The following is a 230,686-nucleotide window of genomic DNA, read 5'->3' as shown; positions in this document are numbered from 1 at the left end:
GGTTATTACGACGATAATATCTTTTATAACAATCCGGTAGACTACCTGCCTGGCAGCAACAATCCCAACCTATGGCACATGAACATTGTGTTAGGCACTTCAGAGCACGATATTTGTAGAGGTTATAACCATCAATTGTCAAACATTTTAAATCAAAAACATATTAATCATTGGTTAGATGTAAGGCCGTATGCCAGGCATGATTGGCCAATCTGGAAAGAAATGTTTCCGCATTATTTATCCACGATTAAATAAGGGATAAAGACAAGAGCCGAGAAATAAGAGACAAGAGTATAGAATCAAGAATATAGAGTAAAGACGAGGACCAGACAACCGAAAATACAGATAACTGACCTCACACAACAGAGCACAACAGAGCACAACAGAGCACAACAGAGCACAACAACTAATAACACTATAACCACTACCCCATGAAAAAAATAGGCATCTTATTTGGGCAGGAAAACACGTTTCCGCAGGCCTTTGTAAACCGCATTAACGAGAAAAAAGTAAAAGATATTACGGCCGAATTTGTGCGCATTGATAAGGTAATACAGGGCGAACCATTGAATTATGCCGTTATTGTTGACCGCATATCGCAGGATGTACCTTTTTATCGCGCAGCTTTAAAAAATGCTGCCATATCGGGCACAGCAGTAATCAATAACCCCTTTTGGTGGAGTGCCGATGAAAAGTTTTTTAATAATGCATTAGCCGTAAAATTAGGCATCCCGGTACCAAAAACGGTTTTGTTGCCCTCCAAAGACCATCCAACAGGCACATCAGATCTTTCATTCCGTAACCTGGCTTACCCGCTGGATTGGGATGGCATTTTTGATTACGTAGGCTTCCCGGCATACATGAAACCGTTTGACGGCGGCGGCTGGCGCGATGTTTACAAGATAGAGAACAAGGAAGACCTTTGGGCCAAGTATGACCAAACCCACCAACTGGTAATGTTATTGCAGGAGGAAATTATTTTCGACGACTATTTCCGTTGCTATTGCATTGGCGGCAAGCATGTTCGTATTATGCAGTACGAGCCGCGTAACCCGCATCACCTGCGTTACGAGCATGGCAAGGCCCCGGCATCTAAAGAATTGTTGGCCACCATAACCGACTATGTATTAAAGCTTAACCAGTATTTAGGTTACGATTTTAACACTGTAGAATTTGCAATACGCGATGGCATCCCATACGCCATAGACTTTTGCAACCCCGCCCCCGATGCCGACATCAAAAGCGTAGGCCAGGAAAACTTTGATTGGGTGGTTGAAACCGCAGCCAACTACGCTATAGAACGTGCACAGGCACAAAAACCAAATATGGATAACCTTACCTGGGGACAATATGTTGCATCATCGGTGGGTAAAACAGCCCTGGTGGCTGCTAAAGCAACAAAAGGTACTGATGTCAGCGTAGCACAGGTAGACCATCCTATTACAGATGAGGGTCAGCTTAGCGAAGTAGTTAAGGTTGCCAAAGCACCAAAAGCGGCTAAACAACCGACTGCCGAAACTAAAGCTACCAAAGCCGCTAAACCTGCAGCAGCGAAAGAACCTGCTGTCGCTAAAGAACCTATTGCCAAGGAAAAAGCGAAAAAACTGGTTACCAAAAAGAAGTAAAAGTTCAAAAAATTAGATATTTCTTCATTAAACTTCATTTTCACTCATTTAATGTAGACTGTTTAATGAGTTTATGAAACCCCCTGAACACTGGCGGTATGCCGCCAGTGTTTTATAAACAACCAACATGGACAAGGAACTAAACGAAGCCGACAAACAGGTATTGAGCGACATTGAGCAATATGGCTTTCATGTTGTACATGTTATTGAAGATGATGCAGGACCCGGCTTTAGTTTTTCAGTTGGGTTGTATCATTCTTACAAGCATCCTGAAATCATAATCCTTGGATTAACTCAAGATTTAGCACATACTATTATAAATAATATTGTACTCGACATACAAGATGGTAAACAATTTGATGCCTTTACTTTTTCAGATGACATTTTGAACAATTATCAAACATATTTCCTTCCGGTAGATAAGGCTAACTATAGATCCTATCTGGGTTACGCCAATTGGTATTATAAAAATAATGACTTTCCTGTATTGCAACTTTTATATCCCAATTCAAAAGGCATTTTTTCATGGGAGGAAAATTGCCCAGATGCTTTTAAATACTTACAACCAATATTAGGACCAGTAAATAAATAAACGATGAACGAGTTTACCATTGGGGTTGAAGAAGAGTTTATGGTGATAGACCCGGTTACCCGGGAGTTGAAATCGCATGAGCAAAAAATTGTGGATGGCGCACAGCGTATTCACGAAGACCAGGTGAAGGCCGAAATGCACCAGGCCGTGGTAGAGGTAGGCACCCACATTTGCCGTAACACCGAGGAGGCTCGTAAAGAGGTGGGTAAATTACGCCTTACCGTGGCCCAGTTAGCCGGTGATATGGGCCTGCGCATTGGCGCCGCTGGTACGCACCCGTTTTCGCAATGGGCACATCAATTAATAACTGAGCACCCAAGGTATGACGAAATTGTAGACGAACTGCAAGATGCCGCACGCTCTAACCTTATCTTCGGGTTGCATGTGCATGTGGGCATCCAGTCGCGCGAAATGGCTATACATATTGCCAACCAGGTACGCTACTTTTTACCGCACGTGTTTGCCATGAGCGCCAATTCACCGTTTTGGGAAGGCCGTAATACGGGTTATAAATCGTTTCGCACCAAGGTGTTCGATAAGTTTCCGCGTACAGGTATCCCTGATGCCTTTAGCAGCATTGAGGAGTATGATAATTACATTAAGCTGCTGGTGAAAACTAATTGTATTGATAATGCCAAAAAGATCTGGTGGGATATTCGCGTACATCCGTTTTACGAAACCATAGAGTTCCGAATTTGCGATTGCCCTATGCTGGTAGACGAAACCATTGCTTTTACCGCCATTTTCCAGGCCCTTTGTGCCAAGCTGTACAAGCTTCGTCAGCAAAACATGAAGTTTATTACCTACCCTCGTGCCCTAATCAACGAAAACAAATGGCGCGCCGCCCGTTATGGTATCGATGGCAAACTGATAGATTTTGGAAAACAGCAGGAAGTAAATACCAGGGCGCTTATTTTAGAGTTATTAGATTTTGTGGATGATGTAGTAGATGATTTAGGTTGCCGCGAGGATCTGAAATACATTCACCAGATACTGGAACACGGCACCGGGGCCGACCGACAGTTAGCCGTTTACAATCAAAAGAACAGTTTGATAGATGTGGTAGATTTCATCACCTCGCAAACATTAAAAGGGATTTGAGCAGATAGATAATGACAGATAAACAGGAAATAAAAGTAGCCATATTAGATCTGTACGACGGAATAGCCAATCAGGGTATGCGTTGCTTTCAGGATATATTAGAGCGTTATAAAACCACTAACGGCTTAAATTTAAGCTACCGGGTTTTTGACGTCCGTAAAAGCAACCATGTGCCGGGTACCGATTTTGATATATACCTATCGAGCGGCGGTCCGGGCAGCCCGATAGATAGTGAAGATACGGACTGGGAAAACAACTATTTTAATTTGATAGACCGGATAGACGAGCACAACCATACAACCGATGGTGCTAAAAAACACGTCTTTTTTGTGTGCCATTCGTTTCAGCTCATGTGCCGGAGAATGCGTTTGGGCGAAGTAAATCTTCGCCGTTCGCCATCATTTGGTCCGCTGCCTGTGCATTTGACTCCCAGTGGTCACCAGGAACCCATTTTTGAAGGCCTGCAAGAACCCTTTTACACGGTCGATTCTCGCTCGTGGCAAGTAGTTAATCCCGATGAGAACCAGTTTAAAGCTACCGGCGCCACGCTGATCGCAATAGAAAAAGAACGCCCGTACATAGATTTGCCCCGCGCACTGATGGCCATTCGTTTCAACCCCTATTTTGTAGGCACCCAATTTCACCCCGAGGCCGATGCCATAGGTATGAAAGCCTATTTAATAACCGACGAAAAGAAGAAAGAAGTAATTGATGAGCACGGTGAGCAAAAGTACTACGACATGATAGAACATCTGGAAGACCCGGACAAGATCATGCATACGCAAAACACCATCATTCCTAACTTTTTAAAGGAGGCAATTTTGAGTTTGCAGTTAATAGATGCAAGAGATTAGTATCGCTCTCGTTCGGCTCCAGCCGAGTGAGCATATTATTCGGTCGCCGGCCGCCGAGCTCTTAGTTTGAGCCTGTAAAGTGTCGGCCCGAGGCCGAGAAATAGTTGCCACTCGGCTGGAGCCGAGCGGCGGCTTTATAGCTTTCATGTCATTACGAGCAATAGCGTGGCAATGACATAGTAGTTTTTTATAACAGAAGTACCACCACCAATGGAACCATCAGCACGCCAAACCTTCAACGCTAACTTCACTACCGAAAAATACGCTCAATTTCTAAAAGAGCTTAACGCCGGTCAGCCTAAAGAAACTGCCTTTCGCTTGGCCGAAACACCTATCTTTTTAACAGCTGGTTTTTGCGACCGCTTGATACAAGCGGGTAACAATATTGTGCAAACTATTTTGCAGCCCGACTTTAAAGAACTTACCGAACGTGCCATTCCTGCTAAATGGCGTGTGCCTAAAGAGAACGATCATCCGCACTGTATTGCGCTCGATTTTGGCGTTTGTAAAGATGAAGCCGGTAACATTGTACCTAAGCTGATAGAGTTGCAGGGCTTTCCATCGCTGTATGCATTTCAGTCCTTATTAGCGGATGTATATCGCAGCGTATATAACATTGATGAAAGCTGGACCGGTTACTATGGCGGCATGGATAAGGCCAGTTATATTGATCTGCTTAAAAAAACCATTCTTGGCCCTTACCAGCCTCACGAGGTGGTTATTATGGATGTGAACGCCACCGAGCAAAAAACAGCAATCGATTTTTTTGTGACCCAACAATACCTGGGTACACCCATAGTTGGGTTAGATGAATTGAAGCAGAAAGGCAACCAGTTGTTTTACGAGGTAAACGGCGAAGAACATTTGATTAAACGTATTTACAACCGGCTGATATTTAATGAAATTGATACTGATGGCAACCCGTTTGACAACCGGGTAGATGTTAGGCAGCCGCTTGATGTAGAGTGGGTATCGCACCCTAACTGGTTTTACCGTATCAGTAAGTTCACTATGCCGTTTTTAAAGGGCGACGCTATCCCCAAAACCTACTTTTTGCATGAATTGGAAAGCATACCCGCCGATTTGGAAAATTATGTTTTAAAACCGCTTTTCTCCTTTGCCGGCCAGGGCGTTATTATTGATGTTACCCCGGCCGATTTAGGAGTCATTACCGATCCCGAAAACTGGATATTGCAGGAAAAGGTTAACTACGAACCCGTGATACAGGCCCCCGATGACGGCGTTAAAGCCGAGATCAGGCTTTTGTATTTATGGCCCGATGGCGATGCCAAGCCAACCATGGCTATTAACCTGGCCCGTTTAAGTCGTGGTAAAATGATTGGCGTGCGGTATAATAAAGATTTTGACTGGGTGGGCGGCACTACGGCGCTGATGCAGCCCCTCCCCAACCCTCCCCGGGAGGGAGGGCTTTAAATAAACAAGCTCATTAAAAATCTCCCCTCCCGGGGGAGATTTAGAGGGGTTACTCCCGGGGAGGGTTGGGAGGGGCTTTTTTTACCTTGTTATTATATAACAATCCCTATTTTTGCGTCATGATTTTTCAAACTATAGCTATTGTATTGCTTTTTGCCGCTGCGGTTTTTTACGTAGGCCGCCTGGTGTACAAAAGCCTGTATGTTAAAAAAGGTTGCGGCTCTAACTGTAAATGCGGGGTCGATTTTTCCGATATAGAACCCGGTAAGCCCCGCGCATAATCTCTGATGGTGTTTGCAATACCACATTTGGCATAAAAGCGTTAGTTTTGCATTGCAGAACTTACTAACCTTTAATGGCCCAAAAACAAATTTTTCAAGCTGATAACCCTAAACGTTGGAATAGTTTTAAATGGCTTAGCCGCCTTTTAGTAGTTTTTTTAATATGCGGTTTAGTAGGCGCTGCCATTACCGTAACATCCAAGCAATACCCCGATCTTCCTAATTTAATACCTACCCAAAAAAAGCTGACCATTGCCGAACTTAACCGGCTTAAACGCACCACCAAATACCGTGATTTTACCATTCAAAAGGCTAAAATAGAGGAAACCAAAAGAGCTTTGCGCTTGCACCAGCTTAAACATCCCAATAACAAATACCGCATTAACGCCGGCTTTTACCATGCCTGGGAGCCACAGGCCTATTACTCGCTGTTAGATCATATTGGCAAACTCGACATGATAGTGAGCGAAGGCTTTGCCATAACACCCGGTAAAGATACCATTACCGTAAGGCTGGATACCGGTTTAACCAATTTGAACAAACGGTATAAAAAACCCATTATTATATCGCTCACCAACTACATTAATAAAAGTAATACCACCGGTGAATTTGACACCATTGATGTAAAACGCATAATTAATAATAAAAAACTACGCACCGGCTTTATTAATAATATTGCTTACAACTTAACCAAATACAATTTACGGGGACTGAACTTAAATTTCGACGATATTAGGGCGCGCAACAAAGCACCTTATAAAGCATTTCAGCAGGAATTATATAACACGCTGCACGCCAGGGGATTTTTAGTAACGCAAAATGTACTGCCCGAAGATGACGAGTTTGACCTGAAGTACCTTCAAAAGGTGAACGATTACCTGTTTATTATGGCCATTGACCAGCACAATGATGGCAGTAACGCAGGCGATGTTTCGCACCAGCATTGGGTAGAAGAGATACTGGATAAGGTTTGCGAGCAGGTGCCGAGCGAAAAGATCATCCTAACGGTGGCAGGCGGCGGGTTCGACTGGCCGGAGAACAACCTTGGGCAATCGGTTGGTTACCAGCAGGCTGTAAGTACCGCGCAAGAACATAAAGCACCTATTACATTCAACCCCGAGTCGGCCAATTTGAGCTTTAGCTATAAAGGCACCGATAGTATTAAACACCAAGTGTACTTTGCCGATGCGGCTACTAATTTTAACATCATCCGTATGGCCGATGATTGGGCTACCGGCGGTGTGGCCTTGTGGCGCTTAGGTTCCGAAGATCCGCGGCTATGGTCGTTCTTTCAAAAGAACCTATCTACCGATTCGTTGCGCAAAACCGGGATAGATATTAAAAAAATGAATACGGTAGGTTTAAATAACCGGATAGATTATGCCGGCGATGGCGAGGTGCTGGACCTGGTATCTGTACCTAAGGTTGGCGAAATTGATGTAAAGTTCGACCCGGTTACCTTTACCTTTACCAATCAAAAATACATTAAGCTACCCACCAAATATGTGATCAGGCGTTACGGTTATGCACCAGGCAAAGTGGTTTTAACATTTGATGACGGCCCCGACCCAAACTACACACCGCGCATACTCGATATTCTGAAAAAAGAAAAAGTACCCGGTTCGTTTTTTGTGGTGGGATCAATGGTGGAAAAACATATCCCTATTTTGCGCCGCATATATGATGAGGGCTACGAAATTGGTAACCATACCTTTTTTCACCCTGATATATCAGAAATTAGTTTGCAGCGTGTAAGCCTGGAACTGAATGCTACCCGTAAGCTTATCGAATCGGTCACCGGGCATAGTACGGTATTGTTTCGTGCACCTTTTAATGCCGATGCGGAGCCCCAAACCCTGGCCGAAATTATCCCGGTAGCGCAAAGCCGTAAAGAAAACTACATCAATATTGGAGAGTTTATTGACCCGCACGATTGGGAACCTGGGGTAACAGCCGACAGTATAGTAGCCCGCACTATTAAACAGGCACAAAACGGATCGATGATATTGCTGCACGATGCCGGTGGCGATAGCCGGGAAGAAACCGTTAAAGCCCTGCCGCGCATTATTCAGTATTTTAAAACCCATACGTACGATGGAGTACACAAATATGAGTTCACCACCATTGCCGATGTACTAAAAACCAGCAAAGATAAACTCATGCCGCCCGTAACCGATGACGCCAACAGCGGGGTTACCGGCACATTTTACGACATGTTTAACACCGGTTTATTTTATGGTAACTGGTTTGTTTTATACCTGTTTTTATCGGCTATATTTTTGGCTGTAGGCCGTATTATTTTAATTGGGATACTGGCTTTAAGGCAGTTTTCGCTCGATAAAAAAGCACCCGATCATGAGGTAAACATGAGCACCCTGCCGCCCGTAAGCATCATTGTGCCTGCTTACAATGAGGAGGTAACGGCCATGAACACCATTCAAAGTTTATTAAAACTGGAGTACCCGCAAATGGAGATCCTGTTTATAGACGATGGATCGAAAGACAAAACTTTTGAAGTAGTTAACTCAGCCTACCAAAACCACCCACTGGTAAAGGTGCTCACCAAGCCAAACGGAGGCAAGGCATCGGCCTTAAACTTCGGTATTGCGCAAGCCAAACACGATTTTGTGGTATGTATTGATGCTGATACTCTACTAAAAGATGATGCCATTATACACATGATGGCTTACTTTACCGACCAGGAAATTGGTGCCGTAGCCGGTACCGTTAAGGTAGGTAACGAAACTAATATCATTACCCGCTGGCAATCTATCGAGTACATTACCGCCCAAAACATGGACCGCCGGGCATTTGATCTCATCAACAGTATCACCGTGGTTCCGGGTGCTATTGGTGCTTTTCGTAAAGAAGCCATATTTAAAGCTGGGGGTTTCACTACCGATACCCTGGCCGAGGATTGCGACCTTACCATGCGCATATTAAAGCAAGGCTACGTGGTACGTAACGCCGGTGAAGCCATTGCCTACACGGAGGCTCCCGAAACTATAGAGATGCTGCTTAAACAGCGCTTTAGATGGAGTTTTGGCGTAATGCAAAGCTTCTGGAAAAACCGCGACGCGCTGTTTAACCGCAAGTATAAGTTTTTTGGGATGGTAGGTATGCCTAATATCCTGGTTTTTCAAATTGTACTGCCATTGTTTTCGCCCCTGGCCGATTTGATGATGATAGCAGGTTTCTTTAGCGATCACCCCGAAAAGATCTTTGCCTTTTACCTGGCCTTTATCTTTATTGATTTGTTGGTAGCCATTATAGCCTTCAAAATGGAAAAAGAGGATTATAAAAAGCTGATCTATATTATTCCGCAGCGCTTTGTATGGCGACAGTTGATGTACTATATCCTGTTTAAATCGTTACGCAGGGCGGTGAAAGGCCAGCATAGCGGCTGGGGTAATTTGAAACGTACGGGCAGCGTAAAAATGGAAGATCAAAGGCAGAGCAACTAAAACAACAGACTTATGAAGATACTCAGCTTTATTATTGTCCTGCTATCAGCCTTTATGGCAAAGGATCATGCGGTGCACCTACCGATAGTAAACGCAATTACCAGGCATACAGACACCAGTAATTTATTCACTGGTAATTTCACCGACGATTACGGCATCAAATATACCATAACCGATACTTTATGGATCCAGCATCCACGCACCCGCTTCCACATTATCAAGTGGAACAAAAAAGAGCAATACCTTATTGCCCGCAACGATGTCAAAAACCCAGGCGAAGGCGGATTATACACCCGTATAGATCTGATGCAGTTCAACGGTATGGCACCCTGGTTTTGGGGCTATTGCCTAACCGTGTACGATGCCAAAACCGATGCCGCCGCCGAGGCCGTAGCCATTGCCGACCGCAAAAATCCACGAAAGGGTTGTAATGGTTACCCGTTTTCGAGAATGAAGGTAAGCCCTCCGAGCCCTATTCAGTAGGGAGGGCTTAATTAATAACATTTTTTAAGGTCTCCCCTCCCGGGGGAGATTTAGAAGGGGTTCTTCTCAATTAAACAAACCGCGTAAGCTACCACACCTTCTTTACGGCCTATAAAGCCCATTTGCTCGTTGGTGGTGGCTTTAATAGAAATATCTTCTTCACTAATACCTGCTGCCTGGGCAATATGCGCTTTCATGGCCGGTATATGTGGGTTTATTTTAGGTGCTTCTAAACAGATCATGGCATCGATGTTGCCTATGCTCCAGCCTTTTTCTTTAAGGAGTTCTACCACATGCTCCAGCAAGATGAGGCTGCTGATACCGCGCCAGCGTTCGTCGGTGTTAGAAAAATGATAGCCGATGTCGCGCAGGTTGGCCGCGCCTAATAAGCCATCGCAAATGGCATGTACTATTACATCGGCATCCGAATGGCCAAAGACCCCGGCATGGTGCGGCAGGGTTACACCGCCCATTACAAACGGATGGCCTTCTTTTAGTTGGTGCACATCAAACCCAAACCCTACGCGTAGCTTGCTCATCATTATTTACCGCCAAAGTTAGCACTTACCGTAAAACGCAAGGTATTAGCCAGCGGACTTTTTTGCTGGGTAGCTAATAAGTAAGCCAAATCGAGGTTAAAAATATCGTACTTAAAGCCTGCACCCAGGGTGGCGTACTGGCGGTTACCCTTGGATGGGTTTTCGTAAAAGTACCCGGCTCTTAAAAAAAACTGCTTGTTATAGCCATATTCGGCACCGGCGGCATAGCTTATTTCCTTCAGTTCTTCTTTAAAACCGCCGGGGGCATCGGCAAAGGAGCCAAAAATACCGGCAGGTATAGAGCGGTCGTCATCGTAACCACTCACCACATTGCCGTTGGCATCGCGTATAGGTGGTGTAGGGGCCATCAGTTTATTCAAATCGAGCGTTAGTGTAAACTGGCTGGAATTGTCCAGGTACCAGGTATCGGCAGCGCCTATCCTGAAATTAGCCGGTAAAAAATATTGCTGCCCGTTACTGGCAAAGCTCATTTTAGTGCCTAAGTTAGAAAAATTTGCCCCGAACGACATTTGTGCGTCTTTACCGAACTGGCGTGTAGGGATCGTGTAATAGGCAGATACATCGGCCGCAATGGCATTGCCCGATTTGGTTTGCTGACCGTTTACTACCGCGCCGTTGGTTAAGCCCGAGTGAATATAACGGGCGGTTAAACCCAATGAAAAGTTTTGACCGAACTTACGGGCAAATGAACCGTCGATAGAAAATTCATTTGGGCTGTAAGTACCCTGGTCGTTTTGCCCTCCATCAATTAACTGAATATTCCCCAGGTTAAAGTAACGCATTGAAAGGCCTATTGTATTCCGCTCGTCCAGCTTGCGGGCATAACTTAAATAAGCCAGGTTAATGCCCGATACCAGGTTGCGCAACCACGGACTGTATGATAAGGAAGCATTATCCTGTCCCTCAATAAAGGCCAGTTTAGATGGGTTCCAGTAATTGGCGTTCACATCGGGTGCAAGGGCCACCCCGGCATCGCCCATTGCTCCCGAGCGCGAATCGGGCGATATGGTTAGGAAAGGTACCGCCGTAACTATTCCGTTATTAGTACTGCCATTGGTATTAGTACCGGTATTACCTACGGTACCCTGCGCCAATAGCATACTCGGCAGCATGTAACATACCCCAATAATAGCACAAAACTTAAAAATTTTCATTATTACAAATTAGCTGTAAATTTTCTTAAAAAACTACGGATAATTACATATAACTATTATAAAGTACTAAAATTAAGTTATTACCGCTCTAATTTTATTTTTGTGTAACCAAACAGTTTTATTAAACGTAAAAAAGCCTGATTTAAAACCTAATGTTTATCACTTTGAAATAATACCTTTAACAGGAATTTCGTAGTTTTACTTTCTAATTTTTTAAAGAACATGATTAAGCATTTTACTAAATCTGCTTTACTATTAGGTTGTGTGGGATTGATGCTTGGCAGTTGCAGTAAACCAATGCGGTCGCAAAAAACCGGTATTGTTTACAATAACAAATACAATGGCGGTTACATGCGTTTCCAAAAAACCCACCCTGCCCCCGGCCCAGGCCTGGTAGCTATTGAGGGCGGTACTTTTGTGTTGGGTGGAAGCGCCGATCAAGACGTTACTTACGATTATAATAATACCCGTCGCAGGGTTACCATAGGCTCGTTTTATATGGATGAAACTGAGGTATCTAACCAGGATTGGCTCGAATACCTGCATTACCTGAGCATTCATTACACCGGCGACAGGGAGCTATATTACAATGCCATGCCCGATACCCTGGTATGGCGTCGCCCCTTATCGTACAATGAGCCTTATGTAGATAATTATTTGAGGCATCCGGCCTTTCAGGATTACCCGGTTGTAGGTGTAACCTGGGAACAGATTCAGGATTACTGTACCTTCCGTACCAACCAGAGCAACGAAAACTTGCTGCGCGAATCGGGCAAGCTGGCCGCCTGGAAAGATATGAATGGCGCAACACCGGGCGCAGCCCCTGCCGTAGCTGGCACCAAAGAAGCATTTGATACCGATATTTATTTGAATGGCCAATATAAAGGCCAGGGCCTCGACGGTAAAAAAATGATGGCCGACCTGAACCCCAACGCCAAACCCGGCGCTAACGGTAAGGCAACCCGTACTGTGCGCATGGAAGACGGTATATTAAAACCGGCTTACCGCCTGCCTACCGAGGCCGAGTGGGAATATGCCGCCTTAGGTTTAGCAGGCAATACCGAGTTTGAAAACATTGAAGACGGTAAAATTTACCCATGGAACGGCATGGGCGTACGCTCGCCTAAAAAACGTACCCGTGGTATGATACTGGCCAACTTTAAACGTGGCGCAGGTGACAACATGGGTGTGGGCGGATCATTAAATGATAAGGCCGATATTACCGCTCCTGTACGTTCGTACGAACCTAACGATTTTGGCTTGTATAACATGGCTGGCAACGTAAACGAGTGGACCAGCGACGTTTACCGCCAAATGAGCTTTGAAGATGTAGAAGATTTTAACCCTTACCGTGGCAACGAGTACACCAATAAACGTTTGGCCGATCCTGAAAAAGGAATTTACGCTAAAGACAAATATGGCCGCCCCATTAAAGATGCAGCCAAATCAAACAAGAAACTGCCCTGGAACGAGTTTATAGCGCAGCAGCAAGGACAAAAAGCCGCTCCTGCAACTACTATTGCACCGCCAGCTGGTGTACCCACAGGTGCAGCCACCGCAGCATTAAGCGGTAAGCCATTTAATGCCGATCAAAGAGGTTTTGCCGATTCTACCGACAATAGCCTGTATGGCATAACCACCCTGGTTAATGACCACTCAAAGGTTTACAAAGGCGGGTCATGGAACGATAGGGCTATGTGGATGAACCCGGCAACCCGCCGTTTTATGGACCAAGGTGAGGCGAGTGCCGAGGTAGGTTTCCGCTGTGCCATGAGCATGGTAGGCGCACCCGAAATTAACCCTAACGGAAAATCACATTTCAGTGTGAAGAAGCCGAAGAATTATTCGCCTAAGAAATAAAAGATTTTAAGTTATTGAAAGAGCCGGCTATTTGATAGTCGGCTTTTTTGTGTTTTTATTAAACCACTGAAAAATTTACAAATTTTTGTAAAACAATCCCTTGCAGGTTAATAATCAATTATTAAATGCGCTCTTTATCCAACGCAATCAGGTCAATAAAAGCCATATCCTTTAACACCCTTAATTCGCTCCTGTAGGAAAAGGAATCATAGTATTGAGTTTGGTAGGTTAAATCATAAACCTTAACATGCTTCTTTTCGTTCGCTCCCCATTCCATGTGAATATCATCCTCGATGATGGGCAGATCAAATGTTTGGATACGGTTCAGAAATTTTTTAAAGTACTGCATAGGTGGGCAGATTTATACTGCAAATTTAACAATTATATATTCACCGTAAAAAAACGCAACTTAATCACACACTCTAAATGCAGCTAATGAACGTTAGTTACTAATCAGGATTTATATCGCCAAGCGTTCGTTTATTAATAATGACAAAACTTTTATAACGTAAGCTAAATAATATTATCTTGAAGGCTATCAGAAATATATACTAATATAATCCACCTAAATCAAATCATGGAAACTTTAACAATGAGTTTAAACTCTATAAGACACATAGAGCATTCGAAAATAGAAATCCCATTAGAAAGCGGCGTGTATGCTTTTGTTGGGAATAATGGATGTGGAAAAAGCACAATACTTGGCTTTAGCTCAATTAATCTCAAGGTATCATTTAAGCATTCTAAAGAAAGAAGATTACGATTCTTCCTCTTCAATTGAATTTGAATATAATGGAAAAATCGACAAATGGACTGAAAAAGATGGTTGGTGGTCGTCAAACATCTTCCCCAATAGCATAAGTTTTAATGGTTTGTATGAAGAAAGCTTGTTTTATGGTACCAGGTTTAACGATTCGAGAGCCATTGATAACCTTTTAGCAACTGGTAAAATTCAACAAAAGGATATTGTAGATTCAGATCTTTACATAAAGGAAAAGTTAAGCTACATCTTACATGGTGATTATTCTCATTATACAAATCTTAAACGCATAAGAAATAAATATATCACTGAAAAATTAGGCTTGTCTAATTCTCCGTATTTCAATAGCGTGAAGGCCACTTTAATAAGTCAATACCGAATGAGTTCGGGCGAATGTCTACTTATCTCTCTACTACATTTCGTATATAATTCAATAGTAAGAAAATCATTACCGCCGAATAAAAAAATTCTTGTCTTGATCGACGAAATTGAATTAGCGCTTCATCCAATTGCGGTAAGCAGATTACTTGATTTACTGAAAGAGTTAATAAAAGACAGTGCAAACTTAGTTGTTATTTTAACCACGCACTCTCCCGAGGTAATAAGAAAAATTAAGCCAAGTAATCTGTATAAGGTGACTAATAATAGCGGACAATTAATAATTGAATCAAATTGTTATCCCAGTTATTTAATAAGGGATGTTTACAGCCATGATGGGTTTGATTATTTATTGCTTGTGGAAGATATATTAACACGTACAGTGGTAGAGAAAATTTTAAATCAGGAGCATTTAAAGAATAGCAAATTAATACATATTGTACCTGTCGGTGGATGGACAAACGTTTTAAATTTACATCGAGAGTTACTAATGTGGAACGTTTTGGGTTTGGGAAAACAGATTGTTAGCATTTTGGATGGAGATATTGTTGATTTAGTAAATGAGGAATATAAAGATTTAAGAAAGTTGTTTTTGCCAATTAAAAGTGTGGAAAAATATTTATATGACGTAATCATATAAAAGCCTAATCATAAGATTAAAAAATTTCTAAATGATAAATACTTTACCATAAATTCTTTGAATACGCTGTTACAGGAGCATGCTGTTAAATATCCAATAATTCCAGAGAACCCAGATAAGAAGTTTTATTTCTGATTGAAAAAGGATTTAGAAAAGAGAGGCATTACCGAACAACAGTTTGTGACTAATCTTTCGGACGATTTGCTTGACAATGTGGAGTTTACTAGGTTTAAAACGTCGTTAGGCAAAATGCTCGAGAGTTATAAAAACTAACCAAAAAGCTATTACGTCGATGAGCTTTTTAAACAAAGAGGGGGTGTTATCGGCGTGAAAACGAGTTTTCACAAAAAGAAAGTGGTGATTATTGTTTTGTCGCTTTTTCTGCAAATTCCCTGCAAATAAAAAAACCCCACTCGCCAGAGTGGGGTTAAATCATTGATTTTGAGGCTCCTGAGGCTGGGCTCGAACCAGCGACCCTCTGATTAACAGTCAGATGCTCTAACCAGCTGAGCTACTCAGGAGTGTTTTCCGTTTTGGAGTGGTGCAAAAGTATAATTTATCGCTTAATTTCACAATATTTGCAGCAAAATATTTTTAAATAATTTCGCATGAGTTTATTAGTGATTGGTACTGTGGCATTTGACGCTATTGAAACACCCTTTGGTAAAACCGATAAAATTGTTGGAGGGGCTGCAACATACGCAAGTTTGGCCGCTTCGTACTTTTATAACAACGTTAAAATAGTAGCTGTAGTGGGCGACGACTTCCCTCAAAGTGAAATTGCCGACTTTAACCAGCATCATATTAATACCGAAGGCTTACAGATTAAGCAAGGCGAAAAATCTTTTTTTTGGAGCGGACGCTATCATAATGATATGAATAGCCGCGATACATTGGCAACCGAACTAAACGTATTAGCCAATTTTGACCCTATTATTCCTGAGAGCTACCAGGACTGCGAATACCTGATGCTGGGCAATTTAACACCACAAGTACAGCAAACGGTAATTGAACGCCTTAAAAACCGCCCTAAGCTCATTGTAATGGACACTATGAACTTCTGGATGGATATCGCTATGAACGATCTGCTGGAAACCATTAAGCTGGTGGATGTAGTAACCATTAATGATGAGGAAGCACGTCAGTTAAGTGGCGAGTATTCTTTGGTGAAGGCGGCGCGTAAAATTTTAGGTATGGGTCCCAAATACCTGATCATTAAAAAAGGAGAACATGGTGCGTTACTGTTCCACGAGGATAAAGTGTTTTCGGCACCTGCATTGCCATTGGCCGAGGTTTTTGATCCAACAGGTGCTGGTGATACCTTTGCAGGCGGCTTTATTGGCTACCTGGCCAAAGTAGGTACGGTTAACTTTAATAATATGAAAAACGCAATCATCTTTGGTTCGGCACTGGCCTCTTTTTGTGTAGAAAGGTTTGGTACCGAAAAAATCAGAAATTTAAGTCAGGACGAAGTTTCTGAGCGCGTACAGCAATTCATTAGTTTGGCCCAGTTCGAAATAGAACTTTAAGCTTTGCGTAAAAGCGCCTTTGCATTTGGGTTTGCAAAGGCGCTTTTGCTTATTTCAATAATCCAACCGCACTAAAGCGCTCAAAAACATCTTCGGTGTGAGGCGCTTCCGATATTTCTTCGGTTAAGTCCTGCCCTGCCCAATGTTCATAATGCTTGCCATTTACCCATAAACGGCTATCGGTCACGTCATAAATAATTCCAAAATAGGCTACCCAAATTTCGGGTTTATCCTGCCCGTTGCGTAAAGCCAATTGTGAACGGGTATAGGATGGTAAACCATTCATAAATTCGCAGTTTTATGTTTGTTTCTAAAGTATTCGAAAAAGCCCACGTTCATCACTAATAGGGCCATCGAGTAAAAATGATCTTCCAGGGGTATGGTTCCTATTCGTTTGCCTATGTTTTCGGCATTGTTATACAAAACTACAGGGATGCTCGTTAAAATGCCATTCACAATATAAAACGGTAATAGCGATACCGCGTAAGCCATATAAAAGCGGTTAAGCCATTGTGCTTTAAAACCGTATTGTAATATTAAAATAAGTGCCAGCAGCAAGCCAAAAGTAACCAGCGTATATATCCTGTTGTGGTACATCGCGAGCATTAATAAACTCAGGATAATAATCAAGTTAGAAATCCACTCGTTTACCCGGTGCGGTATATGCCAGTTTACATAGTAGTTTAAGCAGGCGTAAATAAAAATACAGGAGAAAGGTACCGTTAAAAAAAACAGGATCTCTTCGAGCGGAAGCTCAAAAAATTTGATGCCGGTAATATAAGTAGGATTAAATGACCATACGCCTTTTATGGTAAACAGTACATCCCAAAACAAGAACATAATCCCTGTAATGAGCAAACCAGGCCAAATAAACTTCCAGCTTTTATAAAAAGCCACCCGCTTATCGAACGAGAGCATAACCGGAAACACTATGGTTAAAAAATTGATGAGCAGGTAGGTGTATTTCACTTTAAAGTGGCTAACTGTTTGTGAAGTTTCTCGTTTTCCTGGGCCGTGCAGCGTTTGGAATCAAGCAGAAATTTGATAATAGTTAATACTACTTCATGATCGGCCGTGGTATAGTGCTTTCTATCCAACTGCTTAATCATCTCTTCACGGTCGGTTACCAAATGCTTGTTATACCCTAAAAAACCAGGAACATTGTGCTCTATCGAAAATCGCATAAATCTAATCTCCATATTATCAGGTTCACGGTTTACGGCTACTTGCAGCGTATTTTCGGCATCGTTTAAGTATTTTACTTTATAATAAGGGTTCCAGGCATGCTTGGCTTTCAGTGCTAGCACTACACCTAAATAGCAAACATTAATAGGTGATTTGTTTTGTGCAGCAGTAAGGGCGGTGTATAAAGAATCGGTCAAGCTTCGCTTTTCGAGTGCTATCAATAACTGCTTGCGTAGTACTTTAGGTCCCGGTATATCGGCTTTTACATAATTTACAAATCCTGTCAGGAGGCAGAACAATACTAATATAAAGGAACTTAACTTCATTAAATCACTTTTAACTTTTGATGCAAAATAGCTTTGAAATATAAGGCCATTTTTCGAGTATCGGAAACCCGGATGCGTTTTTGCATGATCACATTAGCCGGGGTTTTGCTAATTTTTTTAAATAACTGACGATAATAGATGTATGCAATGTAAACACCTAAACGTGTGCCGCGTGGTAATAGTTTAATACCCTGAAAGGCATCGTCAAAATCTTTCCCTATATCGGCTTCAATGTCCTGCTTATCCTGTTCACTAAATCTATTAAAGTCAATAGATGGAAAATAGGTACGTCCGCGTTCTTCAAAGTCCGATTTCACATCCCGCAAAAAGTTGATCTTTTGAAAGGCTGCACCCAGGCTACGGGCCATAGGTACCAATTGCTGGTACAATTTTTCACTGTTCTCGCAAAATACCCGCAGGCACATGAGGCCTACTACTTCGGCCGAACCATAAATATATTTTTCGTATCCCGCTTTGTCGTAAGCCGTTTTATCCAGGTCCATCTCCATGGAATGCAAAAAGGCCTCTATTAACTCGTCTTCAATTTTATAATGATTTACAACCTGCTGGAAGGATTGCAATACCGGGTTTAAACTGATCCCCTTACGAATAGCCACAAAGGTTTGCGCGCTGAAATCTGTTATAAGTGCCTGTTTATCAAAGTCGTGAAAGGTATCTACAATTTCATCGGCGTAGCGTACAAAACCGTAAATGGCATATATGGGGTAGCGAAAACGCTTATCGAACGCCATGATACCTTTACTGAATGAAGTGCTGTATTTAGTGGTGATCACTTTACTGCATTCAAAGCAGGTTTCATCAAATAAATTCATCGGTTAGTGCAATTTTATACCAAAAGTACACATAAAAGACCATTATTGTTTAGTGAACCTGCCAAACATTTACTTAATTTGCCGTCGTAAACACCGCATGGATAAACAACAGGTTATTATTATTGGGGCAGGCTTTGCCGGTTTGGCAGCCGCAACGGTATTGGCTAAAGCAGGCTATCAGGTTACTGTTCTCGAAAAAAACGACCAGCCCGGCGGCCGTGCCCGCATTTGGGAAAAGGATGGCTTCACCTTTGATATGGGCCCGAGCTGGTACTGGATGCCCGATGTATTTGAAAACTACTTTGCACTGTTTGGGAAACAAGCGGCTGATTTTTATAACCTAACCCGTTTAGATCCCGGCTACCGGGTGTATTATGGTAAAAACGACACGCTGGATGTTCCTGCCAATTTAAACGCACTCAAAGCCCTATTTGAACAAATTGAGCCCGGCAGCAGCAAAGGATTACAGGAGTTTTTGGATCAGGCCGAATATAAATACCGCGTGGGCATGCGCGAATATGTGTTTAAGCCTTCACACTCGGTTACAGAGTATATGAGTTTGAACTTGCTCAAAAAAAGTTTGGGCATACAATTGCTCACCAGCATGAGCAAGCATGTAAGGCAGTATTTTAAAAACCCTAAGCTGATTAAGCTGCTGGAATTCCCGGTTTTATTCTTAGGAGCTACGCCGCAAAACACGCCGGCTATGTACAGTATGATGAATTATGCCGACCTGGTATTAGGCACCTGGTATCCGCAGGGTGGTATGCACCAAATTGTTAAGGCCATGGTACAGGTAGCTGAAGGTTATGGGGTTGATGTTCAACTGAATACCGAAGCGACTAAGATAAATATCCAAAACAAAACGGTTACAGATATCCAAACTAATAAAGGAGTTTTTAAAGCTGATTTCATTATTGCCGGTGCTGATTATGAGCATGTTGACCAGCATTTGATTGACGAGGACCATCAGAACTATACCCCAAAATATTGGGACACCCGCACCATGTCACCATCAAGTTTGTTGTATTATGTGGGGGTGAATAAGCGGGTGAATAACATTGAGCATCATAACCTCTTTTTTGATGAGGATTTTGAGTTGCATGCCAAAGAAATTTATACCGAGCCTGCCTGGCCAACCAAGCCTTTATTTTACGTATCATGTACCTCAAAATCAGACGATAGTGTTGCGCCCGAGGGTTGCGAAAACCTCTTCTTTTTAATGCCGCTGGCACCGGGTTTACATGATGACGAAGCCCTGCGCGAAAAGTATTTTAACATCATGCTCGACCGCTTTGAAAGCGTTACCGGTGAGCCCATCCGCGACCATATTGTGCTGAAACGTAGCTATGCCATGAACGATTTTAAGGCCGATTATCACTCCTTTAAAGGAAATGCTTATGGACTGGCCAATACCCTCTCGCAAACGGCATTTTTTAAGCCGGCTATGCGGGCCAAAAAAATAGATAATATGCTATATACCGGCCAATTAACCGTGCCCGGACCAGGGGTTCCACCGGCGTTAATATCGGGGCAGGTAGCGGCTCAAGAGGCTATTAAACTGCTTCGAAAACAGGTTCGAAAAAATTCATAAAAGTTCAAATAATTACATAAAGTTAGATTTTTCTTCATTTTATGCAGATTTTTGTGTGATGGGTGAAACGCTGAAAATGCCGAGTGGCTTGCTTTATAAAATTGTAACTACTTAACAAATCAAACACTAAGCAATCAACTTTTTTTGCGTTAAGGATTGCAGCGGATACCGGCCCGTGGCTAAGGCTCGTGCAGTATAAGCGGAAAGCCTGACCCGCAGGGTAACGCCTTTGGAGGAAGTTTTTAGATGGGAGTTATTAAGAAATAATTCTTAAACGCTATTAGGCGTGCAATAGTAAGGCTATCACATTTAGTCCTAAGCATAGGTAACCGATCAGTCGGGCGCGTTTATAAAGCACTATAGCCTTCACCACTTCCTTTTCTACCACCTTGTTATTCTTGCCGTCCATAATGATAAGCTGACGGGTGTTAATGCTGCCTGTCCATAGTTCGAGCAGGCCCCAGGTGGAGAGTTGCCTGAATTTCATGATCACCAGGTTGGCTTTTGTTAACAGGCCAATAGCTAATACACCAGTTGTAATGGCTACGATCTGGATTATTAGTGTTAGTGTGCCCATAATTTGGGTACAAAGTAAATAATTAAAATGCTTATCTAACTTAATTATCCAACATTGTCATTGCAAACGGTAGTGAGAAATCTTGTTCAATTGCAAAGTGAGTTATATATCTGTTCAAACAAGTTTTCTCACTATCGTTCGAATTAACAGCATTTTAAATTTATAGACGGATAACCAAAAAAAACGGATTCTGAAATCATCAGAACCCGTTTTTATATCTATTGAGTTTAATTAAACAAATTATTCTTCTTCGGCAAACATTGGTTTTTTAACCCCATTATCATAAGCTTTCAGGTTTTTCTTCAGCAACTTGCGTGCTACGTGGATGCGTGTTTTAACCGTACCGATTGGGATAGTCAAGTGATCGGCAATTTCGTGATATTTATGACCCTCGAAGTACATGGTGAAGGGTACGTAATAATCTTCGGGTAAGCGGTCTAAAGCACGGCGGATATCGTCCATTATAAATTTAGATTCGCCCTGATTTTTAGTTGAACTGAATACTAAGTTAGCTGAAGAAATTTCTTCTGATTTAGTAACGAACGTACTCATTTTCACAAAGCGACGGTAGTTATTAATAAAAGTGTTTTTCATGATGGTATATAACCATCCTTTTAAGTTGGTGCCTTCTTTAAACTTGTTGTAGTAAGTTATAGCCTTCAACATTGTATCCTGAACAAGGTCGTTAGCATCGTCTGCGTCATGAGTGAAGTGCAGTGCGTATGAACGTAGTGAACTGGCTTGGCGCAATACCATGGTGTTAAACTCAATCTTTGTCATTCTGTTATCAGTTAAAGTTTTGTATTGATACCTTGGCAAACATGATACCGTTTTGTGCCAAACCTGAAACTTTAATGACAATTATCACTATAACCGATTGCCAATCGGTATAAAAACACTGTTTTTTAAAACAAAATAGCACTTGTTAATATTCTGTAGTTCAGTAATTTAATATTGATTAAACATTAAGATAATAAATTAACTATAAAAATATAAATAGTGTCGTGAGGTTTGAATACAATACCCTACGTATTGTTCACATTTTTGGATTATACAGCTAAAGTGTAGGTATTACCTGATAATATTCACTTCCCGCTCGAGTGTTACACCAAATTTAGTGTACACACTGTCTATGATTTGCGACGACAGGTCATAAATTTCCTGTCCGGTGGCCCCGCCATGGTTTACCAGTACTAATGCCTGGTTTTTCCAGGTACCTGTGCGGCCTACGGTTTTACCTTTCCAGCCACATTGTTCAATTAACCAGCCTGCTGCTAATTTAATAAACCCTTCTCCCGCCGGATAGTTTGAAATAGCCAGATAATCTTTAACAATACCTTCAAATTGCGCAGCTGCAATCACCGGGTTTTTAAAAAAGCTCCCTGAATTACCAATGGTAGACGGATCGGGCAGTTTAGATACCCTAATGGCCGATACCACTTGTGATACATCTTTAATAGTAGGCGCACTAATGCCACGACTGTTTAACTCCTGCTCAATGGCCCCGTAGCTTAAATTCAACTTAGGCCTGGCCGATAGCCTGAATTTAACCGAGGTAATAATATACTGCCCCTTTAAAGCCGATTTAAAAACACTTTCGCGGTAACCAAACTTGCAACCGTCTTTATTAAAGATCTTAATTTGCCCGGTTGCTATTTCAAACGCGTGGCAACTTTCAAATACATCTTTCAGTTCTACACCATAAGCGCCAATATTTTGTATAGGCGATGCTCCTACCGAACCCGGAATTAGACTCAGGTTTTCCATGCCGGCAAAATTATGGTCCACACAGTAGTTCACCAGGTCATTCCATACCTCGCCGGCACCAGCTTCCACAAATACGGTATCGTGGTTAATGCGATGCTCAATACCGCGAATGTTCATGCGGATCACCAATCCGCTAAAATCTGTCACCAATAACAGGTTGCTGCCGCCGCCTAAAATTAACCGTTCAGTTTTATGCCATTGCGGGTCTATAAACAGTTCGGCCAGTTCTTCTTCCCTGCTAATCTCTACAAAGTACCGGGCTTTGGCCTCAATACCAAACGTGTTAAAATTTTTAAGTGAAACGTTTTCTTCGATCTGTAGCATGGGGATATTCAGTTCTGATAGTGGAGTGCAAATTTCGGAATTTTATTTTACCTATACATATATGTATATTTGAATATGGCACAGCAGGTAGATTTTACAGCCTTTATTGAAATAGACCCCGAAATACGTTTTAGGCGGCCGGTTATTAAAGGTACACGTATAACCGTATACGATATTTTGGGATGGCTTGCGGCTGGTCAGTCGCATCAGGAAATTTTAGAAGATTTTCCGCAACTGGCTGATGAACATATACTGGCATGCTTAGCTTATGCTGCCAATAAAGAAAGAAAATTAAAAGTCAGCTAAAATGCGACTGCTTATTGATGAAAATATTTCATGGCGATTAAAGCGATCTTTACCCCAATGGGATATACTTCCAGCTAACGAAATAATAAGTACAAGCAAAATTACTAACACCACTATTTGGCAATACGCTAAAACAAATAATTATACCATCTTAACTTTTGATGAAGATTTTTGTGGAATTGCACAATCTCAATAGCTATCCGCCCAAAATTATTTGGTTAAGAATGGGTAATGTGACCACACAGGGAATTGCGCAACGTTTAGTTCAATTGCAAACAACTCTTATTAGTTTTATTGAGGATAGTTATTCAGGCGTACTGGAAATTTATTAATTATTGATAGGTGATATTTCGATATTGCTTGAGTAACTAATTGGTAAAACAAACAGTTTCTACCGCTTAAAATACTTCTTACTCGCTACCAGCAATCCAAACTCTTCCGATGGATTTTTCTCCGTGGACTTATGATGAATCTTATGCGCCCTGCGGATGCTGAGCAAATACTTATTGGTGGTTTTAAACGATTTGAAACGGTTGTGGATAAACCAATCGTGAAAAATAAAGTAAATGAAACCATACACGCTGATTCCCACGCCTATCCAAAAGCCGTAATTCAGCGTTGCATGTCCCTGCCACATCAGCCACATCGATAAAGCTGCAAACCCCAAACTAAACACATCATTCAGCTCCAACCAGCCGTGCCGTTCCTGGTGATGGGTTTTGTGGATAAACCATAGCGGCCCATGAAACAGGTATTTATGTATAAACCAGGAAAAAGCTTCCATGGTAGCGATGGTAAGTAAAAGAATAGTGATGCTTATTAATACATTCATTGTATCAAATATCAACAAAGTTTGAATGATTTTGTGCTAAGTGCTTCATTTTAGGACAGTGCGTTTGAACTTTGGCTTTGTGCAGATACACTTACTTCGTCTGCTCTTGACCGCGAGAGGCCCATTACTTTTGTCATAGCCACAAAAGTAACAAAAAGGCCTATCTATAGCGATCCCTGCCCTCACACAAGCTATACTCCCGGCCGGGCGCTATGGATGCGCTTTTTTTAGCTTGCCTGGACCGGAATTTGCTGAATTAAATAATTTACAGAATTTTTGTAAATCTGAAACTATAGCCGAAAACTTGTTTTCCAAACCTACGTCGGCCGGAGGCCGAATAATAGTTGCCACTCGGCTGGAGCCGAGCGGCGGCGGGGAAAGCAACCGCTACTGTTAAAAGAAGCGTGGGCATTGATGGCACCCGGCCGGGAGCTGGCCTTGTGTGCAAAGGCAGGGATTGCCATCAATAGGCCTTTTTGGTTCTTTTGTGGCTATGACAAAAGAACTGGCCTCTCCGGCCAAGAGGAGACGAAGGAAGTTAATTAGCACTAACCCAACTTCAAAACGCAATACAATGTTACTTCAACATGATCTCTTACTAACGTTCGAGATGACAAAGTGATTTAAAGGTACTAAACCAAAAAAGTTGCAAGATCAACGACCTTGCAACTTTCTATATTAATTAACTGAGTAACTCAGTAACCAATTATTAAATATGAATCGCCCTATTCTCGGTAGCAGCTAAACAAGCTTCGCGGATGGCTTCGGTATAAGTAGGGTGAGCGTGGCTCATACGGGTTACATCCTCGGCACTGGCACGGAACTCCATGGCAACCACACCCTCGGCAATCATATCGGCCGCACGCGGACCAATCATGTGCATGCCTAAAATTTCGTCGGTTGTGGCATCGGCCAGTACTTTTACAAAACCGTCAATATCCATACTGGCGCGCGCGCGGCCACTGGCTTTAAACGGGAACGATCCTGATTTGTATTTAACACCTTTTTCTTTCAGCTGCTCTTCGGTTTGGCCAACGCTGGCCACTTCTGGCCAGGTATAAACCACACCCGGTATCAGGTTATAATTAATGTGCGGTTTTTGTCCGGCTATTAATTCGGCTACAAACGTACCTTCATCTTCGGCCTTGTGAGCCAGCATAGCGCCACGTATTACATCGCCAATGGCATAAACACCTTTAACGCTGGTTTCCAGGTGCTCGTCTACCGTAATTTTTCTGCCGCGTTCTTCCACAGTAATACCAATATTTTCTAAGCCTAAGGCTTCGGTATATGCTACCCTACCTACGGCTACCAGGCAGTAATCGCCTTTTAATTCTTTCTTTTCGCCTTTTGGGGTATCAAAAGTTACGGTTACCTCTTCGCCGGCTACGGTTGCACCGGTTACTTTGTGTCCCAGGTAAAACTCCATTCCCTGTTTTTGCAATACCTTTTGTAATTCCTTACCCAGGCTTTTATCCATTGTAGGTATAATAGAATCCATAAACTCTATCACCGATACCTTGGCACCTAAACGGGCATATACCGAACCTAACTCCAGGCCAATAACACCGCCGCCAATTAACACCAGGTGTTTAGGAACTTCGGGCAGTTTAAGCGCCTCTGTTGAGGTAATGATGCGTTTTTTATCGACAGGTAAAAACGGAAGGCTCGATGGTTTTGAACCTGTGGCAATAATTACGTTTTTGCCGGTAATGGTTTCTTCGGTACCATCTTCCTTTTTAATAACAATGGTGTTTTTATCTTTAAACGACCCCATACCCTGGTACGAGGTAATTTTGTTCTTTTTAAACAAGAAGCTGATACCGCCGGTGGTTTGTGCCACCACTTCATTTTTGCGGTTAATCATCTGGCTAAAGTCTATCGAAAGATTATCCAGGTTAATTCCGTGTGTTTTAAATGTATGCGCTGCGTTGAAATAATGCTCGCTCGAATCGAGCAGGGCTTTCGACGGGATACAGCCTACGTTTAAGCAGGTACCGCCAAATGTGCTGTACTTTTCAATACAGGCAGTTTTTAAACCCAGTTGGGCACAACGTATGGCAGCCACATAGCCACCAGGACCCGAACCTATAACGATTACATCATATTGCATATCAGTAGTGTATTTTTATTGGTGCCCAAAGGTACTATTACCTGCTATAAAACGGGTAATATTTTAGTAAAGATTAGGTTGGATATCGGGATTAATCAGCGCTAACAGGCTGAATCAAGCATCACATTATTTATATAAAGGTAATTAGTTACCTTGAATCTCTTAAATCATTGGGGCGTTGCCTTTGGCCCGCGCTTTCCGCTCATACTGCACGGGCCTTAGCCACGGGCCGGTATCCGCTCCTATCGCTAACGCAAACATAATTTTGTAACTTGTGCTCGTGTTCATAAACACAGCGTAATTATATAAATATATGTTTAAAAAACTTACTTGGGCAGTTCTGTTTGCATTATTATCTCTCAACACATCAGCCCAGCTCATGCAAAAAAAAGAGACCTACACCCGTGCCGATACCCTGCGCGGCATGCTTACCCCGCTGCGTACCTGTTACGATATTAATTACTACCACCTGGATGTGAAGTTCGATATTGATAACAAGTCGATCAGTGGCAGCAACCTGTTTAAGTTTACGGCTACGCAAAATTTTACCAAGCTACAGTTCGATTTGTATGAGAACCTAGCCGTAAACAAAGTGGTGTATAAAGGCAAAGACCTTACTTTTACCCGCGAGGCCAATGCCGTGTTCGTTACCTTTCCTAAGGCTATAACCAAAGGCAGTAAAGATGAATTTACCGTATTTTATGGCGGCAAACCTACCGTGGCCAAACGTGCCCCCTGGGATGGTGGCGTGGTATTTACAACCGATTCGTTGGGCAAACCCTGGTTAGCTACGGCCTGCCAGGGTGCAGGTGCCAGTATTTGGTGGCCTACCAAAGATCATCAGAGTGATGAGGTGGATAGCATGCTCATCAGCATTAGCGTAACCAAGGGTTTGAAAGACGTATCGAACGGCCGCCTGCGCAAAACCACTGAAATGCCGGATGGCTACACTAAGTTCGATTGGTTTGTGGCTAACCCCATTAACAATTACGACGTAGCCGCCAACATAGGCGATTACACTCACTTTGCAGATACTTACGATGGCGAAAAGGGTAAGTTAACACTCGATTACTGGGTGTTGCCATACAATGCTGAAAAAGCCAAAGCACAGTTTGGCCGCGATGTAAAACGTATGCTTCAAGCTTTTGAAAACTGGTTTGGCCCCTACCCCTGGTATGAGGATGGTTACAAATTGGTAGAAACCCCACACCTGGGTATGGAACATCAGAGCGCGGTAGCCTATGGTAATAAATACCGTAACGGATACCTGGGCCGAGATCTATCGGGCACGGGCCGTGGTTTAAACTGGGACTTTATTATTGTGCATGAAAGCGGGCACGAGTGGTTCGGCAACAACATCACCAGTAAAGACATTGCCGATATGTGGATTCACGAAAGCTTTACCAATTACTCCGAATCGTTATTTATTGAAGCATTTTACGGTAAACCAGCTGCCCGGGAATACTTACAAGGTCTGCGCCGCATTATTCAGAACGATATACCCATCATTGGCCCTTATAATGTAAACAAGGAAGGTTCGGGAGACATGTATCCAAAGGGTGCTAACTTGCTAAATACCGTGCGTACCCTAATTAATGATGATGCCAAATGGCGCGGCATTTTGCGTGGCCTCAACAAAACCTTTTACCACAAAACCGTTACCACCCAACAAGTGGTGGATTATATTAACAAAGAATCGGGCATGAAACTAACCCCTGTTTTTGACCAGTACCTGCGCTACACTAAAATCCCGGTGCTTGATGTGAAATTTGAGAACGGTAAAGCCATGACCAAATGGACCGCCGATGTTCCTAACTTTAATATGCCGGTTAAAGTACGCGTTAAAGGCGGGGAGTACCAGTTTATTAAACCTACCACCACGTTTACCACCGTGAATCTCCCGGGCGTTACCAAAGATAACTTTGAGGTTGATATGGCTGGCTTTTACATTAAGGTGAAAACAGAATAAAACTGCAGAGGCAAGAGATAAGAAACAAGAGACAAGTTATTTACAGTTGATCAAAGTGTAATTGCTGTTCCTTTTTAAGGTTAAACTTGTTTCTTGTTTCTTATCTCTTGCCTCTATCTTCCCCCTTAAATACCTACCTTTGCCGCAGTTACCTGTGTAAACATGCTGCTTGCTCCGTTAAATAAAGCTACTTCTAACAAGTACATCCTGTATTTTTTAATAGGGTGGACGGTGCTGAACGTTTTACAGGCGGCAACCCTGGGTGTACATGCCGATGAGGCCTACTACTGGGTTTACTCCCGCTTTTTAGATTGGGGTTATTACGACCATCCGCCCATGGTGGCCTTGTTTATTCGCATAGGTGACAGCCTTATAACCAACGAGTTAGGCCTCCGGCTACTAACTGTAATCACCAGCACCTTATCGGTTTACTTATTATGGTTAATAGCCCGTAAGTACGAGGCCGATGCACGCTGGTTTATGCTGCTGCTGGCGGGAATATTGGCCTTGCATATTTATGGCTTTACCACCACGCCCGATGCGCCCCTGCTGTTCTTCACCATTCTGTTTTATTATGTATATCAGCAGTATCTGCAAAAAGACAGCTGGCTGTTAGCCCTGTTACTTGCCGTGGTGGTTACCTTGCTGCTTTACAGCAAGTACCACAGCATCTTGCTTATATTTTTTACGTTGCTGGCTAACCCCGGCATGTTTAAACGGCTTTCGTTCTATGTTATCCCGGTAATAGCTGTGGTGCTTTATTTGCCCCATATTTTATGGCAGGTGGAGCACAATTACCCATCGGCTAGTTATCACCTGTTCGAACGTTCGGCCGAAAGTTATGATTTTGCTCGTACCTATATGTTTGTGCCGCTGCAATTGCTAATAGCGGGTCCGCTTATAAGCTGGTTCTTATTTTATTATGCCTTTGGTAAAAGTGTAAATGATGATTTTACGCGTTGTTTAACCTTTAATGGCATTGGCATCTTTATATTCTTTTGGCTCATCACCATTAAAGGCAACGTACAACCACATTGGACGCTTATTGGATTGGTTCCCCTGCTACTGCTTACACTCATCAGGTTCAAACAAAGCGGCTTTCAACCACTATGGTTTTACCGCCTTGCATTCATAAACGCTGGCCTCATCGTGCTGTTCAGGATATTGCTTGTAGCCGGTATCCCCGCTGTTAAAAACTGGGAACCCGTTAAAAACTATTTTCACTATGATGAATGGACGCGGCAGATCAAGCAAAAAGTGGGTGATAATTATGTGATTATGCCGGTAGGTTTTCAATCGGCTTCTAAATACAATTACTACACCCGCAGCCTTAAAGGTTTTGCTTACGATGTATTTGATTATCGCCGTACCCAATATGATATTTGGCCTATTGAGGATAGTATGCAAAACAAAAGAGCCTTTTACATGGCTCCCTTCCCGCTACACGGCCTAAAAACCGACAGCATTAAAACCATTACCGATAACTGGTATGGCATTTGGGTAAACAAGGTACGCAGCTATCAAAAAATCGATATCAAAACCGATAGTTCTAAAATTACAGCCAAGCCCGGTCAAACTATAAAACTCAAGCTGGAAATTTATAACCCCTATAGCAAAACAGTTAATTTCAGCAATACTACTGTACCCAACGAGGTAGCTTTAAGGGCCTGCTTTTACCACCATAACGAGCAACCACAAATACAAAAAGCCGGTGAAAGTTTTAACCATATCCGCATTTTGCCGCATCAAAAAGCAAGCTATACTTTTACCTTTACAGCGCCAGTTAAAAAAGGCAGGTACGATCTTGTTTTTTCTATCCGTACCACACCTTTCCCCGGCGGCCGGAACAGCCGCGCTATTAAATTTACCGTTCAATAAATAAATGCTGCTTCATGAATAAAAAGTTTTACCTCCTTATATTTCTTCTGCTTGTCACCCGCCTGGTACAGGCCCAGCAAAGCCTCGATATTAACTTTAACGGCTTCGGCTTTTTAGATAACCGCGAATACCGGGCCTTTACCGAACGATCGCGCACGTACTCGGGCGCCCGGCTGGCCTTGGATGTGGGCCTCAACTTAGACAGCCTTAACCATTTTATGGTAGGTATAAACGGCATACACGAGTTTGGTGCCAAACCCTACTTTTTACGGGTGGACCCGGTAGCTTATTATAAATTTGAAAGCAGCAAATGGCTGTTTAATGCCGGTATGTTTCCGCGCGCGGGATTGCTGAGCAACTATCCGCGCGCTATTTTAAATGATACGCTGATGTATTACCGCCCCAATGTAGAAGGCTTGCTTACCCGTTACCAGGGCGAGCATGGCAACATTACCCTCTGGCTGGATTGGGTGAGCCGCCAAACCGCTAACGACCGCGAGCAGTTCTTGTTCGGCACATCGGGCAAGTATTTGCCAAACGCGTTTGGTCCGCTGTATGTATCGCATTACTTTATGTTACTGCACGATGCCGGTCCGGCGGTATCAATTCCTGGCGATCATATCCGCGACAACGGTGCTGCGCAGATCAGGCTGGGTTATAACTTCGGTAAACGGACCATGTTCGATTCCCTTTCGGTTGAAGCTGGCGGTATGGTATCGTTAGAACGCGAGCGGAGCAGTGCAGCCGGTGGCGGCGGATGGAACACCCCGCTGGGTGTAGTGGTGAGCGCTTATGCCAGCTACGGTCGTTTTGCCCTGCATGATGAGTTTTACAAAGGCGAGGGACATACCGTTACTTATGGCGATTCATTTTATCAAAAAAAGATTTATAACCGGTTAGATATTATTTACACGCCTTTTTTGTTTAAGCACATAAAAGGGCAGTTTATTTTAAGCCTGCATCAATCGCCGGGGCAGTTGAGCGATAACCAGCAAGCCTTTCGTATTGTATATGATTTAGGCAGGAAGAAGATCTTAAATTTTAAGGATGATAATTAGGGTAGGCTACCGCAAAGCCCGTCATGCCGAATTTATTTCGGCAACTCACTCGCTAAGTATCCTTGTTGATTAGCGACTTTCACCTGGTTGATGGGTTGCCGAAATATATTCGGTATAATTGGTACTGCTAAAGCGGCAAATGCTTCGACAGGCTCAGCATAGCAGATTAAATTCCTGTGTCAGTCTTGTCGAAGATTTAGCAAAGTGGCAAGTGCTTCAACAGGCCCAGCATAACAAAATAGATATTTACATAAACAGGAAAGGCGCATAAAGCGCCTTTCCTGTTTAATATGGTTAAGTTGTATTAAAATTTACTGATATCGCCGCTGCCCGATTTGGAAGTAGCCACATTTTTAGCCGCACCGGTATAATGTACATCGCCCGAACCGGCTACGGAAGCATCCAGCTTATCGCTTACATTTACTGATGCATCGCCGGAGCCTACTACCCTTACGGTAGCGTTAATGCTGATGAGGTTGCGGCCCGAATAATCACCCGAACCCGATACCTTAACGACCGAATTGTCGGCACGGCCCGTCAGCGTAATATCACCCGAACCTACTACAGCAGTTTGTAGGTTTTTTACATCAATTTTACCAGTAATATCACCCGATCCGCTTAAATTAACAATTAGGTTTTGTGTACGGATACCATCCTTAAAATACACATCGCCCGATCCGGTTAAGCTGATAGCGCTCAGATCTTTGGCCGTAACCCTTACTACCCTCTTTCTATCTCCACTCCAGTTCCAGCTAAAACCGTTAGTGCTTTTGGTGTAAATTTTGAGTACGCCGCCTTTTACTTCGGTTATAATTTTATCTATCACCTCATCATCCGCTTCCACCTTTACCGATTCGGTACTGCCCTGGGTAATGTAAACATCAAAAGACCCCGCCACATTAACCGACGAAAAACCTGACAGGTGACGGTCTTGTATTTCTATACTATATGCTTTGGCAACAGGTAAAGGTTTGGCATAGGTAAGTGTTACACTTAATGCCAGCGCGGCAGCCAGCAAAACTTTGTTTAATGATTTCATGTGATTTATAGTTTAATATATGGATAAGACGCCGGTTACCTGCAATAGGTTACAGTGTTTATGCTTTTATTGGTACGCTTTTCAGAGCCAAGTTAGGCAACCGTTAAACTCATTCTCTTATCCACAATATTACACCATACTTTTTCTCTTTTATTTCGGTAGCAGACAGGATATCGAATTCGAAGGTTGTATTATCTGTTTTCACCTTTAACAACGACCCTTTAATGTCATGTTTTCCACGGTAAACAATATCACCGCCTGGCGCAATATCGGCGCTTCCATCGGGCTTTAAAACCAGGTACCAGGCACTTACATAACCGGGCGTAGTGTCTGCAGGTAAATTCTTTTGTATGAATACTTTTTCCTGATCAACTTCAATTTTGTCTTTTTTGCAGGCACTCAAAAACGCAGATAAGGCAAGTAGTAAGGTTAGTGCCAGTTTTTTCATGAGGTTGGTTCTTGTTATTAAACCCATACGGATTGTTGGCACCATTCGATACACTGATTTAACAATTATCTTACAACATCATCTTCATAATAAGAAACGGGCTTCGGTTTAATCTACTTGTATGCGAAAGCAATATGTTATTAAATGACGTATTAAGTATGTTATTTACATATTAAAAATTGCAATTTCAGCCCTTGCACCAAACCTTACTGGTATCAGGCTTGTACCAATACCTTTAGAAACGTAAAGATTCATGTGCTTATTTTTATACCAGCCTTTTACAAATTTGCCGCTTCCCTGTGGTAAAAAAGGAATGATACCCGCTATGTTCACTTGCCCTCCATGCGTATGACCGGATAGTATAAGATCTACAGGTATGCTTTTGTTTATTTGTAATGGAATTACAGCGCTGTACTCGGGACAATGATTTAAAACAACATGCAGGTCACTTGCTTTAAATTTTATAACCACATCTTCAATATCAGCTTTACCTCCTACGTAATCATCTACACCGGTAACCGATATGGTTTTACCCCTGAAAGTATATTGTTTGGTTTCGTTAATCAGCAGATCGCAATTATGCAGGTTATAAACGCGCTTCAAATCTTTCAGGTCCACTTCGCCCCAATATTCCCAATTTCCCAGAATGGCAATTTTTTTGATTCCCGTATCAATAAGTTGCATAAAATCATTCAACAGGTTCATGTTTTTTGCTTTATCAATCGAGTCGCCGGTTATAACTATCAAATCGGGCCGTATTTTATTAATCTTTTTAATGATCCATTTGTGATAAAAGCTCAATGAGTTTAAATGCAGATCGGAAACCTGGAGAATTTTAATGCCGGTATTGGGCTTGCTTAAAACATCATTAAATTCATTGACTTCGATAAAGAATTTTTCAAATAGCAACGAATCAAGTACAACGCCAATAATACTAAACGCTACAACTGCCTTTATAAACTTACGCCTTGTCCAACTCATTTATAATATTAAATCGCTATACTATTAGTAAACAGTAATATATTAACTTGGCTACGGCAAGGCAGTTATCCAATCTGTAACCTTTGTCAGCACTGCCGGATTTACCGTTTCTTCCAAGCTTCCGTATTCACTCACACCGCCAGTTTTGGCCTGTTGAAACAAATGGTTTAAACCCGGCATAGGTACTTCCTGATGGTTTTTGTTACCCGCTTTTTGCAGGCTATTGCTAATACCGGCCAAATTAGCAACGCTGTTTACCTGCATATCCAACGTTCCGTTGAGGGCAAGCACCGGGCATGTGGTTTTAGCTAAGTAACCAGTTGGGTCCATCCCCAAAAAGTACCTGAACCAAGGCGTAGTTACTGTATTGATGCTGGTTTTAATGATGTCTTCCAATTTGCCTTTACCTAAAGCGTTCGATGGGTACTTTTTCCATTCTTCAGTTAAAACAGCCGTTAGCTTCATCTCCAATTCCTTCTTTAGCATATCGGGGTTATCTTTAACTACATTGTAAATCCTCTCATTGGTAGCAGCATTCATTTTGGCTATTTTATCAGAAGCGCCGGACTGGCGGGTAATGTCGGCCGTTTGCCTCGCCATTAACTGGGTAATAGGAATACCCGGTGCTGCAAGCAATACTACAAATTTTACAGCCTTATTTCTGCTGGCTACCATGGGCGCTATTAAGCCGCCTTCGCTATGACCGGCCAAGCCAATTTTCACGCCTTTCATATCGGGTCTCAACTGCAGATAGGTAACAGCCGCTTCGGCATCATCAGCAAAATTGGCAGTGGTGCCGGTTTGAAAATCACCTGTAGATTCCCCTACGCCACGGTCGTCATACCTTAACACGGCAATGCCCTTACGGGTAAGCCAATCGCTCCACACCAAAAATGGCCTGTGATTAAACGGTCCCATATCTTCATTGCGATTTTGAGGGCCCGAACCGCTAATTAACACGACCACTTTAGTTACTTTACCATTAGCAGGGAGCGTTAACGTACCGGCCAGCTTTACACCGGCTTTGGCGTTCTCAAAGGTTACCTGTTCCTGTTTATAAGGGAAGCTTACCGGATCCTGCGAACGGGCCACAAGCGGTGCTGCCGCCATTGGTTTAGCGGTTAAAACGAGGGGAAGCTGCATACCACCCTGACTGAATGTTCCCTTTACTTTATTACTATCGGGCAAAAAAGTACCGGTGTATTTTATGCCAAATTTTGATGCGTCTATAAATAACTGATTATCTGAAAAAGTAGTTTTATCGGTAGCTAATCCCTTTGCTCCCTGGTTAGGGCTATCCATCAACGTGGTGTAAGTATCGCCGCTTTTAGAAACATGAAACACCAGCGGAATAGTAGTTCCCTGAACACTTAAATTTCCATACCAATCACCAACAATACCCTGTGCATAGGTGGAGCTGATTATTAACCCCAGCAAACATGCTAAAAGCACTTTTTTCATAAAAGAGAATTTCTGTTGATTGCAATTATTGCCAATTGCGGTTCCAATATACAAAAAAAGCCAACTGCCTTAATCAAAGACAGGTGGCTTTAAATATTAACGGCAATCCGCTTACTTAATTAACTTATAGTAAGCATCGTTCCAGGCAATCTCTTTCTGGAACTCGCGCAGCTTAGTCTCTTTACCAATTAATAAGTATTCGATACCGGCCATTTCGGCAAAGGCATGTAAATGCTCATCGGTTAAGTTTTGGCTGTAGCAGGTATGGTGCGCACCACCGGCGTAGATCCAGGCTGCACAACCGGCTTTCATATCCGGGTATGGTTTCCATAACACACGGGCCACAGGCAGGTTAGGCAGGTCGTTCTCCGGTTCTACGGCTTCTACCTCGTTCACAATCATACGGAAACGGTTACCCATATCCACAATTGACGCATTCAGGGCTTGTCCGCCGGCTACGTTAAACACCAAACGCACAGGATCGGCCTTACCGCCAATACCTAACGGGTGCACTTCCACCTTTGGTTTACCGGTAGCAATAGCCGGATCAACCTCCAGCATGTGCGAACCTAATACCATAGAATTAGCTCCATCAAAATGGTAAGTATAGTCTTCCATAAAGGCGTTACCACCCGGTAAACCTGCACCCATTACTTTCATGGCACGTACCAAAGCAGCCGTTTTCCAATCGCCTTCACCGGCAAAACCGTAACCTTCGGCCATTAAGCGTTGCGCGCCAATGCCCGGTAACTGTACCATGCCGTGCAGGTCTTCAAATGTATCGCTAAAGCCTTTGAAGCCGCCTTGCGTTAAAAATGTACGCAAGCCCACTTCAATTTTAGCAGCCTCAATTAAACTCTGATGCTGATCGCCACCTTTTTGCAAGGAAGCAGCCACATCATACAGATCGTGGTATTCGGCAATTTGCTGATCAATCAGCGAATAATCCAAAGCGTTAATTACGCTTACCAAATCGCCAATACCATAAGAGTTAACCGAGAAACCAAATTGCAGTTCGGCTTCTACCTTGTCGCCATCGGTAACGGCTACATAACGCATGTTATCGCCAAAACGGGCGAATTTAGCACCTTGCCAATCGTGCCAACCGGCGGCTGCACGAGCCCAGGCACTCAGTTCCGAAGCAACTGCTTCTTCCTGCCAATGGCCTACCACTACCTTGCGTCGCAGGCGCATACGGCTCACCATAAAACCAAACTCACGGTCGCCGTGAGCGCTCTGGTTCAGGTTCATAAAGTCCATATCAATACTACTCCAAGGAATTTGACTGTTGTATTGCGTATGCAGGTGCAGTATAGGTTTCTTTAAGATACTTAACCCACGGATCCACATTTTTGCGGGCGAAAACGTGTGCATCCAGGTAATTAAACCGATACAGTTTTTGGCGTTATTGGCCTCCTGTACCAGGCTGTAAATCTCTTCGGATGATTTTACGGTCGGTTTAAAAACCACGGTAACGGGCACCTGTGGCGTATTATTTAAACCACGGGCAATTTCCTGCGAATGCTCAGCTACCTTTTTTAGTGTATCCTCGCCATACAAATCCTGGCTACCGGTTACAAACCATACTTCTAATTCTTTTAAATTTATCATTGTTAATTTTGAATAGTTAAATTGTTGATTGGTTGAGTAGTTGATTGGTTGAGCTAACATATCACTATTTAACTACTCAACCAATCAACCACTCACTTAACTCTGTCCATAATACGAATCCGGTCCGTGTTTGCGCTCGTAGTGCTTACTGATGAGTGCTTTTTTTAAACGGGGTGCGCTTGGGTTTATTTGCTCGGTGAGCAGGGCCATTTTGGCTATAGCTTCTAACACGGCGCTGTTGTGTACTGCTTTGGCGGCAGTTTTTCCCCAGCTAAAAGGCGCATGGTTGCCTACCAATACCATTTCCACTTCTTTATAATCCAGCCCTTTTTCCCGGAACACGTCCATGATCTGAAAACCGGTTTGGTATTCATAATCACCTTCAATGTAGGCATCTATCATAGGCGGAGCGCAGGGAATATCTACTGTGGTATAATCGGCATGGGTGGTGCCAAAAATGGGAATATCGCGTTGTGATTGTGCCCAGGCCGTGCCATAAGTGGAGTGCGTATGGCAAACACCACCTACACTTGGTCCCCAGTTTTTATATAAAACCGCGTGGGTCTTGGTATCCGACGATGGACGCAGATCGCCATGTTTGGTGTTACCATCAAAATCAACGATTACCATTTTTTCGGGCGACAGATCCTCATAAGGTACACCGCTGGGTTTAATAGCGAAAACGCCCAGGTTATGGTCGGCCGCGCTCACGTTGCCGAAGGTAAAGATCACCAGCCCTAACTTGGGCAGTTCCATATTAGCCTCGTAAGCGGCTTGTTGTATGTGTTCGTACATTGTTTGATTTCGGATTTCGAATGTTCAATTTCGAATTTAGGTTGTCTGAATCTGAATTTACTGAATTAGTGAATTTTCAGAATTAACAGGGACAAGCATTCAGATCATCCTTAAATTCTGTAAATTCTGATTCAGACTAATGTTTCAGTAAACGCCCCCAGCGTTAAATATTGCTGATAGCGTTTGTTATAAAACTCCGTATTGCCATTTTCGGGGAAGTACTCCACATCGAAACCACCGCCCATGGCAGCCATGGCATCTTCCACTTTAGGATAAATGCCGGCTACGGTTGCCGCAAACATGGCGGCACCTAAGGCACAGGTATGTTCAAACTGGTGAATGCGGATGGGCATTTGCAATACATCGGCCATCATTTGCATAATGTAGGGCGATTTTTTAGCCACACCGCCAATACCTATAATACCTTCAACCGGTACACCCTCGCTGCGGAAACGTTCCACAATGTTACGGGCACCAAAGCAGGTAGCCTCGGCCAGCGCACGAAAAACGCGCGGGGCATCGCTGCCCAAACCTAAACCGGTAATAGTACCTTTTAATAGCTGGTTAGCATCAGGCGTACGACGGCCGTTAAACCAATCGATAGCCAGTTCAGCTTTTTCATCTAAAGGTAAAGCTGCCGCTTGCTTGCTCAGTTCAGGAATAATCTTGCCGATCATTTCTTCTTTCAAGGCCTCTAATGTTTGTACATCAACTACGGCCGATGAGCTTAGCAGGTTTTGAAGCGGCCAGGCAATCAGGTTTTTAAACCAGGCATAGGTATCGCCAAAGGCCGACTGACCAGCTTCTAAGCCAGCCATACCCGGTATAACCGAGCCATCAACCTGTCCGCAAATACCTTTTACCAGCTTGCCGTCCATATCGCGGTTAGGTGCAACCAAAATATCGCAGGTAGAGGTACCCATTACCTTGCTCAGGTAATACGGTTCAATTTGCCCGCCAACGGCACCCATGTGGGCATCAAACGCGCCTACACCAACCTGTACATCTGTGCTCAGGCCTAAACGCTCAGCCCATTCAGCACAAAGGTTTCCGGCCGATACATCGGAAGTGTAAGTGTCTTTATATAAACGGTCGGTAAAACCATCCAATAGCGGATCTAAAGATTTAAAGAAATCGTTAGGTGGCAAACCGCCAAACTCTTCGGCCCAAAGGGCTTTATGCCCGGCCGAGCAGCGACCGCGTTTCATATCGTCGGCATTGGTACCGCCGGTTAACAGGAACGGAATCCAATCGCAATGCTCTACCCACGAGTAGGTAGCGGCACGTACTGTTTCGTCAACACGAATGATGTGCAGCAGCTTGGCCCAAAACCACTCCGATGAATATATTCCACCCACGTATTGCAGGTAATTGGTCTCAAACTTAGTGGCATGTTCGTTAATTTCGGCAGCTTCTTTGGTGGAAGTATGATCTTTCCATAAAACAAACATGGCGTTAGGCTGCTCTGCAAATTCGGGCAGCATGGCTAACGGCACGCCTTCTTTATTTACAGCTACCGGGGTAGAACCGGTGGTATCAACCGCTATGGCTTTTACCTGCGCGGCTACATCGGCACCGGCTTTGGTTAAACAGTTTTTGATGGTTTGCTCCAACCCTTCGGTATAATCTAACGGGTGTTGGCGAAACTGGTTTTGTGCGGCGTTACAGTATAATTGTTTTTGCCAGCGCGGATAATAAAATACCGAAGAGGCTACTTCTTTACCATCTGCAGCGTTCACAATTACCGAGCGAACAGAGTCGGAACCGTAGTCGACGCCTATTACATATTGAGGTTTATCAGTCATGGTTTATTATTAAACGTTATAATGACGTTTAATAGCTTGTAAATGTAAACTTCTAAACTTTCAATGCAAAAAAATTCTTATAAAAATTGCAAGTGCTCGGGCGTAATAATCAAGCTGAAGATCTTGTACAGGTTATCGTTATACTTGGCTTTGTCCAGGGTATAATAAAATGCCCCTTTTTTAGAACCTAATTTATCCTTCTCATCCAGTTTAATCAACAAACCGGTAGAAAGCAGCTTACGGCTGAAGTTGCGTTTATCAAAATTCACCTCGTAAATAGCATCGTACATACTCTGAATTTGCGGCAGGGTAAATTTTTCGGGTAGCAGTTCAAAAACTACCGGGTGCAGGGCGGCTTTGTATTGCAGTCTTTTTTTAGCCTGTTCTACCATCATATCATGATCGAAGATCAGCTTAGGTACCTTTTGTATCGGAAACCACTCGGCATGATAATGCGTACTTAACTGCTGCTTATACATGGCAATATCAATTAAAGCGAAATAGGCAATGCTAATAGTACGCTCGGTGGTATCGCGTTGTACCTCCCCAAAAGCGGCCAGCTGCTCCAGGTACACGCCGCTAAGGCCAGTCAAACTGTGCAAAATACGTGTAGCCGCCGCGTCAACGCCTTCGTCTTCGTTTACGTACCCACCCATTAAACTCCATTTATGCAGTTCGGGGGTAAAGCCGCGCTGTATGAGCAGTAACTTTAAATCGGTACCGTCGAAGCCAAAAACTATACAATCTATAGCAACAGCAATTTTAGGCGTCTTGTTAATTTTCATGTGTATGTAGTAACCGTAGCGAATGTAACCATTTGAATAAACATAAAAAATCAACAGCTCACCAAAACCTGTTGTATAAACTTATCGTATTTCATATAACATGCAATGTGTAAATTATATTTCAAATTGAAATACTGGCACGATATTTTACCCTAACACCCCAAAATATACCTGCCTATGCAAAAAATTGCAAGTCGGGGTCCGATCTGATATATGAGAATAGCACATTTAATACTTACCTACACCAACCCGCATTTAACCGAGCGTTTAATTTTATGTTTAACCCACACTCAGTTTGATTTCTACATTCACGTTGATAAAAAATTCAGTATCGATCCGTATCTGTACCTGCAAAAATACCCCAATGTGTACTTTATTAAAAATAGGGAAGATGTACGCTGGGCTGGTTATAATACTATAAAAGCCACGTTTAAGTGTATTAAAGAAATAGTGGGTTCGGGCATAACGTATGATTATATTAATTTCTTAAGCGGGCAGGATTACCCCATTAAATCGGCCGAATATATGCTCGCCTTTTTTGAGCAAAACAAGGGCAAGCAATTTATAGAGTTTCAAAGTATTGAAAAACAATGGATTGAAGCTCAGCCACGCATTACTAAATACCACTTCACTAACTTTACATTTAAAGGCCGTCACCGTGTAGAATGGCTGGTAAACCTGTTAACACCTAAGCGCAAACTTCCGCAAAACCTGGAGCCTTACGGTAAAGCCATGTTTTGGATGATGAACCCCGAACGCGCCATGTATGTGGTTAACTATGTAGAAAGCAATCCACAACTCGAAAGGTTTTTCCTGTTTACCTGGGGGAGCGATGAGTTTGTTTTTCAAACTATTTTAATGAATTCGCCGTATAAAGATGAACTGGTGAACAATGATTTCCGTTATATCGACTGGTCGGCAGGAGGGTCGCACCCTAAAGTATTAGATATGACGGACCTGGATCATTTACGCCATACCAACGATTTGTTTGCCCGCAAGGTGAACGCCGAAAAGAGCGGTAAGCTGCTGGATGCGCTTGATGAGATCATTTAACTTACTTTGTTCACCCTTGTACATTTATGGCTTATATAATAAATATACCTACTTTTAGTGATGAACGCGGTAACCTTACCGTATTAGACGAGGCTATTCCCTTCCAGATCAAACGTTTATTTTACATTTACGGCGTCGATAATTCGGCCCGCGGGGGGCACAGGCACCATCAAACCACACAGGCTGCTATTTGCATACAGGGCAGTTGCACCATTATTAACCACGATGGTAAAACCCTGGAACATATTGAACTCGATGAGCCTAAAAAATGCCTGATCCTGGAAACAAAAGACTGGCATATTATGACCAACTTTAGTCCCGATGCTATTTTACTGGTATTGGCAAATACCAATTTCGACGCGAACGATTATATTTTTGATCCATACCCCGAAACAGCATGATAGCCTATGAAAATTTGCTGGAGCTGAATAAACCTTTTGAGGAGAGTTTTAAAGAGCAATTCAACAATATTTTAAATTCGGGCTGGTATATTTTAGGCCAAAGCGTAGCTGCTTTTGAGCAGCAGTTTGCCAGCTGGAACCAATCGGCTTGTTGTATTGGCGTAGCTAACGGACTGGATGCACTAACCATGGCACTCAAAGTCTTTGATTTTGAGCCCGGCAGCGAGGTCATTGTACCGTCTAACACCTATATTGCTACCATACTGGCTATCCTCAATAATAACCTTAAACCTGTTTTAGTTGAGCCCGATATTCGCACCTACAACATCGACCCTCAATTAATAGAGCAGGCTATTACCCCACGCACCAAAGCTTTAATGGTAGTACACCTTTATGGCAAAAGCTGTAACATGGAAGCCATTATGACTATTAAAAACAAGCACGGTTTAGTGTTGGTAGAAGACTGTGCCCAATCTCACGGGGCTGCATTTAACAAACAAAAAACCGGCACCTTTGGCGAGTTTGGTGCTTTTAGCTTTTACCCAACAAAAAACCTGGGCGCATTGGGTGATGCCGGCGCGTTAACAACCAACCATAACCAGCTGGCCGGTGTTATGAGGCAAATGCGTAATTACGGCTCCAGCAAAAAGTACTATAATGAGCGTATTGGCCTTAACTCACGCCTGGATGAGTTACAGGCCGCTTTTTTGAGCATTAAGCTAAAAGCACTTAATGATATTAATAACCACAAACGTAATTTGGCCGGGCTGTACCTTCAAAACCTGAAGGCCGATTATATATTGCCGGTATTACAGGAAGGCTATGAAGATGTGTATCACATATTCAATATCCGGCACCCTAAACGCGATGAGCTAAAGGCTTTTCTACTTAAAAACGGAATAGGAACAGAGATACATTACCCTATACCGCCGCACGAGCAAAACGCCATGCAGCATGTGTTGCAGGGTAAAAACTACCCTATTGCAAAGGAAATACATGAAACTACACTAAGCTTACCTTGCTCGTATTGGCATACCGATGGGCAAATTAGCCAGGTAATTGAAAAGCTAAACGCGTTTTAACGCAGCGATAATGCATTTGCATGGATTAACTGATGTTAAAAATCACTAAAATGCTAACAATATAAACCACAATATTAATTTTGACGTATAAAGGTATTTTAAGTACTTTGACCATTCAACCGGCTTAGTATAGCACCCTGACCATTTGATAAAAATTAATGAACAGAACTTATACCATTGTTGTTGTTTTATTGCTTGCCGTGTTTGCTGTGCCACAAGGCCTCAAAGCCCAAAACACGATCATTAATGATATTTCTGAACCTTATGTAGACAAACTTATTAATACGGCAAAATTAAATTATCCGCATATTAAATCGTTAGATAGCCGCTTGACCGTGGCTAAAAACAATGTAAGCCGCTCCAAAATATCTTACCTGGATGCCTTAACATTTTCATACGTTTACCAGCCCAGCACTACGCTTAACTTAAATACGTTACAACCCGGCACAACCGATGGCTCTGTTGGCACTAATAACCGTACAAGCCTGTTCAGCGGTACGCAGTTTGGTTTGTTTTTTAACTTAGGCTCCTACTTGCAAAAGCCTTACGCAGTTAAACAGGCCAAACAGGAGTTGAGTATTGCCAATAACGAGATACAGGAGTACTTGCTAACCCTAACTACCCAGGTTAAAAAGCGCTATTATATGTATGTGCAAAAATTAGCCGCCCTCAAACTACAGTCTCAGGCTGCAATAGATGGCGAAAGTGTGCTGAAAGATATTAAATACAGGTTTGAAAAAGGTGAAGAAACGTTAGATACTTACACTAAAGCCCGCATTAACCAAACCCAGCAAAACCAGGCTAAAATTACTGCCGAAGCTGATCTGTTTATGGCTAAGGCAGACCTGGAAGAGTTGTTGGGCGAAAAATTAGAAAATATTAAATGATAGATTTAAGTACATTTTTTAAGGTTTTACTGCGGCATAAGTTCACGCTGATCATTATTCCGCTGGTAACGGTAATCATTACTTATTTTTTGGTTCGTAACCAGCCCGATACTTATTTGTCAAGTGCTAACATAGCTACTGGTATTGTGGATCAAACGCAAAAAACCCTTAACCCGGAAGCTGGCTTTTTGCAGGATGCCCAGGTGAGCCAGGAGTTTGGTAACCTGATGGCTATGATGCGATCTAAAAATATACTCGATCAGCTTTCGTACCAACTCATTATTCATGACCTGAGCAGCAAAACACCTTTCCGCAAACCTAGTAAAACTTTTTTATCATTAAACAAAGAGGCCAAGGCACATGCCCTGAAAAGCTATAACGAATTTTACAAAAAACGCCAACCCTTATCGCTTTACAACCCCGACCAGCGGGGCTTGCATGATCTGCTGGTTTCTATGCGGTACGATGACCAGTCGCTGCTGCAAAAACTAACCATTTACCGCGATGGGAACAGCGATTTTTTGTTCGTGCAGTTCGAATCGGAAGACCCTAACATGTCGGCTTTAGTGGTGAACAGCCTGTGTCAGGACTTTATTAGTTATTACGCTAATATGGTAAAAGCCAACCAGCAAAAAGCAGTTAACTTTTACCGCGACCTATCCAAAGACAAAAAAGACACGCTGGACAAACGAATGGTGGAATTAAAGAACTACAAAATAAAGAACCAGGTACTTAACCTGAGCGAACAAGCCACCTCTTTATACGCCCAAATTTCGGACTTTGAAACCCGCCGTCAACAGGCCGAAAAAGATGCCGTTGCCTATAAATCGGCCATTAATAATATCGACAACCAGTTTGACCCGGCCGACCGCCGCTACCTCGAAAGCTCGATGGTGCGCATTAACCAGCAGGTGATAGCTACCCGCGCACAGTTGGAAAGCATCAATAACGAGTACATACAAAGCGGCTTCAACCCCGATTATACGCCGCGTGTGGATTCCCTAACCCGTGTTTTAGCCGGCCAAATCAACCGGGCATCCGATAAATATATTGTTAACCCTATGGTGGGTAAGCAATCGCTCATTACACAAAAACTGACTATGCAGGTGCAATATGACCTGTCTAAAAGCAGCCAGGGTTCTATTGAACGCGAACTGGTGCGCCTTAACGACCGCCTTAAACGGTTGGTACCGCATGAGGCCGTGGTACAGGCCAATGAAAGCGCCATTCAAATTGCGCAGGACGAGTACATGGATATATTGAATAAGTATAACCAAACCCGCCTGCAATCGAACTTTGCCGTGGCTTTGCGCCAAATTGAAACCGCCATGCCGGGCGGCGCACAGCCTTCTAAAAAAATGCTGCTGGTGATCATCAGTGGGGTAATAGCCGTTATATTTTGCGTACTGGTGTTGTTTGTAGTGTTTTACCTCGATAATACCATTAAAAACCCGCGCGAACTGGCCAATGCCACCAAAACACCGGTATTGGGCTACCTGCACAAACTCAGCGGGTCTACGCTCGATCTCAGGAAAATATGGATGGACGACCAGGGTAACGAGGAACACAAGCATTTTAGAAACCTGATCCAATCCATCAGGTACGAGATTGACAGCGAATTACATGGCTCCAAAACCATACTGGTAAATAGCCTGGCGCAGGATGAAGGGAAAACCTTTTTGGCTCTTAATTTGGCTTACGCTTATTCATTAGTTAACAAAAAAGTATTATTAATTGACGGGGATTTTACCCGGCCCGATATTACCGCCGCTGTTAAAACAAGTGATTACCTGGAAGATTATTTCGGCTGCCACTTGCCCGATAACCATTTCGAGCCAAAATCCGTAATAACTACCTTAGGCAATAAGGGCCGCGATGTATCCTTGTTTCAGTTAGGTACCGAGGCCGATGTGAAGCACGAATTTCAGCAGTTTAAGCACACCTTTGATATTATTATTATTGAAGCACCTGCGTTAAGTACCCTCAACAAATCAAAAGAGTGGGTTAATGTTGCCGATAAGATAGTAACCGTGATGAAAGCCGGTCAGAGTATTAAGGATTATAAAAAGCTGCACATCAATTACCTGAAAGGCTTAAACGACCAGTTTATAGGATGGGTGTTAAACGAGGTGGATAAGAGCCAGATCCCTAAAGGGCAGCAATAAGCGTATCTATAAAAACACTTTTACATGGCAGTGATTAACGCGATATGGATTTTGTTTCAGGTACTGATTGGGTATAACCTGATATTGCCTATACTGCTATACCTATTATACAGCGTTAAAAAGCATAAAGAGTTATTAATGAGTGCCCCTGCCGAAGCCGACTATGCTATTATAGTAACCGCATACGAGTGGGTAACCGCCATACCCGAGGTGGTAAACTCCCTGCTTAAACTCAACTACAGCAATTATTTAATTTATGTAGTGGCCGATAAATGCGACATCAGTAGCCTGCATTTTGATGATGAACGGGTGATTATATTACGCCCCGAAGAAACGCTGGCCGGTAACGTACGCTCACACTTTTATGCTATAAACCGCTTTAAACGCGCGCATGAAAGGTTAACTATTATAGATAGCGATAACCTGGTAGAGCCCGAATACCTTAACGAACTCAACAAACTCTTTAACCTGGGCTTTGAAGCCGTACAAGGCATTCGCGAAGCCAAAAACCTGGATACCACGTATGCCTGCTTAGATGCCGCCCGTGATATATACTACCATTTTTACGATGGTAAGATATTGTTCAGCGTGGGCTCATCGGCAACGCTGGCGGGTTCGGGTATGGCCTTTACTACGCAGCTTTACCGCAGTTGCCTGGAACATTTAGATGTAAGCGGTGCTGGTTTTGATAAAGTATTGCAGGCGGGCATATTAAGCCAAAACAAACGCATAGCATTTACTGGCAAAGCCATCGTATGGGACGAAAAAACCACCCACTCCGACCAGTTGGTTAAACAACGCGCCCGCTGGATTAATACCTGGTTTAAATACTTTGGCTACGGGTTTACGCTGTTATTGAAATCGGTTAAAAACTTTAGTTTGAACCAGTTTTTGTTCGGGTTGATATTGCTGCGACCACCGCTGTTTATATTTTTAATATTAGCGGTATTGTGCATGCTGGTTAACGTTTTCATCAGCTGGTTTGGTGTTGCCTTATGGTTGGTAGGCTTTTTACTGTTTGTGCTGGGCTTTTACTTAGCACTGGCTAAATCAGATACCGATAAACGCATTTACCAGTCGCTGGTAAACATCCCCAAGTTCATTTATTTCCAGATCATATCGCTGGTGAGATCGCGCAAGGCCAACCAGTATTCGGTAGCTACCAGGGGTGCGCAAAGTACAGAAACAGATCAAACCAAACCGGAGCAACCATGAGGATAGAACCATCGGACAAAGCACTGCGTGATTACAAACCCGATCCGTCTGTACAAAAAAAGATAGACCAAATCACCCGTATAGTAGCAATTGTAGTCGCATTTTTGAGCACGTTCTTTTTCTTTATCAAGATATTGTTTATGTAAGATATGGATTTTCAGGCAACCATACCAGGCAGTAAAACGGGCGGCAGCATCAGGCAGCGGCTGGTTCGGCTGTTCCTGATAGATAAGCTGAGGAGTCCGGTTGGTATTACGTTACTGCTTGGCGCGGCTGCTGTTATTGCCATGGGTACCGCTAAAATGGGCCTGCCCTTTGGCATATTGCTGCTGGTAGGTTTAGGTGTTTTACCATTGCTTAACGCCATTGTAAACTATCCTAAGTTCGGCATCATTCTGCAATTGATTATGGCCTACTTCCTGTTTATGTTAGGCCGTATCGGAGTACCGGGGCCTATCGGTACGCTAATGGACGGCATACAGGCATTGTTGTTGTTGGGATTAATTGTACAAATAAAGAACAACGGCAACAATTGGGAATTTTTTAAAAGTCCGGTTACTACCGTCCTCTTAATTTGGCTTGGTTATAATATTTTAGAATTTGGTAATCCCTGGGCCGAATCGCGCATGGCCTGGATGTACACCATACGTACGGTGGGAATTGTGTTGCTGGGGTACTTTGTGCATTTATATAATATTCGCTCCATCAACTACATCCGTACGCTGTTTAAGCTTTGGCTGTTCATGAGCTTAATAGCTGCATTATACGCTTACAAGCAGGAGTTCATCGGTTTTTCGGATGCGGAGGAAGCCTACCTCCACTCCGATCCGGCTATTGCATCCCTCTTATTCATTGCCGGTCACTGGCGTAAGTTCTCTACCTTTTCCGACCCTGTTTCGTTTTCTTACAACATGGTAATGCCTACCATTTTATGTATCTGTTTAATAGCAGGCAAAATGAAGCTTTGGAAAAAAGCAGTACTGGCCATATTAGCGGCGCTGTATATGTCGTCGATGTTGTTTTCGGGTACGCGTGGGGCTAACGTGCTTTTGCCGGCTGCTTTACTGCTGTTCGCCATCTTAAATTACAGTAAAAAGGTGCTCATTTTTACCTGTATTGCCGCGGTATTTTTGCTGATCCTGATCAATATACCTACAGGCAATGCCAATATCCAGCGTTTTCAAACGGCTTTCCGCCCTAATAATGACGACTCTTACAACCTCCGTAAGCAAAACCAGAAACGCATCCAGCCTTATATATTAACCCACCCTATGGGCGGCGGCCTGGGTGCCACCGGCGATTGGGGTAAAAAGTTTGCGCCGGGTTCTATGTTATCCCGCTTTCCGCCCGATAGTGGCTACATTAGGGTAGCGGTTGAAGAAGGCTGGTTAGGGTTACTTTTATTTTGTACTATGATGTTTGTGATCCTTAAAAAAGGCATCAACAACTATTACCAGATGAAAGACCCGGAACTAAAAAACTATTGCCTGGCCATGACGTTAGTAGTATTTGCGTACAATATTGCTAACTTTCCGCAGGAGGCTCTGGTGCAGTACCCGTCCAATGTTTTCTTTTACCTCGAAGTGGCTTTAATTGAGATTACCTACAGGTTGGATATGGCAAAGCAAAAAGAAACCGTACCCGTACAATCTTTTAACACATCTACCGTATAAGCAGTATGAGCAGCATGCCTATCATTCAAAATAAGGATATTGTTATTGTAGGGCAGCAGCCCTGGGATGTAGAGATTGGTAGTAACTGTAAAAACATTGCGCTCGAACTTAGTAAGCATAACCGGGTGCTATATGTTAATTCTCCGTTAGACCGGATTACCCTGCTCCGCCATAAAAACCAAAGTAATATAAAAAAACGACTGGAGGTTATTAAAGGAGATACTAACGGCCTCATACGCCTGCAAGAAAACCTCTGGAATTTGTACCCCGATGAGATCATTGAATCGGTTAACTGGATTAAGAACAACACCGTTTATAAAGTTCTAAATAAATTGAACAACAAACGTTTTGCCCGCACTATTGGTAAAGCCGTTAAGCAATTAGGCTTTACCAATTATGTACTGTTTAACGATAATGATATGTTCAGGAGTTTTTACCTGAAAGAATTGCTGAAACCTGCCGTAAGCATTTATTATTCACGTGATTTTATGCTGGCGGTAGACTACTGGAAACTGCACGGCACCACCATGGAGCCTGAACTGATTGCCAAAAGCGATTTGTGTGTGGCTAACTCTACTTACCTGGCTAATTATTGTGGCAAGTACAATCCTAATTCGTTTTACGTGGGCCAGGGTTGCGATCTGGAAACCTTTACCGGGTACAATCAGCAACAGCCAGCGCCTAAAGATATGGTTAAGATAGGCAAACCGGTTATTGGCTATGTGGGCGCATTACAAAGTATTCGTTTGGATATGGAGATCTTGAAATATATTGCCCAGCAACGACCCGACTGGAGCATTGTACTGGTTGGCCCCGAAGACGGTGAGTTTCAGAAAAGCGACCTGCACAGTATCCCTAACATTCATTTTTTGGGCGGCAAAAACCCCGACCTTTTACCGGCTTATATCAGTTCGTTTGATGTTTGTTTAAACCCGCAAATAGTGAACCAGGTTACCATTGGTAATTATCCGCGTAAAATTGACGAGTATTTAGCTATGGGCAAACCTACCGTAGCTACCCGCACCGAAGCCATGAGCGCCTTTGCCGATCATGTTTATTTGGGTGATACCAAAGAAGATTACTTGCACCTAATAGAACTGGCCTTAACCGAAAACAGCGAAGCCCTGCAACAGGAACGCATCCGCTTTGCGGGTACCCATACCTGGACCAATAATGTGGCCGAAATTTACGCCGCTATTAAAAAAGTACTTCCCACGTATGCTTAACATTGCGGTATAAGCCGCGAACGATAACTATTAACGGGTTATTGCTTTGTTTTAAGTCGCTTCGTGTGGCCGTCATAGTGCTGGGTTCATCATTCGAGTTAACCTGATCGAACAAGCCTTTAAAATCTTCATAGAACATAGCCTTGCCTTTCTTTTTAATGAACGACAAATTCATTAAAAACTCGGTACGGTCGCCTTTTAATCCTTCTGCATAACGGCCAAATTTCTCGAAAAACGAAGTGCGCCGCAAATGCGGATGATCGCTGTACACATGAAACTTGCGGTAACCCGGATACCAGATCTTAAATACCATTTCTGAGAAACCATTGCGGTAAGGCTTTAAATACGGGTATTTAAAGTAAGCGTAAAAACGCATCAGATCAACATCTGCACGTTCATCCATAATACCCAATGCATCGGCCAGGTGCTCACCATAACCTGCAAACGGGTCGAAGTCCTCCTGTACATATAAGGTGTAGGCGGTATTCACGGCATCTTGTCCCTTATTGATATTGTTACCCAAGCCACCATTCTTAACCGCCGTAATCAACCGGAAATTATATGTAGGTGCCATCTGCTTTAAGCGTTTTACCTGCTCCGGCTTACTGCCATCGTCGGATACCACAATGTCTCCAAACTCAATTTCCTGTTTTTGAAAAGCCTGCAACAAACGTTCGAGCGATTGGCTGCGGTTGTAGTGGGTAACTAATAAGGTAATAGATGGGAACTCGGTTGGCATACAGTAATATATTGGTTTTTTTAAATTCCCCTCCCTGGAGGGGGTGAGATGGACTTGTGCGTTGCAGGGGTGGGTCTCATTACAAAGCTACCACAGCGTAGCCCCCCGCCCCCCCTCCCAATAAGAGAGTACAAGCTACTTTTTATACAGTACATCATACGTCCAGCGGGCTAATTTAATTTGCAGGTATATAAAACGCGCGGCCAATGCTAAGGGGTTTTTGCTTTCGCGCCAGCCGGCCCGGTTCATGGTGCTGGGTTCATCGCTCGAATTTTTTTGGTAAAACAGGTTGTTAAAGTTCTCGAAGAACAAACCCCGCCCTTTGTGCTGAATAAAGGCTTTGGCCATGCGGTATTCGGTAATATCACCTTTTATCCCTTCAGCATAACGCCCAAATTTTTGAAAAAATGTGGTACGCCGTAAATGCGGATGATCGCTGTAAACATAAAACTTCAAATGATTATTAGCCCACAGCTGCGGCTTAAAAACCATTTCGGCAAAGCCCTTACCGTACGGCTTGGTGTATGGGTAACAGAAGTAAGCGTAAAAACGGGCTATGTCCAAACCGGCATCGGCCTGCATGTAATTAAAAGCATCTTTAAAATGCTGTATGAATGCGGGCTTAGGTTCAAAATCTTCCTGCACGTATAACGTGTAAGAAGTGGTAACCGCATCCTGACCTTTGTTGATATTATTACCCAAACCCTTATTTTGCGGTGTGGTAACCAGGTTGTAATGATATACACTTTGTAATTCTTTTAACCGGTTTACATGTTCGGGCTTACTGCCATCATCCGATACCACTATTCCACCAAAACTAATGTTTTGCTGCTGAAACGTTTGCAATAAACGCTCGAGCGACTGGCTGCGGTTATAATGTGTAACTAATAGGGTAACTTCTGGAAAGGTATTTACGTTTACATCCATAATTTAAGCTAATATGCTAATAATGTGCCGAATTTGTACGGGCATTATTGTTGTTTAGTTTGCCGTAAGTTGTACGTGATATGTGGCCGAAAGTTATTACCCTGGTTAAAAACAAGCATTTTCTCTCGCTGGCGGGCAACATCATTATGTCGGGCCTGTCATTAGTAACCATGATAATCCTCTATCATGCGTTATCCTTGAGCGATGCTGGCATCTGGGTGTTTTTTCAATCGGTTTTAATTTTGGCCGAAACTTTCCGTTCGGGTTTTATTACCACCGCTTTTATTAAATTTTATGCAGGAGCCAATCCACAGCGCATGGCCGAAGTGGCCGGTTCGGCCTGGTTAATAGGCCTGGTTATTACCGGGATATTACTGCTGTTTAATATACCTGCGTATCTGTTTATTCCGTATATTAAAGATGAAAGCCTGGTGCTGTTTGTTAAATGGGCGGGAATCAGTTACCTACTATCGCTTCCGTGGTTTATGGCAACCTGCGTATTACAGGGCAGGCAACAGTTTGATAAGCTGTTATATGTTCGTTTTGTTAACCAGGTAACTTTTATGGGTGGTGTAGTATTGCTATTATTTACAAGTACAATAGATGTTTTAGGAGTACTGTATATGTACCTGGCATCAAACCTCATTACCAGTTGTTTTGCACTGGCTATGGGCTTTACAGGTATTTGTTGTATAGCGCACCGTACCAAAAATGGTATTACCGAACTCATTAACTTTGGTAAATTCACCGTAGGCACTACGTTTATATCTAACCTGTTTCGAGCTTCCGATACATTTATCATCAACTTTATACTAAACAAGCAGGCGGTAGCCATTTATAATTTAGGGCAAACGCTCATGCAGCTGGTCGAAATTCCGCTGCGCAGTTTTGCCGCCACCGGTATGCCCGAATTATCGGCTGCTTATAACCAAAATAACCGTTCGTACGTAATAAACGTCATGAAAAAATATACTGGTACTTTAACCGTAATACTGGTACCAGCAGTTATATTGGGTTGTATTTTTGCCGATTTGCCTATTTATATAATTGGCGGTAATAAATACGCAGGTACCGAAGCTGCTAATGTGTTCCGGCTGTTTTTAACGTTTGCCCTGCTTTACCCGGCCGACCGCTTTTTTGCGCTTACGCTTGATGTGATCCATCATCCTAAGGTTAACTTTTATAAGGTGCTGGTAATGCTGGCAGCTAACATCGTTTTCGATTGCCTGGGTGTTTATTTATTAGGCAGTATATATGGTATTGCCATTGCTACTCTTTTTCCGGTTTTAATAGGTACATTTATAGGGTATAAAGCCTTAAACCGCTACTATCCGTTTAGCTTAACCAGTATTTATACTACCGGTTATAAACAGTTAAGCTTGTGGTTTCAGCATAATAAAAAACACGCGGGCAAACCGTTCGTACACTTGCAGTAAGCAAATAAGCAACTTAAAATTTATCATTGTAATAATAACCGGCACTATACCAATATTTTATATGAAAATAGCGCATTTGATATTAGCCCACAATAACCCCCGCCAACTAGAAAAGCTGGTTAGGCGGCTAATTTATGCGGATGATGCGGTTTATATTCACCTGGACAAAAAAGCACCCATTGACCAATACACCTATTTAAAAAGTATTGGTAATGTGTATTTTGTTACCAACCGGGTAAAGGTAACCTGGGGGGCCAACAGTATTGTAGGAGCCACCATTAACGGTTTTCAACAAATTATAAATACCGGCATAGCCTATGATTATGTAAACCTACTAAGCGGGAGCGATTACCCTTTGCAAAAGCCCGACCAAGTTCATGCTTTTTTTAGCCAAAACATGGGCAAGGTGTTTATGAGTTACATGCCTATATTAGATGAATGGCAGGAAGCTATAGCGCGCATTACCTGTTACCATTTCACCGATTTTAGTTTTACAGGCAGGTTTATTTTACAAAGGCTGGTGAACAAAATTTTACCTAAACGCACCATGCCCAACAACCTAATACCGGTAGGGCATTCGCAATGGTTTACCGTGCCTACGCCGTGCATTCAATATATATTAGATTACTGGAAGCAAAATGCCAATTTCAGGCGTTTTATTAAACTCACCTGGGGACCCGATGAGTTTGTTTTTCAAACCATTTTATACAACTCCCCCTACCAGGATCAAATGGTGAACGATAATTTAAGATTGATTGACTGGAGCGCAGGTGGAGCAAGCCCTAAAACTTTCACCATGGCCGATAAGGAAGCTTTGCTACAATCGGACAAATTATTTGCCCGTAAGTTTGACTTAGACCAGCATGCAGATATTATGATGCTCATAGACCAAGGGAAGCTTGATAATCAAAATGAGCTGGTATCAGCCTAATTTTATTTTTGCACTAAACAGGTTATCGTTTTCCTGGTATTCGTAAATAAACTCATCAGCGGCTTTGGTAATAATCAACAACCCTAAATGTTCGGTAAGCAGGCTCACATCCACGGTATCAGCTAAATTTTCTTCACAATAAAAGCGGATCCGCGTATCATTCTCTTTAACGGCGTAAAGCAGGTGCATAGCATCCGAGCTTAACATTACCTGTGTATTGCACTTTTGCAATTGGCTGTTCAAATCAAAAGGCTTACCGGCATCTGATTTAATAATTATAAGTTCGCTACTGTGCAAATGGAGCTGAAGTTCGGTTTGTTGGGTACCCGAATGCTTTACCGCATTATTCAGTAATTCGGTTACAATAATCTTAACTTTAAAAAGCAAGTCGCTATTATGATGGTACTGCAATAACATAGCCGAAAGTTCATGGAGCACATGGCGGGTAAAGCCGGTTATATTTTGAGGCTGATTATTAAACTCCAATGTTTTAGCCGATACCATAAGCCTATGCTATTGCATTTAGCGCATCCTGTTCGGTGGCGTAAATTTTAAATACCTTGTCCAGTCGTATCAGTTTCAACAGGTCTTCAATATCTTTTTGCAGGCCCAGTAAAACCACATCGCATTGCATGGTAATAGCGTGTTTGAGAGAAGCCACCAGCGCTCCTAAAAATGAACTGTCTACATAGGTTACGGTTTGCAGGTTCAGCCAAACACTACTCTTTTTCAGGTTTAAAAGTGCTATCAGTTCGTCCTTAAATTGGTCGGAATGGTTAAGATTAGCTTCGGTAAGGTTTACGGTTACTAATAAATAGCTGGCTCCTTCTTTAACAACTTTAAGCATAAGGTACGGGTTTATAAATACAAATAATGCTGCTATCGTCAACCAAAGTGGTCGATTGCTGCTCTAAATTACGCTTAAATTCTTGAAATGTTTGCCCGCTGTGCAAGTGCGCTGTTAGCTTAGCGGCAAATAAATTATAATCGCTCTTGCTGCCATCAGTAGCGGCAATATCAATTAACCCATCGGTAAACATAAATAACAGGTCGCCCTCGGCTAAATTAATTTCCTGATCGGTGTAATTGCCGTTGGGTGTTAAACCCAACAATAAGCCCGATGAGCCCACCTGGTTAAGTTGCAACGAACGGGCACTATAATGCAATAAAGGCAAATCTCCGGCACCGGTGTACCTAAGCTGCCCGGTTTGTTTATCTATACAGATGAGCGATACACTCGATAATATACCTTGCAGACCATCATCGTTGTAAATTACCTCATTTATTTTTTGCAGGATAGCCGGACCCGTATTATCCTCCCCCGATGCGCTAAAGCGTATTGCTGCCCTAATGTAACTCAAATAAGTAAAAGTATAAAACCAGGCCTTCCACTTTTTACCCATTACATCACCCAATACAATAAACAGGTGACGGTTTGCGGTATCAATAAAATCTATAAAATCCCCGCCGGGTATATCCTGGTAATCGTGATGCCAAAAATCAATGCTGATACCGGCAACCTGCGGAGCCTTAGCTGGTACGGCTTTAATATTTAGCGCGGCTACCGTCTTTTTAATTTCTGTTTCGGAGAGTTCCCGCTGCTTGTTTACCGTATGCAGCAGGTTATTAATTTTAGCAATAATAACCTCAACCGGGGTATCTTTTATTACATAATCAATGGCTTGCAGATGGAGCCCGGTGTACATTACCTTTTCATCATCAAAACCGGTTAAAAACATAAAAGGAATATCTTTCAGGTTCTCAACTGCTAACACACTGCGCCTAAACTCCAACCCATTCATTTCCGGCATATCATAGTCCGAAACAATCACATCGGGCGTATGACATTGCATATAGATTAATGCCTCATGAGCCGAATGGGCCACTTGGCAGGTAAAGCCTGCTTTTGTAAATGCCTGGCCCAGCAGTTTTAAAAACAGCGGATTGTCATCAACCAATAATATATTTTTTGAATTAATAGCTGCCATTATTGATCTGTGCTGAATTGTTTGTAAACCGATTTTACCAGCAAATAAATGCCGGTTAATATAATGAGCAGCGATATTACATCCATCAGCGTAACCCCATCTTGCGGGTTAAAATAAAAAATGGTGAACATTTCAAAGTAAGGGGGGGCCGGCATAATAATCATAGCAAAGCCCAGCATAATCAATACCAGGCTAATTAAAATCAAAAAAAACTTGGAGATCCGTTCGCCGCGTAAATACTTTTTCGACATGGTACTATCTACCTGGTGGCTGGCCAGCATTACGGTAAACTCATCCAGCATATTGGCACGGTTGGCAGTACCCTCAACATCTATGTGTTTAAATGCATTAAGCTGGTCGCGGTAAGTGCCGGCTTTATCGAGCGCGTTGTTCATACGCAAGCGTATCTGCTTTACCTTTTCGCTGTCAATTTCACTTTTGGCCAGCAGGCTCACCAGTTCGTCCAGTTTGTGATCAATAGCAGCTTGTTTATGGGTTACCTGCTGCAATTGCTCCACTTCTTTTTTTATATTTTCGTGCTTACTCAAATTAAAGTGATAATTTCATCCACCAAACTTTTAAGGTGCTAAATCCGTAAACCTCATTAATGAAAACGGTCTCTATCATTACGGTCAATTATAATCAAAGTTACATCACCGAGCAACTATTGGCTTCGGTTTATGCCAACAACAGGTATGCGGCTACAGAGATTATTGTGGTTGATAACGCCAGCAAAGATAATCCTGTACCGGTATGGCAAGTACAATACCCCGATATTACCTTTATACGTTCGGAAACTAATTTGGGTTTTGCAGGCGGTAATAACTTGGGCGTTAAAGAAGCCAGCGGCGATTATTTATTTTTTGTAAATAACGATACCGAGTTTACCCAAGAACTGGTAGAAAGCCTGGTAGCCATAATGGATGAAAACCCGGGCGTAGGCATGGTATCACCTAAAATAAGGTATTTTGACCAGCCCACGGTGCTACAATATGCAGGCTTTACTAACATGAACTATTATACCATGCGCAACCGCTGTATAGGGCAATTTGAGGTGGATAACGGGCAGTACAATAATAATACCGGCCCAACAGGCTATATACACGGTGCCGCCATGATGGTGCGCCGCGATGCTATTGTAAAGGCGGGTTTAATGGCAGAGAACTTTTTTTTATATTATGAGGAAATGGACTGGAACGATCATATTAAACGTGCCGGTTACCAGGTATGGCTAGAACCTAAGGCGTTGATTTATCATAAAGAATCGGTTTCGGTAGGGCGCGTGAGCGGCTTAAAAGAATATTTTATGAACCGTAACCGCTTGCTGTTCATCAGGCGTAATGCGCCATCGGCATTAACCATTATGATATTTTACAATTATTTTATATGGGTGGTTACGCCGCGCAACATTATCAATTATCTGCGTAAAGGTAATAAAGGGTTTTCTGCACTACTGCTTAGGGCCATTTGGTGGAACTTAACCCACGATAAAAACAGCACCAATTTAGGTTACCCGCTTAATTAATGTATGGAAGTATTACTCTGGATTAGCCTGTTTATTGTTTTTTATGCCTTTTTTGGGTATGGCGTACTGCTGTTTATCATCATTAAAATTAAACGTAAGCTGCATGGCTTGCCGGTTATACCGGTGGTTGATGCAGCCGACCTGCCTACCTGCAGCCTGGTTATAGCTGCTTATAATGAGGAAGGCTTTATCCTCGAAAAAATAAAGAATACGCTTGAACTGGAATACCCTGCCGGTAAATTGGAATTTATTTTTATTACCGATGGATCGACCGACCGTACGCCCGAACTGATAGCCGCATACCCTCAAATTAGGCTGATGCACTCTACCGACCGTAGGGGCAAAATTGCGGCCGTACACCGGGCTATGGATACTGTTACCACCGAGGTAGTGGTATTTACCGATGCCAATACTTACCTCAACCCCGATGCCTTACTCAAAATCTGCCGCCATTATGCCGATGCCCGTATAGGTGCCGTAGCCGGCGAAAAACGCATACAAATTGATGCGGCTGCCGATGCCACCGCTGGCGAGGGTTTTTACTGGAAATACGAATCGAAACTAAAAGCCTGGGATGCCGAACTATACTCTGTAGTAGGTGCCGCGGGCGAGTTATTCAGCATCCGTACTGCCTTGTACCAGCCGGTATCGCCTAATGCCATTCTGGATGACTTTATGATCTCCTTATTAGTAGCGCAGGATGGGTACCGGGTACTATATGAACCTGAGGCCTATGCTACCGAAACTTCCTCAGCAAATGTAAAAGAAGAATTGAAACGTAAAATCCGCATTGCAGCCGGGGGCATACAATCTATAGTTTGGTTAAAAAGTCTGCTTAACCCATTCCGCCAGCCATTACTTACATTTCAATATGTTAGCCATAGAGTTTTACGGTGGACAGTAACACCATTTTTAATGATATTGGCCTTATTACTTAACATAGTAATTGTAGTTACAGGGGGCAGCATGCTATACCATATTTTGCTGATAGGCCAGTTGGCCTTTTACATAGCCTCATTGGCTGGCTGGCTGCTGGAACGCCGGGAAATTAAAGTGAAGATTTTATTCATACCCTACTATTTTTGCATGATGAATTACGCGGTAATCCGTGGTATTTTTCGCTATTTAGCCGGTGGGCAAAGTGCGGCCTGGGAAAAATCGAAGAGGAAGTAGCCCCTCTTAAACCCTCCCCGGGAGAGAGGGCTTTTAAATCGCTTGGTAAGTGACCCACCCCTGCCCCGCACACGTTTCCACCGCACCCCCTCCGAGGAGGGGAAGTATAAAACAAAAAAAGTAAAAACAATCAAGCGTATGTCGCTTAAAGAGAAAATAAAAAACAACCCCTCGCTTAAAAAACTGGTTCACTGGATGCTGATACCCAGCGGTGAGGCTATGCCCAGGCTTTGGGTAAAATTGCTGGTCAACCCTTTTTTGCATAAACGGGGCAGCGGCTCTAAAGTACGCTGGCGCACGCGCATGGATGTATTGCCGTTTAACCGTTTTGAGTTGGGCAAAAATTCGACCATTGAAGATTTTTGCACTATTAATAACGGCGTAGGCGATGTGCTGATAGGCGACAATAGCCTGATAGGCATGAGCAATGTAATTATTGGCCCGGTAACTATTGGTAACGATGTAATAATGGCTCAAAACATTGTAGTAAGCGCCCTCAACCACGAATACCGCGATGTAAACATGCCCATACGTGCGCAAAAAATATTAACTTCCCCTATTATAATTGAGAATGATTGCTGGATAGCCGCCAACGCGGTAATTATATCGGGTGTAACCATTGGCAAACATAGCGTAGTTGCCGCCAGCGCGGTGGTTACCAAGAGCATACCGCCCTTTTCTATTGCGGCAGGTAATCCTGCTAAAATCATAAAGCGGTATGATTTTGAACTGAAAGATTGGGTGAGCGTTTAAACTTTAGTAGCATTTTACTTTAATTATTGTACACATGCTGCTCAGATCATTCATACTAACCGGTGCTGTAAACGGCCTGTTCTTTATATTGCTTTTGTTAACCAAGGAGCGAAGATCGGGTGCGGATAAGCTTTTATCTTTTTGGATGGGTTTGATTGCAGTGCAGTTGTTCTTCTATTATGATAATCTGTTTGCACAACCTGTACTACCAATTAATTTTCAAATACCATTTTTTGCTACACCATTAATTAGTTCGGCAGTATTATACTTTTACATAAAACAACTCGCGTTTGGTGAGCCATTTAACTGGAAATCCAAACTGATCCACCTGCTGCCTTACCTGCTCTTTAACTTGGGGTGTTTCTATATATATTATACAGGCAAAAATGCTTTAGTATTGGCAAACGGTTTTCCGCATTTTAGCAGTGGCGTTAATAAATCGATGACATACATTTTAACCGGCTTACTGGCTTTAATACCAGGTTATTATAGTTTTGCTGCACTTTTTTTACTGTTGAAGTATCAAAAAGTGTTACCCGACAATTACTCCTTTACAGAAAGAATTAGCTTAAACTGGCTTAAATGGATGGTTATAGCATTGCTTACCCTTTTTACAGGTTTATTTATTTTAATAAAATATGGCAGAAGCTTAGGCTGGGTAGATCATCAAAACTTATTTGCGGTAGTGGGTGCTATATTAACCTTGTACGTTTTTTTTATTGGCTTTTTAGGATTTCGTCAACAGAGTTTTAATAAGGCGGATGTTCAAAGCCTGCCTGTTACAGTGGAAGAACCATTATCAAGCTATAAAAATTCGGGGTTGAATGAAGCGCGTTTGGAAGAACTTTATAATATTTTGGTTTTACACATGGTGCAACAGCAGCCCTATCTGGAAGATACTTTGACCCTGCGAACGTTGGCTATGCAATTGAATATAACGCCAAACCAGTTATCGCAGGTCATCAACCAGAAAACAGAATCTAACTTTTTTACCTTTATTAACAGCTATAGGGTTGAGGAGGTTAAGACAAAGTTGACAGACCCGGCTATGGCACATTACTCTATTTTGAGTATCGCTTTCGATTGCGGGTTCAGATCAAAATCTGCCTTTAATAAAATTTTTAAAGAAGCAACCGGGCTTACCCCTGCCGAGTATCAAAACACGGCAAATAACAAAGTATAGGTCTTTCCCTACCTTTCAAGACGACAGCAGGCCATTAAACAAGTTTCTTTGAATTAAAAAACATGGAAACATTTTTATCTGTACATCAAATTAACATCCTCATACATGTTGCATCGGGGTCTTTAGCTTTACTTACAGGACTGATTATCCTCTTCGTCAACAAAGGAAAAAACGCTCATCGCTTGCTGGGTAAGGTCTTTCTGGTACTCATGTGCATTACCATAGTTACCGGCCTTGTTGGCGTATTAGTATTCGGGCGAAATACCTTTTTATTAGTGATTACCATACTTAGTGGCTACATGGCCTTTTCAGGCTATAGGGCAGTAAAGTACAAATCAAACAAACCACGATTTTTAGACATTGCGGTTGTCTTAATTGCAATTGGTTCGGTCGCCTACTTCCTTTACTTTTTTAAGTCGATAGGGATGATATGGTCGCCGGTAATTATTTACAGCACAGTTGGGTACCTAATAATGATGGTGGTATATGACCTAACCAGATATCTCTTATCAACTCAGCTTTACGCCAAACTTTGGATGCATGAGCATATCTTAAAAATGATAAGCGCCTTTAGCGGGTTACTGTCAGCATTTGCAGGTACGGTTTTTTCGGATTACCAACCCTATAGCCAGTTTCTGCCATCGGTTTTAGGAACGTTAATAGCCATTGGCTTTATGATAGCCTACCAAACCAGTAAACAGAAAAGCATTCTTATTAATTAACTAATTTGTAGTTCCGATTTATAATAAATGATAAAAGCCACCCCGCACAGGATGGCTTTCAATAGTATGATCTCTTATTTTTGTCTCTTAATTTTTGCTTCTGCGGCTAAACGCTTTCCTTTTGCAGTAGTGCCGGTATAGTTTTCAGAATGAGTTTCACATCGTTAACCAGGCTGTGATTTTGGGCGTACACATTATCCAGCATCAGGCGTTCCTCTTCGCTCATATCGCCTTTACCTCGTTTTTCTACCTGCCACAAACCGGTTATACCTGCCGGGGCATGAAAGCGCAGGGCATACTTATCGGTAGTTAGTTTTTCGGCTTCGTATAATGGTAGCGGACGATTGCCCACTATGCTCATATCGCCTATAAAAACATTCCACAGTTGCGGCAGCTCATCTATACTGGTATTACGTATAAAGTTACCTATACGGGTTATCCGCGGATCGTTTTTGATTTTGAAAAATGCTGAGCCTGAACTTACTTTTTTATTGTCCACATACTCCCGTTCGCACCAGTGTACATTATCGGCATACATAGGGAACTGGCATTTGCCCGAACCCACACAGTCGGCGCATAAATGGGAGGTATTCTCTATAATAGTTTTCTCCCCTTTTTCGGCTTTGGCCGCGGCGGCATCGGTATCATATTGATTGAGGTGCTTCAGATCTTTTAAACGCTGATCGGCGTTTACATACATTGATCGGAATTTGTAAAACTTAAACACCTGGTAACCAGTACCTACCCGTAAAGAATAGTAAAACGCAGGACCTTTCGATTCGAGCCTCACCAGCAGGTAAACCAGCAAAAAAAACGGCGATAGCATCAACAGGGCCATGCCCGAAAAAAACATATCGAAAGCCCTTTTTCCCCAAGGCACATCGTAAGTTTGCTGTAATTTTTGACCGTTATTAGTGCGCAAAGAACTCCAGTGCTCAATTAAAAAATTAACCCTGGTTTCTACATTCTTTACCGATACCGGCCTTTTAAAAACATCGGCTACCCCTGCATTCAGCGATAATTGGCGAAGGTTACTATTAAAATGATTTACAATTAAAAAAAACGGAACATTACCAAGGGTGCTCTTCTTTAAGGTTTCGAGCAAAGTAATACCCGAGGAAGCCAATACCTCATCTTGTGATATGATGGCTGCTATATTAAGCTTGTTTTCTTGCCAGGAGGTAAACATCTGCATGCCATTTTTAAAATGCATTAATTGTCTATCCTGAAAATTTGCCTCATTAATGGACATGGTTAATTCATCGTCCAAATTAATTAATGCAATAATTTGCCGTTCTTGGGTAAATGCCTCAACACTCATAAGCTTTGTACATTCTTGCCTATTCTACGCAATATAGCTCTAACGCGGGCTTCCAGCTCGGCCGGGTTAAATGGCTTAACTATAAAATCGTCGGCACCGGTGTTGAGGCACTTTACACGGATCTCCGAGCTATCCTCGCCCGATACGATGATCACCGGAATGGATTTAAAGAAATCGCTACTATGCATTTGCGTAATAAATTCCAGCCCGCTCAAGTTAGGCGTATTCAAATCGGATATAACCAAGTCGGGAATGTTGCCGTTTTGTAAAAATGAAAGTGCCTCCAATGCCGAAGGACAGATCTCAATTTCATAAGATTTACCTAAAAACTTTCTGAGTATTAGCTGCATATAATTATCATCCTCGATAATTAATATTTTAGTTTGCCCAGTATCTGAGAATCCCATACGAATGGATTTGTTGGTGTTGTTTGTGCTTAAAAGGTTGCTAATAACAGGTATCATACTTATCAGTTTTTTATCCTGTTACGAAATACTTTATGTAAAAGTTCTATATATTAATGATGTTAGGAAATAAATACGCGCTTAAATCGTTTCACGGTTGCTTTCCATAAGCCGCCATCTATCTGTATCCTCCTGTCTGTTGTCCAAACAATAGCTTTGGGATTGTTAACACGATGGATAGTTCCAAAGCCTTTGTTTTTCAATTTTAATGCCAGGTAACCGTCTTCATTAGTGCCTGCCGGGTGGTTAAAACCATCTACCTGCAAACCTTGCTCACGTCTGAAGCCGGAATTAAAACCGTAAACATTTACTGCCTCATTTTTAAATTTCGCATTATATAACCGGGTTAAATCGGATAAATACTCATAAAAAAAATAAGTAAACCTACCCGTACTGCCTACCGGTATAAATGAAAAACGGCCATAAGTAATAGCGGCCTGCTTGTGCTCATCGGCCAATGGTTTAACCATCTCTTCTATCCAATCTTTCGGGTAAATGGTATCTGCATCGGCATTCAATATATATTTACCCTTTGCTTGCGCCAAACCGGCATTACGGGCCTGCGTAATACCCTGTATAGTTTCGAGTATGCAGGTTACTCCGCAGGCTTTTACCAACTCTTCGGTTTTATCTGCCGAATTGTTATTTACTACAATAATTTCTACCGACCAACGGGTAATATTATTACATAAAGAAGCCAGCGTTTGTACAATTGTAGCTTCCTCGTTATAAGCCGGCATTACAATAGATACATCGGCATTATCCTTATTTAGCTTTTGATAACCCTGGCTCACCAATGCCGGATCTTGCTGGTTGTAAAAATAATTACTGATATATGATGGTATTGATATGGGTCTCATAAAACGAAGCAAATTATAATTTAAAGTTTAATTATTTATGTTTTTCACAAGAAAAACATGCATTTAATAAATATTTAACATCATTATGCTATACTTACAACCACTGGCTATAAATTCTATAGCTTTTTCAATCGTTATACGTACGAAATATAAATTTAAATGGGTTTTTATATACATTATATTTAGTTATGGTATAATAATCTGTTTATCAACACTTTATTTTAAAACAAATCGCAGCTGGTGGTTACCTGAAATATTGGCTAATTTTGCGGCCTATGAAAAAACATCAACCCACTATATTAGTTGTAAACGACGACGGTATTACCGCACCGGGCATTAAAGTTTTAATAGAAACCATGCAACAACTTGGCCGGGTGGTGGTAGTTGCGCCCGATAGTCCGCAATCGGGCATGGGCCATGCCATTACTATTGGCAAGCCTTTACGTTTGGATACGGTTAACCTTTATAATGGTGTAGAAATGTACAAATGCTCGGGTACACCGGTTGATTGTGTTAAGCTTGCTGTAAACCGGGTTTTTAAAGGTGCCAAGCCCGATCTGTGTGTATCGGGTATTAATCATGGGCTCAACCATTCTATCAACGTATTGTATTCGGGCACCATGTCGGCCGCGGTTGAGGGTGCTATCGAAGGCATACCGGCTATTGGCTTTTCTTTAGATGATTATACCGAAGAAGCTAACTTTGCTCCAAGTGCGGCCTACATTAAGCAAATTGCGCAGCAAGTGCTTAAAAATGGTTTACCGCAGGGCACTTTACTCAATGTTAATTTTCCTAAAACTACCGATATAAAAGGTATTAAAATTTGCCGGCAAGCGCGGGGTAAATGGGCCGAAGAGTTTAATGAGCGGATGGACCCATATAAACGCCCCTACTACTGGCTTACCGGCGAGTTTCAACTGAACGACCAGGGTGAAGATACCGATGTATGGGCACTGGAACATCACTATGTATCGGTAGTACCTGTACAGTTCGATATGACTGCACATCATGCTATATCTTTGTTAAACGGTTGGAAATTTGAAAGTAAAATTTAAGAAGCCAATAAAATTTTACAGTGTTACCGTAATAAACAATCGTTTTTACAGGGCTGCGGATATGTGCGATTACCCCTTTGGAGAGCTATTTATTAAGCAAGATGGTTATAACAGAGATTACAGGTTAAAATTCAGGAATTAGCCTAATGGATTTTCATCCTTAACTAAAAAACTATCAAACTCATGGTTAAGTTCCTTAATGCTTTGTTTGAGCATAGCAACAATATCCTTTGAAGAATTGTCGAGTTCACCCTGATCTAAAATCTCTACCAAACCCATAATGTTTGCCAGGGGCCTTCTTATTAAATGAGATTGTTTGTAGGCTACATCCTGTAGTGTTGAGGTTAAAAATCGAATATGATCCTGCCTCGATTCAAAATCGGTAATATCATAACCAATACCTATAATTCCATTAACACGGCCCTCAGAAGTAATATTTGCTTTAAAATCCCATTGGGTAATAGTATAACCGCCCTTACCATTTAATTTACGCAGCGTCAGCTGAAAACACTGATGGGGGTTTTGCCTGCACAACATATTAGTTTTAAAACAAATGCTATGATCATCGGGGTGTAAAGCAGCTATTGCCGATTGCACACCATTATCTTTATAATATATGGCGTACTTTTCTATAAAATAATCATTTAAATAAGCATAGTTGCCATTATCATCAACAAAAACCAGGTAATAAGTTTCAGACGTATTTAGTAAACTGATAATATGGTCTAATGTACTGAGTGCAGCCTCTTTCATAAATTATTTTATTATAACTACTAAGGTAAATGAATTATTAATTAAGGAAGCAGCGAGACAAAATGTAATAACAATTCAACAACCAAAAATATCAGACAAAACAAAAATGACATTGTTTGATCATCCTATCCAAATAATATTAACCTTATTAATTTACTGTACACTATTCAGTGCCAGATCTATACCTTGAGGGGCGCCCTCTATTTTGCAAATGAGCGGAAAATCAGGATTATTGAGCACCCACAATTTAGTTTTTCCATTAGCAGTTACAGCATAAAAGGTATCGGCCTCTTTACCATCAATATTGTATGAAGGTGCGCCATCTGTAACCGTAAATTTTTGTCCGTTAAGTTCAAATACTTTATTATTAATGAGCGCGGTAAAGGTGTCTTTTGATAGAAAAGCCAATGTTTCAGAATCTTTAAGTTTGGTTATTTCTTCAAAACCAGGTTCGCGCAAGGCCATTTTATTCCCGCTTTGTATAGCCTTGGCCGATATTTCGAATATACCAGTACCCAGCCCGTTAATTACCCACTTCATTCTTAACGGTGCATTGATCTCGGTAATGGTTAATATAGCAGGCAAGGTTTGACCAAACGCACGGGCATAAGCCGTGTAATTTAACACCGTACCGGTTTTAACCTGAGGAATATATTTTTGCGCCAGAACCGTTAAGCCAAGTAATGAGTAAAGGGTTAGTACAATTAATTTTTTCATTTCAATATTTAATAGTTTATTGCCCATACCTGTTTAGGAAGGGATGCATAAAATTAGCATAAAAAACGAGGGAGTATTGTACTTTTGATAAAATTATGGTTATCAGAAATTTGATGCTAACGGGATTTGTTTTGGGCTTAATATTTCCGGGACTGACCTTACTGCTATTTAATGTTTTATATAAAAATGTGCTATTGCTTAACAAGCCGGCCATACCTTACCTGGTTGCATTGGGGCTAAACCTATTCATCATTCGTATATGTTATAAAAAAGGTGCCGACCAAACCGGCAGAGGGGTAATGTTAGCTACCTTTATAGCGATGCTGATTATGTTTTTTTTATTTAAAATAAGGCTATCATGAAATATTACCTGGTAGCTGGTGAGGCTTCGGGCGATTTGCATGGGGCTAACTTAATGAAGGCTTTAAAAAAGCAGGATCCGCAAGCCCAGTTCCGTTTTTTTGGGGGCGACCTAATGCTGGCCGAAGGCGGAACTTTGGTACAACATTACAGTACTATGGCTTATATGGGTTTTGTGGAAGTAGCCATAAACCTGCCCGCTATCCTCAAAAACATGAAGACCTGTAAGGCAGACATAGCCTCCTGGCAACCCCGTGTAGTAATACTGATAGATTTTCCGGGCTTTAACATGAAAATAGCCGAGTTTGCCAAAGCGCGTGGCTTGCTGGTTTGTTACTACATATCGCCTAAGGTATGGGCATGGAACCAAAAACGGGTATTCAAGATCAAAAAAGTGGTTGATCATCTGTTTTGCATCCTGCCTTTTGAGGTGGATTTTTACAAGCAGTTTAACATGAAGGTTGACTATGTGGGCAACCCGCTGCTGGATGCGGTAGCAGCATTTACGCCTGATGATGACTTTTTAATTAAAAACCAGCTACAAGGCAAAAAAATCATAGCCCTGCTACCCGGAAGCCGAAAACAGGAAATAAGCCGCCTGCTGCCCGAAATGGTTAAAGTGGCCCAGCAATTTCCAGGATACCAGTTTGTTATTGCGGGTGCTCCAACTTTCAACAGCAATTACTACCAGCAGTATTTAGGCGGCGCAGAATTGCCTGTAGTTTTCCACGCTACTTATGATCTGCTTCATTATGCAAGCGCGGCCATAGTGGCATCGGGCACGGCTACTTTAGAGACAGCTTTATTTGATGTACCGCAGGTGGTGGTTTATAAAGCCAACCAAATTATGGTTACCGCCGCACGCATCTTTTTAAAGATCAAGTATATATCGTTGGTTAACCTGATTATGGATAAACGGGTAGTGCAGGAATTAATACAAGAAGATTGTAATACAGAAACTATTAGCACCGAATTAGATAAGCTGGTAGCGGGAAACTATCGGGATGAAATGCTCAACCATTATGCACAACTACACGTGTTAATGGGTAAACCAGGTGCATCGGCCCATACTGCCGAATTAATAGTTAAATACACTACCCAAAAATAAAAGCCCTGCATGTGCTGGGCTTTATAATTTTCATAGGTAATGTGAAAAGCAATTTTTAGATAGATGTAGCAAATGCGTTTTATGCGGCTATTGCGGTTTTTACCAGAGTTGCCTTGCTTACAAACTGACCTTTAGCCTTAAAAGCTTTTAAGTCGGCTGCAATTAAGTGCATTAACTCATTATCAAAACGTTTTACCAATTTGCTGGTAGCTGGTTGAGTAGTGTTTTTCATAGGTTGATGTTTTAGCAGTTAATGTTTTTGTAATACTAAGCGGCAGAAAGGCCTTTAGCGTTAATGCTTTGTTTAATGCTGTCTAACAGTTGATTTTTAGCACTTTTTACATTTTTTAAATCTTCCAGTAACATGTTTTTTAACTCATTATCAAAACGAGTTACTAATTTGCTGATTGATGGCTTGCGGTAAGTTTTCATTGCTTTGATAGGTTAAAATTTATTGTTCAGTTTTTTTTCTTTATCAATATGGTCAGTTTCGGTAAGGTTGCCTTTACCACGTTTCGCCTCTTCGTACTGCCTTAATATTTGTTCTTCATCACGGGCATCCGAAGGCTTTTCAGGATCTTGAGGGTTTTCCCACCCCTGCTCCTGGCTTTCATCCGGTGTTCCATTTTCAACAACTATCATATCAGTTTATTTGATAAAAGTTATTCCAATTCGATGCCAAAAAATTACACCTGGATAAATAAAGTTTACAATTCATTGAAAATTAGCGTTAAAAACTACATTTCATATAATTTGAGATCATAAAAAGCTGCGAAAACGATACTCTAAAAGCAGGTGCGTTGTATAGAATAGTGACACTTTGTATAGTAAGAGTACTAACTGTCCTTTTTTTGCAGACTAAGCAAGTGTACGATTAGTACGATGGAAGACAGTGTGATGCCAATAACGCACACACCTGCCCAATGATAGGTTTCCCAAACTTTAGAAGCGAGGAAAGTGCCCGCCGAACCGCCAATAAAGTACGATACCATATAAACCGTATTGATACGGTTCCGCGCGTTTGGATTGAGCGAAAAAATGATAGCCTGGTTAGAAATATGGGTTGCCTGCACACCCATATCCATGAGTATGACGCCTATTATTAAACCGGTAAAGCTATGGCCGAACATCATAAATATAATAAATGATGCCAGCAAAATTATCAGTGTATAAGTAATTAGCCGGTTAGGGGCGGCCTTGTCCGTTAACCGGCCGATCATAGAAGCGGCCAGTGCCCCAAAGGCGCCAATTAAACCAAACGCACCAGCCACCGCACTTCCTTCATTAAAAGGCGGTTCGCGAAGCAGGAATACCAGCGTTGTCCAAAACGCACTAAAACAGGCAAAGCACAAGGCACCTCTAAATGCTGCCAGTCTTAATTTAGGCTCCTGTTTAATAATACCGATTAATGATTTCATTAAACTACTGTAACTACCTTTATAATCGGGTTCCACTTCAGGAACAATCCAGGCAATAAGCCCCCACATCAACAGCATAATGCCAGCCGCTATATAAAACATAGCCCGCCAGCCTAAATGCTCGCCTACAAAGCCACTGATAGCGCGCGATAGCAGGATGCCTATTAACAAACCGCTCATTATAAAGCCGATTTTTTTACCGCGCTCAGCCGGTAAGGCCAGGTGCGCAGCCATAGCCACCAGTATTTGCGGTATAACCGATGACATGCCTACCATAAAACTGCTTAAAACCAATACCCACACCTTTTGAGCACTGGCTGCTAACAATAATGCAGCAACAATAAAAGCAAAGTCTACCAACATCAATTGCTTGCGCTTAAACATATCGGCCAGCGGAATGATCAGTAGTAACCCGGTAGCATAACCCATTTGCGTGAACATAGCTATTTGCCCTGCTTTGCCATTGCTGATATGAAAGGTGCTGGCTATATCGCTCAACAAAGGTTGGTTGTAATATATGTTGGCCACCACCAGGCCGGTAGCCAGTGTCATTACCCAAAGTACAAGCGGTGTAAGTTTATGATATTGGGCAGCATTTGTTACGGCATCCATGATAGATTATTTTGGGTAGCTATATAGGAGTTGGGACAAAGATAAGAATTAAAAAAGGCCTGAAAAATCAGGGCTTTTTTCTTACTGTTTTTCTAAGGCTTCTAATTTATCGTAGATGCTTTGCCTTTGCCTATCAAAATCTCTATCCTGTTCATCTGCATCAAAAGCTGCTATAACATGGAGATATTTGTTTAAACTTATCCGATATCTCGTTAAAACTAAAGCATTGTACCGGTTCTTTGCTCTGAATTTATGCTCGATGTAATAACCCTGCAAAGAAGGCTTATACTGTTTGCTTAATGCAGTCCTTACTATGTTAAGACTATCTACATCTTTTTCATTGTTTTTAATTAGCCCGGTGTACAGAATATACAGAGAGTCCTGCTCTAACTTTTCTCCTCGCTTCAAATAAAGAGAGCGTACCGAATTTTTAGTTTCTAATATGCTGTTAAAGTCGTTATATTTCTCAATTACTACATCTATCTGTTTAGCCTGTGCCGTTTCACTAAAGTCTTGGTAAACAGGCGTGAGTTTGCCCCAATAAACCGGACTATAACTGCCTGGATTATTCAGTTTTTTTAATAAATAGTTTTTTGCATTCGTTCGTGCGGTCTGCACGTTGGCGTTTTGACCATGCCCGGAAAATGATACTGCCAGCATTGCAATTAATAGTACTACTTTTTTCATTTGTCGTATTTTAAGTAAATAAATATGGCGTAACTGTTATTATCCTTAGCTACTCAGGGTTACGACGCCCTACACGCAAAAAGATACAGCTACGCCATGACGGCGTACTATAAACTTTATATTGCGTGTTGCTTAAGGTCGTAATTTGAGCAGCAATAAGTTTTAGTACAATATTATTAGCCTACTTTTTAGGCTGTTTGTCTTTAATAAAGGCGGCCTTTATAACCTGCTCAAATGTACCTTTCACCGATAATTTGGCATCGTACTTTTCAGAGCGTGGCTTGCTATCCTTTTCCTTTTTTTCTTTATCCATAAGCTATTTTATTAAGGTTGCGTAAGTTAGTCTTTTGCCATTACAGTTCTTTAAAGAATTTTCAAAACGGGTTACATCTGTTATTTTGCGCGTGTTATATCTGTATCCGAACTCATGGCAATAACGGTGTAGATGTTTAGGGCTTACCTGGTGGTATATACCTATAATTCCACGTTTTAATAGTGACCAAAAACCCTCTATTGTGTTTGTGTGATCTTCACCCACTGTTATGTAATTGCCATCCGTATGTTTAATCATTACGTGGTTATAATTTTTAGAAAGTCCCAAATAAGAGCGGTAAGCATCTGTTACTATTTTACTATCAACTGTAACGTTAGCTAACATAATTGGCTGTAGCGTTTCGGCCTGTGTATCCTTAACCACAGTTAAATTAACGCTGGAAAACTTTGTATAAATCTTCTCTTTTACCGTACGGCCGGCAATTAGTTTGTGAGGCCTTTCTACTATTGTATATTCACTTTTTTGAGCAATACCAACTACCGGCATTTTATCGGATGCGCTTCTGCCTTGTGATCCTTCAATCTTTTTGTTAGCGTGGCGGTTTTTATTTTTACCACCTACAAATGTCTCGTCAACTTCAACGCCGCCCGATAACATTTCAGGTGCATTATTAGTAAGCATTTCGCGTACCCTGTGTAATAAAAACCAAGCTGTTTTTTGTGTGATATTTAGATCCCTGCTAAGCTGCAAAGAAGATATTCCCTTTTTGTGAGCAGTACCCAAATAGATGGCAGCAAACCAATAACGTAACGATATTTTTGTGTTTTCAAATATAGTTCCAGTAGTTACAGTGAATTTCTTTTGGCATTCTTTAGCCTTGCATTTAAAGCCTCGGTTGGTTACGTATGCACCAACATTACCACAATGAGGGCATGCTGGTTCAGTACCCCAACGCGATGCCGCTAAATACTTAACGCAGGTACTTTCGTCCTTGAAGTAGTCAAGTAATTGTAAAAGGCTTTTAAATTGAGTAGTCATATTTGTTTAGTTTGCTTATACAAATATAATATTAATAACTTGTTGGGACAAATTTATTTGTGAATATTTCGTAGTTTGGGAGCGCAACAACAACAATTTTATGGACAAATTTCAAAATCTACAGGATAAGTCTATTATTTACCGTGGACAAATTATTACCCACTGCATAACACTGGAGAAGGCAATAGAAGAATATATATGCAACAGTATAACCAAAGATGAAGTATCTAAGTACAAAATATACGTCTACCTTTTAGACAGAATGCACTTCGATGGGAAAATCAGTGTATTTCAAACCATATTGCAACAGTCAGTTAGTAAGGATGAATTTAAAAAGCGATATGAGAAATTAATGGGAAAAATAAGGATGGTGAAAGATGAAAGAAATAAGTTTGCTCATTACTTAACTTATGTAACTGATGAATCTTTAGAAAGAGCAGACAAAGAACTAAGTCTTGTAAGCTTTAGAGATAAAGTTGTTAGCGATAAAGACGTTTATAACGATCACATAATTAATGAAAAAATTGAAGCGATTGTAAAGTGTACTGGTATGGTTTACGACCTAATCAAAGAACCTCCACCAGTGCCCCCCTCGGAATAGTAAGTTTGCAACCTTATTTTTTCTTCATCGGGGGCTGGTGAACGCTTTAAATATACTGATTAGCAATTACTTAATCAAATTTATCTTTGTCCCAACTCCTATATAGTTACCTTATTTTGATTCGTTGTATCGCACAAAATTGCTAAACCTATAAAAATAAAAGTTTTACTACTTCAACAAGCGTTAAAATGACTTTTAATTTATTAAACATGTTATAACACCAAGTTAAATTTAACATTTATTAACACATAGATTAATTTTATGCCACTTTGATAAGAGAATTATTATATCAATAAATTATTTGCAATTTTTTTTGAAAAAAAATTTGCATTATCAAAAGTAAGTGTTACTTTTACACCGTATTCAAAAGATACACAAAATAGTCTTCTCATAATTTAGGTTTATAATTGGTTAGTACAGGCCCCTGCCCATCAGGGGCCTTGCTTATTTATAGACTTTTCTGCGATACAAACACGCTGTAATTTTTTTCAAAACAGTTGACCGCAAAATTTGGTGTTATATAACTTTTTGTTACTTTTGCCCACCCAACGGGGGATTAGCTCAGCTGGCTAGAGCGCTTGCATGGCATGCAAGAGGTCATCGGTTCGACTCCGATATTCTCCACCCATATTAAGCTCATATTGAGGCATTTACGAATGTTCGATATGGGCTTTTTTGTTGAGATAACGTTTGGAAAGAGCCTGATTTCAGCAGATGGTGTACCCCTTGGTGTTCCCCATCTAAAAGCAGAACTGCCGTAACACCAAACAGTTATGGCTACAGTAGCAATCATTTTAAAGACAAAAAAGAAGTTAATTAACGATGAATACGCAGTTGCGTTAAGAGTTACACTCAACAAGATTAGAAAATACTACTCTTTAAATAGCTTATCGGTAGATCAAACGCTACCTTTCAAATGCAAAATTGAAGAATGGCTCCCAGCCGAGGACAATAACATTGGTCAGTTTATAAAATCTGTAAAGGGCTATAAAGCCATGAACCAAGTGATAGTTGATAAGCTTGCCTTAGCTCAAAAAATATTAAGTGACTATGACAGAGGCAACATTGCATTCGACTTTGATCAATTTGAAGAAGATCTTAGAGGCAATCGAAATAAAAGCAGTAAGACCAATAAGCTACCACTACTTGATTATTACGATACTATAATTGCTGAATTAGAACAGCAACAGAAAGTTGGATTAGCTGCGGTATTCACATTCACAAAGAGCACATTAAATGACTATAAGCCTGATTTGTCACTTAAAGATATCAATGTACGATTTCTAGAAGCATTTGAAGCTTGGTTACGTAACGTGAAAAAATTAAAGGACACTTCCATTAGCGTTAAGATAAGAAATATTCAGCGAGTAATCAATTTAGCAATTGCTGACAAGCTATTTAAACAAGAGGACTATCCCTTTGGTGAAAAGAAGTACTCTGTAAATAAGCGCTTAAATCACACCACACGTAAACGCTCAGTTTCTTCTAACATAATTTCTAAAGTTAAGCATCTCAAAACGGAGCCTGGTACGTCAACACATTTGGCCCAAAGCATCTTTCTATTCAGTTACTACACGCGAGGAATGAATTTCATTGATATAGCTGGGCTCAAATGGACAGATATACATAATAATGAAATTAACTACGTAAGAAAAAAGACAGGTCAACAATTCAATATCACAATCAACGAGCATTCACAAGCTATTATGAATTATTTTAAGCATCATAATAGCAATAAGGGCAATTACATCTTTCCCATTTATAACGATGCTATTCACATAACTGCTAAACAAAAATACGAAAGGAAAAAGTCAGCATTAAAGTTGGTCAATTTAAGGTTACGAGATATTGCAATTTCCATTGATGAACCTAAATTAAATCTAACTACTTATGTGAGCAGGCACAGTTATGCAACTAATTTAAAACGTTCAGGTGTTGCCACCGCAATCATAAGTGAAGCATTAGGGCACGCAACAGAGAACCAGACTCAAACCTATCTAGATGAATTCGAAAGCGGTGTAATCGAAAGCTGGGAAAACAAGTTGTTTGACTTATAAGCATTGAAAAATTTAACTACTAACTTTACAATCCTACTTAACTGTAAGTAGGATTATGAAAATGAACTTTTCTATAGACTCTCAACGAATAAACAGCCTTTTACATTACTACCTACCCGAATTACTTCAATGGCGAGGGTCGGATTTTAATGATGAAGCTGAGTTAGACGAATCGGAACTACACGTAGTTTACCATGAATTGAAAAAATACAATAATGTTCAAAAGAAAAATTTAGACCTAAAAACTTACCTTTTAAACCAAGTCAGATTTAATTATGAGGTTGACGAACTACACACCAATATTGTTTACGAAGAGCTTGCATTCCTTTTCTGTTGCGTAGCACATACAAGGTACTTGATCTATCAAAACAATGAATCAGCGATGCATAAAGATGCATTAATCAATTTGTTACAATTAGCCATAATGACAAAAGCTGGCAGGTGGAAGAACATAGATATCAATGTAGGTCAAACAAAGGGAGCTTCAACAGAGAAGAATATATTGTACGATCAACCTGCAACATTTAGAAATCTCCAACATTTCGCATCTACCAAGGCTCTGATCAATCTTTTCGCAAATATTTATAATATAAGCCTTGCTACACCTGAGCTATTAAAGGCGACTGATAATTTAACCTCTTTAGACGAACTGATCGAACTAAAAAGCACACTTGTTATAGCGGACGATGTGAAGCAAAAGCAAATTTATGCAAATGGTGCCTTGATGATAGCAAAGTATTTAAATGACCATTGTGAATTTAGACACAAGCAAGGTAAAAAGTATTCGGCTGAACAGTTAAAGCATATTTATTACGTTTACTCGAAATTAGGCTGGACATTAAAAATCAAAGACGTAAAAAAGGATATTGATCGCTTTGCTAAAGAGATAGATCGAAGCGCTTCTATAAAAGACTGATTATCAGTCTTTTTTTTCGACAGAATTCCCGTATTCCATTAACATAGTCGGACTTTGTTCTTTACGAATTTCAGCAGCTTTACGACCTTTGGAATGTTGTCAATAGTTGGCAACACAAGAAAGATTGGCGCCCTTTTGATCTTGTTTATTTAAATTAAATATCAACAACATGTCAAATAAGACAGGCAGTATCTTTGAATTGATACTACAAAGCAAGAGTGTACAATCAGCAGAAACACAATCAAGTTTCGACTTGCCATTAGTTAATAAAACCAATTTCTTTACTGAAAGTGGAGCAAGTGGCTATATTAGTAAACCTCCTTTTTTAAGGGTGGTAGGAATCCAAACTGAACAAGAATTAAGAGAATTTGATAATTTCCTTAAGGAACTATCTATTGGCAAAGTCAAGATCAAGACAAACTTGTCGGAACGCGACGATAAAGATGGAAGAAAGTATGTTTGGATAGACATTCAACGCGCTAGAGGACTTCAGCCGTACAAATTCTTTTCAGATGAAAGAATGTCTGAATTCATTGCAGATTATCTATCTGGTAAAATTAATTGTTCGCTAACGTTAGAAGAGCTTTACTTAGAAGCTACGAACGCTACCCCACAAGTTTAACACTCACTTTTAATCAATCAAATTTTTAACAGACACATAGTTGTTGCCTGAGTGGCAACGCTATGTCTCATAAATTAAAAAAATGGACTACGTGCCAATCTCAATTTTAAAGAATCTTATTGGAAGGGACCTCGTAAGAGAAAGACCCTATAAACCTAGTAAACTACTGTTACCTGCCCCAATGTTTTTTAAGGATGTTCATGAAAAGTTATTCAGCTCCAAAGCCGATTTTCTTAGACATTACAACTCATGGTCGGACCTTGAGAAAGAATACATTGATTGCACCTTGCAATTTATGCAAAGGAACTATTTCGTAATGGGCGGTATGGAAACTTTTCGGACCTATGATGATACGAGATCATATACTGTTCTACGGGTTGAACGTGATGAGCAGCAATTTCAATTCAAAATTTATGTCAATGATGATTTTGTAAGATTTATTGCGCTTTATCAATGTCATTATTTTACGCCCATATTCGGCTTGGATGAGCTGTACAAGGAAGCATTAGAAGCTACCATCTAATTTTTGGAGGTGGAGTTCTCCACCTCCTTTTGATAATTTATTATTAGACAAGTCAACAGCCTATAGCCAGGCTGAAATAAAATCTATTTTCTAAAATGAAGAAATTAACTATTAAACAAGGCCAGTATCTTGAACATATTGCGCCTTTAATTCCAACAAATGTAATCCTCTTAAAAGTCCTTACAGGGATAGGTGCTACTACACTTGAAATCAAATCAAAAAGAAGCTCGATCATTATGGAGCCTAACGTTCCTGTTATCAAAGGTAAAAAGAAAAAGGGCGTTATGTGCATCTATGAGGGTGTGACTGTAGATATGGTCATCGACTATATGGATAGCAGCATTAAATACAAAAAGATCATTGTAACACCTGAATCATTCTTTAAGGTTAAAGAAGCGGCAGAATACTTAAGTGTCAGTATTTACGAGGAGTATTTCTTCTTGTTTGACGAATGCGACCGTACAATTAAAGATGTGAACTTCCGTAAAAAGATCATTTTGCCAATAGAAGACTTCTTCCTGTTTAAACATAAAGCATTTGTTTCAGCAACCGCATTAATCCCCTCTGATCCTCGATTTGCAGAACAAGGCTTTGAAACAATCACAATCGAACCTGATTTTGATTACAGCAAGCCTATCAATTTAATTACCACTAACAACGTGTTTCTTAGCTTTAAGAAAGTGGTTGAAGAAAATCCTGACGAAGTTTTTTGCGTGTTTCTAAACTCTACAAATATGATAGGTTCGTTTGTTAAGAGTATGGATATAAACAACTTTAGTAACATCTACTGTTCAAGGGAAAGTTTTTATCAGCTTAAAGCCAATAACTTTAAGCACGTTTCTGAACACTTAACCGACCATAATATATTTAATTTCTTTACCAGTCGATTTTACTCAGCAGTTGATATTCCAATGGATGTGAAGCCAACCGTTATTTTACTTACGGACTTAGTTTCAGGAGTACATTCTATGATACATCCAAGAACAGAGGCTGTTCAGGCTGTTGGTAGATTTCGCAATGGGGTCAATAAAATATATCACATAGCTAACTTAAATGAAGAACTACAGCCCAAGTCAAAAGAAGCAGCCGCCGCTTATTTGCAAGGATGTGAAAATAGCTATTATGATGTGAAAGCTTTACATCAGGCTGCAACTGAACAAGGAGCCAAAGACTCATTGAAAGTTGCTTTAGATTATATGCCTTACGCTCTGTTTCTTAACGCCAATGGTTCAAAGAACTTTTTCATGGAAGACAATTTTTACCTTGAAGAAGAAATTAAGTCAGGGTACATTTCTGCTGAAGCTTTTATTAAAAGCTATAACATTCCACATTTTGTTGCTACACATGCTTCCGAGCAATACCCTTTGACAGATGAAAACGCGTCTAAATTAAAACCTGGAATATCAATGAAAATTGTTGTCGATTCGGTAATTGAGACGCTGGAAGAAGTAAATCGAGAATCAGACCTTTATACCCTGGACAATAAACAGACTGTTTACAATGAGCTTTTAAAATCATTTCCAATCATTGTCCAGGCATATAATGAATTAGGTGTTGATACGCTTAAAAAGAACGGCTTTTCCAAGAAGCAAATCTTAAAAGCACTCAAAAGGCACACTGATACAAATCAAAAAGCACATTTTGGGTTCCTTGAAACCTTACACGATATGTTTGATGATGGGGCTGATTACCCAAGCGCTGAATGTAGGAGGTTATTAGAAATTGCTGTAAATAAATATAGCCTGACTTTAAGACCTACATTAAAGCTCTTAGAGGAATACTTTAAGCTAAGTAACCGAAAAACTTTATACCGGGATAAATTGGGAAGGGATATAAAAGGCTATACTATAATCAGATCCAAATTCAACAGGCAATAGCTTATAAATTGAGACAGTATTTTAGAAAGGTATATACCCCAACGATCTACTGTCTCAAAATTTTTTATAATATAAAAAAATCGATCTTTTTATGAGCTCCCCCCGGTCGACTTCTATAAACATCAGCGCCCTACGTCATTTATTTGAGAAACTGTTTCGCTGATGCTAAATACCTTAAAACATAGTGTCCACTTTCATTAGAAGTGGGCATTTTTCGTTTTAGGCATCCAGGTAAAAGCACTCCTATTACGACCCGCTCACAAGTAAATCAACCCATTTTAACACTTTAAATCAACTTTTATGAAACAAACAACACCAAGTTCAACCGAACAAAAAGATGCCTTAAAAGGCAAGAATGAAGCTGTCACGTTAGCTTATTTTAACATTATTAATGACATTAAAGAAGTCTTACCGCTTTACCCAACCGAGTACTTTAGAACGTTTATGGAAGTAGATTACTCCAGCATTGGCTTTAACTGTAAACATGGCTTTTATAGCCCATTGCTACACCTACAATTAGAAGATACCGAGCAAGGATTAACAATAAGCTTTGCCAGTAATTTGACTGCTAAACATCAACTAGGGAACCATCTTAGTAACCTATTAACCCGTTTGGTTTACAAACACACAGGGGAAGCAGGCACTACAGAGTTTATCGAAGGCTGCCTTAGTGTAAACAACTACAATGTAGATGATTTCAGGCAAGCTAAAAGCCTCTTAGACCGGGGATTCAAGGACGGTAAGAAGACCACAGTCGAACCACTAACTAATTAACCAACGGGAGCCTAACAAGCTCCCTTTTTATTTCCATTTAACTCTTTAAAAAGTAACCTATGCAACTACATTCATCCAAAATCAATCAGCTTACTCAAAGGAACCAATTAGTACTAACAGCCTATCAACAAATTCTAAAGTTCACTAAGCAACTACTATCCGGCATTGAAGATGAGCAAACAAGGCATTCACTAATTCGGGAGGACAAGCTGCCAATAATAGAAGGCACCATAGTACATGAGTTTATAAACCCAATGTTCTACCTACGTTTAGAATGCTATGCGGATAATCAATTAGGAATACACTATGGCATACAGGCAACACCTGGCTTTTTAGAATCCAATCCTATGACAACTGCTTTTGTCCGTACTATTTATAAAGTCACAATGGACAGTAACACGGCCATCAATATTGAAGACTGCATATTAACGGATTACATGATCCTTGAATGCTCAGAGTTGTTTGAATATATTGAGGAAAGACAGAAAAGCAATCATAGGTTTTGTGTCATACCTTACAAGCCTAAAGCAGTTAAAAGAAAGTTGTGCAGAGTGGCTTAGAGATAAACAGGGGTCTTACTCCTGTTTATTAAATGGCTTGTCAGGCATAAAATCCTTAATTGAGCAATCGAATATTACTGCTAGCCTATTTAAGTGATTTAAATTATACTTACTTGGATGCTTAGAACTTTCAGCTTGACCAATAAAGCCATTAGACACGTCTAGCTTAAAGGCAAGCTCTGATTGCGAGAGTTTGACTTGCTCTCTTTTCTCCTTTACCTTATTGATAACGAATAATTCAATATCTGATTTCAGCTTGTTTGCCACAGATACGAAAGAATAAAAACAATACCTCCTATCCACTTAGTTATAACTAAGTGTTTGCTACCTTTGCTTTACAAGCTAGTCCATTGTGAATTTGTTAATCCACCGAACAAGGACTATTCGGTATCACACACCTTAGATCATGTCCGTTATTCAAATGCTCTCCCTACCTAAAGTAGTGTTAGAGTTGGTTAAACTACCCAGGCCAAACCAATATGCAATACTAGAGACTAATACTACCACTTGTCGTAAAACTCCGTTTTATAGCTTCAACCATAGTGATGAAGAAATCACTCATTATATCTTTGATAAGATTGGCACCTATTTTATACTAAAGCATGAGGCCAATGCCAACGCAAAGCGATTTGCCAAATTTGACCTTTATAAAATACCTTTAGTCAAAGAAGCTTATAATTTCCTGAATTCTGGGGTACTTTATAACTGGCTGCCAGGAATGGACCCGGCTTCATATTATTACTTCAATAGCATAGAAGACCACAAGTACATCCCTGATTACTTCAAAAGGTTTATTGTCAATGATGATATCAATTTCGACAAACACATTGTTTTAAGAATATCCAGTATCTCTTTGGACTGCTATATTGAGCACAAAGATTCCAGGCCTTTACCAGTTACCACGGCACCAAGTCAAGAGAATACCTTATTTAGGTTAACAGAATTTGATCTAGAAGAGGCATTTAAGCTACTTGCTAAATTCGCTATACTTCCATCCAGCCCAATACCTCTTGTCAAAGACATGCTAGGCTAATTACCCATCCCCTTTACAATCAACAAATCATTTACACTTTAACAACCCAAGATCAACACATGAAAAAGATGTTTTTACTGGCAGCTACTGCCTTACTGTTAACCTCATGCTCTAAAAAGAGCGACCCAGGCACAGAAGAACCAACGAAGACTGAACCAACAGTTTTGTTAACTAAAGTAACTAACGTTACGCCCAACGACCGCGACAATGGCAAGATACAAGCCGTGTTTACTTACAATGGCAAGCAGCTTATTAAAGCCGAAGTCAACCAACAATTTGATGGCAGGTTTGCAGCAACACACTTTCTAACTTACAATGCACAAGGACAACTTGCAAGCACTGCCATCAATCACTATTCATATAATGCTGCAAACTTCTTAACCTCAACGGTTAGCTATAGTGGCAATAACGTAAGCAAGATATTGCTTTACAAGACTAGTGGTGTCTTAGGCACGACCAATGATTTCACCTATGCCGATGGTAAGCTAACACGTTGGTTCGACAACAGCCAGCAAGAGATAGTGTACACTTATAACAGTAGTGGTAATTGCACCAACCAGGTTGTAAAGGAATATGCTAACGCAGTACCGAATGGTTACGTTATAACATTTGATTACTTGACATTTGATAATAAGCATAGTGTTAGCAGTGCTTTGCCTTACTGGTTCTACTTTATGGCCAATGCCAGCATTGCAAAGAATTGTGATGTGCCAGGCGTTAATAACGTAGTTACTGAATCACCTAATGCTACTTATTATTATGAGTACAATAGTAACGGCTACCCTACTAAGATAAGGAGGGTTGAAGGAGGTAGCGAAAACGTTTATACTTATGAATACATTACTGTTAATTAATCCATTCAAGAGCTTGCCATACGGTAGGCTCTTTTACTTTTTAAAAGACTACAAACAATGGAAACCAAACAAGAACAGGAGCAACAAGAATTTATGTCTATAGATGACGTGTTGGAAAGCAACCGTCAAAAGTACCCGAACCGCAACAAAGTGTTGTTTCACCTGCACATGTTATTTTTATTAAGTTGGCTTACAATTCGACATGGCGATTGGAAAACAATTGTTGGCTTTGGGTTTACACTTATTTATGAGGCATACATTCATTACAAAGCATTCTTTATAAGTGTAATGGCATTTCTCGTCTATTGGATAGCTATGAATTTGAAAGCAGGTGCAATTGCGGGTTGTGTAACTTTTATAATCTGTTTAGCATACAAGGGGTTTAAGCAGTTTGGAAAGGATGTGAGAGCTTGACACAACTACACAAAGAGCTTATCTGATTTCAGATAAGTTCTTTTTTTATCTTTAAAGCAATTTAAGAAAACGTTGACCTATTACAAAAATGGAGAAGATACCATATTTTAAACTCACAGCTGATTTGCATGAGCAACTAACTATTCTACAAATCTTAAAATATTTAAGGCAATATGATGACAATCTCAGTAACGACAAATTGGTCAATACCATTAAGAGTGCAGCAAGTGCCTTCAAAGATATTAAGGTTGACGACTTCATGCGTGTTCGTCAGACAGGGCATGGACTAGTTACAAATGGTTATCTCAATAGCGCAAAGTTGAATGACGGCTTCAAAGCCATTAATAGACGAGGTTGTTTTCAAATAAAAGGCGAAGCCCAAGTTGTAGATATACCTAACTTAAAAAATGGAAAAATTGTTAAGTCCTTACAAGCGCCCATGCTCTACACCGAAGGAATCAACCAGCAGATCTATGTTGACTTTCCAAACGTTGGACCTCTTATAAATCAATTTGCTTATGGCTTCGATTTTTCAGACTATAATAAGCCTTCTCTTATTCGAAGATTTAAGGATTTTGATGAGAAAATAGCATTTCTTAATACAATACAAAATCGTGTGATTTACGTTCTAGAACAGGTCACTCTTGAAGACAATGAGCATTATGAAAAATATAAATATCATCCTAAACACACCGTGTGGCTGATATTTCCGGATTCCTTGTTCCTATTCCTAAATAGTTTTGAAACTCATGTTGCAGGCACAGAAAGATTAGTACTATGTAAGAATCATAGCTAATAGACACACGGTTTTCAATTGATGTTTATAATTCATTTATAAAGTTGGTGCTAATGAACTAAGATCGGTGCCAGTACAGTCAGAACCATAATTATCCTTTCTCTCAAGAGTTGTTTAAGAGGGAAAGGATAACTCTGGAACTTTAGGGTAGTCCGCTTCAATAAGCAGGAAGATACGTGTGACCCATTACCTAAGCTCATCACAACAATACGCCCAGTTTCGTTATGCTTAATAAGCTTTTCAAGCACATTAAGCTTCACCAACTATCGTTGACTTGTCATACTGTTTGATTTTGAGCAAAGTCATTCATCACGGAACTTCTCACTGCCTTTATAGCATTACGCTACGCTTCATTACTATTTCATTCAGGCAGTTCCCTTGTTTGGCTCACCACGCAGTCGCAAAACGCATCAACGCTGTCATTGCATTTGATTTGGCCATCCTACAGCCCAGGTTCAAATGCAGCGCCAGCCTTTTGTGAAGCATTCCTCATAACCGCCTTTCGGCTTTCTTTATGAGGACGTTTTGCTCAATTCGCGTTGGAGGTTCGCATTAATAATATCCTCATGATGTTTAATATTTTTAGTAAATTCGATCTCTAAAACTACGAAAGCAAATGAACCAGTATGAAACGCTCTTAAGATATGTCAGAGAAAACGGTGTTAAAAAAACTGACAGAACAGGCACCGGTACAATAAGCATATTCGGGTATCAAATGCGATTTTCGCTAAGTGAAGGGTTTCCACTTCTCACGACAAAAAAGATGCACCTTAAGGCAATTATTCACGAATTATTGTGGTTTTTGCAAGGCTCATCCAATATTAAATACCTCAAAGATAATAATGTTTCTATTTGGGATGAATGGGCAGACGAGAATGGCGAGTTAGGGCCTGTATATGGTTATCAATGGAGAAATTGGCCGAAACCCGATGGCAGCCACATTGATCAAATTCAACAAGCAATAAATACAATAAAAAACAATCCTGATTCAAGAAGAATAATTGTCACAGCATGGAATCCTGCTGATGTTGATAAAATGGCACTCCCCCCATGCCATTTAATGTTTCAATTTTATGTAGCCGACGGCAAGCTGTCTTGTCAAATGTACCAACGAAGTGCTGATATGTTTTTAGGTGTACCTTTCAATATTGCCTCTTACGCTTTACTCACAATGATGTTTGCACAGGTATGTAACCTTGAAGCTGGCGATTTTATACATACATTCGGTGATACCCATATTTACCTAAATCACTTAGAGCAAGTTGATTTACAGTTAAGCCGGGAGCCTCGTCAATTCCCAAAAATGATTTTAAATCCCGATGTTAAAGACATATTCTCATTTAGTTACAATGATTTTAAGCTAGAAGAATACAATCCGCATCCCGCTATAAAAGCAGATATTTCGGTGTAATGGATTATCAGCAATTTTTGGATGAAAAAGTACATCAATTAAGAATTGTATGTCTGTCTCAATGGGATTATCTAAAATATTCCAATGTTTCTAATTGGTTAGAAGATAACTTCAAAAACGACATTGAGGGTAAATATTACGCCACTAAAATTTTACTTCATACTTTATACTACTCTAAAAAGGATTTAGAGAAGTTACTTTTATATGGTTTAAATGAAAAAATTTATGGCGAATTATTAAAGTCCGAGTTGATTAGAACTGATAATATCTACATTCAACATAGTGATGCAGAAACAAGGATATTAAAACTTAAACAGGCCTCTTTTTTTATCCCCCTATCTGATTCCGACAAACCACAAGAAAGCGGAAATGCGATAGTTGCCGATTTAGTTCACAAATTAGAGGTGCCGGCAAAAGATGTTGATTTCGTCAAAAATGTTGATAAAAATAAGTTGTTAGATAAAAAATATTTAATTTTTGTTGACGATTGCATCGGCTCTGGAGATCAATTACGCGATTTCTTGAATTCTCCTAAAGTCGAAGAGATAAAAAACATGTGTCAAGAACTTGATATTTCTATCTATTATTTGGCATTAGTAGGTTATCAATACAATGTAGAAGAGTTAATTTTTAATCAATATACCGTTGGGGTAAGAATTAGAGTATGTGACTTACTAACAGAAAAGAATAGAGTTTTTTCCGACGAAAATGTTATTTGGGCATCTAAAGAAGAAAAGGTTGCTGCTGTTCAATATTTTAAAAATATTGAATCTACCAAAGGAATAGATTTATTTGGGCATGGTCATTTAGATTTCGCTATAATATTACACAACAGGGTTCCAGACTGGTCCTTGCCAATTTTTTGGAAAGAAATGACAGGCTGGAAATGTCTAATCAAGAGGAAAAACACTTATACATAATTTCATTAAATGCAAAATTCTAATCCATTCTCAAAAATAAGAGCTGAACAAATGGGCGATTCGGCATGGAAATATTTTGTCGAACCGTCACAAAATCACATAAATGAGCAGCCTTTGATATTTGAAGGAAGTCGAGGTACTGGCAAAACCATGTTTTTTAGATGCAACTCTTGGAATGAAAAATATTCGGAGGCTAAAACAAAAGGAGTAACCTTCGAAGCTTTCCTCTCCCAGACTAAGCATATCGGTTTTTATTATAAAGCGGACGGACGCTTTGTCAAAAGCTTGGAACAAAAAAACATTTCTCCGCTTGAATGGGTCGGAATTTTCAATACATACTTCAATGTAGTAATTTGTAAAGAGATAATTCCTTTTATTAAAACTCTTATTGAGGAAGAATTAATACCTATTCCTTCTTTCAAGAAAGTGATTGAACATATCACGTTTATGATTGAGGAGGATAATGTAGATGATATCGGTGACCTAAAGTCAACTTTCGAAAGAGTTATTCTTAAAATCGAAAAATTTTCGAACAATACTGAAAAACCTAAGCCCGTTGGGCTAAATGCAGGAACGGTGATTGAGAAACTTTTGCTCAGTCTTAAAGAATTTGAAGTTTTAAAAAATAACACATTCCACATCTTTATTGACGAATTTGAAGTTTTTAGCGAACAACAACAGATAGAGATCAATACATTGTTGAAGCAGAGTGATAGTAACATTGTATATGACTTTGGTGTTATTACAAAAGGTATACAAACCTATAAAACAGGCTCTGGACAAGTTCTTCAACAAAAAGATGACTTTGCTTTACTGAAAACTGACGGGTATGGATATTATGAAAGTACGGAATACAACAGTTTATTAATTGAAATCTGCAAAAAACGGTTAAAAGAAGAGTTAGACAAAGTTAAAACTGGCTACGATGAAAAACTTCTTAAAATAGACTACTATTTAAAGAGTTACGATAAAAATTATGAAGAATCACTTTTTACTAATAAGCCAGCTGATGTTGAAAAACTAAAAAACAGAATTTTTACGGAAGTAAAGAAGCAAGCTGGGTTATACAACTATTCGACAGACGAGTATTTATCTTACTATGAAGTCTTAGTAAACACAACAATTGTTAAACAAAGGATTCATTTAGCCTTATTATCAAGACGCAATCAATATTCAGTCCCAGCTAAACAGTTGGTTAATCATTTTGAAAATAATAGTCGTGAATATAAAGAGTGGATTCACAATACTGAAACGGCAGCAGTTTACCTCTTGTGCCATGAATTTAAAACAGAAAAGAAATATCACGGTTTTAAAGTATATTCTGCACTTTCATCAGGAGTTATTCGGAGCTTTTTAGAATTAGCAGAATATGCCTTTGATTATGCCTTCAATAGCTCTCCTGATTTAAACTTTTTCGATAAACCTAGGCCGTTTACTATTGATGAGCAAACAAAGGCAGTATACTTCGTAAGTAATTTTAAGCTTAGAGAAATTGATAGTTACGAACCCAATGGTCTACAATTAAAAAGATTTACAATAGCGTTAGGTAAGATATTCTCTGCGCTTCACACCAATTCAAATTCGACATTGGGAGAAGTAGAGCACAATCATTTTGAAACAAAAATCACAGATGTCCAAGGTGATAATGGCGTTACTAAAAAGCTTCTTAATGATGCTATACGTCATAAGATTCTTGAAGAAGCTGAGTCAACTAAAACTAAGTCTAATGAGGTTGTCGAGTTTACTGATTACCACCTAAACCACATTTATTGTCCCGCATTCAAAATTTCTCACCTGAGAAAAAGAAAAATATTAATTTTGGGGCTTGACTTGATGAAACTCTTTTGTGGTTCCCACAAAGATTTGGAAGAAGTAGTAAAAAAGCTGTCAGGATCTTCAGACGATTCCAACCCTTCACTTTTTCCTGAGTACACATGAATTACCAAGAAAAATTTGATGTAAATAAGGGAAATTCCAGTTACTTCTCGAATCAATTTGACATACTAATCACTGGTTTAAGGGAAGATAATGATGCTCGCCATGTTCACTTTAGAAATTCAATTCCAAACTTCAAGGGAAAAATTTATTCATTTGACACTTGTGACAATGCAGATAAATTCCATTATGAAATTGCATCATCTGATAATATAATAATTGACAAAGCCGATAACAAGTCTTTAATACCTGACTTACAGACTTTGCTTAGAAACCAAAACTTTCAAGGGGCTAACATTTGCATTGACATTACTACCCTAAAGCAAGGAATTCTTTTTTTATTGATTCAGCTATTATTAAATGAGGTTAAGCCCTGCCATTTATTTGCAGCATATACTGAACCTATTGAGTACAAGAAAAGAGATATTGATGAGATAGGAACAACTGAAGAATATGATTTATATTCTAAGGTTATTGGTAGTTCCCGCAGTGTACCTGGATTCAATAAACACAGAAGCTCTAAAGAGATCTTATTAGTAGCTTCTATGGGATTTGATAGTCAGAGACTGCAAACTATATATGAAAATTTAAAGCCGAAAAAGCTTATACCAATAGTTGGGTTTCCTTCTTTTGTTCCAGGATGGAATCAAACAGCAATAAAGATGAATTACATGGTATTAAAAGGTGCGGAGTGTTTTGATGATGTTAGGCCATGTGAAGCCGCAAGCCCTTTTGAGATGATAGAGTTACTTAATTCTATATACCAAAGACACGTACATGAATTTGATGTTTATATTTCTCCTTTAGGAACAAGACCACATTGTTTAGGTGCTGCAATATTTTCATCGAGAAACTCAAATACTTATCTGATATATGACTTTCCAGTTGAAAAAAAATACCGAAGTGAAAGTGTGTTGAGATCTAATATATATTACTTATCCAAATACATCAGTTAACATGGATACTTTAGGAAGATTTTATACTGCTGATGTTGTTTCTAAATTGTTAATTCAGTCCCTTCATACTGAATTTCCTGATAAAATTATAGACTTAGGGGTTGGTAATGCTTCCTTAACATTAGCGGCTCAAAAAAGGTGGGGAAAGGCTAGTTTTTTTGCAACTGAGATTGAAAAAGCCAAAGTTGAAAGCATAAAAAATAATCTATCTTTTATTAAAGTTTTTAATTACGATTCGTTAAAATCCAATCTTTCAAAGACTCTAAAAATCAAATTTGGTTCAATCGATGTTGCTATATGCAACCCTCCATATATAAAGGTAGAAAATCCTAAAAAGTATTTAAAGCTATTCAAAGATGCTAACTGTATAGACTTTATTAAATTAAGCAGAATAAATTCTGAAATTGTGTTTTTTGCACATAACGTATTCCTCTTAAAAAATGGTGGAGAACTTGGAATAATTCTGTCTGATACTTTAATGTGTAGTAAAGATTATCAATTCTTTAGAAGTACTCTTTTGAATACATTCGATGTAAAAAAAATCATTCAATTACCTGATAACATTTTTAGTAAAACCGAAGCTAGAACATATATTTTAATTATAAGAAAAACTGAACCAAAATCCGATAATTGTAAATTATATCTTTCGGATAATATAGGACAATTGACCATTGGTTTAAAGGTTTTGAAAGCTGATTTGATTAAACGTATGGACTATACATTTTTTGAATCTCAGCAATCTCTTGAAAATCAACTTCCAACATTTAAAGATATAGGTGTTAAAATTATTAGAGGTACTCGATCTTACAAAGAATTAAAAGCAGGAACCGATTTATTCATTCATTCGGTACACCTAAAGCAACATAGTATATTAATTGATTTACATACAAATGAAGATTTACACAATCATAAGTTAGCTCAAAGCGGCGACATTTTGATGTGCAGGGTCGGAAAAAGGTGTGTAGGTCGAGTTGTTTATATAAATAGTGGAAGTACAATTATTTCGGATTGCTTATATATGCTCAAAATTCCGGAGCAGTATAGACAAATTGTTTGGATGTCTTTACTATCACGACAAGGGCAGTTATGGCTTAAAACTAATGCGCATGGTGTCTGTTCGCAAGTTATTAGCAAATGTGACCTTTTGGAGTTTCCTTTATTTTCCTTTGAACAGCACGAAAATTAGCATTAATTATTAACGAGGTCTTGTTTGACTTTGCTATAGCATTATAGAATCAAATATATTTAGCAGTCTAAACATAATTCATTACATACTTATATTTTTATCGCATAACTGGCAATTTAACCAATCATTGTATACGCCCAGTTTACTTTTTAAAAAGTCAAAGATCAAATTAATGGGACAGTAAATTATAGGGGTATATAGTATGAAGATTTACTGTCTCAAATAAAATAAGGAAGAGAGATGCATTAATGATTACCGCAAAGTTAGGCAACGGCCTTAACATCGCTTAAAGGAATTTCCGGCATAAACCCACAACCCTACACACAGTCCATTTATTCCGTTCCTCCTTTGCTTAGTTAAGTTCTAGCCTGGTGTTGGCTTAATAATTAACCCATCGTTTTACTTAACTTAGCAACTTATGAATATTGGAACACCACGTAATTTAGATAAAAACAGAAATAACGTACCCTTTGGTGTTCCCCAAGAAGACTTAGAAGCATTAATAGAACTGATAATCAATAAATTAATCAAAAAAAGAGGCGGTTTTCTCTTAGATGGCATGCAAGAGGTCATCGGTTCGACTCCGATATTCTCCACACAAAATAAAGAGGCCTTCAGATTATTTCTGAAGGCCTCTTATTTTGATGAGTTATTTGTATGGCTTTCTTTATATCCCACAGCTTATTGGTATTGTTTAATATCTTTTATTTGCACCGGCCCGGTAATCACCATCTCGGGTTTGTTTTTGAACATTATTGCTTCGCCGTAAAAACAGGCCGATTTAGCTTTTATTAAAGCAGGGTTAATTTTAACATTAGTTCCTTTAATAGTTATGGTAAGTGTTTGATTAGGATATTTTTTACCTAAGTTTAACAAGGTAAGTTCAGCATTAACTACCCGGCAATCAAAACACCGTATCACAAACGGCAATATTGTTCCCAACTTCGGCGGCTATTTGTTTAAGTTTTTGTACCGTATCATGGCTTCCACATAATAGTAATCGGCATAGGTGAGCGGTACATCTATCTCGGTTCCCTGCGGAATATGACCTACGCTATGTTGTAATATAAAACCTCCGTTTGTACCAGCTTTAGCCAGATAAGGGGCTGCCATTAACGACCTTAGCATAGTTTGAGCAGCACTGTAATAGGTTCGGCCATCAACCTGGTCGGCATATTTACAAAGTTCTAACAAGGCCGAAGCCATTACTGCGCCAGCCGAAGCATCTCGCAGGGCGTTGGGTATGTTGGGCGCGTTAAAATCCCAGTAAGGAATCTTGTCTTTTGGCAGGTTAGGATGTTTAAGTATAAACCGGGCAAGGTGTTGCGCTTGATCCAGGTATTTTTTGTCCTTTGTTTCGCGGTACATCACCGTATAACCGTATAAACCCCAGGCTTGCCCCCTTGCCCAGGCCGATTCATTGGCATAACCCTGCGCTGTACGCTTTTGCTGAACGGCACCAGTTTCAGGATTGTAATTAATGACGTGGTAAGAACTATAATCGGGCCGGAAATGGTTTTGCATGGTGGTGTTGGCATGGGTAACGGCTATTTTATAATAGCTGGAATCGCCGGTTACCCTGGTGGCCCAAAACAGCAATTCCAGGTTCATCATATTATCAATGATCACCAAAAACTCCGGTTTGTTTGAATCCCATGATTTAATGCAACCCACCTTAGGATCGAAACGTGTACAAAGCGATTTGGCACTATTGATCAGGATTTCTTTATACTCCGGCTTTGGCGCTATTTGCAACGCGTTGCCAAAGCTGCAGTACATCATAAAACCCAAATCGTGGGTAGTTTTATTGTACTGTTCTTTAGTAAGGGACTTCAGTATGCGGTGAGCCTCGGTAAGTAAAGCCTTGTTTTTAGTTTGTTCATACAAATACAATAACGTACCAGGGTAAAAACCACTGCACCACCACCCCGAATTACTGGTTTCCAGACTATCGGTTTTGGCGTAATAAGTTTTAGGGAAACGGTCGGGCTTTAGCCTTTGAGCCAGCAATTGGTATTGTGCGGATGCACTTTTAAACTCTCCTTCAAACTTTTTAAGCAATACCTTATCTGTTTTAAAAGAAGCTGCATTTTGGGCACGAACACCCGATACATATAACAGGGCTACTATACAAACAGCCAGCATTTTTGAGTTTAAAAACATAGTTTATTTTTTAATAACTGGTTTCCATTGTATTACCTGCACAGGTTGCTGCGGCACGTTAGCCTTGCCTTCGCCATCTACCTGTACAGTGTTTTGCACAAACAAATTAAGTATTTGCTTAGTCTTCCAAAGTTCGGTATCGTAAGTAGGTTCCCACGAACCCACCGATTTTACTGTCAGATTTTGTATTGTCCATAAATGTTTTTGCAGGTTATTGTTTACCGCTACAGAAACTTTATCACTCTGCTCTTCATCCCTGAAAATTAAAGCTGCGGCCATCTTTCTCCCATTTTTCCATGCTATAATTTGCGGGCGCGAAATTGGGATACGTTTGGTGCCGCCGCCACTTAAAGAAAAGACCGTTTTACGGAAACCCAGATTTTTAACATTCCATGTACTTCCATTATGGTATATTAAATGATATTGCGGTACGCTTTGCGCACTATCGCGCCAGTAAGAAGCAATATAAGGATTGCCCCGCATATCGGCTATCATAGAAGTTTGGTTAATGAGTTCGCTGTGCTGGGGTATTTTGCAGGCATACTCGGCACTGGATTGGGTTATGGGCAAAGTATATACTTCCCCATTAGTTTTTTGCCAGGTTTTGCCACCGTCTTTAGAACAGGCATAGGCCATATCGTGGTTACTGGCCACATCGGGCGATTCGCGCCACACCCATGATAAATGTATGGCACCGGCTCTGTCCACTGTCATTTGCCAGTAAGCATTGCGCTTGCCTTCGCCGTCTATCAGGTTATCCTGCAAACGTGTCCACCGTTTGGTTACCGTATTATAATGATTCAGCATCAGGTTACCATTGCCCGAGCCGCCATCGCGGTACAGAAACAGCAAGTTGCCATTAGCCAGTTTATAAAATTCGGGGTAACTAAGCTTACCTTCCTTTTTACCGGTCATAACGGTTTTAGCACCCAACGTTAATGAGCCAGGTTTAACGCTTAATGCATAATTAAGCGAATTATTGTGCTGTCCCCAGGCCACATGCAAATAACCCGCACCATCCACCATAATGCTGATAGATTTATGCGCATCGGTAGCATCGCCAGTGTATGGGGTTTGCATGATTTGCCATTGGCTACCGCCTGTTTGTCGTTTAGCCAGTGTAAGATGTTGTTCGCCATTGTAATATGCCGCATATTGCCATCCTTTAAACGTGGTGAGGGAGTTTTTACGAAAGATAACCGTATTTACCGAATTGTTAGCCCATGCATTGCCAGCAATGGTGGTAGGGCTAACCTGCGCATACCCATGATAAGTTAATAATATTAAGATTAATACTGCAAGCCCGGCGTTTAGCCCTTTTAATAATTTTATCATTCAACGGTATAGCGCAACAATTTTTGTAATTGATTAAATTAAGCCATGCTATCAAAACTTATATTAGATTAATAGCTGATGTACAAATTAATAATTTATTGATTAAAAAAAACAGATAGTTTATAATCAGGCATTTATTTTATCCAGAATACCACTTACCTTTTCATAAAAAATTAAAAAGGGTTGCGCTTATTTTGCCTTAGGCATCTGTTGTTTAAGCCATACTACCAGGTCAAAAGCGGCTTTGTCGTTTTCATACTCGGCAGGCAGGCGACCGTTAACGTATTCATCGTATAACCAGGGGTCGCTTATAGCTACTACTGTGCCCTTGCCGTGTTTAGCTGTGGCAATAATGGTTGCACCTGTCCCATTTTTTAATAATGGTTTAGCATTACCGGTAGTGGTTATAGAGCATACATCTTTCATAAAAATCTTACTGGCGGTTTTAAACAGCGGGTGACCTTTGGTATCTACACCACCATCGGCAAAGTGGGCATCATCAATCACATGGTTTTGCATATCATCATTAAAACGCATATCAAAAGCGGCCGCCAACCGGTTAAAATGCGGCAACTCCACATTAGCGCTATCATTAGCCAGCATTACCAGTACACCACCTTGTTTTACCCAGGCTGCTATATTGGTCACATCAGTCGGCTGTATGTATTTTGGGTTCGGGTTTTCCTTCTTGCTATCAGGATCTACTATGATATAAATGCTGGTACCTTTAAGGTTACTTGTGGTTGGCGCAGTTTCTAATGCCTTTAACCCGAAGCCTTGCTTTTTAAACACTTCGCCTAAAATGGAGTACCCTGTATTGGCTTTTTCTTCCCATAAATAATGGAAACGTTCGGGCTCTCCGGTTTTACTTTTATGGGTTTCGTGGTTAAAATAATAATCTAAAGTTACGGTTTGCGCGTTTACAGTTAAGCTCACTAAGCTTAACACACAGCCTAATCCGTAGCGGTAAAATAATTTCATGGCAATACATTATGTTATATCAGGAAATACGAAGCTACTTATTTCAAACGAAAATATAAACCGTACTTAAAACCAAATACAAATATTATAAAGTTGGCACTGGTTATTAAAAATACCAGTTTAAAATGGGTTTTACGAAAAAAACTTAGTCGGTACTGTGGTAAGCAGTATTATCGGCAGAATTAAAATCGCTACTACGGCCAAGTACGGTGAAGTTTTCGGCCAACACTTCGGTTATTGTACGCTGTACACCCTGTTTATCATCAAATGAACGTGTGCGTATCTTACCTTCGAGATAGATAAGCTTACCCTTTTTTAAGAATTTATAAGCGGCTTCTGCCAAACTTCGCCACATTACAATATTATGCCACTCTGTTTCCTCAACTTTACGCCCATCTACCGTTATATTTTCGGAAGTAGCCAATGGAAAACTGACAACCGAAATATTTTCGGCCAGGTATCTAATATCCGGGTCTTTACCTAAATGGCCTACTAACACTACTTTATTTACTCCCCACATGGCACAGTTATTAACTATTATGTCAAAATTACCCTATAAACAGTATAGTTGTGTATAAGTATCTATAATATTAATTGTTAACTATTATGCTTGTTTATCTATTGTTATAATTCCTTAAATTACGACAAACGATAAATAATTAATAAATATTAAAACTATATTTAAAATCAGTAGTTTTTAACTATGAATTACAAAACAAATTATCTATCACATGGAAACTACAGAAAAATCATCAGAGGTGTTAAACGACCTAATTGAAATTAATAATGATCGCAGCGCCGGTTTTGAGCGTGCTTTAAAAGATTTGGGCGATGGCGACCTGGACCTTAAAACATTATTTGAAGAATACAGTGCACAAAGCCGCCAGTTTGCATTAGAATTAACTGCCTTTGCTGCACAAGGCGGAACAGATACTGAAACCGGCACCAGCGCATCGGGTACCATACATCGTGCCTGGATAGAAGTAAAAGCCCTATTTAGCGGACACGATCGTAAGGCGGTATTAGCGGAGTGTGAGCGTGGCGAGGATGCTATTAAAAAAGCTTACAAAGAAGCCTTAGCAGTTGATAGCGGCTTAACAGCAGCGACAACACAATTAGTTACCACTCAAGCTCAGGCTATTAACCAGTCGCACGACCGTATTAAGCTATTGCGTGATAGCCAATAAGCTGATTATTAAACAAATGCAAGGGCCGCTCTTAAATTAAAAGCGGCCTTTTGTACACTTAAAGAAGTTGAATTTAATAGGTGTTAATATGGCAACCAAAACAAAGAAAGATCCATGTTGGGATGGATATAAAAAAGATGGCACCAAGAAAAAAGGTGGCAAAACCGTTCCTAATTGTGTAAAGTTGTCTTCTAAAAAGAAGGACTGATTCACTATTACAAACCAAAATTCAAACTATTTACAGTAAAAAAGTTCTGTAATTTACCGTAAAACTTCATTTTTTTACGCTAAATTATATTTATTTATATTTTTGCAGCACTTAATTGCACCGGCGAACGGTAAGCTTTCATTTGTTGCAAAGCTGCTTGCATCCCGGCTTCCTCTTCGGGATGGTCTTTATAAATTTCGTGTAATAACGCCCCGTCAAAATATTTAACCAAATGTTGTTGCAAGGTTTGGGTCAAACAGGCAAACTTCTCTTTTTGCAGGTTAAGCACCAGGGTACAGTATGTTTTATCGGATAGCTTATAATCCCCGTACAACAGGGGTTCGCCTGTGTCTAAGTTAATATCTTCGAGCATGAGTAATTGGTTATCCCATTTTTTTAAAGCCACCGCATACTGTTGTATAATAGTATCGAAAACGCGGGTAAATCTCTGCTCGCCTTCTTTACCGGGGTAAACAAATTTCAGGTTTTTAAGCGGCCCAACTTTAGGTAATATCCTTACTAAAAAGGCTAATGCACGAGCTTTAAAATCGGGTTTATTTTGTTTGCCTGTGTACTCCTTGTTATACATACGACGGCTCATTCTGTATTTAAAACTCCTGATCCTGGCATCGGGGTTATTTTTTCTGATCTCGGCTTTGTTAGCTTTCCATGCTTTACGGGTTAGAGCCGGGAAAAGGTTTTTTACCCCCCAGCGCATCATGGATATACTGGAATTAAAATTGTCAAAAATAGCGTTCAGATCTTGCCCGTAAGTTTTCAAAAAAGCCCTCTCTAAGGGTGGCGTAGCTATATTAAAGCCAATAAAATCATGATAGGCCACCGAGGCGTAATTACTGCGGCCAACCTGTACGGCATCGTAAGCAAACTCCATACGGCTGTGCGATGTATGGTCATCTTCGTAGGTTACCACGTTACCAAATTTCTGTTTAAGTTTAGGATAAAGCTCGGGTACGGTAACGTTGGTAGCCAAACTATGCCCGTACTTATCAGACACGTAATGCGACAACGCCCCTAAGGCAAAAGCATATTCGTTTAAATTCTGCGCTTCGTTAAGCAGGTTTATAATAAAATCGCCACTGCGTACGTAGTGCAGCAGATCGGTAAAGTGGGCATTGCCGCCGGGCATGTATCCAATATCGGCAACCAGGCTGCCTCCGTATGCATAAGCGTGTGCTTTAACCAGTTCCTGTAAAGTAGCGGTTGCATACCGTTTTAATAAAATTGGTTTAAGGGTAAGGTCCCATTCGGCATCTATTATAGCCTCATGTGCTAAAATAGAAAAGCTGCTGGCAGGCATCGGCATACAAAATACTGCAATTACAACTAACCACAGGTATTTTTTTAATTGTTTAAACGGCATATAAATTTACATCAGGTTGAGATAATCATAATAACACCTGTTTAAACAAATGTGTTTTTTGTTAAGCGCAGCTATCTGTTTTTTTACATTAATGATAGTCTTGATGCAACGCCCGGCACATTTAGCTGTCTTTTTTATTGAATGACTAAAATGCTACCCTTTGCTTTACCACTAAAACGCGGCTAAACAGCCTCGGGGCCATGTAGCTAATATCTCCCTGTTTTAATATATATGAAAAAACTATTACTCACTGCAATTTGCGGGTGCATAACTTCTATTGCCATTTCGCAAGCAACCAACACTGGCACCTTGAAAGGTTTGGTAACCGATTCGGCTACGCAAAAGCCGTTGAGCTACATTACTTTATCCTTAAAAGACAGCCTGCAACAAACCGTTAAAAGCGGTTTAACCAAAACCGATGGTTCTTTCGGGTTAAGCCAGCTACCTTTAAAAAGCTACCGGCTGCTATTCATAGCCATAGGCTATCAAACCAAAACCATTATAGTGCCTGCTTTTAACCACAAGGTTATTGACCTGGGCAATATTAAACTGACCGCCGCATTAAGCGAACTGAAAGCCGTAAGCGTAACCGCATCGCGCCCGTTGGTTAAGCAGGAAATTGACCGCCTAAGCTACGATGTACAAGCCGACCCCGATAGCAAAGCACTTACCGTTATGGATATGATACGCCGCGTACCCCTGCTTACGGTAGACGGCGATGATAACATCCAGTTACAGGGCAGCGGCAGCTACCGCATATTTATTAACGGCAAGCCCTCGGCTTTATTAGCATCCAGCCCTAAGGATGTATTGCGTACCATGCCGGCGAGCACCATTCAAAAAATTGAGGTAATTACCACACCACCATCCAAATACGATAGCGAAGGGCTGGCGGGTATTATTAACATTATTACCTTTAAAACCACATCAAACGGTTACAATGGCAGTTTAACTACCCGTTACAGTTACCCTTACGGGCCAAGCCTGAGCGGAACGGGTACTGTTAAGAGTAATAAGTTTGGTGCATCGGTATTTTTTGGTGCAGGCAGGCAAACCACCACACGGGTTACCGCCGAAAACTTCAGGCAAACGTATAACCCTGTGCAACCAGGAACCGTAACCTCCCTTTTTAAACAACAGGTGGGCTTAACCAGTGGCGGCAATTATGGATATGGCGGCAGTGAAATGAGTTATGAGATCGACTCGCTTAATTTACTGACGGCCAACATTAATTATAGCCGGGGCAAGTTTAAACAGGAATATACGCGCAATACACAATTTAATAGTACGGCAATTAACCAGGCTTACTTATTATTGAGCAACGGTGGTAATAACTGGGAGGGAATTGATGCGGGAGTTAATTACCAGCTGGGCTTTAAGCGTAAAAAACAACAACTGCTCACCCTCTCTTATCGTTACTCCTACTATTTGAACGGGCAGCATAGTAACATATCGGCCATAAACCGGGTTAACTACAGCAATCCCGATTATGATCAGCAAAACGATGCCGGTTCCAGGGAACATACCTTTCAGCTGGATTATGTACACCCGTTTAAGCAATTGACTGTTGAAGGTGGCACCAAGGCAATTTTACGCAGCAATTTCAGTGAGGCATCGGGCCGGCAACTGCTGGCACAGGGATATAATGATGATCCCACACGCCGCAATGATTTTGATTATAACCAAGATGTGTACAGCGCTTATAATTCCTATCAGCTTAAAACTACCCAATGGACTTTTAAAGCGGGTGTACGTTTAGAACATACCCGCATTAACGCCAACTTTATTACCAACAACACACCCCTGGTTATGAATTACATCAATGCAGTGCCTTCCATATCGGCCATGCGCACATTGCCTAACAACCAAAGCCTTACATTTGGTTACACCACCCGTTTAGAAAGACCTTACATACAGCAGCTCAATCCGTTTATTGATCGTACCAACGTGCAGTACATTAGCACCGGTAACCCCAACCTGCGCCCGGTAACCAGCCAGTTAATTGAGCTTACCCATACCAAAACAGGCAAAGGAACTTTAAGCAATAAATTGAGCTATATGTACACCGGCAACAGCATTGTACCGGTTTTAAGCGTAGTGAACGATACCTCAAGAAATACTTATGCCAACGCGGGCAACGTAAAAATTTTACGCTGGAACGTTAGCGGCAACTACCCCATTACCAACAAGCTTAACTTAAACTTTAACAGCGGGTTGTTTTACGTTTGGGTAAACGGCCCATATAATAATCGTTTTTACAGCAACCAGGGGGTACGTACCAATACATTTGCCAATGTTGCTTTTAAACCTTCCAATACGTGGACCGTTGGGGCAACGGGGGGGTATAACCGCAGGTATATTTTATTGCAGGGCAGCTCTAACGATTATGTTTACTCATCCCTAAGTATGAGCAAAACTTTCCTAAACAAAAAGGCTACCATTACAGCCGTGGTCAATAATCCCTACCAAAAGAATTTCGCGTTTATTTCGTATTCCAATACGCCCGATTTCTACCAATCCAATACCTCCAATCAAATATACCGTACGTTCAATATCAGCTTTAGTTACAAATTTGGCCGCCTGAGCAGCGATATCAAAAAGAACCAGCGGAATATTAATAACGACGATAAAAGTGCGGGTTGAGTGCGGGGAGCGAGGTTTGGGGTGCGGGGATCAGGGATTTGAGAAAGAAAGCTGGGGATTTGGAGCAAAAGACTTAAAAATATCGACTCTTTAACTACAATGGACTATGGGCTATTAACTATCAAGTCCTTACTATCAACTTCCTAATCAGAACTTTTAAACCAAGAAAGTCCCCGAAATTTGGGGACTTTCTTGGTTGTATCAGCTTATAAGCTGTTGATCCATTTCACTAATTCATCGCGGCCTTTGCCGGTTTTTTGCTGAAGTTTACCCAGCAATTCATCGTCTTGTCCTTCTTCGTGTTTCAGGTCATCGTCGGTGAGGTCGGCATAGGCTTGTTTAATTTTACCTTTCAGCTCGTTCCAGCCACCTTTTATTTCTAACTTATCCATAATCGTATTCATTTAATTATAACTACAACAAGGCAAAAATCATTTGGTTTGCATAAGTAGTGTAAGCCAAAGTTATTTCTTTTTTACAATAACGATATTAGGTTTAGCCGGTGCTTTCATACCATAGCCTAAAAAAAAGCTGGTGTAAGGCGGCTGGTTATAACCTACGTTTTGCCAAGCTATGCTGAGGCGATACTGCGCATCGTGCATTAGCGTACGGAAACGGTATTGCGTTGGAATAGTAGTGGTATAAATCCTTAAACTTTGCCCATCGGCCGAACGCAGTATCACTTCCTCACGCCAGTCGCCAAACAAATCGGCACTTAAAGTTGGGGTAGCTTTACTGCCGTTGTTTGACTGGTAACCGTTTGCCACCATTATATTATCTACTTTGCTGTTCTGGTAATCCCATTTCATAACGCGGTTACCATCCAATAATTCGCGTAGCAAGTCGCCGTCCCACCAAATGCCAAAGTTTACCGATCTCGGTCCTACGCCTATCTTTTCGCCTTTAGCGGTTTTTAAACCGTCGGCACCGCCCCAGTTCTCCACCCCGGCATACCGCGGATCAATATCGGCCGACATTCCACGGCCCACATCCATATCCGGGTCGCCCTGCCATAAAATTTCACCGGTACGGGCATCATACATGGCACTACCAGCACCTTTGGTGTTTTCTTCTATCTCATGCACACCAAATACTTCCAGGCCAGGGCGCGATGGGTCGAGGTCGCTTACGTGCACGGCATCGCCATGACGCAAACCGGTGGTGTATATACCCTTACCATTATCATCTACACACATGGCACCATAAATAATTTCATCTTTACCATCGCCGTCCACATCGGCTACGGTTAAGTTATGGTTACCCATGCCCGAGTAGGGGTTAGCTCCATCTTTGGTATCGAAAACCCAGCGCGAGGTAAGCTTGCCACCACGCCAGTCCCAAGCGGCCAGCACCGTACGGCCATAATAACCACGGCACATAATTACGCTGGGATGCACACCGTCTAGGTAGGCCACGCAAGCCAAAAAGCGATCGACCCGGTTACCGCTGTTATCATTACCGCCGTTACCTCCACGGCCGCCCCAGCCGCCCAGGTTACCGCGGGCGGGTATATAATCGGTGGTGGCTAATGCAGCACCGGTTCGGCCATCAAAAATGGTAAAATATTCGGGCCCGTCTAATATCCGCCCCTGCGTGTTAGCATAACGTTTGGTAGAATCACCTATCACTTTACCTTTACCGTCCACAGTACCATCGGCAGTTTTGCAGGCAATTTCGGCAATGCCATCGCCATCCAGGTCGTACACCATAAACTGGGTATAGTGCGCACCCTCACGAATGTTATGGCCTAAGTTAATTTCCCAAAGCAGGGTTCCATCCAGTTTATAAGCCTGTAATACAGGCGGATCTGTAATGCCTGCCGATGAATTATCTCTGCCCCTGCCGGTTTGGTGCAAAATAATTTCGTATTCTCCGTCGCCATCCAAATCGCCCACCGAAGCATCGTTAGGAGCATAGCCCTTGGGCGTTTTAAGCGGCAGGGTCCAGTATGGTTGTGCAGGCGATTTTGCTGCTATAGTGTAGGTATTACCTGCAGTTTCTTCTTTGCCGTTGAGCACAGCTTTTACATACCAGCTGTTACTTGCGGTACTATCTACCCTATCCTGGGTATAGCTGGTAACCGTAGTTAATGGCTGGGCGTTAACTTTTACAGCCGGTTTGCTGCCTACCTGGTGGTACAGGTTAAAGGCCACGTTATCGGCCTCATTACCCAGCATTCGCCAGCTTAAAAACACTTTTCCGCTGCCCTGGTTTACGGCAACCAACCCCCTGTTGAGGTATTCCATTTGCCGCTGGGCAAGCACAGGTTTATACAGCATGAGTGCAGCATAAATGAACAGCAAAGCAGGTAATTTTTTGATCATAAAATATGGCATTAAGTTAATTGGATTATAAGCTGTGCTTTAAAAGCAATCACAAGTTAGTTATTTGAACAAGGCCGCACTGTCACAAAGCGTTGACATACAACATGTAATTACATTTTTACATAAAATTACGCTGGCCTGCTATTACGCAAAAACCACTTGCCTTACCGGCAAATGGTTTTGTATTTATACAACCTATCTTTTTTTTACAACTTAAAGCTTATGCAACCTTGCACACCAAAAAATGATAACCAACATTTATAGGTAACATTATTTTGCTGTTTATATAAGGAAGCCCTTAAAAAAGCTGCTTTATATAATTAAAGTTTAAACGGCAAGAACAAGCCATTGGCCGATAGCAGTTTGCTACGTGCGGCCGAAGCTTGCGGGTTACCTTCACGTGTCAGTTTTTCGTACACTTTATTAGCTACAAAAGAGGGGTCGTTACGGCGCAAAGCTATACGAACCAAATCGCCCCATCGCTGTCCTTCAAATGCAAGTTCGAGGCCGTCCTCGTCTATAATGGCATTTTCCATACCTATCATATCTCCTCCCCTATCGGGGCCGCCATTTATTAAAGCTGGAGGTAAAAGGGTTAGGTTTGCACGGCTGCGTGTACCAATTTGCCTGTGCCATGGCCCTCTGTAAGAAGGCACATCGCCGTAACGGGCATCCAGGTCATATGGTGCCGGTTTGTTGGTTTTTAAAATATTAGTAGCATCTGTGGGTACATTTCGCCCTGTACTTACCAGCACAGGAGTAGGAAATATACCGCTAAATACACCTAATACGCCAACATTGGTTAAGGAGTAAGCCACATCTACATAATTATCGCGGCAAGCGGCCTCGGCAAAGTGCAGGTTGAGCGTAGCGGCACGGTACAATAACCAGCGGCCTTGTTTTTGCAGAATGTTAATAGGCTGATAGGTTGTACCATTGAGGAAATAGTACAACTGTTTCATAATTACCGGCTGGCCGTTAATTGTTTTTACCGAAATGCGCCCACGGGCATCATACGGGAAACCGTTGTTTTGTGTTTGGGCGTTCCAGTTATCTAACGCCAGTTTTGATGAGGTAAGCAAATAGCGCCCGCCCTGGTTCGAAAACAGATCGATAAAAGGATTGGCCGGTTTAAAATTCCTGTCGAACGGGATAGACCAGATCCACTCGGAGTTGGTTTCGGTACTTTGTGCAGCAGCTCCAAATATAGATCTCCAGCCAGAATAAGTGGTATTATCATCCACAAACGATGTTTCATCGCCTGCACGGGTGTACGTGATATTAAAAATACTGTAAGTGGGTTTAAACTGCCAAAAGCTTAGGTTACCGCCTCCTTGTTCGTTGGTGTACCCTTGCTCGGTAATAATACGGTATTGCCTTGCCGCGTCGGTATATTTGCCTCTCCACAAGTAAAGATCACCTAAAAGGCAGCGTTTATTAATAAAGAACAGGTTGGTAGGATAGCCATCGACTGTGGTGTTTAACGACGTACTGGTTGAACCTGTTGTATTGGTAGCAGTAGTATAAACCTCTAAATAGCCGCCGGCCATTGAGGCAATCAGTTTATCGAGCATTTCATCGAACGGAATACGCGGAAACTTGCTTTCATCTTTTAACGCTTCTATATTTTCAAGCGCATCGGTAACGTAAGGCACCGAACCAAAATGCATGCCCAGTTGCAGGTACAGCCATGCACGCACCGCGTTTACATCGGCGTAGCGCTGGTTATATTCTTCCTGGCGTATCTTGGCATCTTTTAACATAATGTTAAAGTTTTTTAAAGCATCGTTACAGTTAAGTATGATGTTGTAAAAAGGCTTAGGATCGGCCCAGGGGTTATTGGCCGTTACGCTATGCGTGTTTAGTTCGCGCAGGTATTGGTCGGCATTAATGGTAGGGCTTACCAGGTCGGCACGCAATTCGTTTAGTATAATATACCTGTCGGCAATGTTCATGAGCTGCCCGTATATGCCTATTACCGCCGAGTTAGCATCGTAAATATTACGGTAATGGTTAGTAATATCTACCTGGCCTTCGGGCTCCACATCCAGCATGTTCCTGCAAGAAAATGTAACCATCAGGCAAACCAGTAGCAGTGTTTTATTTATTAATTTAAATGAAGATCTTTTCATATCGTTATTATCAAATCTTATTATACTATATACCTATGCGAATACCCAACTGAACTGTTTTAAACTGTGGCTCCAGCGTAGTATCTATACCATTGGTCAACACGTTTTCGTTGGCGGCAAATTCGGGATCGTAGCCCAGGTACTTGGTAAAGGTTACCAGGTTATTACCGGTTGCATACACTTTAAGGTATTTAAAGCCTTTATATTTTAAAGGCACATCGTAACTTACCGAGAGGGTGCGCAAACGCGCATACGAACCGTCTTCTATCCAACGGTCGCTAAAGGCAGCATTACCCGCCGGGTCGCCGAAGGCAGCTCGTGGTATATTGGTTACCTGTCCATCGCCGCGCCATCTGTTAATAATGGCTAAGGATTGATTGTTGGCATTATTACCCGATTCTATCTGGCGGCGGGTATAGTTATACAAATCGTTACCCTTTGTAAAGGTTACCAGCGCGTTAAGCGTAATACGCTTGTAGGTAAAGCCTGTTGATACACCGCCTGTAAAATCGGGGTTAGGGTTACCAATAACCTGTTTATCTTTATCGTCTATAATACGATCGTTGTTTAAGTCAACAAAACGCATATCACCGCCTTGTTGTGCCACTAAATTACCCTGTGCGTTACGAACGGATACATTAGCTGCAACAGCCTCTGCATTGCTGGTGTAAACACCATTGGTTTTGTAACCATAAAACATACCTACAGGTAAGCCTACCTGTGTTAATATGGTTGCACCGGCATACTGGGTTTGCATACTATTGCCCGGCAACTGTGTAATTTTATTACGATAAGTAGCAATATTAAAACCCAAATCCCACTTAATATTAGTGGTGTTTATAATACGGCCATTTACCGATAGCTCTACTCCTTTGGTTTGCATACCGCCATTGTTTGCCAACAGGTACAATAAGCCCGATGCTGCTGGTGCAGTTTCCTGGGTTACCATTTTACTGGTGGTATTTTTAAACACATCGGCGGTTATGCTTAAACGTTCTTGCAAAAACGAGGCATCGAAACCGAAGTTAAGCTTTTTATTAAGTTCCCATTGTAATTGAGGATTACCAAAGTTGGCCCTAACCAAGCCCTGCAGGCCCAGCAGGTTTTGCGAGATATAATACTGACGTGCCGAATAGTTACCAATGTCATCATTACCGGTAAGGCCATAACTGGCGCGTAGTTTTAACATCTCTACAAAATTAAGGTCGGCCATAAATTTCTCAGATGATACTACCCATGCTGCCGATACCGAAGGCAATAGAGCCAGCTTTACGCCGCCCAGCGATACACCATCAGCCTGGCTTCCAAAGCGCGAAGAACCATCGGCGGTGAGGTTAAATGCCAGGATGTATTTATTGTATAACTGGTAATTGGTGGTAAAATAATTATTGATCCAACGGTATTTACCAATATCTCCACCGGTACGGCGCAATAACGGATCGCCGGTACCAACCGATATCAGCTGATCGATAGCCGAGTTAAAGCCCTGGTTAAAGTTGGTGGTGGCATTATTTTGGGTGAAACGGGTACCTAATACTAAGCCTAAGGTATGTACACGGTTAAAGCTGCGATTGTAAGATACCCGGGTATCGCTGTAAACGTTAAACAAGCGTTGTACCTGGCTACCCAGCCTGCTATCTAATACCGCGTTAGATACACTATCGTTAGATACCCCGGCACGAGGGATGAAGTAGCTTTCGCGCACCTTATCGGCAGTAATGCCAATGAGGGTTTGTGCGGCCAGGTATTTGTTAAACTGGTATTTAAAGCTAATATTACCAAAAAAGCGGTAGTTACGGTTTACTTCCTGCGAGTTTAATATAACAGCTTCGGGGTTACCTATGCCAAAAATATCAACATCGGCCAGGTTGGGCGATTCGATGCCTGCACTGTTAACCTGCCTTATACGTAGCAAAGGCGATTTAATAAGTCCCAGGTATAAGGGATTCGTAGTTGGCGACAGGCCCTGATCTTTTAACTTCTGTTCGTTATAATTGAAAGACAGGTTGGCGTTAACGGTAAAGTGCTGGCTTATATTTAAATCGGCGTTAAAGCGGGTATTAAACCTGGTTACATCGGTTAAACGGGTTATGCCTTTATTGTTGCCATAACCTAAAGCTAAAGCGTAACGGGCTACGTCATCTCCACCGGATACGCGCAGGTTATAGTTTTGGTTGAACCCGTTTTTAAAAGCCTGCTTTTGCCAATCGGTATTGTTATGGTAGTTAGCATACTGGGGGTTCGAGGGGTTATCATTAAAATAAGGCTGGGCCGCAATTTGCTCAGGCGTCATGCTGCTGGTGCGCAACACATCTGATAAATAGGTGCGGTAATCGCCCGCCTGCATCATGGGTAAGCGAAAGCCTGAATTGATGTAGTTATAGCCGCTGTATATACCTAAATCTATTTTGGTAGCCAGTTCGGGGGCACCATTGGTTGTTAGTATAATAACACCGTTGGCACCCTTGGTACCGTAGGCACTGGCGGCAGCGTCTTTTAATATGGTAAAGTTTTGAACATCGCGCAGGTCGAGATTATTGTAGGGGTTATTAATATGACCGCTAATAAGTGAGTTACCATAATGGAAAGTATCATAGATCATTCCATCAACCACCAGAAGGGGGGCGTTAGTTCCGTTGAGGGAGTTAAAACCGCGTAAAAATAAATTGGCTCCCACATTGGGCGTGCCCGAGCGGCGTATCACATTTAAACCGGCCACTTTACCTTGTAAATACGTATCGGGCATTTCCAGGCTGGTAGGTTCCCATGCACCCTGCGTGTTTACCGAGTTTACAGCATTGGCCACCTGATTAAGCGGCACCTGGCTGTAAGGAAAGTAAGCTACATCATATATAGAGCTAAAGGATTCTTCAAAAAGTACAATGGCGGGCAATTGAGAACGGCCTTTTAAAGGAACTTCTTTAGTTTGATAGCCTTGTCCTTTGATCATGAGTATGGCATCATAATTTGGCACACCAATGGTAAAGGCTCCTTTCTCGTCACTAATGGCCGCCGAATATTGAGGGATGCTTATATTAATACCCGATACCGGCTTACCAGTGGCCGCATCTTTTAAAATACCGCTTACTTTGCTACCTTGTGCCCTTTTAAGCGAATCGGCTTTATAAATGGCAACGCTATCGGTGCGCTGCGTTGAAGTACTGTCAGTTTCCTGGGCATTGGCTTTAATACCACACAACAGGCAAAAGAAAAGTATTAAACTAATTGCTTTAGTAAAATTTTGCATATTTAAGGTTGTATGGTTATAATAATATAGGGTACAGTTTAATATAATCGGCTGTAAAAATATTGGTATTAAGCGCGGTAGAAGCAGCACCCTGTAAAAACATATTTACTGAGCTGTATTTACTTACATTTAAAGTACCGCCGGTTGAGTTGATAGTGGCTCCGGGCACAACGCTAACCGGTGCTCCTGATAGCTGTTGTTCGCTGTAATTTAAAGGAGTTACAGCGGTGTACGGAAAGCTAACTAAACCCGTATAAGTGCCATCGGCAGCAAGTGTGACCTGGCTAAAGCCTAATCTTTGCGAAATGTTGGTAGGCGTTGCATAACCAAAATCGTTGATGGCTCTCCAAACCACCCGGTACTGGCAGGTATATAAGCCGCTAAGCCTGTAGGCGGCATAATAGGCCGAAGGAAGATCTGACCCCGACACCAGCAAATCGCTGTATATGTTTTGTGAAGGATCTTTTTTAGTGCGATACTGTATATTGTTCCTGCGGGATGTGTTAGTAAAGAACGATGGTTTTTCGGCCTCAATTACAATTGGTGTAATTTTATTTGCCAACTTAAAGTCCATACTGCTCATTACGTACACCATGCCATTACTGGCCCTGTAGCTTTGTACAATAGCGGCTCTATTAACAGGCACTTCCACACCTTTTACCGAAATTAAAAAATTAGGCAGGTTAGCAGGTAATATCACTCCTCTTACCGCTACATCTTTAAGCACGTTGTAGGCGGCTAAAATATTCATAGTGGTATCGGCCGAGCCAGAAACGGTGGTAAAAAAGCGGCTTACTTTACTACGCTCGGTATTGTAGGCGGCATCGGTTAATACAAAATAAGTGTACAAGCTATCTTCGCTGGCTAAATTAGCTACCCGGTTAAAGTATTTATTTTGACTCACGGTGCCTGTGCCCGGCACCAAAATAGGTTTACCGCTTACCGGGTCAACGCTTGCTACTGTTGCTTTTGCCGTATCTATTAAAACAGTATCCTGACGCAGAATATAAGCTTTGTGCAGGGCTCCAACCGTTGTAAGGCTCCTGATGTATTCGGATATGTTTAATTTGGGTGCCAGCGTTGCATTAATTATATGCAATACCCCATTACTTACATATTGATTGGCGCTGGTTATAGTAGCCTCTTCAACTAAGGTAGGTGTAAAGGTTATTTTTTTACCTATTAAAGTACGGATCCTTAAAGAGACCTGCACATTACTGGTTAAATAAGCCTGGTTGGCAATATGGTTATTAACAAACAGGCGCAGCTTAGCCGTATCGGCAACCACAGCAGGATCTATTCCTTGCAGGGCCTGGTTATCAGGAGCCCAAACGGTGTAGGTTTTACTGGCCGATAATAACCTATCGTAACCAAGCCTGGTTAAATAACCGGCAAAGGTGCTCAGGTTAGTGTTTTCCTGAATTTTTTGCATCAGGTTTTTATCCAGTTGCTGATCGGTAATGGCGGTACGGTCGTCCCATTGTTTTTTACAGGCCGACAGTGCGGCAGTAATTAACAGCAGTACAAGCAGGTATCTTGATTTATATAGATTCATCCTTTTTTAAAAATCGGTTTCGTGTATAATTGGTTAGTAGGTTGTTAGTATATAAGCGACCCATTACGGCCAAACCTTGGCAATATCTGGCTTGCCATATCAATAGGCCTAAACTCTACCATATCAAACCCAACAGGCTGAGATAAAGTACCGTTAGAATTAAACCTGATAAAATGCCTGTCGGTAGTAGTTACATTGATAACTCCAACCATTTTACTGGTAAAGCCATTGGAATTACTCACCGCCGGCGATTCGGTATAACGTTTAAGGTTACGGCTTTCCAGCAACGCGTCTGATTGATTATCGGCGGTGGCTTCGTTTAAGTAAAGCAAATTAGCCAGTGCCAATCCATCAAAACTTACCACAACCGGGTTACCGGTACCAATACGTTTATAACCTACCCAAACTTTGTATCTGCCCCTAACCAGTAAAGGTGTTTTAAATTCAATTTGTGCCATACCATTACTATTGGGCTGAAAACGATCAGAGAAATAAACATAATCGTTACCCCAGTAATAATCGCCCGAGCCGGGTACAGTGGGTGTATTTAAATAGGCAAAGAAATTACCTGCTCCGCCCCTGCCTATCCAGGTAACATCTGCCAGTTCTCCGAGGTTGAAGTTCACACGCTTACTGCCACCACCACGGTACATACCGGGTATGCGGCGCACTTCGGGCTGATCGCCTAAATCAAAATATACTGGTGTTGGCTTACGTACTTTAATCCTGTAATTAGATGCTGCCGAATGCAATACACCGTTTGATGCCGAATTATCGCTCAGGGCACGGTCTAACTGAACTCCTGGCTCCAATACCCCGTTAAATATATCGTTATTCAACAATATTTTATCGCCTTGCAGCATGCTGGTAGTTACCTCGAGCGGTGCCAGGGTGGAGTGCGAAGATGTGGCTACAATATCTGACAGGTATGACAGTTCGGGGAAAACGCGGTAGGCTACAAACAGGTATAAGCTATCGGTTGGGCTCTTAGGATTGCCTGTGGTAGAATATCTGGTTTTCAGCGCATTAAAATCGGCTATACCGGCTGCGTTAAATACAGCGTTAGTTTGCGCTACCAGGGTTAAAAATTTACGGTTTATATTAGTATTGGCCGCAGCGGCAACGTTTAAAGTATCATAAAAACCGGTAGCTTTTAATGCCTCCGAAAAAATTGAGTAATTGGGGTTTTGCTCTATCATTTGCGCCAGGGTTAAAGGCGCAGGCAGTAATACGTTATCAATAATGTGTATTAAACCGTTACCAAACCTCAAATTGCCTTTTACCAGGTTAGCCTGTTTATTAACCGTAATGCTCGATACACCGCCCACATTTGCAGCACCTGTTATTAAATACTGGCCGGCAGTACTTGGGGTACGCATTTTTCCATCGGTAAATAATTGGGTGGCAATGGTATCGGGCACTAAGCTAATACTCACAATATTTTTAGCTGTTGCCTCGTCAATATTGTCAACGCTGGCTTTACCCGTAGCTTTTAAATAAGCGTTCACCCCATCGTTGTTAGAGGCAAACAAGGTGTAGTTACCATAAGTATTTAAAAAGCTGGCGTAACCGGCCTTATCAATAATTTTTTTAAACAGCGAAAACTGATCGGCCTGGGCTTCAAGGTAGCTGTATATGTTTACATCGCTGGTGGTAGAGTAATTAATGTATTCTCTTTTGCAGCTGTTGAAACAAGTGATCGACAGTATGCCTATTGCCATTAATATAGCAGGCATAATCCTATTCATTATATTTTTCATCTTACGCACAATTATGTTTACTAATTATTTATAGAAAGGATTTTGTATCAGGTTAGGGTCAGTTTGTATTTCGTACTGATTAATAGGGAAATAGTGACTGTTAGGGTCTTTCAACTTATTAATGGCCGATTGCTGTACCGCACCGGGTACCGATATAATGGCAGCCTCGGTTAACAAACTAATACGGGCGTAGTTATTATGCTTGGCATTCCGTAAAAGGTCATACCACCTTTTGCCTTCATAAGCCAGCTCGCGGCTACGCTCAGCCAGTACATAATTGGCAACACCTTCTCCGTCTTCCGGCGATGGTGTTTCGGCCGAAGTTATTAAGGCGTTGGCACGTATGCGTATTTGTTCAACAATGTTTAAGGCATCCTGGCCACGGCCTACATAGGCACAGGCCTCTGCTTTCAGTAGCAATATATCGGCATAACGATAAAATATCCAGTGAGCGTACGATACATCCTGCGTACGGGCTACATCGCGGTTTAAACCTATATATTTATAAATGCTTTGGTCGCCGGTACGTACGGCAGCATCTATACCTCGTATATCGTAATTGTTTTCGTTAAGTGGGTCAACGGTATAAACCTGCTCTACAACACTTGGCCCGGCTAAATACCTGCGCCTTGATGTAGTAAACATATTGAAATAAGGATTTAAAACCTGGCTATCGAACTGTAATTCAAAAATAGCCTCGTTGCTGTTACCAGTACCAAAAACGGTGTTAAACCAGGCATTGTTACCAGTAACCAAGCCAAACTTACCCGAGCTAATAATCTTATCGCAGGCAACAATAGTTTCATTGTAGTTATCCATCCATAAGTAAACATCGGCCTGCAGGGCATTAACCGTATAACGGGTAACACGGCCTTTGTCCGACGCGTTATCGCCATAAGTAGTTACGGCATAACCCTCGGCTGTTTTTAAATCGGCAACTATCTGGTCCAGCACTTGTTTTTGCGTGTTTTTAGCCAGCTGCTCCAATTCACTGTCAGACGAGGTAGACTTTAATTTTAAAGGTACATCGCCAAAGCTGCGCACCAGGTAAAAATACATGAGCGCACGTACGGTCAAAGCTTCAGACAGGTAGGCATTCAACTGTTCCTGCGTTAAGGTATTGTCAATACCTCTTACACCGGGTGCAAAATCAATTACATTGTTGCAAAAGTTAATTACCCTGTAAATGTTACGCCAGTCGGTAACTGCATTGGTTGATAGGATACTAACGTTGATGACGTTAGTTTCGTCGATAGACATACCTATACCCGGAGCAATCATATCTCCCCTGAGTTCTCCCCACACAAAAAATGTTTCGGCAGGTGTGCGGCCCGAGGTAATCTGCATGGAGCTGTAACACCCAATAACTGCAGCTTGTATTTGCTCTTTGGTTTGCCAAAACTTGTCGCGCGTAATACCATCTTGCGGGCGCAGTTCCAGGTACTTGTTACAGGAAGTGGCTGTTAAAGCTAATATGGTAACCAACAGTGTTTTATATAGTATATTTTTAAACATTATATGTTAATTTAAATGTTAAAATGTTGCTGTTAAACCTAAAGTGAACTGTTTAAGCGGCGGCGTTGTCGAATAATCGATAGTAGCTTGCGATATACCTTCGCCACGGGTGGATACTTCTGGATCCTGACCGGTGTACTTGGTTAATGTCAGCAAGTTTTCGGCTGTTAGGTAAAGGCTCAGGTTTTTGCTTTTTAAGCGGCGGGCGAAAGCTTTGGTAAAAGTATAACGTGCCGTAACTGATCTGAAACGTAGAAATGTGCCGTCTTCCACATAACGGTCAGATCCTAACCAGTTGTAACCGGCCCTGTATAACGCGCGGGGTATTTCGGTTTCATCACCTTCGGTACGCCACCTGCGCAGTACTGCCGTGCTTTGGTTATTAAAGCTGTACTGGTTAGTGGTACTAATTTTGGTACCGTTAATAATTTGACCACCAGTACGGAAGTTAAAGTAAGCCTGTAATTTTAAATTACCTCTGAAAGTTAAGGTTGGACCAAAACCTCCGGTAAATTTGGGACTGCCGTTACCCAGGTAAACCACATCCTGGTAATTAATGTTACCATCATGATTGATATCTTCATACACGGCATCGCCCGGTTTAAACAAATAATCGGTTGCGGGGTAATTAAAACGCATTTGTACCGGTGTGCCGCTTGGGCTTAATATTTTAGCACCTGCAGCGTCGCGGGCTATAGTGGCATCGGCATCTTTGTAAACACCTTTAAACTTATAGCCATAAAACGATCCCAGCGGATTGTTAACCTGTAATAAAGACAGGTACGAACCATTAACATTAGTGTTACCGCTTTGCGTAGGATAGTAAGGAGATACCGAACGCAGTGAGTTAATGTTGCTGGAGATATTAAAGTTAAAATCGAAAATGAAGTTTTTTGATTTATAAGGTGTGCTGAATATACTGAACTCAAAACCCTGATTGTCCAGCGTACCGGCGTTAAGCAGTACCGAATTATAACCGTTAAACGATGAAAGGTTGATAGTAGTTAACAGGTCTTTAGTACGGTTACGGTATATACCAAAATCGAGGTTCAAACGATTTTTAAACATAATGAGGTTAATACCGGCGTCAAAACCTTCCAGGGTTTCCCACTTCAGGTTATCGAGCTGTATATTATTAGAGTATAAGCCCGAAAGGCCTAAGTAATTGGTTGAGTTGTTAACATAGTTGTTGTAAAACAAGTAATCGCCGTTTGGAGCGCTACCGCTTACACCGTAACTTCCTCTGAAACTCAGATCATCCAGCCATTTTTTAGAAACACTTTTCATGAAGGGCTCGCCCGATACACGCCACCTGCCCGATACTGAAGGAAACAAACCGTAACGGTTATTTGAACCGAAGCGCGAGCTGCCATCGCCACGTACGGCAACGTTAATAATGTAACGATCCAGAAATTTGTATTGCCCGTTAAGCAAAGCCGCCACATCACGGCGTTGAACTATGGAGGAGTTAATGGCATTGTCAATGTTTAACCGCCCTGGAGAGGATGGGTCCTGTAACTGATCTGAGGCAGTATTACTAACCAGCTGACCCTGCGATAAGGATTTTACATCGTTGCTCTGTAAAGATAACAAACCGGTAAACGAGTGCTTTTCGCTCGCGCGGGGTGTAAAAACCAAATTGGTTTTGGTTGATATACTGTAAACATCATAATCGGAATAAGAGGCACGGTTTACATTATTTTCTGTAAACGGCCTTCCTGTAGCCTGCTGAGGTAAAAAGCGGTTTTGCTTGCCATTATTAATATCAAACACCACATCACTGGTAGCGTTAAGTACGCCTTTCAAAATATTATACTGCAAATAAAAGTGAGGAGTAATACGATCGTTAACCAAGCCGTTTAAAGCGGTATTTGCCATAGCAACCGGGTTATACGTTCCAGGATACTGGCCCTGTACGTTAGCTGCCGGGGTAAAATAATTGGGGGTTAAAATACCAAACTCGTTATACTCGTATATACTGCTGTTAGGCGCCCTGATGGAGGCAATGTTACGCACACCATCGCTACCTGTACCGTTACTGCTTCCCGAGTAATTATAGTCGGTAGTGGTATGGGCGTAAGATACAAATGTGGTGAACCTGATTTTATCAGATACGATATAATCTAAGTTTAAACGGGTGTTTAATCTTTTTAAACCAGTACCAACGGTAGTACCTATTTGTGAGTTATAACCTACAGAAGCGAAGTAACGGGCTTTATCGCCACCACCAGATATGGATATGTTATTATCGAACACATTACCACGCTGCGAAATGGCTTTTTGCCAATCGGTGTTCTGGCTGTAGTTATTATAAAAGTACAGGTTATTAGGGTCGTACTCAAATTCTTTAATGGTAAATGTATTAAGCGGGGTACCCGTTTCGTTCATAAACATTTCGGGTATAAAGGTAGAGTACTGATCGCCGGTTAAAAGCGGGATACCTGTGGGCTGTTGAGTGGAAGTACCTTTAAAGGTGTACGAAATGGTTGGTGCCCCTCTAACCCCCCTTTTGGTATTAATAATTAATACCCCACTGGCCGCACGTGAACCCCAAACCGCGGTAGCTGCGGCATCTTTCAGGATGGATATGTCACGAATATCAGACGGAGCGATACTTAAAAGATCGGCATACTGCGTATTATCGGCTGTTGCAAAGTTGAAACCCGATGGCACGGTGGTTTCAAAAGGCACGCCATCAACCACAATCAGGGGGTTGGTGGCACCGTTTATGGTACTGGTACCACGTATTTTGATAGACATACCCGCGCCCGGATCACCCGAGTTGGAAACAATATCAACACCAGGTAAACGGCCTTGAATAGCCTGGTCAATGGTGGTGGCCTGTAATTCTTCCACATCCTTAGCATTCAGGGTTACGGTAGAAGTAGTTTGGTCACGCTTATCAATAGTTAAACCACTACCGTTGTTAACCTGCTGCCTTGCAGTTACAGTAACCTCATTAAGCGAATTACTGTTAGATTCGAGTGTGGTATTAAACACTCTGCGGGTACCAATATCCAGTATTTTGGTTTTATAACCAATTATGGAAATAGATACTTTGTTGTTTACACTGCTTATTTTAATGGCAAAGTTACCATCAATATCGGTAGCGGCTCCGGTAATAGTACGCTTATCATTATCTTGTTCAACAACAGTTGCACCAATAACAGGGAGTTTGTCCCTCGAGTCAATAATGCGGCCTTTGATCAGGATCTTTTCTCCGGTTTGCGCCTTAGCATTCCAGGTAGAAAAAACACACAGGATAACAACCGAATAAATAATTAGGTATAAAAGTCTTCTCATATAAGTTGGTCCTGGTTTGGTTAAAAGTTATATTTTAAGTAATTATCAATCTGGTGGAATAAAGTACGTGTACCCAATATATTGCTGTTGGCATTAACCACATTAGATACCCGGCCAAAATTGTCCGTTACTCTTAAATTATTAGGCAGGTTATTGATGATCAGTTCCAGTTTATCACCGGCGGCATTGGTAAGAAAAGTAGGGAAATTACCACCGTTAGGGCTCTTTTTACCATCGGTTGCTATGGTTACGCCGTTAATTATATGATACTGTATAAACCTGGCTACTTTGGCTTTATCATCTACCAATGGAGGATTGTAAGTAGGTGTTACTACAGATCCTACTACTGTGCCCGGTAAAATCCCATCGCGCACTGCTTGTTGTATAGCTGCTTTAGTAGGTATAAACACCGTATAACTGGCACCACTTGTTAAACCGGAAATTTCTAATGAACCTGTGCTGTAAGCTGTTGAATTGATCAGGTACTGGTAAAAATCATAATAGGGCGCATTTACATTTCCAGCATTTTTAAGTATGGTTGAAGCTAAAGTAGCTACAGGGTACTCTAACGAACCGCTGCCTACAAAATAAACCTTACCATTAGTATAGGTACGTGAATTAACTACGTTAAGAACTACATTTTTTTCATAATTACCTCCCGCAAAAATAGTATTGTTGTTCCAGCGTATATATTCTGTACCACTTGTTTCAATAATACCCTGGCCGCCCAGGTTATCCATTTCGCTTTCGGGCGTTGGTATAACACATAGGTTTACAATTCTTTGTATTTGAGCGCTTGCAACGGCCGCCGTACTTGCAGTACCGTTCACCGTATAGGTAAACTGGTTAGTACCCGAATTAAAATCGTATCCTAATGCCCTTAGTGTAACATCAGGTATCATAATGAGGGTGTATTTTAATCCCGGATTGGTAATAGTGGTTTTTGCACCGGCCAAAACACGGGTCATTAATGAATACGCCGGATCTAAGTAGGCCCTGGCATAAACTGTACTGAACACATTGGCCTGTTGCACCTGATTGGTGCCGTAAAAAACACCATTACTGCAAAATTTCTTTTCGGTTACGTTGTTGTTGGCATTAATACGTCCGGGTTCGCCCAAAAAGTTAGTGGTTGTTGCAAATTTGGAAGGCCAAACTGTAGTGTTAAACAAGTGAGAGTTCAACAAATCGGCTATAATGCTGGTAGGTAAATTATTAATTGTTCCGTAAAACTCCAGGATTACATCAGTCATGTATTTATTAAAGGTTGCGTTATTAGGCGCAAACATGGAGTAGCCATCCGTTTGGCCATCGTTATCCTGTACTTTCAAAAAGTTCTCGTTACCTAATGCATAGGCCAGCAAAGCGGCATATTGCTTAACATATACTCTGCTTGATTTGCCGGTTAAAATACCATAGCGGGCTGTGGCATCATTATTAGGCAGATAAGTGATCACAAACTGATCGAACAGTTTTTTAAATTCGCTGTAATCGGCATTACCCGCCAGTTGTTGCTCTATATTAGGTAGCGGACTTATAACACGGTCAATTTCATGTATAACGCCGTTTTCGGCCAAAATATCCTTGTTAACTACTGCCGCATTTACTACGTTGAAGCCAGTATAGGTACTGGTAGGAAAAAAGTAGTTATAATCGGCAGCGGTAAGATTTTTGGCTGCCATATAGGTCGAATAAAAATAAGGGATGTACTTATTGTTATTATCGCCAAATAAATAAGTACCATTACGGTTAGCAGATATTAACACTGTAGAAGCCCCGTCTGGCCCCTGACCTGTGTAAAATCCGTCATAATATGCAGTACGACGCTTGTAGGCATTATTTACCACATAACCTGCCGTAGATTGAAAATCGGCGATATGGTTAGTTTGAAACGCGTTGAATACCAGGCAATAGGTAACAATTTTACGGGCAGTTACCGAATCTATTGCGGCAAGCGTAGTATTGTTATCGGCAAAATACTTTTGAAACGCGGCATCGTTTGGAGCAAAAAAGGTCCAGTAACCGGCAGCGCTCAAGGTGTTTTTATACCCCGACATGTCAATAACCGATAGCAGGTTAGTGAAGTTACCTTTACTGGTTAGTACCTGGTAAATAGGCGGTTGCAAGTTATCGGGGCGGCCATAGTAATCTTCAAAAGCTTGCTTACGACAGCTTGAAAAAAATGCTACAACACAGAATAGAACAAATAACTTTTTAAGTAATTTATACATCATACGTATCTAAATAACTGTAATTAAAAAAAGGGATACTGAAATACAGCTGGTTAGGCTATATAAATTTTATAGGTGCAACAATAAATGTAATATTGATAGTTTTAAAATCAGGCGTGCAGGCAGCCAAGAAAGTTTCTTGTAAAAATTTTTCCATACGTTGGTTTTTATAATTGGTTTTTGATAATATAGAAGTGCAATATGTTATTGCCTATAAGTACTACATTATCAGGAACTAAAATTATTGACTTAATGTTGACAAACCGTCCTGCACTGTCCTTATTTTCTTACTTTTACAAAATTAAGTAGAATAAAGTTGCATAAATTGCAATATTATTAACCGATTAAGCTTCCTTTTAAAATAACAATAATACATCGTGAAAAAAATTATCACATTATTTGCCTGTGCACTTTTGTGGGTAGCTGTGCTGCCCGTACAAGCACAAACCAAAGCCCCCAATAAAGAAGTAAAACTCTTTTTTGAGAAAATATATTTGCACACCGACCGGCAATATTATGCCCCTGGCGATGATATATGGTACAAAGCGTACCTGTTAAACGCACAGGACAATAGGCCTTTAAATACTACTAAAAGCCTATATGTTGAATTAATTGCACCGACAGGAAAGGTTATGAGCCGGGAAATTATTTTATTGAGTGAAGGTTTGGGCAAAGGCGACTTTACTATACCCGACACTATTGCTACCGGTAATTACCGGTTAAGGGCTTACACAAACTGGATGCGAAATTTTGGTGATAATTTTATTTTTGAAAAGCAAATCAGCATTGTGAGGAGTAAGATACCCACGGTTGCAGCCAATAATACAGGTACACCAGTAACTCGTTTTTTTCCAGAAGGAGGTGCACTGGTAACAGGCATAAGTACTTTAGTGGCCGTAAAAACAGAAACGGCCAACGGTAAGGGCGTAGCCGCAAAAGGCGCGATATTATCATCAACGGGCGATACCGTGGCCAGTTTTGCAACAGATACATTAGGTATGGGCTTGTTTAGCCTGCTACCCCTTAACGGCCAAACTTACCAGGCAAAAACCTTATACGGTGCAAAACTATACAGCAATAGTTTGCCGGCAACTTTAAACAATGGGCTGGCTTTAAAAATTTATCGGAAAGATACTACCCTTTACGCGGTAATTACCTGTAATGAACAAGCGCAGGCTACTTATGCGGCACAAACACTTACCATTAAAGCACGCAGCTTTGGCAAAGTTACTTATAACCAAACGCTGCAGCTAAAAGGCAACACAGCGGCTGTAATTATACCAACCAGCCAGTTGCCCAGCGGTATAGCCAGCATTACCCTGTACGACGGTGGGTTGAAACCAAACTGTGAAAGATTAATTTATATTGATAACCCGCACAAAGCAAAATTGAACATCAGCTTAAGTAAAACCACGTACGCTCCGCGCGAACAAATTAATATAGATGTTAAAACAGCCGATAATTTGGGCAAGCCGGTAGATGCGTCTTTTTCTTTAACCGCCGTAGACGCTGCCATGGTGCCCGTGGAAGAAAGCGACATTTTGGCTTACCTCATGTTGCAATCGGAGTTAAAAGGTGAAGTAAGATATGCCGCACGATACTTTGATACAACCAATGTGCAACGTCAAAAACAGCTCGACCTACTCCTGTTAACCCAGGGCTGGCGCGATTTTGTTTGGAAACGACTGGCAGACACATCCTTGACCATCTCCTATTTACCCGAGCAGGGCATTAGTATTTCGGGCATTGTAAAAGACAAAAAAGGTGCCGTACCTAATGCCAACATTACCCTAATTGCCCCTAAGGCCAGCAATGGCCGGTTGTTTTCGGCGAAAACCGATGTGCAGGGAAAGTATTATTTTGATAATTTGCTTTTATACGGCCAGCAAAGCCTGCGCGTAAATTCTAAAGATGTAAAAGGAAAGGCATTAGGTATTATTTCGATCGATTCTTTGTCGGCCAAGTACCCGGCTATAGCAAAATCAGCAGCTGATTATACCCATGCGGTTGTTAACCCCGCACTTACGGCTGCTTTGGTAAAACAAGTAACTTTAAGTAAAAGACAGGGCCTGAGCGATACCATGATCAGACTAAAAGATATACAGGTTACCAATGTTAATAAGCAGGTACTGCGCGACCAAACCATAACCAGCCTGGGTTATAAAGATGAAGTGCTTGTAGTTAAAGAGGAAGATAAACGCTATAATACCCTGCGCGATTACATCCAGTTTGCCTCTAACCAGGCCCGGGTTGACGCCGATAATGACCGCCTGTACTTTATGGCCGACGGCAAGAAGATCACACCGCGTATAATCATCAATAACCGCGATGCACTATTTACCGATAACGACCCCATAGATGTGATCAACACTATAGCCAATTCGTACTACGACCTGCCGGTAACCTCCGTAGAAAAAGTAGTTATTAAAAAGATGATAGGGGGTCCATCATTACTGGCAACCGTTCCCGACAGTACCAATGCTCCAACCGATCCTGCGAGTTCTGCAGGTGTTAGCACCTCTTCCAAATCTTTAGGGGTGGTGTTCCTTATTTATTTAACCCTTAAACCAAGCGCCTTTAATAAAGCTGCACCAGGTGCAACCCAGGCTGAAATTAATGGTTATTACGAGGCACGTACCTTTTACAAGCCGCTGTACAACAGGCCTAAACCCGAAATAAAACTGGATGCCCGCGCCACCTTGCATTGGGAGGCCGATGGCAGCACCCGCCAAAACGGCAACAGCCATATTAACTATTATAATAGCGATAGCAAAACCACTGTACGCATTGTGGTGCAAGGTATAACCAGTACCGGGGTACCATTAGTTGGGGTAAAAACTTACAATATAAAGTAGCCTTCACAAATAGGCTTCACTTAAACAAATAAACCGTAGTTGGGAGGCACTCCTAATAACGGTTTATTTGTTTATTAACCTAAGGAACTATTTACTGCTCCAACGTAATTACAAACCCTCCGTTACCTTTTACCTTAACTATTTGTGACTTGCCGGCCGTAACCTCACCGGGTGCAAACGAAAACTCTTCGCTGCCATCGGTAATCATACTGCGTTTAATGAATTTGCTGAAATAGGTTAGGTCTATTTTAACATCCTTATCAACATTTTCACCGTTAATACCGGCTATAATCCAGCGGTTACCTGTTTTGCGGGCCATAACCACCAGCTTACCCGGATAACCGTCTATAAAACGTACTTCGTCCCACCTGCCGGGTAAGTGGCGCAAAAATGTCTTCACATAATCTGGAGCCGTTTTCATACTTTCATCCGTTTCGGCCATGTGTTGTACACCCGACAAAAACAGCACCGGCAAGGCCAGTTGAAAAGCATTGGTAGTTTTACGTTTGATCTTAGGAATTTGGCCGAAAACCATGGGCGTAAAATCCATAGGGTCGAACACGTTGCGTACAAACGGGATAGTGGCGCAATGCTCGGCTTGTATATCCTGGTTCTTTTGCACAAAAGTAGCAAACTCCATTCCTTTAATAGCCTCGGTAGTTACCAAGTTAGGGTAAGTGCGCTGTAAACCACGCGGTAAGGTAGCGCCATGAAAATTCACTAGGATGTTGTAGGTAAGAGCATCTTTCAAAATATCCACATAATACTGCATCATCGATTGGCCGTCTCCACCAAAAAAATCCACCTTAACGCCTTTAATTCCCATTTTGCTTAATCGCTCAAATGTTTTAATCCGGCTTTCGCGCGTCAGCATCTGGTTACGTGGGTGGTAGGGTGTAGTGTTCCAGCTACCAGCCGAATTGTACCAAAGTATCAGGCCAATGTTTTTAGTTTTGGCATAATCGGCCAGTTCCTGTATTTTATCATAACCTATGCGGGTATCCCAGTCGGCATCAATCAGGCAGTACTCCCATTGCATATCGGCGGCGTAATCTATAAATCGTTTTTGTACACTGTATTTCGTCGAATCATCTTTCATAATCACCCAGCTCCACGAAGACTGTCCCGGTTTCACGAAAGTCAGATCCATTTTTGCGGCAGGTTTGGCTACATCGGTACCCAAAGTTGATTCGGTTATGGTTTTTAGCGAGCCTACGGTAATAATGCGCCACGGCGTGTACCAGGGCAATTTGCTTTCAGGGTTTAAGGCTCCTCCCGGAAATACTTCCGTTGATTGCGGAAAGCCCACCGCATACTCACCATTAGGAGATTGTGCCTGTAAACGGGTACCGCAGTAATTGCCATCGGGAAAGGTTTCGCTAACCAAAGCCCAGTTGTTACCAGCCTGAAAAAGCGCCGGGTAAACCCATCCCGCTTTTATGGGCGATGCCTTACCTACAGCTATACCTTGCTCATAATACTCTTCGTAGGATGGATTGCTTTTTTCCCAGCCGGTTTTGGAGTCACTCATGGGTTGCAGCCAGCCTTTGGTATCGGCGTTAAACCGGTATGAGGTTAGTTCGGCCGTGATCTTTTTCACATCGGTCGATCTTTCTGGAAAATGATACCTGAACGCAACCCCGTCATTTGATACCTGAAAAATCAGATCTAACAGCTTACCGGCCTTATTCTTAAAATGAAAAACCCGGCGGTTAGCTGCATACTTTATATTACGGCGCTTGGCCGTAGCCAGGTCATATTCATCAGTTATTAATATTTGCGGAGCAGCACTTACAAGACTCATTCCTACCGAAAAGTCCTGATCTTCGCGCACCAAACCTAATTTGGATTTCAGCAGCACTGGTGCGCCGCCGCTGTTAACCGTATAATACAGTTTGGCATCAGTTAAGCCTACCTTAACTACAATCCGCTTATCAGGACTGGCTACCTGGTACTCTGTAACAGCGGCTGCGTTAACAAGCGCAGGCAAGAGCATTAAAAATAAAACCTGTAAAACTCTCATTGTTATTTAATTATTCGTGTCCACGTTTTGAACCAATGTATTTAAAATAGGCTTTTCCACAGCCGAAACTACCTTCTCATTTGGTTTAAGCAGCTCTAACACTACAATCTGGTTCATTCCTTTTTTTAACCACTCGGCCGGAACATATAGTGTTTGTTGCGGGCCAATACCCCAGTAACGGCCTAAATTGTTACCATTCACCCAAACTACGCCTTTTCCCCACTTGCTCATATCCAAATAGGTATCGCCGGTTTGTTGCAAAATAAAAGTGCCTTTTTTTACAACAGGCCCATCACCTTTATCGCCCGGGCTTTTGTAGCTCAACCCTTTAACGGTGCTGAAAGGCAAACCATACATTTGCCAGTTTTTTAGTTCTTCGCCCGCAAACATTACCTTTTCGGTAATTCCTTTTTTGTTTTGCAGCAGGTATTTACCAAAGTTAATGCGGCCCATATTCTCCACCAAAATATCCAGCGTTACTTGTCCGGCTGGCAGGGTAATTTGCAAACTATCCTGGTTTAAGCGGCGGTCTAATACGCCTGCATTTTTGCCGTTTACCATCACAATGGCGTAATCGCGCACGTCTTTAATTTTAAGCACACCTGCCTTGCCACCTTGCATGGTGGTACGGTACCATACAAAACCATAATCCTGGTTCAGGTCTTCAAAAGTTAGAGGCGATGCATTGCTTACCGCTTTTGGCAACATGTATTTTAAAGCGCTGGCCTGGTTTAAGGAAATTGCAGGAATAGTGATAACCGGTTTAACAGCAGGAACAGGGGGCAGGGTTACGCCGGCCGGTAAATGCTTTTGGATCACTTCTCTAAACTTTATAAACTTTGGCGTGGCATTGCCTGCTTCATCCAGTGGGGCATCATAATCATAACTACTTATTTGGGGCTCAAACGGTTTTCTATCGTTCAAATTTGCACCGTTCATAAACCCGCGGGTGGTACCACCATGAAACATATACATGTTTATAGAGATGCCGGCCGCCAGCACGGCATCCAGCTTTGGTGCGTAGTTTTCGGCTTTTACGGTATGGTGCGGTGTTCCCCACCAATCAAACCAGGCCGGGTACCATTCGGCTATATAAAATGGCCCTTTGCCATTATAGTTATCCCTTACCAACTGCTTTACTTTGGCCGGGTTATCCTGCCCGTTAACGGCGGGTAGCAAGCCGGGTAAATGCCCTTTGGCAACATCGTTAGCAGGGTCGCAAGTGTACAATAATCCATCGAAACCGGCTTCTTTAAACAGCTTTTGGTTAATGCCTAAGTACTCCTTATCGCTGCCGTATGAGCCGTATTCGTTTTCTATCTGCACCATTATAACGTTACCGCCATGGTTAACCTGCAAAGGTGCCAGCCGTTTACCTACTTCTTTAATGTAGCTTTCATATTCTTTTAAGTACTGCTCTTCTTTACTGCGCACTACCAAACCCTTTTCGTTTTGCAGCCAGTATGGGTAACCGCCAAATTCCCATTCGGCACATACGTAAGGGCTTGGGCGTAATATTACCCATAAACCTTCCTGCTGGGCAATTTTTACAAACTCGGCCACATCGTTATTTCCACTGAAATCGAACTTACCCTTTTGCGGTTCGTGCAGGTTCCAAAATACGTAGGTGCCTATGGTGTTTAGGCCCATTGCTTTGGCCATTTTCATGCGGGAACGCCACGCCTCACGCGGTACACGGGGGTAGTGCATTTCGCCACTTATCATTAAAAAGGGTTTACCGTCCAGCATAAAAGTAGAATCGGCCAGGGCAAAAGTATGTTGAGCTGTTTGCGCATAACTTAGGCTAAAACTTAATAAGGCAAATGCTGTACATAGGGCTTGTTTCAAATTCATAAGTATTATTTTTTCTGTAGATACTTTTTTTCCATTTCGGCATAATAGGCTTTGAGTAGGTAAAAGGCTTTTTTCTTATTGCCTTTGTCATCGTATAAACCTTTGCGGTTCCAGCCCTCCTGGTAAACCGGATTATTACGTTTGGGCGACCGAAAATCGGCCAGTAACCAGGGCGAAACTCCTATGAAATTATCGGGCATGCGCTTAAACATGGCTATTTGTTCTTTATAATACCATTCCTGGTATTCTTCACTAAAGCGGGTAAGCGAATCGGCATGAAAACCGGTTTTAGCTTCAGCACCCGTTTCGCTGATGAATAGGGGCTTGTTGTAGGCTGTGCTCCAATTAGCCGTGCGGCATTTATCGGGCAAACCACTGTACCAGCCTAAATATTCGTTGAAGGCTACCAGGTCTACAAATTCGCCCAGCGGGTCATCAACTACATTCAGGTTCTTCCCCGAATTATAATTTACTTCCAGCGCTGCCGAAACCATGCGGGTGTTGTCCATTTGGCGGGCAGCTGTAATAAGGCTGTGCATAAAATCAGTGCGGGCAGGGCTTACCGGTGTTTCATTACCAACCGACCAAATGATAATACTAGCGCGGTTATGATCGCGGGTAATCATTTCATCCAGCTGGCCTTTGGCCTTGGCTAAAACCTCGGCACTATTAAAATTTATGGTCCAGTAAACCGGGATCTCCGACCATACCATAATGCCCAGCGAATCGGCCAGGCGGGTCATACTTTCATCGTGCGGATAATGGGCCAAACGTACCATGTTGCAGCCCAGTTGGCGCGCTTGCCCCAGTAACTGACGCGCATCCGCCTCGCTGTAAGCACGCCTTACATCCTGCGGAATTTCGCCATGAATGCAAATACCATTCATAAATATGGGCTCACCGTTTAACAACACCTGTTTGCCATGCGCCTCAATGGTACGAAAGCCAATTTTATCGGTTAGTTGATCTTGCCCGGCACTTACCAGCACTTTATACAACTTAGGCTTTACAGGCGACCATAATTGCAACTTAGGCAAGGCAAAGTTCAGTTTGGTTAATTCGCCGGTAGCAGGCAATTGCTTCTTAATTTTCAGTTCAGGAATTTCAATGGTAACCATTTGGCCTGCAGCCGGTACCTGGTTCAGCTTAACCCAGCCTTCTACTATTGGGCTTTTACCGGGAGCCTGTCCGGCCTGCGGTTTTTTAAGCTGGATAAAATAATCCTGAATGTATTGCTGCGGTACCTCCAGCAGTTTTACATCGCGGGTAATGCCGCCGTAGTTCCACCAATCGGTATTAAGAGTAGGTACCTCGTTGGCATCGCGCTTATTATCTACTTTAACTACTAAAAAGTTGCCGGTCTCTTTTAACAATGCCGCCGGAACCTCAAAGTTGAACGGCGTAAAACCACCTTTGTGCATCCCCAGCTTTTTACCGTTCAGGTACACATCGGCCCGGTAATTTACCGCGCCAAAATACAGGTAATACTTACTTGCAGGATTTTTTTTAGGATGGTCGAACGAACGTTTGTACCATATAGTACCCTCATAATACACAAATTCGGGCTTCTGATGGTTCCAGTCGCCGGGTACCTGTAGCTGGTATTTATCGCTGTAGCCGTGTTCTTTTTTTTCGCTTTTGTTAGCCGGCACGTCGGTGTTCCAATAAGCATCCCCATTGTTTTCCTTTAATTCTTTGTAGCGGTAGTCGTAAAAACCGGTTTCATAAGTATCCACAATATATTGCCAGGTACCGTTCAGGCTAAGCGATTTTCGCGCCTGTATATTGGTAATTAAGTTGCTTTGTGCTGTGGCAAAAAGGCTGCTCAATAACAAAAAGCTCAATAACGCTAACTTTTTCATTCCGTTATAATTAGGTTGCCAATAGGTTTGTGCCTGCAACTGAGCAGCACAACATTGGCTTAATTTTACAAGGTAATTGGTTAATCAACGCAAATAAACACAAAGAAACTTTTAAAGTCATCATGCTTGTTATAATATTATCCATTACGACATTTGATTTTTCCGGCATCATTGTCTATCCTGATGCCGGCATTGTTTTTTTGAATTTAACAGTAGTTTACCCACCTTTGAAATTAGAAGCCAATAATACCTTTATTTTCTACTGACATTGTTCTACACAAGCAAGTACTCATTTAAAAGAACGGCGATATTTTATAATATAAGCCGATATAAAAAACATTTGCCCTGTACAATAATTAGTATGGTACTTGCCTTGTACATACAAACAGCGTACAGCCAAACACCTTGGCATGGCATTGAGCGCAGCATCCGTTACCAACCCAACGGACAGGATTTCGTCATAAAAAATGGCTCTCGCCGTTTTAACCGGGCTATATACGGCACTAATACCGCATTTAGGGTTGAGGCCGGCGACCTGCCCGAATTTGCCCTTTACCTGCCGGGGATGGGTGGTAACTTGAAGTTGGGCTTAGTTAAAGGGCAAGAAAGTAAATGGTTAATTAAAGCCGCCAATATTGAAGCCCGCTACCGGGCAGGCTCCATGTTATACACCATTACCGACCCTCTGTTGGGCAGTGGCACTATTAGCATACAGGTTTTGGCCAGCGCCATTAACGAACACATGCTGTTAAAATTAGAACTCAAAAACGCGCCCGGCGTACAGCTCTTTTGGGCCTATGGCGGCGTAACGGGTAAGAAATTTTCGCGCGATGGCGATATAGGCGCCGACCCCGAATCTTCTTTTTACCTGAAGCCGGAGTATTGTGAAAATAATAGATACCAGCTTGATCAAATGATGTTCAGGGTAGATTACAATGCAAAATCTGCCACCGAAGCCAGCAGGTATGAAAATGAACAGAACCCGGGCAAAAAAAACGAGATCGTTACCTCAAAAAATATCGTATCAGGATTGTACCCTGTTTCTTCCACAGTAAAACTCGCAAATGCCGAAAAGCAGGATACCCCCCAGGAACTATATAACTCTACCGCTGCCGAAAAGCCGCTTATTTGCGGGTTAATTAAAGATACCGCCAAGCCTTTGTACTGGATGATTGGCCCCGGCATTTCAAAAGCTGCTTATGCCGATATTCCTTTGCATTTCGCCCAAGCTGAGGCTGCACGCAAATTGCTTACCTCGCGTATTCAACTCAACACCCCCGACCCCTACCTGAACACATTAGGCGGGGCTTTAGCCGTTGCCGCCGATGCTATTTGGGAAACCCCATCGTACATGCACGGGGCTATTGCCTGGCGTATGCGCTTACCGGCCTGGCGCGGTGCTTACGCAGCCGATGTGTTAGGATGGCACCACCGTGCTTTGCAGCATTTCAGCAGCTATGCCTTATCGCAGATCATCACGCCCGAAAGCGGGCCCATTATGCCCGATACTGCGTTGCACTTGGCCCGCCAGCAGGAAAAACTGGGCAACTCCATGTTTAGCAACGGGTACATTAGCCGTAACCCCGGTGGTGATATACGCCCTCACCACTACGATATGAACCTGGTATTTATAGACCAGCTGCTCACTCATTTTTACTGGACGGGAGACGTAAGTGAGGTTAAAAAACTATGGCCGGTAATCAAACGTCACTTAGCCTGGGAAAAAAGAAATTATGATCACGATGGAGACGGGCTTTACGATGCCTACTGCTGTATTTGGGCCAGCGACGCCCTTCAATACAGCGGCGGCGGGGTAACTCATTCATCGGCCTATAACTACCGCGCCAACCAAATTGCCGCTCAGCTGGCTCGGTTAGCCAATGATAGCCCTACCCCTTACGAGCAGGAAGCCAACAAGATCAAACGAGCCATAGACAGTACCTTGTGGATACCTGGCAAAGGCACCTATGCCGAATTTAAAGATCTGCTGGGGAACAAGCTACTGCACTCCTCGCCGGGCTTGTGGACCATTTATCATGCTATTGATGAAGGTGTACCCAACGCCATGCAGGCTTACCAGAGCTTGCGTTATGTAGATAACGAGATACCGCATATCGCTATACAGGCTAAAGGCTTAACGGGTAATTACCATTTACTGGCTACAACCAACTGGCTTCCTTATACCTGGTCGCTCAACAATGTGGCTATGGCCGAAAACATGCACACGGCGCTGGCTTACTGGCAGGGCGGGCGTAGCCAAAGTGCCTTTGATCTTTGGAAAAGCACTTTGCTCGAAAGTATGTATCTGGGCGCGAGTCCGGGTAATTTTCAGCAGCTCTCTTTTTACGATGCCATACGCGGGGAATTATACCGCGATTTTGCCGACCCAATTGGCATGACCGCCCGTACGCTGGTAGAAGGCTTGTTTGGCATCAAACCAAATATACTCCATAACCGGCTTACCATTAAACCTGGCCTGCCTGCGCAATGGGCTTACGCCTCGTTAAATGTGCCCGATATACAATTTAATTTTAAACGCAGCGGGCTAACTGATAGCTATACCATTACCACTGCCCTACCCAAATCGGTAGCTTTAAATTTTGAGCTCACTGCCCGTGCAGCACAAGTAAAACAAATTACCGTAAACGGAAAACCGGCTAAATGGACCAACCTGTCATTGGCCGTTGGGCAGCCCGTAATTCAAATTGCGGCGGGTACGCATAAGCAATATTTGATTAAAGTAACGTGGGGTAACGAAACATTGGATAATAACCCGGAAATCCTACATTGTATTCCTGTTAAAACCTATGTACGGGCGTTCGGCAAAGCCACCATTTTAAAAGTGGCCGATCCTCAAGGCGTATTTGCTAACCAATCATTTACACCCCATCAACTAACCTGGACAAGCAAGCCTGCTACCGGTAACCACACCGCTTTTGTGCAGCTGAAACAAGGCGCTTTAACCTGGTGGCAACCTTTAGACCTAATAACGCATAAACAAGCTATCGACATCAGATTTGAAGTGGAGCAACCCACCGATCAGCTTAAATTTAAGCTGTATAATTATGACGATAAAGGTAATATTAAGGTACAGGTCAATCCGGGATTGAAGCATGCATTTGAGCAGTATATGATTTTAGAGCGCAAAACTTTATCGGCAGAGGTTAGCGTACCTTTACAGCATCTGATTCCTGGCAGCAACCACATCCGTTTAACATACAACGGACAAACCATTGATACTACTATCATCAACTGGCGCATTACAAGCACATCCAATAAAACCATGCAAACGGTAAACATGACCTCAAAGTTCAACGACCAGTTGACGCACATTTTTACCAACCAATATTTATCTCCACGACCACAGAGTGTTACCCTGCAATTGCCTACGCAAGGCATTGGCAACTGGTGTTACCCACTTACCACGGCTAATATTGATGATAGCGGTTTACGTAAACTGGCCGGTGCCGATAACCGGTTCGAAACACCGCAACATATTCCGTTTGCTACGCCGGGTGGCGAAGGTAAAAATATCGCCTTTACCTCGCAGTGGGATAATTTTCCGCATAGCATCAGCATACCGTTGAACGGTTCGGCATCACATGCCTATTTGCTGATGGCGGGTTCTACCAACCCTATGCAAACCCGCTTGGTTAATGGCACGGTTATTATTAACTATGAGGACGGTACACGCCAGTTGCTGGAATTAAAAAACCCCGAAAACTGGTGGCCTGTAGAGCAGGATTATGATAACGATGGTTTTGCATTTAACACTAACGCGGCCAAACCTTTAAGGGTTTACCTTAAAACCGGTACGGCATCTTTAACTTTTAAAAATTACACCGGCATTAAAGGTTTCAGCAATAAGGGTATTGATGGCGGTGCGGCCACTGTGCTTGATCTGTGCCTCAACCCGGCTAAAAAACTAAAAAGCCTCGAACTCATTACCGTTGCTAATGATGTGGTGATCGGTTTAATGGGGGTTACCCTGGTGAGGGAATAGTTAATTACCTGCAGACCACACAGGCAACGGCGGAAAGCGGGTTGTCAGTTTTTATAGCGTTTAAGATACTAATAACCAGGCAACTTACTTCACCGCCAAATAAATTGATAGTGTTTGATAATTGTCTTTCAAACTTCCACACAGCTCAAACAGGTTTTGAATAGCTACCTGCGCGGCCGATTGCTTGCCCCATTTAGTTAGGCAATGTTCCCATATATCGGCAAAGTTGGTCATGCTGCCTACCACCTGCACCACGTATTGTACCGATGCTTCGGAGCTTTCAAATTCAATGGCATCCAAAACATGGAGCTGTTTCATCAAATCATACACCAAAAAAGGTAGGCGCTTATTAGCAATTACCCGGATGTTGGTTTCGGCGGCGTTCACCTTGGTATCATACGAAGTTTCAATGTCAATCTTCTGGGCTTCGATATAGGTTAGCACCATTTCCTTTAAAGCCGATTGAATTTTTTGTAATTGTGTGGTCATCAGGCAAAAACTTGGTGATATATGTTCAGGATCTTTAATTTGATTACTTCGGGGCAACCCTCCACAAAATCAATTTCGGGTTTGGCTTTTTCTTTATTACCAAAAATGGGCACACCCGGATGCACAACAATAAAATAGCTGTTGAGTTTGGTTTTCTCATTACGGCTCAAACTCTTGATCTGCTGACCGAATGTGTATAGGCAATTGTAAAATCGGTTATTCATAGCCATATTTTTTTGTATGTACCTAATTAAATAAAGCAACAATCACGCCCTTATCTATCTGTATATCAGTCTATTTATTTACAAAAGTTAATAAGTTATTAACAGCTATGTGGATAACTCTAATTTAAAAACCATCCAATATACTCACAACCAACTATCAATCAATATATTGTATTTAAAAATTCATATAAATAAACTGGAGATCATTTTCTGCAATCCACAAAAACATCTTTTATGAATAGCAAACTCATTACTTACTTCAATGGTTATACCTGTCTAAAATATTGCTGTTATGATGAGGTCGATTTGGAAGGGTTCTATTGGGTTTGGGTTGGTTAACATACCAGTAAAGCTGTATTCTGCCGTACAAAGCAGTTCGCTTGACCTGGATATGCTGGACGGCCGCGACCATGCCCACATTCGCTATTTAAAGGTGAACGAAAACACCCATAAAGAAGTGCCCTATGATAAAATTGTACGTGCCTATAAGCTCAACGATGAGTACATTGTTTTGGAGGAACGCGACTTTGAAGACGCCAGTCCCGAAAAAACCAAGCTGATAGAGATTGAAAGTTTTGTAGAGGCCGAAGATATTAACCCCATGTACTACGAAACCTCCTACTACGCCGAACCCGATGCTAAAAATAGCAAAGCCTATAATTTGTTACTGCAAGCGCTCAAAAAAACCGGCAAAGCGGGTTTGGGCCGTTTTGTATTGCGCAACACCGAAAGCCTTTGTATTATTCACCCGGTAGAGAACGCGCTGGTGGTAAGCCGCATCCGGTTTTCGCAAGAGCTACGCTCTACCGACGATTTGAAACTACCCGATGCCGCCGTAAGTAAAAAGGAGCTGGATATGGGCCTGGCTCTTATTAAGCAATATACCGAAGACTTTAATGTATCGAAATTTAAGGATGAGTATGCCGATGAACTGATGAAGATCATTAAACTTAAAGCCAAAGGTAAACGCCCTACCATTAAAAAAATGAAAGTCGCCAAAACCAGCAGCGACGACCTGTACGACCAATTAATGCAAAGCCTGAACAAGAAAGGAGCCTAAGCCATGAGTTTAGAAAAGTATGAAGCCAAGCGCGACTTCAAAAAAACAGCGGAGCCCAAGGGTGGTAAAGGCGATAACCAAACACTAAGCTTTGTGATACAGCGTCACCATGCGTCGCGCCTGCATTACGATTTCCGGCTGGAGCTGGATGGTGTGCTCAAAAGCTGGGCAGTGCCTAAAGGCCCATCTATGAACCCAGGTGATAAACGGCTGGCCATGATGGTGGAAGACCACCCGTTCGATTATCAGGACTTTCAAGGCATTATTCCTAATGGTGAATACGGCGGTGGAATAGTGATTACCTGGGATAAAGGCACGTACCAATCCTTAGCCGAAGACCGCGAAGATGATATAAAGAACCTGCATGCAGGCCTCAAAGCGGGCAACCTTAAAGTGAGGCTGGATGGCAAAATATTGCAGGGCGAATTTGCACTGGTTAAACTGCACAATGCCGATAAAGACGATGATAACGCCTGGTTGCTCATTAAGCATAAAGATGAATATGCCGTCACCACCAAATTTGATAGCGAGGCCTTCGTACCCGATAACATTAAAGCACTCAAAAATAACAAGGAAGGCAAAGTTAAAAAGCTGCCTAAGTACAAGTTGGTAGGTGTTGAGAAGCCGGTTAAAAAAACTGAGGAAAAGAAAAACAAACCAGTTGCTGATAAGGAGGAGGAAATACAAACCCGCCGCTATAAACCCATGCTGGCTAAGCTGGAACAAAAGATTTTTGACGATAAAGATTGGCTGTTTGAAATGAAGATAGACGGGTATCGAGCTATTGCCTATACCGGCAAAGACGCGGCACTAATTTCGCGTAATGGTATTGAGTTTAATGAGAAATACGAAAAGGTATTCAGCGAGATAAAAACTCTGCCTAAAAACGCGGTGTTAGATGGTGAAATAGTGGTAGAAGACAGCCATGGCCGCAGCGCGTTTCAGGATCTGCAAAATTATGACAGCCAAAAAAACAAGCGCATCCTTAAATACTACGTGTTTGATATGCTGCGCCTGGATGGACACGATCTGCGCCAGCTGCCGCTCATAAAGCGTAAAGAATTGTTGAAAGCATACACCGCTGGTCTGCCTAAAGATTCCTCCATAACTTACCTGGATCATATCATAGGCAAGGGTACCAATCTGTTGGTGGAAGCCCAAAAGAAAGGTTGGGAAGGTGTAATTGGCAAGGATAAAGAAAGTATTTATGATGGTGGCCGGCGATCCGACCGATGGCTGAAATTTAAGATCCAGGCATCGCAGGAAGCTATTATTTGCGGCTTTACTGCTCCTAAAGGTAGCCGTAAGCATATTGGTTCGCTGATATTAGGGGTGCAACAGGGTGAGAATATTAAATATGTAGGCAACTGCGGATCGGGCTTTAGTGGGGAAACGTTAGAGGATCTGTTCGGCAAACTGCAGCCTATTATTACCGATGAAAAGTCTTTCCCCGAAAAGGTGAATTATCATGGTAAAACCACCTGGGTAAGGCCCGAACTGGTTTGCGAGGTGTTTTATTCGGAGTGGACAGCCGATGGTAGCATGCGCCACCCGGTGTTTAAAGGTTTACGGATAGATAAGGAAGCCGAAAATGTATTGCAGGAAACACCTGATAAGCAGATGGCCGATGAGACCACCCTTACCTACGGCAAAAATAAGGTTAAGCTCACCAACCAAAACAAGCTCTACTGGAAAAAAGAAGGCATCAGCAAAGGAGAACTACTGAACTATTACAAAGATGTTGCCCCGCATATTCTTCCCTATTTAAAAGACAAGGCTATCTCTATGCGCCGCCAGCCCAATGGCATAGACGACCCTGGCTTTTTTCAAAAAGATGTAGACGAGACCCACCTGCCCGATTGGGTTAAAACAGAAAAACTGTATTCGGAAAGCAACGATAAAAACATCAACTATATAGTGGGCGATGATGAAGCCACGCTGCTATACGTGGTCAATTTAGGCTGTATAGAAATTAACCCCTGGCTCAGCAATTACCAAACACCCGATAATCCCGAGTATGTAGTTATTGACGTTGACCCGCACGATGTACCTTTTACCGAAGCTGTTGAAGTGGCTTTGAAAACCAAAGAGGTATTCGATAGGATGAAACTCCAAACGTTCATCAAAACATCGGGCTCCAAAGGGTTGCACATTTACTGCTATTTAGGCGCTAAGTACGATTACGATTTTGTAAAGATGTTTGCTGAATACGCTGCGAATTTAATACACGATGAACTGCCCGATATTACCAGCATAGAACGGAGCCCGGCTAAGCGTAAAAACAAAACCTACATCGATTTTTTGCAGAACCGCCGCGGGCAAACCATTGCATCGGCTTATTCGGTACGGCCTAAACCTGGTGCTACGGTATCTACCCCGTTGCACTGGGATGAGGTAAACAATAAACTTTCCCTGGCCGATTTTACCATTTACACCATGCCCGAAAGGTTGAAAAATATTGACGATCCCTGGAAAGACATTCACAAAACCAAAGCCGATTTAAAAAAAGCATTAGCCTATTTAAAAGAGCAGGTATAAGTCATACTTGCTAAACCCATGAGATATTAATGTTTCTCTTTATCCCAATTAAAAAAGTTTGTGGTAATTGGGTTTTTAAAGATCTTTTTTGTCACTAAGTCAGCGCCGTATTTAGTAAAATGATTTTCGTCAAACATGTAGGGCGTATTATCCGGTGATATTAATGGAAATATGTTCAGATTGAATACATCTACATAATATGGTGCGAAATTTTTACTTAAAAATTGATTCATCTCTTTCGATTTTTCAGTAAGATAATGTTTACTTATATGAGAATTATACTCCACCTCCTTAGCTGCTATTGTAGGATAGGGAATGGTATAGGTTTCGTTTTGGCCCAGGATGATAATCTTGATGTGCAGCTTATTTAAATAAGCGACTGTTTTTTTAAGGTCATTCAGTAGTTTATCCCTGTCCCCCACTATTCAGGTTGATCCAATTCGCGCCTAAAATTACCCCGTCTATCTCCTTATAATTATTCTTTATAAAGTCGTGGTAAACATATTCAATGATCTTATAGCACATTTCCCCACCGTTTTTATCAATAAGAGGAAAACAGGTACTTGCACTGGCCTGAATAAGGTTGTAATTATTTTCCGGTAAAGTCTCTTTTAAGGTTTGAGCAAATTGTGCTGCATGACTATCACCCAGCAGTAAGTAATTTTTTCTACCTGTATCTATCTTTAAACAAATATCTTTTTTAAATACTTTACTGGTAAACTTGCTATTTACACTTATAAAGCAACACCCCTCATTAAACTGCTTCTCCCGGTCTTTTATATGAACGCTAATATAATTGGAAAGCTCTATAGTGCGTTTTTTATACACCACTGTATTGGTATTATATTGGCTGGCAAACAGGGTGGTTACAAACATAAAACACATAGCTGCCAGTATAAATTTGCTTTGCCTGAAGTTTATTGATTCGATATAGCGGTACGATGCATAAGCTAATAGCATTGATAGCGCAAGTAAAAACACAATACCGTAAGTATTTTTTTCAAGCCCCAAATATCCGCTTATAACATATACCGGCCAGTGCCATAAGTATAAAGAATATGATATTTTTCCCAAAAACTGTACTAACGGTAGTTTAAGTAATTTAAAATCATTGCTGTTTGCTATGATAACTAAAAATGTTCCGAAAACCGGTATAAAGGTAAACTTGCCCGGCCATAATAACCTATCGGTAAGCATAGTTAGGCAGGCGAATAAAATAACATATCCGGCTACGGAAATTATTTTGGAAGCAGTTTTTCCCTTTATGGCACCTTCAAATAAAAATGCGATCCCTCCAAAAAGCATTTCCCAGGATCTGCTGGGGAGTAAATAGAACGAGGCAGATTGATCATACCTGGAAAACTTATTAGAACAGTAAAATATAATTAATGTGGAGGCTATGAATAGGACTTTGTAAAGGTTATTATTTTTAATTAACTTATGAAAGGCAATTAGTAAAAGAGGGTATAACAAATAAAACTGCCACTCTACCGATAATGACCAGGTATGAAGAAATACATTACTCTCAGAGGCGGGACCAAAATAACTTGACTTTGTCCAATACCATATATTAGATAAAAATAAGATACTTGAAGCGGAGTTACCTTCAGTTATTTTATAATCTCTGGGCAGGTAAACAAAAAAGCAAAAAAATGTAACCGCTATAATTAAAAAGAGCAAGGCAGGCACTATTCTTTTAACCCGCTTCGTGTAAAATTCAATTATCGAAAATTCATTTTTATTTAAAGCGTTAATAATTATACGGCTCATGAGGTAGCCTGATATTACAAAAAATATATCTACACCGGCAAAGCCACCATTAAAATAAGGCACCTTAAAATGAAAAAATAACACACCAAAAACAGCTATTGCCCTCAACGTGTTAATATCAAACCTAAATTTCATATATTCTTTTCAACAAATTATGTAATAAATTATAAGTTTCGTAAATATAATATAATCCACAAGCAATCAACCTTCATTTGTTTTTATAAAACAAACAGCATTTAAAAAATTTATATCTGGTTAAAGTGCAGGTTTAACAGGCAACCAAACCTCGGCGTCTTAAACGTGTGCATCAAATAAAAATGATGCACTTTGTATATTTTAAGTATTATAACAATATGTTTGTTAATTAACTTGCGTTTAAATTATATCATAATTTTCCTGATATGGCCATATTATTAGTAGAAGACGAACCCAATGTAGTATCGGTTATTAAACGAGGTTTGGCCGAATATGGCTTTGAAACCAGTATAGCCACCAACGGCTTAACGGGTTTGCAAATGGCACTTAGCCACCCTTTCGACCTGGTAATTCTGGATGTAATGCTCCCCGGTATGGATGGTGTACAAATTTGCAAACACATTAGAGAGCAAAAGCCCAACGTACCCATTTTAATGCTCACCGCGCTGGATTCCACCGAGAACATTGTGACGGGGCTGGATAACGGTGCCGATGATTATATGGTGAAACCTTTTAAAATTCTGGAGCTGGCCGCCCGGTTAAGAACCCTGATGCGCCGCCGTGGCAATAACGAGACCCCGGCAAAAAGCAGTTATAAAATAGCGGATGTAGAGGTTGATACCGAAGCTAAGATAGCAACCCGTAATAAGGTTGCCCTTAACCTTACCCCTACCGAGTACCGCCTGCTGGAGTACTTTATTAAAAACCAAAAGAAAGTACTCTCGCGCATACAAATACTGGAAAGCGTTTGGGATATTGATTTTAACCTGGGTACCAACGTGGTAGATGTGTATGTAAATTACCTGCGCAAAAAGCTGGATAAGAACAATTTGAACAGGCTGATACACACCGTATTTGGCATGGGTTATATGATGAAGGATGGTGACTAACCCATGAAAATTCAAAGTAAAATAACCCTGTTATTTTTAGCATTATCTACAGCCATATTGCTGCTGCTAAACGCCTTTATATTATACTTTGAATACCAGTTTAATTTTGAAGATTTTTTTAAACGGCTGGAAACGCGTGTAAACATCACCTCGCAGGTACGCCTTTTTCCGGGTGAAGAAAGCCGGGCCTACCAGGAGGTAAGAAACAGGTACCTGGAAAAACTGGATGCTGAAAAAGAACACCTTTTGAAAGCCGATGCCAAGGGCGCTTTTAAAAGTGCGGGCCTGCCTACGGAGTTACTGGATGATATTGTAGCCAATGGCACCGCGCGCTATAAAAGAACTAACCAGTTTTACGCCGGCAAAATAGTGCGGCGGGGCGCAGATGAATTCATTGTCGTGGTATCGGCCTCAAACCCCTACGGTTTCAGGGAGATCCTCGAACTGCAAAAAATCCTGTTCTTTGGGTTTGCGGGCTCGCTTATTATTGTGTTTTTTGTGGGCAAGGTATTTTCTTATTACACGTTTATCCCGGTACGTAAGCTAACCGATAAGGTTAAAAGTATCTCTTCCGATAACCTGCACATGCGGTTAGATGAGCCCAAAGGTAAGGATGAGATAGCCGAACTCTCGCTTACGTTTAATAATATGCTCAACCGGCTGGAAACAGCCTTTGCTACGCAAAACAACTTTGTAAGCAACGCATCGCACGAATTACGCACACCGCTTACTATTATTAACAGTGAGGTTGAATTAGCTTTAAACAAGTCGCATTTAAACCCCGAGCAACGCGATACCTTAAATACCATTAGCTCAGAAACCGATAAACTGATACAGATCCTGAACAGCCTATTGCTGATGGCCCAATCGGGGTTTGACGGTAAAAAGCAAAACTGGCAACCAGTAAGGATAGATGAACTCATTTTTATGACCATCGAATCGACCAGGAAGATTCATCCCGAAGGTAACATCCAGGTTGATTTTTCGACCCTTCCGGTTAACGAAGATCTGTTGCAGGTATCGGGTAACAGTAATTTACTGCGACTTGCACTCACCAATATTATCAGTAACGCCTGTAAATATTCGCAAAATAAACTGGTTAATATTAAGCTATCGGTGCAAAATAAAACCATTGTTATCAGCGTTACCGACAAAGGCATCGGCATTCCGTCTACCGAACTGCAACACATCTTCGAGCCTTTCTTCCGAGCCTCCAATACACATCAATACGAGGGACATGGCGTAGGCCTGCCGCTAACGCTTAATATTATACGGCTGCATAAAGGTTCCATCGGCATCCGCTCGGAAGTTGATACCGGTACCGAGCTGCAGGTTTTTTTGCCGGTGGCAACAACCTAATATTCTAATCATATTCTAATAACTTTCTTAATAGTTACTAATGTGTATAGGCTACTATTGTATCATAAAACAAATGTAGTTGCTGCCAAATACATTATTTAACTATGAAAACGCTGCTCATCCCCACCGACTTTAACATAAAATCGCTTAACTGCATACCGGCCCTCCGTAAACGCTATTATCCCGAAAAGGTTAATATTGTATTGGTACACATGATGAAGATCACCGATAACATGCAGGAACTCCTGATGCTGTCGCGCCGGTCTACCGAGTATCAGCATATATCCGAAGAGTTTTACAATACCTGCGCCCGGTTAAGACAAAATAATAAAAACAGCATCCACAATATCCGCATAGAGTTTTTTTATGGCAGTACCGTTGCGGTATTTAAAAACTTTTTAGAAGCCAATGAAGTGGATGCTATTGTCCTGCTCAACAATTACCGGTATGCCCTGCTCAACAAAAACAGTATAGACCCGGCCCAATTAGTAACCCGCAGCGGTTCGTACTTGCTATATGTTGATTGCAATGAGCAGCACGAAAATGAAAACGTTGCCATTACCGATGAAGCGTTGATAGAAGAACGGGTTTAACCTTAAACGTTATGTTATTAAAAAAGAACATCCCCATCAGTTACGTTTTCGGGAAGATTAAATTAGAGCTCGCCTTGCTTACCGCCTACTCTACCACTGTTTATATTGCACATGCCTACTTTAATTTTCCGGGCGTATCCATTCCTATTGCCATACCTGGTATATTAGGTACCATCATCTCTCTTTTGCTGGCGTTTCGTTCCAATCAGGCTTATGACAGGTGGTGGGAAGCACGCATCCTTTGGGGAGCCATTGTGAACGATTCGCGCTCCTTTGCCCGCCAGGTACTTACGTTTATTGACAACTCCTACAATGACGAAGATAAGCGCGCCATGAAAGAGCGTATGATTAAAAGGCAAATGGCCTGGTGCTACAGTTTAAGCCAGCACCTGCGTTGCCAGGATTCGCAGCAAAGCCTGAAAAATTTCGTATCCGAAGAAGAAAGAGAAGCGCTATCGACCATGGAACACGTGCCGCTAGGCCTTATGGAACAGCACGGTAACGATTTGCGCCTGTTACTGCGCCTGGGGTGGGTTAATGATTTTCAGCAGGTGGCAATGGATGAAACCTTAAACCGCTTCTCTAACTCCATGGGTGCATGCGAACGGATCAAAAGCACCGTATTTCCGGTTACTTACAGTGTTTATATTCACTTTTTAGTGCTGTTATTTGTGCTGATACTTCCGTTTGGATTAATTGAGTTTTTCGGAATTATCCAGATCCCGCTGGTGGTGGCCATCTCGTCTTCGTTTTTTCTGATCGAAAAAATGGCTATTCACTTGCAGGATCCTTTCGAGAGCAAGCCTACCGATACGCCTACCACTTCTATTAGCCGTAAAATTGAGCAAAACCTGCGTCAGTTACTGAAAGATGAATACCCGGTACAACCCGAACCAACAACCGCCACTAAAGACAGTACTATGTTTTATATTCTATAGTTTTTAAGTTCAGTGTTTGTTTGAGAGCCGCTCCGTGCGATATGGGGTGGCTCTTTCTTTTTCCTGTATAGCTTGCAATCGGCAATAAATATTTATGAAGTTCCCTACGTTTAGAGCATGCCCTCATACACCTGCAGGCCTACACATTTGCAGGTATCCGCTGTTCCCCTTATTGCAAATACATGCATAAAACATCACGCTAACTCCCTGAAAACAAGCAGTAAAAAGTAACAACACAATATAAAAAACGTTATAATTGTAAACCAATTATAAACATCATGAAATTGCTCATCAAAGTACTCAACTGGGGCGATAGACATCACCCCATGTGGTTAGATTTTTTTAGAATAGCGTTAGGTTTAGTACTCATCTGGAAAGGTGTGTCTTTCGCCTTAAACCTGAGTGCCTTTACCAGCCTGATGATGAACGCCGGATTAGGCACGGCGGTATTCATCAGTTTAATAGCGCACTTAATTATGGGCCTGCACCTCATCGGCGGCCTTTTTATTGCTATTGGCTCGCACACCCGCACGTTTTGCCTGCTTAATTTGCCTGTATTGCTGGGTGCCGTATTTTTTGTAAACTTAAGCCCTAACATTTTCAGTCCCTATGCCGAATTCTGGTTATCGTGCTCGGTAATGCTGGCACTGCTTTGCTTCCTCATAGAAGGTGATGGCAAACTTTCGGTAGAACATGAGCGGAAAATAGCGTAAATGGGGGAGATATAATAAACAGTTAAACTACACAACAAAAGCCATTCATATTTAATTTATGGTGGCTTTTGCTTTGGATAGTGCTTTAAAACAATCTCTTCAAACCAAGTGATGCAGTGTATGTATCCTTTATTAAAAGAGGAGTTGCTAAACTATACAAAAAGCCCCTGCCATGAGCGCAAAAACAACAAGGCTACATATTAAAATCAATTAAAAACTACTCGCTTTTTAAACTTTTAACCGGGTTGGCCAGCGCCGCCTTTACCGATTGAAAACTGACGGTGAGCATGGTAATAGCTAAAGAACCCAGGCCTGTCACTAAAAAGATCCACCAGGTTATACCTGAGCGGTACTCGAAACTTTGCAACCAATTGTGCATAAGGTAATACGCCAGCGGACCGGCAATTACCAATGCTATAACCACCAGGGCGGCAAAATCCAGCGATAATAATCGCCACAAGTTAAATACCGATGCACCCAGCACTTTACGGATGCCTACTTCCTTGATCCGTTGCTCAGCCATAAACGAGGCCATACCAAACAAGCCTAAACAGCTGATGAAAATTGCCAATGCGGCAAAAAAGCCGGCCAGTTTGCCTATGCGCTGCTCGTTGCCAAACTTGGCGTTATACTCTTCATCTAAAAAAATACTTTTAAAGGGTTGAGCAGGGTTGTATTGTTTAAAAACAGCTTCTATTTTTTGCAAAGCTTCACTCGCGCTGGCTTTGGGGTTAATTTTAAATAGCACCACATTGTACTCGGTAGATGACAGCATGTAGATAGAAGGCTTAATTTGACCATAAGGAGACTGTATAACCATATCTTTAACTACCCCTAAAACATGGAGCGGCGTTCCATCCCATTTAATAATAGCTCCTACCGGCTTTTTCAGGTTCATGAATTTAGCTGCCGTTTCATTAATCATTATTCCGGTGGAATCGGTAGCACGCTCTTTTGAAAATTCACGCCCTTCTTTAACCGCCCATCCTATGGTTTTGCCATAATCGTACGAAACCAGGTTGGTTGGAAAATCCACGCTCATGTTAGGATCTTTACCCGGCCAGTCGAAACCGCTGCTGGTAGAACCATAATAGGTAGGCATACCGGCACTTTCGGCCATAGATACAATGGCGCCACTATTAACCAGCTCACTTTTAACGGCTTCAAAATGTTTGTGAATTTCGCCGGTTACGGTACCTGCAGCCACTAAACCATTGTTGCTGTAACCAATAGGCCTGTTTTTAGCAAACTGAATTTGCCTGAACACTACAATAGTGCCGATGATGAGCGTTACCGATACTGTAAACTGCATAACCACCAACACCTTACGTGGCATACTGGCCATACGCCCCATCCGAAACGCGCCTTTTAAAACCTTTACAGGCTGAAACGATGACAGGTAAAAAGCCGGATAACTACCGGCAATTAAGCCGGTAAGCAAACTAAAGCCAATGCCCATGAGCCAAAAAAACATACTGGTCCATAAAATGCTCATTTGCTTATCAGCCACCTCGTTAAAAAAGGGCAAGCTCAATTGTACTACTATAATAGACAGCACAAAGGCAATACCCACACACAGCAACGATTCGCTCATGAACTGGTAAATCAACTGACTGCGTAACGAACCGATAGCCTTGCGGATGCCCACTTCTTTAGCCCGTTTTTCGCTGCGTGCGGTGCTCAAATTCATAAAGTTGATACAGGCCAGCAGCAGTACAAACATACCAATGATGCCAAACAAGTACACATATTGTATGCGGCCACCAGTATTAATTCCGTTTTTGAACTCACCATACAAATGCCATTTACTCATGGGATGCAGAAAGAGGGCAGGTTTCTTTTTAGCCAGTTCGGCATTCACTTTACGTAGCTTTACATCGCGTATTTTTAACGACACCTTGTCCATATCGGCATTATCGGCCAATTGCACGTACAGGGAGAAAGCATTGGGCCTCCAGGGGTCTTCAGCAGTTCTTATCCAATCGGCATTGGCAAAATACAGGTCCCACGGGGCAATAAAACCTAATTTGGCAAAATTGCTGTTTTCAGGCAAATCTTCGTAAACACCGGTTACGTTTACAGTAAGCTGGTTATTAATCTTCATTACCTTGTTAACAGGGTCGGTATCACCAAAAAAGGCTTTAGCGGTGGTTTGCGATATGATAACAGAAGACGGATCTTTTAAGGCGGTTGCCCTGGTACCTTTTAACATGTGAAGGCTGAACATGGCCGGTGCCTGAGGTTCAAAATAACTTCCTTTAACAGATAGGTTTTTATCGGCTGTGGCCAGTATCTGATCGCCGAAACCAGCGGCCAACACTACATATTTAAAATCGCCACCATAATTTTTGCGCAATTCTTCGGCTAACGGGTAAGGAGTACTTTCCCAGGTTTGCACCTCGCCGTTGTTGGTTACGTTCTGCCAAACCTGTGCAATACGGTTATAATTCTGGTGATATTTATCGTACGATAATTCGTCCCAGATCCATAACCCTATCAGTATAGCCACTGCCATACCAACTGATAAACCCGCGATATTAATAAACGAGTGTGCCTTGTTTTTTAACAGGTTACGCCAGGCAATTTTAAAATAGCTTTTGATCATATAGCTGATGCTTCTGTATGATGTATTCAAATTGATGCCATATATACAACTATTTAATAATCAATATTTTAGATATCGGTTATGATGAATACATGTATCGGTACCGAACAGTTATGCGTTCGGTTTTGGGCGGGATATTAAAAAGCCAATAGTCATACTAAATTTATTTCAGCACCTCACCTGCTAAGTGAATGACTGCTTAGTCTGTCTGCTGGCTACTGAGGGTATTCGACAACCTTTCTGGTGAGATGCCGAAATAAATTCGGCATGAAGGAGAGGGTGGTTAAATACAACCTGTGAGTACACAGGCAACGGCGGGGTAAATAATATATATCCCTAACTTGTCATGCTGAGCTTGTTGAAGCATTTGCCGCTTTACTAAGTCTTCGACAGGCTCAGACTGAAACACTGTATGACGGAAGATCCATAACAGCTTCATTAACACACTCCCGCCACTTCAACTGCATGGTTGTACAACACCTCTACACCATGTGAAAACATAGAAAACCCCATTCTTTAAAGCTTACATCAGTATCGGCCTGTTAAAATTTAGCGCTCACCACCACCGATGAAATATCGGTTAACGAAGTAAAAGCACTCCTGGTAGTGGTTACCGGAGCCGAACTGCCGTTAAAATTATCACCTTCAAAAAGTGTAGCCTTTAATCCATCGGGAACTTTAATAGACATGATGCTGTTGATACCTAAAGCAGTTAACTGGGTTTTATTGTATGTGCCTATACCTAAAGCGGCGCTGGTACCACCAAAGCTTGCAGCCGAATAAATAGTGCTTTTAATGTTTTTAGCTACATAGTAATAATCATAAGGTAAAATAAAACGGCAGTTTTCGGCCACTAAAAATTCCATCAAATTTATAAAAGTTGCTTTTTCGGTAGCGTTCCATTGGTTAGGATGGCCTTGAATAACCATGTAAGCGTACGTACTTTTATTGGCCATGTACTGGGTCATAAAACCTACCGAATCTATAACGCCTGCACTGCTTTCCATTTCTAATTTATTGTTCAAACTTAACAAAGGCGATACCGGCTGCGGGTTAGTAAACATGGTTACTTTATAGCTGGCATTTTCGCCGATCACCTGATTGGTAACAGCATCATTACGGTTATAAGGGGCACCAAACGAGTGCATTTGCACACCCAGGCTACTTAACACTTTTTGGTTAGCCATTTCAAAATTGTTTTTTTGATACGCATAAGTAGTGCCCTTAAACTCATAAACTCCACCACCCAAATCATTGTGTAACAAGCCATGGTGCCAAATTTCAAACAGTTTTTCGCCGGCTGTATTTTTGGCGTTAATGTACTGATCATAGACCACAGCATCGGCACTTAAACGGTCGGCTATTACGCCCAGCGCAGTTTTAATATTGTTTTGCTTTAAATAGTTGAGTGTGGTAGCAGCTACGTTTATAGAATTGTCGGAGCCAAAATCGTCAAGCTTTAAAATGATGTAGGGGCCAGGGGTTACGGCCAAAGTTTGGCGCTGGTTTTCTAATGCTGCGGTAATAGTTTGACCGCTCTTTGCAGAAACCTGCTCACCTTTTTTGCACGCCGCAGTGTGTAATAGCCCGGCTGATAATAGCAGGTATCCAAAATGCTTAAATAAGTTTATCATTATATATATTTTTATTGGTTTTATAACTGGTTTAATTAAAATACACCTGCTACCAACAAGGCAACAGGTGTTCATCAAAGCATGGATGCTCCGCTAAAACCGGGTGTTAATAAAAATGTAAAGCGTAAAGGTTATAATAGATAATGCACATAATTGGCCACGTGTAAATACAACGCTAAATTAATACTGAAATTTAAGCTACCGGGGTACGAAACATAAGCGTTTGGGGGTGCTTACCGTTCGGTGTTAAAATTGTACGATCTATTGCTTTTTTAGAGATACACATCTCTCAAGAAAGTGCATGTTTACCTGTCCTCTTTATTAACACACCCCTTGCATGTTTACCTGTCTCTATATTACACACCCCTGCCCCTCTCAAGAGCGGAAAGCTCTCCCCCTACAAATACGTCAACCCCGTAGGGATTTCACTATTGTAATAAACGGGTTCAAAGTTATCGTCGGCCAGTTCGCAGGAGGCGGAAATGGTGAGAAAATTGACCTGACCAAAAATGGTGGATATAGAAGCGTCGGCTGCATCGCGGCCAGTGGCAATTTTTACAAGTCCGTTTAAGGGTACCAGTTTGGTGGCATCAAATATTACCCAGTCGCCGCCCAGGTAAGCTTCAAAACAAGCATGAAAATCGGGCGGATTCAATTGGTAAGCATAGCCTGTAAAATAGCGGGCAGGTATATCGAGGGCACGGCAAAGGGCTATACCCAAGTGGGCAAAATCGCGGCAAACGCCGGCCTGTTCGGTTACGGTATCATAAGCCGAGGTTTGCGAGTTGGTAGAGCCGCTCAGGTATTCTACATTATCGTGGATCCAGTTGGTGAGGGCCAGCACTTTGTCAAAAGCGTTATCTATTTTACCAAACTTGTTGTGGGCAAAACGAAATAATTTATCCGACTGGCAATAACGGCTCGGAAACAGATAGGGCAACACCGAGGTATCCATTTGCATCACCGGCACATTGGTCAGTTCGGCACCCGCTGTTTGCTTGTATGAGGTATCTATAATGGCACTATAACTGATGTTGACGGTAGCCGGCTCGGTAACTTCCACCCGAATGAAGCGGTTTTCGGCATGCTGGGGAGTCAGCTCCTCTATCTTGTAATACGGGTTTATTAAAAAGCTTTCTTCTAAAACAGCCTGGGCAGGGGTACGCAAGGCATGAATATTCAATATAAAAGTCGACGGCATAATTACCTCGTAGCCCAATGTCCCCATTACCCTAAACTTCATACTTTTTTCCGTTTTTTAGTGCTTTTACCTAATTTAGTGAACGCCGTATCCATCCATTCGTTTGAAATATTTTTGAGCGCGCCTTTCAGCTCCTTATCCCACTGGGCCGATACGCTTGCAAGGTCTTCCTTTTCATAATGATGTTCTACCATATTAAAGCTATCGGCCCGGTATAAGGCCACATCGATGGGGAAATCTACATCGGCCGCGCTAATACGGGTAGAATCGAAAGAGAGGAAGCCTGCCTTCAATGCCAGTTTTAAACTGGTATCTTCATTCAGGATACGGTTTAGGATGGCTTTACCCTGGGCAGCGTTACCAATAATAACATACGGTGCGCCATGGCCTAATTCTACCCAGTTACCTTCGGGATAAAGCAGGAACAGTTTGGGTTCTTCATCGTCCTTCATTTGTCCGCCTATAATGGTGTTGAGGTTAAACTTGAACCCCGATTTCTCCAACGTTTCGCGGTCTTCTTCACCAACGCGTTTAACCTGTGCGCCAAAGGCATTTACGGCTTTATACATCTTGTTAAAATCATCGAGGCCATGCTCCATAATTTCGTTGAAATATACAATAGCCTTATCGCGCACCGAGCGCAGGCCGCTGGTCATGATAAATAAGGAACAGTTTTCTTTTTGTAGCGTGAATAGCTTTTTTTTGATAGTTACCTCGTTACCCGATGTAATGCGGGTGTCGGCAATGGCCACCAGGCCTTCTTTTACTTTAATGCCTAAACAGTAGGTCATGATAAATTTATAATCTTTTGTGAAGCTAAATTTAGCGCCGCAAAGTAGCTCTAAAAAAAATGCTATCAAATTAATTCAGCTCCTTATAGGTGGTATTGGCAACTTTTATATCTGCCGTTCCTGTGCTTTGACTCAGGTTAAAATCTTTTACATCCTTTAATATATAAACCGGTTGTTTAAGCGTACGTACGGTATTAATGTGATGCAAATTAACACCCGATACCTCGTCTATAAAAAATACGGGGCGCATATCATCAATAGTAGCCCTTAGCTTTATATCGTGCATATCGATGTTTTTGGCATGTCGGATGTAAAAGCCATAGGCAGGAGTTACGCCATGGCGTTCGGGTTCGGGGTAGGCCTTTTCTACTTCGGGCATTTCGCGTTTGGACTGTTCCCGGGTGCCTCCGCCTTTGGTGTATATCCTGATATCATGCAGGCTGATGTCATCTATATAACCGCCGGGCACCCCGCTGATAATAGACGACTGACGCGGATCAGCATTGTACACAACTACATTACTGATGAGTATCCTTTTAATTTGGCCTATGGCAGTACCCTCAGGCGCACGCATACGCGACCCAATACGCACATAAATAGGCGAATTAACAATATCCCTCATAGTAATATTGGTTACCGTAACATCTTCAATTAAAGCCCCGTCGGTTGATTCGATGGCCAGGCCGCGGCAGTAATCAAACACACAATTAGAGATAGCTATATTTTTGAATCCGCCGTTTGATTCGGTGCCGAATTTGATACGCCCGAATGGACCCAGGTCAAACTTATCCGACGGTGGTGTACGTTTATAGGTACCATCTAAAACGGTACCCTCGTCATAACCGCTTACTATACAATTAGTAATGGTCACGTTTTCGGTAGCCCTCAACATATTTAGGGCAAAGCTGCTTTTCAGGCATATTCCATCATCCAAAGGGGTGTTTATTTTGCAGTTAGCTATGTTTACGTAGTGGCAGCAGTCAATATCCATACCGTCGCGATTGGTATCTTCCTTAATATTGTCGATAGTTAAATTATCAACCCCAGTTGCCAGAATACCAAACCAGCCGCCATGAAAAATAGTAATATCACGGATGAGTACATTTTTGCAAAGTTTTAGGCTGATGGCTTTATTAGGCGCCTTATCGGTCTTCCGGCTGTTGCGGGCAAGGCCTTTTCCGTAAATAATACCAGTACCGGTTATGGATACATTCTCCAGGTTTTCGCCCCAAATTAAGCTGTTATGCCAGTGGCTATGTCCAAAATCCTGGTACTTGTCATTCTCGGTAGCCTCAGGCTCGTCATATACCGCCCCCGACCCGTACGCGGCCGCTACCAACGTTGCGCCCTGATCTATCAACAGGTTAATATTGCTTTTAAGGTGTATAGAGCCCGACAAATATATTCCCGCAGGTAGCAAAACCGTGCCGCCGCCATTAGCTGCCGCCGCCTCAATGGCTTTGTTTATACCGGGTGCATCCATTTGTTTACCATCGCCTTTGGCCCCGTAATCCTTAACGTTGTAAACGCTGGTTGCAGGTGTGGCTTTTGCAGGTAAAAACCCTCGTAATAATATATAAATAAACAAACAGGTTTTAAAAGGCAACTTGAGGTTCATAGCATATAAAGCTATGGCAATAATTTATATACACAATAAATTTTATTGATTTAAGTTTGTGAGGCCAGTGCTAAACACCTAAAATATGGGCAGTGTAAACCAAAAGGTACTGCCTTCGCCCAGCTTGCTATCGGCACCAATTTGTCCGTTATGTTTTTTGATAATCTCGGCACAAATATATAAGCCCAAGCCTAAGCCCGAGTATTGGATGCCGCTGTTATCAACCCGGTAATAACGATCGAACAGGTTGGGCAATTTTTCGGGGGGGATACCCGGTCCATGATCACTTACCGATACTTTAACCATTTGATCTTCCCGCGCTAAGGTTATGCGAATGTCTTTAGAACCGGGGGCGTATTTAATGACGTTATTAATAAGATTGTTGACCACCTGCTCAATTTTATCGGCATCGGCGTTTACCTTCAGGTTAGTGTCGCCTTCAATTACTACCTGATGACCGGCTTCGGTATGCAAATGCTGACAGCACTCTTGTATGAGGTATGATAAAATAAACCAGCTTTTGTTTAAGTGCAGCTGGCCTTCGGTCATTTTGGTAGTGTTCAGCAAATCGCTGATGAGTACGCTTAGTTTGTTCAGGCTTTTGTTGGCCTGATCTATCAACACTGGCAGCATTTTAGGTGAAGGTTTATCCTTCATCCTGTCCAGCAGTTGCAGGGACGCTTTTAAACTGGTTACCGGTGTACGTAGCTCATGGCTGGCTACACTAATAAATTCGTCTTTATTCTGGATGTTTTTACGGCGTACAGTAACATCCATAAAGGTACCTATACCACCTATAATGTTACCATACTCATCGCGCAGGGGGGCGGCGTTAATGGAAATATAAAAGCGTTCTTCGCCTGGTGGCTGTACGGCAATTTCATGGTCGAAAACGGGTTTACCGGTAGCCATAATCAATGCCATAGGATGCTCATCTTCGGGCAGCGGGCTACCATCTACCCTTAAATTTTCCCATTTAGGATCGTGGTATGTTCTTTCTAAAATTACACTTTGCTTTAGCCCCAGTATTTTTTGCGCCATAGGGTTAGCGTAGGTGAGGTTGCCATAAACATCTACAATTCCTACCCCTTCGGCCATGGTTTCCAGTATGCGGGTAAGGCGCTCCTGGTTACTGCGCAATTCTTGTTCAACCTTTGTTTTTTGTTCAATATTACGCTCCAGCTCAATAGTACGTTCTTTAACGGTACTCTCTAAATTAGCATTTAAATTTTGGGCTATGGTTTGCGCCTCCTCTAATTGGGCATTTTTTTGTTCCAGCAGCTTTTGAGTTTCTTTTTGAGTGGTAAGATCAGTAATGATCACGCTTAAAGACAAGCCTTCATCCAGGTTGAGTGTTTTAAGGGATAACAACACAGGAATTTCCCGGTTACCGGCGGTTAAAATATCGAGTTCACCTTTGGTATTACCGTTCCAGGCCTCAGCAATATATTTGCGGCAGGTTTCCTGGCAATCTTCGGTTATAAAATTATAGAATAATTTTCCGGTAACTTTTTCTAAGGGTAAATCTACCAGTTCGGCAAACTGCGAGTTACTGTATAGTATATAACCACTGTGGTTAAGCGTTATGGCCCCTTCCGTCATTTGTTCAATAAAAATACGGTAAGTTTGATCGGCGCTTTTGAGCGTATAAAGCTGATGTCCATTGTCGGCTTTAACTACAAGAGCGTCAATTTCGCCTAAACGTATAGCCTCAATGGTATCAGTTGCCTCTTCCAGTTGTATGCGTACTTCGCTCAGCTCAGCTAAAAGTTCCTGGTATGACTTTAATTTTTCCACTGCTAAAAATTATTACGATAAACCAAGTCCACGTAACACCTTATTCGTATCAGACATGTCGCCTACCAGCCGCCTTAACGGTAACGGAAACTTTTTTATTAACATAGGTACCGCAGTCACATCATCGCTTTGCACCAATAACGGCTGCTGGTGTACATCTATAATATCCAGTTCAAATCTGTCTTTCAAATGCTCGTTCAATATTACCTGTAGGTTATTTATGGCACGTACAGAAACAGGAGACGCACCTGCTACAAACAAACGTAGCACATATACCGGCTCTTCTACCTCGTCCCAGTTGGTAGAGAGGTTTCCGTTATTGATCATTACACTGCATATAAAAACGTCTCTAACTAAAATCTCGGGGGCGTATATCCAAACCTACCAGCACCTTTTCTATGTTAGAAAGGTCGCCTATAATTTTACGTACCGGCTCGGGTACTTTTTTTACCAGGGTAGGTATAGCCAGTATTTGATCGCCTTCGGCCAGTTGCGGGTGCTGAAGCAGGTCTATTACTTCAATGGTGTACTGGCCTGCTAAATGCTCTTCGCAATATTTTTTCAAATTGCTCAATGCCGTAATCGATTTTGGTGTTTTCCCTGCTACATAAAGCCGCAGTTCGTAAAATTGTTCCACTTTATTATTTATTTACCCGGATAAATCATACTTCAGGGTGGGCATTCCGGTTACCGCTCCTTATATTGATCACTTTTTGACGGGTTTGTTCCATTACTTCCCGTTTAAGGTCTTCTTCTATATAAATCTTATTCAGCTCTTCTTCTGTTGATTCAAACTCCGTTTTCAGGCTATCTATTTTCGATTCGAGCACCTTGCGCTTACGCAGCAGTTCGCGGTCTTTACGGCTAATGGCATGTGTATGCAGTACTTGCCCGGTTTGCTCAAGCATTACCTGCGCTTCACGTGCCGAGCCTATCAGCACACCATCGGGACCTAAATAAACATCTACCAGGTTAAGCCCCTCACTGGTTATTACAAATTCCCGAACCTGATTGGAATGATGCATCCCGCGCGATTTCATGATATACAGCCCACGGTTACGTTCCCCGTTCATCTCAATATCTTTTATGAGCAACCAGGCATCTACCAGTGAAGATACACCTTCATCGGTTTGTTCATTAATTACCGTATTTAAAGTTAAGGCCGTAAACATTACCGTAATCTGCTCTTCCTGTAAAAAATCTATCAGCCGCACCAGCATCGATTTTACTTCGCTTACTGTACCTACGGTAATTAAATTGGTAATAGGATCGAGCACTACTACTTGCGGCTTAAACTTACGAATGGCTTTATGTATGGCCACCAAATGCATTTCCAAACCATATAAAGTTGGGCGTGATGCATAAAACTTCAATAGGCCTTTATCCACATGTGTTTGCAGATCCATACCAATGGAGCGCATGTTACGTATAATTTGCTGCGGCGATTCTTCAAAAGCAAAATACAGGCACTTCTCGCCACGGCTACAGGCTTCGTTGGCAAAACTGGAAGCTATACTGGTTTTACCAGTACCGGCCGTGCCCGATACCAATATGCTGCTGCCCTTGTAAAAGCCACCATCGCTCAACATAGTATCTAAGGCTTTGATACCCGATGTAATTCTTTCTACCGATACCGGCTTATTTAACTGCAAAGAGGTTACCGGCAAAACCGAAATTCCGTCTTCATCAATTAAAAAAGGATACTCGTTGGTACCATGCACCGAGCCACGGTATTTTACGATGCGGAGCCTGCGGGTTGAGATCTGGTTAATAATACGATGATCCAGTAAGATCACACAATCGGACACGTACTCTTCCAGTCCCTGACGCGTTAAAGAGCTTTCGCCCCTCTCTCCGGTAATAATGGCTGTTACACCTTTGTCTTTTAAAAACTGGAACAGGCGGCGTAATTCGGCACGTAAAATAGCCTGGTTAGATAAACCTGAAAAAAGGTTTTCTATAGTATCTAGCACCACCCGTTTGGCTCCAATACTGTCAATAGCATAACCCAGGCGTATAAATAACCCTTCCAGGTCATACTCGCCGGTTTCTTCTATTTCGCTTCGGTCAACATGTATATAATCTATCTTAATTTTTTTATCGTGCTGCAGCTTATGCAGATCGAAGCCCAGCGAAGCCACGTTTATAGCCAGTTCATCGGCCATTTCTTCAAAGGCGATGAATACACCGGGCTCATTAAATTCCAATGCCCCCCTCACAATAAACTCTAACGAAAATAAGGTTTTACCACAACCTGCGCTACCGCAAATGAGGCTGGGCCTGCCCGTAGGCAAGCCGCCTAAGGTAATCTCGTCTAAACCACTAATACCCGAACGGGTTTTAGGCAAACTTTTGAGCGGCGGATATAAGTTGGAGGAAGAAGAAAGAGACATACTGTTATTTGATCAAAGGGTACAAGGTAATTCTTTTTTATCCCCTAATTGTTTATTTAATCCAATTGGGGGTATATTAAATGAACCTATTGTTTTTTGGAAAGATGTTTTTTCGGAATTAAAGTTTCATTTACACCAAGAATTCTTCAAAAATACCTCTCCTACAAAACATACTGTATTATTGCGTTTTGTACACTGCTTATTTTTGTAATTTATTAAGCAATATAACAGGAAAAAATGTTAATAGTTTTGTTCTTTTTGCAACACAGTTATCCTCACAAACAAAATTTTTAACTGGCAAAGCCTGTTATTGTGCGCTCAATAATAGTACAGCAGGCATCCATTTGAGCCCCGGTGATAACCAGCGGCGGCGAAAAACGGATGGTATGCCCATGTGTTGGCTTGGCTAATAAGCCGTTTTGCATGAGGGCCACACAAACATCCCAGGCAGTAAAAGGCGCATCTGCGGCAATGTCAATAGCATTTAATAAGCCTCTGCCCCTTACCTGCTTAACAATGGCCGGGTACCGTGCTTGTAATTGCAGCATACGTTCCCTGAAAATTTTACCCAGTGTAAACGCATTTTCGGGCAGGTAATCATCGATTATTACCTGTAGCGCGGCAACGGTTACCGCGGCAGCCAGCGGATTACCGCCAAATGTGGAACCATGTTCGCCGGGTTTAATGCATAGCATAACCTCGTTATTAGCCAGCACTGCCGATACCGGCAGCACACCGCCGGCCATAGCCTTACCAATAATCAGCACATCGGCGTGCACCTCATCATAATTACTGGCCAGCAATTTGCCCGTGCGGCCAATGCCGGTTTGTATTTCATCGGCCATTAGTAGTACATTATACTGTTTGCAAAGTGCTTGTACGGCGGCCAGGTAACCCTGCTGCGGTACAATTACGCCGGCTTCACCCTGTATAGGCTCTACTAAAAAGGCACAAATATTGGGGTTAGCTTTCAGCGCGTTCTCTAATGCGGGCAAATCATTATACGGTATCATGGTAAAGCCGGGCAAATATGGGCCAAACTGGTCTTTAGATTCGGGACTATCGGAAAACGAGATGATACCCGTTGTACGCCCATGAAAGTTACCAGCCGCTACCAAAATATTAGCCCTACCGTCGGCAATACCTTTATGCTGGTAGGCCCATTTACGTGCCAGCTTTATAGCAGTTTCTACTGCTTCGGCACCCGAGTTCATAAACAGCGCTTTATCATAACCAAATAACCGGCATACGTGTTCTTCGGCCTTGCCTAACTGGTCGTTATAAAAAGCACGGGAAGTTAGGGTGAGTTGGTGGGCCTGTTTAATAAGTGCATTAATAATATGCGGATGGCAATGACCCTGGTTAACAGCACTATAGGCGGATAGAAAATCATAGTATTGCTTACCCTCCACATCCCAAAGATGCACACCTTCCCCTCGCGATAACACCACCGGCAGCGGATGATAGTTATGTGCGCCAAAGCGTTCTTCGGTATCCATATACTGCTGGGTGTGGGTGAGTGTAAGCATAATGGTAAAATTAGTAGTTCTGCTATAATAACGATTATAAAAAGAGGATAATATTCCAGAATGCACCTATTGCTTATAAACAAAATCAAAAGCTGGCTATTTTTTCTCTCTATAGTTCGAAATGACAAATTTTATATCAAGTGCCTTTGTAAAATATTTGAGAGTTACTTTTTAAAGCTAATTTCTCAATCTTTCAAAATTATATTTCAGCTATATTGCGTCTTATTTTAACAGCTGTTTGAAAAGCCTCTTTTTTTCGATATGAATAAATTTTTACTCCCTGCCTTGGTATTCGCGTTTGCTTCTGCTGCGCAGGCACAGCAGGCACCGGCCTTAACCGCTAAAGATTACGAGCGCGCCGAAAGCTTCCTGAGTTATAACACCGCCCCGTTTGTAGACGGTGTTAACGTACAGCCTAACTGGCTACCCGGCGAAAAATTCTGGTTCCGTAACCTGACAGCTAAAGGCTCTGAGTTCATTATGGTAGACCCGGCCAAAGGCACCCGTGCCCCGGCTTTCGACCATCAAAAGTTAGCTGCGGCGTTATCAACCGCTACCGGTAAAACTTACAGCGCCGATAAATTACCGTTTGCATTTATTACGCCATCGGCCGATGGTAAAACGGTGAGCTTTGCTGCTGCCGGTAAAAACTATACAGCCGACCTGCAAACGTACACCCTTACCGAAAGTGCAGCACCTGCCAGGCAAAGAGGTGGTTTTGGTGGCCGCCGCGGCGGAGGTATGGGCGTAACCTCGCCCGATGGAAAACTTGTAGCTTATATTAAAGATTATAACCTTTGGGTACGCAATTTGGCTGGTAGTGAAGAAAAACAGTTAACCACTGATGGCATCAAAGATTTTGGTTACGCTACGGATAACGCTGGCTGGACACACAGCGATAATGCCGTACTGCAATGGTCGCCCGACTCCAAAAAAATTGCCACCTTTAAGCAAGACCAACGCAAGGTTGCCGATATGTACCTGGTAACTACCAACGTGAGCAACCCCACACTAAAAGCCTGGAAATATCCTCTACCTGGCGAAGAAATACCGATGATTCACCGGGCTATTGTTGAAGTGGAAACGCCCAAGGTAATTATGCTGAAAGTTCCGGCCGATCCGCACCGCGCCACCCTGAGCGATGATATTTCGAGCAGTGGTACTTTAGATGATGTGAACTGGACAGCCGATGGGAGCCAGTTGGCCTTTGTATCTACCTCGCGCGATCATAAGCAGGAAAAGGTGCGCATTGCCGATGCAAACACGGGCGATGTACGCGAAATATTTGAAGAAACTGTACCTACACAATACGAATCGGGTTGGGGAGCCATTAACTGGAGATATCTGGCTGGCAATAACGAGATCATCTGGTTTTCGGAACGCGATAACTGGGGTCACCTGTATTTATACGATGCTAAAACCGGCAAGCTTAAAAACCAGATTACCAAGGGCAACTTTGTAGTGACCAAATTAGTTAAGGTAGACGAAAAGAACCGCCAGCTTTACTTTGTAGCCAGTGGCCGCGAGCCGGGCAACCCTTATTTTAGCCACTTGTATAAAATTGGTTTTGATGGAAAGAAGCTTACCCTGCTAACGCCCGAAGATGCTAACCACCAGATTAGCTTCTCTCCCACGCAAAATTATTTTGTAGATAACTACTCGCAGCCAAATGTGCCTACGACAAGTGTTTTGCGCGATTTAAGCGGCAAATTGATTACCACAGTACAAAAAACTGATATATCGCGTTTAACCGCTACCGGCTGGAAAGCGCCAACGCCTTTCAGTGTTAAAGCGGCTGATGGCAAAACCGACTTGTTCGGCCTGATGTTTACGCCAAGTAAGATAGATGCCGGTAAAAAATATCCTATCATTAACTACATTTATCCTGGTCCGCAGGGTGGCAGTGTGGGCAGTTGGTCGTTCGCGCCGAGCCGGGGCGATCACCAGGCACTGGCCGAACTGGGTTTTGTAGTGGTGCAGATTGAAGGTACCAGCAACCCGCTGCGTTCCAAAAATTACCATGATATGAATTACGGCAACATGGCCGAAAACACCCTGCCCGATCAAATTAGCGGCATGAAACAACTGGCTCAAAAATATCCTTATATTGATATTGACCGTGCCGGAATATGGGGTCACTCGGGTGGTGGTTTCGCTACGGCGGCTGCCATGTTCCGTTACCCTGATTTTTTTAAAGTGGGTATATCCGAATCGGGCAACCACGATAACCGTAACTACGAGGACGATTGGGGCGAACGCTATATTGGCTTGCTAACTAAAGATGCCAACGGCAAATCGAACTATGAAGACCAGGCTAACCAAAACTATGCCCAAAACCTGAAAGGCAAACTGATGCTGGCTCACGGTATGATGGATGACAACGTACCACCCTACAATACCCTGTTAGTGGTAGAGGCCCTGGAAAAAGCTGGTAAAGATTATGACTTGGTGATATTCCCGAACAGCGCGCACGGTTACGGTCAGTATAGCCCATACATGATGCGCCGCCGCTGGGATTATTTTGTAAAAAACCTCATGGGCACCGAAACGCCAAAAGAGTATCAATTAAAAGCTAAAACCGATCCTCGGAATAGCGTACAATAAGTAGCGATCATGTCAAACTAAATTTGTAAGTCGGGTTGTCGAAGACTTGCACAATTCAATAAGTCTTCGACAGACAGACAAACAGCATTAATTACTGGTGATTACACCTTTAGAAGCCGCTGTTTTAAACACTCAAACTTACCGTAACTTGTTATATGTGGCTAACGACCGAAATTTACGTTAAGGATTGGCGCGGATACGGGCCATGTGGCTAAAGCTTGTGCAGTATGAGCAGAAAGCCTGCCCGAAGGGAACGCCCACATAAAATCAAAACTCTAAATTTGCGGATATGTTAACATTAAACCTCCTTCCTGGGAGGGTTGTGAGGGACTTTTATGAAAAAAACTATTGCTATTGATATGGACGGCGTTTTGGCTGATGTTGAATTGCAGATATTGAATTTTTACGAACGCGACTTTGGTATTAAATATCCGCGTGAGCACCTGATGGGCCGCGCTGAAGAGGATTTCTTTCCAGAGACGGGGCTGGTGCGTAAATATGTATTCGAGCCCGGCTTCTTTCTTACCCTGCCTTTAATTGAAGGGGCGATAGAAGCCGTTCAAAGGTTAATGGAATATTTTGACGTGTATATTGTTTCGGCCGCAGTAGAGTTTCCATTAAGCCTGAACGAGAAGTTAAAGTGGCTGGGTACGCATTTTCCTTTCATTACCTGGCATAATATTGTTTTTTGCGGCGATAAAAGCATTATTAAAACCGATTATATGATAGACGATCATATAAAAAAACCTGGATAAATTTAAGGGTAAAACCTATATGTTTCATGCTTACCACAATATTAACTTTACTCATCATACCCGTATTTATAACTGGCCGCAGGTAGTTGCCCTACTTAAAGCCGAACTGGAACAAACAAGTTAAGTTTAATAGTCTTTATAGTAAAAGCCCTCCCTCCCAGTGAGGGTTGGGAGGGCTCTTATGATTAACTTAAAAAAACGTATTACCGGTGTTGACGAAATAATGGATGATTTCGACCTGCCGCTCAGCCAGCTAAACCCGGTACTGAAGGGCCTGGGCGATTTGAATAGCTGGTTCGGCGGGCACAAAACGTTAATTAAAGCCTTACAACAGTTTCCGGTACAAGCCGGTAATCATATCAGCGATTGGGGCTGCGGTGGGGGCGATGCACTCAAAGCCATAGCCCGTTGGGCTGCAAAGCAGAACTTACACTTGCGGTTAACCGGCGTGGATGCGGCACCTGCGGCTATAACCTTTGCACAAAAAGAAACAGCTGAATTTAATAATATTCATTATCTGCAAACTATGGTCATGAGTGATGAGCTTAAAGCAGATCAATTTGATATGGTGGTTTCGAGCCTGTTTACTCATCACTTTGAAGATGATGCCTGGGTTGACCTGGTAAAAAAAATGTTGAATTGCTCGCGCCGGGGCGTAATTATAACCGACCTGCACCGGCATTGGTTGCTGTATTATTCGCTTATGATTATATTCAGTACGGTGATTCCTAACAAAATGATGCGGAACGATGGGCCACTGTCCGTGAGGCGTAGTTTTAAAAAAGCCGAACTGGTTGCGCTGCTGGCCCGGGCTGGTATTACCCGTTATAAAATAGAATGGAAATGGGCTTTCAGGTGGCAGGTAATCATATATAAAAACTAACTTTGTGGTATGAAACTCAGTGTACTGGTGTTTATTAATGCCCTGGCCGTGGCTATAACCTTATCTATGGTCAACTTTTACTTTCAGCATAAATGGTACGATGTTACGGTTACCTTTTTCCTGAGCTTTATAGTGAGTTACATTGTTTTTTATTACCTCATCGAAAAATACGTGTACTCTAAGGTAAAGCTGATTTATAAGCTTATCCATAATTTAAAGCTGGGGCGCGATCTGCGCGATGCCCTGGGCGAATCGACCAGTACCGATCCTATCGGGGATGTTGAGCAGGAAGTAAAAGAGTGGGCCCGCGAAAAAAAATCAGAGATAGAAGAACTCCGCAGCCAGGAAAAATTTCGCCGTGAATTTTTATCTAACATATCTCATGAGTTTAAAACACCGCTTTTTGCCATACAAGGTTATATTGAGGCGGTAATGGACGATGAGTTTGAAGATACTGAAATGGCCATGCAATTCCTCAAAAAGGCCGAACGCAATCTGGACCGTTTAAGTTATTTGATTAAAGACCTCGACGAGATCTCCAAACTCGAATCGGGCGAGATCCCTATTAATTATTCCAGATTTAAGATAAACGACCTGATTAAAGAGATATTTGAACAGCTGGAATTGAAAGCCCGGCAGCATGATGTTAAGCTGATATTTAAGCAGAAATATGATGACCCTATTATGGTTACAGCCGATAGGGAAAAGATAAGCCAGGTGCTCACCAACTTAATCGACAATTCGTTTAAGTATGGCAAACAGGGCGGCAGTACGGCAGTAAGCCTGTTTGAACTGCACGACCAGGTTTTGGTAGAGGTTACCGATGATGGTGCCGGTATTAATGAAAAGCATTTGCCCCGTTTGTTCGAGCGGTTCTTCAGGATAGATAGCCATCGTTCGCGCGAAGTGGGTGGGTCGGGTCTGGGCTTAGCCATTGTAAAGCATATCATTGAGGCACATCAGCAAACCATTAATGTGCGTAGTACCGAGGGTGTGGGTTCTACCTTTGGTTTTACTTTGCAAAAGGTAAAGCAATCGCCGTTTCAGGTCATACCAGTTTTGCATAGTTAACATTAACTTAACATTGCAAATGTACCTTTGTTTAAACTATTGAACCAGAATGTCATTAAACAGCATATTCCAATATTTCGTTCCAAGGGAAAAGAAGATATTTTTTCCCTTGTTTGAGCAGGCGGCAAGCAACGTAGTAGCTATGGCTACTGTTTTGGTTGAAGCGGTCAACTTAAAAAATCCGGGCACCCGCCATGAGCTTTTTAAGCAGATAGATAAGCTGGAAAACAAAGGTGATGAACTGACCCACCAGATATATTTGGAATTAGGCAAGAACTTTATTACACCGTTTGACCGGGAGGATATACACGCGCTGGCAACCGCCATTGACGACGTAGCCGATTATATACAAGGTTCGGCTAACCGTATGCTGTTATATAATATCGAAGAATATACCGAGCCTATCTGCAAGCTATCGGAACTGATCTTGCAGGGTAGTATTGACCTGGAAAAAGCCGTACGTGAGTTAAAAGACCTGAAAAACGTACGTAACATAGCCGATTCGTGTATCCGTATTAATAGCGTGGAAAACCAGGCCGATTACGTTTTCGACCGTGCCGTGGCCGATCTTTTCCTGTATGAAAAAGATGCCCTGCGCCTTATTAAGTACAAAGAAATTTTAGCTGCGCTGGAAACGGCAACCGATAAGTGTGAGGATGCAGCCAATGTAATGGAATCTATATTAGTTAAAAACGCTTAACTTTTTTCAACCCTTACCTACATGGTTACCACCCTCCTTGTTATTGTAGTGCTGCTGGCGCTGATATTTGATTTTATAAACGGTTTTCATGATGCGGCCAACTCTATAGCCACTATTGTATCAACCAAGGTTTTAACCCCGTTTCAGGCGGTATTATGGGCCGCGGCCTTTAACTTTTTAGCTTTCTTTTTAATTAAGGAACACAAGGTAGCCAACACCGTTGCCAAAACCGTACACGAGCAGTTTATTACCATGGATGTTATTATGGCTGGTTTAATAGCCGCCATAGCCTGGAACTTGGTTACCTGGTGGTTTGGTATCCCTTCCAGCTCATCACATACCTTAATTGGAGGCTTTGCAGGTGCCGGTATGACTAATGCTATATTTATGGGCGTTAACCCGCTTGATGCTGTCGACACCCAATCTATTATCCGTATAGCGGCATATATATTTCTGGCGCCACTCATAGGTCTTTTTATTGCCTATGTGTTCACCATTATTATTTTGCATATTTTCAAAAATTTCAGGCCGGCTGTTGCCGAACGCTGGTTTAAAAGTGTACAGCTTATTTCATCGGCAGCTTTAAGCTTTGCACACGGTGGTAACGATGCCCAAAAGGTAATGGGTATTATTTATGTAGCCCTGGTAGCATCCAAAGTAATTGATAATGGACAAAAAATGCCCGACTGGATCCCGCTGGCCTGTTACAGTGCCATTGCCCTGGGTACTATGAGCGGTGGCTGGAAAATTGTGAAAACCATGGGTACCAAAATAACAAAGGTTACCCCATTAGAAGGGGTAGCCGCCGAAACAGCCGGTGCCGTAACCCTGTTTATGACCGAGCGTTTGGGTATCCCTGTATCTACCACGCATACCATTACAGGTTCTATTATTGGTGTGGGCTTAACCAAAAGGGTTTCGGCCGTGCGCTGGGGGGTAACTATTAACCTGCTTTGGGCATGGATCATCACTATACCTATATCGGCATTGGTAGCTGCAGCGGTATTTGCTGTGATGCATTTCTTGTAGAACTAAACTTTCTTGCCGTAGCGTTGTCATACCTATACTTATGAAAAAGATATTAATGTTTGCGCCGCTGCTTTTAGCCTTTTCGGTTACTACCAGTTGCGATACTTTGAACGCGGCTGTTAATAACGCGGGAGGCATCTATAACCCATCATCGCAAATTGGCACGCCCAGTACCATTGAAATGATCAGCGGTATAAGGCAGGCCCTCGAAGTAGGTACCGATAAAAGTGTAAGTCAATTATCAGGACTTAACGGTTTTTTTGGCAACGCGGCTGTTAAACTGCTTTTTCCGCCAGAGGCTCAAAAGGCCGAAAATACTCTGCGTAAATTAGGCTTTAATAAGCTGTGCGACGATGTGATCCTGTCACTCAACCGTGCAGCCGAAGATGCTGCCGGCAAGGCCAAGCCGATCTTTGTATCGGCCATAAAACAAATGACCTTGCAAGATGTAACCGATATTTTATTAGGTGGCAGTAAAGATGCCGCTACCAATTATTTTAAACGGGTAACTACCAGCCAGCTTACCGAACAATTTAAGCCGGTTATTCATACCAGCTTATCGAAAGTGGGCGCTACCAAATATTACAGTCAGTTAGCTACCCAGTACAACAAAATACCGCTGACCTTTAATAAACTTAACCCCGATTTGGATGGTTATGTAACTCAAAAAGCTATTGACGGCCTTTTTTACCGCATAGCCTTAGAAGAACTAAGCATCCGCAGCAACCTATCGGCACGTACCACACCGCTACTTCAAAAGGTATTTGGCTACGCCCAAAAGAAAACGAGCTAAAGCTTTTTGAAGAGATATATGTAAAACCCCAAGGCTGATAACCTTGGGGTTTTATGTTTACAAAACCTGTCATTTCGAGTGCTAACGAGAAAACTTTTCGAAGCGATATGTAGGCGACTTGTCGGTTCGAAAAGATCTCTCACTATCGTTCGAGATGACAAGCTGATTTAGTGTTTGATCATACATACTGCATCGTCACCGTACTCTCATCAACCTGCAACTCCATGTTTCTGCCCAAAATCAGCGTACGGTTATCGGCCACGTGCCCTGCCGGGAAATCAAAGCAAACGGGGTAGTCGTATTCTTCCACAATGGCCTTGACGATTTCCTGGGCAGTTTGGCCGAATGGAATGTCGTTATCTTTGAGATCGGTAAAGCCGCCTACAATGAGGCCTGCCAGGTTTTTCAGTTTACCGGCCCGTTTCAGGGTGTACATCAGGCGGTCCACCGAGTACAGGTATTCACCTACATCTTCTATAAATAAGATCTTTCCAGTATAATCATAATCAGATACCGAACCCGATAGCGATACCAGTATAGCCAGATTACCGCCTATAACCACACCTTCTGCTTTACCCATACGGTTTAAAGGTTGAGGGGCTATCTGGTAATTGAGCTCATCGCCAAACAGTGCTTTGCGTAAGGTTTCCAGTGATATAGCCGTTGCATCGGGTATATTGATCGGCATTTGCCCGTGCAGGGTTTCCAGCTCATAATTGCGGTATAAATGGCCGTGCAGTACAGTAATGTCGCTGAAACCAACTATCCATTTTGGATGCGTAGCCAAACGACTGAAATCAACAGCATCAATAATTCGTACTGTACCATAGCCACCACGGGCGGCAAATACGGCTTTAATGCCATCGTCGTTAATGTATTGCTGCAAGTCCTTCGCGCGCAGGGCATCATCGCCAGCAAACTGATGAAAGTCGGCGGTAACGGTTTCACCTAATACCACTTCGAGGCCCCAACTTTGCAGCAGCGCTATGGCATCGTCCATAGGTTGTGGTAACTTTTTGGCCGGGCACACAATAGCCACACGGTCGCCTTTTTTAAGATATGGGGGAGTTATGCTCATATTTGAATTATCTTTGCAAAATAAAGAAAGAGAATTACAATTTTGGAAGCTCAAAAATATAAACGTTATACCATTACCGCGGCATTACCTTATGCCAATGGCCCTAAACATATTGGTCACCTGGCTGGTGCCTACATTCCGGCCGATCTTTACGCCCGCTACCTGCGCCTTAAACGCAAGGATGTGGTGTTCGTTTGCGGATCGGACGAGCACGGAACCGCCATTGCCAACCAGGCCATGAAGGAGGGTACCACGCCGCGCGCCATTATTGATAAATACCACGAGCTGATCAAGTATTGCTTTGGTAAGCTGAACATTTCTTTCGATATCTATCACCGCACCAGCGAACCTATTCACCACGAAACGGCGCAGGACTTTTTTACCAATCTGAACGATAAGGGCATTTTTGAGGAGCAGGAATCGGAACAATACTACGATGAACAGGCCGGCGCTTTTTTGGCCGACCGTTACATTATAGGCACCTGCCCGGTTTGTGCCAACGATGGTGCTTATGGCGACCAGTGCGAAAAGTGCGGCAGTTCGCTAAGTCCTGATGAGTTGATAGACCCACGCTCTACCCTGAGCGGCGATAAGCCCGTGAAGCGCATGACCAAACACTGGTACCTGCCCTTAGATAAATACGAGAACTGGTTGGGCGAATGGATTTTGAAAGGCCATTCCAAAGATTGGAAAACCAACGTTTACGGTCAATGCAAAAGCTGGATAGACGGCGGCCTTCACCCCCGCGCCGTAACCCGGGATTTGGACTGGGGTATTAAAGTGCCTGTGGAAGGTGCCGATGGCAAAGTACTCTATGTTTGGTTCGATGCGCCCATTGGCTATATATCGGCCACTAAACAGTGGGCAATTGATAACGGTAAAGACTGGAAACCGTACTGGCAGGACAAGGAAACCAAGCTGGTGCACTTTATTGGTAAAGACAATATTGTATTCCATTGCATTGTTTTCCCGGCTATGCTGAAGGCACATGGCGAATTTATTTTGCCAGATAACGTACCTGCTAACGAGTTTATGAACCTGGAAGGCGATAAAATGTCGACCAGCCGTGGTTGGAGCATTGAAATGCACGAATATTTGGAAACCTTCCCCGATAAGGTAGACGAACTACGCTATTACCTTACCGCCATTGCCCCCGAAACCAGCGATAGCGAGTTCACCTGGAAAGATTACCAAGCCCGTGTAAACAACGAATTGGTAGCCATATTGGGTAACCTGGTTAACCGGGTAATGGTACTCATGTACAAGTTTTTCGATGGAAAGGTAGAGGCAAATTTTGCACAGATTACCTTAACTGATGCTAACCTGAACACCGAGTTAAGCCGTTTATACGACGAGTTGGAACAAAGTATGGAAAGCTATAAGTTTCGCCAGGCGCAGCAGAATGTAATGGAGATTGCCCGTTTGGGTAACCGTTACCTAACCGAGCAGGAGCCCTGGAAAACCATCAAAACCAACCCCGAGGCAGCGCGAGAAGCTTTGCATAACTGTTTGGTTTTAATGGGACATATTGCAGGTTGCCTGCAGCCGTTTTTACCGGGTACTGCCAAAAAGATATTAGGTATGCTCAACTGGCCAACCGATACTGTTTATTTTGATGAAGAGATCACTATAGCCAATGGCCACCAGTTAAATACCGCATCGTTACTGTTCGAAAAACTGGAAGACGAGGTGATTGAGCAGCAAATTCAAAAACTAATTAGCAAAAAGCAAGCATTGGAAGTAGTAATTGAAGAAACAACGCCGGTTACGCCCGCCAAGGAGAACATTAACTACGAGCAGTTTGCCGCTATGGATATCCGTATTGGTACCATTTTAACGGCCGAAAAGGTAGCTAAAACCAAGAAACTGTTAAAGCTGACCATTGATACCGGTTTAGACCAGCGCACGGTGGTATCGGGCATTGCCGAATACTTTGAACCCGAAGCCATTATAGGCCAGCAGGTAAGCATACTGGTGAACCTGGAACCGCGCGAAATTAAAGGCATCCTATCACAAGGCATGATCCTGATGGCCGAAAACGCCGAAGGAACCTTAAGCTTTGTAGCCCCGGTTGCCGCTATGCACAATGGTTCGGTAGTGCGGTAATATTGTGCAAAATATGCCGGTGGGCAAATGTGCAGATGAATTAAAAAATTTGCACATTTGCACTTCCGCAAAACGGTCCTGTAGTTCAACGGATAGAATAGAAGTTTCCTAAACTTTAGATATGAGTTCGATTCTCGTCAGGACCACTTGAAAAGTCAAAAGCCTTTAGATGTAAGTCTGAAGGCTTTTTTAGTTGATGAGACAAGTATCTTATATATATTTCTCAAACATTCGCAAATATGTCGCTACAAAATTGTCCTAAATGCAGCAATAATTGTTTTTTATGGGTCATGGCTGACGAGCTTGATATAGTAACGAAATGGCATTGTTACAACTGTGGTTACACTGCTTTAGAAGATGATCATGATGAAAGGATATGTGCTGTTTGTAACAATAAAACCGAGTCACTATTAAAAGATAAAAATTTAGAATATTGGTGGTGCTTCAGTTGTAAAACTGAGCGGTCTTCTTAATTTATACGATTGAAGTGTTATGCATTGATCATTATCCAACTTTGTCAAACAATAAAATCCCCCCGCTACCGCAAGGGTCTCCCTTGTGGCCAGCGACAGGTAACTAAGTATTAAATAGTGAAATGGTTAATAGCACATCCCATAAGGGAAACCCTTGCGGTAGCGTCAGGACCACTTGAAAAGTTAAAAGCCATTAGATGTAAGTCTAGAGGCTTTTTTTGTATCTTTACAAATCAATATATGTATAATTAGCTTGCTATGGATATTATCATTGCAACTGTCATCTTTTTTTGTGTTTTCATCTGGCTTATAATAGCCAGTAAAAATAAATCAAAATTTGGAATTAACCTGAAACGGGTTTGCTGCCCGGTATGCAATACCAATCAGCCGATCATACGATTGCCTGGCAACAGCGATCAATTTCTATATGGGGGAACCACTTGCCCTAAATGCCATACCAACCTTGATAAGTATGGTAAGATGATTTGAAATCATAATATGATGGAATGGTGGGGTGCTAACACATTCTCATTGCTGCCTCATATCTGTAACGTGTGCTATAAAAAAAATTTGATGTTAGCAACATAAACAAGCACTTTCCACTGTAAACACTTACACCGGCATATACTTCTCCACCACCTTCCCGCTTTTATAAGCAACAGAACTTTGTAACTTCAATGGTTTTTGCTCCTTAAAAATAGCAAGTCCGGCACCAATGGCTACCGGGTTCCGAAAAATGTAATATTCATCTATCAGGTTCAGGCTTATGAGTGAGTTTACAAAATTGGCACCGCCGTACACCATCATATCCTTGCCCGGCTCATTTTTCAGCGCTTGTATCGTATCAGCCAGGTCGCCGTTCTCTACTTCCACATTTCGGCCGGTAATAGCGGTTTGCGTACGGCTAAAAACTATTTTGCGCATACTAACCATACGTTGCGCTAAGGGTTGTTCCACGCTGTGGGGTTGGTTATCTACTACATTCTCCCAATACTGAATAAAGCCTGGGGTCATTTTACGGCCCAGTAAAATAGTGTCGCAGCTGTCGGCCAGTTCAATTACCTTTTGAAACATGGCTTCGTCCCGTTCACCGGAAATCCACATCCAGTCTAATTCACCGTTGGGTCCGGCTACAAAACCGTCGATGGTCATTTGTACCTGCAACTTTAATTTTCGCATAGCATTTGGTTTTTAAAATGGTTGTATTGTATCACAAATATCTGAAAATGATATATCATTTGGCAGGGGTGATCCTGACAAAATAAGGGGTGGTTTGCGAAAAGTGAAGTGGGTGCCGAAAAGAATATTCAAATCAGTTTAGGTGTATTTAACATACATCAATAAGTATTATATTGTATCAGCAAATCCCCCCCGCTACCGCAAGGGTCTCCCTTGTGGCCAGCGACAGGTAACTAAGTGTGAAATGGTTAATAGCACATCCCCACAAGGGAGACCCCTTGCGGAAGTGAAGAAGTGAGCGCTATATTATTAAGAAACTGATTGTCAATGTTTTTGAAAAACTAAGTTTATTGTGTAGCATTACAGGCCAAATTAACCTCTTATGAAACCTGCTTATCTACTTCTAATAGCCTTATTGCTCTTTACTGGATGTTCCGGTCAGGAAAAGGTGTCGCTAAAAAAGTTTGATAACGTAACGCTATTGAACAAAATAGCGTTTAACGAGGCTAAATATGATCAGCCTAAATTTAGCTGCGGCTTTATTTTACAATACCACAATCAAAACTTTGCCGTTACCGCCAAGCATCTGCTTAAAATTATTAAAACCGATGAAATGAAAAGCATAGCTATCGGCAACTCTATAAAAAGCTGGAGTATGTTTGCATTAGATCAACCGAATGAGCAATTAATTACCGATAAACTGCTCAACGAAAACAACGCCGAACTCATTGCTGGTAAAGCCACTTATGATAACGATTGGCTCGTGTTTTCCATCAAAGAAAATCATACCCAGGTTAAACCGCTGCAAGTAAGGGAAGCTCCGCTGAAAACGGGCGAAAAGCTATATGTAATTGGCTGGACACGTAAAATGGAAACCGGTGGTCAGCAAGTTTATGAGTTTGAATATTATAAAACCATAGGCAACCGCATTCTTCTGAAAGAGGTGATTGTACCTGAACAGTTCGGCGGTTTGAGCGGCGCGCCTTTGGTTGATGAACAAGGGATGCTGGTGGGCCTTGTATCTAACGGAACGGTTGACCCCGAAACCGGGAAAAAATATTTTTCGCCCTGTAAGGTAGACGGGCTGATCGCGTTTTTAGATAAGCACTGACCTGGATTGCTGGCCCAACCGAGCCGCTCTACACACGCTGAAAATTCTGTGAAACAGCGTTCACAAAAGCGTTCATGCGTGAACACTTTTGAGCTGAATTTGCCTGGAAAACAGTTCCGAATCAGCAAGGAAAATCTGCTTGAATAAGGAAAAACACGGTTTTTCGCGATTTTGTAAAGAGCGGCAAGTACTTTGGCCGCGAACACTTTTTATAATGGCAAATACATATATTGGTCCTATAATAAAACCTCACTTATAAATTATGAAAAAAGTAACGGGACTGGGCGGCGTATTCTTTAAAAGCAACGACCCCAAGGCTATGAATGAGTGGTATGCCAAAAATTTGGGATTACCTACTGGTGCATACGGAACAACGTTCGAGTGGCGGCATGATGATGATCCGTCGAAAAAAGGCTCTACTTCCTGGTGTGCTTTTCCGGCAGATAGCAAATATTTCGATCCGTCGACCAAGCCTTTCATGATCAACTACCGTGTAGAAAACCTGGTTGAATTAGTAGAAGAACTAAAAAAGGAGAACGTGACCATAGTTGATGAAATGGCCGAATACGATTACGGCAAGTTTATTCATTTGCTCGATCCCGAAGGTAACATCATTGAGCTTTGGGAGCCTAAAGAAGACCCGGAAGAGAGTGGTGTAATGGAATAAAGCTGTTGCCGATAGATGCCGCGTTTTTTTATAAGCCATATAACCGTAATTTGGCTGTAAATATATACTACCGTTATGCCTGCAAGCCCAACTACAATACCTGCCGAAAAAGAAAATCTGCATCCGCGAAACTTACACCGGGGAGGGTATGATTTTACGGCCTTAATAAAGGCATTGCCAGAGTTGAACGAATTTGTTAAGACAAATGAATACCATAACCTGTCGGTAGATTTTAGCAACCCAGATGCGGTAAAGGCCCTCAACAAAGCTTTGCTCAAGCAGTTTTACAGTATAGATCATTGGGATATCCCGGCGGGTTACTTATGCCCACCTATACCGGGGCGTGCCGATTATATCCATTACATGGCCGATCTGCTGGCCGGGAGCAACAACGGTGAAATACCCAAAGGTGATAAGGTTAAAGTGCTGGATGTTGGCGTGGGCGCTAACTGCGTATATCCCTTAATTGGCAACAGCGTTTATGACTGGAACTTTACAGGTACCGATGTAGACCTGGTGGCGGTAAGCTCGGCCAAAAATATCGTACTATTTAATCCAGCTTTAAAAGGCAAAATAGATTTCAGGCTGCAACCTCAACGCGCCGATATTTTTAACGGTGTGGTTAATGCCGATGATGTCTTCGATCTCACCATTTGTAACCCGCCATTCCATACTTCTTTAAAAGAAGCCCAGGCCGGCAACAAGCGTAAATGGGATAACTTAGACCGTAAGCCAGCCCAGGCCAACGCGCTTAATTTTGGTGGAAAGAGTAACGAACTATGGTACAAAGGCGGCGAACTGGCTTTTGTAAACAATATGATAAAGCAAAGCGAACAGTTCTCTAAACAGTGCTTTTGGTTTACCACGCTTATCTCTAAAAAAGATAGCCTTGATGGTGTTTACCGGATGCTCCACAATGTTAATGCTGTTGAAGTTAAAACCATCAACATGTCGCAAGGACAAAAAATAAGCCGCGTGGTAGCCTGGACCTTTCTTACCGAAACCGAGCAGTTTAAATGGAAAAACAGGCATTGGGCGTAGGGGCTGGACTAAATTACTCGTAATAACGGCTTTTTCTACTATCCTGCTCACAGCATTTGAAGCCAAGCCAGGTTGCACTTGAAGGTAACTTAATGCTAAATCTTTCGTAAAAGCGCCTACGGGCTAAACACAAATTCGGGATAGGCAAAACATCCAGGTAATTGTATATTTAAACTATATGACAAAACTTTACAAAAATGCTTTTTCAACATCAGGGTCGGTAAATGCTATAGGGTGCTGATGCACATCAAACTATAAGTTAATGAGTATGCCTAAACTATGACCTCCATGGTATTCAGCTTCGGCCTCCGAATAAATTTTGAAAGCTTTTTATGATTAAACAATACTTACTTAAAGTTTCCCTGCTTTGCATGTTGTTAACAGGTGCATTTAACCAGGCTTGGGCGCAGTACGCTATTGGCGGTAGTGCAGGTACCAACTTGGCTAACGCCGTTTATTGGCTAACGTGGGATAAAAATGCGCCCGGCACAACATTAATAACCGCACCGGCTGCCTCCAATGCATCTAACATCATTGCTGGTACTTACGTGTGGCAATTTTCTCCAACGGTGCGTATTACGGCGGTGGTGAGCAACCTGGTATTTTCGGCAGGTAGCGGTATGACCTCTTATACGCCCGGAAGCTATTTTGCCGATGGACTTGATCTCATCTATTCTGGTAACAACCTGCCCAAGCCCGATTCGCGCGGGGTTCCCAATTCGGGTTTAGCCACTACTAATGGTGGTACCTCAACTTTCGATATCGATATTAAAGTAGCTATCCTTATTAATAATGTATGGACCAATGTGGCTTACCCTGGTATGGTGGTGGCCGACGCGGAGTCTATTGATGTAGGCGGCGAATTTATATCGGGCAGTACACCAAATGCTATAGCCTGGCAGCTGCTCAACAAGCGTACGCAAGGCAACGTGGCCGATATTCATTATAAAATGGACCTATCCAACTCGGGCAGGTCTTTTAAGTTATATGCCGATTTGCCTCCGGGTAACTTTGGTGTGCAGGCGGTAATGTTTGCCCGAGGTGCCAGTAGCTTAAACAACGTATCTATGAAGGGGTCGGGCATTACGGCCATGGCTATTGGTTTTGTGCTGCCGTTCGATTTAGGTGATGATCCGGCTACTTATGGTACCACAGGTCATTACATAGATGATTTTGTACAAACTAATTATTTCCCCGGTGATGGAACCTACGAGGTGGTTAATTATACCACTTCCGAGTTAACTCCCAAAGCTAATGTGTACATAGGCGATAACAACCTCGACCCCGACGGACAGCCCGATTACGGCGAAAACTCGGATAATGACGACCAGGTGGGTAACCCCGATGAAAGCACCTTAGTGCCCGCTACGCTCCCCAATATTAAAGTTAATCAGCAGGGTAATTATGTGCTTACTGTACCGGCTACCAATAACAAAGCGGTGCCCGCTACCCTGTACGGCTGGCTGGATTTTAACCGCGATGGCATATTCGGTGCTGATGAGGTGATCAGCATAACCGTACCTGCCAGTACCAGTAATCAGCCCTTTACACTTACTTACCCTAATGCCATGTTCGCGGGTAAAATAAAGGTGGGGCCATTATATGCCCGTTTGCGTATTACTACCACCAATTTGCTGGATGACGGCGCCACACTAATTGATGAAAGAAGTGTATCCTTCGCCGCCGATGGCGAAGCCGAAGATTATCGCTTGAAAGACATCATTGGCGTAAATATATCGGGCGCCGTAGTAAGTGATGGCAATGGTGCCGCCGATGGGGCCATAGCCGGAAACGGTTTGGCCGTAGTTGGGGGCAAGCAGTTATATGCTTACCTGGTTAACAGCGCCGGTATCATTGTAAATAAAGTTATTGTAGCGGCTAATGGTACTTATACCCTGGCCAATAATAATAGCGGAAATTATACCGTAGCCATATCCACCAACGATGTAGCCATAGGCGGTACTTTAGCGGCCGTTGCAGCTAACCTGCCCGCTGGTTTCGAGGCATCGGGCGCGGCGTTTGGCACCAACAACGTAGGTAATACCGGCATAAAGCCCGGCACTCCTAACCTGCAAATACCGGTATCAACACCCAATACCAGCTTAGATGTGAGCAACGTTAATTTCGGTATCAACCGTGCGCCGGTAACCGTGGCAGATGGTGGCACTACCACGGTTGGTCAGCCCATTACCCTAAACATTCCCGGTAACGATACCGATGTAGATGGCACCATTAACCTCAATACCGTTTTATTAATTGACCCTGCCGATAATGTAAAGAAAACATCTGTAACCGTAGCCAATCAGGGTACCTATACAGTTAATGCAACTACCGGTCAGGTCACCTTTACACCGCTGGCGACCTTCGCGGGCAATGCAACGCCATTAGCTTATACCATTAAAGATAACTTTGGCACCGAAAGTGTAAGCGCGTTAATATCAGTAATTATAAAGCCTACAGGCGTAGCCGATGCCGATGTAACACCGGTAAATACACCGATGACCACTACCGTGAAAGCCAATGATGGCGCCGCGGCTGTCGGTTCCACCGTAAAAGCATTGCCCGGAGCGCATGGTACCACGTCGGTAAACGCAACCGGACAAGTAATTTACACCCCGGCAACAGGCTATGCTGGTATCGATACTTATACTTACACCTTAACCACGCCCGATGGTGTGGTATCGGACCCTATAACGGTGACTATTGCTGTTAAGCCGGTTGGTGTGGCAGATGTTGATATAACCCCAATTAATACCCCTGTAACCACCATTGTTAAAAGCAACGATGGTGCCAGTGGTATAGGTACTACTGTAACACCAACTAACGGTGCCCATGGCACTACTACAGTTGATACCACCGGCAGGGTAAGGTTTACGCCAACTGCAGATTATATTGGTAAGGATGTTTATACTTACACGCTCAGCACAAGCGATGGTATTGTATCAGATCCTATCACGGTAACCATCAGCATTAAACCGGTGGGGGTTAACGATGCGGTAACCACGCCGTTGAATACACCGGTAACTACGGTAGTAAAAACCAACGATGGTCCGAGCGCCAACGGTACCACTGTAACGCCAACCAATGGCTTGCGGGGCATTACCACGGTTGATGCTACCGGTAGGGTAACCTATTCGCCCATTGCCGGTTTTGTGGGTACCGATACGTACACCTATACTTTAACCACGCCCGATGGTGTGGTATCGGATCCCATTACTGTAACGGTGACTATTTACAATGCTTCCCTGGCTTTAACCAAGGTTGCCAATAACGGCTTCAGCAAGGCGGGCGATATTATTAATTATACATTGAACGTCACCAATACAGGCAGTTCAACATTATCTAATGTAACCGTAACCGATGCCGGGGCCGATGCTGGTTCCATATCGCCGACCAGTATAGCCAGTTTGGCACCGGGTGCATCGGCAACGGTAACCGCCCGCCATACGGTAACCGCGGCTAACGTTATTGCGGGTAGTTTCAGTAACCAGGCCAGCGTAACCGGTACCGACCCAAGTGGTATAACCGTAACCAAGCCCAGGTCAGATAACCCAGGTACTTCCGCAGTTGATGATCCTACTATAGTAACAGCTACCCCATCGGGTGCCATAGGTTTGGCTAAAACCGGCGTGTTTACCTCTTATTATATTGCTTACACGTTTGTGATCACCAATACGGGTAACGCCACGCTAACCAACGTTACCCTTACCGATAGTAAACTGGGTTTAACCAATTCGTTCATTAACATACCGGCAGGCGGGTTGTTGCCTGGTGCCAGCGTTAACTATACGGCTAACTACACCTTAACCCAGGCCGATAAGGATGCTGGTTCGGTAACTAATAGTGCCAGTATAAACGGCCGCGATGCTGCAGGTAATGTGGTAAGTAGCAGCGCGGGTACGGTAACCAGTTTCCCTAAATCGCCATTGGCAGTGGCCGATGCCGCCTTTACTGGTGTAGATGTGCCCGTTACGGTAGATATATTAAAGAACGACGACCCGATGAACACCACGTTCAATTTTCAATCGGTTGAAATAGTTGCCCCACCAACTAACGGTAAGGTAACCATAGGCGGCGACGGAACGGTTACTTACACGCCGAACCCCGGCTACGCAGGCACAGATAGTTTTACCTACCGGTTGAAAGATCTGAACGGCTACTATACCAACGCTGCTATCGTAAATATTACCGTAAGTGCTACATCGCTGCTCAAGATTCCTAATGTGTTTACCCCTAACGGCGATGGTATTAATGATGTGTTTGAGATCCGCGGCCTTGATAAATTTGTACAAAACGAACTGGTGATTGTTAACCGCTGGGGTAACGAGGTTTATCACAAAACCAATTACCAAAACAACTGGACAGGCGAGGGGCTAAACGAGGGTACATACTACTATGTGCTTAAAGTTAAAACCACCGAGTGGCAGGTAATTAAAGGATACATCACCTTAATGCGTGTGCTTAAAAACTAAGGTAAAAACGTATTTGCAGCAGAGTTGATAAAGAGGACAACGATGAAAAGATTTTTAATATTTTTTTTACTGATACTGAGCACAGAGGCGCTATATGCCCAGCAGGATGCGCAGCAGAGTCAATACATGTTCAATGGTATCTATATCAATCCGGCTTATGCGGGTTATAAAGAGAACCTAAACTTTCACAGCTATTTTCGCTCGCAATGGACGGGTATTGAGGGTGCGCCTAAAAGCATGTCGCTGGCGGTGGATGCCATTGCCAATAACGGCAATGTAGGGTTGGCCCTGCAAATATCTAACGACAGGCTGGGCGCTCAAACTAACCTATCGGCTTATGCCAATTATGCTTACCGCTTGCGCATGAACAATGAAGGTACGTCGCGCCTGGCCTTAGGTTTCGGCATGGGTGTAATGCAATTGGGCATCAATAATTCTTTACTAAATCCTAACGACCCTGAACCGTATTTAGCTACAGGCATGCAAAGCACCTTCGTGCCAGACGGCCGTGTGGGTGTATTTTATTCGGATGATAAATACTACGCCGGTATCTCGGCCGATAACCTGATCTCGCAGTTTATCAACGTGCGCAACCGGGGCTTTATAGCGCAGCCTAAGCCGCATTATTATTTAACCGGCGGTGCTTTGTTCCCCTTGTCCGAAGATATACTGATCAAGCCAAGTGTGCTGCTGAAAGATGATGCAGGCGGCCCAACCAGTTTAGATCTGAACACCTTAATCATGTTCGGTCAGCGTTTATGGATAGGCGGGTCGTACCGTACGGGGGTTAAACTATATAATAAGACCTATTTACAAAATGATTTGAGCCGCCTCAACTCTTTTGTAGCCGCAGTGGAATTGTTCCCGTTGGAAAATTTGCGGGTAGGATACGCTTACGATATTTCAATTGGTCCGCTTAAAGGTTACAGCGGCGGTACTCACGAAATCTCTATCGGCTTCTACATTAAAACACAAAAGACCCGCATGTTAACCCCGCGATTTTTTTAATGGATAAAGTGAAAGCCATGAAACAACAATTAATTGCGATAATTACCATCATTACATTAGCATTGCTCAGCCATAACGTTAAGGCACAATACGTGCTTAAACAGGCCGATGAGCAGTATAATTTGTACAACTATACCAAGGCAGCCGAGCTTTACGAAAAGGCCTACAAAAAAGATCAGACCCTGTACACAGCCGAGCACCTGGCCAACAGTTACCGCTTAACCCGCAACTATCTTGAAGCCGAAAAATGGTACGTCACTACAATAGCTTTCCCTAAAAGTAAGCCTGATAACCTGCTGAAATATGCCGAAGTTTTAAAGAATAATTTAAAGTATGCCGACGCTAAGACGCAGTACACTAAGTATTACACTATTAGCCCAGCGGTTGATCAAAAGCAGTTAAAGCTTTGGATTGCTTCCTGCGATTCGGCTATGAAGTGGATCAAGAACCCGGTTTGGGTTAACATTAAAAACGAGCAGGTACTCAACACGGTCGAGTCTGATTGGGGTGCGGTAAAGTATAACGATGCCGTAGTGTTTACATCCGATAGGGAGAACAAGGCCGAGGCAGAAGCTGCTAAAAAGAACCGTCCGTTTATTAAGTTTGATGGCTTGAGCGGTATTGATAAGCGCATTTACGGCTGGACGGGTAATAAATACCTTAACCTTTATCAGCAGCAAAACGGCGCCACCACTGCCGACGCCATTAAGCCTTTTCCCTTTATAGCCGGAACCGATTACCACATTGGAGCCGCCAGCTTTACCGCCGATGGTGCCGAAATGTATTTTACCCTCACGCGTCTGCCAAATAGCAAGATCAAAGATACCGCCCGTATTAAAACAATTAAGCTGGATGTGTATTCTAGCAAACGCAGCAGTGCCAACGGTGCCTGGGAAAAACCGGTTCCATTTGCGTTTAACAAGGAAGACGTTTACTCGGTAGGAGACCCTTTTATTACGCCCGATGGTAAGGCTCTTTACTTCGCATCGGATATGCCCGGTGGTTTAGGCGGTACCGATATTTATTATTGCGAACGTATGGCCGATGGTAACTGGGCATGGCCTGTAAACGTGGTCACCGTAAATACCCCAGCCAACGAGCGTACGCCATTTTTGGATACCGATGGCACCATTTATTTTTCTACCGATGGCGATAAAGGCATGGGCGGACTGGATATTTTTAAAGCCGCGAAGCAAGGCCGGTCCTTTGGCCCTAAAAAGAACTTAGGTTTCCCCATTAATTCGGCGCAGGATGATTTTGCGTATGTGCTTATAGATGGCACTAAGGGTTACCTGTCATCTAACCGCATGGGTGGCACAGGCAGCGATGATATTTACAGTTTTGCACCCATCCCTGTTGCTACTTATCATTTGGAAGGGATTGTGTTCGATAAAAACACCCGAAAGCCTATAGCCAATAGCATAGTCACGCTAACACGTCCTAAAGGCGTATTAGCTAAAGTGCAAACCAATGAAGCCGGGGAGTTTAACTTTATGTTGAACGAAAACAGCGACTACCAGTTAAAAGGAGAAAAGACTGGTTACCTTACCGATAATCTAAAAACCTTTTCAACTGTGAGTTTGGCCCCATCCGAGACCATTAAGCGCAACCTGTATTTAGAGAAGATTGAATTGCAGAAAGCCATCCGTATAGATAATATCTATTATGATTTGGATAAGTATGACATTAGGCCCGATGCTGCCAAAGAGCTGGATAAGCTCATTAAGATCCTAAAGGATAACCCTACTATCGTTATTGAACTGGGTTCGCATACCGATAGCCGTGCCGATGATGATTACAATATGGTACTGTCGCGCAAGCGTGCTAATGCCGCGGTCGATTATATTTTAACCGAAGGCAGTATAGATGAAGACCGCATTATTGCCCGCGGTTACGGCGAAACCCGCTTAGTAAACCGATGTGCCAACGGCATTAACTGTAGCGAGGCCGCCCATCAGCTTAACCGCCGTACGGAGTTTACTATTGTAAAGTATTAAAATATACAGTACAAAAAAGCGCATTACTGGTTAGCAGCAAGGCACTTGTTTACTGGTTAAATTGGTACGGTTTAACTTGTCGAAGACTGACAATCTTAAAAAAATATTGTTCAAAACCAATCAGGCTAATGGTTTCCCATGTGTTTGCTTTACCATCCAGTTAGCCATTGGTGGCATCTTATTCATCATTTGAATTGCGGTGTGCATTAACCGGTTATTGCCAAACAGGTGCTGTAATTGTCGCCCTACCCATAGCCGCCTGGCAAACTGCTGGTTCCAGGCCTGGCGGTAGGTTTGCTCAAGCGCGGCTCGTGCAGGGGCGGTAAACGGTTTACCTGGATAATAATATTGAATGATAATAGCTGAAAGTATTTTTGCAGAATGAATAGCCATAGTCATGCCGTTGCCGCAAAGCGGTGCTATCATACCGGCGGTATCGCCGCTCATGAGTATGTGATTTTCTACCGGTTGTTTTTTTTCAAAGGAGATCTCGTTAATCACCTCGGGCTTGTCCATCAGAAGTTCGGCATTACGAAAAACCTCTTTTTGGTATGGATTACGATTAATAATGTTTTCCTGAAAGGCCTCTAAGCTTCCCTGCTCCCGCAGATCGTTTCGGTGGGCCAGCGAGCAAATGCAAAACCTGCCGTCTTCAACTTTTGATACGCCGCAATAGCCGTTTTTAAAACTGTTTAACTGGATGAGGTCATCAGGAAAATCGATCCGGGCATGAATTTTAATTCCCACATAAGGGCTGTGCCTTAAAAAAAACGGCCGCTTGAGCTTGCTATCAAGGTTTGAACGCTTGCCAAATGCACCAATAACCAGCGGGGCGGTCAAAATTCGGTGGGGCAAAACCACCTCGAAACCGTTGTTTGTAAAACGAATATCATCTACTCTGGTATCCAGCAAAAAGCTAACACCCTCAGTTTGGCAGAGCTTGTACAGATAATCATCAAAAGCATAACGGCTAATGCCAAAGCCGCCCAAATCCAGTTTTTGTGAAAATATGGTGCCCGAAGTAGCCGTAACTTCCAGGCGTTTGATATGTGATGCGCCTAAACTAAATACATTTATACCTAACTGGTTCAAAAAAGGCAGTATTTCCTTAGAAATATATTCTCCGCAAACCCGGTGAAAGGGATAGCTTTTTTTTTCGACTACGGTAACCCGCAAGCCTGCCCGGTTAAGCTGCAAGGCATTAAAGAGCCCGGCCAATCCGCCACCTGCAATAATTACATCGTTCATCATCCTGATGGAATTATTGCATTTTAAGCGCGAAGCTTTCTACGGTAAGCCCGGGGCCAAAGCCAAAGCCCAGGATGCTTTTATGGGCAACTTCTTTAGCATGCATAATTTTTTGCAGCACAAATAGTATAGTGGGCGATGACATGTTACCATAATCGCGCAGCACCTCATAGGCATAAGCATTAGCTTCTTTAGGAAGCTCCAGTCCTTCTTCTATAGCTTCAAGTATTTTACGGCCTCCGGGGTGTACGGCATAGGTGTCTACCTCTTCAAAGGTTAAACCTGCCCTATTAAGCAAGCGGCTGGTTATACCTTTAATATTTTTATGTATTTCTTTAGATACCTTGGATGTCAGCTTCATTTCAAAACCGGTATTGCCAATAAACCATCCCATTTCGTTATGGCTATCGGGTATAAGTTCCGAATAGAAATTAAGCAGCTCCAATGCCGGTTTATCGAGCAGTTTATGCTCTTTATCCTCAACCAGCACAGCCGCCGATCCATCTGCGAAAAGTGAGTTTGCAATCCAATTGTTAACCGTGTTCTCTTTCTGAAAGTGCAGGGAGCATAGCTCTACGCTTACAATAAGCACTTTAGCGTTAGGGTTGGCGCGGCAAATATAGTCGGCAGCTTTAAGCGCGTTTATACTGCCATAACAGCCCATAAAATTAATACAAGTGCGCTCGGTGGTGTGGTGCAGGCCCAGTTGTTCTACCAAATCTATATCGATGCCCGGCGCGTACATACCGGTACAGCTTACTGTAATTAAATGCGTGATTTGGCTAATTATATCGCTTTCATAATGGGCAAGGCAATTGTGCACCGCCTTGGTAGCTATTTGAACGGCTTTTTCGCGGTATAGTTCCATCCGTTTAGCGGTGGCTACAAAAGGTTCCAGATCGGGCGTTGAGGCAAAAAATTTGTAATTGGCGCGCTCTGTAGCGAAGTCATCTATGGCGGTATAACGGTGCTCAATTCCCGAATGATCGTATATAGCCTTTAGCCGTTGAGATTGCTCTTCGGGCAAACTAAAAATATCCACCATAAACTCATACGATGCCTGCTGCGTTATCTTATTATCAGGGTTCGCTATCCCTATAGAACTTATACAACTACCCATAAAATATCTTGTTATTTAGCCGTTTAAACCACCGGGTTAATGGTAGTGTCATTTTCCAGTATCATGCTTTTACCACCCATATTAAAATTGAGCCGTTTTTTTTAAACTTCGTTTAATTAATACTGCGCCGCACTTTCTGTACACATAAAATGCACTACACCTAATTTTGTTTTTCCTTTAATGGTCATATTAAATATGCCACAAAAATATTACGGCTTTCAGGCTTCAATAATATTAAGGCATAAAAAAATCCCCGGGATACAGTACAACCGGGGATCTGCATTTTACGCCCTCCTACACGTGGAGGGCTGAGAGGGCTGTTATTTCAGTTTAAACTCGGTTTTACCCATCGTATAACCATCGGCATATAACAAAACAGTATAAGTACCCTTAACAAATTTGTTGGGGTTTAACCAATCAATAGTATAGGTGGTGCCGTCGTCCTGGTAATCAATAGCCGTTTTATAAGTAAACTGCAGTTCCTGTCCGTCAGCAGTAAATACGCCGCTATCGCCCAGTACCATTAAATTACCAGCCGGATCAATCATTCGCATATAAATATCGTGCATACCTTTTTCGGCTACGGCATTGCTGGCTATAGTAAAGTTAACCTTGATTTTTTTAGCCGGACCAGCCCTGTCTACATCCACCTCTTTACCGCTGCCCTTAATTTTATAGGCAACCACTTGGGCAGCACCCATTTTTAAAGCCGATGCCACTTTAACCTTGCTGTTTAGTTCCTGGTTTTGTTGCTCTAAAGTGGTGGCTTTCTGCGATACGGTGGCTACCTGATTTTTCAAGGTGTCGCGCTCGGTAGTTAACGAGGCGTTCATCTGGCGTAATTCTTCAATATCGGCCGTGTACTTGGTTACAAAGTAGCGCAGTTGTTTAATATCTTCCTGTGCTTTTTTTAATTCGGCCACGCTAAGCTGGCCTTTGGCCAATGCTCTTTTTAACACCATAATTTTATTTTGCAAACTATCGGTGCGAGATTGCATTTCGGCAGTTAGTTTGGCTTTGCCTGTATTTACCTGTTCTATCTGAGCCTCTAAACTATCAAGTTCGGTTTGCAACCGGTGTTTTTCGTCTTCACTCTGGTTCACAATTTTGGCAACATCTTTCTTTTTTTGCATATAAAGGTACACATCAGTACCTAACAAAGCCACAACCACTATAATAAGGAAATATATAACATTGGAGTTCTTTTTAGAGGTTTGTTCAGATCTGTTTTCCATAGGTTAATTTAGTTAATATATGTAACCGGCACCCTTTTATAACGCCGCATGCCTTAAAAACTGATACAGCAAGTAAAAACATTTTTTGTTATAAGGATAACACCTGTATTAGTATTTACGTAATTTAGTTGCAATTAAGTGTTTTAACAACAAATTTTAAGCAAAAAAATAACATCCATTAATGTAAGCTAAATAGTTACATCTCCATAAATGCCTTTAACACAGCTATAGCGGTGCGCTAAAAATAAATACAATAACCTGAAAACGCAAAGTATGCCGATAATTTCCCTCAAATACTAAAGCACCTTAATTGGAGTTATGTATCTTTGCCACCCTTAAATGAGTGTTTTGCCGCCTATGAATACAAGATTAGTGCTGATGATAGCCGCATGGCTTATGTGTTTACAACTGCAAGCGCAAACCGATACTGTTAAGCAACTTAACCCAAACCCCAAGCGCGAATTCAGGGGGGTTTGGGTAGCTACCGTTACTAATATTGACTGGCCCAGCACTCCCCACATACCCGCCGAGAGGCAAAAGACCGAACTGGCAAATATTTTTGAACAACATGCACAGGCTGGTATAAATGCCATTATGCTACAGGTTAGGCCTTCCGCCGATGCCTTTTATGCCAAAAGCCGCGAACCTTGGTCAAAATGGCTTAACGGCCAGCAGGGCTTAGCCCCTGATCCGTTTTACGACCCTTTAGCGTTTGCTGTTAACGAAGCTCATAAACGCAGCATGGAACTGCACGCCTGGTTTAACCCCTACCGCGCTACTATGGATGGTGGAGCCGTTAGCCCCCAGCATGTAACCAAATTGCACCCCGACTGGTTTGTTACCTATGGTGGCCGCAAATTGTTTAACCCCGGCCTGCCCGATGTACGCGAGTATATTGTACAGGTAGTGCTGGATGTGGTGAAAAATTATGATGTAGACGGCATACACATGGATGATTATTTTTACCCCTACCCTATTGCCGGGCAACGCATAAACGACCAGGCTACATTTCAAAAATACGGCAGCGAAGAATATGAAGATATACGCGACTGGCGCCGCCAAAACGTGGATACGCTGATCCACATGCTAACCGATAGTATTCATAAATACAAGCCCCATGTTAAGTTTGGGATTAGTCCGTTTGGAATTTGGAAAAACGCATCGCAAGACCCGGAAGGCTCGGATACGCACGGCGGGTCATCCTATTACGAACAGTTTGCCGATAGCCGACGCTGGATAATGGAGGGCTGGCTGGATTATATTAACCCGCAAATTTACTGGCCTTTTGGCAACCGCGCTGCAGCCTTTGAAAAACTGGTAGATTGGTGGAGTGATAATACCTACAATCGTCACCTGTATGTAGGCCAGGCAGCTTACCGCATTAACGAGCCACGCAACATCGGTTTTAAAAACCCCGACCAGATACCGGCCCAGATCCGTTACCTGCGCAATAATACACGGGTGCAAGGTAGTGTTTATTTCAGTTCGGTATCTTTAAGGCGTAATTACGGCGGATTGAATGACTCGCTGCATAACAATTACTACAAATCGCCCGCGTTGCCTCCTGTTATGCTCTGGCGCGATTCGGTTGGCCCTAATGCCGTACGGCAACTATCGGTTGGCCGTACAGAGCAGGGCCTGATGCTCAACTGGCTCACCCCCTTGCTGGCTAAAGATAAAGAACTGGTTTACGGCTATGTAGTGTACCGCTTTTACCAGGGTGAACGCATTGACATTAGCGACCCGAAACATATATTGCATATACAATATAACCCTTTAACCAGTAGTGAAGATACCACTGCCGAAAGAGGTAAGTATTATGTGTATGTAGTAACCGCTATTGACCGTTTAAAAAATGAGAGCGATCCCATAGCCGTATCGGCGCCTTACAGATAATCTTTTTAGCTTTGTATTACCGCCGCAATTAATACAATGACGGGCCGGTTACTACGCTGGCTAAGCCGGTAGTTACCATAGCAGCAAACTGTGCGGGGGGGGTTAGCATGCACTAACAGCGCTAAAAATATTTATATTAAAAATCCTCTCTCTTGCTGCGGGATACAGGGAGTGAGACTACTCATAACTTTTTAACCTATTCCGTAAATCCAGCATTTCCTGCTGCATGGCCTGTACACGTTGCAACAAATGGGTAATAGCTTCTATACCCGCTACGTTAATATCCAGTTCGTGGTGCAAACGCACCATCCGCTCTAAACCGGGTAGTTGTGTTTGCGAGATGTATCTGGTTTCGTTTACCACTGTAAGCTCAACCAGCCCGGCTTCTTCAAAAGAGTTGAGCAGTGTATATTCTATTTGATAATAGCTGCAAAAATCAAGTGCAGCGGTTAAATTTTGGTTTTCCATGAGCATCAACTTTTAGCCAGTTTTTCAAATAATGCATTTTGTTCGGGGGTTAAGTTAGTAGGCAGCTGCACATTATAGGTTAAATACAGATCGCCAAACTCGCCTTCATTTTTATATACCGGGAAGCCTTTGCCTTTGAGTTTTACCTGAGTACCGCTTTGCGTTTCGGGTTTCACTTTTACTTTAACCTGGCCGGTTAGGGTGTCGGCCGTAATTTCACCACCTAATATAGCCGTGTATAAATTAAGGGGAACGGTGGCCAGCAAATCGCTGCCACGGCGTTTAAAGCGGAGGTCATCAGCTATTAAAAAGGTAATATAAAGGTCACCTGTCGGTCCGCCGTTTACGCCGGGATTACCATGGCCTGCAATTTTAATGGTTTGGCCGTTTTCTACCCCAGCCGGTATAGTAATACGGATGTTACGCCCATTTACCGTAAGCGTTTGCTTTTGTGTAGTGGCCGCATCAAGCAAGCTCAGTTTTAGTTCGGCATTTAAATCCTGCCCCCGGTACTTAGCTTGCTGTTTGCCACCAGCATTGCCAAACATCGATTGAAAGAAATCAGAAAAGTCGCCATCATCACCGCCTGTGGATTCATAATTGTAACCACCCTGCGCCCCACCGCCCGAGTAGCCGCTATAGTTACGGCTTTGCTGCTGCTGTTGGCGGGCCTGTTGTTCATAAGCTTCGCCATGCTGCCAGTTTTCGCCATATTGATCATACTTTTTCCGCTTATCGGCATCGGTAAGTACTTCATTAGCTTCGTTTAACTCTTGAAATTTTTGATTGGCACCGGTATCGTTCGGGTTTAAATCGGGGTGATACTTGCGGGCAAGTTTGCGGTAAGCCGCCTTAATATCTTTTTCGGTAGCTGTTTTATCAACCCCTAAAACTTTATAATAATCAACAAAAGCCATAATGTATAATCTGCTGATGCAAGTTAAGCAATAACAACAGTTAAAGCGTATGGTTGTAAGAAAGTTGTGTTGGTCCGTTATTATAGAATGCCATTTATTCTAAAGCTGTCAGTCTTATCGAAGAATTAGCAAAGTGGATAAGTCTTCGACAACCTCTGACAATGTAGATTATTTTCTTGTCATTACGAACGATTAATTACACCCCGCTAAATACCGAAAATCCACCGTCAACAGCGATCACAGTACCGGTTACAAATGCGGAGGCATCGCTCAAAAGCCAAACCAGCGCGCCAATGAGTTCTTCGGCTTTGCCAAAACGTTTAAATGGCGTATTGCGCAATACCAGGTTTCCGCGCTCGGTGTACCCACCATCGGGTTGGGTAAGCAGGGTACGGTTTTGCTCGGTTAGGAAAAAGCCGGGAGCAATGGCGTTCATACGCAGCTTATCACCATAACGGTTTGCGGCTTCTACGGCAAACCACTTGGTATAATTATCAATAGCGGCCTTAGCCATACTATAACCTAAAACCTTGGTAACCGCCTGTTGCGATGCCATCGACGATATGTTTACAATACTACCTTTACCACCTTTAGCCATTACTTCACCAAAAATCTGTGTTGGTATCAGCGTGCCCCAAAGGTTGAGATCCATTACCTGGCGCATACCTTCCATGCTCATGGTAAACAGGTCCTGATCGGGCTGAAGGATACCGCCCGGCATATTGCCGCCTGCACCATTTACCAAGCCATCAATGCGGCCGTAAGTGTCCATTACTTTTGTGCGTGCGGCCAGCAAATCGGTTTCGTTCATTACATCGGTAACCAGGGCAATCGCTTGTCCGCCGTGGGCGTTAACCGCATCTGCGCGTTCCTGCGCAATCTTTTGATTACGGCCTAAAATACCCACAATACCACCGGCTTCAGCTATACCTTTAACAAAGGCATCACCCAAAACCCCGGTACCGCCGGTTACTAATATTACTTTATCTTTTAACGAGAAGCTTTCCATTTTATAATTGATTGTACACAAAGCAAGCAAAAATTATGCAGCTTATGTGTACAAAATACAATTAGGTATTTGAAGGCCGTTAAAGTGGCTTACAGATGTTTTAAAGCACAACCAAATATATTATGAAAACTAACTTTAGTGTACCACTAAGATGCTTGAAAGTACTGAATATGTAAGTATATTAACTTTGTTAGTGAATAATTAAACCGCCAGCCAAACCGAATCTAAAAACCAGCTCTTACTATCTATAAAGTAATGTACCGGTTTAAAACCGGCATCGGCAGCCATTTGGTTGGTTTGCTCAACGGTATATTTCTGCGAGATCTCCATGTAGATGTACTCATCCTTTTTAAAGAGGATGGTTTCATCACAAAAATTTACTTGCTGATCTGATAAACTAATGAGGTAACTTTTACAGGCGCCGGTTTCAGGGTCGTATGTTGGATAATGTTCAAACTGGTCGAGGTTAAAATTAGCCTGTAATTCGCGGTTAATGCGAGTAAGCAGATTCAAATTAAACTGACGGGTAAAGCCTTGCGCGTCATTATAAGCCGCTAAAACCGTTCTTGGATCCTTTTTCAGGTCTACCCCAATTAGTACGCTATCTCCAATAGATAAATGTTTGCGCATCTCCTCACAAAAGCCTTCGGCATCGGCCACCGGCATATTACCAATGTTAGATCCCAGGAAGAGCACCACCTTACGCCTTTCCGATAGTTGGGCAGCCTCTTTCAGCATATCAAAATAGTCGCCTGTTAAGCCGGTAAGTTGAAGCCCGGGCAAGGTTTGAGGCAACGTTTCATTCAGATAATTAATTACATGCCCCGATATATCAATGGGCACATAAGTAAATGTAATTTGTTTATCCAGCAAATGGCGGAGCAAGTGCGCCGACTTCATGGCATCGCCAGCACCCAATTCAATCAAATCGAACGGACTGCCATCGGCCATAATGGCCTGGGCTAACGCTTCGGTTTGTTCAGTAAATATTTCCAGTTCGCAATTGGTAGGATAATATTCGGGTGCATTCATAATCTCCTGGAACAGTTCATCGCCGGCGGCATCATAAAAATACTTAGCCTCCAGGTATTTTGGAGAAGCTGTTAAACCGGCCATTACGTCCTCAAAAAATTGTTGGTTGAGGTCTTGCTGGTTGGTTTGCTGATCGGTTACCAGGGTATGTTCAAAGTTTTTCATAGGTATTGGTAGAAGAAAGTTATCTGGCTAAACGGATGCCCGTAAAATGCCAGCGCAGGTTAGGATGAAAAAAGTTACGGTAGGTAGTACGGCTATGCCCCGGGGACGTAGCCTCTGATGCACCGCGAAGCACCTTTTGATTGACCATAAATTTGCCGTTATACTCGCCAATGGCGCCTGGTGCTTTGTTAAACCCTGCATAAGGCAGGTAGGCACTCTCGGTCCACTCCCAGCTTTTGCCCCAGTTAAATTGGGTGGCGGCTGCTTCCCACTCAAATTCGGTAGGCAGGCGCATGCCTTTCCAGGAGGCGTAAGCATAGGCCTCGTAATAACTTACATGCCCAACGCTATCGTGCAGGTGCAATGGTTCCAATCCGCGAAACGTATATACAAACCATTGGCCATCTATATTGTGCCAGTATAAAGGCGCTGTAACTTCATTCTTTTTAACCCAGTCCCAGGCTTCGGCATGCCAATGACGAAAATCCTGGTAACCGCCGCTGTTCATAAATTCGAGGTACTCCGCATTAGTAACCAAACTACTGCTAATTTCATAAGCGTTAAGATATACTTTATGCCGGTTCAGTTCATTATCAAAACAGAAATCTTTGCCCTGGTGGCCTATTTCATAGATACCTTCGGCCATGCTTACAAAACCGGGGGCACCCTCAATTTTGGGTGATGAATAAGCGGGATTGTAAGCCGGGAAAAGTGGGTTATGCCCTAAAATGTATTTAATATCGTAATACAATAGTTCCTGATGCTGTTCCTCGTGGTTTAAACCCAGTATAAATAGCTCCGTAATTTCTGCCGATGGCTCGTGGCGCAAAAATTCAAAAATGGCATTATCAACATACTCGCGGTAACGGTACACATCCAGCACGGTTGGGCGACTTAAATTACCCCGATCGGTACGGATCACCCTTGCGCCTACGGTTTCGTAATAACTGTTAAAAACATAATTATAATTAGGGTCGTATTCCTGGTAGCCCATTACATAGGGCTTCAAAATAAAGGTTTCAAAAAACCAGGTGGTATGGCCAATATGCCACTTAGGCGGACTTACGTCGCCCATGGGCTGTACCACATAATCTTCGGTTTGCAGGTGGCTGCAAATATCTTCGGTGCGCCGGCGCACCAATTTGTAAGAGGCGGCTAAAGTCATGGTATTAATTACTATCCAAAAAGCGTTTTAGGTCCGAAATTGTTTTGATGCCTAAGTCATCCGCTTGTTGTTTTCGCATCATTAAAGCATACGCATTATTAAAGCCAATTGGTTTTAACCATTGTATGTTAAATTTATTTTTAAACTCCTGCTGCACGTACTGGTAGGTCTTTTCCTTATCTAACCCCACTTCCTGTACTTTTTGGGGTGTTGGCTGCAGTAAAACCAGCAAACCAGTACCTGTATATTCGGGGTAAAAATCTATTTGGTTGTTGGTAAGCGCATCAAAGCAAATTTTGGTGCCGCCTAAACCAGTTTTGGTGGAAGTGCCGTAATTGGTATTACCTTCAATGAGCATACTGTACATGCTGGCTAAAATATATTGCTCTCCAAAAACTTTAGAACCTATGCGCACAATGCCATCTTTCCCGTTACGACTGGGTTTATACAGGCCTTGCGCCACTAAAAAATCCTTGGCTACGCGTTCGGGCGTTTGGTGCAGGTAATCGGTGCGGTAATTCAGGTCGGTCATTACCGAATCGTTAATATGGCCCGAAAGCAGGTTCAACGTTTTTTCGAGTACGGGAAACTTTTTAAGCGATTCCTGCCTTACAATAGGTGCTGCATAATAGGGCGGGAAGATCTTTTTATCATCATCCAATACCATCAAATTATATGCTTTGAGCCGACCATCGGTTGAGTAGCCGCTGATGACATCCAATTGCTTTTCAAATGCGGCATTGTACATTACGGCATCATTGATTACAATGGTATGGATTTTTAAACCATACTTTTGCTGCAAGCCTAAGTTACCGTCTTGCCTGCCCATAAACTCGGGCGTAAAACCTGCTGTAAGTTTGCTGCCATAAGCCGCATCGGGAATGAGATAGAAAGAAGCTAAAACCAGTATGATTATTGGCAAAGCATATAAGCCGATCTTCAATTTTTTAAAGCTGATATTTTGCACAATTGATAGTAAAAAATCGAACAGTATAGCCAGCAAGGCCGCAGGTATGGCTCCGGCCAAAATCATGTTGGTATTATTGAGCGATATACCCCCAAAGATAAATTCGCCCAAACCACCGGCAGCAATGTAAGATGCCAGCGTAGCCACACCTACGTTAATAACCGTAGCGGTGCGGATACCCGCCAAAATAACCGGCATAGCCAAAGGCAATTCCACCTTAAAAAGCACCTGCTTTAAACTCATACCCATAGCCAAGGCGGCTTCTTTAACCGACGCATCAACCCCTGTAATACCCGTAAAAGTATTGCGGATTATGGGTAGCAAGGCATATAAGAACAAAGCCACGATAGCAGGTTTGGCACCAATACCCAACAGCGGGATCATGAAACCCAACAGCGCAATACTCGGTATAGTTTGCAATACACCCGCTATGCTCAGCACCGCACCCGAAAACTGCTTTTTACGGGCAATAAATACACCCAGCGGTAAACCAATAACCACTGCAATTAACAGCGAAATAAAGGTAAGCCCGATATGTTCCAGCGTTTGAGTTAGCAGTTTATCAGATTGCTCGTGCATAAACTGCCACAAGGTTTGTTGCTGCTCGCTCATGCTGGTAGTGTAGTTTGATATTGATGATAAGCAGTCATTAACTGCTCAAACGTAACTGTTTTGGGCTCATTAGCCGGGGATGGAATAATTAACACTTGTTGATTATTGGCTTTCAACAGTTCCATAGCCGTCCAGATATTATCTGTAGAGCGAATGTTTACCTCAGCTCCCGATATATCTGTTGCGGGCGGCAGCAGTTCCCAAATGTCTTGCAAGGTAACTGTCTTCAGTTCCAGTTGCAGGCGCTGGGCTTGTAGAAAGTCTTTAACAAAATTATTGACTGGTTTAAATAGCAGCTCAGCCGGGGTACCAGTTTGTACCATTCGGCCTTTATCCATAATGCAAATGCGGTTGCCCAGTTCAAAGGCTTCCTGCACATCGTGCGTTACCATCACAATGGTTTTGCGTTGCAGCTCGTCCAGCTCTTTAAACTCATCCTGTATTTTGGCACGGGTAATATTGTCGAGCGCACCAAAGGGTTCGTCCATCAGCAGTATAGGAGCATCGGCCATGAGGGCACGCGCCAGGCCAATGCGTTGCTGCTGACCACCGCTTAACTGATTTGGATATTTGTTAAGGAAATCTGCGGATAAATGCAGTTTTTCAAGCAATTCATGCGTACGACTGGCTATGCGTTTATCGTCCCACTTTAACAGTTTGGGTACAATGGCAATATTTTCACCCACGGTGTAATGCGGAAACAAGCCGGTGTTTTGCAGCACATAACCAATAGTACGGCGTAATATTTCGGCAGGTTGGCGGGTAACATCCTCGCCGTTAATGAAAATATTACCGCTGGTAGGCTCTATCAGCCGGTTAATCATTTTCAAGGTAGTAGTTTTACCACAGCCACTGGTACCCAGCAAGATCAGGTTCTCTCCTTCGGCCACCTCAAAAGAAATATCATCAACAGCCTTGGTTTGGCCATATTGCTTACTGAGATTTTGAACCGTGATCATGAAGCCCCTCCTAAATCCTTCCCGGGAGGGAGGACTTTTGTACTGTTTCTTTCAAATATAATTATAATAATCATTCTTCTTAGGCAAGGAAGCTTTTGATGCCCCCTCCCTCCCGGGGAGGGCTGGGGAGGGGCTTACTCGTCCAGCTTCATAAATAAATTATTTAACGATTCGGAATACGTAGGGTGCGCGAACACGCAATAGCGTATCTGTTCGTAAGTAATGCCACCCATCATGGCCATTTGCAGTACCGACATAATTTCACCACCTTCTTCGGCCATTATAGCTGCGCCCAAAATCTGTTTGGTATCGGCATCCACAATAGCTTTCATCATACCTCGTGTTTCACCTACTTCAACGGCACGGGCTACACTATCCATTTTCAACACGGCTACTTTGTAGTTCAACCCCTTTTCTTTAGCCTCGGCTTCGGTGATGCCTATGCGGCCCAATTGCGGGTCGGTAAACATACAATAAGGTACTGGTCGACCGTCTGTAGTCAGGTTTTCACCCTTTAATAAATTACCCCAAACCACTACAAAATCATTGTAGGCAATGTGAGTAAAAGCTGGTCCGCCTTTAATATCGCCTAAGGCATAAATTCCGGGCACATTGGTTTGCAGTTTATTATCGACCTTAATATGACCTTTGTCATTTACCTCTACACCCGCAGCTCCTAAATTCAAGGCTTTGCTTTGCGGTTCGCGGCCAGTGGCTATCAGCACATGGGTACATTCCAAAGTTTCTGTACGGCCATTTAAATCAGCTGTTACCAGTATTTTTCCACTACCGTCTTTCTCAAATTTGGTAGCATGAGCGTTGCAATGTATGGCAATGCTTTCTTCTTCCAGTATATTGGTTAGTTCATACGCTATATCTCCGTCCTCATGGCTCATAATGCGCTCGCCACGCTCTAAAAGCGTAATCTGGCTACCAAAGCGCCTGAACATCTGGCTAAACTCCAACCCTATATAATTTCCGCCTATTACCAAAATATGTTCAGGTACTGTTTCCAGTTCTAAAATACTGGTAGAAGTGAGATAGTGGATATCCTTCAACCCTTCAATGTTGGGGATAATGGTTTGCGTACCTGCGTTAATAAAGATCTGATCGGCTTGTAACTCTTCGGTACCGCCATTATTCAGTTTAACCCGGATTGTAAGAGTACCGGTAAATGAAGCTTCGCCAAATAGCAGGTCGATATTTTCATCTTCTTCCAAACTTTTTTGATTGCCACTGCGCGAATGCATTACAATATCGTCTTTCCGCTTTTTAATTTGCGGCATATCAATGCTATAGCCATCAATTTTTACGCCCAGGTTATTGCAACGCCCTGCTAAATAAGCCGCCCTTGCCGAAGCCACCATAGTTTTAGTAGGTGTACAGCCATCGTTTACGCAGGTACCGCCTACCCAACGCTTTTCTATAATAGCTGTTTTTTTTCCGGCTTTGGCCATTTTACGCGCCAACGGACTACCCGCCTGACCAGAGCCTATGATAATAACATCGTACAGCTTCATTACTCGGTTACCTTTACACCTTTCCAAAAGGCAACGTAATCTTTAATTTCGGCGGCTGCAGGTTTGGGATCGGGGTAATACCAGGCGGCATCCTGGTTTTCTTTACCATTCACTACCAGGCTGTAATAAGAGGCTACCCCCTTCCATGCACAGGTGGTATGTATATCTGTAGGTTTTAAGTACTCAGTTTTAACACTTTCTTTAGGGAAATAATGATTGTTTTCTATTACAATAGTCTGATCGCTTTCGGCAATTACCTGGTTATTCCATAAGGCTTTCATGGTAGATTTTGACATTGATTTTTGCAACATACTCAAGTGCTGGCAATGCTTTATGTAAAATAACAATTATTTGTTTTTGTTTTTGAAGTTTGTTAGTTAAATATCAATATGCAACAAAGTTGTTTTTTTACTTCAATAATTTTTTAGTTTCTCAGATAAACCCCTATCTTTGCATTCCCAAAATAAGGGAGCGTTCATACAATTAATATTAATGTATTTATAATTTAAAGCCTTATACGCCTTAATTTGTAAATAATAACTGCCGATTAATACTCGGCCCGTTCGTCTAGGGGTTAGGACGCCAGATTTTCATTCTGGAAACAGGGGTTCGATTCCCCTACGGGCTACTTTATTGGTTATTACGTTGTTGCACGTTCTTTAATGCACTTAATAACTAAGCCGCATAAGGCCCGTTCGTCTAGGGGTTAGGACGCCAGATTTTCATTCTGGAAACAGGGGTTCGATTCCCCTACGGGCTACAAAGCCGCTTTACGAAAGTAGAGCGGCTTTATGCTTTTAGTGGTCATTGATCTTGCTTAGGGTTATCTTAAACGCAGCTTTCGGCTCAATTTCCTTCGGCTCATCTTTTTTGTATTCCGGCTTGTTGAAGTAAATCATTTAGCTTTTGGATGTTATGTTGCTTTTTGCATAAACACTTTATTTTTTATATGTTTAAGAGCAGGCAAGACGCTGGCGATTTTTTACCATCCTCCGGCCTTAGATATAATGAGGCTAAAATTATCGGGCTCGAAAACGCTATAACTAAATAACAAGGCAAAAACATGAAGTATTTCTTTTTATTTATTTTTCTCGTTTCCTTTAACGCCAGTGCGCAACAAGTTGACATCATACTGATAGGGGTTTCCCACAACTATAGCAAATATCCTGCACAGGAATATTCCGGCATATATCATAAGATCAGAAAATTTAAACCCGATGTTTTTTTTGGTGAATTTTTGAGTAAGGAAGACGAACGGTTGGTGATGGATTATTGGTGTAAACAAGACAATACCAAGCGGCTAAATATGCTAAGGAGCAATAGAAATATATTAGATGAATTGCTGCCAAAAACAATTGACAGTTTAAAAAAGCTATCTCTTTTAAAACCCAAAAATTATCAGGTAAAAACTGATTTAGCTCATGCTTACTATCTTAATCAAGACGTTGCAAACGGACACTATCAATTTTGGCAAGTATTTAATCACCTTCAACAAACCCCTGATGCGGAACTTGAGCGTTACGTCAATAAATTACTTAGTCCTCAATTGGATACCACAGGGCGAAGTATAAAGAGACTGAAAACCTCCGAATATGCCACGATAGTATTTCCGATGATGCAGGAAATGGGAATGCATGAATTGCTTTCTATGGATTGCCAAGATTATGATTTAAATTGGGGAGCATCATGGGCAGCATTCGATGCGAAATTTAACTTAATAAAAAAAGACACCACTTCTACCTTCGGAAAAAAATTAAAATTGGAATTGGTTAAAATAAATATCGGCTTTGAAAAATATGCAAGTATCGAAAAATCTTCAAAAAAAGTAACAGAATGGTTAAATACAGATGAGGCCTCTGCCATTTCTGCTTCAGGAGATTTCTATTTGCAAGAGATGTATGACATGAAAAAGTTCCCTAAAGAAGAAATGCTATCAAAAATACATTGGTGGATGATGAGAAATAAAGTAATGTGTGACAATGTTGTAAATAGAGCGAGAATGGCAGGATTTAAAAAAGTAATTGTTGTTGTTGGGGCAAATCACAGAAAATACATGCAAAACATTTTTAAAACTATGCCAAACGTAAAAGTAAAAAACATTAACGAAGTTGAATAGAATACCATCTCAAATGCTGCCAAGCAAGCCATATCTATTAACACCTCCTTAACACTCCAACCGTATTTTTGCCTTCATGATGAACAGACGGTCGGTAATCAAAAATTTAGGCGGGGCTATGTTGCTCCCTGCCATTACAAACGAAAATCTGCTGATCGATAAAGTCGCGGTATTGCGGGTTGTGCATATAACTGATGTTCATTTGAAAGACGAATTTGGCGCACCCGCTAAATTCGCGCGTTGTTTACACCATTTGCAGAATCAGCTTCCAAAAGTTGACCTTGTACTGAATGGCGGGGATATTGTTTTCGACATGAACAAAGAAGAGCTTGGCACCATAAATAAACAATGGAAATTGGTGCATGAGGTAATGAAAAATGAATGCAGTTTACCTGTACGTTATTGTTTGGGCAATCATGATGTTTGGTGGCAGGAAGACAAAAAGGACATGGCGTTATATGGAAAGCGATATGCTTTGGAACAATTGAAGTTGAAGAAGGCTTATTACAGCTTTACCCAAAAGGGATGGAAATTTATTATACTGGATAGTGTGCACCTGGATATTGATGGCAGTTGGTATATTGGTAAACTGGGTAATGAACAGTTTGACTGGCTGGAAAATGAGTTGAAACACATCAACCAAAACATACCGGTGCTGGTTATGTCGCATATACCTATACTTACTGCTACAAACCTCATTGAGGATAATATTATAAACAAATGGGTGATGTTAGGCGGAGACATGCATACAGATACGGCAAAGATCATTTCCCTGTTTTACAGGCACCCCAATGTGAAGCTATGCCTGAGCGGTCATATTCACCTGCGCGAAAAACTTATTTACAACAATGTTACCTACATTTGTGATGGCGCTGTGAGTGGTGCATGGTGGAACGGAAACCGCCGCGAAACAGCACCGGGCTATGGCCTTATTGACCTGTATGCAGACGGTACCTTTATCGAACATTATATAAATTATTAAGCTACTCGTTCCTGATTAAAGATATAACGCTATTCGTCATTATATTTGGCAATAAATTCCGACTCTGCTAAATCCTAATTTGATAGCGGCTACAAACCAATTATGACGAAATTAATTAATTACCGCCCGGCTATTGCTGTGTTACTGTTAACTTTTTCCTTACAGCTGTGCATAACTACCATTGCCAGAGCCCAAACGCCTAATATAAAAAATGACCGATTTTGGAATACAAAAGACGGGCGACCTATTTACAGCCAGGGAGGCGGCATATTTCAGTTTAATGATCCTCTAACCAATGAGAAAAAATATTATTGGTACGGTGTGCATTACGCCGAGGCCGATACTTACCGCAATAACCCATCTGTTACCCTTCCTACTTCTACATTTGAGTCGGTAACATGCTATACTTCTACTGATTTGGTCAACTGGGCCTTTACCGGAGACGTATTGACTAAAGATAGTGTAAATAAGAACGGCAAAACATGGGTAGGCCGCCTGGGGGTTGCTTATGTTAAGGAGATGAATAAATATGCCATGTTTGTGCAGCATGGCAGCCAGGTACTCATTACACTGGCCGATTCACCTGCCGGGCCATTTAAGTGGCATCAAAAAATAAGCATGGAGCAGATGATTGGTACTACCAATACGGGCGATCAAACTGTGTTTACCGATGAAGATACCGGTAAATCATACCTTATTTATTCGTATGGAAAAGGCCGCAATAAAATCTACGTATCCGAAATTGGAGTGAAAGATGGCAAGGTGAACCTACTTGACTGCACCCAGGTATTTAAGGGTGAAAGCCGCGAAGGGAATTGCATGTTCAAGTATAAAGGCAGGTATTATATGTTCGCCTCCAACATTTACGGCTGGGATGCTTCTTTTGCGTATTACCTGGTGGCCGATAATATTAGGGGTCCTTACCTGCCCGAAAATAACATGCTGGTGATGAAAGGCGCCGATACCGATTTCGCGCATGTGTCACAAACAGGCTTTTTTTACGTGGTAAAAGGCAGTCAGCAGGAAACTGTAATTTATTGCGGCGACCGATGGGCTAACTTTGCTGGTAACGGGTTAGGCTATAATCAGTGGTGCCCTATTTCGTTCGATGGTAAAATGCCTTACTTTAACTCGCTCGAATCATGGAACCTGGATGTTAAAACCGGCAAATGGGCCGTTGCCAGTGATAACAATTTTGTAATGAACGGCAGCTTCGAAGCCGACCGCAGGCATATTCCAAGCCAGGTTAAACCAGTACAAACCCAACTAACCGGTTGGGCAACAATAGTAACTGAGGGAAATGCTATCAGTCTCGACAGCACTACATCACCGGTATTAAATTACTTTAACACTCAAAACGACCGCAAAACCGTTATTGGCGAAAAAAGCCTGAACATTAGCGACAAGGTTAAATTTAGCAGGAAGGTATATCAGGTGATCTCCTCTTCGCCCTATGTTAAACTGGAAGATGGCATATATACCCTATCAGCCAAAGTAAAAAACAGTAAAGGATTTGCAAAACTGACCATGTATGCCGAAAGCAATGGCAAGAAACATAAATACGATATAACGGCCGAAAACTTATCGTGGCATACTATTCAAATTAACAACGTCCCTGTTAAAGCAGGTAAGGTGGAAGTAGGCTTTTTAGCACAAGGCACGGCAAACGCTTTTTGCCTGGTTGATGATGTGTCGCTGGTGAAAATGAAGTAATTAAAATGGTCTAACACACTGGAATTAAATTTCTAATCATCAAAACCTTCCTTTTATTAGTTGTACCATACGATGAATATTTTTTGCAACAGATAAATGTAGAACGTTCCATTGCTATGGAGTAATTTGCTAAAATTGCCATCATCTTACAACTATGAAAATAGCTACCTATAATGTAAACGGCGTAAACGGACGCTTACCCGTACTACTGCGCTGGCTGGAAGAAACCCAGCCCGATGTGGTTTGCCTGCAGGAGTTGAAAGCACCGCAGGAAAAGTTTCCGGAACAGGCCATACGCGATGCCGGGTACAATGCCATTTGGCATGGACAAAAAAGCTGGAACGGAGTAGCCATTTTAGCCCGCGATACTGAGATTAAGGAACTACGCCGCGGACTACCCGGCGATGAGGAAGATACGCAAAGCCGCTATATAGAAGCCTTGATTAACGGTGTTGTAATTGGCTGCCTTTACCTGCCCAACGGCAACCCAGCTCCTGGTCCTAAACTGGAGTATAAACTGCAATGGTTTGAAAGGCTGACAACGCATGCCGCACAACTGCTTACTTATGATGTACCGGTAATTTTAACAGGCGATTTTAATGTAATGCCTACCGAACTGGATGTTTACAAGCCTGAGCGTTGGGTGGATGACGCGCTGTTTCGCCCGGAGGTTAGAGCCGCTTTTAAAAACTTAGTTGACCAGGGGTGGACGGATGCCATAAGAACATTATATCCTACGGAAACCATTTACACGTTTTGGGATTATTTTCGCAATGCGTATGGCCGTAATGCCGGTTTGCGTATTGACCATTTCTTGCTGAGCCCGCAGGTGAGTGGCCGCCTTAAAAGCGCCGGGGTTGACCGCGACGTGCGGGGCTGGGAAAAAACCAGTGATCATGGTCCGGTTTGGATTGAACTGGCCGGCGAATAGCCTATTTAAACTTTTTAGGGTTCTTTAAAATATAACTGTCCATTTTGGGCAGCTGGTCCCAGCGTTTAAACTGGTACACCTCATTTGTGGCTTGTTCTTTACCAGTTTCGTGGTCTATGATCTTAGTAATTACAAAGGTGCTGTCATTTAACACGCGCCCCCTCTCTTCGGCCAGTTGGTAAGCGTCCATAGAAACGTAATAATACTGAATCACGATCTCGTTGTTTTGTATCCTGAATATCCCTTGGTCTAATATCTCGGCTTTTTTATTGTAGAAATAAACCTTTTCATTGCCCATAGCAGTGAAATAGCATTCAAAATGTTCGCAAGCGTTTTGAAGTGTGTTGAGCTCTTCCAAATTGCATTTCACCCGGTAATTAAATGAACTATTCTCTTGCAGACCCGAAAACGAGCCATAAACATGCGTGCTGCCATCAGCATATAAAACTAATGGTATTACCCTAATTTGTTCCTGCTTTTTAGTGGTGTCCTCACTGTAGCCGCCATATCCATTACGATGATAAGGCGCTTTAATAACCGTAACCGCATGAAAATAATAGCCGTTCAACTTTAATTGGCTCGAGGTTTGCCCAATGTTTTTTACACTCATCAGCTTATCCTCGTTCCTAATGGTCACACAACCAGCCACAATAGCAGCCAGTAACAAAAACAGTAATGTTTTCATAACGGTAAGGTAAGCATAATATCCGTTGATGTATATACTCCAAATAGTTTTAAGCCAAACATAGAACAGGCCTTTAACATTTAATTAAAGGCCTGTTCTATGTGGTGAATATGTTATTATTTATTGAGCGTCGTAGATGATCACTTTTTCAAAATAGATGCGGAAATCCTCTAAAAAAGCCAGGTGTAACGGATGTTCCTGGTAAATGTTATGCGCGTCTAAATCGTCGAAAAACACGATCAAGCTAAACGTGTAAGTAGTATCAACAACCGCGCGCTCAATAGGGGCCGGTGTACCAATGTGAAGGTTCTTTACTACTTCTACACCTTCTAAAGTTTGCAGGCTGGCGCGAAATGCCTCTTTTTGTTCGGCAGTAGTATCGGCTTTAAGCCAAAATAAAACGTGGTGAGCTATCATAATTTATATATTTTTTCAAATATATAAATAGCAGGGCAATGCCTGTAAGGAAAGTATATACAGGTTACCTATACAGTTGCCATAGTGAATAATAATGTATATTTATTTCGCTTAACCAATCCTTCCTATGAACCATCACAAAATTTTACCGCTGTTATTAATAACCACATTACTTTACCTAAGTGCACAGGCACAAAAGCTACCAATTACCAAAAGCAATACGTTGTTTACAGCCGGCCATGCAGGGGCATTTATTGGTGGTTTATACGATGGTTATTATACCTATAGCAAATTAAAACTGCACGGCAATTTTGGCTTGGGTGCCCCCGATAAGCTGGACGGCGAGTTACTCATTTTGGATAACCAGATCTACCAAACGCAAAGCTCCGGCAAAACCTTCAAAGTGAAAGACACCGAACTTACGCCGTTTGCCGTTGTCAATTTCTTTAAAGCCGATACAGTAATTCAAGCAACGGTTGCTATGGGTAAGGAGCAACTATATTCCTACCTGGATAGCGTTTTACCCAGACAAAACGGAATATATGCCATCCATATTAACGGTGAGTTTGGCACACTTAAAACAAGGGCCTTTCCGCCGGTAGCAAATAAGCCTTACCAACCGCTGGCCGACATGATCTCACTTCAGCATTTTTTCGGCTTTAGTACGATTAAAGGCGATTTAGTTGGGTATCGCATACCCGCACACATGGAAGGGCCAAACATCAGCGGCTACCACTTTCACTTTTTATCGGCCGATAAGCAAGGTGGCGGACATTTAATAGATTTGCTTACCGGTAAAATCACCATTGAAATAGATTATCTCGACAGCTTCACCGTAGACCTGCCACAAACCCATGCCTTTTATAACTTTGATTTTAAGAAAGATCGTCGCGACGAAGTTAAGCGTGTAGAAAATGGCAAGAACTGATGAAATTACTAATCTTCATCAGTATAAGGCTGCCCGCCGATAAAGATCATAGTATTAGTAGGCTTTGCCGGCGAACCAGACGCACCTAAAGCAAACGACTTTTTAACAACTTTGCCATCGTTATAAGTTAATGTGATCATATTACCGGTAATTTTATACGTACCATTGGCACTCGTACGCTTGCCTGCTGCAGCATTTGAGGTGGATATACCAGCATTCATTCCTTCGGTGAAGCGAGTGGCATCAACAAAGGCAATTTTGCTTATAGTGAGGGCGCTGGTGCCGTTTCCATAATCGCCTCCGCTGGCACGCTCGTAAACTCGCTTTAACTTAATAGCAGGTGTATAAGCGTAGGCCGGAAACCAATTACCTTCGCCCAATTTATAATCATTCGACTCGCTTTTGTAGTTAGTTAAGTAGAACGTGGCACCCTGCTTTTTCCATGTACCCCAAGCTTTTGGATATTTACTTTTTGCGGTGGCTAAGTTTATGGTTTCGAGCGGATCTTCCCCTATTTCGTAGTATTCCCCGTTCTTAAATAGCACTACCAACTCAAAGGTAATAGCTGCGGGATACCCGCTAATGGCCCTAAAATACCAACCTGCAACAGCAGGAGCGACAACGATGTGGTTTGAAGAACCAGCTTTACCGTACGACAGAGAAACTGATGTTAACAGTATAAATAAAGCGATAAGGTGATTTTTAGCTTTCATCTGCTTTTGCGTGTTAAATAATATATTAGTTTTAGTAACTATTTATTATCAACAAACTCCCTGCAATTTTGTGCGAAAAATATTAAATTTATCCATCAATAAGCTTAAGCCATTCTAAAATAACCTGCTGCAATTGCTGTGCTTTAGCTTTCAGATCATCTATATCACTAATACTTACCATACGGCGGCCATCGGTATAATTGCCTTCCAGTATGGGCGAAACATCCTTTACTTTTATACCGGTTGGAAAAACGAGCAATACCTGGTTTTTACGATTAATGTTCACTACTACAATATCGCGCTTGTATTCTTTAGGATCGAAAGGCTGCATAGCGCCAGTATAGAAAAAGCTGGGCGAGTTCCATTTGATATGCTCACCAATAGCAGGATGATCGGTACTTAATATCACCTGCCTTGTGTTTTCAACTAATTCGGCCAGTGGCTGATCGAACTTCTGTATATGAGCGGTTACACCGGTAGCATCGTTAACATCTTTAGCTTTGGCCATCGTTATATATGATCATTAAAGATATTAATTCCTTTAATCATATAACAATTACATTACCTTAAACCTTACCTAACAAAGTATATTTGCGGTTTTAAATTTTACTATTAACCATGTATAACATTTGCTGCATAGGCCACATTACATTAGATAAAGTTGTAAACAGCAATGGCTCCGTGCACATGGCGGGTGGTACATCGTATTACTTTTCTAAAGCCTTGCGCCACATGAACGTAAGTTATAGCTTGGTTACCTCACTTGCTCAAAGCGAAATGCAGGTAGCTGATGAACTGCGCAATCAAGGCATAACAGTTAAAGCGTTTATCAGCACTCACTCCGTATATTTTGAAAACATCTATAGCGATAACCAGGATCATCGCACCCAGCGGGTGTTACAAAAAGCTGATGCTTTTACTATAGAACAATTAAATGATGTGGAGGCGGAAGTTTTTCACTTAGGTCCATTATTAGCAGACGATATATCGCCCGATGTGGTTAGTTACTTAGCTACCAAAGGCAAGATCTCTTTAGATGTGCAAGGTTACCTGCGGAAGGTACAAGGCTATGAGGTGTGTGCTGTTGACTGGTCAAATAAAAGAGAAACTCTGCGCTACGTACATATTTTAAAAGCCAACGATCACGAATTGGAAGTACTTACGGGCACTAATGATACACATAAAGGCGCTCAAATACTGGCCAGCTGGGGTGTAAAGGAAGTGGTAGTAACCCTGGGCGGTATGGGTTCTGTAATTTATGCCGAAGGCATTTTTTACACCATACCTGCTTACAAGCCATCGGCGGTTGTGGATGCCACCGGTTGTGGAGACACTTACATGGCAGGTTACCTGTATCAGCGCAATAAAGGTGCTGGCATACAACAAGCTGGTGAGTTTGCCGCTGCTATGGCATCTTTAAAGATCCAGGCATTGGGGCCGTTTAATGGTAATGGGCAAACTGTAACGGACTTTTTAGCAATGCAAAACTAACCGTACTTATTTACGATCTTTGTTCCATCCTATTTTGATTTTGCCGTTCTCATCATCTTTAGCAGCTAAGTGCAACACAATGCCTTTAAATCTGCGCTTGTTCAACTCCTCCTTATCGGTTATATCTTCATCTTTTTTGGGGTTTCTTAAAGGAATATCGAACGCAATATTGGTTCCTTTAGTTAAACCGTAAACGCCGGCAATATCAGCATTCAACACACTTGAATTTAGCTGCATAGGATTAATGATGATCTTATCTCCACGCAGGTCAAATCTTGCATCCAGCTTGGGTATCTCGATATTCTTCAGGTCACGGAAAGGGAAGGCGAATTTACCCACCTTAATCAGTGGATCATAATTTAACAATGCACCATTACGCAAGCTGATATTCACCACACCGTTAACAGACCGGGGCACTAAGTTACCCTGATCGGTTATGCCCCCGTTAATATTGGTTTTGGCCGATAGATAGCCCTTCAAATTTTCATGCCTGATGCCCTTTAATCCAAAATCATCGAACGAATAAAAGAACTCACGGATATCTACATTAGTTACCGTTGTGTTTAACGTGAATTTGTTTAATGATTTACCCTGCAACAGCTTACCGCTTAATTGCAGCGAACCACCGGCATGTTTTACGCCGATGTTTTTAATAATTATACCATCAGAAGACGTGAGCAGATCGGCCTGTACATTAGTGGCTAAAAACTTTTTATAATATACTTTGGCTACTTCCATGTGCATTTCGGCATTGCCTTTTTCCAGTACATTGCTCAGCTGATCTACCACGTTACCGCTATTAGCACGGGTTGCATTAGAAGTTTTGGCTTGCTGCCTCGCATTTAAAAAGCCTAAAAATTCGGCCAGCCTCAATTCGGGGCTTTTAATTTGCCAGGTTAGCAAAATCTTTTCGGGAGCGCTGTAATACAAATTTAAAAAATTATTTACCCTACCCTCCATCATCACAATACTACGACCGCTTTGCAAACGGATATTATTCAATACCAAGTCATTACCTACAAAATTGAGCGATATAGAAGTATTGCTTAACGACAGGTTACGGGGTAGGTATTTAAAACTGGCGTTACGGAAATTAATTGTACCGCCAATAACCGGTTTATTCAGCTTATAATCTACAATATCGGCTTTATAACGCAGGTTTACGTTGGCCTTTCCATTACTAAATTTGGCAATATCGCTGCCCAGCATATAGTTTAAATTAACCAGTGGAAAGTTCGATTTAAAGTTACCGGTGGCTATAGGTTTCTCTAAATTAATAATGCTGCCGGTATCAATTACAAAAGGCAAATGGTTATACCGGCCTGTAAACTTAAACAAGCGTATAGCCGAATTGGAATCTACAAAGCCTTTATCCTTTATAAAACTATTGGTAAAAACAGCGTCGAAATTACAGCTGTCAATACTTGCCCCCGGTATAGTTAAAGTATTATTCCTGATCTTCCCTTTAACAATAATAGATGGGTCACCACCGTCCAGGCTACCTGCAATGGTAGCATTTATGCCCATAGGTTTAACTATATTAAACTTGTTTAACGTTTTGGAAATATTAGCTGCCACCAGCGCAGAAGCACGTCGCCAAAGTATCTCATTGGCCACTACGTTTATGGAAAACAGGGTTTCTTTGCCTGAGGTATTAAACAGGGCATTAATAATAAAAGGATCTTCACCAATGGTAAAGTTTTTAGAGACGATACTGATTTTTCCGCTGTCTTGGTTATACCCGGCTATCATTTGTCCGGCCAGCACTTTGTTTTTTATAAAACTACCCTTATCGGTATTAAAAGCCATACTTTTAGCCACTACGTTTAATTGCAGATCGGCATGCCAGCCCGAATCGGGGTAATTCATTTTACTCGCCAGCCTATTAATATTAAACTGAAATAGTTTATTATTCTTTTGGTTGTTAACCGCAAAACTTACGTTGTTCAATACAATTCTTCCAAACTCTGCCGAACTACCACCGCCATTATCGGCTTCTTTTTTAGGTGTTTTGTCTTTCTTTTTAAAAATAGAGGTATTGCTGTAACCCGTACTATCCTTATACAAATCAATTGCGGCATTACTAATTTCAATATTGCTGATGCGTATTACACCACGCAGTAAAGCTGCCGTGTTAATTGATACGTCGAAATCTTTAGCCCGCAACAAGGTATGGCGGTGTTTGGCCCAGTGCTTGTCTTGCATCTGTACGTTTTTTAATGAAACCGATATGCCCGGGAAACCCTTAAAAAAAGCAGTTTCCATGTCACCTATAGTTAGCTTACCATCAAGGTTCTTATTGAGTGTTGAAGTTATTAAGGAAAGTACTTTAGCCTTGTTGGTGTTAATATAAATAAACAACCCTACAGAAAGTAACAGGAACAGCAGCACAACAGCTGCTAAAACTTTTATTATAATTTTTAACCACTTAGGCATTTTTGAAAGTATTTATATTAAAAGGCTTGAAACGGCCTTTTGTTTTTACGTACACTAACGCCTTGTAATTTAACCTGATGAATTTGACAGTTAAGCAAAACTTTGGGTTAACTATCCCCCATTATGATCTTGTGCATTAGCTATTATTATAAAAATCGCCGTAATTAATATCAATACCAAAATTATGGCTAACACAATTTTTATAATACTATAAGGCCGCTTGCCTATTACCTCGCCCGTACAGGCATTAACTGTAAACTGAAAAACCTTATTATTATAACTGTAGGCGCTTACCCAAACCGGCAGCATTACATATTTAATAGCTACGTTATTATACCGGCTATTAAAGCTTTCAATTCTTTGCTCATCCCCGCTTATATCATTTTCAATGGCATTTTTTATAGTGATCTCCATAATACTTTTCGCAGTTTCAAATCCCTTCTCTGGATCAATCTGAAATGTTTCGGCACTAAAACCGCTAATGTAACGCTCATCATAGCTTAACAGCTTGTTAAAATTCCAGGGACCAAGCTCGGTAAGCGTTTGTTGGGGTAAGGATTTACTGGCCGGCACAGTAACATCGTTAAACGAACAATTCACGGTCCCGGAGGCGTAGCTCCACCTGGTATGCCGCACTCTCTTGGTTCTGGTTTCCTGCCTGCCGTTTACAGTTTCGGTGTAAGTTTCAGTTTCGTAATAATAATCTCCACGCTGGCCGGTATAATTGGTTATAGCTTCACAATCGTATGTCCAGTAAGGCATATACACGCCCTTCAAGGCCGCATTTGCTTCCACCTTTTTAATCAGGTTGTTAGGCGCAAACCATAATCCGGCTAACCAATCCTTGAAGCTTTTTACGGCAGCCTTTTCATCTAAGATAAATGGCAATATATAATGTGGTTTAACAATACCCTTGTTATATGACAGTTCGAGCACTAACGGCGCGGTACAAAAAGCGCACTTCTCGGCGGTACTATTTTCCTGCAAGTTAGTTTCCGAACCACACTGGCTGCATTTAACAACTTTTAGCTCGTTATTAACCAAAACCGTATTTACAGAGGCAACAAAAGTGTCATAGTCAATAGATGCTACTATGCCGTTTGTTTCTACCGGTACAATTTCGTTGGCTACATCACAATACTGGCATTTGAGGCTGTTGGTACCCGGAGCAAAATGCAGTATGGCACCACAGCCTTTGCAGGTTAAAGAGTTTTTAATAACTGCTGCTTCGCCGGCAGGTTTCATATCTATAAGTTAAGCCGCTATTAAACTTGTGGTAATGGCGGAGGTGTGTTGTTAAACAAGTCGGCCAGTTCCGGCACTTCGGCAGCAATTACCCAGGTAGCCATTCCCTTCTTCCATACCATGCTGGTAGCGTTTACAGAGCTTTCCGCTATCATTTTGTTTAATACCTGCAAACTGTGCGGCCCTTCCGAGTTTCCGTTAACGGCTACAAAGTACTGCTCGCTTACCGGTAACGGTGGCGGGATGTTGGTGTTAGCTGCATTAGGATCGAAATGATTTTGCTGAAACACATTGCCTACCTGCCCCATCATGGCTGCACCTACGCCCAGGCCCATCCCAGCCGCACCTAAATTTCCGCCGATACTATTCTCGGCCGATTTTTCGATAGCATTAGCCGCCTGGTATTGTGCAAAAGCACCCAGGTTACCCACAATACCCATTCCGCTGCGTTTATCTAAAACTTCTTCAACTTCGGGTGGTAACGAAATATTTTCTACCATTAATGTGGTAAGCTCTAAGCCAAGCCCGGTATAATCAGGCTGTATCTTATTTTTGATGAGTGCAGATACTTCATCGTAGTTAGCAGCCAGGTCGAGTATCGGAATTTTTGACGCGGCAACCTCATCCATACCACGCGAAACAATAGTATTGCGCAGCTGCTCATTAATATCATCTACCGTGTAGCTGGAATTGGTAGAAGATAACTCCAGTAAAAACTGCTTGGCATTATTTATACGAAAGCTAAATGTGCCAAAAGCCCGTAAACGCACCGGGCCAAACTCGGCATCGCGTATCATCACCGGATTTTTAGTTCCCCATTTTTGATTGGTGAATTGGCGGGTACTCACAAAAAACACATCTGCTTTAAACGGACTGTTAAACCCGTACTTCCAGCTTTCCAGCGTGGTCATAATAGGCATATTTTGCGTGGTAAGCTCATACATACCGGGCGTAAACACATCGGCTATTTTTCCTTCGTTCATAAAAATAGCCACCTGCGATTCACGCACGGTTAGCTTGGCACCCATTTTTATGGCATTATCATACCGGGGAAATTTCCATAACAGGGTGTCATGAGTCGAGTCTTGCCATTCAATAATATCAATAAACTCACCCAATAGCTTTTTGAAAAAATCCATATCCGTTGAAGTAAAATAATCAATTCAATTATTCACTAAAAATGGAAATTAAGTATTAAAAAACAAACCGGTTCCATGAAATATATTGTTATAATTATTGCAGTGAAAGATTCATTTGAATGTTGCACCGCTCGTAAGGCGAAGCCACACCGGTAATTTTTTTGAAACCTAATTTATAGTACAAACTAATGGCCGGTATTAGTAGGGTGTTACTTTCCAGGTAAAGCTTTTTTGCACCTACCTGACGGGCTTTTTCTATAATGGCATTGCCCAATAACCAGCCTATCCCTTTACCTTGAGCCTCCGGCAATACCGCCATTTTTGCCAGTTCAAAAGTATCATTATCCATTTTAATGAGCGCACACGCACCTACCGGCACTCCCTGGTACAGCGCTATCGAAATATAATCTCCCCTATTCAATATATATTCCTGCGGATGATCGAGTGATTTATAATCCGAGGCTTCCATTTTAAAGTACCGGGTGATCCATTCTTCATTGAGCTTTTTAAAGTCCTGCTGATAAGCCGGGATAAAATCTACAATTTCAACCTCATTGTTTTCACGTGGCTGCATTTTATTCATAAAAAAAATTTAACAGTCAAATTTACAGGTAATACCAGTAACCTGTACCATCCTGTATGATAGTTGCTCCTTAGGTTTAAATGGTAGTTTAGTACCACCAATTAATAACACGTAATTTCCGTAAGTTAGTTTATAACACTTATACAGGGAATATCATTAAAATCTAACATGATGAAATTAAATTCTTATTTATGTATAGCTGTTGCTATTGGTAGCAGCCTCTTATTCACGCCCTCTTTACAAGCGCAAATTGGAAAGCGGTTCCCTTCGGAACGAAAAATAGTGAAAGACCCGGTTACGGGCACCATGCTTACCTTTTTAACAAGTACACCGGCAGGCGACAGCAAGATCTATCAAACGCATCCGCAATGGACATCAGACGGGCAATGGCTGGTATTTCGCTCTAACCGCGCCAAAGGAGAAGCCATTGCTGTAAACGAGAAGAACGGAGATATGGTGCAAATTACCGAAGGTGGTTATACCGGCATGCTTAACCTTGCCCGTAAAAACATGAAACTGTATTTGATGCGCAACACAGGCCCTGTTACCGAAGGCCCGCGCCGTGGCGGTGCTTTACAGGTGGTGGAGGTTGATTTAACCAAAGTATTGGCTGATAGTAAAGCGGGTAAAATGCAGCCCGCAACAACTTACCAACGCGTTTGCGGAACCATACCTGCTGAAATGGGTGCCGGTGGTGATATGGCTTTAGACGCCAATGAAGACCAGGTTTATTTCCATGTGGGCAGAGTAGAGGCCGGAAAGCATTTAGCACCCGGTGCCAAAATAGATTCGGCTTTTGGTCCGCGTAAAATGGGGGCCGGGCCAAACGGGCTGGCCTCTATGAATGTAAAAACAGGCGATATACGATACATAACCTCGGTACCTTTTCAAATTGGCCACATACAGGTGAATCCCTGGGTACCGGGCGAAATTATTTTTTGCTGGGAAACGGGCGGCAAATCGCCGCAACGTACCTGGACGATTAAAGCAGATGGTACTGGTTTACGCCCACTATACCCTGAGGCCACTTACGAGTGGGTAACTCACGAAGCGGTAATAACCCCCGACGAAGTAGCCATTGCCATTATGGGACACCGCAAAGTACCGGGCACCGAAGCACCAGCCGTAGCGGGCACAGCAGTAGGCGGCGCAAACCCAGGACAAGAAAGTGCATGGGGACCATCGGGTACGCGTGAAAAACCAACCGGTTTAGGTATTGTAAACCTGCGTACCCGCGAAATGACTATTGCAGGGCAAACTCCCAGCGGCAGCGGTTTATGGCATGTAGGCGGCTCTAAAGACGGGCGTTGGGCGGTAGGCGATGATTTTTCGCGAAGCGTTTATTTGATAGATCGGCATACCAGTGAGATGATGATGCTCTCCACCGGGCATAAATCCACCGCAGCAGATCACCCCCACCCTACATTTAGCCCCGATGGCACACGTGTAGAGATCCAATCGGCCATGTTATCGGCCGACAATAAATCGATGAATATTTGTATAATACCGGTGCCTGATGCCTGGCTGAAACGGACTTACAATAAATAATTGCAAAAACCATGGCATAAGATAACCATGTGGCAATAATTTACTGCCGGTATAATCTCACTAAAAACATTACATTCAATAAGCCAAAAAAAATCCCGGCAACAAAAGTGTTACCGGGATTTTACATAATGCCTTATGATGGCCTCGAATAAAAGACGTTACAAAAAAAGACTTAAACGCGTTTTGATTTGATACGTGCAGCTTTACCGGTAAGTTCGCGTAAGTAATATAACTTAGCACGACGCACTTTACCGCGGCTATTTACTTCAATTTTATCAATGTTTGGAGAATTGACGGGGAATATACGCTCAACACCAATACCGTTAGATACTTTACGTACGGTAAATGTTTCGTTGTTACCTGTGCTGTTACGCTGAATAACTACACCCTGGTATAGCTGAACGCGTTCTTTGCTACCTTCTCTAATTTTATAGTGTACAGTAACAGTATCGCCTGATTTGAACACAGGTAGCTGCCTTTTTTCTGCTGACTGCTCTTCAACAAATTTTACTAAATCCATGATTTTAAGCTCTTAAAGCGATTTTTAGCCCGTAAAAATCGGATTGCAATAATAGGGAAAATTTTAAACAAATAAAAACCATTTTGAAAAAAGATTTTAAATGATCTGAGGATGTGCAAATATGCTGATGTGCAGATTAAGCACCACTTATTGGCTCCTTACCAATCCATTTAATCATCTGCACATCTGCATATCCTCGCATTTGCACATCTACCCTACTCCTCTAACAGATCGGGCCGGCGCTGGCGGGTACGTTCTACGGCTTGTTCAAAACGCCATTTTTCAATTTCAGGCGTGTTGCCACTCAATAATATATCGGGCACGCGGTGGCCCTTCCAGTCGGCCGGGCGGGTATATAGCGGTGCATCCAGTAACCCATCCTGAAAAGAATCGGATAGTGCCGAAGTTTCGTCAGACAGTACACCTGGTATCAGCCTCACTACGGCGTCTACCAGCACCGCAGCGGCCAGTTCACCACCCGAAAGTACATAGTCGCCTATGGAGATCTCACGCGTTACGTAAAGATCGCGGATGCGTTGATCAATCCCTTTGTAATGCCCGCATAAAACCATCACATTTTGCAGGCTTGACATTTGATTGGCGATCTGCTGGTTCAACGTTTCTCCATCAGGACTCATAAAGATTACCTCATTATATGTACGCTCGCTTTTCAGCTTCTCTATACAAACTGCAAATGGCTCAATAGTCATTACCATACCGCTGCCGCCACCATACGGATAATCATCCACGCTTTTTTGCTTATGGGTAGAGTATTCGCGCAGGTTATGTACATATATTTCGGCTATACCTTTTTTTTGAGCCCGCTGCAAAATAGAATGAGCAAAAGGGCTATCGAGCAAGCCTGGCAGTACGGTGATTATATCGAAACGCATAATTATTATAATTAGAATACAGAGTATAGAATCAAGAATACAGACAATACTTTGCATATTATAAGAATATAGAATAAAGTTACCGAATAGAGAATTTTCTATCTTGACTCTTGATTCTGTACTCTTTCCTTTATCCTTCCAGATACACATCCAGCAAACCATCCGGCAAGGCCAGGTATATCTCGCCGCCTTCTACATCAATGCCTTTAATAAATTCAGCATTCAAAGGAAACAGCACTTCCCGGTTTTTATAATGCACGGATGCTATAATTTGCTGCGGATATTCTATCACTTCGGTGATTTCGCCCAGTTCTCCATGGTTTTCGTCAATAGCTATAAAACCTTGCAGATCCATTAATGTAAATTCATTTTCGTCTTTCACCGGCTTCAACTTATTGGGCAGATACAAATCTTTTTTAACCAGCAGTGAAGCCTTATCAATATGATCTACTTCCTCTAAAACCAGGTAAGCGGTGTTAGTCATAGGGTATTTAATAGTGCTCACAAAGTACGGAACCAGCTTACCGGCCACCTCAAAAAATACCGCAGTAAATTCAATGTTTTCCAGCCCGTCAAAATCAACGTAAACCTGCAGCTCACCTTTTAAGCCGCGGGTTTTGGTAACGGTACCTACCCTAAAATAATCTTCTGTTTTCATTTAAGTAATGTCTGTAAACAACAATAGCGAAGCACCGATAAGGTGGCTTCGCTATTGCATGTAAAGTATTTTTAAATTACTCAGCTGTTTCGGTAGATTCAGTTGCTTCAGTACCTTCTTCGGTTGCAGGAGTTTCTTCTTCAACGGCTACAGGAGCATTTTTAGCAGCAATAGCTGCGGCTCTGTCTTCTTTCTTCTTAGCTTCGGCAAGTAAAGCAGCTTTACGGATCTCTTGTTTACTGCTGGTTAAAGTTTCTTTTTTACCAGAAATTTTTCCATCTTTTTGCTCTGTCCACGCAGTGAATTTTTCATCAGCTTGTTCTTGAGTTAAAGCGCCTTTTTTAACACCACCTTGTAAGTGTTTTTTGTATAACACACCTTTGTATGACAGGATAGCACGGCAAGTGTCAGTTGGCTGAGCACCGTTATCAACCCATTCAAAAGTTTTGTCAAAATTAATATCGATAGTAGCCGGATTAGTGTTTGGGTTATATGAACCTAAACGCTCAATAAAACGCCCGTCACGTGGTGCGCGGGCATCTGCCACTACGATGTAGTAAAAAGGTTTTCCTTTTTTACCGTGTCTTTGCAATCTGATTTTAGTTGCCATTTTTTCTTCTTGTTATGTATTCAACATGTCCCCCGGAGTCCTTTCTGCGGGGATGCAAAGATAGAAATTATTTGTAAAATAAAAAACACAGGCAGTAATAATATTCTGATGCAACATATATGAGGCATTTATTTGCTGGCTTTAGCAAGTATAACTAATAATAACACAAAGGTAGGCGCTAATATGGCTGCTGTATAACCTACACCGCCCTCTAAGAAATAGTACCCTGTAGTACGCCTTTTTAGGTTTTATTATATGCAGATCCTCTAAAAGCGCCAACATAAATTGAATCAGATAAAAGTAAACTATCTCTTACCAGGTATTTATTGGGCTTAAATAAATCGGAGTAATATTGGTCTTATCTTTTTTGAATTAATTAAACGCAGCTTTTGTTAAACTTAATTTTTTGACATCATAGAGAGCAATTTTAACAATCGAATCGTTTCTCATTTGAGCTTTTGTTTCAACCATTACTAAATCAATACTATTAAACTGACTATCAAGCCTTTAAGCATTATGCAATGTAACTATTATTTTAAACAGAATATACAATTTAGCGGTAAAACAAAAGGAAAAGGCCAGAAGTTATTAAGTTTCCCGGCCTTTTGTAAATTGAAAATATCTCTTCTATTATAAAGACAATATATCTACAATTCTTAACAAGTTCGCATCAACCTCGGCGTTATGTTTTATCGCACTCTCGAACGGGGTATAGGCAATTTGCTGATTTATGATACCTATCATTTCGTGGCTATGACCATGCATTAAAGCTTCAACTGCTGCCACACCTACACGGCTGGCCAGTACCCTATCCATACAAGTGGGATGACCTCCACGCTGCATGTGCCCTAATACCGATACGCGGGTATCATAATTAGGGTATTTTTCTTTGATTAAGCGACCAATTTCAAATGCACCACCCGCTTCTTCACCTTCCGCTACAATTAATATCTTAGATGATTTATCCCTGCGGCCTTGCTCTAAACGGTGGTAAAGGGCTTCAATATTAGTTTTTGTTTCGGGGATCAATATAGCTTCGGCGCCCGATGCAATGCCGGTACGCAGGGCAATTAAACCCGAATCGCGACCCATTACCTCTACAATAAATAAGCGATCATGCGATTCGGCCGTATCACGGATTTTATCCACCGCTTCCACAACCGTATTAATGGCAGTATCGTAACCAATGGTAAAATCGGTACCCTGCAAATCATTATCAATAGTGCCCGGCAAACCTACAATAGGAATACCGAACTCGTTACTGAAAACTTTGGCACCTGTAAAAGTACCATCGCCGCCAATACCCACAAGCGCATCAACCCCGTACCTTTTTAATTGTTTAAACGCCTTCTGTCGACCTTCGGGAGTCCTGAACTCATCGCTACGGGCCGTTTTAAGAATGGTACCGCCACGCTGTACAATATTGGCTACCGATTTGCGGTCCATAGGGAACAAATCGCCGGTGATCATACCTTCGTAGCCCCGACGTATGCCCGTAACTTCGAGGTTATAATATAATGCCGTTCGTACTACGGCACGTATAGCGGAGTTCATGCCCGGTGAATCGCCACCTGATGTATAAACACCTATGTTTTTAATTTCTGCCATTGTTTTTCTCATAGGCGGCTTTGCCGCTGTCTAAAAACTCAATATAATTTTGTACGCTGTAATTAGCGCCCTGGGGTGGTACTAACACCTCTCCCTTAGCGTTTACAATAACGTAATATGGCTGCGAATTTACATTAAATTTTGAAGCTTCAAAGTCGCTCCATTTATTACCTATTGTTTTAATTTTTTTACCGCTGAATTTAGAAACAACTTGCTCGCCGGCAGGCAATTCTGTTTTTTCATCAACGTACAATTCCAATAAAATAAAATCGTTAGCTAAACGCTTGTGTACTTCTTTATCGCTCCATACATCGGCCTCCATTTTGCGGCAATTGGCACAGTTCCATCCGGTAAAATCAATTAATATAGGTTTATTAAGCTCTTTTGATACCTGTAGCGCCTGGTCAAAATCGTACCATTCGTTAAAACCCGCATGCTTACCATTTACAAATAGTTTCTCGTTCTTTTTTTGAACGATAGATCCCTTTTGCTCGGGGGCAGCATCGGCAACCTCGGTTAAATTGGTCAGGTTAAAATCCTGTGTGGCGGTTGGCGGTAAAAACCCGCTGATGGATTTAAGTGGCGCACCCCATAAACCGGGTACCATGTACACTACAAAGGCAAAAACTATCACTGCAAAAAACGTGCGCGGAACTGATAGATAAGGCAAATCGCTATCATGCGAAAACTTGATCTTACCGATGAGGTATAAAAATAAAAATATACCTAAAGCTATCCATAAAGACAAGAATACTTCACGGTCAAACCAGTTCCAATGGTAAGCCAAATCAACATTCGACAAAAATTTAAGCGCAAAACCCAGTTCCAAAAAGCCCAATACTACTTTTACGCTGTTCAACCAACCACCCGATTTAGGCAGCGATTTTAGTAACGACGGGAACAAAGCAAATATAGTAAACGGGATAGCCAGCGCTAACGAAAATCCGAACATACCCAAAGCAGGTGCCAGTCTTTCACCCTTTGATGCAGCTTCTACCAGTAAAGTACCAATAATTGGGCCGGTGCATGAAAATGACACCACTACCAGTGTAGCAGCCATAAAAAACAAGCCGGCCATACCGCCTTTATCTGAGTTTTGATCGAGCTTATTAGCAAGCGAACTGGGCAATGTTAATTCGAAAGCACCTAAAAACGATGCTCCAAAAACAATGAGCAGCAAAAAGAAGAACATATTAAATACACCATTGGTGGCTAAAGCGTTCAACGCGTCCGAACCGAAAATGAGCGTAATTAAAAAACCTAATGTTACATATATGATAATAATAGAGACGCCATAAATAATGGAATGCCAGATTCCCTTACTGCGCGAACCTGCCTTTTTAGTAAAAAAACTGACAGTTAATGGCAACAATGGATAAATACAAGGCATTAACAATGCTGCAAAACCACCTACTAAGCCGGCAATAAATATTTGCCAAAGTGTTTTGGGTTGCTCTGCATCTTTGGTTGCCACGGCGCCCGCGGTTTTAATGGAAGTTGGTTTGGCAGTTACCGAATCGGCAGCCCTGGCAACTTTAGCACTATCGGTGGTAACGGCTGGTTTAACATCGGTAAATTCCAGATCGGCAGTTGAAACCGTATCGGTAGTTTGGGCAACACCTGCAGTTACAGGTTCTGCAGATAGAAATACGCTAAATACAATAATAATAGCCAGCATAAACGAGTATGCTGGCTTGATAGATAATAAATTCATTTTATAATGCAGTTGCTTATTTAACCGGTACGGCTACATTAAATTCAACCTCGTCGGGCGGCAAGCATTTACGGTCGTTACAGGTCATATACTCTACTTTGCCTTTTACAATTACAGCACCCGCAGCCTTTAACTTAACCTTTTGTTGAAAAATAACCGAGTTTTCGAAATAGCTTACATTCATTTTAAACACCTCCTCGTATTTAACAATGGCTTTAGGCTCGGCCGGCTTGCCAATAACTGTGTAATTTTTAGCCGGTGAAAAGATAAAATTAGTAGCAATAGGGCCGCCATCTTTTACGTTTTGCGAGTAGATGTGCCAGCCGGGTTCAATAGTTGCTTTAACCAATACTACCGCTTCGGTAGGGCTTACTCTTTTTGCAGCATAGCTCCATCTAACAGGAGCATCTATTTGTGCAAAGGCTGCTGCCGTAAACATCAGGGCAACTATCATTAACCATATTTTCTTCATATCCTATTAATTGTTTAAAAATTCAATTTCCTTTAAATTGTATGCTACCAGTACTTCATTGTTTTTTACCAGCAATTGACCGGTAAGGTTTATACCGGTTATAATGCCTTCAAATATAATATCCTGTGCTTTAAAACGGCCCTGGATATTTAACCGATACAACGCCTTTAAATATGCTGCCTGTATCTGACTGTAATTGCCGTCTTTTAGTTTAATGTACCAGTATTGTATATGCCTGCAAATCTCTAATAATAATGTTTTTAAATCATAATCTGTATGTAACATTTGCTTTAAAGATACCGCATTGGATACCCAGTGAGGAAACTCGCTTTGATTAATATTTAAGCCAATACCGATAATTGAATTTCGAATGACTTTACCCTGCACCTGGTTTTCTATTAATATGCCACCTAATTTACAATTACCAATAAAAATGTCATTAGGCCACTTAATTTTAAGTTGTGCACCAACTAACGTTTGCAAAGCATCGTATATCCCTAAACTTATGGTACAGGTAAGTATAAATTGTTGCGAAACAGGTATAAATTCCGGCTTTAACAGTATGCTGAATGTAAGGCTTTCGCCCACCGAGCTATACCATTTATTTTGCTGCTGCCCCCGGCCTGCTACCTGGCTTTCTGCCATAATGACCGTTCCTTCGGGTACTGGCTCATTATTTGCCAGCATATTCTTAAGGAATGTATTTGTTGAGTCAACTTCTTTCAGGGTAAGTAAATTTTGTCCAACAATTAATCCCGAAAAAGTGTTATTTTGCAAAGTATATATATCTAAGTAATAATTAATACATTCAAATCGTTCAAAATTAAAGGTTTTTAATGATAAAAAACAAAGCGTTAAATGAATCATCGTACCTCACTGAATTAGCTATACATGGTATTCAGGAAAAAAAAGGTAATGATATAGTGAGATTAGACCTACGAAACCTAAAAAGCTCGATATCCGATTATTTTGTAATATGCCATGCCGACTCCAGCACACAAGTAAAAGCCATTGCCAACAGTATTGAAGATGAAATTTTTAAGGCTACCGGGCAAGACCCCTGGCGCAAAGAGGGCCTGGAGCACGCGGAGTGGATACTGCTGGATTATATCGACGTAGTAGTTCATGTATTTAAAACTGACAAAAGAGAATTTTACGGCGTAGAAGATTTGTGGGGAGATGCCGAAATTAAATACTATAAAAGCGCCTGACCATCTGCTTTTTTTGAATGTGTACTTTAATAATTTAAAGATGGTTAATATATGAAGCTTCAAATAAGATGAAAGATAATAATAGTAATACAGATAAGCCAAAGTCGTTCCGTAGGGTTCCTAATAGAAAAATCACCCCTAAACCGCCCAAGTTTAATTTTATGTGGTTGTACGCCATTGTAATTTTGGCCTTATTGGTGGTACCTTATATTTTGGGTGGCAGCGGTGGTAAAAAAATTGATTTTAATCCGCAATTTGTAAATATGCTTAAAAGCGGTGATGTTGAAAAAGTATCGGCATATAAGGATGGCGATCGTATTATCGCAGAAGTTTATATTAAAAAAGATAGTTTAGTTAAACCTCAATATTCTTCATTAAAAAACCAGCGTTCGTTCAATATGAACACCGCTAACCCGCAATTTTATTTTACTGATGCTACTTTAGAAAGCATGAAGCAATCCATCCTAAATGCCGAAAAAGACATGCCGGATGCAGCCAAAATACCTATACAGTTTGACCAGCGAGATAGTTTACTCTCAAACTGGTTGGTACAAGGCATTATTATGCTGGTGTTATTTGCCGGTTTATGGTTATTTATTATGCGCCGTATGAGTGGTGGTGCAGGAGGCGGCCCCGGCGGTCAAATCTTCAATATAGGTAAATCTAAAGCAACACTTTTTGACAAGGAAGCCCAGGTAAACGTAACGTTTAACGATGTAGCCGGTTTACAAGAAGCCAAAGAGGAAGTGATGGAAATTGTAGATTTCCTAAAAAACCCTAAAAAATATACTAACCTGGGTGGTAAAATTCCTAAAGGCGCTTTGCTGGTGGGTTCGCCGGGTACTGGTAAAACTTTAATGGCCAAAGCCGTTGCCGGCGAAGCTCAAGTCCCTTTCTTCTCCCTTTCGGGTTCCGATTTTGTGGAGATGTTTGTGGGTGTAGGAGCATCACGTGTGCGTGATTTGTTCAAACAGGCTAAAGATAAAGCACCTTGTATCATTTTTATTGATGAGATAGACGCCATTGGACGTGCCCGTGGTAAAAACAATATTGTAGGCGGTAACGATGAGCGCGAAAACACCCTTAACCAGTTACTGGTAGAGATGGATGGTTTCGGTACCGATTCGGGTATTATTATCCTGGCCGCTACCAACCGCCCCGATGTATTGGATTCTGCCTTGTTGCGTCCGGGTCGTTTTGATCGTCAGATTTCTATTGATAAGCCCGATTTGATTGGCCGGGAGCAGATCTTTAAAGTACACTTAGGTCCGTTGAAATTGGCCGAAGGTGTGGATGCCAAAAAACTATCGGCTCAAACCCCTGGTTTTGCCGGTGCCGAAATTGCCAATGTTTGTAACGAGGCTGCTTTGATAGCTGCCCGTAGAGATAAGGTAGCAGTTGATATGCAGGATTTTCAGGATGCTATTGACCGTGTAATTGGTGGTTTAGAGAAAAAGAACAAGATCATCTCTCCCGAAGAAAAACGCATTGTGGCTTACCACGAAGCCGGTCATGCCATATCGGGCTGGTTCCTGGAGCATGCCGACCCATTGGTTAAAGTGTCTATTGTTCCGCGTGGTGTTGCCGCTTTAGGTTATGCCCAATATTTACCCAGGGAACAGTTTTTACACACTACCGAGCAGTTAATGGACGAGATGGTAGTGAGTATGGGTGGCCGTGTGGCTGAAGATATTGTTTTTGGCCGTATATCAACCGGTGCGTTGAGCGATTTAGAGCGTATTACCAAACTGGCCTATGCCATGGTGAAGATCTATGGAATGAATAGTAAGGTAGGTAACGTATCGTTTTACGATCCGCAGGGCGAATATCAGTTTAACAAGCCCTATTCCGACACCACTGCCGAACTAATTGACGAGGAAGTACGTAAACTCATTGAAAGTGTGTACGAACGTACTAAAGTATTGCTGATTGAAAAACGTGCAGGACTGGAATTATTGGCTACTAAATTGTTGGAAAAAGAAGTATTGTTTCAACAGGATTTGGTTGAGCTGTTAGGTGAACGCCCTTTTGACAACCGTACCACTTACGATAAATTTGTGAATGGTGAAGCTGCTTTAAACCCCGAGGTAGATAATAATGCTATCCCCGAGAGCGTAACCAATCCCGAAACTGCCCGTATTGATAGCAGTACGCCAAACAATTAATATAATATATTTATAACTGAAGCCACTATGCAAATAGTGGCTTTATTTTTTGAATGAAAGATAATACCACCGCCAAAGAGCGAATGCTGAAAAAGGTGCGTAAGGCCTTGTTAGAGCACCGTGATAACCCGTACCCCAACCAGGAAGACTTGCCGCTATACGCCACACCTGGTGAGGGCGAAATTTTAGAGGTGATATTTGCCGAGGAGTTACTGGCCGTATCGGGTCAGTTCGTGTTTTGCGAAGATGAGATACAGTTCATCGAATCGTTATTGAACTTAGCCGAGGAGCGCGAGTGGCATAAAATATATTGCTGGGAACACGCGCTTCAAAAAATGCTGGACCAGTACGAATATCCGTACTACAAAACCGATAAAGATTTTGAACAGGCAGAAGTTGGCTTTACCCTGTGCGAAGCACTTGTTGCACGCAACGGTAGTATTATGCTCAGCAATGCAAGCATGGCTGGCCGCAGGTTGAGTATCTATCCTCCGGTACACATTGTGTTGGCTTATACCTCACAATTGGTACTCGATCTTAAAGACGGTTTTAAACTGCTAAGCGATAAGTATGGCAAACGCCTGCCCAGCATGATCACCACCGTTACCGGCCCCAGCCGCACAGCCGATATTGAAAAAACGCTGGTATTGGGTGCGCATGGGCCTAAAGAGTTATTTGTGTTTTTACTGGACGGATAAGTGGATATATTATTTATAATAGGCTTTAGCCTCTGTATCCATTGAAGTTATATCGGCTTTATAAGGCTGTTTACCAGGTTCAAAAAGATAAATATTACCGAGACCTTTTATAGTATCTATACGCATTAAAAAAGGTTTTTTATCAACAGCTGTAAATTGAATAAACTTTTTGCCTTTAGAATTTAATATCGGCAATTTTATCTTTTCCAGTTGCTCAATGGATGTAGCTATATAAAAGTTGTGATCATCAGCTACAGTGTAAAAAGCCTCTTCCCCCATTTTTATTTTCAATCGCTCAATAGTTAAGCTATCCGGCTGATATATCACAGCAGACTTACTATTTATCATCAATGTATCCTCATTCAGGCTATCTTTCTTTGTAGCAATTGTATTGCTTTGACTCTTCGGCTCAACAGGCTTAATATTAACTTTTTGAGGTAGCTTTTCCGTTTTCCTATCGCAGGAAATCAATAAAATCAAACTCACTATATATAATTGCAAATCCCTTTCATGATAATTTAAATACTTGAGGTTATGAAATATAACTCGTATAACCAGAACTTATTTGCCATCAACCACCCTATATTGCGGGTCTTTCAAAATATTTACTTCAATTATATCAGCAGCATTGTTGAGCAGTATTTTACAATCGGCACTGAGGTGTGTAAGCTGTAACTTTTTCCCTGCCTTATGGTAACGTTCGGTCAGTTTGTTTAATACATCAATGGCCGACATATCGGCAACGCGACTATCTTTGAAATCAACAATAACTTCCTGCGGATCACCCTGCACATCAAATTTATCATTAAACGCCGTTACCGATCCAAAAAAAAGCGGACCGTATATCTCATAATGCTTAACGCCATTACCATCAATATATTTTTTTGCCCTGATGCGCTTGGCACTTTCCCAGGCAAACACCAGCGCCGAAATTATTACACCAATTAATACGGCAAGCGCCAGGTTATGCAGCCATACCGTAATTAGTGCTACTAAGATCCCCACAAATATATCCTGTTTTGGCATCTTGTTTATGATGCGGAAACTTGCCCACTCAAAAGTACCAATAGCTACCATAATCATTACGCCGGTTAATGCCGCCATGGGTACCCGTTCAATAATAGGTGAGCCAAATAAAATAATAACCAAGATGGTTAAAGCCGCAATAATTCCCGATAACCTGGCCCTTGCCCCGGCCGATAAATTAACAAATGTTTGCGCTATCATCGGGCAACCGCCCATGCCTGTAAAAAATCCGTTTAAAATATTGGCTGTTCCCTGTGCTATACACTCACGGTTGCTACTGCCACGGGTAGCTGTCATTTCATCTACTAAATTTAGGGTAAGCAATCCTTCGGTTAAACCTACCCCAGCCATAATTAAGGCGTAAGGAAAAATCAGTTTTAAGGTATCTAAACTGAAAAGAATGGCCGGTATGTGAAATAATGGAAACCCGCCGCTAACCGCTGCAATGTCTTTAACAGTTTTAGTATGGATACCGAAACCCAACACAATCAAAAACACTACAATAATAGCCACTAATGATGGCGGTACAGCTTTAGTGATCTTAGGAAAAACAAAAACAATGGCTATGGTTAAAGCCACTAAGCCCCCCATAATAAGTAACGGCGTACCGCTTAGCCAAGTGGTGTGTCCATTAACCACAGTTTTAAACTGCTCTAACTGTGCCATAAAAATAATTACTGCTAAACCATTTACAAAGCCGTACATCACCGGCTGCGGTACAAGCCTAATGAACTTACCTAACTTAAACAGACCCACTATAATTTGAAATACGCCAGCTAAAGCAACTGCGGCAAACACATACTCAATACCGTGCGATTTCATAAGGGCTATCAATACCACAACCGTAGCACCCGCCCCACCCGAAATTAGTCCAGGTCTGCCGCCCAATATAGCCGTAACCAAACCCATAATAAAGGCCGCATACAAACCTACCAATGGTGGAAAGCCGGCCAATATAGCGAAGGATAAAGATTCGGGCATCATGGTCATGGCCACGGTTAAACCGGCCAAAACCTCATTTTTATAATTTATTTTTTGAGAAAAATCGAACAGACGTAGTGAAAAACTTGTCATAATATTACTGGAGGATACTATCGCCGTAAGGCAAAAGCTATGTTGAAGGTTATCAAACTAAAACAACCGCCTTTAACGCAAAAATACAAAAAGCAGCCATACTATTGCGGAATCTCCGCTAAGCCGCTCAATACCTCTTCCAAACTGCTTTCTTCCAGTACAAATCTTTGGGGTTCCCCGGTTTGTTTATATTCCCATTTAATCAGCCGCATGCAACCGCCCGAAATTTCAATACCGGTAATGTCGCCATCATTAAAACAGCAGCAACCTGTATTAAAATACGATGGCCGGTAACCCGGAAAGGTAAACTTATCTTCACCTTTTATTACAAGTTTACTGATCTGTTTTTGCAGATCTTTCACCAGCGCAGCACTATTATTTTTTTCAGCTTTTTCCAGCTCAATATACAACCGTTCTAAATGCGTTAACGAACCAAATACCGGCTGGTGGGTATGTCCCGTAATTAACAGCAAATTACTTTGGCTACTGCTCCACTGGTACATTATTTGATTATGCAATGTTTTTTGATGATCATTAGTGGCCGGCGTATTAGGGTTAACTTGAAGGTAAGCCTGCAATGGGCCCCATATATTGGATACGAACCATTTGCTAAACCAATTGCCGTCGCTTTGCAGATCTCCCTGGTGCCCGTGGGTGAGGTATATGCTGAGTGGCTTGTTGTTAACTTGGGTTTGCAGAATAACACCTTCGTATATTTTAACGGTTTGCCCATATAGTTGCTGTAGCATAAGGCGGGCCAGCGGGTCGTTGTCCCAATACAGGTCGTGGTTCCCGAATATCTTGATGAAGGCATTATTGTTTAAAAATAGTTTCTCTTTGATAAAGGTGGCCTTGTTATGTTTCATTACAGATAGTACACCGTTCTTCCAAAGCTCTTCACTATCGCCCAGGTTGATGTAATGGTATTGCTGCTGGTAATAATAATCGAGCGCGGTTAAATAATTTTTTTCGGATACTGCAAAATCATCCGCATAGTTGCGAGTACCTTTGTGCTGGTCTGAGAGGATAATAAACTTATCTGTTGCTGAATCAAAAGGAATGATTAGGCCCTTTTTCCCCGGATTGGTGATCAATGAATTATAAAGCCCAGTTAATGCGGTATAAACCCGTACAGCATCGGGCCTCGAGGAGTATTTGTTAGCTAAACGTATAACCGGTTGTTTAAACCATTTTTGCAGCAAGCGGCGCATGAGTATTTAACACCAATTATAAATCTTTGTGTTTTGTAAATATCCGCCGCTTTTTAATATTGTCCTAAAATGCTAATAAATACGAAACCGATAATGCCCGTATAACATTGGCATTAAACTTGTAGATGTACAGTGATATAACAAATAGTAAATAATTAAACTATAAATACAATGGGCTTATTAAAATGGGCAGTATTAGGTGCAGCAGCAGCCTATGGCATTCAACACATCACTAAGAAACGCGTTGAAGACGGCAAATCAATTATTGATGACTGGAACGAACAAGCACCAGAATGGATTGAAAAAGCAAAGCAATACACTGAAGATGCAGTAAATAAAGTGAGTAACCGTGTAGAGCCGCAAGAAAATTATCAATAAAATAAATGTATATAAATAACAAGAGGCATTCAAATTTGGATGCCTCTTGTTATTTAAGGGCTTTTATTAAACCCGTAGGCGCTCAAAGCATCCTTTGGTTTTATGAGCAGACCTGTTCGAAATTAAGCCGGAAGTGCTACTTTTTCCCTTAATTGAAATAACTCGAGCCCAACGTGTGTTTGCCATCATAATTAAACGGGTACCGGTTTGCTGCATTAATAAAGTACCAGTATGCAGAATTGTACTGTTTATGATAATAATAAATAGTGCCTGTCCAATAATTAGCTTAAGTACTTTGCGGGTCTATTTTTAAAATGACATTATACCGGGCTAATACCTCTGTTATTTTTTAGGCCATTCACAAAGATTTAATATAAACGAAACGAGCCTGAAGAGCATAAGCCTAATGCCAAAGACTTTTTGATGCCGCCCTCACCTACAACAAAATTATAACATTAGCTTGGGTTATAGGGGCACCATTTACAACGAAAGATGCCCCTATATTTAGTGAAGTACTGGTTTTAAAACGACAGGTTTTATGGATTGTTTTATTGGTTAAATAATTTTTACTCATTAATTAACTTTATCAACAACTTATCCTCTAAACGCTTTAAATAAATATCCAGTTCGGCATCACCCATACCATAAATGGGAGCTTCGCTCCAAAATGATTGATAAAGACCATTACGGGTGGCGATACCATTTTGATAAAATTGGAGCAGTTTCTGCTCTATAAAATTCAACCCACCACTACTTACTTGCAGACGTTTTACCTGCGCCTCTAAAGCTGGTTTCAACAGGTGTAAGCTTCCCCAAAAAGGTGTGGCATCTATCCATTGCTGCAACGCTTCCGCATCAAATTGGATGTATGTTTTCCAGGCTTCAGTAGCTATAATAAAATCGTATTCGGTTAGGTGCAAGCGGGTATCGTACAGGTCTTCCAGCTGATCGCCGTTAAGCTGACCCATGCCTTTAAAGTTTTCTACCCCAGGGAAGCTATCCGGGCAAATGAGGTACAATGCCGGTGCGGTTAGGTTTACTTCCTGTTTCAGCAATTGCATTACACCCAACAGATTGACCTGGCAATGCAAATCAAACTCAAACCACAGGTTGATCTCCTCATAAGGTTCATTCAGCTTCTCTAATTCGAGCAATACATTTTCCTGGTAGCTGCCTGCGGCATCTTCAAAAGCATTACTAATCCAATTGGCACGGCGGGTCCAAAAATCTGCATCCAAACGAACGCTTAATGGTCCTTCCGAAAACACTTCCCGCCATACCAGCACCTCACCATCGAGCCCGGTTTGGTTAAAGCCAGTTAAAGTTGCATCGCCGTTGAGAATATGTAATTGGTTCATTTGTTCACTGGTTAATTAGTTCTAATGCGCTATATCCTGCTTTGTTTGTTTTTTATAAATGTTTTGGCAACTACTTAACTACTCACCACTCAACTACTCACTATTCACTATCTTAGCTGCCGTATGAAAAAACTGCTGTTTCTCTTCAGTTTGGGCTTAGCGGCAAGCACTGCCTTTGCCCAGCTTACCCCTTTCGAACTAAGTAAAGATAAAAATTATACGGCTACTTATGCCGAAGTAATGGCTTATTACCCTAAACTGGTGAAGCAGTACCCGCAACAGGTTAGGCTGTTTAATTATGGTATAACCGATGCAGGCAAGCCTTTAACGCTGGTGGTAGTGTCTAAAGACGGCGTTTTTGACCCGGCTAAAATTAAGCAGCAAAACAAGCGGGTAATTTTAATTAATAACGGCATACACCCCGGCGAACCCGAAGGTATTGATGCCAGTATGATGCTGGTGCGCGACCTGTTGAAGAAGAATCAGTTACCGAAAGATGTGGTGGTGTGCTTTATTGCCGTTTATAATATTGATGGCAGTTTGAACAGAGGCGTATCGCGCATTAGCCAAAACGGGCCGCGGGCTTACGGTTTCAGAGGAAACTATCGTAACCTGGATTTGAACCGTGATTTCATTAAAGCCGATAGCCGAAACGCGCTGGCCTTTATGCAAATCCTTAATACCTGGAACCCGGATATTTTCTTAGATAATCATGCCAGCAACGGTGCCGATTACCAGTACGTAATGACACTGATTGAGACGCAGAAAGACAAGCAGCACCCCATACTGGCCGAATATACAGCCAAAATGCTATCGCCCGAATTATATAAACGGATGGAGAAAAGCGGCTTTGAGATGGTGCCTTATGTGGAAAGCCTGAAACGCACACCCGATTCGGGCATTGTGGCTTTTATAGAAACACCGCGCTTTTCTACCGGTTACACCGTACAGCATAACATCATCAGCTATGTAACCGAAACCCACATGCTGAAACCATATGATAAAAAGGTACACGCCACTTATGACTTTATGCAGCACTTAATTAACATTTGTCAGCGTGATGCTCAGCAAATTGGTGAACTTATTTTGCGTACCAACCAACAGGTTAAGCAGCAAAAAACCTACGCACTGAATTGGGCACTGGATGACCAAAAGTTCGACATGATCCCATTTAAAGGATACGAGGCCGGTTACAAACCCAGCGATATCAGCGGACTGCCTCGTTTATACTACGACCGCAACAAACCCTACACTAAAAACATTAAATACTTTAACACTTACAAGGCCAGCTTAACCGCCGATAAACCGTTGGCTTATGTTATTCCGCAGGCCTGGGGTAAAATAATAGATCTGTTTAAGCTGAACAAGGTAGCCATGCGCCGCTTGAAGCACGACACCACCCTCACCCTGCAAACCTATTACATAGCCGATTATAAAACTGGCACCCGCCCCTACGAAGGCCATTACCTGCACAATTCGGTCACGTTAAAAACGGTGGATAACAATAAGGTTAAATTTTATGAGGGCGATTATGTGGTATATACGAACCAGGCCATTAACCGTTATATTGTGGAAACACTGGAACCACAGGCGGTAGACTCGTTTTTTACCTGGAACTTCTTTGATTCGATGTTGAGCCAAAAGGAACACTATTCGGATTATATGTTTGAAGACATAGCCTTTGATTACTTAAAAAAACACCCCGAATTGCAAAAACTGTTGGATGACGAAAAAACTAAAAACCCGCAGCTGACTAAAAGCGCCGGTGCCCAATTAGAATTCATCTATCGCAATTCACCTTTTTACGAACAAACTTACCTGCGCTACCCCGTAGGCCGCTTACTCACTACTACACCACTCGATCTGCAATAAAACATGGAACAGTTTTTAACCTTGGCCCCGGTAGCCTCTATCATATTTGTCATCACCATTATTATTTCACTGCTTGCTTTTTCTAACGAAAACTTACGCGGCGAACTTATGCTGCACCCTTACAGTGTTGCCAAAGGCGAAAAGCTGTGGACGATAATCACCAGCGGTTTCATCCATAATGATTGGGCGCATTTGCTCTTCAACATGTTTACCTATTTTTTCTTTGCCTTTCAGCTCGAAGCTATTATTGGTCATTGGCAATTTGGGCTGTTATATATGGCCAGTTTAATTTTAAGTGACCTGCCTACCATTGGCAAGCACAAAGAAGATTACTGGTATCGTAGCCTGGGGGCATCGGGTGCTATAAGCGCCGTGCTGTTTAGTTATATTTTATTCAATCCAAAAACGCTTATTTATATATTTCCTATCCCATTTGGTATTTGGGCTATAGCATACGGCGTATTGTTTTTAATTTATAGCGCCTACGCTTCCAAGCAATCGCGCGATACCATTAACCACGATGCTCACTTTTTTGGTGCGCTAAGCGGCCTTATGATCACTATATTGCTGGATCATAGTGCAGTTTCCACTTTTATAAGGCAGTTAGGATTGTAAGTGTGTCGGCCGGAGGCCGGGTAATAACTCACACTCGGCTGGAGCCAAGCGTGGGTAGACTCTTTTCAACCTAACATAAAGAAACTGCCGCCGCTCGGCTCCAGCCGAGTGGCAACTATTCAGCGGCCTCCGGCCGCCGTATCTTAAAACCTAAACCACATGTCTGAATTTAGAAAAGCCAATACATACCGTCCTTTCTTTGTCACGTTAAGTGTTGTTGGCTGGATAGATGTTTTTACCCGTGCCGAATACTGTGAAGAGGTCATTAAAAACCTGGAATACTGCCGTAAGCATAAGGGATTAAAGATATATGCTTATTGTATAATGAGCAGCCATATCCATTTAATTGTCGCACATGATGAGTCCAGGCTACCCAACATTATCCGCGACTTTAAAAGTTTTACTGCTAAGCAAATCATTCATAGCATTATTAATAATCCAACGGAAAGCCGTAAAGAGTGGCTATTGTATTTGTTTAAGTTTTTTGCCGCTCAACAAAGTCAAAACAGCGAATACCAGTTTTGGCAAAAAACTATTCACCCAACCGAACTTATTACAGCTCCTGTTTTTGAGCAAAAAGTAGATTATATTCACCATAACCCAGTTGCTGCCGGATTAGTTACCGAAGCAACTACCTATAAATATAGTAGTGCTTGTTTTGATTCCCCTTTAGTGGTGGATGAGAGTTAAGAAGCGGGGCGGCCGGAGGCCGGGTAATAACTCACACTCGGCTGGAGCCGAGCGTGGGCATTAGACTTAAACGCCGCCGCTCGGCTCCAGCCGAGTGGCAACTATTCTGCGGCCTCTGGCCGCCGTAGAAATCGTTAAAGCGGCAATTCCAATTTATCAGCTTCAATCTTTTGCCCATCTTTACCAAGCAAAAAGCTCATCGGCTGCTCAGGGTCTTTAATGATTTCGAACAACAAGTAACCCCACTTCTTCCAAAAGTTTTCAAGCACCTGTCCGTAGGTTTTATTTTGCCATTCGTCAAAAACCGGTCGGCCGCTGGTGCCACGCAGGGGGTTAGCTTCCATAAATATATCGTCGCCTACGGGTAAAATATCATACTCGGGCAGGCGGTTAAATAAAAATGCCGAATAGAACACCTTGGCATTAAACTCTTCAAACTGAATAGGGTGTAGGATGTCGTTCTTCACCTGGTCATAGATCTCCTGGTGATAGCGACCGTTAGCGGCATTATCCTGCAAGCAGATGATCAGTCCAAAATCCTGGATACGTAACGAAAAAGTAAGCGTGTTAATTTCATCGCGGTAGGCAAATTCGTTTTCAGCGTTGTTCACTTTAAACAGGAAAAGGCTAAACGGCGTAAACCCGTCGAAAACCACAGGTTTATTAAGGCTTTGCAGCATCATATGCAGGTGACTAAACTTGTGAATCAGCCCTTGCGATACACTGAACTGTTCGCCCTGGGCATGCTGTTGTTTAATCCCGGCCTGTAGTTCGTTAAAAATAATACCGAACAATAATTTGCCAGCCCATTGAAATAATTTAAGCGGCACTAACTGCTTTACCGCCTCGTAGCCTTGAGTAAAGGCAGTTTCGATTTCATTTTCTAAAGGCGTTATATAGGTATTGTTAACAGCTGTTGCACAAGGCAATTTTAAATCTTTGTAACCAATATAACTTTCGTCGAGCAACTTAATCACCTTGTTTTCCAACTGGTAACGGCTCATAAGCCACGCCGGAAAAACCTGGATCTTTTCTTCTTCGGTAGTTAAAGTTTCCCCGGTTAAAAAGCAGTTGCGGTTGCTGAAATTAAAACGGGTAAACGGGTTATAAAGAGTTTCCGGCATGGGGCAAAGATAAGCACCTCACCTAAATCCTCTCCAAAGGAGAGGACTTTAATCATCATTAATAAGTAATTTCATTAGTTTTGGTACACATGAAATTAACGTTTACCCCTTTCGAGCTTCAATTAAAGCATCGCTTTACTATCGCTAAATTTTCCCGCACGGCTACGCCGCTTATGCTGGTGCAACTGGAACACGAAGGCCACATAGGTTATGGTGAGGCATCAATGGTGCCTTACATGGGCGAGAGCGTGGAAACGGCTACCGATTTTTTGAATAAAATTGACGTAAATGAATTAAAGTATCGCTTCAACTATGCCGAGATCATGGCTTACCTCGACAGTTTAGCACCAGATAACCCTGCCATAAAAGCAGCCATAGATATTGCCTTGCACGATCTGGAAGGCAAGTTACTTAACCAGCCCTGCTGGCAATTATTGGGAAGTAATCCTGAATTAATGCCTGTAACCAGCTATACCATTGGTATTGATACGCCCGAAATATTTGCTCAAAAGGTACACGACGCTGCCGGCTACAAAGCCATTAAAATAAAGCTGGGTAGCGACAATGATAAAAAGCTGATTGAAACTGTGCGGTCTATAACCCAGGTTCCCCTTTATGTAGACGCCAATCAGGGCTGGAGCAACCGCGAGCAAAGCCTCGACCTGATCTACTGGCTGTACGAACAAGGAGTACAACTAATAGAACAACCCATGGTCAAAACCGATCCTGACAGTAATGCCTGGCTTACTGCGCGCAGTCCTATTCCTATTGTGGGCGATGAGGCCGTACAGCGTTTGGCCGATGTAGAACGTGCCTCCGGCGTATATCATGGTATAAACATTAAGCTCATGAAATCGGCCGGAATGTATGAAGCGAAGCTAATGATAGATAAAGCCCGGCAATTAGGCTTAAAAATACTGATAGGCTGCATGAGTGAAACCAGCTGCGCCACCCTGGCTGCGGCAGCCCTTGCCCCGCAATGCGATTGGGCCGATTTGGACGGACCATTACTCACGAGCAATAACCCTTTCAATATACCAGATATGGAAGATGGGAAATGGGTATTGATTGATATGGCTGGATTGGGATTGGTTGATATGGAGCATTCGTTTAACAATATAGTTTTGTAAACGGGTTGCTAAAACAAGCTTAATGTTTTTAATACAACTAAGCCATTTATGAATTGTGGGGGCTTTCCAGCTAAGAAACCCTTCTGATTAAAGAACTTATCCATTTCTTCATCTTCTTAAAAATATCCTCTTTTCTGGGCTTGGCCTTACCGTCGTGTGTGAGCTGATTTTGGTAATGATTAAGCAATTCGGTGGAGAAAGCCTGCTCTTTAGGGCCTGCTTGTTGTAGTAGTGCTATATAGGGCAATATGTTATTTTGCAACATGCTATTGCCCGATATAGTGTGGTACTCGCTCCTCATGGACTGCGGCTCGTTCTTATTAATGGCAGCCTGACCATTTTGAGCAAAATAATCAATATGGTAAATTTCGGGGTTGAGCTTTTTAAGACGTTGGGTACCACGGCGCTCATTACGCCAGGGGTGTTCGCCTTTATACAATTGTTGAATTAAGAAAGCCTTGTTCCATACCGTAACCTGGTGCGACATTAAATAACCCGAAGCCTGGTTATTAAGCAATGCCACATTAAAACCTTCTATATATAAAGGTGTAGGCTGGGTGTTGTAAATGTCGGCACTATCTAATTTCACCTGGTTATATTTATTTTGCTCTATAACATTAAACAATTGGTTAAAAAACGTGCTGCTGACCGGCTTGTTCAACCACATATCTTCTTGAAAATATACCACATACTTTTCGGTAATTATATGCTCCAACAAATAGCGTAGCCTGTCGGCCCATTCACCCTTGCCCGATTTGATGTTTTTAAACTGAGGGATATCCACAGTTAACTCTTCTGTGGCGAAGTAGTAATTACAGCGTGTGTTAAAATCCCAGTATTGGTGAAAGAAGTAACTGAAGCCTTCATACAAAAAGCGGTACCGGTCGCAGGTGTGCACCAGTAAAGCAACATTGCAGGGTTGGGTATCGTTATAATTCATTCTATCTTTGGTTACAAACATAGCACTTGC

General features: G+C 42.1%; 205 protein-coding genes and 5 tRNA genes (1 of these 210 cut by a window edge). 103 read left to right on the top strand and 107 right to left on the bottom strand.

Annotated elements, in window-relative coordinates:
* From ACFQ3S_RS11395 to ACFQ3S_RS11355, 9 genes are all read left to right on the top strand, one after another.
* Positions 1 to 255 carry the 3' portion of an esterase family protein gene (locus tag ACFQ3S_RS11395; RefSeq protein ID WP_377164437.1) on the top strand. The gene continues 453 nt to the left of window position 1, outside the view, so the window shows 255 of its 708 coding nt (coding positions 454-708); the start codon falls outside the window, past its left edge; it ends in the stop codon at positions 253 to 255.
* Positions 256 to 431: 176 nt separating this feature from the next.
* Positions 432 to 1,625, top strand: coding sequence for an ATP-grasp domain-containing protein (locus ACFQ3S_RS11390; RefSeq protein ID WP_377164435.1), 1,194 nt, complete (start codon positions 432 to 434; stop codon positions 1,623 to 1,625).
* 127 nt (positions 1,626 to 1,752) lie between these two features.
* Positions 1,753 to 2,217 (top strand): DUF4262 domain-containing protein, encoded by a 465-nt coding sequence (locus ACFQ3S_RS11385; RefSeq protein WP_377164433.1) that lies wholly within the window; start codon positions 1,753 to 1,755, stop codon positions 2,215 to 2,217.
* Between the two features lie 3 nt (positions 2,218 to 2,220).
* Complete coding sequence (locus ACFQ3S_RS11380) at positions 2,221 to 3,318, top strand: carboxylate-amine ligase (RefSeq protein ID WP_377164431.1); 1,098 nt, start codon at positions 2,221 to 2,223, stop codon at positions 3,316 to 3,318.
* Between the two features lie 11 nt (positions 3,319 to 3,329).
* Positions 3,330 to 4,172, top strand: coding sequence for a type 1 glutamine amidotransferase (locus tag ACFQ3S_RS11375; protein WP_377164429.1), 843 nt, complete (start codon positions 3,330 to 3,332; stop codon positions 4,170 to 4,172).
* Positions 4,173 to 4,382: 210 nt separating this feature from the next.
* Positions 4,383 to 5,606 (top strand): hypothetical protein, encoded by a 1,224-nt coding sequence (locus ACFQ3S_RS11370; protein WP_377164427.1) that lies wholly within the window; start codon positions 4,383 to 4,385, stop codon positions 5,604 to 5,606.
* A gap of 119 nt (positions 5,607 to 5,725) precedes the next feature.
* Positions 5,726 to 5,887, top strand: a complete 162-nt coding sequence (locus ACFQ3S_RS11365) for a FeoB-associated Cys-rich membrane protein (protein WP_377164425.1) — start codon at positions 5,726 to 5,728, stop codon at positions 5,885 to 5,887.
* A gap of 74 nt (positions 5,888 to 5,961) precedes the next feature.
* Positions 5,962 to 9,351: a glycosyltransferase gene (locus ACFQ3S_RS11360; RefSeq protein ID WP_377164423.1), complete on the top strand. Its 3,390-nt coding sequence runs from the start codon at positions 5,962 to 5,964 to the stop codon at positions 9,349 to 9,351.
* A gap of 12 nt (positions 9,352 to 9,363) precedes the next feature.
* On the top strand, positions 9,364 to 9,834 hold the full coding sequence (locus tag ACFQ3S_RS11355; RefSeq protein ID WP_377164421.1) for a hypothetical protein: 471 nt from the start codon (positions 9,364 to 9,366) through the stop codon (positions 9,832 to 9,834).
* Between the two features lie 50 nt (positions 9,835 to 9,884).
* Here the strand turns inward: ACFQ3S_RS11355 and ispF are convergent, their stop codons facing one another.
* A complete protein-coding gene (ispF, locus tag ACFQ3S_RS11350) occupies positions 9,885 to 10,376 on the bottom strand; it encodes a 2-C-methyl-D-erythritol 2,4-cyclodiphosphate synthase (RefSeq protein ID WP_377164419.1) in 492 nt (163 codons plus the stop codon).
* Positions 10,376 to 11,548 carry a type IX secretion system outer membrane channel protein PorV gene (gene porV, locus ACFQ3S_RS11345; RefSeq protein WP_377164417.1) on the bottom strand — a complete coding sequence of 391 codons (1,173 nt, stop codon included), beginning with the start codon at positions 11,546 to 11,548 and terminating at the stop codon, positions 10,376 to 10,378. The genes ispF and porV overlap by 1 nt, the downstream gene beginning before the upstream one ends.
* A 222-nt stretch (positions 11,549 to 11,770) precedes the next feature.
* On the opposite strand from porV, the gene ACFQ3S_RS11340 reads away from it, so the two are divergent.
* Positions 11,771 to 13,408 (top strand): SUMF1/EgtB/PvdO family nonheme iron enzyme, encoded by a 1,638-nt coding sequence (locus ACFQ3S_RS11340; RefSeq protein ID WP_377164415.1) that lies wholly within the window; start codon positions 11,771 to 11,773, stop codon positions 13,406 to 13,408.
* 121 nt (positions 13,409 to 13,529) lie between these two features.
* On the opposite strand, the gene ACFQ3S_RS11335 is transcribed toward ACFQ3S_RS11340, so the two are convergent.
* A complete protein-coding gene (locus ACFQ3S_RS11335; RefSeq protein ID WP_377164413.1) occupies positions 13,530 to 13,757 on the bottom strand; it encodes a hypothetical protein in 228 nt (75 codons plus the stop codon).
* A gap of 228 nt (positions 13,758 to 13,985) precedes the next feature.
* On the opposite strand from ACFQ3S_RS11335, the gene ACFQ3S_RS11330 reads away from it, so the two are divergent.
* The 3 genes from ACFQ3S_RS11330 (at position 13,986) to ACFQ3S_RS11320 (ending at position 15,459) form a co-directional block, all read left to right on the top strand.
* Positions 13,986 to 14,189, top strand: a complete 204-nt coding sequence (locus ACFQ3S_RS11330) for an AAA family ATPase (protein ID WP_377164411.1) — start codon at positions 13,986 to 13,988, stop codon at positions 14,187 to 14,189.
* Entirely contained in the window at positions 14,092 to 15,186 is a 1,095-nt protein-coding gene (locus ACFQ3S_RS11325) for an AAA family ATPase (protein WP_377164409.1), read from the top strand. The genes ACFQ3S_RS11330 and ACFQ3S_RS11325 overlap by 98 nt, the downstream gene beginning before the upstream one ends.
* Before the next feature lie 135 nt (positions 15,187 to 15,321).
* On the top strand, positions 15,322 to 15,459 hold the full coding sequence (locus tag ACFQ3S_RS11320; RefSeq protein ID WP_377164407.1) for a hypothetical protein: 138 nt from the start codon (positions 15,322 to 15,324) through the stop codon (positions 15,457 to 15,459).
* A 174-nt stretch (positions 15,460 to 15,633) separates the two neighbouring features.
* Here the strand turns inward: ACFQ3S_RS11320 and ACFQ3S_RS11315 are convergent.
* A tRNA-Asn gene (locus ACFQ3S_RS11315) sits at positions 15,634 to 15,707 on the bottom strand.
* Between the two features lie 87 nt (positions 15,708 to 15,794).
* Between ACFQ3S_RS11315 and ACFQ3S_RS11310 the strand changes: the two genes are divergently transcribed.
* On the top strand, positions 15,795 to 16,715 hold the full coding sequence (locus tag ACFQ3S_RS11310) for a PfkB family carbohydrate kinase (protein ID WP_377164405.1): 921 nt from the start codon (positions 15,795 to 15,797) through the stop codon (positions 16,713 to 16,715).
* Positions 16,716 to 16,764: 49 nt separating this feature from the next.
* Here ACFQ3S_RS11310 and ACFQ3S_RS11305 read toward each other — a convergent pair whose 3' ends face one another.
* From ACFQ3S_RS11305 to ACFQ3S_RS11290, 4 genes are read right to left on the bottom strand one after another with little or no spacing between them, the layout of a single operon-like run.
* Positions 16,765 to 17,001: a cytochrome b5 domain-containing protein gene (locus ACFQ3S_RS11305; RefSeq protein ID WP_377164403.1), complete on the bottom strand. Its 237-nt coding sequence runs from the start codon at positions 16,999 to 17,001 to the stop codon at positions 16,765 to 16,767.
* Entirely contained in the window at positions 16,998 to 17,684 is a 687-nt protein-coding gene (locus ACFQ3S_RS11300; RefSeq protein ID WP_377164401.1) for a lycopene cyclase domain-containing protein, read from the bottom strand. Before ACFQ3S_RS11300 ends, ACFQ3S_RS11305 begins: the two co-directional genes overlap by 4 nt.
* Positions 17,681 to 18,226 (bottom strand): hypothetical protein, encoded by a 546-nt coding sequence (locus ACFQ3S_RS11295; protein ID WP_377164399.1) that lies wholly within the window; start codon positions 18,224 to 18,226, stop codon positions 17,681 to 17,683. The genes ACFQ3S_RS11300 and ACFQ3S_RS11295 overlap by 4 nt, the downstream gene beginning before the upstream one ends.
* Positions 18,226 to 19,059, bottom strand: coding sequence for a phytoene/squalene synthase family protein (locus tag ACFQ3S_RS11290; protein ID WP_377164397.1), 834 nt, complete (start codon positions 19,057 to 19,059; stop codon positions 18,226 to 18,228). Before ACFQ3S_RS11290 ends, ACFQ3S_RS11295 begins: the two co-directional genes overlap by 1 nt.
* Positions 19,060 to 19,156: 97 nt before the next feature.
* Between ACFQ3S_RS11290 and ACFQ3S_RS11285 the strand changes: the two genes are divergently transcribed.
* Positions 19,157 to 20,653, top strand: a complete 1,497-nt coding sequence (locus tag ACFQ3S_RS11285; protein WP_377164395.1) for a phytoene desaturase family protein — start codon at positions 19,157 to 19,159, stop codon at positions 20,651 to 20,653.
* 280 nt (positions 20,654 to 20,933) lie between these two features.
* On the opposite strand, the gene ACFQ3S_RS11280 is transcribed toward ACFQ3S_RS11285, so the two are convergent.
* From ACFQ3S_RS11280 to murB, 3 genes are all read right to left on the bottom strand, one after another.
* Complete coding sequence (locus ACFQ3S_RS11280; protein ID WP_377164393.1) at positions 20,934 to 21,230, bottom strand: hypothetical protein; 297 nt, start codon at positions 21,228 to 21,230, stop codon at positions 20,934 to 20,936.
* 240 nt (positions 21,231 to 21,470) lie between these two features.
* The gene (locus ACFQ3S_RS11275; RefSeq protein ID WP_377164391.1) at positions 21,471 to 22,010 is read right to left on the bottom strand and encodes an RNA polymerase sigma factor; all 540 of its coding nucleotides are present in this window, start codon (positions 22,008 to 22,010) and stop codon (positions 21,471 to 21,473) included.
* A gap of 291 nt (positions 22,011 to 22,301) precedes the next feature.
* The gene (gene murB / locus ACFQ3S_RS11270) at positions 22,302 to 23,321 is read right to left on the bottom strand and encodes a UDP-N-acetylmuramate dehydrogenase (protein ID WP_377164389.1); all 1,020 of its coding nucleotides are present in this window, start codon (positions 23,319 to 23,321) and stop codon (positions 22,302 to 22,304) included.
* Between the two features lie 75 nt (positions 23,322 to 23,396).
* Here murB and ACFQ3S_RS11265 point away from each other — a divergent pair, with 75 nt between their 5' ends.
* Genes ACFQ3S_RS11265 through ACFQ3S_RS11255 form a run of 3 tightly spaced genes read left to right on the top strand, consistent with a single transcriptional unit; the run spans position 23,397 to position 23,959 of the window.
* On the top strand, positions 23,397 to 23,627 hold the full coding sequence (locus tag ACFQ3S_RS11265) for a DUF433 domain-containing protein (RefSeq protein ID WP_377164387.1): 231 nt from the start codon (positions 23,397 to 23,399) through the stop codon (positions 23,625 to 23,627).
* A 1-nt stretch (position 23,628) separates the two neighbouring features.
* Positions 23,629 to 23,823 carry a DUF5615 family PIN-like protein gene (locus tag ACFQ3S_RS11260; protein WP_377164385.1) on the top strand — a complete coding sequence of 65 codons (195 nt, stop codon included), beginning with the start codon at positions 23,629 to 23,631 and terminating at the stop codon, positions 23,821 to 23,823.
* Positions 23,789 to 23,959 (top strand): DUF5615 family PIN-like protein, encoded by a 171-nt coding sequence (locus tag ACFQ3S_RS11255; protein WP_377164383.1) that lies wholly within the window; start codon positions 23,789 to 23,791, stop codon positions 23,957 to 23,959. Before ACFQ3S_RS11260 ends, ACFQ3S_RS11255 begins: the two co-directional genes overlap by 35 nt.
* A 59-nt stretch (positions 23,960 to 24,018) precedes the next feature.
* On the opposite strand, the gene ACFQ3S_RS11250 is transcribed toward ACFQ3S_RS11255, so the two are convergent.
* Together ACFQ3S_RS11250 and lpdA are read right to left on the bottom strand one after the other, a co-directional pair.
* Positions 24,019 to 24,459, bottom strand: a complete 441-nt coding sequence (locus ACFQ3S_RS11250) for a sterol desaturase family protein (RefSeq protein ID WP_377164381.1) — start codon at positions 24,457 to 24,459, stop codon at positions 24,019 to 24,021.
* Between the two features lie 709 nt (positions 24,460 to 25,168).
* On the bottom strand, positions 25,169 to 26,572 hold the full coding sequence (lpdA, locus tag ACFQ3S_RS11245; RefSeq protein WP_377164379.1) for a dihydrolipoyl dehydrogenase: 1,404 nt from the start codon (positions 26,570 to 26,572) through the stop codon (positions 25,169 to 25,171).
* Between the two features lie 379 nt (positions 26,573 to 26,951).
* On the opposite strand from lpdA, the gene ACFQ3S_RS11240 reads away from it, so the two are divergent.
* From ACFQ3S_RS11240 to ACFQ3S_RS11230, 3 genes are all read left to right on the top strand, one after another.
* Complete coding sequence (locus ACFQ3S_RS11240; RefSeq protein WP_377164377.1) at positions 26,952 to 28,541, top strand: M1 family metallopeptidase; 1,590 nt, start codon at positions 26,952 to 26,954, stop codon at positions 28,539 to 28,541.
* Positions 28,542 to 28,703: 162 nt separating this feature from the next.
* Entirely contained in the window at positions 28,704 to 30,419 is a 1,716-nt protein-coding gene (locus tag ACFQ3S_RS11235) for an ArnT family glycosyltransferase (protein WP_377164375.1), read from the top strand.
* Between the two features lie 14 nt (positions 30,420 to 30,433).
* A complete protein-coding gene (locus ACFQ3S_RS11230) occupies positions 30,434 to 31,477 on the top strand; it encodes a hypothetical protein (protein ID WP_377164373.1) in 1,044 nt (347 codons plus the stop codon).
* 304 nt (positions 31,478 to 31,781) lie between these two features.
* Here the strand turns inward: ACFQ3S_RS11230 and ACFQ3S_RS11225 are convergent, their stop codons facing one another.
* The 8 genes from ACFQ3S_RS11225 to ACFQ3S_RS11190 form a co-directional block, all read right to left on the bottom strand.
* On the bottom strand, positions 31,782 to 32,516 hold the full coding sequence (locus tag ACFQ3S_RS11225) for a head GIN domain-containing protein (RefSeq protein WP_377164371.1): 735 nt from the start codon (positions 32,514 to 32,516) through the stop codon (positions 31,782 to 31,784).
* Between the two features lie 109 nt (positions 32,517 to 32,625).
* On the bottom strand, positions 32,626 to 32,964 hold the full coding sequence (locus ACFQ3S_RS11220) for a hypothetical protein (protein WP_377164369.1): 339 nt from the start codon (positions 32,962 to 32,964) through the stop codon (positions 32,626 to 32,628).
* Between the two features lie 165 nt (positions 32,965 to 33,129).
* Positions 33,130 to 33,945 (bottom strand): metallophosphoesterase, encoded by an 816-nt coding sequence (locus ACFQ3S_RS11215; protein WP_377164367.1) that lies wholly within the window; start codon positions 33,943 to 33,945, stop codon positions 33,130 to 33,132.
* A gap of 51 nt (positions 33,946 to 33,996) precedes the next feature.
* Positions 33,997 to 35,406: an alpha/beta hydrolase family protein gene (locus ACFQ3S_RS11210; RefSeq protein WP_377164365.1), complete on the bottom strand. Its 1,410-nt coding sequence runs from the start codon at positions 35,404 to 35,406 to the stop codon at positions 33,997 to 33,999.
* Between the two features lie 111 nt (positions 35,407 to 35,517).
* Positions 35,518 to 37,017, bottom strand: a complete 1,500-nt coding sequence (araA, locus tag ACFQ3S_RS11205; RefSeq protein WP_377164363.1) for an L-arabinose isomerase — start codon at positions 37,015 to 37,017, stop codon at positions 35,518 to 35,520.
* Positions 37,018 to 37,113: 96 nt separating this feature from the next.
* A complete protein-coding gene (locus ACFQ3S_RS11200; protein ID WP_377164361.1) occupies positions 37,114 to 37,812 on the bottom strand; it encodes an L-ribulose-5-phosphate 4-epimerase in 699 nt (232 codons plus the stop codon).
* Positions 37,813 to 37,943: 131 nt separating this feature from the next.
* On the bottom strand, positions 37,944 to 39,617 hold the full coding sequence (locus ACFQ3S_RS11195; RefSeq protein WP_377164359.1) for a ribulokinase: 1,674 nt from the start codon (positions 39,615 to 39,617) through the stop codon (positions 37,944 to 37,946).
* 77 nt (positions 39,618 to 39,694) lie between these two features.
* Complete coding sequence (locus ACFQ3S_RS11190) at positions 39,695 to 40,402, bottom strand: NUDIX hydrolase (RefSeq protein ID WP_377164357.1); 708 nt, start codon at positions 40,400 to 40,402, stop codon at positions 39,695 to 39,697.
* Positions 40,403 to 40,615: 213 nt separating this feature from the next.
* On the opposite strand from ACFQ3S_RS11190, the gene ACFQ3S_RS11185 reads away from it, so the two are divergent.
* From ACFQ3S_RS11185 to ACFQ3S_RS11145, 9 genes are all read left to right on the top strand, one after another.
* On the top strand, positions 40,616 to 41,455 hold the full coding sequence (locus ACFQ3S_RS11185) for a beta-1,6-N-acetylglucosaminyltransferase (protein ID WP_377164355.1): 840 nt from the start codon (positions 40,616 to 40,618) through the stop codon (positions 41,453 to 41,455).
* Between the two features lie 26 nt (positions 41,456 to 41,481).
* A complete protein-coding gene (locus ACFQ3S_RS11180) occupies positions 41,482 to 41,856 on the top strand; it encodes a sugar 3,4-ketoisomerase (RefSeq protein WP_377164353.1) in 375 nt (124 codons plus the stop codon).
* Positions 41,853 to 42,938 carry a DegT/DnrJ/EryC1/StrS family aminotransferase gene (locus tag ACFQ3S_RS11175; protein WP_377164351.1) on the top strand — a complete coding sequence of 362 codons (1,086 nt, stop codon included), beginning with the start codon at positions 41,853 to 41,855 and terminating at the stop codon, positions 42,936 to 42,938. The genes ACFQ3S_RS11180 and ACFQ3S_RS11175 overlap by 4 nt, the downstream gene beginning before the upstream one ends.
* A 158-nt stretch (positions 42,939 to 43,096) precedes the next feature.
* Positions 43,097 to 43,825, top strand: a complete 729-nt coding sequence (locus tag ACFQ3S_RS11170; RefSeq protein WP_377164349.1) for a TolC family protein — start codon at positions 43,097 to 43,099, stop codon at positions 43,823 to 43,825.
* Positions 43,822 to 45,990, top strand: coding sequence for an exopolysaccharide transport family protein (locus tag ACFQ3S_RS11165; RefSeq protein WP_377164347.1), 2,169 nt, complete (start codon positions 43,822 to 43,824; stop codon positions 45,988 to 45,990). Before ACFQ3S_RS11170 ends, ACFQ3S_RS11165 begins: the two co-directional genes overlap by 4 nt.
* A 24-nt stretch (positions 45,991 to 46,014) precedes the next feature.
* Entirely contained in the window at positions 46,015 to 47,205 is a 1,191-nt protein-coding gene (locus ACFQ3S_RS11160; protein ID WP_377164345.1) for a glycosyltransferase, read from the top strand.
* Entirely contained in the window at positions 47,202 to 47,351 is a 150-nt protein-coding gene (locus ACFQ3S_RS11155; RefSeq protein WP_377164343.1) for a hypothetical protein, read from the top strand. The genes ACFQ3S_RS11160 and ACFQ3S_RS11155 overlap by 4 nt, the downstream gene beginning before the upstream one ends.
* 3 nt (positions 47,352 to 47,354) lie before the next feature.
* Complete coding sequence (locus ACFQ3S_RS11150; protein ID WP_377164341.1) at positions 47,355 to 48,878, top strand: O-antigen ligase family protein; 1,524 nt, start codon at positions 47,355 to 47,357, stop codon at positions 48,876 to 48,878.
* A 5-nt stretch (positions 48,879 to 48,883) separates the two neighbouring features.
* The gene (locus ACFQ3S_RS11145; RefSeq protein WP_377164339.1) at positions 48,884 to 50,104 is read left to right on the top strand and encodes a glycosyltransferase; all 1,221 of its coding nucleotides are present in this window, start codon (positions 48,884 to 48,886) and stop codon (positions 50,102 to 50,104) included.
* Here ACFQ3S_RS11145 and ACFQ3S_RS11140 read toward each other — a convergent pair.
* Together ACFQ3S_RS11140 and ACFQ3S_RS11135 are read right to left on the bottom strand one after the other, a co-directional pair.
* Complete coding sequence (locus ACFQ3S_RS11140; protein ID WP_377164337.1) at positions 50,076 to 50,843, bottom strand: glycosyltransferase family 2 protein; 768 nt, start codon at positions 50,841 to 50,843, stop codon at positions 50,076 to 50,078. The genes ACFQ3S_RS11145 and ACFQ3S_RS11140 overlap by 29 nt on opposite strands.
* A 135-nt stretch (positions 50,844 to 50,978) precedes the next feature.
* Positions 50,979 to 51,770: a glycosyltransferase gene (locus ACFQ3S_RS11135; protein WP_377164335.1), complete on the bottom strand. Its 792-nt coding sequence runs from the start codon at positions 51,768 to 51,770 to the stop codon at positions 50,979 to 50,981.
* An 80-nt stretch (positions 51,771 to 51,850) separates the two neighbouring features.
* On the opposite strand from ACFQ3S_RS11135, the gene ACFQ3S_RS11130 reads away from it, so the two are divergent.
* Positions 51,851 to 53,206, top strand: coding sequence for a lipopolysaccharide biosynthesis protein (locus tag ACFQ3S_RS11130; protein ID WP_377164333.1), 1,356 nt, complete (start codon positions 51,851 to 51,853; stop codon positions 53,204 to 53,206).
* Positions 53,207 to 53,267: 61 nt separating this feature from the next.
* On the top strand, positions 53,268 to 54,137 hold the full coding sequence (locus ACFQ3S_RS11125; RefSeq protein ID WP_377164331.1) for a beta-1,6-N-acetylglucosaminyltransferase: 870 nt from the start codon (positions 53,268 to 53,270) through the stop codon (positions 54,135 to 54,137).
* Here the strand turns inward: ACFQ3S_RS11125 and ACFQ3S_RS11120 are convergent.
* The 4 genes from ACFQ3S_RS11120 to ACFQ3S_RS11105 are packed head-to-tail and all read right to left on the bottom strand — an operon-like array spanning position 54,129 to position 56,673.
* Positions 54,129 to 54,641: an ATP-binding protein gene (locus ACFQ3S_RS11120; RefSeq protein ID WP_377164329.1), complete on the bottom strand. Its 513-nt coding sequence runs from the start codon at positions 54,639 to 54,641 to the stop codon at positions 54,129 to 54,131. The two genes, ACFQ3S_RS11125 and ACFQ3S_RS11120, sit on opposite strands and share 9 nt — an antisense overlap.
* Positions 54,642 to 54,645: 4 nt before the next feature.
* A complete protein-coding gene (locus ACFQ3S_RS11115) occupies positions 54,646 to 54,984 on the bottom strand; it encodes an STAS domain-containing protein (RefSeq protein ID WP_377164327.1) in 339 nt (112 codons plus the stop codon).
* A complete protein-coding gene (locus ACFQ3S_RS11110; protein WP_377164325.1) occupies positions 54,977 to 56,125 on the bottom strand; it encodes a SpoIIE family protein phosphatase in 1,149 nt (382 codons plus the stop codon). Before ACFQ3S_RS11110 ends, ACFQ3S_RS11115 begins: the two co-directional genes overlap by 8 nt.
* The gene (locus tag ACFQ3S_RS11105; RefSeq protein WP_377164323.1) at positions 56,125 to 56,673 is read right to left on the bottom strand and encodes a hypothetical protein; all 549 of its coding nucleotides are present in this window, start codon (positions 56,671 to 56,673) and stop codon (positions 56,125 to 56,127) included. The genes ACFQ3S_RS11110 and ACFQ3S_RS11105 overlap by 1 nt, the downstream gene beginning before the upstream one ends.
* Before the next feature lie 59 nt (positions 56,674 to 56,732).
* Between ACFQ3S_RS11105 and ACFQ3S_RS11100 the strand changes: the two genes are divergently transcribed.
* The 5 genes from ACFQ3S_RS11100 (at position 56,733) to ACFQ3S_RS11080 (ending at position 61,481) form a co-directional block, all read left to right on the top strand.
* Positions 56,733 to 57,650 carry a glycosyltransferase family 2 protein gene (locus ACFQ3S_RS11100; protein ID WP_377164321.1) on the top strand — a complete coding sequence of 306 codons (918 nt, stop codon included), beginning with the start codon at positions 56,733 to 56,735 and terminating at the stop codon, positions 57,648 to 57,650.
* Between the two features lie 3 nt (positions 57,651 to 57,653).
* Positions 57,654 to 58,823 (top strand): glycosyltransferase family 2 protein, encoded by a 1,170-nt coding sequence (locus ACFQ3S_RS11095; protein ID WP_377164319.1) that lies wholly within the window; start codon positions 57,654 to 57,656, stop codon positions 58,821 to 58,823.
* A 138-nt stretch (positions 58,824 to 58,961) separates the two neighbouring features.
* A complete protein-coding gene (locus tag ACFQ3S_RS11090) occupies positions 58,962 to 59,576 on the top strand; it encodes an acyltransferase (protein WP_377164317.1) in 615 nt (204 codons plus the stop codon).
* Between the two features lie 34 nt (positions 59,577 to 59,610).
* Entirely contained in the window at positions 59,611 to 60,759 is a 1,149-nt protein-coding gene (locus ACFQ3S_RS11085; protein ID WP_377164315.1) for a helix-turn-helix domain-containing protein, read from the top strand.
* 62 nt (positions 60,760 to 60,821) lie between these two features.
* The gene (locus tag ACFQ3S_RS11080; RefSeq protein ID WP_377164313.1) at positions 60,822 to 61,481 is read left to right on the top strand and encodes a hypothetical protein; all 660 of its coding nucleotides are present in this window, start codon (positions 60,822 to 60,824) and stop codon (positions 61,479 to 61,481) included.
* A gap of 106 nt (positions 61,482 to 61,587) precedes the next feature.
* Here the strand turns inward: ACFQ3S_RS11080 and ACFQ3S_RS11075 are convergent, their stop codons facing one another.
* The 3 genes from ACFQ3S_RS11075 to ACFQ3S_RS11065 all read right to left on the bottom strand — a co-directional run bounded on the left by ACFQ3S_RS11075 (position 61,588) and on the right by ACFQ3S_RS11065 (position 64,126).
* On the bottom strand, positions 61,588 to 62,802 hold the full coding sequence (locus ACFQ3S_RS11075) for a sugar transferase (RefSeq protein WP_377164311.1): 1,215 nt from the start codon (positions 62,800 to 62,802) through the stop codon (positions 61,588 to 61,590).
* Positions 62,799 to 63,266 carry a response regulator transcription factor gene (locus ACFQ3S_RS11070; RefSeq protein WP_377164308.1) on the bottom strand — a complete coding sequence of 156 codons (468 nt, stop codon included), beginning with the start codon at positions 63,264 to 63,266 and terminating at the stop codon, positions 62,799 to 62,801. Before ACFQ3S_RS11070 ends, ACFQ3S_RS11075 begins: the two co-directional genes overlap by 4 nt.
* A 62-nt stretch (positions 63,267 to 63,328) precedes the next feature.
* Positions 63,329 to 64,126 carry a glycosyltransferase gene (locus ACFQ3S_RS11065; protein ID WP_377164306.1) on the bottom strand — a complete coding sequence of 266 codons (798 nt, stop codon included), beginning with the start codon at positions 64,124 to 64,126 and terminating at the stop codon, positions 63,329 to 63,331.
* 275 nt (positions 64,127 to 64,401) lie between these two features.
* Between ACFQ3S_RS11065 and surE the strand changes: the two genes are divergently transcribed.
* A complete protein-coding gene (surE, locus tag ACFQ3S_RS11060) occupies positions 64,402 to 65,181 on the top strand; it encodes a 5'/3'-nucleotidase SurE (RefSeq protein WP_377164304.1) in 780 nt (259 codons plus the stop codon).
* A gap of 138 nt (positions 65,182 to 65,319) precedes the next feature.
* On the opposite strand, the gene ACFQ3S_RS11055 is transcribed toward surE, so the two are convergent.
* Together ACFQ3S_RS11055 and ACFQ3S_RS11050 are read right to left on the bottom strand one after the other, a co-directional pair.
* Positions 65,320 to 65,934 (bottom strand): hypothetical protein, encoded by a 615-nt coding sequence (locus ACFQ3S_RS11055; protein ID WP_377164302.1) that lies wholly within the window; start codon positions 65,932 to 65,934, stop codon positions 65,320 to 65,322.
* 153 nt (positions 65,935 to 66,087) lie between these two features.
* Positions 66,088 to 66,651, bottom strand: a complete 564-nt coding sequence (locus ACFQ3S_RS11050) for a hypothetical protein (RefSeq protein WP_377164300.1) — start codon at positions 66,649 to 66,651, stop codon at positions 66,088 to 66,090.
* A 95-nt stretch (positions 66,652 to 66,746) separates the two neighbouring features.
* Between ACFQ3S_RS11050 and ACFQ3S_RS11045 the strand changes: the two genes are divergently transcribed.
* Positions 66,747 to 67,013, top strand: a complete 267-nt coding sequence (locus ACFQ3S_RS11045) for a hypothetical protein (protein WP_377164298.1) — start codon at positions 66,747 to 66,749, stop codon at positions 67,011 to 67,013.
* Positions 67,010 to 68,119, top strand: a complete 1,110-nt coding sequence (gene lpxB, locus ACFQ3S_RS11040) for a lipid-A-disaccharide synthase (RefSeq protein WP_377164296.1) — start codon at positions 67,010 to 67,012, stop codon at positions 68,117 to 68,119. Before ACFQ3S_RS11045 ends, lpxB begins: the two co-directional genes overlap by 4 nt.
* 79 nt (positions 68,120 to 68,198) lie before the next feature.
* Here lpxB and ACFQ3S_RS11035 read toward each other — a convergent pair whose 3' ends face one another.
* The 7 genes from ACFQ3S_RS11035 to ACFQ3S_RS11005 form a co-directional block, all read right to left on the bottom strand.
* Positions 68,199 to 68,351 (bottom strand): hypothetical protein, encoded by a 153-nt coding sequence (locus ACFQ3S_RS11035; RefSeq protein ID WP_377164294.1) that lies wholly within the window; start codon positions 68,349 to 68,351, stop codon positions 68,199 to 68,201.
* 35 nt (positions 68,352 to 68,386) lie between these two features.
* Positions 68,387 to 68,551 (bottom strand): hypothetical protein, encoded by a 165-nt coding sequence (locus ACFQ3S_RS11030; RefSeq protein ID WP_377164292.1) that lies wholly within the window; start codon positions 68,549 to 68,551, stop codon positions 68,387 to 68,389.
* Between the two features lie 12 nt (positions 68,552 to 68,563).
* Positions 68,564 to 68,761 (bottom strand): hypothetical protein, encoded by a 198-nt coding sequence (locus ACFQ3S_RS11025; RefSeq protein ID WP_377164290.1) that lies wholly within the window; start codon positions 68,759 to 68,761, stop codon positions 68,564 to 68,566.
* 194 nt (positions 68,762 to 68,955) lie between these two features.
* Positions 68,956 to 70,149, bottom strand: a complete 1,194-nt coding sequence (locus ACFQ3S_RS11020; protein WP_377164288.1) for an MFS transporter — start codon at positions 70,147 to 70,149, stop codon at positions 68,956 to 68,958.
* A gap of 81 nt (positions 70,150 to 70,230) precedes the next feature.
* Entirely contained in the window at positions 70,231 to 70,836 is a 606-nt protein-coding gene (locus ACFQ3S_RS11015; protein WP_377164286.1) for a hypothetical protein, read from the bottom strand.
* Between the two features lie 181 nt (positions 70,837 to 71,017).
* Positions 71,018 to 71,149, bottom strand: coding sequence for a hypothetical protein (locus ACFQ3S_RS11010; RefSeq protein ID WP_377164284.1), 132 nt, complete (start codon positions 71,147 to 71,149; stop codon positions 71,018 to 71,020).
* Between the two features lie 3 nt (positions 71,150 to 71,152).
* Complete coding sequence (locus tag ACFQ3S_RS11005) at positions 71,153 to 72,148, bottom strand: IS1595 family transposase (protein WP_377164282.1); 996 nt, start codon at positions 72,146 to 72,148, stop codon at positions 71,153 to 71,155.
* Positions 72,149 to 72,248: 100 nt separating this feature from the next.
* Between ACFQ3S_RS11005 and ACFQ3S_RS11000 the strand changes: the two genes are divergently transcribed.
* The 8 genes from ACFQ3S_RS11000 to ACFQ3S_RS10965 all read left to right on the top strand — a co-directional run bounded on the left by ACFQ3S_RS11000 (position 72,249) and on the right by ACFQ3S_RS10965 (position 79,518).
* Complete coding sequence (locus tag ACFQ3S_RS11000; RefSeq protein ID WP_377164280.1) at positions 72,249 to 72,749, top strand: hypothetical protein; 501 nt, start codon at positions 72,249 to 72,251, stop codon at positions 72,747 to 72,749.
* 550 nt (positions 72,750 to 73,299) lie between these two features.
* Positions 73,300 to 73,373: transfer RNA gene (locus ACFQ3S_RS10995), tRNA-Ala, on the top strand.
* A 149-nt stretch (positions 73,374 to 73,522) separates the two neighbouring features.
* Positions 73,523 to 74,806 (top strand): site-specific integrase, encoded by a 1,284-nt coding sequence (locus ACFQ3S_RS10990; protein ID WP_377164278.1) that lies wholly within the window; start codon positions 73,523 to 73,525, stop codon positions 74,804 to 74,806.
* A 55-nt stretch (positions 74,807 to 74,861) separates the two neighbouring features.
* The gene (locus tag ACFQ3S_RS10985) at positions 74,862 to 75,722 is read left to right on the top strand and encodes a hypothetical protein (RefSeq protein ID WP_377164276.1); all 861 of its coding nucleotides are present in this window, start codon (positions 74,862 to 74,864) and stop codon (positions 75,720 to 75,722) included.
* 169 nt (positions 75,723 to 75,891) lie between these two features.
* Positions 75,892 to 76,344 carry a hypothetical protein gene (locus ACFQ3S_RS10980; protein WP_377164274.1) on the top strand — a complete coding sequence of 151 codons (453 nt, stop codon included), beginning with the start codon at positions 75,892 to 75,894 and terminating at the stop codon, positions 76,342 to 76,344.
* Between the two features lie 295 nt (positions 76,345 to 76,639).
* Entirely contained in the window at positions 76,640 to 76,867 is a 228-nt protein-coding gene (locus ACFQ3S_RS10975; protein ID WP_377164272.1) for a hypothetical protein, read from the top strand.
* A 95-nt stretch (positions 76,868 to 76,962) separates the two neighbouring features.
* Positions 76,963 to 78,744, top strand: a complete 1,782-nt coding sequence (locus tag ACFQ3S_RS10970) for a hypothetical protein (protein ID WP_377164270.1) — start codon at positions 76,963 to 76,965, stop codon at positions 78,742 to 78,744.
* Between the two features lie 300 nt (positions 78,745 to 79,044).
* Positions 79,045 to 79,518 (top strand): hypothetical protein, encoded by a 474-nt coding sequence (locus ACFQ3S_RS10965; RefSeq protein ID WP_377164268.1) that lies wholly within the window; start codon positions 79,045 to 79,047, stop codon positions 79,516 to 79,518.
* A 575-nt stretch (positions 79,519 to 80,093) separates the two neighbouring features.
* On the opposite strand, the gene ACFQ3S_RS10960 is transcribed toward ACFQ3S_RS10965, so the two are convergent.
* The gene (locus ACFQ3S_RS10960) at positions 80,094 to 80,345 is read right to left on the bottom strand and encodes a helix-turn-helix domain-containing protein (protein ID WP_377164266.1); all 252 of its coding nucleotides are present in this window, start codon (positions 80,343 to 80,345) and stop codon (positions 80,094 to 80,096) included.
* Between the two features lie 139 nt (positions 80,346 to 80,484).
* Here ACFQ3S_RS10960 and ACFQ3S_RS10955 point away from each other — a divergent pair, with 139 nt between their 5' ends.
* The 10 genes from ACFQ3S_RS10955 (at position 80,485) to ACFQ3S_RS10910 (ending at position 90,352) form a co-directional block, all read left to right on the top strand.
* Positions 80,485 to 81,111: a hypothetical protein gene (locus ACFQ3S_RS10955; RefSeq protein ID WP_377164264.1), complete on the top strand. Its 627-nt coding sequence runs from the start codon at positions 80,485 to 80,487 to the stop codon at positions 81,109 to 81,111.
* Between the two features lie 59 nt (positions 81,112 to 81,170).
* Positions 81,171 to 81,965, top strand: coding sequence for a hypothetical protein (locus ACFQ3S_RS10950; protein WP_377164262.1), 795 nt, complete (start codon positions 81,171 to 81,173; stop codon positions 81,963 to 81,965).
* A 57-nt stretch (positions 81,966 to 82,022) separates the two neighbouring features.
* The gene (locus ACFQ3S_RS10945) at positions 82,023 to 82,379 is read left to right on the top strand and encodes a hypothetical protein (protein WP_377164260.1); all 357 of its coding nucleotides are present in this window, start codon (positions 82,023 to 82,025) and stop codon (positions 82,377 to 82,379) included.
* 88 nt (positions 82,380 to 82,467) lie between these two features.
* Entirely contained in the window at positions 82,468 to 83,175 is a 708-nt protein-coding gene (locus tag ACFQ3S_RS10940) for a hypothetical protein (RefSeq protein ID WP_377164258.1), read from the top strand.
* Positions 83,176 to 83,791: 616 nt separating this feature from the next.
* Complete coding sequence (locus ACFQ3S_RS10935; RefSeq protein ID WP_377164255.1) at positions 83,792 to 84,586, top strand: thymidylate synthase; 795 nt, start codon at positions 83,792 to 83,794, stop codon at positions 84,584 to 84,586.
* Positions 84,586 to 85,506, top strand: a complete 921-nt coding sequence (locus ACFQ3S_RS10930) for a phosphoribosyltransferase-like protein (RefSeq protein ID WP_377164253.1) — start codon at positions 84,586 to 84,588, stop codon at positions 85,504 to 85,506. The genes ACFQ3S_RS10935 and ACFQ3S_RS10930 overlap by 1 nt, the downstream gene beginning before the upstream one ends.
* 9 nt (positions 85,507 to 85,515) lie before the next feature.
* The gene (locus tag ACFQ3S_RS10925) at positions 85,516 to 87,444 is read left to right on the top strand and encodes an ORC-CDC6 family AAA ATPase (RefSeq protein ID WP_377164251.1); all 1,929 of its coding nucleotides are present in this window, start codon (positions 85,516 to 85,518) and stop codon (positions 87,442 to 87,444) included.
* On the top strand, positions 87,441 to 88,397 hold the full coding sequence (locus ACFQ3S_RS10920) for a hypothetical protein (protein ID WP_377164249.1): 957 nt from the start codon (positions 87,441 to 87,443) through the stop codon (positions 88,395 to 88,397). The genes ACFQ3S_RS10925 and ACFQ3S_RS10920 overlap by 4 nt, the downstream gene beginning before the upstream one ends.
* Position 88,398: 1 nt before the next feature.
* Entirely contained in the window at positions 88,399 to 89,583 is a 1,185-nt protein-coding gene (locus ACFQ3S_RS10915) for an N-6 DNA methylase (RefSeq protein WP_377164247.1), read from the top strand.
* A 418-nt stretch (positions 89,584 to 90,001) separates the two neighbouring features.
* Complete coding sequence (locus tag ACFQ3S_RS10910) at positions 90,002 to 90,352, top strand: hypothetical protein (RefSeq protein WP_377164245.1); 351 nt, start codon at positions 90,002 to 90,004, stop codon at positions 90,350 to 90,352.
* 182 nt (positions 90,353 to 90,534) lie between these two features.
* Here the strand turns inward: ACFQ3S_RS10910 and ACFQ3S_RS10905 are convergent, their stop codons facing one another.
* The 4 genes from ACFQ3S_RS10905 to ACFQ3S_RS10890 form a co-directional block, all read right to left on the bottom strand.
* Complete coding sequence (locus ACFQ3S_RS10905; RefSeq protein WP_377164243.1) at positions 90,535 to 91,746, bottom strand: glycoside hydrolase family 88 protein; 1,212 nt, start codon at positions 91,744 to 91,746, stop codon at positions 90,535 to 90,537.
* A gap of 3 nt (positions 91,747 to 91,749) precedes the next feature.
* Complete coding sequence (locus ACFQ3S_RS10900) at positions 91,750 to 93,081, bottom strand: BNR repeat-containing protein (protein ID WP_377164241.1); 1,332 nt, start codon at positions 93,079 to 93,081, stop codon at positions 91,750 to 91,752.
* Between the two features lie 189 nt (positions 93,082 to 93,270).
* A complete protein-coding gene (locus ACFQ3S_RS10895; RefSeq protein ID WP_377164239.1) occupies positions 93,271 to 94,062 on the bottom strand; it encodes a hypothetical protein in 792 nt (263 codons plus the stop codon).
* Between the two features lie 145 nt (positions 94,063 to 94,207).
* Positions 94,208 to 94,582: a single-stranded DNA-binding protein gene (locus ACFQ3S_RS10890; protein ID WP_377164237.1), complete on the bottom strand. Its 375-nt coding sequence runs from the start codon at positions 94,580 to 94,582 to the stop codon at positions 94,208 to 94,210.
* A gap of 211 nt (positions 94,583 to 94,793) precedes the next feature.
* Between ACFQ3S_RS10890 and ACFQ3S_RS10885 the strand changes: the two genes are divergently transcribed.
* A complete protein-coding gene (locus tag ACFQ3S_RS10885) occupies positions 94,794 to 95,249 on the top strand; it encodes a ferritin-like domain-containing protein (protein WP_377164235.1) in 456 nt (151 codons plus the stop codon).
* A gap of 302 nt (positions 95,250 to 95,551) precedes the next feature.
* On the opposite strand, the gene ACFQ3S_RS10880 is transcribed toward ACFQ3S_RS10885, so the two are convergent.
* Complete coding sequence (locus tag ACFQ3S_RS10880; protein ID WP_377164233.1) at positions 95,552 to 96,775, bottom strand: zinc dependent phospholipase C family protein; 1,224 nt, start codon at positions 96,773 to 96,775, stop codon at positions 95,552 to 95,554.
* Positions 96,776 to 97,069: 294 nt separating this feature from the next.
* On the opposite strand from ACFQ3S_RS10880, the gene ACFQ3S_RS10875 reads away from it, so the two are divergent.
* Positions 97,070 to 99,481 carry an outer membrane beta-barrel protein gene (locus ACFQ3S_RS10875; protein WP_377164231.1) on the top strand — a complete coding sequence of 804 codons (2,412 nt, stop codon included), beginning with the start codon at positions 97,070 to 97,072 and terminating at the stop codon, positions 99,479 to 99,481.
* A 206-nt stretch (positions 99,482 to 99,687) separates the two neighbouring features.
* Here the strand turns inward: ACFQ3S_RS10875 and ACFQ3S_RS10870 are convergent, their stop codons facing one another.
* From ACFQ3S_RS10870 to ACFQ3S_RS10830, 9 genes are all read right to left on the bottom strand, one after another.
* Complete coding sequence (locus ACFQ3S_RS10870; RefSeq protein WP_188414304.1) at positions 99,688 to 99,873, bottom strand: CsbD family protein; 186 nt, start codon at positions 99,871 to 99,873, stop codon at positions 99,688 to 99,690.
* Positions 99,874 to 99,945: 72 nt separating this feature from the next.
* On the bottom strand, positions 99,946 to 101,805 hold the full coding sequence (locus ACFQ3S_RS10865; protein ID WP_377164229.1) for a rhamnogalacturonan lyase: 1,860 nt from the start codon (positions 101,803 to 101,805) through the stop codon (positions 99,946 to 99,948).
* A 320-nt stretch (positions 101,806 to 102,125) separates the two neighbouring features.
* On the bottom strand, positions 102,126 to 103,937 hold the full coding sequence (locus tag ACFQ3S_RS10860; protein ID WP_377164227.1) for a RagB/SusD family nutrient uptake outer membrane protein: 1,812 nt from the start codon (positions 103,935 to 103,937) through the stop codon (positions 102,126 to 102,128).
* Between the two features lie 25 nt (positions 103,938 to 103,962).
* Entirely contained in the window at positions 103,963 to 107,184 is a 3,222-nt protein-coding gene (locus tag ACFQ3S_RS10855) for a SusC/RagA family TonB-linked outer membrane protein (protein ID WP_377164225.1), read from the bottom strand.
* Positions 107,185 to 107,200: 16 nt separating this feature from the next.
* Positions 107,201 to 108,739 carry a fasciclin domain-containing protein gene (locus tag ACFQ3S_RS10850; RefSeq protein WP_377164223.1) on the bottom strand — a complete coding sequence of 513 codons (1,539 nt, stop codon included), beginning with the start codon at positions 108,737 to 108,739 and terminating at the stop codon, positions 107,201 to 107,203.
* Positions 108,740 to 108,783: 44 nt separating this feature from the next.
* Positions 108,784 to 110,475, bottom strand: a complete 1,692-nt coding sequence (locus ACFQ3S_RS10845) for a fasciclin domain-containing protein (protein ID WP_377164221.1) — start codon at positions 110,473 to 110,475, stop codon at positions 108,784 to 108,786.
* A gap of 48 nt (positions 110,476 to 110,523) precedes the next feature.
* Entirely contained in the window at positions 110,524 to 112,014 is a 1,491-nt protein-coding gene (locus tag ACFQ3S_RS10840) for a RagB/SusD family nutrient uptake outer membrane protein (RefSeq protein WP_377164219.1), read from the bottom strand.
* A gap of 18 nt (positions 112,015 to 112,032) precedes the next feature.
* Positions 112,033 to 115,317 (bottom strand): SusC/RagA family TonB-linked outer membrane protein, encoded by a 3,285-nt coding sequence (locus tag ACFQ3S_RS10835; RefSeq protein WP_377164217.1) that lies wholly within the window; start codon positions 115,315 to 115,317, stop codon positions 112,033 to 112,035.
* Between the two features lie 20 nt (positions 115,318 to 115,337).
* Positions 115,338 to 117,551 (bottom strand): fasciclin domain-containing protein, encoded by a 2,214-nt coding sequence (locus ACFQ3S_RS10830; RefSeq protein ID WP_377164215.1) that lies wholly within the window; start codon positions 117,549 to 117,551, stop codon positions 115,338 to 115,340.
* Positions 117,552 to 117,925: 374 nt separating this feature from the next.
* Between ACFQ3S_RS10830 and ACFQ3S_RS10825 the strand changes: the two genes are divergently transcribed.
* Entirely contained in the window at positions 117,926 to 120,403 is a 2,478-nt protein-coding gene (locus tag ACFQ3S_RS10825; RefSeq protein ID WP_377164213.1) for a carboxypeptidase-like regulatory domain-containing protein, read from the top strand.
* Between the two features lie 91 nt (positions 120,404 to 120,494).
* Here the strand turns inward: ACFQ3S_RS10825 and ACFQ3S_RS10820 are convergent, their stop codons facing one another.
* From ACFQ3S_RS10820 to ACFQ3S_RS10810, 3 genes are read right to left on the bottom strand one after another with little or no spacing between them, the layout of a single operon-like run.
* Positions 120,495 to 122,426 carry a glycoside hydrolase family 97 protein gene (locus ACFQ3S_RS10820; protein ID WP_377164211.1) on the bottom strand — a complete coding sequence of 644 codons (1,932 nt, stop codon included), beginning with the start codon at positions 122,424 to 122,426 and terminating at the stop codon, positions 120,495 to 120,497.
* 6 nt (positions 122,427 to 122,432) lie between these two features.
* On the bottom strand, positions 122,433 to 124,280 hold the full coding sequence (locus ACFQ3S_RS10815) for a glycoside hydrolase family 35 protein (protein WP_377164209.1): 1,848 nt from the start codon (positions 124,278 to 124,280) through the stop codon (positions 122,433 to 122,435).
* Between the two features lie 5 nt (positions 124,281 to 124,285).
* On the bottom strand, positions 124,286 to 126,142 hold the full coding sequence (locus ACFQ3S_RS10810; RefSeq protein ID WP_377164207.1) for a glycoside hydrolase family 2 protein: 1,857 nt from the start codon (positions 126,140 to 126,142) through the stop codon (positions 124,286 to 124,288).
* A 29-nt stretch (positions 126,143 to 126,171) separates the two neighbouring features.
* On the opposite strand from ACFQ3S_RS10810, the gene ACFQ3S_RS10805 reads away from it, so the two are divergent.
* Both ACFQ3S_RS10805 and ACFQ3S_RS10800 read left to right on the top strand, forming a co-directional pair.
* On the top strand, positions 126,172 to 126,408 hold the full coding sequence (locus tag ACFQ3S_RS10805) for a hypothetical protein (protein WP_377164205.1): 237 nt from the start codon (positions 126,172 to 126,174) through the stop codon (positions 126,406 to 126,408).
* Positions 126,409 to 126,503: 95 nt separating this feature from the next.
* Complete coding sequence (locus tag ACFQ3S_RS10800) at positions 126,504 to 130,145, top strand: DUF4450 domain-containing protein (RefSeq protein WP_377164203.1); 3,642 nt, start codon at positions 126,504 to 126,506, stop codon at positions 130,143 to 130,145.
* 84 nt (positions 130,146 to 130,229) lie between these two features.
* On the opposite strand, the gene ACFQ3S_RS10795 is transcribed toward ACFQ3S_RS10800, so the two are convergent.
* Together ACFQ3S_RS10795 and ACFQ3S_RS10790 are read right to left on the bottom strand one after the other, a co-directional pair.
* On the bottom strand, positions 130,230 to 130,634 hold the full coding sequence (locus tag ACFQ3S_RS10795; protein WP_377164201.1) for a hypothetical protein: 405 nt from the start codon (positions 130,632 to 130,634) through the stop codon (positions 130,230 to 130,232).
* Positions 130,634 to 130,858, bottom strand: a complete 225-nt coding sequence (locus ACFQ3S_RS10790) for a hypothetical protein (protein ID WP_377164199.1) — start codon at positions 130,856 to 130,858, stop codon at positions 130,634 to 130,636. The genes ACFQ3S_RS10795 and ACFQ3S_RS10790 overlap by 1 nt, the downstream gene beginning before the upstream one ends.
* Before the next feature lie 295 nt (positions 130,859 to 131,153).
* Here ACFQ3S_RS10790 and ku point away from each other — a divergent pair, with 295 nt between their 5' ends.
* Together ku and ligD are read left to right on the top strand one after the other, a co-directional pair.
* The gene (gene ku / locus ACFQ3S_RS10785; RefSeq protein WP_377164655.1) at positions 131,154 to 131,918 is read left to right on the top strand and encodes a non-homologous end joining protein Ku; all 765 of its coding nucleotides are present in this window, start codon (positions 131,154 to 131,156) and stop codon (positions 131,916 to 131,918) included.
* A gap of 3 nt (positions 131,919 to 131,921) precedes the next feature.
* On the top strand, positions 131,922 to 134,456 hold the full coding sequence (gene ligD / locus ACFQ3S_RS10780) for a DNA ligase D (protein WP_377164197.1): 2,535 nt from the start codon (positions 131,922 to 131,924) through the stop codon (positions 134,454 to 134,456).
* A 26-nt stretch (positions 134,457 to 134,482) separates the two neighbouring features.
* On the opposite strand, the gene ACFQ3S_RS10775 is transcribed toward ligD, so the two are convergent.
* On the bottom strand, positions 134,483 to 134,878 hold the full coding sequence (locus ACFQ3S_RS10775) for an SGNH hydrolase domain-containing protein (RefSeq protein WP_377164195.1): 396 nt from the start codon (positions 134,876 to 134,878) through the stop codon (positions 134,483 to 134,485).
* Positions 134,862 to 136,361: an acyltransferase family protein gene (locus ACFQ3S_RS10770; RefSeq protein ID WP_377164193.1), complete on the bottom strand. Its 1,500-nt coding sequence runs from the start codon at positions 136,359 to 136,361 to the stop codon at positions 134,862 to 134,864. Before ACFQ3S_RS10770 ends, ACFQ3S_RS10775 begins: the two co-directional genes overlap by 17 nt.
* 266 nt (positions 136,362 to 136,627) lie before the next feature.
* Between ACFQ3S_RS10770 and ACFQ3S_RS10765 the strand changes: the two genes are divergently transcribed.
* The 5 genes from ACFQ3S_RS10765 (at position 136,628) to ACFQ3S_RS10745 (ending at position 140,914) form a co-directional block, all read left to right on the top strand.
* Positions 136,628 to 137,311 (top strand): response regulator transcription factor, encoded by a 684-nt coding sequence (locus ACFQ3S_RS10765; protein WP_377164191.1) that lies wholly within the window; start codon positions 136,628 to 136,630, stop codon positions 137,309 to 137,311.
* Positions 137,312 to 137,314: 3 nt separating this feature from the next.
* Positions 137,315 to 138,670, top strand: a complete 1,356-nt coding sequence (locus tag ACFQ3S_RS10760; RefSeq protein ID WP_377164189.1) for an ATP-binding protein — start codon at positions 137,315 to 137,317, stop codon at positions 138,668 to 138,670.
* Positions 138,671 to 138,774: 104 nt separating this feature from the next.
* A complete protein-coding gene (locus ACFQ3S_RS10755; RefSeq protein ID WP_377164187.1) occupies positions 138,775 to 139,263 on the top strand; it encodes a hypothetical protein in 489 nt (162 codons plus the stop codon).
* Between the two features lie 11 nt (positions 139,264 to 139,274).
* Positions 139,275 to 140,201, top strand: a complete 927-nt coding sequence (locus ACFQ3S_RS10750) for a bestrophin family protein (protein ID WP_377164185.1) — start codon at positions 139,275 to 139,277, stop codon at positions 140,199 to 140,201.
* A 278-nt stretch (positions 140,202 to 140,479) separates the two neighbouring features.
* Positions 140,480 to 140,914 (top strand): DoxX family protein, encoded by a 435-nt coding sequence (locus ACFQ3S_RS10745; protein ID WP_377164183.1) that lies wholly within the window; start codon positions 140,480 to 140,482, stop codon positions 140,912 to 140,914.
* A 217-nt stretch (positions 140,915 to 141,131) separates the two neighbouring features.
* Here the strand turns inward: ACFQ3S_RS10745 and ACFQ3S_RS10740 are convergent, their stop codons facing one another.
* From ACFQ3S_RS10740 to rocD, 10 genes are all read right to left on the bottom strand, one after another.
* A complete protein-coding gene (locus ACFQ3S_RS10740) occupies positions 141,132 to 143,519 on the bottom strand; it encodes an ABC transporter permease (protein ID WP_377164181.1) in 2,388 nt (795 codons plus the stop codon).
* Positions 143,520 to 144,061: 542 nt separating this feature from the next.
* On the bottom strand, positions 144,062 to 145,153 hold the full coding sequence (locus tag ACFQ3S_RS10735; RefSeq protein ID WP_377164179.1) for a DUF2334 domain-containing protein: 1,092 nt from the start codon (positions 145,151 to 145,153) through the stop codon (positions 144,062 to 144,064).
* 397 nt (positions 145,154 to 145,550) lie between these two features.
* A complete protein-coding gene (locus tag ACFQ3S_RS10730) occupies positions 145,551 to 146,396 on the bottom strand; it encodes a transglutaminase-like domain-containing protein (protein ID WP_377164177.1) in 846 nt (281 codons plus the stop codon).
* Positions 146,393 to 147,145: a peptidase gene (locus ACFQ3S_RS10725; RefSeq protein ID WP_377164175.1), complete on the bottom strand. Its 753-nt coding sequence runs from the start codon at positions 147,143 to 147,145 to the stop codon at positions 146,393 to 146,395. Before ACFQ3S_RS10725 ends, ACFQ3S_RS10730 begins: the two co-directional genes overlap by 4 nt.
* A gap of 70 nt (positions 147,146 to 147,215) precedes the next feature.
* Positions 147,216 to 148,763 carry a rhamnogalacturonidase gene (locus ACFQ3S_RS10720; protein WP_377164173.1) on the bottom strand — a complete coding sequence of 516 codons (1,548 nt, stop codon included), beginning with the start codon at positions 148,761 to 148,763 and terminating at the stop codon, positions 147,216 to 147,218.
* Between the two features lie 78 nt (positions 148,764 to 148,841).
* Positions 148,842 to 150,560, bottom strand: a complete 1,719-nt coding sequence (locus ACFQ3S_RS10715) for an ATP-binding protein (RefSeq protein WP_377164171.1) — start codon at positions 150,558 to 150,560, stop codon at positions 148,842 to 148,844.
* A gap of 12 nt (positions 150,561 to 150,572) precedes the next feature.
* Complete coding sequence (locus tag ACFQ3S_RS10710; protein WP_377164169.1) at positions 150,573 to 150,887, bottom strand: circadian clock KaiB family protein; 315 nt, start codon at positions 150,885 to 150,887, stop codon at positions 150,573 to 150,575.
* Positions 150,888 to 150,909: 22 nt separating this feature from the next.
* The gene (gene kaiB, locus ACFQ3S_RS10705) at positions 150,910 to 151,197 is read right to left on the bottom strand and encodes a circadian clock protein KaiB (protein WP_377164167.1); all 288 of its coding nucleotides are present in this window, start codon (positions 151,195 to 151,197) and stop codon (positions 150,910 to 150,912) included.
* Positions 151,198 to 151,222: 25 nt separating this feature from the next.
* Positions 151,223 to 152,953 (bottom strand): circadian clock protein KaiC, encoded by a 1,731-nt coding sequence (kaiC, locus tag ACFQ3S_RS10700; RefSeq protein WP_377164165.1) that lies wholly within the window; start codon positions 152,951 to 152,953, stop codon positions 151,223 to 151,225.
* Positions 152,954 to 153,243: 290 nt separating this feature from the next.
* Positions 153,244 to 154,482, bottom strand: coding sequence for an ornithine--oxo-acid transaminase (gene rocD / locus ACFQ3S_RS10695; protein WP_377164163.1), 1,239 nt, complete (start codon positions 154,480 to 154,482; stop codon positions 153,244 to 153,246).
* Between the two features lie 261 nt (positions 154,483 to 154,743).
* Here rocD and ACFQ3S_RS10690 point away from each other — a divergent pair, with 261 nt between their 5' ends.
* The 7 genes from ACFQ3S_RS10690 (at position 154,744) to ACFQ3S_RS10660 (ending at position 162,317) form a co-directional block, all read left to right on the top strand.
* Complete coding sequence (locus ACFQ3S_RS10690) at positions 154,744 to 157,086, top strand: S9 family peptidase (RefSeq protein ID WP_377164161.1); 2,343 nt, start codon at positions 154,744 to 154,746, stop codon at positions 157,084 to 157,086.
* A gap of 335 nt (positions 157,087 to 157,421) precedes the next feature.
* Positions 157,422 to 157,841 (top strand): 5' nucleotidase, NT5C type, encoded by a 420-nt coding sequence (locus ACFQ3S_RS10685; protein ID WP_377164159.1) that lies wholly within the window; start codon positions 157,422 to 157,424, stop codon positions 157,839 to 157,841.
* Between the two features lie 181 nt (positions 157,842 to 158,022).
* Complete coding sequence (locus ACFQ3S_RS10680) at positions 158,023 to 158,724, top strand: methyltransferase domain-containing protein (protein WP_377164157.1); 702 nt, start codon at positions 158,023 to 158,025, stop codon at positions 158,722 to 158,724.
* A 9-nt stretch (positions 158,725 to 158,733) separates the two neighbouring features.
* A complete protein-coding gene (locus ACFQ3S_RS10675; RefSeq protein WP_377164155.1) occupies positions 158,734 to 159,795 on the top strand; it encodes a sensor histidine kinase in 1,062 nt (353 codons plus the stop codon).
* A gap of 49 nt (positions 159,796 to 159,844) precedes the next feature.
* Positions 159,845 to 160,495 (top strand): DUF47 domain-containing protein, encoded by a 651-nt coding sequence (locus ACFQ3S_RS10670; protein WP_377164153.1) that lies wholly within the window; start codon positions 159,845 to 159,847, stop codon positions 160,493 to 160,495.
* Between the two features lie 21 nt (positions 160,496 to 160,516).
* A complete protein-coding gene (locus tag ACFQ3S_RS10665) occupies positions 160,517 to 161,524 on the top strand; it encodes an inorganic phosphate transporter (RefSeq protein WP_377164151.1) in 1,008 nt (335 codons plus the stop codon).
* 40 nt (positions 161,525 to 161,564) lie between these two features.
* Positions 161,565 to 162,317, top strand: a complete 753-nt coding sequence (locus ACFQ3S_RS10660; RefSeq protein WP_377164149.1) for a DUF4197 domain-containing protein — start codon at positions 161,565 to 161,567, stop codon at positions 162,315 to 162,317.
* A 178-nt stretch (positions 162,318 to 162,495) separates the two neighbouring features.
* Here ACFQ3S_RS10660 and ACFQ3S_RS10655 read toward each other — a convergent pair whose 3' ends face one another.
* Positions 162,496 to 163,395: a S66 peptidase family protein gene (locus ACFQ3S_RS10655; RefSeq protein ID WP_377164147.1), complete on the bottom strand. Its 900-nt coding sequence runs from the start codon at positions 163,393 to 163,395 to the stop codon at positions 162,496 to 162,498.
* 42 nt (positions 163,396 to 163,437) lie between these two features.
* Here ACFQ3S_RS10655 and metG point away from each other — a divergent pair, with 42 nt between their 5' ends.
* The gene (gene metG / locus ACFQ3S_RS10650) at positions 163,438 to 165,501 is read left to right on the top strand and encodes a methionine--tRNA ligase (protein WP_377164146.1); all 2,064 of its coding nucleotides are present in this window, start codon (positions 163,438 to 163,440) and stop codon (positions 165,499 to 165,501) included.
* 74 nt (positions 165,502 to 165,575) lie between these two features.
* Positions 165,576 to 165,647: transfer RNA gene (locus ACFQ3S_RS10645), tRNA-Arg, on the top strand.
* A 939-nt stretch (positions 165,648 to 166,586) separates the two neighbouring features.
* On the opposite strand, the gene ACFQ3S_RS10640 is transcribed toward ACFQ3S_RS10645, so the two are convergent.
* Positions 166,587 to 167,153, bottom strand: a complete 567-nt coding sequence (locus ACFQ3S_RS10640) for a dihydrofolate reductase family protein (protein ID WP_377164145.1) — start codon at positions 167,151 to 167,153, stop codon at positions 166,587 to 166,589.
* A gap of 382 nt (positions 167,154 to 167,535) precedes the next feature.
* Here ACFQ3S_RS10640 and ACFQ3S_RS10635 point away from each other — a divergent pair, with 382 nt between their 5' ends.
* The 6 genes from ACFQ3S_RS10635 to ACFQ3S_RS10610 all read left to right on the top strand — a co-directional run bounded on the left by ACFQ3S_RS10635 (position 167,536) and on the right by ACFQ3S_RS10610 (position 177,449).
* On the top strand, positions 167,536 to 168,264 hold the full coding sequence (locus ACFQ3S_RS10635; protein WP_377164144.1) for a trypsin-like serine protease: 729 nt from the start codon (positions 167,536 to 167,538) through the stop codon (positions 168,262 to 168,264).
* A 262-nt stretch (positions 168,265 to 168,526) separates the two neighbouring features.
* Positions 168,527 to 168,931 carry a VOC family protein gene (locus tag ACFQ3S_RS10630; protein ID WP_377164143.1) on the top strand — a complete coding sequence of 135 codons (405 nt, stop codon included), beginning with the start codon at positions 168,527 to 168,529 and terminating at the stop codon, positions 168,929 to 168,931.
* A 75-nt stretch (positions 168,932 to 169,006) separates the two neighbouring features.
* Positions 169,007 to 169,972, top strand: coding sequence for a 23S rRNA (adenine(1618)-N(6))-methyltransferase RlmF (rlmF, locus tag ACFQ3S_RS10625; RefSeq protein ID WP_377164142.1), 966 nt, complete (start codon positions 169,007 to 169,009; stop codon positions 169,970 to 169,972).
* A 332-nt stretch (positions 169,973 to 170,304) separates the two neighbouring features.
* Complete coding sequence (locus ACFQ3S_RS10620) at positions 170,305 to 174,444, top strand: CshA/CshB family fibrillar adhesin-related protein (protein WP_377164141.1); 4,140 nt, start codon at positions 170,305 to 170,307, stop codon at positions 174,442 to 174,444.
* 42 nt (positions 174,445 to 174,486) lie between these two features.
* Positions 174,487 to 175,452 (top strand): PorP/SprF family type IX secretion system membrane protein, encoded by a 966-nt coding sequence (locus tag ACFQ3S_RS10615; protein WP_377164139.1) that lies wholly within the window; start codon positions 174,487 to 174,489, stop codon positions 175,450 to 175,452.
* A complete protein-coding gene (locus tag ACFQ3S_RS10610) occupies positions 175,452 to 177,449 on the top strand; it encodes an OmpA family protein (protein WP_377164137.1) in 1,998 nt (665 codons plus the stop codon). The genes ACFQ3S_RS10615 and ACFQ3S_RS10610 overlap by 1 nt, the downstream gene beginning before the upstream one ends.
* 120 nt (positions 177,450 to 177,569) lie before the next feature.
* On the opposite strand, the gene ACFQ3S_RS10605 is transcribed toward ACFQ3S_RS10610, so the two are convergent.
* From ACFQ3S_RS10605 to ACFQ3S_RS10595, 3 genes are all read right to left on the bottom strand, one after another.
* Positions 177,570 to 178,700 carry an NAD(P)/FAD-dependent oxidoreductase gene (locus ACFQ3S_RS10605; protein ID WP_377164135.1) on the bottom strand — a complete coding sequence of 377 codons (1,131 nt, stop codon included), beginning with the start codon at positions 178,698 to 178,700 and terminating at the stop codon, positions 177,570 to 177,572.
* Between the two features lie 10 nt (positions 178,701 to 178,710).
* On the bottom strand, positions 178,711 to 179,817 hold the full coding sequence (locus tag ACFQ3S_RS10600) for a type III polyketide synthase (protein ID WP_377164133.1): 1,107 nt from the start codon (positions 179,815 to 179,817) through the stop codon (positions 178,711 to 178,713).
* Between the two features lie 320 nt (positions 179,818 to 180,137).
* A complete protein-coding gene (locus ACFQ3S_RS10595; protein WP_377164131.1) occupies positions 180,138 to 181,052 on the bottom strand; it encodes a hypothetical protein in 915 nt (304 codons plus the stop codon).
* A gap of 357 nt (positions 181,053 to 181,409) precedes the next feature.
* Between ACFQ3S_RS10595 and ACFQ3S_RS10590 the strand changes: the two genes are divergently transcribed.
* Positions 181,410 to 182,948: a glycoside hydrolase family 10 protein gene (locus tag ACFQ3S_RS10590; protein WP_377164129.1), complete on the top strand. Its 1,539-nt coding sequence runs from the start codon at positions 181,410 to 181,412 to the stop codon at positions 182,946 to 182,948.
* Between the two features lie 177 nt (positions 182,949 to 183,125).
* Here the strand turns inward: ACFQ3S_RS10590 and ACFQ3S_RS10585 are convergent, their stop codons facing one another.
* From ACFQ3S_RS10585 to ACFQ3S_RS10545, 9 genes are all read right to left on the bottom strand, one after another.
* On the bottom strand, positions 183,126 to 183,416 hold the full coding sequence (locus ACFQ3S_RS10585; protein ID WP_377164127.1) for a chaperone modulator CbpM: 291 nt from the start codon (positions 183,414 to 183,416) through the stop codon (positions 183,126 to 183,128).
* A gap of 5 nt (positions 183,417 to 183,421) precedes the next feature.
* The gene (locus tag ACFQ3S_RS10580) at positions 183,422 to 184,333 is read right to left on the bottom strand and encodes a DnaJ C-terminal domain-containing protein (protein ID WP_377164125.1); all 912 of its coding nucleotides are present in this window, start codon (positions 184,331 to 184,333) and stop codon (positions 183,422 to 183,424) included.
* Positions 184,334 to 184,529: 196 nt separating this feature from the next.
* Positions 184,530 to 185,342, bottom strand: a complete 813-nt coding sequence (locus ACFQ3S_RS10575; protein ID WP_377164123.1) for an SDR family oxidoreductase — start codon at positions 185,340 to 185,342, stop codon at positions 184,530 to 184,532.
* 201 nt (positions 185,343 to 185,543) lie between these two features.
* Positions 185,544 to 186,539, bottom strand: a complete 996-nt coding sequence (gene egtD / locus ACFQ3S_RS10570) for an L-histidine N(alpha)-methyltransferase (RefSeq protein ID WP_377164121.1) — start codon at positions 186,537 to 186,539, stop codon at positions 185,544 to 185,546.
* Between the two features lie 19 nt (positions 186,540 to 186,558).
* Positions 186,559 to 187,704, bottom strand: coding sequence for an ergothioneine biosynthesis protein EgtB (gene egtB, locus ACFQ3S_RS10565; RefSeq protein ID WP_377164119.1), 1,146 nt, complete (start codon positions 187,702 to 187,704; stop codon positions 186,559 to 186,561).
* Positions 187,705 to 187,708: 4 nt separating this feature from the next.
* On the bottom strand, positions 187,709 to 189,283 hold the full coding sequence (locus tag ACFQ3S_RS10560; RefSeq protein WP_377164116.1) for an ABC transporter permease/substrate-binding protein: 1,575 nt from the start codon (positions 189,281 to 189,283) through the stop codon (positions 187,709 to 187,711).
* Positions 189,280 to 190,242, bottom strand: coding sequence for an ABC transporter ATP-binding protein (locus ACFQ3S_RS10555; protein WP_377164114.1), 963 nt, complete (start codon positions 190,240 to 190,242; stop codon positions 189,280 to 189,282). The genes ACFQ3S_RS10560 and ACFQ3S_RS10555 overlap by 4 nt, the downstream gene beginning before the upstream one ends.
* A 134-nt stretch (positions 190,243 to 190,376) precedes the next feature.
* Positions 190,377 to 191,762 carry a mercuric reductase gene (locus ACFQ3S_RS10550; protein WP_377164112.1) on the bottom strand — a complete coding sequence of 462 codons (1,386 nt, stop codon included), beginning with the start codon at positions 191,760 to 191,762 and terminating at the stop codon, positions 190,377 to 190,379.
* A complete protein-coding gene (locus ACFQ3S_RS10545; RefSeq protein WP_377164110.1) occupies positions 191,762 to 192,073 on the bottom strand; it encodes a DUF427 domain-containing protein in 312 nt (103 codons plus the stop codon). The genes ACFQ3S_RS10550 and ACFQ3S_RS10545 overlap by 1 nt, the downstream gene beginning before the upstream one ends.
* Before the next feature lie 245 nt (positions 192,074 to 192,318).
* Here ACFQ3S_RS10545 and ACFQ3S_RS10540 point away from each other — a divergent pair.
* The 6 genes from ACFQ3S_RS10540 to xth all read left to right on the top strand — a co-directional run bounded on the left by ACFQ3S_RS10540 (position 192,319) and on the right by xth (position 197,504).
* Positions 192,319 to 192,390: transfer RNA gene (locus ACFQ3S_RS10540), tRNA-Glu, on the top strand.
* 60 nt (positions 192,391 to 192,450) lie between these two features.
* Positions 192,451 to 192,522: transfer RNA gene (locus ACFQ3S_RS10535), tRNA-Glu, on the top strand.
* 303 nt (positions 192,523 to 192,825) lie between these two features.
* Positions 192,826 to 193,878 carry a DUF5694 domain-containing protein gene (locus tag ACFQ3S_RS10530; RefSeq protein WP_377164108.1) on the top strand — a complete coding sequence of 351 codons (1,053 nt, stop codon included), beginning with the start codon at positions 192,826 to 192,828 and terminating at the stop codon, positions 193,876 to 193,878.
* Positions 193,879 to 193,954: 76 nt separating this feature from the next.
* On the top strand, positions 193,955 to 194,860 hold the full coding sequence (locus tag ACFQ3S_RS10525; RefSeq protein ID WP_377164105.1) for a metallophosphoesterase family protein: 906 nt from the start codon (positions 193,955 to 193,957) through the stop codon (positions 194,858 to 194,860).
* Positions 194,861 to 194,962: 102 nt separating this feature from the next.
* Positions 194,963 to 196,573 carry a family 43 glycosylhydrolase gene (locus ACFQ3S_RS10520; protein WP_377164103.1) on the top strand — a complete coding sequence of 537 codons (1,611 nt, stop codon included), beginning with the start codon at positions 194,963 to 194,965 and terminating at the stop codon, positions 196,571 to 196,573.
* 154 nt (positions 196,574 to 196,727) lie between these two features.
* Entirely contained in the window at positions 196,728 to 197,504 is a 777-nt protein-coding gene (xth, locus tag ACFQ3S_RS10515) for an exodeoxyribonuclease III (protein WP_377164101.1), read from the top strand.
* Between the two features lies 1 nt (position 197,505).
* On the opposite strand, the gene ACFQ3S_RS10510 is transcribed toward xth, so the two are convergent.
* Positions 197,506 to 198,189: a hypothetical protein gene (locus tag ACFQ3S_RS10510; RefSeq protein ID WP_377164098.1), complete on the bottom strand. Its 684-nt coding sequence runs from the start codon at positions 198,187 to 198,189 to the stop codon at positions 197,506 to 197,508.
* Between the two features lie 120 nt (positions 198,190 to 198,309).
* Positions 198,310 to 198,606: a Dabb family protein gene (locus ACFQ3S_RS10505; RefSeq protein WP_377164096.1), complete on the bottom strand. Its 297-nt coding sequence runs from the start codon at positions 198,604 to 198,606 to the stop codon at positions 198,310 to 198,312.
* 127 nt (positions 198,607 to 198,733) lie between these two features.
* Between ACFQ3S_RS10505 and budA the strand changes: the two genes are divergently transcribed.
* Positions 198,734 to 199,534, top strand: coding sequence for an acetolactate decarboxylase (gene budA, locus ACFQ3S_RS10500; protein ID WP_377164094.1), 801 nt, complete (start codon positions 198,734 to 198,736; stop codon positions 199,532 to 199,534).
* A gap of 8 nt (positions 199,535 to 199,542) precedes the next feature.
* Here the strand turns inward: budA and ACFQ3S_RS10495 are convergent, their stop codons facing one another.
* On the bottom strand, positions 199,543 to 200,247 hold the full coding sequence (locus ACFQ3S_RS10495) for a hypothetical protein (protein WP_377164092.1): 705 nt from the start codon (positions 200,245 to 200,247) through the stop codon (positions 199,543 to 199,545).
* Positions 200,248 to 200,335: 88 nt separating this feature from the next.
* Positions 200,336 to 200,755 carry a DUF1801 domain-containing protein gene (locus ACFQ3S_RS10490; RefSeq protein ID WP_377164090.1) on the bottom strand — a complete coding sequence of 140 codons (420 nt, stop codon included), beginning with the start codon at positions 200,753 to 200,755 and terminating at the stop codon, positions 200,336 to 200,338.
* Positions 200,756 to 200,865: 110 nt separating this feature from the next.
* On the opposite strand from ACFQ3S_RS10490, the gene ACFQ3S_RS10485 reads away from it, so the two are divergent.
* Positions 200,866 to 201,738, top strand: a complete 873-nt coding sequence (locus ACFQ3S_RS10485) for a PfkB family carbohydrate kinase (RefSeq protein ID WP_377164088.1) — start codon at positions 200,866 to 200,868, stop codon at positions 201,736 to 201,738.
* Positions 201,739 to 201,744: 6 nt separating this feature from the next.
* Here ACFQ3S_RS10485 and ACFQ3S_RS10480 read toward each other — a convergent pair whose 3' ends face one another.
* The 4 genes from ACFQ3S_RS10480 to ACFQ3S_RS10465 form a co-directional block, all read right to left on the bottom strand.
* The gene (locus ACFQ3S_RS10480; RefSeq protein WP_377164086.1) at positions 201,745 to 204,174 is read right to left on the bottom strand and encodes an AsmA family protein; all 2,430 of its coding nucleotides are present in this window, start codon (positions 204,172 to 204,174) and stop codon (positions 201,745 to 201,747) included.
* 111 nt (positions 204,175 to 204,285) lie between these two features.
* Entirely contained in the window at positions 204,286 to 205,419 is a 1,134-nt protein-coding gene (locus ACFQ3S_RS10475; protein WP_377164084.1) for a zinc finger domain-containing protein, read from the bottom strand.
* A gap of 20 nt (positions 205,420 to 205,439) precedes the next feature.
* A complete protein-coding gene (locus ACFQ3S_RS10470) occupies positions 205,440 to 206,558 on the bottom strand; it encodes an SPFH domain-containing protein (protein ID WP_377164082.1) in 1,119 nt (372 codons plus the stop codon).
* A 94-nt stretch (positions 206,559 to 206,652) separates the two neighbouring features.
* On the bottom strand, positions 206,653 to 207,141 hold the full coding sequence (locus ACFQ3S_RS10465) for a GNAT family N-acetyltransferase (protein ID WP_377164080.1): 489 nt from the start codon (positions 207,139 to 207,141) through the stop codon (positions 206,653 to 206,655).
* Positions 207,142 to 207,309: 168 nt separating this feature from the next.
* On the opposite strand from ACFQ3S_RS10465, the gene ACFQ3S_RS10460 reads away from it, so the two are divergent.
* Positions 207,310 to 208,689, top strand: coding sequence for a TolB family protein (locus ACFQ3S_RS10460; protein WP_377164078.1), 1,380 nt, complete (start codon positions 207,310 to 207,312; stop codon positions 208,687 to 208,689).
* A 172-nt stretch (positions 208,690 to 208,861) separates the two neighbouring features.
* Here ACFQ3S_RS10460 and rplS read toward each other — a convergent pair whose 3' ends face one another.
* The 8 genes from rplS to ACFQ3S_RS10420 form a co-directional block, all read right to left on the bottom strand.
* Positions 208,862 to 209,209 (bottom strand): 50S ribosomal protein L19, encoded by a 348-nt coding sequence (gene rplS, locus ACFQ3S_RS10455; protein WP_377164076.1) that lies wholly within the window; start codon positions 209,207 to 209,209, stop codon positions 208,862 to 208,864.
* A gap of 215 nt (positions 209,210 to 209,424) precedes the next feature.
* Positions 209,425 to 210,102, bottom strand: a complete 678-nt coding sequence (gene trmD, locus ACFQ3S_RS10450; protein WP_377164074.1) for a tRNA (guanosine(37)-N1)-methyltransferase TrmD — start codon at positions 210,100 to 210,102, stop codon at positions 209,425 to 209,427.
* A gap of 130 nt (positions 210,103 to 210,232) precedes the next feature.
* The gene (gene rimM / locus ACFQ3S_RS10445) at positions 210,233 to 210,760 is read right to left on the bottom strand and encodes a ribosome maturation factor RimM (RefSeq protein ID WP_377164072.1); all 528 of its coding nucleotides are present in this window, start codon (positions 210,758 to 210,760) and stop codon (positions 210,233 to 210,235) included.
* Between the two features lie 76 nt (positions 210,761 to 210,836).
* Positions 210,837 to 211,370 (bottom strand): 30S ribosomal protein S16, encoded by a 534-nt coding sequence (locus ACFQ3S_RS10440; RefSeq protein WP_377164070.1) that lies wholly within the window; start codon positions 211,368 to 211,370, stop codon positions 210,837 to 210,839.
* A gap of 630 nt (positions 211,371 to 212,000) precedes the next feature.
* A complete protein-coding gene (pfkA, locus tag ACFQ3S_RS10435) occupies positions 212,001 to 212,978 on the bottom strand; it encodes a 6-phosphofructokinase (protein WP_377164068.1) in 978 nt (325 codons plus the stop codon).
* Complete coding sequence (locus ACFQ3S_RS10430; protein WP_377164066.1) at positions 212,965 to 214,692, bottom strand: protein-disulfide reductase DsbD family protein; 1,728 nt, start codon at positions 214,690 to 214,692, stop codon at positions 212,965 to 212,967. The genes pfkA and ACFQ3S_RS10430 overlap by 14 nt, the downstream gene beginning before the upstream one ends.
* Positions 214,693 to 214,708: 16 nt before the next feature.
* Positions 214,709 to 215,164 carry a protein-disulfide reductase DsbD N-terminal domain-containing protein gene (locus tag ACFQ3S_RS10425; protein ID WP_377164064.1) on the bottom strand — a complete coding sequence of 152 codons (456 nt, stop codon included), beginning with the start codon at positions 215,162 to 215,164 and terminating at the stop codon, positions 214,709 to 214,711.
* Between the two features lie 6 nt (positions 215,165 to 215,170).
* Positions 215,171 to 215,941 carry a biotin--[acetyl-CoA-carboxylase] ligase gene (locus tag ACFQ3S_RS10420; RefSeq protein WP_377164062.1) on the bottom strand — a complete coding sequence of 257 codons (771 nt, stop codon included), beginning with the start codon at positions 215,939 to 215,941 and terminating at the stop codon, positions 215,171 to 215,173.
* Positions 215,942 to 216,000: 59 nt separating this feature from the next.
* Here ACFQ3S_RS10420 and rsfS point away from each other — a divergent pair, with 59 nt between their 5' ends.
* The 3 genes from rsfS to ACFQ3S_RS10405 all read left to right on the top strand — a co-directional run bounded on the left by rsfS (position 216,001) and on the right by ACFQ3S_RS10405 (position 219,238).
* Positions 216,001 to 216,375 (top strand): ribosome silencing factor, encoded by a 375-nt coding sequence (gene rsfS, locus ACFQ3S_RS10415; RefSeq protein ID WP_377164060.1) that lies wholly within the window; start codon positions 216,001 to 216,003, stop codon positions 216,373 to 216,375.
* A 68-nt stretch (positions 216,376 to 216,443) separates the two neighbouring features.
* Positions 216,444 to 218,540 (top strand): ATP-dependent zinc metalloprotease FtsH, encoded by a 2,097-nt coding sequence (gene ftsH / locus ACFQ3S_RS10410; protein WP_377164058.1) that lies wholly within the window; start codon positions 216,444 to 216,446, stop codon positions 218,538 to 218,540.
* Between the two features lie 53 nt (positions 218,541 to 218,593).
* Entirely contained in the window at positions 218,594 to 219,238 is a 645-nt protein-coding gene (locus ACFQ3S_RS10405; RefSeq protein WP_377164056.1) for a LutC/YkgG family protein, read from the top strand.
* A 9-nt stretch (positions 219,239 to 219,247) separates the two neighbouring features.
* On the opposite strand, the gene ACFQ3S_RS10400 is transcribed toward ACFQ3S_RS10405, so the two are convergent.
* The 3 genes from ACFQ3S_RS10400 to ACFQ3S_RS10390 all read right to left on the bottom strand — a co-directional run bounded on the left by ACFQ3S_RS10400 (position 219,248) and on the right by ACFQ3S_RS10390 (position 222,549).
* On the bottom strand, positions 219,248 to 219,724 hold the full coding sequence (locus ACFQ3S_RS10400) for a hypothetical protein (protein ID WP_377164054.1): 477 nt from the start codon (positions 219,722 to 219,724) through the stop codon (positions 219,248 to 219,250).
* A gap of 75 nt (positions 219,725 to 219,799) precedes the next feature.
* Positions 219,800 to 221,338, bottom strand: coding sequence for a SulP family inorganic anion transporter (locus ACFQ3S_RS10395; protein ID WP_377164052.1), 1,539 nt, complete (start codon positions 221,336 to 221,338; stop codon positions 219,800 to 219,802).
* A 101-nt stretch (positions 221,339 to 221,439) separates the two neighbouring features.
* Positions 221,440 to 222,549 carry a metallophosphoesterase gene (locus ACFQ3S_RS10390; RefSeq protein WP_377164050.1) on the bottom strand — a complete coding sequence of 370 codons (1,110 nt, stop codon included), beginning with the start codon at positions 222,547 to 222,549 and terminating at the stop codon, positions 221,440 to 221,442.
* A gap of 171 nt (positions 222,550 to 222,720) precedes the next feature.
* Between ACFQ3S_RS10390 and ACFQ3S_RS10385 the strand changes: the two genes are divergently transcribed.
* Positions 222,721 to 222,927, top strand: coding sequence for a YtxH domain-containing protein (locus ACFQ3S_RS10385; protein ID WP_377164048.1), 207 nt, complete (start codon positions 222,721 to 222,723; stop codon positions 222,925 to 222,927).
* A gap of 566 nt (positions 222,928 to 223,493) precedes the next feature.
* Here the strand turns inward: ACFQ3S_RS10385 and ACFQ3S_RS10380 are convergent.
* Positions 223,494 to 224,285, bottom strand: a complete 792-nt coding sequence (locus tag ACFQ3S_RS10380) for a DUF1835 domain-containing protein (protein WP_377164045.1) — start codon at positions 224,283 to 224,285, stop codon at positions 223,494 to 223,496.
* A gap of 123 nt (positions 224,286 to 224,408) precedes the next feature.
* On the opposite strand from ACFQ3S_RS10380, the gene ACFQ3S_RS10375 reads away from it, so the two are divergent.
* The 3 genes from ACFQ3S_RS10375 to ACFQ3S_RS10365 all read left to right on the top strand — a co-directional run bounded on the left by ACFQ3S_RS10375 (position 224,409) and on the right by ACFQ3S_RS10365 (position 227,462).
* Positions 224,409 to 226,157 (top strand): M14 family zinc carboxypeptidase, encoded by a 1,749-nt coding sequence (locus ACFQ3S_RS10375; RefSeq protein ID WP_377164043.1) that lies wholly within the window; start codon positions 224,409 to 224,411, stop codon positions 226,155 to 226,157.
* Between the two features lie 3 nt (positions 226,158 to 226,160).
* A complete protein-coding gene (locus ACFQ3S_RS10370; RefSeq protein WP_377164041.1) occupies positions 226,161 to 226,772 on the top strand; it encodes a rhomboid family intramembrane serine protease in 612 nt (203 codons plus the stop codon).
* 159 nt (positions 226,773 to 226,931) lie between these two features.
* Positions 226,932 to 227,462, top strand: a complete 531-nt coding sequence (locus ACFQ3S_RS10365; RefSeq protein ID WP_377164039.1) for an REP-associated tyrosine transposase — start codon at positions 226,932 to 226,934, stop codon at positions 227,460 to 227,462.
* A gap of 134 nt (positions 227,463 to 227,596) precedes the next feature.
* Here ACFQ3S_RS10365 and ACFQ3S_RS10360 read toward each other — a convergent pair whose 3' ends face one another.
* On the bottom strand, positions 227,597 to 228,586 hold the full coding sequence (locus tag ACFQ3S_RS10360; protein WP_377164037.1) for a hypothetical protein: 990 nt from the start codon (positions 228,584 to 228,586) through the stop codon (positions 227,597 to 227,599).
* Positions 228,587 to 228,675: 89 nt separating this feature from the next.
* Between ACFQ3S_RS10360 and ACFQ3S_RS10355 the strand changes: the two genes are divergently transcribed.
* Entirely contained in the window at positions 228,676 to 229,716 is a 1,041-nt protein-coding gene (locus tag ACFQ3S_RS10355) for a dipeptide epimerase (protein WP_377164035.1), read from the top strand.
* Between the two features lie 70 nt (positions 229,717 to 229,786).
* Here the strand turns inward: ACFQ3S_RS10355 and ACFQ3S_RS10350 are convergent, their stop codons facing one another.
* A complete protein-coding gene (locus ACFQ3S_RS10350) occupies positions 229,787 to 230,656 on the bottom strand; it encodes a hypothetical protein (protein WP_377164033.1) in 870 nt (289 codons plus the stop codon).
* Positions 230,657 to 230,686 lie beyond the last annotated feature (30 nt).

It is taken from the genome of Mucilaginibacter terrae, assembly GCF_042679325.1.
Lineage (GTDB): Bacteria > Bacteroidota > Bacteroidia > Sphingobacteriales > Sphingobacteriaceae > Mucilaginibacter > Mucilaginibacter terrae.
This window is presented reverse-complemented; position numbering and strand designations above follow the sequence as displayed.

Coding starts and splice junctions, on each gene's coding strand:
- ACFQ3S_RS11390 (WP_377164435.1), top strand. CDS start 432: ATGAAAAAAATAGGCATCTTATTTGGGCAGGAAAACACGTTTCCGCAG.
- ACFQ3S_RS11385 (WP_377164433.1), top strand. CDS start 1,753: ATGGACAAGGAACTAAACGAAGCCGACAAACAGGTATTGAGCGACATT.
- ACFQ3S_RS11380 (WP_377164431.1), top strand. CDS start 2,221: ATGAACGAGTTTACCATTGGGGTTGAAGAAGAGTTTATGGTGATAGAC.
- ACFQ3S_RS11375 (WP_377164429.1), top strand. CDS start 3,330: ATGACAGATAAACAGGAAATAAAAGTAGCCATATTAGATCTGTACGAC.
- ACFQ3S_RS11370 (WP_377164427.1), top strand. CDS start 4,383: ATGGAACCATCAGCACGCCAAACCTTCAACGCTAACTTCACTACCGAA.
- ACFQ3S_RS11365 (WP_377164425.1), top strand. CDS start 5,726: ATGATTTTTCAAACTATAGCTATTGTATTGCTTTTTGCCGCTGCGGTT.
- ACFQ3S_RS11360 (WP_377164423.1), top strand. CDS start 5,962: ATGGCCCAAAAACAAATTTTTCAAGCTGATAACCCTAAACGTTGGAAT.
- ACFQ3S_RS11355 (WP_377164421.1), top strand. CDS start 9,364: ATGAAGATACTCAGCTTTATTATTGTCCTGCTATCAGCCTTTATGGCA.
- ispF (WP_377164419.1), bottom strand. CDS start 10,376: ATGATGAGCAAGCTACGCGTAGGGTTTGGGTTTGATGTGCACCAACTA.
- porV (WP_377164417.1), bottom strand. CDS start 11,548: ATGAAAATTTTTAAGTTTTGTGCTATTATTGGGGTATGTTACATGCTG.
- ACFQ3S_RS11340 (WP_377164415.1), top strand. CDS start 11,771: ATGATTAAGCATTTTACTAAATCTGCTTTACTATTAGGTTGTGTGGGA.
- ACFQ3S_RS11335 (WP_377164413.1), bottom strand. CDS start 13,757: ATGCAGTACTTTAAAAAATTTCTGAACCGTATCCAAACATTTGATCTG.
- ACFQ3S_RS11330 (WP_377164411.1), top strand. CDS start 13,986: ATGGAAACTTTAACAATGAGTTTAAACTCTATAAGACACATAGAGCAT.
- ACFQ3S_RS11310 (WP_377164405.1), top strand. CDS start 15,795: ATGAGTTTATTAGTGATTGGTACTGTGGCATTTGACGCTATTGAAACA.
- ACFQ3S_RS11305 (WP_377164403.1), bottom strand. CDS start 17,001: ATGAATGGTTTACCATCCTATACCCGTTCACAATTGGCTTTACGCAAC.
- ACFQ3S_RS11295 (WP_377164399.1), bottom strand. CDS start 18,226: ATGAAGTTAAGTTCCTTTATATTAGTATTGTTCTGCCTCCTGACAGGA.
- ACFQ3S_RS11290 (WP_377164397.1), bottom strand. CDS start 19,059: ATGAATTTATTTGATGAAACCTGCTTTGAATGCAGTAAAGTGATCACC.
- ACFQ3S_RS11285 (WP_377164395.1), top strand. CDS start 19,157: ATGGATAAACAACAGGTTATTATTATTGGGGCAGGCTTTGCCGGTTTG.
- ACFQ3S_RS11280 (WP_377164393.1), bottom strand. CDS start 21,230: ATGGGCACACTAACACTAATAATCCAGATCGTAGCCATTACAACTGGT.
- ACFQ3S_RS11275 (WP_377164391.1), bottom strand. CDS start 22,010: ATGACAAAGATTGAGTTTAACACCATGGTATTGCGCCAAGCCAGTTCA.
- murB (WP_377164389.1), bottom strand. CDS start 23,321: ATGCTACAGATCGAAGAAAACGTTTCACTTAAAAATTTTAACACGTTT.
- ACFQ3S_RS11265 (WP_377164387.1), top strand. CDS start 23,397: ATGGCACAGCAGGTAGATTTTACAGCCTTTATTGAAATAGACCCCGAA.
- ACFQ3S_RS11260 (WP_377164385.1), top strand. CDS start 23,629: ATGCGACTGCTTATTGATGAAAATATTTCATGGCGATTAAAGCGATCT.
- ACFQ3S_RS11255 (WP_377164383.1), top strand. CDS start 23,789: ATGAAGATTTTTGTGGAATTGCACAATCTCAATAGCTATCCGCCCAAA.
- ACFQ3S_RS11250 (WP_377164381.1), bottom strand. CDS start 24,459: ATGAATGTATTAATAAGCATCACTATTCTTTTACTTACCATCGCTACC.
- lpdA (WP_377164379.1), bottom strand. CDS start 26,572: ATGCAATATGATGTAATCGTTATAGGTTCGGGTCCTGGTGGCTATGTG.
- ACFQ3S_RS11240 (WP_377164377.1), top strand. CDS start 26,952: ATGCAAAAAAAAGAGACCTACACCCGTGCCGATACCCTGCGCGGCATG.
- ACFQ3S_RS11235 (WP_377164375.1), top strand. CDS start 28,704: ATGCTGCTTGCTCCGTTAAATAAAGCTACTTCTAACAAGTACATCCTG.
- ACFQ3S_RS11230 (WP_377164373.1), top strand. CDS start 30,434: ATGAATAAAAAGTTTTACCTCCTTATATTTCTTCTGCTTGTCACCCGC.
- ACFQ3S_RS11225 (WP_377164371.1), bottom strand. CDS start 32,516: ATGAAATCATTAAACAAAGTTTTGCTGGCTGCCGCGCTGGCATTAAGT.
- ACFQ3S_RS11220 (WP_377164369.1), bottom strand. CDS start 32,964: ATGAAAAAACTGGCACTAACCTTACTACTTGCCTTATCTGCGTTTTTG.
- ACFQ3S_RS11215 (WP_377164367.1), bottom strand. CDS start 33,945: ATGAGTTGGACAAGGCGTAAGTTTATAAAGGCAGTTGTAGCGTTTAGT.
- ACFQ3S_RS11210 (WP_377164365.1), bottom strand. CDS start 35,406: ATGAAAAAAGTGCTTTTAGCATGTTTGCTGGGGTTAATAATCAGCTCC.
- araA (WP_377164363.1), bottom strand. CDS start 37,017: ATGATAAATTTAAAAGAATTAGAAGTATGGTTTGTAACCGGTAGCCAG.
- ACFQ3S_RS11200 (WP_377164361.1), bottom strand. CDS start 37,812: ATGTACGAACACATACAACAAGCCGCTTACGAGGCTAATATGGAACTG.
- ACFQ3S_RS11195 (WP_377164359.1), bottom strand. CDS start 39,617: ATGACTGATAAACCTCAATATGTAATAGGCGTCGACTACGGTTCCGAC.
- ACFQ3S_RS11190 (WP_377164357.1), bottom strand. CDS start 40,402: ATGAAAATTAACAAGACGCCTAAAATTGCTGTTGCTATAGATTGTATA.
- ACFQ3S_RS11185 (WP_377164355.1), top strand. CDS start 40,616: ATGAGAATAGCACATTTAATACTTACCTACACCAACCCGCATTTAACC.
- ACFQ3S_RS11180 (WP_377164353.1), top strand. CDS start 41,482: ATGGCTTATATAATAAATATACCTACTTTTAGTGATGAACGCGGTAAC.
- ACFQ3S_RS11175 (WP_377164351.1), top strand. CDS start 41,853: ATGATAGCCTATGAAAATTTGCTGGAGCTGAATAAACCTTTTGAGGAG.
- ACFQ3S_RS11170 (WP_377164349.1), top strand. CDS start 43,097: ATGAACAGAACTTATACCATTGTTGTTGTTTTATTGCTTGCCGTGTTT.
- ACFQ3S_RS11165 (WP_377164347.1), top strand. CDS start 43,822: ATGATAGATTTAAGTACATTTTTTAAGGTTTTACTGCGGCATAAGTTC.
- ACFQ3S_RS11160 (WP_377164345.1), top strand. CDS start 46,015: ATGGCAGTGATTAACGCGATATGGATTTTGTTTCAGGTACTGATTGGG.
- ACFQ3S_RS11155 (WP_377164343.1), top strand. CDS start 47,202: ATGAGGATAGAACCATCGGACAAAGCACTGCGTGATTACAAACCCGAT.
- ACFQ3S_RS11150 (WP_377164341.1), top strand. CDS start 47,355: ATGGATTTTCAGGCAACCATACCAGGCAGTAAAACGGGCGGCAGCATC.
- ACFQ3S_RS11145 (WP_377164339.1), top strand. CDS start 48,884: ATGAGCAGCATGCCTATCATTCAAAATAAGGATATTGTTATTGTAGGG.
- ACFQ3S_RS11140 (WP_377164337.1), bottom strand. CDS start 50,843: ATGCCAACCGAGTTCCCATCTATTACCTTATTAGTTACCCACTACAAC.
- ACFQ3S_RS11135 (WP_377164335.1), bottom strand. CDS start 51,770: ATGGATGTAAACGTAAATACCTTTCCAGAAGTTACCCTATTAGTTACA.
- ACFQ3S_RS11130 (WP_377164333.1), top strand. CDS start 51,851: ATGTGGCCGAAAGTTATTACCCTGGTTAAAAACAAGCATTTTCTCTCG.
- ACFQ3S_RS11125 (WP_377164331.1), top strand. CDS start 53,268: ATGAAAATAGCGCATTTGATATTAGCCCACAATAACCCCCGCCAACTA.
- ACFQ3S_RS11120 (WP_377164329.1), bottom strand. CDS start 54,641: ATGGTATCGGCTAAAACATTGGAGTTTAATAATCAGCCTCAAAATATA.
- ACFQ3S_RS11115 (WP_377164327.1), bottom strand. CDS start 54,984: ATGCTTAAAGTTGTTAAAGAAGGAGCCAGCTATTTATTAGTAACCGTA.
- ACFQ3S_RS11110 (WP_377164325.1), bottom strand. CDS start 56,125: ATGGCAGCTATTAATTCAAAAAATATATTATTGGTTGATGACAATCCG.
- ACFQ3S_RS11100 (WP_377164321.1), top strand. CDS start 56,733: ATGAAAACGGTCTCTATCATTACGGTCAATTATAATCAAAGTTACATC.
- ACFQ3S_RS11095 (WP_377164319.1), top strand. CDS start 57,654: ATGGAAGTATTACTCTGGATTAGCCTGTTTATTGTTTTTTATGCCTTT.
- ACFQ3S_RS11090 (WP_377164317.1), top strand. CDS start 58,962: ATGTCGCTTAAAGAGAAAATAAAAAACAACCCCTCGCTTAAAAAACTG.
- ACFQ3S_RS11085 (WP_377164315.1), top strand. CDS start 59,611: ATGCTGCTCAGATCATTCATACTAACCGGTGCTGTAAACGGCCTGTTC.
- ACFQ3S_RS11080 (WP_377164313.1), top strand. CDS start 60,822: ATGGAAACATTTTTATCTGTACATCAAATTAACATCCTCATACATGTT.
- ACFQ3S_RS11075 (WP_377164311.1), bottom strand. CDS start 62,802: ATGAGTGTTGAGGCATTTACCCAAGAACGGCAAATTATTGCATTAATT.
- ACFQ3S_RS11070 (WP_377164308.1), bottom strand. CDS start 63,266: ATGATACCTGTTATTAGCAACCTTTTAAGCACAAACAACACCAACAAA.
- ACFQ3S_RS11065 (WP_377164306.1), bottom strand. CDS start 64,126: ATGAGACCCATATCAATACCATCATATATCAGTAATTATTTTTACAAC.
- surE (WP_377164304.1), top strand. CDS start 64,402: ATGAAAAAACATCAACCCACTATATTAGTTGTAAACGACGACGGTATT.
- ACFQ3S_RS11055 (WP_377164302.1), bottom strand. CDS start 65,934: ATGAAAGAGGCTGCACTCAGTACATTAGACCATATTATCAGTTTACTA.
- ACFQ3S_RS11050 (WP_377164300.1), bottom strand. CDS start 66,651: ATGAAAAAATTAATTGTACTAACCCTTTACTCATTACTTGGCTTAACG.
- ACFQ3S_RS11045 (WP_377164298.1), top strand. CDS start 66,747: ATGGTTATCAGAAATTTGATGCTAACGGGATTTGTTTTGGGCTTAATA.
- lpxB (WP_377164296.1), top strand. CDS start 67,010: ATGAAATATTACCTGGTAGCTGGTGAGGCTTCGGGCGATTTGCATGGG.
- ACFQ3S_RS11035 (WP_377164294.1), bottom strand. CDS start 68,351: ATGAAAAACACTACTCAACCAGCTACCAGCAAATTGGTAAAACGTTTT.
- ACFQ3S_RS11030 (WP_377164292.1), bottom strand. CDS start 68,551: ATGAAAACTTACCGCAAGCCATCAATCAGCAAATTAGTAACTCGTTTT.
- ACFQ3S_RS11025 (WP_377164290.1), bottom strand. CDS start 68,761: ATGATAGTTGTTGAAAATGGAACACCGGATGAAAGCCAGGAGCAGGGG.
- ACFQ3S_RS11020 (WP_377164288.1), bottom strand. CDS start 70,149: ATGGATGCCGTAACAAATGCTGCCCAATATCATAAACTTACACCGCTT.
- ACFQ3S_RS11015 (WP_377164286.1), bottom strand. CDS start 70,836: ATGAAAAAAGTAGTACTATTAATTGCAATGCTGGCAGTATCATTTTCC.
- ACFQ3S_RS11010 (WP_377164284.1), bottom strand. CDS start 71,149: ATGGATAAAGAAAAAAAGGAAAAGGATAGCAAGCCACGCTCTGAAAAG.
- ACFQ3S_RS11005 (WP_377164282.1), bottom strand. CDS start 72,148: ATGACTACTCAATTTAAAAGCCTTTTACAATTACTTGACTACTTCAAG.
- ACFQ3S_RS11000 (WP_377164280.1), top strand. CDS start 72,249: ATGGACAAATTTCAAAATCTACAGGATAAGTCTATTATTTACCGTGGA.
- ACFQ3S_RS10990 (WP_377164278.1), top strand. CDS start 73,523: ATGGCTACAGTAGCAATCATTTTAAAGACAAAAAAGAAGTTAATTAAC.
- ACFQ3S_RS10985 (WP_377164276.1), top strand. CDS start 74,862: ATGAAAATGAACTTTTCTATAGACTCTCAACGAATAAACAGCCTTTTA.
- ACFQ3S_RS10980 (WP_377164274.1), top strand. CDS start 75,892: ATGTCAAATAAGACAGGCAGTATCTTTGAATTGATACTACAAAGCAAG.
- ACFQ3S_RS10975 (WP_377164272.1), top strand. CDS start 76,640: ATGCAAAGGAACTATTTCGTAATGGGCGGTATGGAAACTTTTCGGACC.
- ACFQ3S_RS10970 (WP_377164270.1), top strand. CDS start 76,963: ATGAAGAAATTAACTATTAAACAAGGCCAGTATCTTGAACATATTGCG.
- ACFQ3S_RS10965 (WP_377164268.1), top strand. CDS start 79,045: ATGAAACAAACAACACCAAGTTCAACCGAACAAAAAGATGCCTTAAAA.
- ACFQ3S_RS10955 (WP_377164264.1), top strand. CDS start 80,485: ATGTCCGTTATTCAAATGCTCTCCCTACCTAAAGTAGTGTTAGAGTTG.
- ACFQ3S_RS10950 (WP_377164262.1), top strand. CDS start 81,171: ATGAAAAAGATGTTTTTACTGGCAGCTACTGCCTTACTGTTAACCTCA.
- ACFQ3S_RS10945 (WP_377164260.1), top strand. CDS start 82,023: ATGGAAACCAAACAAGAACAGGAGCAACAAGAATTTATGTCTATAGAT.
- ACFQ3S_RS10940 (WP_377164258.1), top strand. CDS start 82,468: ATGGAGAAGATACCATATTTTAAACTCACAGCTGATTTGCATGAGCAA.
- ACFQ3S_RS10935 (WP_377164255.1), top strand. CDS start 83,792: ATGAACCAGTATGAAACGCTCTTAAGATATGTCAGAGAAAACGGTGTT.
- ACFQ3S_RS10930 (WP_377164253.1), top strand. CDS start 84,586: ATGGATTATCAGCAATTTTTGGATGAAAAAGTACATCAATTAAGAATT.
- ACFQ3S_RS10925 (WP_377164251.1), top strand. CDS start 85,516: ATGCAAAATTCTAATCCATTCTCAAAAATAAGAGCTGAACAAATGGGC.
- ACFQ3S_RS10920 (WP_377164249.1), top strand. CDS start 87,441: ATGAATTACCAAGAAAAATTTGATGTAAATAAGGGAAATTCCAGTTAC.
- ACFQ3S_RS10915 (WP_377164247.1), top strand. CDS start 88,399: ATGGATACTTTAGGAAGATTTTATACTGCTGATGTTGTTTCTAAATTG.
- ACFQ3S_RS10910 (WP_377164245.1), top strand. CDS start 90,002: ATGAATATTGGAACACCACGTAATTTAGATAAAAACAGAAATAACGTA.
- ACFQ3S_RS10905 (WP_377164243.1), bottom strand. CDS start 91,746: ATGTTTTTAAACTCAAAAATGCTGGCTGTTTGTATAGTAGCCCTGTTA.
- ACFQ3S_RS10900 (WP_377164241.1), bottom strand. CDS start 93,081: ATGATAAAATTATTAAAAGGGCTAAACGCCGGGCTTGCAGTATTAATC.
- ACFQ3S_RS10895 (WP_377164239.1), bottom strand. CDS start 94,062: ATGAAATTATTTTACCGCTACGGATTAGGCTGTGTGTTAAGCTTAGTG.
- ACFQ3S_RS10890 (WP_377164237.1), bottom strand. CDS start 94,582: ATGTGGGGAGTAAATAAAGTAGTGTTAGTAGGCCATTTAGGTAAAGAC.
- ACFQ3S_RS10885 (WP_377164235.1), top strand. CDS start 94,794: ATGGAAACTACAGAAAAATCATCAGAGGTGTTAAACGACCTAATTGAA.
- ACFQ3S_RS10880 (WP_377164233.1), bottom strand. CDS start 96,775: ATGCCTGCCAGCAGCTTTTCTATTTTAGCACATGAGGCTATAATAGAT.
- ACFQ3S_RS10875 (WP_377164231.1), top strand. CDS start 97,070: ATGAAAAAACTATTACTCACTGCAATTTGCGGGTGCATAACTTCTATT.
- ACFQ3S_RS10870 (WP_188414304.1), bottom strand. CDS start 99,873: ATGGATAAGTTAGAAATAAAAGGTGGCTGGAACGAGCTGAAAGGTAAA.
- ACFQ3S_RS10865 (WP_377164229.1), bottom strand. CDS start 101,805: ATGATCAAAAAATTACCTGCTTTGCTGTTCATTTATGCTGCACTCATG.
- ACFQ3S_RS10860 (WP_377164227.1), bottom strand. CDS start 103,937: ATGAAAAGATCTTCATTTAAATTAATAAATAAAACACTGCTACTGGTT.
- ACFQ3S_RS10855 (WP_377164225.1), bottom strand. CDS start 107,184: ATGCAAAATTTTACTAAAGCAATTAGTTTAATACTTTTCTTTTGCCTG.
- ACFQ3S_RS10850 (WP_377164223.1), bottom strand. CDS start 108,739: ATGAATCTATATAAATCAAGATACCTGCTTGTACTGCTGTTAATTACT.
- ACFQ3S_RS10845 (WP_377164221.1), bottom strand. CDS start 110,475: ATGCCTGCTATATTAATGGCAATAGGCATACTGTCGATCACTTGTTTC.
- ACFQ3S_RS10840 (WP_377164219.1), bottom strand. CDS start 112,014: ATGTTTAAAAATATACTATATAAAACACTGTTGGTTACCATATTAGCT.
- ACFQ3S_RS10835 (WP_377164217.1), bottom strand. CDS start 115,317: ATGAGAAGACTTTTATACCTAATTATTTATTCGGTTGTTATCCTGTGT.
- ACFQ3S_RS10830 (WP_377164215.1), bottom strand. CDS start 117,551: ATGATGTATAAATTACTTAAAAAGTTATTTGTTCTATTCTGTGTTGTA.
- ACFQ3S_RS10820 (WP_377164211.1), bottom strand. CDS start 122,426: ATGAGAGTTTTACAGGTTTTATTTTTAATGCTCTTGCCTGCGCTTGTT.
- ACFQ3S_RS10815 (WP_377164209.1), bottom strand. CDS start 124,280: ATGAATTTGAAACAAGCCCTATGTACAGCATTTGCCTTATTAAGTTTT.
- ACFQ3S_RS10810 (WP_377164207.1), bottom strand. CDS start 126,142: ATGAAAAAGTTAGCGTTATTGAGCTTTTTGTTATTGAGCAGCCTTTTT.
- ACFQ3S_RS10800 (WP_377164203.1), top strand. CDS start 126,504: ATGGTACTTGCCTTGTACATACAAACAGCGTACAGCCAAACACCTTGG.
- ACFQ3S_RS10795 (WP_377164201.1), bottom strand. CDS start 130,634: ATGACCACACAATTACAAAAAATTCAATCGGCTTTAAAGGAAATGGTG.
- ACFQ3S_RS10790 (WP_377164199.1), bottom strand. CDS start 130,858: ATGAATAACCGATTTTACAATTGCCTATACACATTCGGTCAGCAGATC.
- ku (WP_377164655.1), top strand. CDS start 131,154: ATGAGGTCGATTTGGAAGGGTTCTATTGGGTTTGGGTTGGTTAACATA.
- ligD (WP_377164197.1), top strand. CDS start 131,922: ATGAGTTTAGAAAAGTATGAAGCCAAGCGCGACTTCAAAAAAACAGCG.
- ACFQ3S_RS10770 (WP_377164193.1), bottom strand. CDS start 136,361: ATGAAATTTAGGTTTGATATTAACACGTTGAGGGCAATAGCTGTTTTT.
- ACFQ3S_RS10765 (WP_377164191.1), top strand. CDS start 136,628: ATGGCCATATTATTAGTAGAAGACGAACCCAATGTAGTATCGGTTATT.
- ACFQ3S_RS10760 (WP_377164189.1), top strand. CDS start 137,315: ATGAAAATTCAAAGTAAAATAACCCTGTTATTTTTAGCATTATCTACA.
- ACFQ3S_RS10755 (WP_377164187.1), top strand. CDS start 138,775: ATGAAAACGCTGCTCATCCCCACCGACTTTAACATAAAATCGCTTAAC.
- ACFQ3S_RS10750 (WP_377164185.1), top strand. CDS start 139,275: ATGTTATTAAAAAAGAACATCCCCATCAGTTACGTTTTCGGGAAGATT.
- ACFQ3S_RS10745 (WP_377164183.1), top strand. CDS start 140,480: ATGAAATTGCTCATCAAAGTACTCAACTGGGGCGATAGACATCACCCC.
- ACFQ3S_RS10740 (WP_377164181.1), bottom strand. CDS start 143,519: ATGATCAAAAGCTATTTTAAAATTGCCTGGCGTAACCTGTTAAAAAAC.
- ACFQ3S_RS10735 (WP_377164179.1), bottom strand. CDS start 145,153: ATGATAAACTTATTTAAGCATTTTGGATACCTGCTATTATCAGCCGGG.
- ACFQ3S_RS10730 (WP_377164177.1), bottom strand. CDS start 146,396: ATGAAGTTTAGGGTAATGGGGACATTGGGCTACGAGGTAATTATGCCG.
- ACFQ3S_RS10725 (WP_377164175.1), bottom strand. CDS start 147,145: ATGACCTACTGTTTAGGCATTAAAGTAAAAGAAGGCCTGGTGGCCATT.
- ACFQ3S_RS10720 (WP_377164173.1), bottom strand. CDS start 148,763: ATGAACCTCAAGTTGCCTTTTAAAACCTGTTTGTTTATTTATATATTA.
- ACFQ3S_RS10710 (WP_377164169.1), bottom strand. CDS start 150,887: ATGATCAATAACGGAAACCTCTCTACCAACTGGGACGAGGTAGAAGAG.
- kaiC (WP_377164165.1), bottom strand. CDS start 152,953: ATGTCTCTTTCTTCTTCCTCCAACTTATATCCGCCGCTCAAAAGTTTG.
- rocD (WP_377164163.1), bottom strand. CDS start 154,482: ATGCTTACACTCACCCACACCCAGCAGTATATGGATACCGAAGAACGC.
- ACFQ3S_RS10690 (WP_377164161.1), top strand. CDS start 154,744: ATGAATAAATTTTTACTCCCTGCCTTGGTATTCGCGTTTGCTTCTGCT.
- ACFQ3S_RS10685 (WP_377164159.1), top strand. CDS start 157,422: ATGAAAAAAACTATTGCTATTGATATGGACGGCGTTTTGGCTGATGTT.
- ACFQ3S_RS10680 (WP_377164157.1), top strand. CDS start 158,023: ATGATTAACTTAAAAAAACGTATTACCGGTGTTGACGAAATAATGGAT.
- ACFQ3S_RS10675 (WP_377164155.1), top strand. CDS start 158,734: ATGAAACTCAGTGTACTGGTGTTTATTAATGCCCTGGCCGTGGCTATA.
- ACFQ3S_RS10670 (WP_377164153.1), top strand. CDS start 159,845: ATGTCATTAAACAGCATATTCCAATATTTCGTTCCAAGGGAAAAGAAG.
- ACFQ3S_RS10665 (WP_377164151.1), top strand. CDS start 160,517: ATGGTTACCACCCTCCTTGTTATTGTAGTGCTGCTGGCGCTGATATTT.
- ACFQ3S_RS10660 (WP_377164149.1), top strand. CDS start 161,565: ATGAAAAAGATATTAATGTTTGCGCCGCTGCTTTTAGCCTTTTCGGTT.
- ACFQ3S_RS10655 (WP_377164147.1), bottom strand. CDS start 163,395: ATGAGCATAACTCCCCCATATCTTAAAAAAGGCGACCGTGTGGCTATT.
- ACFQ3S_RS10640 (WP_377164145.1), bottom strand. CDS start 167,153: ATGCGAAAATTAAAGTTGCAGGTACAAATGACCATCGACGGTTTTGTA.
- ACFQ3S_RS10635 (WP_377164144.1), top strand. CDS start 167,536: ATGAAACCTGCTTATCTACTTCTAATAGCCTTATTGCTCTTTACTGGA.
- ACFQ3S_RS10630 (WP_377164143.1), top strand. CDS start 168,527: ATGAAAAAAGTAACGGGACTGGGCGGCGTATTCTTTAAAAGCAACGAC.
- rlmF (WP_377164142.1), top strand. CDS start 169,007: ATGCCTGCAAGCCCAACTACAATACCTGCCGAAAAAGAAAATCTGCAT.
- ACFQ3S_RS10620 (WP_377164141.1), top strand. CDS start 170,305: ATGATTAAACAATACTTACTTAAAGTTTCCCTGCTTTGCATGTTGTTA.
- ACFQ3S_RS10615 (WP_377164139.1), top strand. CDS start 174,487: ATGAAAAGATTTTTAATATTTTTTTTACTGATACTGAGCACAGAGGCG.
- ACFQ3S_RS10610 (WP_377164137.1), top strand. CDS start 175,452: ATGGATAAAGTGAAAGCCATGAAACAACAATTAATTGCGATAATTACC.
- ACFQ3S_RS10605 (WP_377164135.1), bottom strand. CDS start 178,700: ATGATGAACGATGTAATTATTGCAGGTGGCGGATTGGCCGGGCTCTTT.
- ACFQ3S_RS10600 (WP_377164133.1), bottom strand. CDS start 179,817: ATGGGTAGTTGTATAAGTTCTATAGGGATAGCGAACCCTGATAATAAG.
- ACFQ3S_RS10595 (WP_377164131.1), bottom strand. CDS start 181,052: ATGGAAAACAGATCTGAACAAACCTCTAAAAAGAACTCCAATGTTATA.
- ACFQ3S_RS10590 (WP_377164129.1), top strand. CDS start 181,410: ATGAATACAAGATTAGTGCTGATGATAGCCGCATGGCTTATGTGTTTA.
- ACFQ3S_RS10585 (WP_377164127.1), bottom strand. CDS start 183,416: ATGGAAAACCAAAATTTAACCGCTGCACTTGATTTTTGCAGCTATTAT.
- ACFQ3S_RS10580 (WP_377164125.1), bottom strand. CDS start 184,333: ATGGCTTTTGTTGATTATTATAAAGTTTTAGGGGTTGATAAAACAGCT.
- ACFQ3S_RS10575 (WP_377164123.1), bottom strand. CDS start 185,342: ATGGAAAGCTTCTCGTTAAAAGATAAAGTAATATTAGTAACCGGCGGT.
- egtD (WP_377164121.1), bottom strand. CDS start 186,539: ATGAAAAACTTTGAACATACCCTGGTAACCGATCAGCAAACCAACCAG.
- egtB (WP_377164119.1), bottom strand. CDS start 187,704: ATGACTTTAGCCGCCTCTTACAAATTGGTGCGCCGGCGCACCGAAGAT.
- ACFQ3S_RS10560 (WP_377164116.1), bottom strand. CDS start 189,283: ATGAGCGAGCAGCAACAAACCTTGTGGCAGTTTATGCACGAGCAATCT.
- ACFQ3S_RS10555 (WP_377164114.1), bottom strand. CDS start 190,242: ATGATCACGGTTCAAAATCTCAGTAAGCAATATGGCCAAACCAAGGCT.
- ACFQ3S_RS10550 (WP_377164112.1), bottom strand. CDS start 191,762: ATGAAGCTGTACGATGTTATTATCATAGGCTCTGGTCAGGCGGGTAGT.
- ACFQ3S_RS10545 (WP_377164110.1), bottom strand. CDS start 192,073: ATGTTGCAAAAATCAATGTCAAAATCTACCATGAAAGCCTTATGGAAT.
- ACFQ3S_RS10530 (WP_377164108.1), top strand. CDS start 192,826: ATGAAGTATTTCTTTTTATTTATTTTTCTCGTTTCCTTTAACGCCAGT.
- ACFQ3S_RS10525 (WP_377164105.1), top strand. CDS start 193,955: ATGATGAACAGACGGTCGGTAATCAAAAATTTAGGCGGGGCTATGTTG.
- ACFQ3S_RS10520 (WP_377164103.1), top strand. CDS start 194,963: ATGACGAAATTAATTAATTACCGCCCGGCTATTGCTGTGTTACTGTTA.
- xth (WP_377164101.1), top strand. CDS start 196,728: ATGAAAATAGCTACCTATAATGTAAACGGCGTAAACGGACGCTTACCC.
- ACFQ3S_RS10510 (WP_377164098.1), bottom strand. CDS start 198,189: ATGAAAACATTACTGTTTTTGTTACTGGCTGCTATTGTGGCTGGTTGT.
- ACFQ3S_RS10505 (WP_377164096.1), bottom strand. CDS start 198,606: ATGATAGCTCACCACGTTTTATTTTGGCTTAAAGCCGATACTACTGCC.
- budA (WP_377164094.1), top strand. CDS start 198,734: ATGAACCATCACAAAATTTTACCGCTGTTATTAATAACCACATTACTT.
- ACFQ3S_RS10495 (WP_377164092.1), bottom strand. CDS start 200,247: ATGAAAGCTAAAAATCACCTTATCGCTTTATTTATACTGTTAACATCA.
- ACFQ3S_RS10490 (WP_377164090.1), bottom strand. CDS start 200,755: ATGGCCAAAGCTAAAGATGTTAACGATGCTACCGGTGTAACCGCTCAT.
- ACFQ3S_RS10485 (WP_377164088.1), top strand. CDS start 200,866: ATGTATAACATTTGCTGCATAGGCCACATTACATTAGATAAAGTTGTA.
- ACFQ3S_RS10480 (WP_377164086.1), bottom strand. CDS start 204,174: ATGCCTAAGTGGTTAAAAATTATAATAAAAGTTTTAGCAGCTGTTGTG.
- ACFQ3S_RS10475 (WP_377164084.1), bottom strand. CDS start 205,419: ATGAAACCTGCCGGCGAAGCAGCAGTTATTAAAAACTCTTTAACCTGC.
- ACFQ3S_RS10470 (WP_377164082.1), bottom strand. CDS start 206,558: ATGGATTTTTTCAAAAAGCTATTGGGTGAGTTTATTGATATTATTGAA.
- ACFQ3S_RS10465 (WP_377164080.1), bottom strand. CDS start 207,141: ATGAATAAAATGCAGCCACGTGAAAACAATGAGGTTGAAATTGTAGAT.
- ACFQ3S_RS10460 (WP_377164078.1), top strand. CDS start 207,310: ATGATGAAATTAAATTCTTATTTATGTATAGCTGTTGCTATTGGTAGC.
- rplS (WP_377164076.1), bottom strand. CDS start 209,209: ATGGATTTAGTAAAATTTGTTGAAGAGCAGTCAGCAGAAAAAAGGCAG.
- trmD (WP_377164074.1), bottom strand. CDS start 210,102: ATGCGTTTCGATATAATCACCGTACTGCCAGGCTTGCTCGATAGCCCT.
- rimM (WP_377164072.1), bottom strand. CDS start 210,760: ATGAAAACAGAAGATTATTTTAGGGTAGGTACCGTTACCAAAACCCGC.
- ACFQ3S_RS10440 (WP_377164070.1), bottom strand. CDS start 211,370: ATGGCAACTAAAATCAGATTGCAAAGACACGGTAAAAAAGGAAAACCT.
- pfkA (WP_377164068.1), bottom strand. CDS start 212,978: ATGGCAGAAATTAAAAACATAGGTGTTTATACATCAGGTGGCGATTCA.
- ACFQ3S_RS10430 (WP_377164066.1), bottom strand. CDS start 214,692: ATGAATTTATTATCTATCAAGCCAGCATACTCGTTTATGCTGGCTATT.
- ACFQ3S_RS10425 (WP_377164064.1), bottom strand. CDS start 215,164: ATGAAGAAAATATGGTTAATGATAGTTGCCCTGATGTTTACGGCAGCA.
- rsfS (WP_377164060.1), top strand. CDS start 216,001: ATGATAAAAAACAAAGCGTTAAATGAATCATCGTACCTCACTGAATTA.
- ftsH (WP_377164058.1), top strand. CDS start 216,444: ATGAAAGATAATAATAGTAATACAGATAAGCCAAAGTCGTTCCGTAGG.
- ACFQ3S_RS10405 (WP_377164056.1), top strand. CDS start 218,594: ATGAAAGATAATACCACCGCCAAAGAGCGAATGCTGAAAAAGGTGCGT.
- ACFQ3S_RS10395 (WP_377164052.1), bottom strand. CDS start 221,338: ATGACAAGTTTTTCACTACGTCTGTTCGATTTTTCTCAAAAAATAAAT.
- ACFQ3S_RS10390 (WP_377164050.1), bottom strand. CDS start 222,549: ATGCGCCGCTTGCTGCAAAAATGGTTTAAACAACCGGTTATACGTTTA.
- ACFQ3S_RS10385 (WP_377164048.1), top strand. CDS start 222,721: ATGGGCTTATTAAAATGGGCAGTATTAGGTGCAGCAGCAGCCTATGGC.
- ACFQ3S_RS10380 (WP_377164045.1), bottom strand. CDS start 224,285: ATGAACCAATTACATATTCTCAACGGCGATGCAACTTTAACTGGCTTT.
- ACFQ3S_RS10375 (WP_377164043.1), top strand. CDS start 224,409: ATGAAAAAACTGCTGTTTCTCTTCAGTTTGGGCTTAGCGGCAAGCACT.
- ACFQ3S_RS10370 (WP_377164041.1), top strand. CDS start 226,161: ATGGAACAGTTTTTAACCTTGGCCCCGGTAGCCTCTATCATATTTGTC.
- ACFQ3S_RS10365 (WP_377164039.1), top strand. CDS start 226,932: ATGTCTGAATTTAGAAAAGCCAATACATACCGTCCTTTCTTTGTCACG.
- ACFQ3S_RS10360 (WP_377164037.1), bottom strand. CDS start 228,586: ATGCCGGAAACTCTTTATAACCCGTTTACCCGTTTTAATTTCAGCAAC.
- ACFQ3S_RS10355 (WP_377164035.1), top strand. CDS start 228,676: ATGAAATTAACGTTTACCCCTTTCGAGCTTCAATTAAAGCATCGCTTT.
- ACFQ3S_RS10350 (WP_377164033.1), bottom strand. CDS start 230,656: ATGAATTATAACGATACCCAACCCTGCAATGTTGCTTTACTGGTGCAC.